Raw genomic sequence first — 226702 nt, 5'->3', positions numbered from 1 at the left:
TTGCAGGCGCGCTTGCTGCTGGTCGCGCAGGCGTTCCAGTTGTTGCTGGCGCTGCTGCTGTTGTTGCTGTTCGTCCTGTTGCTGCTCCAGCTGGAGCATGCGCTGGGCCACCTGCTGATCCAGCGCCAGGAAGGCATGCGCAGGTTCGTCGCGCAGGGCCTGGAGAATGTCGGCGGGCAATACCCCGGCAAAATCAGCCAATGCCTGCTCCAGGCGCTCCTGGTCGGCGTCGAGTGCCTGGTGCTGCTGGTCGAGGCGCCTCTGGGCCTGCTGTTGCGCTTCGTTGGCGGCCTGTAATTGCTGGGTGAGGCGGGCAGCGTCCTTTTGCAGGGTCAGCAGCGCGCTCTGGCGTTGTTCGTCGCGGCTGATCTCGCCGTCCAGACGGCGCAATTGGCCCTCCAGCCAGCTGCTGCGGGTGCTGTCGTCCTGAGCGCTGAGCGACGGCCACAGGGCATGCGCCTGCAACTGCTGCTGCAGCGGTTGCAACTGCTCGGCCAATTGCCCCTGCTGGTGCTGGTACTCCTTGACCTGGCCATTGACCATACCGACCTGGGTGCGCAGGTCGATCAGGCGGGCATTGAGGCTTTCCACCTGAGCCAAGGCAGCGGCTTCTTCGGCCTGGTCATGTCGGCCAAGGCTATTGAGCAGCGCCTCGGGCTGATGGAACGGGTGCTCGGCGCTGCCGCAGACCGGGCATGGCTCGCCATCGCGCAACTGGGCGCGCAGTTCTTCGACGCTGGTATTGCGTGCCAGGCGCTGGCGTTCGAGCAACTGGCGGGTCAGCGTCAGGGCTTGCTCGGCGGTTTCCAGCTCGGCCTTGGCCGACTGGCCTTCGGTGATCAATTGCTGGCGTTGGTGCAGGCCCTGTTGCTGACGTTCGCGCAGCGACTGGATGTTCTGTTGCAGCTCTTGCTCACGGGCGTGCAGGCGTGACAGTTCTTCCACGGCGCGCTGCTGCTTGCGGTTTTCCTGCAGCATGGTACCGAGCAGGTCGAGCTGTTCGGCCAGCGCCTGCGGCTCGGCGCCAGCTTCACGGAACAACACCTCGAAGGCGTCGCGCTGTTCCTGCAACTGGGCATTGGCCTGGCTGGCCTGGGCTTGCAGGCCGGGCAGTTCAGCGCGGCCCTGGCTCAGGCGATTGCCGATTTGCAGCAGCTGCTGCAGTTGCCCGCGATAAGCCTGCCAAGCGCTGGCCAATGCGGCCAGCGGGGCGCTGTCGGCCAGGGCGGCATCGATTGCGGCCAGTTGCTGCTGGCTGCGTTGTTGCTGCTCGTCGAGCTGCTGCAACTGCTGCTGAGCGTCACTGACGGCCTGCTCGGCGTCTCGGGCGGAGTCGCCGAGCTTGGCCGACTCACTGTCCAGACGCGCCAGGTTGTCCTGGGCGGCGAAGGCCTGGCGCAGGTGCGGGGCGCTGTCGCTTTGCACGGTCTGGGCCTGGCTCAGCGCCTGGCGTGCCGCTTGCAGGGCGTGTTGCAGCTCCAGGACGCGTGCTTGCAGGCTCTGTTGCTGGTCTTGCTGCGCCGCAAGCGCAGCAGCCAGCGGCGTGAGCTGGCTGGCCAAGGCTTGCTGGCGATGGAACGGGTGGCGCTGCGGCGCCAGGCGTTCCAGGTGCTGCAGATCCAGGCGCTGTCCGGCCAGTTGTTGCCAGTCGTGCTCTGCGCTTTGCAAGGCTTGGCTGGCAGCGCTGTGCTGGGCTTGCAGTTGGTGCTGTTCATTGAGCCAGGCGCGTTGCTGTTCCAGTTGGCGCTCGCGCGCCTGCTCGGCCTTGAGCGCTTGTTGCGCCTGCTCCAAGCGCTGATCGAGCTCGGCGCGAGCCTCCACGGCCATCGGCAGCAGGTGGCTGGCGCGGTCCTTGAGGGCGTTGTGGGCTTCGCCCGCTTCTCGCGATTTACTGAATGCACGCTGACCGAGGCGGGTATAGATCGCAGTGTTGGTGAGCTTTTCCAGCAGTTCGCTGCGCTCTTTGTCGTCGGCCTTGAGGAAGGCGCTGAACTCGCTCTGGGCCAGCATCACCGCGCGGGTGAACTGCTCGAAGTTCAGGCCAAGGCGCGCTTCGACCAATTGCTTGTATTCGTTCTTGCCGCTGCCCAGCAGCTGCTCGCTGTCCAGGTCGTAGAGGCTCTGGCGGCTGTGCTGCAGCTTGCCGTTGGCCTTGTCGCGGGCGCGGTTGGCCTCCCAGCGGGCGCGGTAGCGGTGGCCGTCGATACCCACGAAGTCGACCTCGGCAAAACCGCTGCCGGTGCCCCGGCGCAACAGGTTGCGCGGATCGTAGGTGGGGATGTCGCCGTCGGCATCGGGCACCTTGGCCTCGCGGCCGATCGCATTGAGGCGCGGCACGGTGCCGAACAAGGCCAGGCACAGGGCATCGAGCAGGGTACTCTTGCCCGCGCCGGTCGGGCCGGTAATGGCGAACAGACCAGCGCTGGCCAAGGGCTCGGCGGTAAAGTCGATGTCGATCGGGCCGGCCAGCGAGGCGAGGTTCTTCAGGCGAATGGCAAGGATCTTCATGGCTGCTCCTGCTCCAGCTGGACATCCTGCAGGAGCAGGGCGAAATCGCTCAGGGCCTGCTCGTCGACGGGATTGCCGTAGGCTTGCTCCCAGGCCCGGCTGAACAAGTCCTGCGGGGTCATCTGGCTCAGCTCGACGAACTCCAGCTCGTCCTCCTCCAGTGTCCCGCGCCCGGCATATTCGGCACTGATGCGCACCAGGCGCACGGCCTTGCCTTGCAGCGCCGTTTCAATCTGCTGGCGCAGGTCTGGCTGTGGCTCGTCCAGGCGCACCCGCACTTCCAGCCAGGGCTGGCGATTGGGGTCTTCGAGCAGGTCGATCACCGGCAGCTCGGCGAGCAGTTCGAGCAGCTCGGCCAGCGGCGCCGGGCCCATGCGTTGCAGGGCTACAGCGCGGGGCACCGGCCGCGGTTCGACGCTGACCAGCTCGGCACCGTCGAGCTCGACTTCCAGCACCTGGTGGGGGTAGTTGATTTCCGCGAACGACAGCGGGATCGGCGAGCCGCTGTAGCGGATGCGTTCTTCGCGATTGACCTTCTGCGGCTTGTGCAAGTGGCCCAGGGCGACGTAGCTGATGGCCTTGTCGAACAGCTTGGCCGGCAGCGCCTCGGCGTTGCCGATGATCAGGCTACGTTCGGAGTCTTCGGAGATCGAGCCGCCTGCCATATGCGCGTGGCTGATGGCGATCAGCGCCTGGTCTTTCTTGCGTTTGGCCTGGCCGGCAGCGATCAGTTGCTGGTGCACCTGGGTGATGCCTTGCAGGTAGTCATCGCCCAACTGCGGGCCGGTGACTTCGGCAGGGCGCAGGAACGGCAGGGCCAGGCACCAGGCGCTGACCTTGCCACGGGCGTTGGTCAGGGGGATCAGCAGGCGTTCGGCGTCCAGCTGGCCTTCGTCGAGCCAGTGCACCCGGCCCAGGGCGTGGGTGCGCAACCGGCGCATCAGCGCGGCAGGCAGCTCGATGCGCGAGCCGGAGTCGTGGTTGCCGGCGATCATCACGATGTCCAGCTTGGGCTGTTGCTCGTGGGCCTGGACGATGAATTCGTAGAGGCGTTCCTGGGCTTTGACCGGCGGGTTGACCGTGTCGAAGATATCGCCAGCGATCAGCAGCGCGTCGGGCTGGCGCAGTTTCAGCTGGCCGAGCAGCCAGTGCAGGAAACAGGCGTGTTCGAAGTCGCGTTCCTGGCCATGCAGGCTTTGGCCCAGGTGCCAGTCGGAGGTGTGAAACAGACGCATGGGTGACCTGTAGGTGTTGAGTCGGGGTTGCTTGCGATGGAATTTTTGCGGGTGGGTATGGTAACCCAAGTTGCGATCAGCAATGTGCGGTGGATGTGCGGGCCTCATCGTGGTACGAGGCCCGAACCCACGCCAGCGAAACGCTACTTGGGATAAAGCGGCGGCAAGCTGCCGCTATCCCCAGTCGGCGCGAGCAATTGCTCGGCTGGCGGGATGGCCCCAATCGCCCGCCACAGCTCATCGCCATGCCAATACTGGCCGCTCTCGCTATACAACGCGCCATTCAATCCATCCAGCGCATCCGACAACGGCACAAAGCGCGCCGCCATTTCGGCCAGGGTTTCGGGCTGCTGGCGTGCCCAGGCATCCAGCGCCTGTCGGGTAGCCTGCGGATCATTGGCCTGACAGGCGCGCTTGAGGTCATCGAGCAAGGTACGCGGGCTCGGGCCAGCCTGCGCCGCGCGCAACACCGCTGGCTGCGAGCGTGCGCGCCACCACAAGGCAAAGCCGAGCAGCGTGGTCAATGCCAACACCAGGGTCGCCAGTTGCCAAGGCCACAGCAGGGTGCTGGCAGAGCTGCTATCACCCACCGGGGTTTCGGCACTCAAGGCAGGGTTGTCCTGCACGTTGAGGCTGCGCGCCGGCAGGCTGCTGTGTTCCAGGTGATCCTCGCGGGTGTTCCACCAGGTCACGTCGACGGTCGGCAAGGTCAGCTCGCCGCTGTGGGTCGGTACCAGCGCTTCACGTTCTTCACGGTTGGCGGTCATGCCGCGCTCGTTGATCTCGTTACGCAGCAGTGGCTGGTCAGGGTAGCGGCGCAGGCCAAGGATTTCGGTGGCCGGTAGTGGCGGCAACTGAGTGCTGGACAGGCCATCGGCGCGCAGGGTGACGCTGCGGGTCATTGAATCGCCGATCTGCACCGTTTGCGTGCTGGGGTCGGGGTTCCAGCGTTCTTCCAGGGTCAAGCTGCGTGCTGGCAGCCACGGGGTGTCGGCAGGATAGTTGGCCGGGATCGGCCGCACGCTAAGACGCAGCGGCAGCGAGCTGACTTGTACCTGGCGACCGGCGCGCTGCTCGGCGCTGTCGGCGGCGGTGGCGGTGAAGGTCAGCGAGGGGATATCGAGGCTGCCGCTGTGCTGCGGATAAACCGCATAGCGGGTTTCGATGACGCCGTGGCGCACGCCGTCGATGTCTTTTTCATAAGTGCGCGACTCGCCCAGCGGCTCGACCTTGGCGTTGTCCAACTGCAGCGGGGTGAGGCTGCTGTCGTCGTACAGCGACACCGAATGGTAGATGCGCAGGGTCAGCACGGCCTGGGCCTGGACGTAGACCTCAGTGCTGTCCAGGGTCGCTTCGATGAACACCTTGGCGGCGCTGTCCGGGCGGCTGGCATCGGCTTGGAGCACTTGCAGGTCGATGGGCAGGCTATGCGACTGGCCCAGTTGCAACGCGGGGATGCTCAAGCTGCCGCTGCGCCGCGGCAGCAGGGTGATGATCCAGCGGGTGCTGGCGCGGGTTTCGCCATCGAGGGTGTGCAGGCTGTTCAGCTGACGGGTGCCGCGCACTTCGAAGTCGGCATCCAGGGCCCGCAGGTCGGGTTTGCCGAACTGGGTGACATCCTGGCTTTCGAGAATCAGCTCCAGGGTTTCCCCGGCTTGCAGGCGGCTGCGATCGACGCTGGCTTGCAGGGTCGGTTGGGCGTGGACCTGGACGATCCATAGCAGGGTGAGGAGCAAGACGCCGAAGCGACTCATCGTGGGTTTTCCTGATGCAATTGCTGTTCATACCAGAATTTGCGCCGCAACAGCTGCGCTGGATTGTCCGGAATCTCTCGTAGCCACTGCTCCAACGCCTGGCGTTGTTCGGCATCCAGGCTGGTGGCAGCCGGGCGTTGCGGCGGCTGGGTAAGGCTGTCGTCATCGCCGGCCTGATTGCCTGGCGGCGGCGGGCCGTTGCTGCTGTCGCCTTGCTCCTGGCCGGGCGCTTGCTCCTCGTTGCCGGGGGTGGCTTGCGCCTGATTGGCCGCCGAGCTGCTGTTACCGTCGGTTTCGCTGCCTGGGGTGCCTTGGGCATCGCTGCTGGTTTGTTGCTGTTCGGCCTTGGCTTGACGCTGCAGCAACAGTTGCTGGACCAGGGCCTGGTTGTCCAGTGCCGCTTGCAGTTCCGGTTGGCGCTCAAGGGCCTGCTCGTAGGCGTCCAGGGCTGCCTCCAGCTGATCGGCACGGGCCAGGGCATTGCCTCGATTGTAGTGGGCGGCGGCCGTGCTGCCTTGGGCAAATGCCTTGGCCGCACCTTCATAGTCACCGGCCTGGTACAGCGCTATGCCACGCCATTGCGGATCGTCGAAGTGGCGTGCGGCCTCGGCCGGGCGTTGTTGCTCCAGCAGGCGCTGGCCTTGCTGGTCAGGGCGCAGCCACAGGTCGTTGAATTCGAACGCCTGGCTCGGTTGCGGCAGCGCCAGCAGCAATGGCAGGCAAAACAGCCAGCCGCGCCGTCCGGCACAGGCAGCCAGCAACAAAAGCGGCAGCAGTAGCCAGTAGCCCTGATCGGCCCAGCTGTCCAATTGCACGGTCTGGCCATCGTTGCGCAAGCCGCGCGGATTATCGAACAGGCCCAGGCCGCGCAGGTCCAGGTCGTCGATGCGGGCGTGGCGATAGCGCCCGCCAGTGCCGTTGATGAAGGCTTTGAGGCTGGCGCTGTCCAAACGGGGGAGGAGGATGCCGCCTTGCTCATCCTTGAGGTATTCGCCATTGACCTGGCGCACCGGCGCGCCCTCGCTGCTGCCGATGCCGAGCATCAGCAGGCTAGGGCCCTGGCGGCCTAGCGCCTGCTTGATGCCGTCGCGCTCCTGATCGCTCAAGGCCGAGCCGATCAGCAACAGGCGGCCTTGGCCCAGGCCACTCTGGGCCAGTAATGCCAGACCTTTGTGCACTGCCAGGTCCGCGCGCTGGCCGGGCTGGGGCATGATCGACGGGTCGATCGCTTCCAGCAGGTTGCGCGTGGTACCGAGGTCGTCGGACAGCGGCACCAGTGTGTGGGCGCTACCGGCATAGACGATCAACGCGGTCTGGCTGTCGCGGCGGTGTTCGAGCAGGTCGAGCACCTTGCGTCGAGCCTGCTCCAGGCGATTGGGCGGGCTGTCTTCGGCGAGCATCTGCGGGGTTAGCTCAAGCATGATCACCAGTGGGTCGGCGGGGCGTTGGCGGGTTTCTTCCACCCGCTGCCAACTGGTGCCGAGCAAGGCCAGGACGATCAGTAACCAGGCCAGGCCCAAGGCGATCCACGGCAACTTGCTGTTGCTGCCGCTGCCGCCGCCAAGCAGTACCGCATGAAATTGTGGCGGCAGGATCATCTGCCAGCGCCCGGCGCGCTTGCGCCGGTGCCAGAGCTTGAACAGCAGCCAGGCGAGCAGCGGCACGACCAGCAGCCAGAGCGGGCGCAACCATTGTGGCCAGAGATCGATCATCGCCGCCTCCTAAGCCGTAGGCGTTTCAAGCGCTCGCGCCATTGCGGGTGCGGTTGCAAGAAGCTGGGGCGACGCAGGACCCGCTGCAACAGGTTATCCGGCCATTGCACGGCGACTACCAGCAACACACTCAGCAGCAGCGCCAGGGCCAGCGGCCAGGCATACAGCTCCTTGGCAGTGCGCGCCTGGGTCGGTTGCTGGGCCACCGGCTCCAACTGATCGAGGGTGTCGCCGATCGCATCCAGCTCGGCGCCGTCATGGGCGCGGAAATAGCTGCCCTGGGTCAGTTCGGCGATTTCCCGCAGCGAGGCTTCATCCAGGTCCAGGCTCGGGTTCAGCCCCAGCAGGCCAGGAGTGCCGCTGGCCTCGGGGTTGGCGCCGATGCCGATGGTATAGATGCGCACGCCTTCCTGGGCGGCCAGGCGGGCAGCGGTCAGCGGATGGATCTGCCCGCCGTTGTTGGCGCCGTCAGTGATCAGCACCAGTACTCGGCTCTGCGCCGGGCGTTGGCGCAGGCGCTTGACGGCCAGGCCAATGGCATCGCCAATCGCCGTGTTCTTGCCGGCGATGCCGATCTGCGCTTCGTCGAGGAAGGTGCGTACGGTGCGCCGGTCGAAGGTCAGTGGCGCTTGCAGGTAAGCCTCGCTGCCGAACAGGATCAGGCCCACCCGGTCGCCCTCGCGGTCCTGGAGGAAATCGCCGAGCAGCGCCTTGACCAGGTCCAAACGGCTGATTTCCTCATCCTTCCACAGCATGTCGGGGAAATCCATCGACCCGGAGACATCCACGGCCACCAGCAGATCACGCCCGCTGGCCGCCACCGGCACCGGCTCGCCGAGCCATTGCGGGCGGGCGGCGGCGATCAGCAGCAGCAGCCAGATCAGGACGTAGGGTGCCTGCTGGCGCCAGGTCGGCAGGTTCAGTCGCGCGCGCCGGCCGGCCAGGCCTTCGAGCTCATTGAGAAAGCCAACCTTGAGCACCGGCTCACCGCTGTCGGCGGCCGGCAGCAGCAAGCGCGCCAGCCACGGCAGCGGCAGCAGCAGGAAGATCCACGGCCAGGCCAGCTCAAACATGCTTGCGGATCCAGGTTTCGACCGCCTGGCTGAGCCCGGCGATCGCTTTGTCGTCGAGCTTGCACTCGGGTTTGTAGGTGCCTTCGACCAGTACCATCCAGCGGGTCAGGCCAGCAGCGGGGCAGCGGTTGTCGAGAAACGCCAGCCACTGGCGGCCGCTGAGCGTGTGGCTGTTGGCGCCGGGGTAGTGGTTGCGGCACAGGCGTTTGAGCAGGGCGTTGATCTGCTGCAACCAGGCGCCTGCGGGTGCGCCGTCATAGGGGCGGGGCAGGCGTGCGAGCTCGGCCAGGGCTTCCACCCGTACCGGGTCCAGGGGTTGTTCGGCGCGCACGATCCGCCGCTTGCCAGGGCGCCATTTACGCACCCGCCACAGGCCCCAAGCGAGCAGCGGCAGCAGCGCCAGTAACACCCACCAGCCGGGTGCAGGTGGCCACCAGCCAATCGCCGCGGGGGCGATCAACGGCTGCAGCGAATCCAGCGGGTTCATGTGCTGCTCCCTGGGCGCTGGGCGTTGAGGTACTCGCGCAGCTGCTCGATCATCTCGCTTTGGGTGCTCAGTGGCATCAGCACCACGCGCAGCTTTTGCGCCAGCAGCTCCCAGCGCTCGATCCGCGCTTCGGCCTGCTGGTGGTAGGTGCGGCGCAGGTTGGCGTCGAGGGTGTCGAGTTCGAGCTGGGCGCCGCGCTGGGCGAAGCGCAGCAGGCCGGCGGCGGGCAGGGCATGGTCAAGTGGATCGGAGACCGGCATCAGCAGCACGTCGCAGTGGCGTGAGAGCATCGACAGGTGCTGCTCGACGCCCTCGCTGAGTGCGCGTTCGTCGCAAATGACGATGGCCAAGCTGCCCGGGCGCAGCACTTCGCGCGCCCGGCGCAGGGCCAGGGCCAGGCTGTCGGCCTGCGGCACCGCTTCGGTGTGCAGCGCCTGGTTGACCTTGGCCAGCCGGTTGAGCAGTTGCAACAGGCTCTGCTTGCTGCGCCGCGGCTTGACTTCATGGTGCTCGTTATCGCCGAACACCAGGCCGCCGATACGGTCGTTATGGCCCAGCGCGGCCCAGCCGAACAGCGCCGCAGCCTGGGCCGCCAGGACCGACTTGAACATCAATCCGGAGCTGAAGAACAGCCGCTGGCTCTGCTCGACCATGATGAAGATCGGCCGCTCGCGCTCCTCGTGGAACAGCTTGGTATGCGGCTCCTGGGTACGCGCGGTGACGCGCCAGTCGATGTTGCGCACATCGTCGCCAGCCTGATACACACGCACCTGGTCGAAGTCCACGCCACGGCCACGCAGCTTGGAATGGTGCAGGCCGACCAATGGGCTGCGCTGGCCGGGCCGCGAGAACAGCTGGATCTCGCGCACGCGGTGGCGCATGTCGATCAACTCGCCGAGGCTGGTGCGGATACCGGGTTCGGCCAACGTCGCAGTGGGCATGGGCTCAGGCGACTGCAACGACGTCGAGGATGCGTTGGACCACGCGGTCCTGGTCGACCCCTGCCGCCTCAGCCTCGAACGAGAGAATCACCCGGTGGCGCAGGACATCGAACAGCACCGCCTGGATATCCTCAGGGCTGACGAAGTCGCGTCCGGCCAGCCAGGCATGGGCACGCGCGCAGCGGTCCAGGGCGATCGAGCCACGGGGGCTGGCGCCATAGGCGATCCAGTCGGCCAGCTCGCTGTCGAACTTGGCCGGGGTGCGCGTGGCCATTACCAGTTGCACCAGGTACTCCTCCACTGCATCGGCCATGTACAGGCCTAGAATTTCCTTGCGCGCTGCGAAGATCGCCTGCTGGCTGACCCGGCGCTCCGGCTTGGTCTCGCCATTGAGCGCTTCGCCTCGGGCTTGCTGCAGGATGCGTCGCTCCACGGCGGCGTCGGGGAAACCGATTTTCACATGCATCAGGAAGCGGTCGAGCTGCGCCTCGGGCAGCGGGTAGGTGCCTTCCTGCTCGATCGGGTTTTGCGTGGCCATGACCAAGAACAGCGGCGACAGGTCGTAAGTGCTGCGGCCCACACTGACCTGGCGCTCGGCCATGGCCTCGAGCAGTGCCGATTGCACCTTGGCCGGGGCGCGGTTGATTTCGTCGGCCAGCACCAGGTTATGGAAGATCGGCCCTTGCTGGAACACGAAGCTGCCGGTTTCCGGGCGATAGATCTCGGTGCCGGTGATATCGGCCGGCAACAGGTCGGGGGTGAACTGAATGCGATGGAACTGCGCCTCGACACCTTCTGCCAGCTCTTTGATGGCCTTGGTCTTGGCCAGGCCCGGTGCACCCTCGACCAGCATATGGCCGTCGGCAAGGAGGACGATCAGTAGGCGTTCAACCAGCTTTTCCTGGCCCAGGATCTGGGAGGAAAGAAAGGTGCGCAGCGCGATCAGCGCTTCACGGTGTTCCATCGGCGACGGTTCCTGGAAAGGGGCCAGGGGTGCGGTAAGCGAGCAGCCCGGGCAGGGGGTGATACTTTAATCCATCCGGGCCCATGCCGACTAATGGCGGCACGCAAATTTATGTAAGGGTTACAGACGACAGCGGCCTCGGCCGATTCCGACGAGCAAGCGGAAAAACCCTGATTCTCGCCAACGGTGGCTGTGCCTTTTGATGGAGGCTCGGTAATCAGGACGGGCAGTGACATGGCGGACCATCATGCGGCGGCATTCCCGCGACACCCGACGCCCCTGCGTCTGGGGGTGTTCTTCGACGGCACGGGCAATAATTTCTGCAATAGCCTGCGGGCCGACGATAACCCGGCTGCAGCCGACACGCGCCAGGGCAGCTACGCCAACGCACCGAGCAACGTGGCCTTGCTGCACCAGTTGTATCCTACTGGCTGTGCTGAACTGCCTGACGGCGCGCTGCGCCATTGCTTCAAGCTCTACGTCGAAGGCATCGGCACCACCCGGGGCGCGCAGGACTCGCTCTATCATCAGCTGACCGGGCGGGGGTCGACTGGGGTCAAGGCGCGGGTGGCGCAAGCTGTGCGGGCCATTGTTGAGCAGTTGCTGGGCTGGCGCCAGGCGTATCCAGGCGGACGCACCGTCAAGCTTGAGTTCGATTTGTTTGGCTTTAGTCGCGGGGCAGCGGCGGCCCGGCATCTGGTCAACGATCTGCGCCTGGGCGAAAAAAGCCAGTTGGCGCAAGCGCTGGCAAGCTTGGCCCTGCGCTGCGAAATCACCATTGAATTCGTCGGACTGTTCGATACCGTGGCGGCCATCGTGGCGCCGCTCAAGGGCAATTTCAGCCCGGCCAATGGCCGCTATTCAGGGCTGCGCCTGGGCCTTGAGCCGGGTGTGGCCAAGCAGGTGGTACAACTGGTGGCGGGCGATGAGCGACGTTACAACTACCCGCTGGTGCGTACTGAACATGACATCGTGCTGCCTGGCGTGCATTCAGACATTGGCGGGGGCTACCCTGAACGCAGCGTCGAACGGGTGCTGTTGAGCAAGCCGCAGTCCAATCGACTGCCGTTGCGCACCCCGGTGACGCAAAGTCGTGCCTATGCCTTGGCCCAGGCGCAGTTGCAGTGTGAATACAGCGATAGCCCTGCGCCACGGCCGACCGTTATCACGTGGGAAATCCCCGCGGGCGGCGGCCGGCGTGAGCTGCCAGAGAAACAGGTGTATGCCGCACTGCAGCGCGAGCGCGAGGTGTGTGGGCATCTGTCGCGCATCTACCTGCGCATCATGCACGCCTTGGCGGTGCGCAGTGGGGTGCCGTTCGCTGAGCTGGATGAAACGCGCCAGGCATGGCGATTGCCGCAGGCACTGCATGAAATCAGCCGTAAGTTACATGATTTCGCCCTGGGGCGTACTGCACAGCCGGGCTTGACCGAGGAGCAACAGCAACTGCTGCAGGGCCGCTACATTCACGCTTCGGCGCACTGGAACCCGCTCAAGGGGCTGCGTAACAGTATCCTCGACCTGACCTACATCGACCGCCCCGCAGAAGGTGGACGGGCGGTGCATGCCAACCGCTGAGCGAATGCGAGGCCATTGGCGGCCCCGCATTGGCTTTGCCGATCAGTTTTCGCCGATCAGTTTTTCGAATTGGAGTGCTTGCGCCCCTGGTCACACAAGGCGAATGCCACCACCAGCACGCCAGCGATGGTCAGGATCAACGCCACACCTTCGGTGGAGTGGGTCGCGGAGTTGGCCACCAGCGCCAGGCCGCCCAACGGCGCCAGGCCACCGGCCACCGCGGTGCCGATCTCGCGACCGGTGCCAAACCCCGAGGAGCGCGTCTGGGTCGGGAACTGGCGGCTGAGGAACGAGCCCTGTGGGGCGAACATCATCGGCGCCAGAATGCCGGTGCCAATGCCGATTGCGATGTAGATCATGGTCGGCTCGCCAGTGCCCAACAGTTGCAGGAAGGGGTAGGCGAACAGCGCCGACAACACACCGCCGAGCATCAGCACGGTCTTGCTGCTCCAGCGGTCGCACAGCCAGCCGAAGAACGGCACGGCGAAAATCGCCACCAGGCTGGCGATGGTCACCGACAGCGAGGTGACATGCGCCTCGACGCCCTTGAACTGGGTCAGGTAGGCCAGCGAGAAGGTCTTGAAGATGTAGCTCAGGGCGTTGTAGCCGACGGCCACGAAGAACACCACGGCCAGGCCCTTGAGGTCGTTCTTGAACAGCAGCTTGAGCGGCGAGACCTTGGGCTTGTCGTCGGACTTGTCCAGCTCCTTGAAGTCCGGGGTCTCAGGGATGCTTTTGCGCACCCACAGGCCGACAGCGACCAGCACGATGCTGGCGATGAACGGGATACGCCAGCCGCCGGCGAGCAGGAAGTCATTACCGTTCATGGTCAGCAGGTACACGGTCAGCGACGACAGCAACAGGCCCAGGTTCAGCCCCAGCGCCGGCCAGGCACCCTGGCTGCCGCGCTTGCCTTCGCTGGCGTGCTCGTAGGAGGTCACCGCGGCGCCCGACAGTTCCGCGCCAGCGCCCAGGCCCTGGATGATGCGGATCACCACCAGCAGGATCGGTGCCCAGATGCCAATCGAGGCATAACTGGGGATCAGGCCGATCAGCGCGGTGCACACGCCCATCATGCAGAAGGTGATCACCAGTACGTGCTTGCGACCAAAGCGGTCGCCCAGGTAGCCGAACAGGATGCCGCCGAAGGGCCGGGCAATGAAGCCGATGGCGAAGGTGGAAAACGCCAGTAGCGAGGCTACTGCCGGATTGCTGGCATCGAAGAAGATCTTCGAGAACACGATCGCCGCCATGGTCGCGTACAGGTAGAAGTCGTACCACTCCAGCATCGAGCCGAAGATGGTCGCTGCGGCCACCTTGCGCAGGCGTTTGCGTTTCTGATCGGGGGTTTCCGTTGCGGCCACAGCCGCCTCATGTACCGACATCTGAGGTTTCCTTATTGTCTTTGTAGTTGTGTGTGCAGCAGGTTCAGCGGGCCTTGAGGATCTTTTCGGCGATCATCTGGCCGATCGGGATAGCCGAGGTGGCAGCCGGCGAGGGGGCATTGCAGACATGCACCATGCGCGGGGTCTCGGCGAACAGGAAATCGTGCACCAGGCTGCCGTCGCGCATGACCGCTTGGGCGCGAATGCCGGCTTCATAGGGCAGCAGGTCTTCCACCTGCAGCGACGGGCAGTACTTGCGGCACTGCTCCAGGTAGCCGCGCTTGAACAGCGAATTCTTCATCTCGCGGGTGCCGGAGCCGAGGTTGTTCCAGATGGTTTTCCAAAAGCCCGGGAAGCGCGCGTACTCGGCGACATCGCCCCAGTTCACCGAGAGCTTGCGGTAGTTCTCCCGGCCAAAGCCGAGCACTGCATTGGGGCCAACGGTGACGCTGCCATCGATCATCCGCGTCAGGTGCACGCCGAGAAACGGCAGCTCAGGGTCGGGGATCGGGTAGATCAGGTGGTTGACGATCTGCTTCTTGCTCGCCGGCAGGCGGTAGTACTCGCCACGAAACGGGATGATCTGGTGGTCGATCTTGACCCCGGCCAAGCGCGCCAGGCGGTCCGATTGCAGGCCCGCGCAGGCCACCAGTTGACGGGCGCGCCAGCGGTGCTCGGCGCTGCTCACTTCTACGTAATCACCGTGCTCGGCAATGGCCTGCACGCTGGTCGACAGGCGCACTTCGCCGCCGGCTCGCTCGATCACCTTGGCCATGGCGTAGCAGACCTGCTTGTAGTCGACGATGCCGGTGGCATCGACAAACAGCGCGCCTAAGCCTGCGATATTCGGTTCGCGTTGCTTGAGCTCGGCGCCATCCAGGCGCTCCACCTTCAAGCCGTTTTGCTGCGAGCGCTCATAAAGCGCCTGCATGCGCTGCATTTCCAGCTCGTTGGAGGCCACCAGCAGCTTGCCGCAGACGTCGAAGGCAATGCCGTGTTCGGTGCAGAAATCCTTGGTGGCCTGGGCGCCGCGTTTGCACAGTTCGGCCTTGAGGCTGCCCGGGGCGTAGTAGATCCCCGCGTGTATCACGCCGCTGTTGTGCCCGGTCTGGTGGCGGCCGAGGCTGGATTCCTTCTCCAGAATCAGCAATGAGGCGCCGGGGCGCTGTTCGAGCAAGGCCATCGCGGTGGCGAGGCCGACGATGCCGCCACCAATGATGAGGTAGTCGTAAGTCATGCAGGGGTACCTTGGTATTCTTGTCGGTGGATCTGCTTATCAGGTTGTCAGACTAACTAGTGCGCGTGAAAGCCTCGCCAGGTCGCGATGGGGTTCTCCGGGTTCAGTCGAGGGCGGGCAGGTCTATTTTCAGGCGCTTGGCCGAAGCGCGCAGGTGCGCTTCGGCGCAGGCGGCAGCGGCGTGGCGGTCGCCGTCGGCGATGGCCTGGTACAGCGCCTGGTGTTCGCGATTGGCGTCTGCCGAACCCCCCACTAAGTGAGTGGCGGAGTTTTCCCAGGCATTGCGGCGCGCGGCGGCCAATTGGCCGCCGAGGAAATCATGGAAGGCCACGAAGTAGTCGTTTTTGCTGGCTTCGGCGATGGCGCGGTGGAAGGCGACGTCGGCGGCGGCAGCGGCGGCTAGATCGTTACGCTTGTCGAGCATCTGCTCGAGGGCCTTGGCAATGCTCGCCAGGTCGGCGGCGTCGCGGCGGCGGGCGGCGATGGCGGCGGCTTGGGTTTCGATCCACAGGCGCATCTCGAACATCTGCACCAGGTCCGGCTTGCGCCCGTTGCTGCCGGGGAAGCGGAACACCGTGCCATTGGGCGTTTGCGAAATGTACGAGCCGAGCCCGCGGCGAGCGATCAATACACCGTCAGCCTTGAGCTGAGCCACAGCCTCGCGCACCACCGAGCGGCTGACATTGAGCTGCTCGGCCAGTTGCTGTTCGGTGGGCAGGCGCGATTCGGCGGCCAGGCGGCCGGAATCGATCTCTGCGCGGATGGCGCTGACGACCCGTTCTACCAGGGTGTCTGGGCGCTGGAGCTCTAGCATGGACGGTGATGCCTATTGATCAGGTTGTCAGACAATGCCTGTGAGGGAGGTTGGCTGTCAATTGTTTCAGTGAGTGGTGTGTTGACAGTGCTGGCCTCATCGCGGGCCAAGTCGCAGCGCGAACCGCCGCTCCCACAGGGCTAGCGCTAGTCCCGCGATGAGGCCAGCACCTTCAGTCCATCACTCAGAGCTCGCTGACGTAGGTCCCGGTGCCTTCGAGGATGATCCGCAAAGTCTCCTCGACTTCAGCCAGGTCGGTACCTTGGCTGGTCAACACGATCTCCAGGGTGTCATCCCCCTTCAGCGCATCGGTATCCCCCGCAGCCACTTCCAGCAGCAGCCGTTCGGCACTGAGCGTCACCTTCAGCCCATCCAGAGTGGAGGGCTCATCATCCAGGGTCAGGTCGACCGTGTCTTCGTCTGGATAACGGGTGAGCAAGAACATCTGGCCCTTGTCGCTGTGGCAGCACAGGGTCGCCATGTTGTCTTCCTCGTCATCGCAAGGGGTGGCGAAGAGCAGGGCGGTTTTCAGTTGCATGGGCAGCTCGGGTCAAGTGAAGTGAAAGTGAATTCTGCCAGTCTTGGGCGGATCCATAAACGAATGTTACCGGCCATTGACCGAATATGTCGCAGCGCTGCAAGCCGGGATGACCGCTCAGTCGTTAAGCTGCCCAGTCGATGGGTTCGCGTAAAGGCACAGCCGCAGGCAGTCGCTTTTGCAGGTACCCATCGTGCAATGGATGAGTGTGCCGATCACGCTCAACGCCCGGTTTCATCGTCCTGTTTTGCCGTGGGTTAGCTATGGTTGATCCATGCAAGGCGGACGCGCACGACGCTTCTCTTACAAAACAAAGCCCAAGCGGAGTACCACAGATGGCGTTCTTCACCGCAGCCAGCAAAGCCGACTTCCAGCATCAACTGCAAACGGCCCTGGCGCAGCACATCAGCGAGCAGTCACTGCCACAAGTGGCGCTGTTCGCCGAACAGTTCTTCGGCATCATCTCTCTGGATGAACTTACCCAGCGCAGGCTTTCCGACCTGGCTGGCTGCACCCTCTCTGCCTGGCGCATCATCGAGCGCTTCGATCCGCAAACCCCGCAAGTGCGGGTGTACAACCCCGATTACGAACGCAACGGCTGGCAGTCGACCCACACCGTGGTCGAAGTGCTGCACCATGACCTGCCGTTCCTGGTCGACTCGGTACGCACCGAGCTCAACCGCCGTGGCTACAGCATCCATACCCTGCAAACCACCGTGCTCAGCGTGCGTCGCGGGGCAAAGGGCGAGCTGCTCGAGCTGCTGCCCAAGGGCACCCAGGGCGAAGGCGTGCGGCATGAGTCGCTGATGTACCTGGAGATCGACCGCTGCGCCAATGCCGCCGAGCTCAACGTGCTGTCGCGCGAAATCGAGCAGGTGCTGGCCGAAGTGCGCGTTGCCGTGGCTGATTTCGAGCCGATGAAAGCCAAGCTGCGCGAGGTCGTGGCGCTGGTCGAGCAGACCCCATACCCGCAGGCGCAACACGAGAAGACCGAGGTCAAGGCTTTCCTCGAATGGTTGCTGGACAACCACTTCACCTTCCTCGGCTATGAAGAATTCACCGTCCAGGGCGATGCCGAAGGGGGTCGGATCGACTACGACGAGCAGTCCTTCCTCGGCCTGCCGCGCCGTCTGCGGGTGGGTCTGACGCCTGAAGAGCTGCGCATCGAAGACTACGCCGTCACCTACCTCAACGAGCCGCTGCTGCTGTCGTTCGCCAAGGCCGCGCTGCCCAGCCGCGTGCACCGTCCGGCCTACCCGGACTACGTGTCGATCCGCCAACTGGATGCCGACGGCAAGGTCATCAAGGAATGCCGTTTCATGGGCCTGTACACCTCCTCGGTGTATGGCGAGAGCGTGCATGCCATCCCCTACATCCGGGTCAAGGTGGCTGAAGTCGAGCGACGTTCCGGCTTCGATCCGAAGGCGCACCTGGGCAAGGAGCTGGCCCAGGTGCTGGAAGTGCTGCCGCGCGACGACCTGTTCCAGACGCCGATCGACGAGCTGTTCAGCACCGTCATGTCGATCGTGCAGATCCAGGAGCGCAACAAGATCCGGGTATTCCTGCGCAAGGATCCGTACGGCCGCTTCTGCTACTGCCTGGCGTACGTACCTCGCGAGATCTACTCGACCGAAGTGCGGCAGAAGATCCAGCAGGTATTGATGGAGCGTCTGAAGGCCAGCGATTGCGAGTTCTGGACCTTCTTCTCCGAGTCGGTGCTGGCGCGCGTGCAGCTGATCTTGCGAGTCGATCCGAAGAATCGGATCGATATCGACCCGCAGCAGCTGGAAAACGAAGTGATCCAGGCCTGCCGCTCGTGGCATGACGACTACTCGACCCTGGTGGTGGAGAACTTCGGCGAGGCCCAGGGCACCAACATCCTGGCCGACTTCCCCAAAGGCTTCCCGGCCGGCTACCGCGAGCGCTTCGCCGCCCATTCGGCGGTGGTCGACATGCAGCATGTGCTGGCCTTGAGTGAAAGCAAGCCGCTGGCGATGAGCTTCTACCAGCCGCTGACCCAGCTCGGTGAGCGCCTGTTGCACTGCAAGCTGTACCACGCCGACACGCCATTGGCGCTGTCGGATGTGTTGCCGATCCTGGAAAACCTGGGACTGCGGGTGCTTGGCGAGTTCCCCTATCGCCTGCGCCATGCCAGCGGTCGCGAGTTCTGGATTCACGACTTCGCCTTTACCTATAGCGAAGGCCTGAGCCTGGATCTGCAGCAGCTCAACGACACCCTGCAAGATGCCTTCATCCACATCGTCAAGGGCGACGCCGAAAACGACGCCTTCAACCGCCTGGTGTTGACCGCCGGACTGCCGTGGCGCGACGTGGCGCTGCTGCGTGCCTACGCCCGCTACATGAAGCAGATTCGCCTGGGCTTCGACCTGGGCTACATCGCCAGCACTCTGAACAACCACACCGACATCGCCCGCGAGCTGACCCGGTTGTTCAAGACCCGCTTCTACCTGGCGCGCAAGCTCACCCAGGATGATCTGGACGACAAGCAATTGCGTCTGGAGCAGGCGATCAACAGTGCCCTGGACGACGTTCAGGTACTCAACGAAGACCGCATCCTGCGCCGCTACCTGGACCTGATCAAGGCCACCCTGCGGACCAACTTCTACCAGCCTGATGGCAATGGCCAGAACAAGTCGTACTTCAGCTTCAAGTTCAATCCCAAGCTGATCCCCGAGCTGCCCAAGCCGGTACCCAAGTTCGAAATCTTCGTTTATTCGCCACGGGTCGAGGGCGTGCACCTGCGCTTTGGCAACGTTGCTCGCGGCGGTTTGCGCTGGTCGGACCGTGAAGAAGACTTCCGCACCGAAGTGCTCGGCCTGGTCAAGGCCCAGCAGGTTAAGAACTCGGTGATCGTGCCGGTCGGCGCCAAGGGCGGCTTCCTGCCACGGCGGTTGCCGCTCGGTGGCAGCCGCGACGAGATCGCGGCTGAAGGGGTCGCCTGCTACCGCATCTTCATTTCTGGCCTGCTCGACATCACCGATAACCTCAAGGACGGCGGCGTGGTGCCACCGGCCAACGTGGTTCGCCACGATGATGACGATCCGTACCTGGTGGTGGCCGCAGACAAGGGCACGGCAACCTTCTCTGACATCGCCAACGGCATCGCCATCGATTATGGCTTCTGGCTCGGCGACGCCTTCGCCTCGGGCGGTTCGGCCGGTTACGACCACAAGAAAATGGGCATCACTGCCCGTGGCGCCTGGGTCGGCGTGCAGCGCCACTTCCGTGAGCGTGGCATCAACGTGCAGCAAGACCCGATCACCGTGATTGGTGTCGGCGACATGGCCGGTGACGTGTTCGGCAACGGCTTGCTGATGTCCGACAAGCTGCAACTGGTGGCGGCGTTCAACCACCTGCACATCTTCATCGACCCCAACCCGGACCCGGCTAGCAGCTTCGCCGAGCGCAAGCGCTTGTTCGACCTGCCACGCTCGGCCTGGAGCGACTACGACACCAGCATCATGTCCGAAGGCGGCGGGATCTTCCCGCGCAGCGCCAAGAGCATCAGCATCAGCCCGCAGATGAAGGAACGCTTCGCCATCGAAGCCGACCGCCTGACGCCGACCGAACTGTTGCACGCGCTGCTCAAGGCGCCGGTCGACCTGCTGTGGAACGGTGGCATCGGCACTTACGTCAAGGCCAGCAGCGAAAGCCACGCCGATGTCGGCGACAAGGCCAACGATGCCCTGCGGGTCAATGGCAACGAGCTGCGCTGCAAGGTGGTGGGCGAGGGCGGCAACCTGGGCATGACCCAGCTTGGCCGGGTCGAATTCGGCCTCAATGGCGGTGCGACCAACACCGACTTCATCGATAACGCCGGCGGCGTCGACTGCTCCGACCATGAGGTCAACATCAAGATCCTGCTCAACGAAGTGGTGCAGGGCGGCGACATGACCGAGAAGCAGCGCAACCAGCTGCTGGGCAGCATGACCGACGAAGTGGCCTCGCTGGTGCTGGGCAACAACTACAAGCAGACCCAGGCGCTGTCGCTGGCGGCGCGTCGGGCCCGCGAGCGGATTGCCGAATACAAGCGCCTGATGGCTGACCTTGAGGCGCGCGGCAAGCTCGATCGGGCCATCGAGTTCCTGCCTTCGGAAGAGCAGCTCAATGAGCGCCTGGCTGCTGGCCAGGGCCTGACCCGTGCTGAGTTGTCGGTATTGATCTCCTACAGCAAGATCGACCTCAAGGAGCAGTTGCTCAAATCGCTGGTGCCGGACGACGACTACCTGACCCGTGACATGGAAACTGCGTTCCCGCCGTCGCTGCTCAGCCAGTTCGGCGAGGCCATGCGGCGTCATCGCCTCAAGCGCGAGATCGTCAGCACCCAGATCGCCAACGACCTGGTCAACAACATGGGCATCACCTTCGTCCAGCGGCTCAAGGAGTCCACTGGCATGAGCCCGGCCAACGTTGCCGGGGCCTATGTGATCGTGCGCGACATCTTCCACTTGCCGCACTGGTTCCGCCAGATCGAGGCGCTGGACTACCAAGTCCCGGCCGAGATCCAGCTGACCCTGATGGACGAGTTGATGCGCCTGGGCCGCCGTGCGACCCGTTGGTTCCTGCGCAGCCGGCGTAACGAGCAGGACGCCGGTCGCGACAGCGCCCACTTCGGGCCGAAGATCGCCCAGCTGGGGCTCAAGCTCGACGAGTTGCTCGAAGGGCCGACCCGCGAACGCTGGCAGGTGCGCTACCAGGGCTTCGTCGAGGCTGGCGTGCCGGAGTTGCTGGCGCGGATGGTCGCTGGCACGACCCATCTGTACACCCTGTTGCCGATCATCGAGGCCTCGGATGTCACCGGCCACGATCCGGCCCAGGTCGCCAAGGCGTTCTTCGCCGTGGGCAGTGCGCTGGACCTGACCTGGTACCTGCAGGAGATCAGCAACCTGCCGGTGGAGAACAACTGGCAGGCCCTGGCCCGCGAGGCGTTCCGCGACGATATCGACCTGCAGCAGCGGGCCATTACCATTTCTGTGTTGCAGATGGTCGATGCGCCAGAAGACATGGACGCCCGCGTGGCCCTGTGGGCCGAGCAGCACCGGGTGATGGTCGAGCGCTGGCGCGCGATGCTGGATGATCTGCGCAACGCTACCGGGACCGACTACGCGATGTACGCAGTGGCCAACCGCGAGCTGGTGGATCTGGCCATGAGTGGCCAGGCGGCGGTGGTGCCTTCCTGAGCCCTGAGGTGAGCTAAACCAAAGCCCCGGCAGCGATGCCGGGGCTTTTTCATTCGCAGTTCAGTTGTCTGTTGCGGTTGTAGATTGCGCTTGCGTGGGCGCGGGCTTGCCCCGCGATAACCATGCACAATTCACTGACGCTATCGCGGGACAAGCCCGCTCCCACGCAACTTCGAGAAAACTGCTGGCTTGCTTGAATCTTTGCTCTCCCGCGGTCGCGCCAACCTCAGTGGTTACTTGAACCGCCGCTCAACCCCTTTCTCGACCAAGATCTTCGCCGAAATCTCTTCCACCGAAAAATGCGTCGAGTTGATGTTGGGAATGTTCTCCCGGCGGAACAGATTCTCCACCTCGCGCACCTCGAACTCGCACTGGGCAAAGCTGGCATAGCGGCTATTGGGCTTGCGCTCGTGGCGAATGGCGGTCAAACGATCCGGGTCGATGGTCAGGCCAAACAGCTTGTTGTGATGCTTCTTCAGCACCGCCGGCAGCTGCAGGCGCTCCATGTCATCCTCGGTCAGCGGGTAGTTGGCCGCACGAATGCCAAACTGCATCGCCATGTACAGGCAGGTTGGGGTCTTGCCGCAGCGCGAGACACCCACCAGAATCAGGTCGGCCTTGTCGTAGTAATGGGTGCGGGCGCCGTCGTCGTTATCCAGGGCGAAGTTGACCGCTTCGATGCGCTCCATGTAGTTGGAGTTGCCGCCGATCGAATGGGATTTGCCCACCGAATACGACGAATGGGCAGTCAATTCTTGCTCGAGCGGGGATAAAAACGTCGAAAAGATGTCGATCATGAAGCCATTTGAGGTCGCCAGGATCTCACGAATGTCCTGGTTGACGATGGTGTCGAAGATGATCGGGCGCACGCCGTCACGCTCGGCCGCAGCGTTGATTTGCTGGACCATGGTCCGCGCTTTGTCTGGGCTGTCGATGTACGGGCGGGTGAATTTATTGAAGCCGATGCTATCGAATTGGGCGAGCAAACTTTGACCCAGGGTCTCGGCAGTGATGCCGGTGCCGTCGGAGATGAAAAACGCGGTTCGTTTCATTTGCACCCTAGGCCTTAAGCTGATGACGTTTCTTGGATATGATAAGTTCGGTTTGCCGAATGCGGCTGTCGGCATTCTCACTTATTTTCCAGGTCCAGGCCACAAGCGTCCGGCCCAGTCAATTCAGGCAGGCGGGCGCCCTTTGAGCTTTTCCAACACAGTTAGTGGAGAGATCACCTTGGTAGAGTACGTAGTTTCCCTCGATAAGCTCGGCGTCCATGATGTGGAGCATGTGGGGGGCAAGAACGCATCCCTGGGCGAGATGATCAGTAACCTCGCCGGTGCCGGCGTTTCGGTGCCGGGCGGCTTTGCCACTACGGCTCAGGCGTACCGCGATTTTCTCGAGCAGAGCGGGCTGAACGACCGCATCCACGCCGCGCTCGACGCGCTGGACGTCGATGACATCAATGCCCTGACCAAGACCGGCGCACAGATTCGCCAGTGGGTCATGGAAGCCGAGTTCCCCGCGCGCCTGGATTCGGAAATCCGAACAGCCTTCGCTGCCATGGCCGCCGGCAATGACAACATGGCGGTCGCCGTGCGTTCCTCGGCGACCGCCGAAGACTTGCCAGACGCCTCGTTCGCCGGCCAGCAGGAAACCTTCCTGAACATTCGCGGCGTCGACAACGTCATCCGCGCCGCCAAGGAAGTGTTCGCCTCGCTGTTCAATGACCGTGCCATCGCCTACCGCGTGCACCAGGGCTTCGACCACAAGCTGGTGGCCTTGTCCGCGGGCGTGCAGCGCATGGTCCGCTCGGAAACGGGCACCGCCGGTGTGATGTTCACCCTCGACACCGAGTCGGGCTTCCGCGACGTGGTGTTCATCACTGGCGCCTACGGCCTGGGCGAAACCGTGGTGCAGGGTGCGGTCAACCCTGACGAATTCTACGTGCACAAGAACACCCTGCAGGCCGGCCGCCCGGCTATCCTGCGGCGCAACCTGGGCAGCAAGGCGATCAAGATGATCTACGGCGACGAGGCCAAGGCCGGTCGTTCGGTCAAGACCGTCGAAGTCGACCGTGCCGAACGCGCGCGCTTCTGCCTGACCGATGCCGAGGTCAGCGAGCTGGCCAAGCAGGCGATGATCATCGAGCAGCACTACCAGCGGCCGATGGACATCGAGTGGGCCAAAGATGGTGATGACGGCCAGCTGTACATCGTTCAGGCCCGTCCTGAGACCGTGAAGAGCCGCGCCAGCGCCAATGTCATGGAACGCTACCTGCTCAAAGAGAAGGGCACCGTGCTGGTCGAAGGCCGCGCAATCGGCCAACGCATCGGCGCTGGTAAAGTCCGGGTGATCAACGACGTGTCCGAGATGGACAAGGTCCAGCCAGGCGACGTGTTGGTTTCCGACATGACCGACCCAGACTGGGAGCCGGTGATGAAGCGCGCCAGCGCTATCGTCACCAACCGTGGCGGGCGTACTTGCCACGCGGCGATCATCGCGCGTGAGCTGGGTATTCCGGCTGTAGTGGGCTGCGGCAACGCCACCCAACTGCTCAAGGATGGCCAGGGCGTTACCGTCTCCTGCGCCGAAGGCGATACCGGTTTCATCTTCGAGGGTGAACTGGGCTTCGACATCAAGCAAAACTCGGTCGATGCCATGCCTGACTTGCCGTTCAAGATCATGATGAACGTCGGCAACCCAGACCGTGCTTTCGACTTCGCCCAGCTGCCCAACGCCGGTGTCGGCCTGGCGCGCCTGGAGTTCATCATCAACCGCATGATTGGCGTGCACCCCAAGGCACTGCTCAACTACGCAGGCTTGCCAGCGGAGCTCAAAGAGAGCGTCGACAAGCGTATTGCCGGCTACAACGACCCGGTCGGTTTCTATGTCGAGAAGCTGGTCGAGGGCATCAGCACCCTGGCGGCGGCCTTCTACCCGAAAAAGGTCATCGTGCGCCTGTCGGACTTCAAGTCCAACGAATACGCCAACCTGATCGGCGGCAAGCTGTACGAGCCGGAAGAAGAGAACCCGATGCTGGGCTTCCGCGGCGCCTCGCGTTACATCAGCGAGTCGTTCCGTGACTGCTTCGAGCTAGAGTGCCGTGCACTCAAGCGTGTGCGCGACGAGATGGGCCTGACCAACGTCGAGATCATGGTGCCGTTCGTGCGCACCCTCGGCGAAGCCAGCCAGGTCGTCGACCTGCTGGCCGAAAACGGCCTGGCCCGTGGCGACAACGGTCTGCGCGTGATCATGATGTGCGAGCTGCCATCCAACGCCATCCTGGCTGAAGAGTTCCTTGAGTACTTCGATGGCTTCTCCATCGGCTCCAACGACCTGACCCAGTTGACCCTGGGCCTGGACCGCGATTCGGGGATCATCGCTCACCTGTTCGACGAGCGTAACCCGGCCGTGAAGAAGCTGCTGGCCAACGCCATCCAGGCGTGCAACAAGGCTGGCAAGTACATCGGTATCTGCGGCCAGGGTCCATCGGACCACCCAGACCTGGCCAAGTGGCTGATGGAGCAGGGCATCGAGAGTGTGTCGCTGAACCCGGACTCGGTACTCGAGACCTGGTTCTTCCTGGCCGAAGGCCAAGGCGCAGCCTGATCCAGCCAATGCGCAGGCACCTTCGCGTGCCTGCGCCCGTTTTCTTCGGGGCGAGTTCCAGTGATGGTTCGCGCCCTTTTTCATACAAGTACCTTATGCAAAGCAGCAGCACCCTTTTCCCCGTGGCCTTGCAAAGTGCCGAGCGCCGCGGCGATCTCAGTGAGGACGTGTATCGGATCAAGGCCGGCAACAGCCCCGACCCGAGCGTCGAGCTGGCCGTGACCCGCCTAGGGCTAGCCGACCATAGCCGTGGCCCGGGCGTGCCGGTGATTCTTCTGCATGGCAGTTTTTCCAATCGGCGCTTCTGGTTCTCGCCCAAGGGCGTGGGCCTGGGCGCCTTTCTGGCGCGTGCCGGGTTCGATGTATGGATTCCGGAGATGCGCGGCCATGGCTTGTCGCCACGCAACCGCCAGTGGCGCCATAACCGGGTGGCCGACTATGCCCGCTACGACCTGCCCTTGATTGCTGCGTTCGTGCAGGAACAAGCCGGCCAGGCGCCGCATTGGCTTGGCCATTCATTGGGTGGCACTACCTTGGCTGCGGCCTTGGGCGGCGGTTATCTGGAGCCGGAACGGGTCGCCAGTGCGGCGTTCTTCGGCACCCAGGTCAGCCGCGTCTATTGGCCGTTGAAAGTGCCGACGGTGGAGTGGGGCGCGCGCCTGGTGCTCAAGCGCTTTGCGCAGATTTCCGGCTCGCGGCTCAAGCGTGGCCCGGAAGATGAACCGATCGGCCTGGCGCTGGAAAGCATGCGCTGGCATGGCCTGTTCGGCCGCTTCGGTGGCAAGGACGGCGACTGGTGGGCCGGCTTGGCGCAGGTTGATGTGCCGGTGCTGGCGGTGGCCGGGGCGGGCGATTTCCAGGATCCGGTGTGGGCCTGTCGCAAGTTGTTCGATCAATTAGGTGGCGAGCGCAAGCAGTTTCTGCGGCTGGGGCGCGAAGAGGGCTTCGAGCCGTTCGGACACGTCGACATGCTGGTCAGCAAGGCCGCTCAGCAGCAGGTGTGGCCGTTGGTGGAGGGGTGGCTGCGCGATCCAATGGCGCAGGTGCACGGGGCTGCGGCGGTTTCGCAGGTGGTGCCAGCGGTCTAGCGTGTGGGTGGCTATTTGTCGTCTCATCGCGGGGCAAGCCCGCTCCCACGCTGTTCGACTCGCAGGACAATGGCGTGGGAACGGGCTTGCCCCGCGATGAGGCGCCAATCAATCTGACTGCTCGGTCCCGGATGACTGCGACACCGTCCCCGGTGTAGCCTTGCACTCAACCCTTGTTTTCGTTGTGCCTGACAGGAGCTTTCCCATGCAGCATTACGTAACGCCCGACCTGTGCGATGCCTACCCAGAGCTGGTCCAGGTACTGGAGCCGATGTTCAGCAACTTCGGTGGTCGCGACTCTTTTGGTGGGCAGATCGTCACCATCAAGTGCTTCGAAGACAACTCGCTGGTCAAAGCCCAGGCTGAACTGGACGGCAAAGGCAAGGTGCTGGTAGTCGACGGTGGTGGTTCGCTGCGCTGCGCACTGCTCGGTGACATGATCGCCGACAAAGCGGCAAAAAATGGCTGGGAAGGCTTGGTGATCTACGGCTGCGTGCGCGACGTCGATGTGCTGGCGCAGACCAACCTCGGCGTCCAGGCCTTGGCCAGCCACCCGATGAAGACCGACAAGCGCGGCCTGGGTGATCTCAACGTCAATGTGACCTTTGCCGGGGTGACCTTCCGCCCGGGTGAATACGTGTATGCCGACAACAACGGCGTGCTGATCTCGCCAAGCCCGCTGAAAATGCCGGAGTGATGCGCCGCGCGCGCTGATGGAGCGTCAATGTTCGAGGAAGACAACGCGCAGTGGGGGCTGGTCCATGCTCTGGTGCTCGATGGCAAAGGTGGCGCGCGTTCTATCGCTCGGACCGAATTGGATAGCTTGCAGTTGCAGCCGCAGGAGAGCCTCTGGCTGCATTGGGACCGCAGTCATCCGCAGACCCGCAGCTGGTTGCTGCGCGAAAGTGGCCTGAGCGAATTCAGCTGCGATCTGCTGCTGGAAGAAAACACTCGTCCACGTCTGCTGCCGTTGGCCAATGAACAAGTGTTGCTGTTCTTGCGCGGGGTCAACCTCAATCCGGGCGCCGAGCCCGAAGACATGGTGTCTGTGCGCATCTTCGCCGAGGCACAGCGGGTCATCTCGCTGCGCTTGAGGCCACTGCGTGCCAGCGATGAAATTCTCCAGCTGCTGGATCAAGGGCGCGGGCCGAAGTCGGCGTCCGAGCTGCTGTTGCTGATGGGTGAGCTGTTGACCGAAAAGGTCCAGGCCCTGGTCAGCGATCTGTCCGAGCTGGTCGATATCGAAGAAGAGAAGGTCGAATCCGACGAACGGTATAGTCCAGAGCACGGCAGCCTGCAGCAGATTCGTCGACGTGCCGCAGGCTTGCGACGGTTTCTGGCGCCGCAACGGGACATCTATGCCCAGCTTTCCCGCAACAAGTGGAGCTGGTTCGCCGATGCCGATGCCGATTACTGGAACGAGCTCAACAACAGCCTGATTCGTTATCTGGAAGAGCTCGAGCTGACCCGCGAACGCGCGGCGCTGGTGCTGGAGAGCGAGGATCGGCGGCGCAGCGAGCGGATGAACCGGACCATGTACCGCTTCGGTATCATCACCTGTATTTTCCTGCCCATGAGCTTCATTACCGGCTTGTTGGGCATCAACGTTGGGGGTATCCCCGGTGCCGACAGCCCCTATGGCTTCCTGTTCGCCAGCCTGGTGGTATTGGGCCTGGCGCTGGGCCAGTGGTGGTTGTTCCGCAAGCTGCGGTGGGTGTGAATGGTGCATTTTGAAACAATCGTCATGCTGCGCCGTGTGACCCATCGCCTGGCGCCCTCGTCTTTGACTGACACTGCGCGAGGTGCCTATGCACGATCCGTTTGAACAATCGTTGCGCGACCTGCTCAACGCGTCGCCATCCGGCCAGGACCGAGACGACGCTGCGTGCCTGGGGCGCGTGCTGAAAACTGCCAACCGCCAGGTTGGTGCCGGCGTTCTGTTCAGCCTGCTTGGCCGTTGGGGCCAGGCGCTGATGATCGCCGTGAACAATGGCTCGGCGCATGTTGCGCCGGTGCGCCGCACCGCTGCCGCTGGCAGCAAAGCTGATAAGGCCGATTGAATATGGAACTCGATCTCTGGACCCAGAGCCTGGTCACTGCGATGACCGCCCTTTGGACCAAGGTAGCGAACTTCATCCCCAACCTGTTCGGCGCGCTGGTCGTGGTGCTGCTCGGTTTCGTGGTGGCCAAGCTGCTCGACACGCTGCTGTCCAAGCTGCTGGCCAAGTTCGGCCTGGACCGCTTGATGAGCGGCACCGGCCTGACCAAGATGCTCAGCCGGGTCGGCATCCAGGTGCCGATCTCGACCCTGATCGGCAAGATCGTCTACTGGTTCGTACTGCTGATCTTCCTCGTCTCGGCGGCGGAATCGCTCGGCCTTGAGCGGGTTTCGGCGACCCTGGACATGCTTGCGCTGTACCTGCCCAAAGTGTTTGGCGCAGCCTTGGTACTGCTTGCCGGTGTGCTCCTGGCGCAACTGGTCAACGGCCTGACGCGGGGTGCGGCTGAAGGCATTGGCCTGGAATACGCAGCCGGCGTTGGGCGGATTGCCCAGGGCCTGGTGATCATGATTGCGATCTCGGTGGCCATCAGCCAGCTCGAGGTCAAGACCGACTTGCTCAACCACGTCATCGTCATCGGTTTGATTACCGTTGGTCTGGCAGTTGCATTGGCCATGGGGCTGGGTAGCCGGGAAATCGCCGGGCAGATCCTGGCCGGAATTTACGTTCGCGAACTCTATCAAGTCGGCCAGCAGGTGCGGATTGGAGAGGTCGAAGGGCAGATCGAAGAGATCGGCACGGTCAAGACGACGTTGCTGACCGATGATGGCGAACTGGTGTCGTTGTCGAATCGAGAACTGCTTGAGCAGCGAGTCGATAGCCGCTAACCGCACAAAAGCTGTTAATGTATGCCGCCGCGAAAAACCGACCCTTTGGGGCGGCGCGGCGAATTGACCTGACTGTCGGCCAGATCCGTTTTGAATAAAGTTCACTCGCTGCCCATGCGCTATGACCCCCGCGAGCTCACCGACGAGGAGTTGGTGGCGCGTTCGCATGAGGAGCTGTTTCATGTTACTCGCGCCTATGAAGAGCTCATGCGGCGCTACCAGCGGACCTTGTTCAACGTCTGTGCGCGTTACCTTGGGAACGACCGGGATGCGGACGATGTCTGTCAGGAAGTGATGTTGAAAGTGTTGTACGGCCTGAAGAACTTCGAAGGTAAATCGAAGTTCAAGACCTGGCTCTACAGCATTACTTACAACGAGTGCATCACCCAGTATCGCAAGGAGCGTCGTAAACGAAGGCTGATGGATGCCCTTAGTCTTGACCCTGTTGAAGAGGCGTCTGAAGACAAGGCTCCAAAGCCCGAAGAGAAGGGTGGCCTGGACAAATGGCTGGTGCATGTTAATCCGATCGATCGGGAAATCCTGGTGCTGCGATTTGTCGCAGAGCTGGAATTCCAGGAGATCGCCGATATCATGCACATGGGCTTGAGCGCAACCAAAATGCGTTACAAGCGTGCGCTCGACAAGCTTAGAGAGAAATTTGCAGGTGAGGTTGAAACTTAGTGACCGGCAAATGTCTCTAACCACCGGCGAGTTCTGCTAGACTAGCCGTCGAGTTGTCCCCCGGATTTTGGTGGGACCGCTTAACTATCACCAGATGGGGATTTAACGGATGAAATTGAAAAACACTTTGGGCTTGGCCATTGGCTCGCTCGTAGCTGCTACTTCGTTCGGTGCTCTGGCTCAAGGCCAAGGCGCTGTCGAAATCGAAGGTAACGTCACCAAGCAGTACTACGACAGCGAGCGTAACTTCAAGAACGACGGCACCAATCCTGGTGTTCGCCTCGGTTACTTCCTGACCGACGACGTTTCCCTGGATCTGGGCTACAACGAGACCCACAACGCTCGTGGCGAAGTCTTCAACAAAGACATCAAAGGTTCCAAAACCAAGCTGGACGCCACCTACCACTTCGGTACCGTTGGCGACGCGCTGCGTCCGTACGTCTCCGCTGGCTTCGCCCACGAGAGCCTGGGCCAAGCTACCCGTAGCGGCCGCGACCACTCCACCTTCGCCAACGTTGGCGCTGGCGCCAAGTGGTACATCACCGACATGTTCTTCGCCCGTGCTGGCGTTGAAGCCATGTACAACATCGACAACGGCAACACCGAGTGGGGCCCAACCGTTGGTCTGGGTCTGAACTTCGGTGGTAGCGGCGGCAAGCAGCCTGCTCCTGCTCCTGCTCCAGTTGCTGAAGTTTGCTCCGACAGCGACAACGACGGCGTTTGCGACAACGTCGACAAGTGCCCAGACACCCCGGCCAACGTTACCGTTGACGCCGACGGCTGCCCGGCAGTTGCCGAAGTCGTACGTGTTGAGCTGGACGTGAAGTTCGACTTCGACAAGTCGGTCGTCAAGCCAAACAGCTACGGCGACATCAAAAACCTGGCCGACTTCATGAAGCAGTACCCGTCGACCACCACCACCGTTGAAGGTCACACTGACTCCGTCGGTCCAGACGCTTACAACCAGAAGCTGTCCGAGCGTCGTGCCAGCGCTGTCAAGCAAGTGCTGACCCAGCAGTACGGTGTTGAATCCAGCCGTGTTGATTCGGTTGGCTACGGTGAGACCCGTCCGGTTGCTGACAACGCCACCGAAGAAGGTCGCGCTGTTAACCGTCGCGTTGAAGCGCAAGTAGAAGCTCAGTCCAAGTAATTGGTTTGAGGTTCATGAAAAACCCGGCCTAGGCCGGGTTTTTCTTTGCCTGAAATTCGTCCTGGGTGCTAGCTGGCCAACTGCTGTTGCAGGGTCTGCTGGGCGGCGTGTCCGACGACTTCGCCAATCACCAGGATCGCAGGGCTTCGCAGGCCGAATGCATGGGCATCTGAGCCCATTCGCTGCAGCTGGCTGCGGCATTCGCGCTGATTGGGCAGCGACGCGTTTTCGATCATCGACACAGGCGTATCGCCAGGCATGCCGGCGCTGAGCAAGCCTTGGCGGATCTCCTCCAGGCGGGCGACGCCCATGTACACCACGAGCGTAGTGCCGCCCTGGGCTAGTCCTGCCCAATTCAGCTCGCTGTCATCCTGGGTGTGTGCAGTGACCAGCGTCACCCCGCGGCTGACGCCACGCAAGGTCAGGGGGATACCGCACTGGGTCGCGCCGGCCAGTCCTGCGGTAATGCCATTGACCACCTCCACTTCAATGCCGTAGCCCTGCAACCACAGTGCCTCTTCGCCGCCACGGCCAAAGATGCACGGATCTCCGCCTTTGAGCCGCACTACGCAACGACCCTGGCGGGCATGGCGCAGCATCAGCCGTTGAATGAACGCTTGCGGCGTCGAGCGACAACCGCCGCGCTTGCCCACGGCAATCACTCGCGCCTGCGGGCAGTGCTCGAGCAGCGCCGGATTGACCAGGTCATCGATCATCACCACCTGGGCCTGGCGTAGCGCACGTACCGCCTTAAGGGTCAGAAGCTCAGGGTCGCCGGGGCCTGCGCCCACCAGCCAGACTTTTGCATGCATTGGGGTGTTCCTCATCAGCAGCGCCGCTCAGCCTTTGAACAGGCAGAACAGCGCAATCAGGTTGAACAGCATCGATAGCAGCGCCAAGGTCCGCCAGACTTTCAGCGGTTCGCGCTCAAGCAACGGCCGAGGGCGGCCGGTCAGCTCCTGGCGGTCACCGCGTTCGAGCAACAACAGCCACTGCTCAGCGGTTTCGAAACGCTGCGCAGGGTCTGCGGCGACGGCCTGCTCCAGGTTGCGCTGGAGCCACTCGGGAAGGTCTGGGCGATAGCGCGCCGGGTTGATCGGGTTGTTGAAACGCGGGTGCTGGAACGCTTCGATTTCGCCGTAGGGGTAGTGCCCGGTGAGCAGCTGATACAGGGTTACGCCCAGCGCGTAGAGGTCTTGGCGGGGGCTGGGCGGTTGCCCTTCGAACGCTTCCGGGGCGATGAACGAGGGGGTTCCGGGCAGATCATGCGGGGCGTCTTCGGAGAGACCTGGGCAATAGGCCAGGCCGAAGTCCAGCAGGCGCAGCTGACCGTCTTCGCCCAGGTGCAGGTTGTCCGGTTTGATGTCCCGGTGCAGCAGGTTGCGTCGGTGCAGCACGCCTACCGCTTGCAGCAACTGGCGGGCGACCTCCAGCCATTGCACCAGCGGCAGCGGGCCGCTTTCGGTCAGCAGGGTCGCCAGGGTCTGCCCTGGATATTCGCGCATCAGGTAGTACAGGTGCTGGCGATGGCTGGCGGCATGCACCTCGGGGAAATGCCGGCCTGCAACGCGGCGCAGGAACCATTCCTCTTGCAGCAAACGCTGCGCGGCGCCGGCTTGTGTTTCTTGGCCAGTGGGCAAGGTCTTCAGTAGCCACGGGTGACCTTGGCTGTCGTGAACGCGGTACAGCAGTGACTGGCGGCTGCGCGCCAGTTGCGCATCGACCCGCCAGCCATCGATCAGTTGCCCTGGGCGCAGCGCTGTCGGCACAGGCCACTGTTGCAGTTGTGCCAGGGTGTCTCCCAAGTTTGCTGGCCCCAGTTGCTCGATCCGCACCAGCAGGGCGCTGGCGTTGTCTTGGCTGCCGCACAGATGAGCGCTGGCCACCAGCGTATTGGCCGCCTCCTGTAGATCAGCGTGCTCGCGCAGCACCGAGAGGATGCCTTGGTCGCCCAGGCTGGCCCACACCCCGTCGCTGAGCAGCAGGTAGCTTTCGCCGCTGTGCAGCTCGCCTTCGAGGTAGTCGACCAGCAGGTGCTGATCCAGCCCCAAGGCGCGCTTGAGTACATGCTGCATGCCGGGTTGATCCCAGACATGGTCTTCGCTCAGGCAGTGCAAGCGCCCCTGGTGCCAGCGATAGACCCGGCAGTCGCCAACGTGGGCCAGGGTGAAGCGCCGCCCGCGGATCACCAGCGCGCTCAAGGTGGTCAACAGCGGTTGGCCACTGCCCTGGGCGCGCAGCCAGCGGTTTTGCGCCAGCAGCAGGCGATCGAGCGCCTGCGGCACGGCCCAGGTCGCCGGGGTGGCATAGTAATCCAGCGCCAGCGCCTGCAGGCTGGCTCGCGCCGCCAGGCCGCCGTCGGCGCACTGGCTGACGCCGTCGGCGAGGGCGAACAGATAGCCCTTGCTGGCAGCCAGCTCCGGCGCCGGGGTGACCAGGCGCAAAGCGTCCTGGTTTTCCGCGCGCGGGCCGGTGGCCGTGGCTTGGGCAAAGCTCAGTTGCAGGCTCATGTTGGCTGCCTCAGACCCGTGCCGCGGTGACCGCCGCCGAGCCCCAGGTGGTGCGCCAGCGTTGCTTGACCCCATGCAGGCCGAACCAGGCCAGCAGGCCGAGGCTGGCGAACAGCCACAGCCCCAGCTGATAGTCGCCAGTGTGCTGCTTGATCATGCCCAGGCCTGCGGCCAGGATGAAGCCACCGATGCCGCCGGCCATGCCGATCAGCCCGGTCATCACGCCGATTTCCTGGCGAAAGCGCTGCGGTACCAATTGGAACACCGCACCATTGCCCGCACCAAGACCGAGCATGGCGCTGACGAACAAGGCCAAGGCCGCGGCAGCGCTGGGCAGGTTGAAGCCGACCGCAGCGATGCACACTGCGGCTACGCTGTACATGCCCAGCAGGGTGCGGATACCGCCGAAGCGGTCGGCCAGGGCGCCGCCCAGCGGGCGCATCATGCTGCCGCCAAAGACGCAGGCGGCGGTGTAGTAACCGGCAGTCACCGGGCTCAGCCCGTACTGGTCGCTGAAGTAGCCGGGCAGGGCGCTGGCCAGGCCGATGAAGCCGCCGAAGGTGACGCTGTAGAAGAACATGAACCACCAGCTGTCACGATCACCCAGCGCCTTGAAATAGTCGGCCATGGCTTTGGGCTTGGGGCGTTGTGGGGCGTTGCGTGCCAGCCAGGCGAACAGCACCAGGGTCAGCAGCAGCGGGATCAGGGCGAAGCCGAACACGTTGTTCCAACCAAAGGCTGCCGCCAGCGCCGGGGCCAGCAGTGCGGCGAACACGGTGCCGGAGTTGCCGGCACCCGCGATGCCCATGGCCTTGCCCTGGTGTTGTGGCGGATACCATTGCGAAGCCAGTGGCAGCGAGACCGCGAACGAAGCGCCGGCAACCCCGAGGAACACGCCGAGCAGCAACGCCTGCTCATAGCTGTGTACACCCAGCAACCAGGCACAGGCCAAGGCCAGGATCACTACCACCTGACCGAGCAGGCCGGCGGTTTTTGGCGACAGGCGATCGACCAGCATGCCCATCGCAAAGCGCAGCAGTGCGCCAGCCAGGATCGGTGTCGCGACCATCAGGCCACGTTGTTGCGGGCTCAGTTGCAAGTCGGCGGCGATCTGCACCGCCATGGGGCCAAGCAGGTACCAGACCATGAAGCTCAGGTCGAAATACAGGAACGCGGCGAACAGGGTAGGCACATGCCCGGACTTCCAGAAACTCGTACTCATCGAACACCTCGCGCGGCTTGCAACGGTAGTCATGCCCTGTCTGTGCAGGGCCGGAACGAAAAAGACGCCGCTACCCGATCCACCACAGTGGAGGGGAGAGCGACGTCTTTGTCGGAGGGTTGGGCAACCGCCGTTGGCTACCTGTGGTATTTGTTCAGCAAGAGCCGGGCCAATCTTGAGCCGGCTGTTTTGGCTTGTCAGTGCCAGTCAGCGTTTACTGGCCGCAAGGCTCAGCCCAGCATCTCGTGCATGGCAATAATCTGCTCGGCCACCTGTATCAGCTTCTGCTGTTTGCTCATGGCCTGGCGACGCATCAGGGTGAAGGCCTGCTCCTCGTTGCAGTCCTTCATCTTCATCAGCAAGCCCTTGGCCTGCTCGATGCGCTTGCGCTCGGCCAGTTGCTGGTCGCGCGCCAACAGCTGGGCCTTGAGCGCCTGGTCGCTCTCAAAGCGGGCCATGGCTACATCCAGGATCGGCTGCAGGCGGGCGCTATGGATGCCTTCGACGATGTAGGCGCTGACCCCAGCCTGGATCGCCTGGCGCATCACCTGCGGGTCGTGCTCATCGGTAAACAGCACGATGGGGCGCGGTCGATCACGGCTGACCAGCACCACTTGCTCCATCACATCCCGCCCCGGTGACTCGGTATCGATCAATACCACATCGGGACGCACCGTTTCGACGCAGGCGGGCAGGTCGATGGTCAGCCCGCCAGCTTCGATGACCTCGAAGCCGGCTTCGACCAGTGCGGCCTTGAGCCGGCCAACTTTCTTTTCGGTGTCGTCGATCAGCAGGATGCGTAGCATGTTCGTCCCCCTCACAGACCGACACGGGCGCTGGGTGTTTCAGCCATGGCATGCAGGCGAAAGCTGCGCGCATAGCCGTGGGGATCGCTGCCATCCCAGCGGATGCCGTCGATCAGCAGGCTGCTGCGCATTGGCAGCTCAGCGCAAGGCACGCCGAGTGCTGCCGCAGCTTCCCGGTAGAGCGCCAGCTGCTGCACCTGGCGAGCGACGTCGAGGTAATCAGGGTCTTCGCGCAAAAGACCCCAGCGGCGGAACTGAGTCATGAACCACATGCCGTCGGACAGGTACGGCAGGTTGGCCCGGCCTTGGTCGAACAGGCGCAGCGCATGCCGGTCTTGCCAGCGGTTGCCCAGGCCGTCCTGGTAGTCGCCGAGCAAGCGCGGCTCGATGTTTTCCAGCGGCGTATCCAGGTACGCCTTGCCGCTGAGCAACTGGGCGGTGCTGCGGCGGTTTTCCGGGCTCTGCTCGATGAAGCGGCTGGCGGCGAGAATGGCTGTGATCAAGGCTCGGGCGCTGTTGGGGTATTGCTCGGCAAAGGCGCGCGCGCAACCGAGGACTTTTTCTGGATGATCTGGCCAGATCGACTGACTGGTGGCCAGGGTGAAACCTTGGCCTTGGGCCACGGCATCGGCCGACCAGGGTTCGCCGACGCAAAAGCCATCGATACGCCCGGCCTGGACGTGAGCGACCATCTGCGCCGGTGGCACCACGACACTGTGCACGTCGCGCAGTGGATGAATGCCTTGGCTGGCCAGCCAGTAGTACAACCACATCGCGTGGGTGCCGGTGGGGAAGGTCTGGGCGAAGGTCAGTCGTGGGCCATTTTGGTGCGCAAGCCTGGCCAGTGCTTCAGGGCTGGTCACGCCCTTGCGTTGCAGGGCCGGCGACAGGTTGATCGCCTGGGCATTCTGGTTGAGGCCCATGAGCACCGCCATGTCGCTGGCCGGTACTCCGCCGATACCCAGGTGTACGGCGTAGATCAGGCCATATAGGCAGTGCGCCGCGTCGAGTTCGCCGCTGACCAGTTTATCGCGCAGGCCGGCCCAGGAGGCCTGGCGCTTGAGGTTGAGGGTCAGGCCCTGTTGCTGGGCAAAGCCTTGGGTGGCTGCGACCACTACCGAAGCACAATCGGTCAGAGCCATGAAGCCAATGTCCAGGCTGGGCTTTTCCGGTGCATCGCTGCCGTTGACCCAGGCCAGAGGTGTTGCGCGGGGGAATGTATTCACGAAGCTCCTCGCCCGTACTGAATAGGCTTTGAAGCCTGAGCGAAGCAAGCGATATGCCAGAGGTGCGGTAAAGGCCTGTCGCGGCGGCGGCGTGCTGGCTATAATCGCCCCCTCACTCACCCCCGAGTCTTGCCCGCCCATGTATACCCTGGCCCGCCAGCTGTTGTTCAAGCTTTCTCCGGAAACCTCCCACGACCTGTCCCTCGACCTGATCGGCGCAGGTGGCCGGCTGGGGCTCAATGGCTTGCTGTGCAAGCAGCCGGCAGCAACCCCGGTGACCGTCATGGGCTTGAACTTCGCCAACCCGGTGGGCCTGGCCGCGGGCTTGGACAAGAATGGCGCGGCCATCGATGGCTTCGCCCAGCTGGGTTTTGGCTTCGTCGAGATCGGCACCGTGACCCCGCGTGCGCAACCGGGCAACCCCAAGCCGCGCCTGTTCCGTCTGCCAGAGGCGAGCGCGATCATCAACCGCATGGGCTTCAACAACCTAGGCGTCGATCATTTGCTCACGCGGGTGCGGGCTTCGCGCTATGACGGCATCCTGGGCATCAATATTGGCAAGAACTTCGACACCCCGGTCGAGCGCGCGGTTGACGACTACCTGATCGGCCTGGAGAAGGTCTACAACGACGCCAGCTATATCACCGTCAACGTCAGCTCGCCGAATACCCCGGGCCTGCGTTCGCTGCAGTTCGGTGACTCGCTCAAGCAACTGCTCGATGCCCTGGCCGTGCGCCGCGAGCAACTGGCGAGCGAGCATGGCAAGCGCGTGCCGATGGCGATCAAGATCGCCCCGGACATGACCGATGAAGAAACTGCCCTGGTAGCGGCGGCCTTGCTCGAGTCGGGTATGGATGCAGTGATCGCCACCAACACCACGCTGTCTCGCGAAGGCGTCGAAGGCCTGCCGTTCGGCGGCGAGGCGGGTGGGCTGTCGGGGGCTCCAGTGCTGGAAAAAAGCACCCACACGGTGAAGGTGCTGGCGGGCGAGCTGTCCGGGCGGATGCCGATCATCGCTGCGGGCGGGATTACCGAAGGCCGGCATGCTGCCGAGAAGATCGCCGCGGGTGCGAGCCTGGTACAGATCTATTCGGGCTTCATCTACAAGGGCCCGGCGTTGATTCGCCAGGCGGTGGATGCCATCGCTGCCATGCCGCGCCAGTAACGGCGGGGCATAAAAAAGGGCCCCATCAAGGGGCCCCTGGGCCGTAGCCCGCCGCCCGGATGGGGCGTGCATGGTGACTCGAATTCAATGTCCTCGTTCAGCCAACGGCGTGATTTTCGTTGAGTCTATGGATGCCAGCGGTGCCGGTCATACCGTCCCAGTTATCTCCGCGACCTTCGCGCCAGCCGTTGATCCAGGCCTGGCGAACGGATGGAAGGGTGAAGGGGCAAAGTTCGCGAGATTTGCCGGTGACCCCATACTGGTAGCCACGTGAATATGCTCTTTCCAACGGATCACGCTTAAGTCTTCTCATAGGGTGTTGCCCTCACTTGTTGACTGTAATGTCCCGTCGGCCTCTCTGAGGCCGGGCAGAATCTTTCTGCCGGTTTTGCGCTCGCTGCCGGCGTCGCGAGCAGAAGTGTCGTTCCATTGCGAAACGACCTGAGTTCAGTTCTAACGAATGCGAGTCACAGTGTGAATGATCGATTTGTCATAAGGACGTAACCTTTCTGCCGATGAAAGGATAAGTAAATAAATGCGACTCAACCCTGTTTAGGCTTTAGCCCGCTATGATCAGGGTTTAGTGGCGGTTGCAGTCATTTGGCCATTGTTTCCGGCACATGACTGAAATAATTGGTAATGCGACGAAGGGTCACGCCTTCCCCGCGAACCCACGAAATTTTCACACTGCCCGACGATCAAAGCGTTTTCACCCAGGTGAGTGCTTAACTGTCGGGTGGCCTGGCGCTTGCTCTGCACGCAGCGCCACCCGAGCGCCTGTGAAAAGGGCGCTCGGGTAAACATCGGCGGGACGATGCGTCGACCCGTCACTTAAATAGCCAAAGGCTCTGGATTACTCATGTCGGACCGTTTCGAACTTTATCTCACCTGCCCCAAGGGCCTGGAAGGCCTGCTTGCCGAAGAGGCCCGTGGCCTTGGTCTGGAGGAGGTGCGTGAGCACACCTCGGCGATTCGTGGCGAGGCCGACATGGAAACCGCCTACCGCCTGTGCCTTTGGTCGCGCCTGGGCAACCGCGTGCTGCTGGTCCTCAAGCGCTTCTCGATGAAGAACGCCGATGACCTGTACGACGGCGTCAACGCCGTCGACTGGCAGGATCACCTGACCGCCGATGGCACCCTGGCCGTGGAGTTCAGCGGGCATGGTTCGGGGATCGACAACACTCACTTCGGCGCCTTGAAGGTCAAGGACGCGATTGTCGACAAGCTGCGTAACCGTGAAGGGCTGCGTCCTTCGGTGGACAAGCTCAACCCGGACTTGCGCGTACATCTGCGCCTGGACCGTGGCGAGGCGATTCTCTCGCTCGACCTCTCCGGGCACAGCTTGCACCAGCGTGGCTACCGCCTGCAGCAAGGCGCCGCGCCGCTGAAAGAAAACCTCGCGGCGGCCGTGCTGATCCGCGCCGGCTGGCCGCGAATTGCCGCCGAAGGCGGCGCCCTGGCCGACCCGATGTGCGGCGTGGGCACGTTCCTGGTCGAAGCGGCGATGATCGCCGCCGACATCGCCCCCAACCTCAAGCGCGAGCGTTGGGGTTTCAGCGCCTGGCTCGGTCACGTGCCGGCGCTGTGGCGCAAGGTGCACGACGAGGCGGCAGCCCGCGCCGAGGCTGGCTTGGCCAAGCCAGCGCTGTGGATTCGCGGTTATGAGGCCGATCCACGGCTGATCCAGCCGGGGCGCAACAACGTCGAGCGTGCCGGCCTGGCGGACTGGGTGAAGATCTACCAGGGTGAAGTCGGCAGCTTCGAGCCGCGTCCTGACCAGAATCAAAAAGGCCTGGTCATCAGCAACCCGCCTTATGGCGAGCGCCTGGGTGACGAAGCCAGCTTGCTCTACCTCTACCAGAACCTTGGCGAACGCCTGCGCCAGGCCTGCCTGGGTTGGGAAGCTGCGGTGTTCACCGGTGCGCCTGAGCTGGGCAAGCGCATGGGGATCCGCAGCCACAAGCAATACGCCTTCTGGAACGGCGCGTTGCCGTGCAAACTGCTGCTGTTCAAGGTTCAACCAGATCAGTTCGTCACTGGCGAGCGTCGCTCGTCCGAGTCGCAAGAAGTCGACAGCCCACGTCCGCTGGCGGTGGCCAGTGAACCGGCGCGGTTGTCCGAAGGCGCGCAGATGTTCGCCAACCGCTTGCAGAAAAACCTCAAGCAACTGGGCAAGTGGGCCCGCCGCGAGCAGGTCGATTGCTACCGCCTGTATGACGCCGACATGCCCGAGTACGCCCTGGCGGTCGATCTCTATCAGGATTGGGTGCACGTGCAGGAATACGCCGCACCGCGCTCGATCGACCCGGACAAGGCTCAAGGCCGTCTGCTCGATGCCCTGGCGGCCATTCCCCAGGCGCTGGGCATCGATCCGCAGCGTGTGGTGCTCAAGCGTCGCGAGCGCCAGAGTGGCACCCGCCAGTATGAGCGTCAGGCTACCGAAGGGCGCTTCCAAGAAGTCAAGGAAGGTGGCGTCAAGCTGCTGGTCAACCTCACCGACTACCTGGACACCGGGCTGTTCCTCGACCATCGCCCGATGCGCATGCGCATCCAGCGCGAGGCTGCCGGCAAGCGCTTCCTCAACCTGTTCTGCTACACCGCCACTGCCACTGTGCATGCCGCCAAAGGCGGCGCGCGCGACACCACCAGCGTCGACCTGTCCAAGACCTACCTGGACTGGGCGCGGCGCAACCTGTCGCTCAATGGCTATTCCGATCGCCATCGCCTGGAGCAGGGCGATGTAATGGCCTGGCTGGAGAACTGCCGCGAGAGCTACGACCTGATCTTCATCGACCCACCCACCTTCTCCAACTCCAAGCGTATGGAAGGCGTGTTCGATGTGCAGCGGGACCACGTGCAGTTGCTCGACCTGGCCCTGGCCCGTTTGGCGCCGGGTGGCGTGCTGTACTTCTCCAACAACTTCCGCAAGTTCCAGCTCGACGAGAGCCTGAGCGCACGCTACGCCGTGGAGGAGATCAGCGCCCAGACCGTCGACCCGGACTTTGCGCGTAACAGCAAGATTCACCGGGCATGGCGTTTGCAACTGCGTTGAGGCGACGAGGTACATTGCGTCGCTAGTGGCCAATGGCTATAAATAGCTAGGGCCGGACAATTCGCAGGACGCTGACGTGACGAGAATGCTCTATGTCCAAGTGTGGCGTGCGTGCGAAGGTGTTCGGCCTGTTCAGCCAGGCGCTGTCCGCTTGGGCGGTCGCCCTGGTGGCCCTGGTGGCTGGCGGCCTGCTCACGGCCGCCCTGGCCATTGCCGCACAGACCTTCTACAAGCAGCAGTTGCGCCAGCGCTTCGAGCTGCTGGCCAATGAGCGCTACAGCCGCATCGCCGAACGCTTCGATGATCAGGAGCAGCGCCTGGATGGGCTGCGCCGATTCTTCAGCTACTCAAGCGAAATCACCCCGCGTGAGTTCGATGGCTACGTCAAACCGCTGTTGCATCGCACCCAGGCCTATTCCTGGGCACCCAGGGTAGAAGTCGGGCAGCGAGAAAGCTTCGAGCGTCAGGCCAGTGCCTGGCTCGGCCAGCCTTATCACATCCGCGATCAGGACGCGCAAGGCGTGTTGCAGCCAGCAGCGGCGCGCGAGCGTTTTTATCCCGTGCTCTATACCCAGGCGGCGACGTTGCAGTGGCAACCCTATGGCCTGGATCTGCTCGGCCAGCCGCTGCGTGAAGCCACATTGGCGCGAGCGTCGGCGCCGGGGAGCATGGCGGTGTCGGCCCCGTTGGACATGATCAATGTCGAGCCGGTGTATGCCCGTGGCCTGCTGATGGTGGCGCCAGTCTTCGCCGAGCGCGGGCCAGACAATGCGCCCAGCGGCTATGTCATGGCGCTGCTGAGCATGCGCCAGCTGATCGCCGAGGGCCTGCCGCCGCCGGCCGACGATAACCTGGTGGTGCGCATACTCGACACCTCCGGGAGCAATGGCCAGGAAGCGCTGTACGACTCGCAGAATCCGGTCGCGCAGATCCCGATGGCCAGCAACCACTTGCTGCATTTGGCCGATCATCACTACCAGCTGTCGATCCGGCCCAGCCAGGCTTTTTTGCAGGCCAACCGTTCTTCGGCGGTGCACACCGTGGCATTGCTCGGAGGTCTGCTGAGCGTGTTGCTCAGCGCCTTGCTGTACAGCCTGTTCAGCCAACGTCAGCGCGCCTTGCGGCTGGTCGAACAGCGCACGGCGCAATTGCGCATCAGTGAACAATCCCTGCGCGGCACCCACAACCAGTTACGCAGTGTGCTCGATGCAGCGACCCAGGTGGCAATCATTGCTACCAGCCTCAAGGGTGTGGTCGGCACCTTCAATGCCGGCGCCGAACGCATGCTGGGCTACTCGGCCGGTGAGGCGGTTGGACAGCTGAACCTTGCCGACTTGGTCGAAGCTGAAGAACTCGGCCAGCGAGCGCATGCCTTGACCGTGCGTTACGGGCGGGAGATCGCCGGCGGCCAGGCAATGTTCGCCGAAACCGTGCAAAAGGCCGGCGCAGAGCCCGGCGAGTGGACTTTGGTGCGCAAGGACGGCAGCCACTTGTTGGCCAATATGCTGGTGACTGCGGTGCTCGACGAGCAGGGCTTGTGGGTGGGCTATCTGGCGATTTGTATCGACGTGACCGAGCGGCGTCGGGTGCATGAGGCGCTCGCTGCGCGTGATCGGCTGCTGGAAAAGCTCAGCGCCGAGGTGCCGGGAGGTATCTACCAGTACCGCCTGGATGCCGACGGGCATTCGTGCTTTCCCTATGCCAGCCAGGGTTTGTACGACATCTACGAGGTCGACCTGCAGTTGTTGGGCGAGGATGCGACGGTGGTATTCGAGCGCATTCATCCGGACGATCTGGAGCGGGTACGGCGTTCGGTGCGTTACTCGGCCGAGCATCTGTCGCCGTGGCGGGAGGAGTATCACGTGGTTCTGCCGCGGGCCGGGCTGCGCTGGGTGAGGGGCGAGGCGACGCCGGAGATTGGCGATAACGGCTGCACCTTGTGGCATGGCTATCTGACGGATGTGTCTGATACCAAGCGGGTTGAGGAAGAGCTGCGAGCGCTGTCGATCACTGATGTGCTGACCGGTATTCATAATCGTCGCTACTTCCAGGAGCGGCTCAAGAGCGAGCTGGAACGGGCCCAGCGTGAGGGTCTGGAGCTGGCGGTGATCATGCTCGATATCGACCATTTCAAGCGCATCAACGATGAGTATGGGCATGCGGTGGGTGACCATGTGTTGCGTAGCCTGTGCCAGCACATTGGCCAGCGGTTGCGCCGTAGCGATGTGTTTTGCAGGTTGGGTGGGGAGGAGTTCATGGTGCTGTGTCCGGGGAGTGATGCTGAGCAGGCGCGGTGGTTGGCGTTGGAGTTGTGGCAGGGGGTGCGGAGTTTGGCGATTGAGGGGGTGGGGCGGGTTACTGCGAGTTTTGGGGTGGCCGGGTGGCGGTCGGGGGAGGGGGCTGATGCTTTGTTGTTGCGGGCGGATGCTGGGGTTTATGCGGCTAAGCAGGCGGGTCGGGATCGGGTTGAGGTGGTGTTGCTTTGAGGGGTTAGTGGCTGATTTCCTGATTTCCTGATTTGTCTGATTCCATGTGTTTTGTGTGATTATCCATTCACGATGGTGACATTTCGGCACCCTTCCGCCCTTACGGCGGGTCACTTTTGGCAAACGCCCCAAAAGTAACCAAAAGGTCTGCGCTCCACCATCCGGCCCTACGCTGCGCTTCGGGTCCCCTCGCTTCGGTGCCTTCCGGGCCCGCGCGGCCTACGATTTGCTGCGCAAATCTACATCTCGCGCCTTCGGCTACGCCGAAGGGTGCTGACGCACCTGGCCCTACAGACACCTACGCTCGGCCTCCTGAAGTCGCGAAGTTAGTAGCGGCGCCTGGGCTGGCGTTATCTGGCGATAGTGGCAGGTGTGGTGGATAGTTGGACGTCATCGCGGGGCAAGCCCGCTCCCACGGGTCACCGTTAACCAAGAGCTGCGTGGTATCTGTAGGAGCGGGCTTGCCCGCGAAGAGGCCGGAACAAACAACACAAAAGAAAAATTCAAACCTTGGCTGTGGCTTCTGCGAGAGCGTAGCGATTCGCTGCTCTTGATCTTCGTGCGCGCAATTCCAGGCGACGCAGATTCGCGACTTCAGGAGGCTGAGCAGAGGTGCCTGGAGGGCCAGGTGCGCAGCACCCTTCGGCGTAGCCGAAGGCGCGAGATGTAGATTTGCGCAGCAAATCGTAGGCCGCGCGGGCCCGGAAGGCGCCGGCGCGAAGGGACCCCGGAGCGCAGCGCAGGGGCCGTATGTAGGAGCGAGCGGTTTTGCTTACTTTTCCCAAGAGAAAAGTAAGCCGCCGTAAAGGCGGAAGGGGCCAGTGGCATTGCCCCATCAAATGGATAAGCCCACGTCCAAAAAAGCCCAATGTCTATACTCCCAAGCTCCCGCCTACCCCCGCGAAGAGGCCGGAACAAACAACACAAAAGAAAAATTCAAACCTTGGCCTTGGCCTTGGCTTCTGCGAGAGCGTAGCGATTCGCTGCTCTTGATCTTCGTGCGCGCAATTCCAGGCGCCGCAGATTCGCGACTTCAGGAGGCTGAGCAGAGGCGTCTTGATCTGGCCTAATGATTTTGGACACCTTCTACGGGCGCTATGATGGCGCCCAATTGGAGGCAAAATCAGTGCGAAAGTCATACTCGAAAGAACAGAAAATCCGGGCTGCTGAGATGGTGCTCGACGGTGGTCAATCAGTACCCGAAGTCTGTGAAATGCTTGAAATTGGGCCTACAGCCCTGCGTCGCTGGGTTGAGCAAGTGCGCAAGGAGCGAGAGGGCAAGGTACCGGCTGGAGCCAAGGCTATCACCCCGGATCAACAACGAATCCAAGAGTTGGAGGCGTTGGTTCGGCAGAAAGACCGAGATATCGAAATCCTAAAAAAGGCCAGTGCTCTCCTGCTTCGGGACTCCAAAGATCGTTTTCGCTGATCAACGAGCTGAGTGAGCAATACGGTATCGTCGAATGCTGTCGCGTGCTTGGGGTCAAGCGCAGCAGTTTCTATGCATGGCGCAAACGCCAAGCCCGGAAAAATCCAGAGCGGGATCAGTTACGCTCGGCTGTAGAGGGCCATTTCAAAGTCTCTCGAGGTTCGGCTGGATCGCGAACACTAACCGAGGAACTGCGGCGTGACGGCCATAAAGTCGGACGCTACAAAGTGCGTAGTCTGATGCGTGAAGCTGGCCTGAAATGCAGGCAGCGCCGGCCGCACCGGTACCGTTCTTCAGGCGCGGAAGCGCTGATTGCAGAAAATCAGTTGAAGCGGAATTTCAAAGTTTCGACGATCAACGAAGTGTGGTGTGGGGATGTGACCTATATCCAGGTTGGCAAGCGCTGGCTGTACTTGGCAGCTGTGCTCGACCTGTACGCACGACGGGTGGTGGGCTGGGCATTTTCAATGATTGCGGACGCCAGGCTGGCCTGCAGCGCGCTACGCATGGCGGCCGAATCCCGCGGCAAGCCGAAGGATGTGATGTTTCATTCCGACCAGGGATGCCAGTACACCAGCCACAAGTTCAGGGCTGCACTTGAAGAGTACGACATGAATCAGAGCATGAGCCATCGAGGACAATGCTGGGATAACGCCGCCATGGAGCGCTTTTTTGGGGCCCTGAAGTCAGAGTGGATTCCCGCAGGGGGTTATGAAACCGAAGCACAGGCGCGGGCTGACGTTCAGGCTTATTTGGTCCGCTACAACCTGAAGCGCCTCCACAGCTACAACGGTTATCAAACCCCGGTAGCCATGGAGAAAAAGCTCAAGGATGCGGCATGAAACCTTAACTGGTGTCCAAAATAAGTTGACCAGTTCATCTGGAGGGCCAGGTGCGCAGCACCCTTCGGCGTAGCCGAAGGCGCGAGATGTAGATTTGCGTAGCAAATCGTAGGCCGCGTGGGCCCGGAAGGCGCTGGCGCGAAGGGACCCGTAGCGCAGCGCAGGGCCGTATGTAGGAGCGAGCGGTTTTGCTTACTTTTCCCAAGAGAAAAGTAAGCCGTCGTAAGGGCGGAAGGGGCCAGTGGCATCGCCACATCAAATGGATAAGCCCACGTCCAAAAAAGCCCACTGTCTATACTCCCAAGCTCCCGCCCACCCCCGAGGACCCCCGCCATGCCCCTGAAAAAAACCGGCACCTGCCTCTGCGGCGAAACCCACCTGAGCGCGACCATCGACAACACCCAAATCAGCGCCTGTCACTGCAGCATGTGCCGCAAATGGACCGGCGGCCCACTGCTGGTCGTACACTGCAGCAGCCCCCCGCTGATCGAAGGCCGCGCGCCAAGCGTCTACGATTCCTCCGACTGGGCCCAACGCGGTTTCTGCGGCAAATGCGGCACCCACTTGTACTACCGGCTCAAGGCCAACGACTTCTACGCCATCCCCGTCGGCCTGCTCGATGGCGAGGAAGCCTGGGACTTCGATCTACAGATATTCGTCGAACAGAAACCCGCCTGGTACTGCTTCAAAAACCAGACCCGGGAGCTGACCGGCCAGCAAGCCTTCGATGAGCTGAGCTAGCTCACACTTGGCGCAACAACCATTCGGCAAACACCTGGGCGGCCGGTGAGGGCAAGGTCTGGCGGTCATGCACCAGGTAGTCGGCCTGGCCGGTACGTACCTCGAAAGTCGATACCGGTTGGATCAAGCCGCTGTTGATCCGATCCCGGGCCATCGACTCCCAGCCCAAACCGACCCCCATGCCCTGCATCACCGCATCGAACACCAGATTCACCTGGTTGAAGGTCAGCGCATCGGCCGGGGCTTGGTAACGCACGCCGAAATGACCGAACCAGTCATGCCAGTCCAGGCAGTTCCAGGCCGAGGCGTCGAGCTGGATCAAAGTCAGGGCCTGCAACTGCTCCAGCCTCTCGACCTGGCTTAGGTCCCAGCCGCTGCTGGCAATCGGGTAGACCACCTCGTCGAACAGCTTGCGCGCCTGCAGCGAACGCCATTGGCCATGCCCGTAGAGAATGCCGAAGTCGTAATCGGCGATCAGGCTTTCGTTGATGTCGTTGCTGGCATGAATGTTCACGGTCAGCTCAGGATGCTGTTCGTTGAAGCGCAACAAACGCGGAAACAGCCAGTACTGGGCTACCGCATGGGTGCAGATGACGCTGACATGGCGATCGCCATGGCCGCTCTTGAGCCGCTGGACGTGAGCCAGAAGCTTATCCAGCATCGGCTCGACAAAGCCATGAAAGTGCTCGCCAGCGCTGGTCAAGCTAATGCCGCGGGCGCGGCGTTCGAACAGTTGCGTGCCCAGCTCGTCTTCGAGCAGGCGGATCTGCTTGCTCACCGCGCTCTGGGTCAGATACAGCTCGCCCGCCGCGCGGGTGAAACTGCCGGTACGGGCCACCGCCTCAAAGGCAATCAGGGTGTCGAGAGGCGGCAGGTGACGGCTGTAGCGGCTCATTGGCGATCCGGATCATTGTAGTTGTTCGCCCATCTTAGCTATTCCGCTACGGAATGGCTGCATGAGCAATGATCTTTTGCCGCACAGCGACTCGGCAGGTAGCCTGCGCGCATCTTCAAAGGGGAGCAGACAGGTGAAACGCGGTGTGATGTATGCCGGCATGGCCGGGGCGTTGTGGGGCATGGTGCTGATGGTTCCTGAGCTGTTGCCCGAATTCAATCCGATGCTGCTCAGCAGTGTGCGCTACCTGATGGTGGGGGTGATCTCGCTGTTGCTGGCGCTGCCGATGGCGCGTCAGCTGCGGCAGCTGACCCTGGTCGATGGGTGGATGCTGCTGCGCCTGGCGGTGATCGGCAACCTGGTGTACTTCGTTTGCCTGGTGGCGGCCATCCAGCGCCTGGGCGTGGCGCCGGCGTCGTTGATCGTCGGCGTACTGCCGCTGACCATTACCTTGTATGGCCGTAACGACAGCGGCGCAGTACCGCTCAGGCGCCTGGCCGGTCCGCTGGCGTTGATCCTCGCGGGCATGCTGTGCATCAACCTGCAGACCTTCGCTTTCGCCCCGGGGGCGTTGGCCGACAAGCTCATGGGCCTGCTGTATGCCTTGGTGGCCCTTGCTTGCTGGACCTGGTACGCCGGGCAGAACAGTCGCTACCTCAAGCAGTGCGGCCACTTCGACAGTCATCAATGGTCGGTGCTGTGCGGGGTGATGACCGGTTTGGCCAGCGTGGTGATGGTCGCGGCCTTGGCCATCTGGCAGCCGCAGCAGTTGCACGTCGAGGCGCCGATGGCGCGCTGGTGGTTGTTCTGGGCCTGTAGCCTGGGCTGTGCCCTGCTTGGCTCATGGCTGGCCATGGCGCTGTGGAATGCAGCGTCCAAGCGCTTGCCGTTGACCTTGAGTGGCCAGTTGATCGTGTTCGAGACCTTGTTCGCGCTGCTCTACGCCTTCCTTTGGCGCCAAGCGGGGCCGAGCGTGCTGGAAGCGGCGGCGATCGTGCTGGTGATTGGCGGCGTGCTGTGGTCGATGCGCCAGCACGAGGCGCCGCCTGAGCTTGCCAAACCGGTGCATTCCTGAGAAAACGGCGCCTTACGTTTGCCCTAAGAGAGAACGCCATGAGCGACCCATTGCAGATCATTGACCTTGAGCCCGGCGACGGCAAGACCGTGGTCAAAGGTGCCCTGATCACCACCCAATACACCGGCTGGCTGGCTGACGGCAGCGAGTTCGACTCGTCCTGGTCGCGTGGCAAGCCGTTCCAGTGCGTGATCGGCACCGGTCGCGTCATCAAGGGCTGGGACCAGGGCCTGATGGGCATGCGTGTGGGCGGCAAGCGCAAGCTGCAGGTGCCGGCGCACCTGGGTTATGGCGAGCGCACGGTCGGCGCCATCCCGGCCAACTCAGACCTCACGTTCGAGATCGAACTGCTCGAAGTCCTGACCCGCGACGACTGACACCAACGTTTCCCGGGAATGACTTCATTTGGCAAAGTTACCCGCCTAAAGTGAATTTTGCTCACGCAAGGTGGTCAAGGATGGGCCTCGTCTGGGAGTTGGTGTGCAACCCATCCCGGGCGACGAGCATGGAATGCAGGCACGGACGCCTCCCTTTTTTTGCCGGATGAGTCCATCGCCATGAAGTTGCCGCAGTTTATGCGACGCCGTCATCTGTTTCTCGCCGCGGCGCTTGCCGCGATTCTCGTACCCTTGAGCCTGGATGTGGTGGAAAGTCACGACCAGCCCGCCGATGGCACGCAGACCCTGGTGTTCCTGCGTCACGCCGAAAAGCCCGGCGAGGGCCTGGGTCAGTTGAACTGCCAGGGACTCAATCGCGCCCTGGACCTGGCCACCTTGCTGCCCGAGCGTTTCGGCGATGCCGACTACGTGTTCGCCGCCAATCCTTCCCGGCATGTCGAGGAGGGCAGCCAGGACTTGCGCTACAGCTACATTCGCCCCTTGATGACCATCACCCCCAGCGCTATCCGCCTGGGCCTGCCGGTCAATATCGACTTCGGCGCCAATGATTACGACGAACTGGCCGACGAGTTGTTGAGCGACAAGTATCGCAACGCCACGGTCTACACCGCCTGGTCGCACGGCTACTTGCCGGACCTGATCAACGCCGTGGCCGGCAAAGCCCTGGGTGATGAGCGGGTGATCACCCAGGACTGGAACAATGACGATTTCGACACCCTGTATGTGCTCACCCTGACCTGGTACGACGGCGAAGCCAGCCTGCTTAGCCGCAATGTGCGCCAGGGCCTCGATGGTGGCAAGAAGACCTGCCCGACCTGATCAGGGCTAGCCCTGGCTGGTGAGCGCAGCCCGGAATCTGCGATGCTTGCGCGGTGGATTCGAGCGAGGAGCAGGGCATGGGCAAGCGGGTAACCGTGATTGGCGGTGGGGTGATCGGCCTGGCCAGCGCCTACGCGCTGGTGCGTGAAGGCTGCCAGGTCGAGCTGATCGAAGCGCGCGACAGCCTGGCCAGCGCCACCAGCTTTGCCAATGGCGGGCAATTGTCTTATCGCTACGTGGCGCCGCTGGCCGACGCCGGTGTGCCGTGGCAGGCGTTGGGCTGGTTGCTGCGCAGTGACTCGCCGTTGCGCCTGCGCCTGCGTCTGGACCCTGCCCAGTGGCGTTGGTTGGCCGCCTTCGTGGCGGCGTGTCGCGGCTCGGTCAACCGCCGCAATGCTGCCCAGTTGCTTGAATTGGCGTTGCACAGCCAGGCGGTCATGGCGCGTTGGCGCGAAGAGGACCATCTGCACGGATTTGCCTGGCGGCGCAACGGCAAGTTGGTTGCGTTTCGCACCCAGGCGGCGTTCTCTCGGGCTTGCGCGCATCGGCTCGACCCGGCCACTCAACAGATTGTCGCTGGCGCCGAGCTTGGCGTGCTCGACGCGGCGCTGGCCGATGCGCCGTTCATCGGCGGGGTGTATACCGCAGACGAAGAAGTCGCTGACTGTCATCGCTTCTGCCAGGTGCTGGCGGAGCATCTGCGCGCTTCAGGGCGATGTGAGTTTCGTCTGGGCCAAGCGGTCACTGGGCTGCGGCACGATGGCAGGCGGGTGACGGCAGTGGAATTGGCTACTGGGCAGCTGGACGTCGAGCACCTGCTGTTGTGCGCCGGACATCGCAGCCCGAGCTTGGCGCTGCCGGGGCTGAAGCTGCCGATCTATCCGCTCAAGGGCTATAGCCTGACTGCGCCAGTGCTGGCGCAGCATCGGGCTCCGCAGGTGAGTGTCACTGACTATGAGCGCAAGATCGTCTATGCCCGGCTGGAGAATCAGCTGAGGGTGGCGGCGATGGTGGATATCGTTGGCTTCGACGATGCTGTCGATCCGCGCAGGTTGCGCAGCATGCAGCGCTTGGCACAGGCGACGTTGCCTGAGGCGGCGGATTATCGGCAGGCGGTGGAGTGGGCCGGGATGCGCCCGGCGACGCCCACCGGGGTGCCGATTCTCGGCGCTACGGCGTATCGCAATGTGTGGGTGAACCTGGGGCATGGGGCCTTGGGGTTCACCTTGGCTTGTGGCAGTGCTCAGCGGCTAGCCCAGCTCATTAACTGTCGGGAGTGATGGTGCCTGTACCGGCCTCTTCGCGGGCAAGCCCGCTCCTACAGGGATTGCGCAGCTCATGTAGGAGCGGGCTTGCCCGCGAAGAGGCCGGTAAAGGCGACTGCGATCTTAGCGGCCGAACCGCATCGGCCAGCCCACCACTTTCTTCACCCGCGGCGTCGCATAGGTCCGTACCTTGGAAGTGCTCAAGCCCATCCGCACCAGCGACTCGGCAATGGTCACCGCCGCACTGACGCCATCGACCACCGGCACGCCAGTGCGCTGGCGGATCTGTTCATCCAACCCGGCCATGCCGCCGCAGCCCAGGCAGATCACCTCGGCCTTGTCATCCTGCACTGCCCGTTCGGCCTGCTCGACAATCGCCTCGACCGCTCGCTGCGGATCGGCCTCAAGCTCGAGCACCGCCAGCCCGCTGGCGCGCACCGAGGCGCAGCGCTCATACAGGCCGGAGAGCTTCAGGCGGTCTTCGATCAAGGGCACGGTGCGATCCAGGGTGGTCACTACCGAGTAGGCATGGCCCAGGTACATCGCGGTGCTGGCGGCCGCGTCGGTGATGTCCACCACTGGTACGTTTAGCAGCTCTTGCAAGCCCTCGCGGCCATGTTCGCCATAGCCGGCCTGGATCACCGCGTCATAGGGCTGGTCATAGGCCATGACCCGGTCCATCACGGCAATCGCCGCCAAATAGCTTTCGAAGTTGCCTTCGACTGATTCAGCGCCGAACCAGGGCGTCAGGCCGACGATCTCGGTGCCGGGCGAGGCGACGCTGCGCGCCTGTTCGGCAATGGCCTCGGTGATGGCTTCGGTGGTGTTGACGTTGACGATCAGAATGCGCATGCACGTTCCTCCTTGATCAATGGCTGCTGTGGTCGACGGCGATGCACTCGCCGCTGACATCGTGGTATTGGCGATTGCGCGGAGCGATCAGCAGGTACAGTGCGGCAGCGATACCAGCACCGATCAACCAGGAGAACGGCGCAATGCTGTGGAAGCTCGGGACCAGGGCCAGGACGATCGCCAGCAGCGCCGCCGGAACGAACACCGCCACTGCCCGCAGGTTGACGCCTCGGGTGTAGTGATAGGCGCCGGCTGGGTTTTCGCTGTACAGCTCTGGCACGTTGATCCGGCCTTTGCGCAGCAGCCAGTAGTCGGCCATGATCACCCCGTACAGCGGGCCGAGCAGGGCGCCCAGGCCTGACAGGAAGTACACGATCACCAACGGGCTGTTGTACAGGTTCCACGGCAGGATCAGCACCGCCAGGGTTGCGCTGATCAGGCCTGCGCGGCGGAAGTTCAGGTGCCGGGGTGCAAGGTTGCTGAGCACGAACGCCGGCGCCACGAAGTTGGCCATGATGTTCACCGCCACCGTGACGATCAGGAAGGCCAGGCAGCCCAGTACCAAAAACGGCGTGCTCGGGATGGTAGCGACGATCTGGGTCGGGCTGTCGATCACCTGGCCGTTGATCTGGAACTGCGCACCGCACAGCACCACGGTGATCACCGCGAACACCAGGATGTTCACCGGCAGGCCCCAGAAGTTGCCGACACGGATGGTCTTGCGGCACGGCGAAGAGCGGGCGAAGTCGCAGAAGTTCAGCACCAGGGTGCCGTAGATCGCCAGCCACAGCGCACCGCCGGCAAAGATGTTGCGCCACATCTCATAGCCGCTCAGTGGCTCGGCCACCGACCAGGCAATACGCGTATCGGCCTGGAAGTACATCCACCCAGCCAGGCTCGCCACGGTGAGCAGAATCACCGGGCCGGCAAACGCCTCGTAACGACGGACCATCTCCATGCCGTAGGCGAGGATCACCAGCTGTACCAGCCAGATCGCCACGAAGCACAGCCAACCCAGGCTCGACAGGCCGAGGATGCTGTCCTGGTCATAGGCCGCCACTTGCGGCCACACCGCAGTGAGCAACACCCGCAGCACCACCGAAGCCAGGTAGGTCTGGATACCGAACCAGGCGATGGCGATCACCGCGCGGATCAGCGCCGGAATTTGCGCGCCGTGGATGCCGAAGGCGATCCGGCTGATCACCGGGAACGGCACGCCGGTCTTCTGCCCCATGTAGCCCGAGAGGTTCATGAAGAAGTACACCAGCGCCGCGCCAATGGCCAGCGATAGCAAGATCTGCCAGCCACCCAGGCCGAGGGCGAACAAACCCATGGCGAACGAGTAGTTGGCGATGTTGTGCACATCGTTGGTCCACAGGGCAAAGATGCTGTAGCCGCCCCAGCGGCGACCTTCGCTGCGGGTCGGGGCAAGGTCGCGGTTGTGCAGCCGCGGGCTGAGTTCAAGCTCGGGCGCATGGCCGGCCAGGGTCGAGGTGGGGGAGGTGCTGGCGACGGATAGTTCAGGGGCAAGGTCGAGGCTGCTACTCATTCCGGCGGCTCCTGATGCGGCTGCCGGCGATAAGCGGGCGAGCTGCACGGGCTCGTCATCTCATCGTTGCAGGCAGTGGCATCACTGGGTTCTCGAGGCAGCGGCCCTTAGGGATCAGGCGCTGCGTTATTGTGTATTTATGTTTCGTAAACTTTGTATACAAAACACAAACACACAAAAGCCAGTTCCATGCCAGGAACAATACAAGTTTACGCAGGCCAGTAATCTGAGTTTGTCTTGTTTGAATATAACCTAATGAAAATTAGCGATTATAAGTTGACCAAATGAACAGTTTTTATTTTTTCACCGGTTTTTAGTTGATCAAATGGTCAAATTTTAATTCGGGCGCGATGTAACCTAGTGGTGCGTTACTTCACCTAAGTGCACACAAAAATGGCACTTATGGTGACATTCTTGTGTACAAAAAATAGTCAATAGGATTAGTCGGATACTCGCCTGGGGCGGGCTAGCGCCGTCGCTAAAAGGCTATTCGCCCATCGGCGGCAGCCGGCGTTTTACCGGGCTCTTCTTGATGATCGCGGTATTGGTTTCAGCCAGCACATTGATCCGATCGAGCAAGGTGTCGAGTTGCTCCATCGAGCGCACATGCAACCTGGCGATGAAGCAGTCTTCACCGGTGACCTTGTCGCACTCGGTGAACTCGGGGATGGCAATGATCTGCCGCTCCACTTCCTGTAACTGCCCAGGCAATGGCCGGATGCGCACGATGGCCTGCAACTGGTAGCCGAAACTGCGCGGGTCGACGTCTACCGTGTAACCGCGCAACACGCCACGCTCCTCCAAACGGCGCAGGCGCTCGCTGACACTGGGCGCAGACAACCCGCTGATCTGCGCCAAGGCCTTGAGCGAGCGGCGGGAGTCTTCCATCAGGGCATTGATCAACAGCTGGTCGATGGCGTCGGTCATCTTTAACCTCGTCAGGCAAAATGGGTGATTCGCCTTGATAGTAAAGGCGAGTCTGATATTTAGCCTTGGTTATCCGCTGGAAGGTAGCGCTTGACCCTCGTCATACTGTGGCCATCGTCAAGCGGAGGTGTGAGATGGACAGTTCAGTGCGCCGTGGCTCTGTGGAAATGATGGTCGCCATGCTGATTTCCGGGACCATCGGCTGGTTCGTGTTGGTGTCTGGGCAGCCGGTACTGGAGGTGGTGTTCTGGCGCTGCGTATTCGGCGCCGGCACCTTGCTGCTGATTTGCGCCGGCTTCGGTTTTCTCAAACCAGGCGTGATAGGCCGCACTGCGTTCCTGTTGGCGATCGCCAGCGGCGTGGCCATCGTCGGCAACTGGGTGCTGCTGTTCGCCTCCTACTCACGCGCCTCGATCGCCATCGGTACGGCGGTGTACAACGTGCAGCCCTTCATGCTGGTGGGGCTGGCGGCGCTGTTTCTCGGCGAGAAGATCACCGCGGCCAAGCTGACCTGGCTGAGCGTGGCGTTTCTCGGCATGTTGGCGATCGTCAGTGCGCACGGTGCCGGGCAGGGTAGCGGCAACGACTATCTACTGGGCATTGCCCTGGCCTTGGGCGCCGCCTTGCTGTACGCCGTGGCGGCGTTGATCATCAAGCGCCTGAGTGGCACCCCGCCGCATTTGATCGCGCTGATCCAGGTGAGTACAGGCGTGTTGCTGCTGGCGCCGTGGGTCAAGCTTGGCGGGCTGCCCGCTGAGCCGTCGGCGCTGGCTAGCCTGATTACCTTGGGCATCGTGCACACCGGGGTGATGTACGTGCTGCTCTACAGCGCCATCCAGCGCCTGCCCACGGCCCTGACGGGCGCGCTGTCGTTCATCTACCCCATCGCGGCGATCCTGGTCGATTGGATCGCCTTCGGCCATCGCCTGGCGCCGCTGCAGTGGCTGGGCGTGGCGCTGATCCTGGTTGCCGCTGCGGGTATGCAGCAGGGCTGGTGGTTCAAGCCGGCGCCACGGGTCGAGGCGCTCAAGCCAGAGTGAGCCTGGCCTGACGAATATGTGGGCATGACTGGGCTGTTGGCGATGCTCGGTTACAATGGCGTTTTTTTGCGCGTGTGAATCCCCGCCATGACCTCAGCCATCGACACCCTTGCCCAGCACCTGACTGCGGCGCTTGACCCCGCCCCGCAGGAAACCCGGCGCCTGTTCCACGGCCGCGGCCGTTGCTGGCCGGGGCTTGAGCAGATCACCGTCGACTGGTTGCAGGGGGTGTTGTCGGTCGCCTTGTTTCGCGAGCCCGCGCCTGGCCAGTTGGCCGAATTGGAGGCAATGCTCAATGCCCTGGCTCAAACCCCACAGTGGACGGGCGAGGCGATTTTGATCCAGCACCGCTACCTGCCCGACAGCCCCGGCCAGTGGCTGGTTGGCGGCCCGATCCAGCAACGTGAGGTGGTTGAGGATGGCCTGCGCTATTTGCTGGACTTGGGCGTTCGCCAGAACAACGGGCTGTTCCTCGACATGCGCTACGGTCGGCGCTGGGTGCGCGAACAGTCGGCCGGTAAGCGGGTGCTGAACTTGTTTGCCTATACCTGCGGCTTTTCCGTGGCGGCGATTGCTGGCGGGGCCGAGCAGGTGGTCAACCTGGACATGGCCAAGTCGGCGCTGTCGCGTGGGCGGGAGAATCATCGGCTCAATGGGCATGATGTGGGGCAGGTGGCGTTTCTCGGCCATGAGCTGTTCAAGTCCTGGGGCAAGGTGCGCAAGTATGGGCCGTATGACCTGGTCATCATCGATCCGCCGACGTTCCAGCGCGGCAGCTTCGTCCTGACCCAGGATTACGCGAAGATCCTGCGCCGCCTGCCGGAGCTTCTGCGCGAGGGCGGCACCGTGCTGGCCTGTGTCAACGATCCGGGGATCGGCTCGGCGTTCTTGATCGAGGGTATGGCTGAGCAGGCCCCGGCGCTGAAGTTTGTCGAGCGGCTGGAGAATCCCCCGGAGTTTCCTGATGTGGATGTCGAGGGTGGCTTGAAGGCTTTGGTATTCCGCCAGCAGGTTTGAAAGCTATCGCGGGGCAAGCCCGCTCCCACGCAATCGCTCTACTGCTCGCTCGGGAGCTGACTTGCGTGGGAGCGGGCTTGCCCCGCGATGAGACTGGCTCAGGCCGAAACAGCACGCGCCTGCGCAGGCATCGGATACACCTGGGCAAACGCCACATTCTCAGTCTGATCCACGCGCTTTTTCAGTCGCTCATTGAACGCCCGGCTCACCGCATACTGGCCGCCGGAAATGGTGCGGAACTGCGCGGTCAACACGAAGCCGTTCAAATCCATCCGGTCCACCCCGAACACCTGCAGCGGCCCTTGCAGGTTGATCCGCAGCAGCGGGTCTTCACTGATCGACTTGCCCACCTCGTGGATCAACGCCAGCGATTGATCGACATCGCTGTCATAGGTGAACTGCACCGAGAAGAACGCGTAGGCGAACTGACGTGACTGGTTGGTGACCGCCTTGATCTGGCCGAACGGCACCGAATGCACGAAACCTTTGCCATCGCGCAGACGCAGGGTGCGGATGGTCAGGCTCTCGACCGTGCCGGCATGCCCGGAATCGAGCACCACCCAATCGCCGATGGAAATGGTGTCTTCGATCAGGATGAACAGCCCGGTGATTACGTCCTGCACCAGTTGCTGCGAGCCGAAACCGATGGCCAAGCCGATCACCCCGGCACCGGCCAGCAGCGGCGCGACATTGATCCCCAGGTTGGCCATGGTGGTGATGGTGCAGATGACGATCAGGATCACCTTGATGGCGTTGCGCAGCATCGGCAGGATGGTCCGCGTGCGGGTGCTCGGCTGACGCGAGGCGCGCCGACCGACAGCGGGCTTGAGCGCTTCCTGGATTGCCGTGTCGAGCACCACCCAGAGCAGCCAGGTGACCAGCAGGATCAAGCCGATGCTCGACAGTGAATTACTGATCGCCTGGCCGAGGCTGTTGCTCAGGGCGAAGGTAATCACCGAAAAGCCCCAGATCCGCCCGAGCAGTTCGATGAACACCACCGCCATGGCGATCCGCAGCAAGGCGTGCACCAGGCTGCGCAACAGCTCTTTGTAGGGGCGTACCCGCTGTTGATCGTCGCCCTCGTGCGTGGCCAGCAGGTGCTGCATCAGGGTGCTGAGGAACACCGCCGCGACCAGCAGCACAGTGGTCAATAGCGCGTTCTGCAAGGCTTTCTGACTTTCTTCGCCAGCGCCAATCAGGTGGATCGCCGACACCAGGATCATCATCAGGATCGGCAAGTACCACAGCTTGGAAAAGATCCGCAGCGTCTCCTGCACGGCGCGATGCTGTAAACGGTCCTTGAGGTCGCGGTTGCGGATCAAGTGCGCCACCGGGCGGCGCAGGCGCAGGACCAGGCTGGCAAAGACCAAGGTCGCCAGCAGCCCGGTCAATACGGCAATGCTGGCGGTGATGTTGCCGCCCAGCTGACGGGCGATCTGCGGGCTGGTCAGGGCATCGCTCCAGGCTGCCAGAAAACCAATCATGAACAGCGGGCGCGGCGCCATGCGCCGGATCACTGCCACGGCTTGGCGTTTGTGGCCGGCATCGAACAAGGTGATCAGGCAAAGGATGATCGAGGTCGAGAACAGGCCGCTGCTGGTCGCGTAGGCCAGGCTCAGGCCCAATGCGCGGGCGACCGAGGGATCGAGGAAGCGGCTGACGTAGAGCGTCAACGGCAGGCTGGCCAGGGCTGGCAAGGTATAAGGCAGAAGATAGCCAAGCAGGCTGCGTACGCGTTTGCGCTGACCCAGCAGGGAAGTCGCTGCGCAGCGCTTGGCGCACCAACGACCGAGGGTGGTGAGCAGGGCGAAGCTGGCGGCCCAGGTCAGGCTCAGCAGGAGGAAATTGCCGGTCAGCTGCAGCGAGTCGCTGGCTGAGTGGCGATCGACCAGGCGCTCCATCTCCTTGGCGGCGCGGTCGGTACGCAGGCGCCAGGCGTCGATCAGGTGGGCATCGAGGTCGAGGTCTTGGGCTGCGCTGTCCAGGCCGTCAGCCAAGGCGCCGAGCAGGCCGCCTTGCAGCACCGGGGCTGGCTCCTCGGGCGTTTGCTCGGTGGGGGTGGGTTCTGCGGCGAGCAGCCGGGTGCTCAGCAGCAGGCTGAGTAGAAGCGGGGTGAGAAAGCGCAGCACTGGAGTACTCCTTGGGCCGGGGCGAGCGGGGAAGGGTTACTCAAGGAACTGATGGCTGAATGTGGGGGAAGTTCAGCTGGGTGTGTTGCCAGTGCCGGCGCTGAAAAAACTTACTCATCGCTAAAGTCACAAGCTCTCCCACGAATCAGCGCCGAGGTCGACGATTGGCGTGGGAGCGGGCTAGCCCCGCGATGGGGCCGGCCCTAACCCATAACTTACTGACCGGTATAGATCTGGTCGAACACACCACCATCGTTGAAGTGGGTCTTCTGCACCGTGCGCCAGTCACCGAAGGTCTTTTCTACCGAGAGGAATTCAACTTTCGGGAAGCGGTCGGTGTACTTGGCCAGTACCGTCGCGTCGCGCGGACGCAGGTAGTTCTGCGCGGCGATTTCCTGGGCAGCTGGCGACCACAGGTACTTCAGGTATTCCTCAGCCACTGCGCGGGTGCCTTTCTTGTCGACCACTTTGTCGACCACGCTCACCGGCGGCTCAGCTTCGGCCGACACGCTTGGATAGACCACTTCGAACTGGTCGCGGCCGAACTCGCGGGCAATCATCTCGGCTTCGTTCTCGAACGTTACCAGCACGTCGCCGATCTGGTTGGTCATGAACGTGGTAGTGGCGGCGCGGCCACCGGTGTCGAGCACTGGCGCTTGCTTGAACAGCTTGCCGACGAAGTCCTTGGCCTTGGCTTCGTCACCACCGTTTTGCAGCACGTAGCCCCAGGCCGAGAGGTAGGTGTAGCGGCCGTTACCCGAAGTCTTGGGGTTGGGCACGATCACCTGGACGCCGTCCTTGAGCAGATCGGGCCAGTCTTTCAGGGCTTTGGGGTTGCCCTTGCGAACGATGAACACGGTGGCCGAGGTGAACGGCGCGCTGTTGTTCGGCAGGCGGCTGACCCAGTTGTCCGGAACCAGTTTGCCGTTGTCGACCAGGGCATTGATGTCAGTGGCCATGTTCATGGTGATGACGTCAGCCGGCAGGCCGTCGATCACCGCCCGCGCTTGCTTGCTCGAACCGCCGAAGGACATCTGCAGGTTGACCTTCTCTTTGTGCTCGGCCTCCCAGTGCTTCTGGAACGCTGAGTTGTAGTCCTTGTAGAAGTCGCGCATCACGTCGTAGGAGACGTTGAGCAGGGTGGGCGCGGCCTGGGCCAGGTTGCCGAGGGTCAGCCCGGCGGCCAGTAGCGAGGCAGTGAACAGTTTTTTCACGACGCATTCCTTGTTCTTGAAGAGTGTGGGCAGTTTGCCAGCGACTATAGCGGGTGCTCGACAGGCGTTTAAAGAACAAAAAACGCTTTGGTTATTCCGCCTTGGGAAATAGCGCATTGCCGCAGCGTGAGCAGAACGCAGCGCCGTGCTCATGGTGCTTTTTCCGGCAGGTCGGGCAGTCGTGCTGCAGCTGTTCACCGCGCATGGCGTTGGCCAGCTCGGCGGTAAAAATGCCGGTGGGCACGGCGATGATCGAGTAACCGGTGATCATCACTAGCGACGACAGCACTTGGCCCAGCGGGGTCTTCGGTACGATGTCGCCAAAGCCCACCGTAGTGAGGGTGACGATGGCCCAGTAGATGCCCTTGGGGATGCTGGTAAAGCCATGCTCGGGGCCTTCGATCACGTACATCAAGGTGCCGAACACCGTGACCAGGGTCGATACCGTGACCAGGAACACGATGATCTTCTGCTTGCTGCCGCGCAGCGCTGCCATCAGGTAGTTGGCTTGCTTGAGGTACTGGCCAAGCTTGAGCACGCGGAAGATGCGCAGCATGCGGATCACCCGGATGATCAGCAGGTACTGGGCGTCGCTGTAGTACAGGGCGATGACCCCAGGCACGATCGCCAGCAGATCGACCAGACCATAGAAGCTGAAGGCGTAGCGCAATGGCTTGGGCGAGCAGTACAGGCGGGTCAGGTACTCGGCGAGGAAGATCGCCGTGAAGCCCCACTCGATGGCGGCGAGCAACCCGGCGTAGCCTTGGTGGATTTCATCGATACTGTCGAGGATCACCGTCACCAGGCTGGCGAGGATGATCAGCAGGAGGATCTTGTCGAAGCGTCTGCCGGCGTCGGTGTCGGTCTGGAAGACGATGATGTAGAGCCGCTCGCGCAGGCTCGCAGGGGTATCCATGGGCGCGTTCCATTGTGCAATGGCCAGAGCCTAGGGGCTGCCCCTCAGCTGTGCAAGCGGCGCGGATTGCCTCCTTGGAGCAAACGCGGCAAGCGTGCGCCCAGGTGCAGCAGCCAGCAAGCGGCAATGAACGGCGCGGTCAGGCCGGCAATCGGCAGCAGGTTGAACAGCGGCTGCAGCACAATCGCCAGGATGATCGCCAGCAGGGGCAGCCAGGGCCGTTCGCGTTGCGCGCTGAAGGCCAAGGCCGCCAGCGCTGCGTTGAAGCCGAGCAGGCCCATCCAGGCGGTCTGCGCCTCACCGGCCAGCAGCGCGACGCTGCCGCCCAGCGCCGAGCCGAGCAGGGCCCACAGCGCTGCGTAGCGGTTGGCGATGAACAGGCCAATGGCGATCAACAGGCCGGCCAAAGGCTGGTCGAGGAGAAACACCTGACCCAAGCCGCGCGCCAGGGCATGCATGGGATTGGCTTCGACCGCTGCAGCGGCGCTGGAGGGTTCGGCGAGCAGCAGGGCGGCCCAGCCGAGCAGCACGAACGGCGCGGTGTAGGCCGGAAGCAGGCAGTTGCCGCGTTTGCGCCACTGCTGGACAAAGATGCTCGAGAGGCCGCCAGCGGCGATGATCAGCGGTGGCAGGATCGCCGACCATGGCAGCACTGCGCTGAACAGGATGCCGATCAACACGCCGTTATAGCTGTACAACCCAGCCTGGCGGTCGGCGCGCGGATAGCCGCGGCGCTGTGCGGTGAGCAGGCCGGCCAGGGCGCCGAGCAGGGCGCCGCCGACCAGGTTGGGGGCGGTCAGCAGGATTGCCAATAGGCAGCACAAGCCGCACAGCGGGTTGCGCTGCAGCAAGACCTGGCTGAAGCCATTGAGCAGCGCCGTGGCCCAGTCGGGGCACGGGTTGACGAAATTTTTGGTGTACATGGGCAGTCAGCAAGGTTGATGGTGAGCGGTGGGCCTCTTTGGGCCTCGGGTTTTCCGCAGTGTCGAACAGGGCAACGGTAGTGTGGGAGCGGGTTTGCCCCGCGATAGCGAGCGTGGCTCCAGCTCAGTTATCGCGGGGCAAGCCCGCTCCCACGACGCGCGTTAGATCAGCGTCTCGATCCGCAGCGTGTTAGTCGTTCCCGGTTTGCCGAAAGGCACACCGGCGGTGATCAGCAGCGTGTCACCGCGGCTGGCCATGCCTTGCGCCTGGGCAATTTCCAGCGCCGTCGAGCAGATCTCATCGACCTGACGCAGGCGGTCGTTGACCACCGAGTGCACACCCCAGGTCACGCTCAGGCGGCGGGCGGTCACCAGGTTCGGCGTCAGGTTGAGGATCGGCGCGCGTGGTCGCTCACGTGCCGCGCGCAGGGTCGAAGCACCGGACTCGCTGTAGTTGACCAGCACCGCCACCGGCAGGATGCCGCTGATGCGGCGGATCGCGCAGCTGATCGCATCCGACATGGTCGCCTCGGCCTTGGGCCGGCCGACGTCCAGTTGCGCCTGGTAATCCGGGCCATTCTCGACCTGGCGGATGATCTTGCTCATCATCTGCACCGCTTCGAGCGGGTAGTCGCCCGAGGCGGTCTCGGCCGACAGCATCACCGCGTCTGCGCCTTCGGCCACGGCATTGGCCACGTCGGTGACTTCAGCGCGGGTCGGGGCAGGGGCGAAGCGCATCGATTCGAGCATCTGCGTCGCCACCACCACCGGCCGGCCCAATTGACGGCAGGTGTTGATGATGCGTTTCTGGATCTGCGGCACGCTTTCGGCCGGCACCTCTACGCCCAGGTCACCGCGGGCGACCATGATCGCATCGGACAGCTCGGCGATTGCCTGCAATTGATCGACCGCCGAAGGCTTCTCGATCTTGGCCATCAGGTAGGCACGATCACCGATCAGTTGGCGTGCTTCGATGATGTCCTGCGGGCGTTGGACGAACGACAGCGCCACCCAGTCCACGCCCAGTTCCAGGCCAAAGGCCAGGTCGCGGCGGTCTTTCTCGGTCAGCGGGCTGAGCTCGAGCACCGCTTGCGGCACGTTGACGCCTTTGCGATCGGACAGCTCGCCACCGGCCAACACCTCGGTGTCAATCGCGTCGCTGTGCTTGGCCGTCACCCGCAGGCGCAGCTTGCCGTCGTCGAGCAACAGGTCCATGCCCGGTTCCAGCGCGGCGATGATCTCGGGGTGCGGCAGGTTGACCCGGCGGCTGTCGCCTGGGGTGCTATCCAGATCCAGGCGCAGGGCCTGGCCGCGTTGCAGCTGGACCTTGCCGTCGGCAAAACGGCCGACGCGCAGCTTCGGCCCTTGCAGGTCCATGAGGATGCCCAGCGGGTAGTTCAGCTGCTGCTCGACTTCGCGAATCCACTGATAGCGCAGGGCGTGGTCGGCGTGTTCGCCGTGGCTGAAGTTGAGGCGGAAGATGTTCACCCCGGCTTCGACCAGTTGGCGAATGTCATCGACGCCGTTGATCGCAGGGCCGAGGGTAGCGAGGATTTTGACTTTTTTATCAGGCGTCATGATTGGGCAGTCTCAAGGATCAGGATGGCGCGGAAGTCGTTGACGTTGGTGCGGGTCGGTTCGGTGACGATCAGCGCATCCAGCGCGGCGAAATAGCCGTAGCCGTTGTTGTTGTCCAGTTCATCGCTGGCTGACAGGCCCAGGGCGGCGGCGCGGGCGAAGCTCTCCGGGGTCATGATGGCGCCGGCGTTTTCTTCCGAGCCATCGATGCCGTCGGTGTCACCGGCCAGGGCATACACGCCCGGCACGCCCTTGAGGCTTTCGGTGAGGCTGAGCAGGAACTCGGCGTTGCGCCCGCCACGGCCGTTGCCGCGCACTGTCACGGTGGTCTCGCCGCCGGAGAGGATCACGCAGGGCGCCTTCAGCGGCTGGCCGTGCAGAACGATCTGCCGGGCAATGCCGGCATGTACCTTGGCCACTTCGCGTGACTCGCCTTCCAGGTCACCCAGGATCAACGGGCTGAAGCCGGCTTGGCGGGCCTTGACCGCGGCCGCTTCCAGCGACTGCTGGGGCTTGGCGATCAGTTGGAAATGGCTGCGGGCCAGGGCCGGGTCATCGGCCTTGACGGTTTCCGAGGCGGGGTTGTTCAGCCAGTCGATGACGGCCTTGGGCGCATCGATGTTGTAGCGCTTGATGATCGCCAGGGCATCGGCCGAGGTGCTCGGGTCGGCTACGGTCGGGCCGGAGGCGATCACCGTGGCCAGGTCGCCCGGTACGTCGGAGATGGCGTAGGTGTACACGGTGGCCGGCCAGCAGGCCTTGGCCAGGCGTCCGCCCTTGATCGCCGAGAGGTGCTTGCGCACGCAGTTCATCTCGCCGATGGTCGCGCCGGACTTGAGCAGCGCCTTGTTGATCTGTTGCTTGTCGGCCAGGGTCAGGCCCTCGGCCGGCAATGCCAGCAGGGCCGAGCCGCCGCCGGACAGCAGGAAGATCACCCGATCGTCTTCGCACAGGTTGCTGACCAGTTCCAGCACACGCTTGGCTACCGCCAGGCCGGCGGCATCGGGAACCGGGTGGGCAGCTTCGACCACCTCGATCTTCTGGCAGTTGGCGCCATGGCCGTAGCGGGTCACGACCAGGCCGGAGACTTCGCCCTGCCAGCTTTTTTCGACCACTTCAGCCATGGCCGCGGCGGCTTTGCCGGCGCCAATGACAATGACCCGGCCGCTACGGTCGGCGGGCAGGTGGGGTTCGAGGACCTGGCGGGGGTGGGCGGCAGCGATGGCTGTGTCGAACAGCTCGCGGAGTAATTGTTGCGGATCGACCGACATGGCAGGCTCCCAAATTCTTGTTGTTCTGCAAAATCGAAAACGCCCCTGGAACTGCCTCCGTGCAGGCTGAACCAGGGGCGGTGTTGCGCGTTGCCAGCGATGGCCTGTGGTTGCAAGTTCATCGCTGGTGGATTCTTCGCGGGCAAGCCCGCTCCCACAGGTAATCCACAGTTCTCAGGTTCAGCGCTGAACCTGTAGGCGCGGGCTTGCCCGCGAAGAGGCCAGTGAGGCTAGCAATGGCTTACTTGTCGCCGCGGATCGAGAAGTTGGCCATGTGCTCCAGGCCTTTGATCAGCGCCGAGTGGTCCCAGTTGCCGCCACCGAGGGCGACGCAGGTGCTGAACACTTGCTGGGCGTTGGAGGTGTTGGGCAGGTTGATGCCCAGCTCCTTGGCGCCTTGCAGGGCCAGGTTCAGGTCCTTCTGGTGCAGGTTGATGCGGAAGCCCGGATCGAAGGTGCCTTTGATCATGCGCTCGGCATGCACTTCGAGGATCTTCGAGGAAGCGAAGCCACCCATCAGTGCTTCACGCACCTTGGCCGGATCGGCGCCGTTCTTGGCAGCGAACAGCAGCGCTTCGCTGACAGCCTGGATGTTCAGGGCGACGATGATCTGGTTGGCGACCTTGGCCGTCTGGCCGTCGCCATTGCCGCCAACGCGGGTGATGTTCTTGCCCATGGCTTCGAACAGCGGCAGGGCGCGCTCGAAGGCTTTCGGGCAGCCACCGACCATGATGCTCAGGGTCGCGGCCTTGGCACCGACTTCACCGCCCGACACCGGCGCGTCGAGGTAGGCGGCGCCGGTTGCCTTGATCTTCTCGGCAAAGGCTTTGGTGGCAGTTGGCGAGATCGAGCTCATGTCGATCACCACCTTGTTCGGGCCAACGCCTTCGCCAACGCCGTTTTCACCGAACAGCACGGCCTCGACCTGCGGGGTGTCGGGGACCATGACGATGATGAATTCAGCTTCCTGGGCCACTTCTTTGGGGTTGGCCAGGGCCACCGCACCAGCGGCGATCAGGTCGGCCGGGGCGGCGTCGTGGTGGGTGGAGACGAACAGGCTGTGACCTGCTTTTTGCAGGTTCTGGGCCATGGGCTTGCCCATGATTCCGGTGCCGATAAATCCGATTTTAGCCATGAGAATTTGCCTCTTTGTATTTGTGATATCTCAAGCGAACCAAGGCCTCTGTGGGAGCGGGCTTGTCGAAGCGTCGAACCGCTGCGAAACAGGCGATGCGGTGGATGGCACCGGCTGTGCTGGTGTTCGCGGGCAAGCCTGCTCCCACAGGGTTTGTTGTTTCACAGAGGGCCTGTGTTCAGCCCTTCAGATAGCGTTATGGGTCTTCAGCCAGCCCAGGCCAGCCTCGGTGGTGGTCAGCGGCTTGTATTCCGCGCCCACCCAGCCCTGGTAACCGATGCGGTCCAGGTGCTCGAACAGGAAGCGGTAGTTGATCTCACCGGTGCCTGGCTCGTTGCGGCCAGGGTTGTCGGCCAGCTGGATGTGGTTGATCAGCTTCAGGTTGGCTTGCATGGTGCGAGCCAGGTCACCTTCCATGATCTGCATGTGGTAGATGTCGTATTGCAGGAACAGGTTGTCGCTGCCGACTTCGGCCTGGATTTCCAGGGCCTGTTGGGTGGTGTTCAGGTAGAAGCCTGGGATGTCGCGGGTGTTGATCATTTCCATGACCAGGCGAATCCCGGCAGCCTTGAGTTTGTCGGCGGCGAACTTGAGGTTGTCGACGAAGGTCTTGCGCACATCGGCGCATTGCAGGCCTTGTGGACGAATGCCGGCCAGGCAGTTGACCTGGGTGTTGCCCAGGACCTTGGCGTATTCGATGGCCTTGTCGACGCCGCTGCGGAACTCTTCGACACGGTCCGGGTGGCAGGCGATGCCGCGCTCACCCTTGCCCCAGTCGCCGGCAGGCAGGTTGAACAGCACCTGGGTCAGGCCGTGGGCGTCGAGCTGCTGCTTGATCAGGTCGGCGCTGAAGTCATACGGGAAGAGGTATTCGACACCGCTGAAGCCAGCGTCGGCGGCGGCCTTGAAGCGGGCCAGGAAGTCCTGCTCGGTGAACAGCATGGACAGGTTGGCAGCGAAGCGAGGCATGGTTGTCTCCTTTGCAGATGAAGGCCCCCGGCACAACCGGCGCGGGGGCGTCAGGCAATCAGTCGAGCATCGAGATCGCAGTTGGCGCGTCGTTGCCAACCAGGGCGAGGTCTTCGAACTCGTTGACCGCGTTGATCTCGGTGCCCATGGAAATGTTGGTCACACGCTCGAGGATCACTTCAACCACGACCGGCACGCGGAATTCTTCGGCCATTTTCTGCGCCTTGAGCAGGGCAGGGGCGATCTCGCCTGGCTCGAATACGCGCAGGGCCTTGCAACCCAGGCCTTCGACCACGGCAACGTGATCGACACCGTAGCTGCCGGCTTCGGTCGAGTTGATGTTCTCGAACGCCAGTTGTACACAGTAATCCATGTCGAAGCCACGCTGCGCCTGGCGGATCAGGCCAAGGTAGGCGTTGTTCACCAGCACGTGGACGTACGGCAGGTTGAACTGCGCGCCGACTGCCAGTTCTTCGATCATGAACTGGAAGTCGTAGTCACCCGAGAGGGCAACGACCTTGCGTTGCGGGTCGGCCTTGACCACGCCCAGTGCTGCTGGAATGGTCCAGCCCAGCGGGCCGGCCTGGCCGCAGTTGATCCAGTGGCGTGGCTTGTAGACGTGGAGGAATTGCGCGCCAGCGATCTGCGACAGGCCGATGGTGCTGACGTAGCAGGTGTCCTTGCCGAACACTTGGTTCATTTCTTCGTAGACGCGCTGCGGCTTGACCGGCACGTTGTCGAAGTGAGTCTTGCGCTGCAGGCTCGACTTGCGCTGTTGGCAGTCTTCCAGCCAAGCGCCACGGTCCTTGAGCTTGCCAGCGGCTTTCCACTCGCGCGCCACTTCGAGGAACACATCCAGCGCCTTGCCGGCGTCAGACACGATGCCCAGGTCCGGGGTGAACACACGGCCGATCTGGGTCGGTTCGATATCGACGTGAACGAACTTGCGGCCTTCGGTGTAGACGTCGACGGAACCGGTGTGGCGGTTGGCCCAACGGTTGCCGATACCGAACACCAGGTCGGATTTGAGCAGGGTGGCGTTGCCGTAGCGGTGCGAGGTTTGCAGACCGACCATGCCGACCATTTGCGGGTGGTCGTCAGGGATGGTGCCCCAGCCCATCAGGGTCGGGATGACCGGTACGCCGGTCAGCTCGGCGAACTCGACCAGCTTGTCGCTGGCATCGGCGTTGATGATGCCACCACCGGCAACCAGCAGGGGGCGCTCGGCGTCATTGAGCAGGGCCAGGGCCTTCTCGGCTTGCACGCGGCTGGCCGATGGCTTGTTGACTGGCAGTGGCTCGTAGGCGTCGATATCGAACTCGATCTCAGCCATCTGCACGTCGAACGGCAGGTCGATCAGCACCGGGCCCGGGCGGCCGCTGCGCATTTCGAAGAAGGCCTTCTGGAAGGCGTAAGGCACTTGGCCTGGCTCCAGAACAGTGGTGGCCCACTTGGTCACTGGCTTGACGATGTTGGTGATGTCGACTGCCTGGAAGTCTTCCTTGTGCAGGCGTGCGCGCGGCGCTTGGCCGGTGATGCAGAGGATCGGGATGGAGTCGGCGGATGCACTGTACAGGCCGGTGACCATGTCGGTGCCGGCAGGGCCGGAGGTGCCGATGCACACGCCGATATTGCCTGGGTTGGCACGGGTGTAGCCCTCGGCCATGTGCGAGGCACCTTCGACGTGACGAGCGAGGACATGATCGATGCCACCGACTTTTTTCAGGGCCGAGTACAGCGGGTTGATGGCAGCCCCTGGGATGCCGAACGCGGTATCTACACCTTCACGGCGCATGACCAGAACGGCTGCATCGATTGCTCTCATTTTGCTCATGGGTTGTGCCTCATCGATTTTGTAATTGTATACAACTTGCTCTGCGCCAGAGTGTATTCACGCTCGGCGGCTTAGGTCAATCCATTTTCATCGGGACGGGTGGCTTTCGTCGGGATGCCTATGAAAACGGCGTTTCGTCTGATCGTGCACGATCGTCTAAAAATATTGTATACAAAAACAGTTGCCGTTGTGTTCTATTTGTCCAATCGAATTTCAACTGCCCTCAGGGCTTCTCACAACAAGAAGAGGACCTTTGCAATGACTACATTGACTCTGAAAGTCGCTGTCAGCGTGGTGAACGCCGCGCTGGCCGCTGGCCGCAAGATCAACGCCGCGCCACTGACCGTGGCGGTGCTCGATGCCGGTGGGCATCTGCTGGCGCTGCAGCGTGAAGATGGCGCCAGCCTGTTGCGGCCGCAGGTGGCCACCGGTAAAGCCTGGGGCGCGATTGCGCTGGGCAAGGGCTCGCGTCTGCTGGCGCTGGATGCGCAGCAGCGGCCGGCGTTTTTCGCTGCCTTGAACGGGCTGGGTGAGCGGCCGGTGGTGCCGGCGCCGGGCGGTGTGCTGATTCGTGATCAGGACGGCAAAGTGCTGGGAGCGGTGGGGATCAGCGGGGATACTTCGGATATCGATGAGCAGTGCGCGATCAGTGCGATCGAGGAGGCGGGGTTGACTGCCGATGCGGGCGTTGCGGCTTAAGCGATAGTTGTCAGTTGCACCCCTATCGCGGGGCAAGCCCGCTCCCACGAAGACTGCATGCCACCTAGGGACAGTGCAGGTAGTCCACGTGGGAGCGGGCTTGCCCCGCGATTGCGGCTCTCAGGCCGCCTCGGGTTCACATCCCTTCAGCACCAGGCGAATGATAGTCTCCGCCGCCGCTTCATAATCACTGTCAGCCAACTTGGCCTTGCCGGTGACTGCCGAAATCTGCCAATCGAAATCCGCATAGGTCTGGGTCGCCGCCCAGATGCTGAACATCAGGTGATGAGCATCGACGGGGGCGATCTGCTTGCGATCGATCCAGCGCTGGATGCACTCGATGTTGTGCCTGGCCTGTTCGTTGAGCTGCTCGACCTGGCTGGGCGACAGGTGCGGCGCGCCGTGCATGATCTCGCTGGCGAACACTTTGGAGGCATGTGGCAGGTCGCGCGAGATGCGGATCTTCGAGCGGATGTAGGAACTCAACACTTGCTTGGGGTCACCATCGGCATTGAACGGCGTCGAGGCCTGCATGATCGGCGCGATGATGCTTTCCAGGACCTCGCGGTAGAGGTTGTCCTTGGATTTGAAGTAGTAATACACGTTCGGCTTGGGCAGGCCTGCCTTGGCCGCGATGTCGCTGGTCTTGGTGGCGGCGAAGCCCTTGTCGGCGAATTCCTCGCTGGCCGCGCGCAGGATCAGTTCCTTGTTGCGCTCGCGAATGGTGCTCATGGTCAGGGATCTTCCTCGCAATGGTCGCCTCTAAGAGGGATCGGCCATGGTAGCACCGGCCTTGACGGGCGCTCAAGGCAGGGTGTTTGGGCTAGAATTCGACGATTCACTCAATGGGAAACCGGCAAACATGGCAGGAAGCAGTCTACTGGTACTGATCGACGACATCGCCACGGTGCTCGACGATGTCTCGCTGATGACCAAGGTCGCGGCGAAAAAGACCGCTGGCGTGCTCGGTGACGATTTGGCACTGAACGCCCAGCAAGTCACTGGCGTGCGTGCCGAACGGGAAATCCCGGTGGTCTGGGCGGTGGCCAAGGGTTCGTTCCTGAACAAGCTGATCCTGGTCCCGGCGGCGCTGTTGATCAGTGCCTTCATTCCTTGGGCGGTGATCCCGTTGCTGATGCTGGGCGGGGCTTATCTGTGCTTCGAGGGCTTCGAGAAGCTGGCGCACAAGTTTCTCCACAGCAAGGCCGAGGATGCCGCCGAGCACGGCGCCCGCGCCGAAGCGGTGGCAGATCCGAATGTCGATCTGGTGGCCTATGAGAAGGACAAGATCAAGGGCGCGGTGCGCACCGACTTCATCCTCTCGGCGGAGATCATCGCCATTACCCTGGGTACGGTGGCCGACGCCCCGCTGGCGCAGCAGATCATCGTGCTGTCGGGTATCGCCATCGTCATGACCATTGGTGTGTATGGCCTGGTGGCCGGCATCGTCAAGCTCGATGACCTTGGCCTGTGGCTGACCCAAAAAGCCTCGGGTGCGGCGCAGGCGGTGGGGAACGCAATTCTGCGCACCGCGCCGTACATGATGAAGAGTCTGTCGGTGATCGGTACTGCGGCGATGTTTTTGGTCGGCGGCGGGATTCTGGTGCATGGCATTGCGCCGTTGCATCATGCCATCGAAGCCTTCAGCGAAGGGCGCGGCGGGGCACTGACCGGGGCGTTGCTCAATGGGCTTGCCGGGGTGGTTGCCGGGGTCGTGGTGCTGGTGGTGGTCAGCGTGCTGGGTAAGGTTTGGCGGGTGGTACGTCCTGCTAGCTGATGTCAATCGTGGGGAGCGAGCTTGCCCTGCGATTGCGTCGTCAATGAAATCGCTATCGCGGGGCAAGCCCGCTCCCACAGGTTCAGCAGCGTTATACCTGTAGGAGCGGGCTTGCCCGCGAAGGGCCGCAGAGCGGCCCCGAACACTCAGATCAGAAGTGCACCTTGACCAACAGGCTCGCGGTGTTCTGGTCGGTGGTGAACGCATCGGAATCCTTGATCCCGTACTTGTTCTTCCAGTAGTCGTATTCGATACCGACGTACAGCTGCTTCTCGCCAAAGTGCAGCGCCTTGCCCAGGTCATACTTGATCTGTGGGTTGAAGTGCAGGTTGGCCTGATAGGTGCCGCGACGGTTCTCGTCGTTATCCACCACCCAATCCATGAAGCCATCGATGAGGATGTCGGACGAGCCGACCGGGATGGTGTACGACCACACTGGGGTGATCTGCCAGACGTTGTCACCGGGGCGGCTGCCATCGGTGGTGCGCTGGTAGAAGTTCAGCTGGAAGTAATCGAAGCCTGGGATATCCAGGTCAAAACCAGGACCGATCAGGTACGCCTCGGTATCACCCTCGCCGAACTCGTAGGTCATCGCCAACAGCACGTCTTTGACCGGGCCGAAGGCGATCTTCTGATCGAAGATCTTGCCGAACGACAGGCGCGGGCTGATCTCGCCGTAGTAGGTGTTGGGGCCATTGCTGGCGTCTTTCTTGCCCTGGTAGAAGATCTTGTCGACAAAGATGAAGTTGTCGCCGTACTTCCAACCATCGGCGTGCTCGAAGGTGAAGGTCTGCTGGGTCTCTGGGTTGACCTTGAAGTTCTTGCCCCAGAGGTAGGTCAGGCTGTTGTTCTGCCACTGCAGCAGGTCACCGGCGACGCTGGCGCCAGAGGCCAGCAGGCCGCCAGCGAGGATCAGGCTATTGATGGTACGCATTGCGTGTGTCGCTCCCTTGAGTCGGATCTGTTGTCAGCGCTCGGTGGCGGCGCTGTTCTTGTCTTTTGAGTCAGCTTTTTTCGAGTGGCCACAGCTATTTGGCAAGAGCTGCGCCAACTTTCCGGGTTGGTCACAACCATCCTGCTCGACGTCTTTCTGAACGGATGAAATGGGTAACTTGAGGCTGGCAAAACGTTGGCCAACCGCCCGAATTCATTGACTGAGCGGTCAGTAAACGCAGGCAGAAATCATTCTGCCCTGAGCGAGGGGGCGCGCAGATTACTCACTTGCGCGCCGGTCCTCAAGTGCTCCGTCCTGGAGCACTACTCACCAAACTTGGGCGTTTGGTCAGATTCTTAGAAGTGCACCTTCACCAGGGCGCTGGCGACGCTTTGATTGCTGTCGACATTGCCGCGGCTGTCGATGCCGTATTTGTCTTTCCAGTAGCTGTATTCAAAGCCCACATACAGCTGCTTGGCGCCCATGTTCAGAGCCTTGCCCAGGTCATATTTGACCTGTGGGTTGAACTGCAGGTTGGCGTGATAGGTGCCGCGGCGGGTCTGGTCGTTGTCCACTACCCAGTCGATGTAGCCATCGATAAGGATGTCGGAGCGTCCCACTGGGATGGTGTAGGACCAGGCCGGGGTAATCTGCCAAACGTTGTCACCGGGGCGGCTGCCTTCGGTGTTGCGCAGGTAGAAGTTCAGGGTGAAGTAGTTGAAGCCGGGAATCCCCAGGTCGAACCCGGGGCCGATCAGGTAGGCCTCGTTGTCGCCTTCGCCGCGCTCGTAGGTCATGGCCAGGAGCACGTCCTTGACCGGGCCGAAGGCGAAGCTCTTGCCGGTGATCTTGCCCAGCGACAGGCGCGGGCTGAACTCACCGTAGTAGGTGGTCACGCCTTTGCTTGGGTCGGCCTTGCCGTTGTAGAAGATCTTGTCGACGAACAGGAAGGTGTCGCCGTACTTCCATTTGTTGGCGTGCTCGAAGGTAATGGTCTGCTGGATGTCGGGGTTGACCTTGAAGTCTTTGCCGTACAAGTAGGTCAGGCTTTCGCCGTGCCATTGCAGCCATTCGCCTGCATGCGTGGGGAGGGTGGCCAGCAGGCTGCTGCCCAGCAACAGGGACGAGGTGATGCGCTTCATGTTGTGATTCCCGGACTTATTGTTTTTGTTGGGGTTTTTTTGGCGCAAACGCGCCCCGGGCGGCCCATTCCGGCGGGCCGACGGTGTTGCGGTACGACGAGGTTGAAAAACGGGGTGGCCGACCGCGCCACCCCGCGCACTCAGTGCTGGTGACAGGCGTCGTTATGCGCCGCCCGATCAGCGCCACCGAGGATGTTGAACAGCACGTTCAGCACCAGGGCACTGAGCGTGGCCATGGCGATACCGCTGTGGGTGATCGGTTCCATCCACTGTGGCATTTGCGCGAAGAACTCGGGCTTGACCACCGGGATCAGGCCAAAGCCCACGCTGACCGCGACCAGCAGCTGGTTGCGGCGGTCGGAGATGTCCGCCTCCTGCAAGATCTTGATCCCGGTGGCGGTGACCATGCCGAACATGGCAATGGACGCGCCGCCAAGGACCGCAGGCGGGATCGAGGCGATCAGGTAGGCCGCCTTGGGCAGCAGGCTCAGGCCGATCAGCAGCGCACCCGCGACCACCGTGACGTAGCGGCAGCGCACGCCGGTCATCTGCACCAGGCCGATGTTCTGGGCGAACGAGGAGTGGGTGAAGGTGTTGAAGAAGCCAGCGACGAACGAGGCGCCGGCGTCGCACAACAGACCGCGGCGGAGCATGCCCGGGGTCACTTCGCGATCGGTCACTTTGCCCAGGGCCAGGAACATCCCGGTGGACTCGACAAAGATGATCACCACTACCAGGCACATCGACAGGATCGGCGCCAGGCTGAACGTCGGCATGCCGAAGTGCAGCGGCGTGACCACTTGCAGCCATGGCGCCTGGGCCAGGCCCGACAGGTCGACCATGCCGATCGAACCGGCCAGGATGTAGCCCAGGCCCATGCCGACCAGCACCGAAACGTTGACCCAGAAGCCGCGCATGAAGCGGTTGATCAACAGGATCACGGCCAGCACCAGGCCCGCCACCATCAGGTAGATCGGCGAGCCGAAGGTCTCGGCCTCATGCCCGCCACCGGCCCAGTTGACTGCCACCGGGAACAGCGACAGGCCAATCGAGGTAATCACGGTGCCGGTGACCAGTGGCGGGAAGAAGCGCACCACCTTGGACATGAACGGTGCGATCAGCATGCCGAAGAAACCGGCGGCGATGGTCGCGCCGAAGATCCCCTGCAGGCCGACGCCGGGCATGCCGGCCATGGCCACCATGCTGCCGACCGCAGCAAAACTGGCGCCCATCATGACCGGCATGCGAATGCCGACAGGACCGATACCGAACGATTGGATGATGGTGGCAACGCCTGCGACCAGCAGGTCGGCGTTGATCAGGAACGCGACTTCTTCGCGCGACAGGCCAGCGGCCTGGCCGATGATCAGCGGCACGGCGATCGCGCCTCCGTACATCAGCAGAACATGTTGCAAACCTACCAGGATCAGCTGAAACAGGGGCAGGGGCTGTCGTGGCGGCGCAACGGGGATGTACGCCTTGGGTGACTCGGACATGCAGCACCTCGAGTTTTGTTCTTATTCTCGGATCCAAGCGCTGGGTCTCAATCGGCAAGCTCTGGTTAGAAAGCTAGGGGTTCCCGGTTGAGGCCTGACGCTCGATGCTTGCTTGTTGCGTACTGCGTATAGCGTAAGCGGCAAAGCCACTGCGTCTGTAGGAGCGGTGTTGCCCGCGATGGCGATAGTGCACGCTCTATCGCATTCGCGGGCAAGCCCGCTCCTACAGGTTGACGCGTCGTTGCCGCTGTCTCGATCAGTTGACTGGGGCGCCTTTGGCAATCCAGTCACCGACCAACTTGCGCTCCTCGACGGTCATCTGGGTGATGTTGCCCAGCGGCATGATCTGGCTGGCGACCGCTTGCGCTTGGATGCGCGCGGCCTGGGCCTGGATCTGCTGCGGGGTGTCGAACATCACACCGCCAGGGGCGGCGCTGAACAGCGGGCTGGTTGGCTTGGACGAGTGGCACACGGTGCAGCGTTCCTGGATGACCGTGTGGATCTTGTCGAAAGCGCCACCGGCGGCCTGGGTGCTGGCCTGAGCTGGAGCCTCGGCCGCTGCGGCAGGCGCTTGGGCGGCTTTGGCAGCTTCTTCGGCGCGCAGTTCGGCAGCGGTCTTGCCCCCTACAGCGGTCGCTGGCAGCGGCTGGTACTCGACCTGCGCGGCAGCCTGCTCAGGTGCGGTGGGCAGCGGCTTGGGACCGGTCACATAGGCCAGGCAGATCATCGCCAGGGCGCCGACAGGCAGGGTCCAGGCGAACTTGTTGCTGTCGTGGCGGGTGTTGAAGTAGTGACGGATCAATACCGCAGCCACGGCGATCCCGGCCAGGATCAGCCAGTTGTACTGGCTGCCATAGGTGCTCGGGAAGTGGTTGCTGATCATGATGAACAGCACCGGCAGGGTGAAGTAGTTGTTATGACGCGAGCGCAGCAGGCCCTTGGCCGGCAGTACCGGATCAGGGGTCTGGTTGTTCTCGATTGCCGCCACCAACTGGCGCTGGGCCGGCATGATGATGCGGAACACGTTACCGACCATGATGGTGCCGATGATCGCGCCGGTGTGCAGGTACGCGCCGCGACCGCTGAATACCAGGCTGAAGCCCCAGCAGGCGGCGATGATCAGCACGAACAGCACACCGCCGAGCAGGGCGGGGCGCTTGCCCAGTGGCGAGTCGCAGAGGAAGTCGTAGATGAACCAGCCGGCGACCAGCGAGCCGATACCGATCGCCACGCCTTCGGCACCGCTGAGGGTGCTGCCTGGTGCCAGCAGGTACAGGGTCGGGTTCCAGTAGAACACCACGCACAGCAGGGCGATACCGGACATCCAGGTGAAATAGGCTTCCCATTTGAACCAGTGCAGGTTCTCAGGCATTTTCGGCGGGGCCAGCTTGTACTTCTCCAGGTGGTAGATACCACCACCATGGATGGCCCAGAGATCACCTGACAACCCATCGCGCGGGTTGCTTCGATTCAGGTGGTTCTCGAGCCAGACGAAGTAGAACGATGCACCGATCCAGGCCACGCCGGTGATCATGTGAACCCAGCGAATGCTCAGGTTCAGCCATTCGTGAAGGTGTGCTTCCACAGTATGTACCTCTTGCCGGTCACGGTTCAGGCACTGAGCATGTCGCCCAGTGCTTGGATGACCGACCTTTTCTTATTGGTGGGGATTGAGGATCAGCATCTGTTCCTCGGTGAAATAATGCTCGTCGCAGTTGTTGCCGGAACCACTGCGATCAACCACCAGGAAGTCATCCCGCTTTTCGATCGTCAGCACCGGGTGGTGCCAAACGCCGCGATGGTAATTAATGCCCTGCCTGCCGTTGCTGCGGAAAGCGCGGACCAAACCTGATACAGGTGCATCGCCAACTGGCGCGACCACGATCAGAAAGGGGTTGCCGAGCAGCGGAATGAAAGCCTGGCTGCCCAGCGGATGGCGTTCGAGCATGCGTACGGTCAAGGGCATTTCCAGGGCGTCGGCGCGGAAGATGCTGATGATCGCTTTGTCCTCGGGCTCGGCGGTTTCGACCGTGGCGAGCTTGTGGAAGCGCATGGTCGAGCCGTTGTTGATCATGAAGTGGTCGCTGCCATCGGTTTCGATCACGTCACCGAACGGGGCAAAGGCTTCTTTGGTCAGGGGCTCGATCACTAGTGTGCGCATGCTTGTTATCTCTTTTTTCTATGTTCTATGTAGGGTTGGACAACTGCCTTGGGTCAGGCCCTGGGTGCGCTCACGTGGTGCACTCGGGCCAGGCCTTGACGGTGTGTCCTTACAATTGCAGCAGGCGGAACAGCGCGATCAGGTTGATCTGCGCCAGGGCTTCCTTGAATTCGGTATCAGCATCGTTATGGATGCGTTTTTCGAAGGCGGCGAGAATCTGGTGCCGGTTGCTGCCCTTGACCGCCATGATGAACGGGAATTGGAACTTGGCCTTGTAGGCATCGTTGAGTTCGGTGAAGCGAGCGAACTCTTCGGCGGTGCACTGGTGGATACCGGCGCCGGCCTGCTCGTTGGTGCTCGACTCGGTCAGCTCGCCCTGGATCGCGGCCTTGCCAGCGAGGTCCGGGTGAGCGTTGATCAGGGCCAGCTGGTCGCTGTGGTTGGCGCTCAGGAGGATATCGCTCATGCGCTGGTGCAGCGCCTCGATCTCGTCCAGCTCGACCCGTTGGCCGAGGTCATAGGCCTTCTCGGCGACCCACGGCGAGTGCTCGTAGATGTCGGCGAAGGCACTGACGAAGGCGTCGCGGCTCAGGGTCGATGGCGTGAGGGTCTTGAAGGCGGTCATCAGGCGTTCTCTTTCTTGTACGGGTGGGTGGTGTGCCAGTGGCGGGCGATATCCACGCGACGGGCGAACCAGACCTGCTCATGGCTCTTGGCGTATTCGACGAAGCGCTTCAGTGCAGCCAGGCGAGCCGGGCGGCCGACCAGGCGGCAGTGCAGGCCGATCGAGAGCATTTTCGGCGCCTCGGCACCTTCTTCGTAGAGCACGTCGAAGGCGTCCTTGAGGTACTGGAAGAACTGCTCGCCGCAGTTGAAGCCCTGCACCTGGGTGAAGCGCATGTCATTGGTGTCCAGGGTGTAGGGGATCACCAGGTGCGGCTTGTCGGTCGGGTTGTTCGGCTCCCAGTAGGGCAGGTCGTCATCGTAGGTGTCGCTGTCATAGAGGAAGCCGCCTTCCTCCATCACCAGGCGGCGGGTGTTCGGCCCGGTGCGGCCGGTGTACCAGCCCAGTGGGCGTTCGCCGGTGAGTTCGGTGAGGATGCGGATGGCTTCGAGCATGTGCTCGCGCTCCTGCGCCTCGTCCATGTTCTGGTAGTCGATCCAGCGGTAGCCGTGGCTGCAGATTTCATGGCCGGCTTGGGCCATGGCGCGAATCACGTCGGGGTGGCGCTGGGCGGCCATGGCCACGGCGAAGATGGTCAGCGGTACGCCGGTGTCCTTGAACAGTTTGAGCAGGCGCCATACGCCGGCGCGGCTGCCGTACTCGTAGAGCGACTCCATGCTCATGTTGCGTTGGCCTTGCAGCGGTTGCGCCGCGACCATCTCTGAGAGGAAGGCTTCGGACTCTTTATCACCGTGCAGGATGTTGCGCTCGCCACCTTCTTCGTAATTGAGGACGAAAGACAAGGCAATGCGGGCGTTACCCGGCCATTGCGGGTGAGGTGGGTTGTTGCCGTAACCGATCAGGTCGCGAGGGTAGTCAGCGCTCACTGCAGTCTTCCTTCTTGTACGTGTGTGCGGGGGTGGGTGGACCCGCGTCGGGTTGTCGCACTCACCGGATGGGCTGATTGTATACAACTTCTGAAATCATTTGTAAGCCTGTTTTTCCGCATTTCTTCCCTTTTGTCGCCTGAGAATGTATTGCAAGAAACCTGCCTGTTTGGTCAGCTAATGACCTTGGCGTGTGCATGGCGCCTATATTTGGCGACTGGTGGCCTATTCTTGGGGGAGGTTACCGGGGTGTTACGCAAGGGTCGAAAAAATTGTGTACAATTTTTAGAGAAAGTGTCTTAATGGCGCCATTCCCACACACGGTAGGCGCTTTCGTGGTGCCTGCTGGGTATTTTCTGCCCACGATTTGAACAAGAGGCGACAAGCACATGGGACGTTTGACTACTCACGTACTGGATGCTGCGCATGGCTGCCCGGGCAGCTCGATCAAGGTCGAGTTGTACCGTGTCGAAGGCCAGCAGCTGGAGTTGGTGAATACTGCGCTGACCAATAGCGATGGCCGGGTCGATGCGCCGTTGCTGCAGGGTGATGACTACCGCACTGGGGTGTACCAGTTGCAGTTCAGTGCTGGGGACTACTATCGGGCTCGGGGCGTGGCTTTGCCAGAAGCGGCGTTCCTGGATGTTGTGGTGCTGCGGTTTGGGATTGATGAAAAGCAGGAGCACTACCATGTGCCGCTGCTGATCTCGCCCTATAGCTACTCGACCTATCGTGGAAGCTAGTTGGTCGCTAGAAGAATCTTCGTAGGTCTTTGGCCCGCTCTCACACTGGCGGGCTTTTTTTCGTCTGATGGTTTTGTGGTTTTGTGGTTTTGTGTTGTTTGTGGTTTTGTGTACATATCCATTCGCGATGGCGACATTTAGGCACCCTTCCGCCCTTACGGCGGGTCACTTTTTGGCAAACGCCCCGTGTGCCGGCCCAGCCAAAAGTAACCAAAAAAGGCTGCGCTCCACCATCCGGCCCTACGCTGCGCTTCGGGTCCCCTCGCTTCGGTGTCTTCCAGGCCCGCGCGGCCTACGATTTGCTACGCAAATCTACATCTCGCGCCTTCGGCTACGCCGAAGGGTGCTGCGCACCTGGCCCTCCAGACACCTACGCTCGGCCTCCTGAAGTCGCGAAGTTAGTGGCGGCGACTGGGCTGGCGTTATCTGGCGATAGTGCCAGGTGTGGTGGATAGTTGGACGCCATCGCGGGGCAAGCCCGCTCCCACGAGTCACCGCCAACCAAAAGCGGCGCGGTATCGTGGGAGCGGGCTTGCCCCGCGAAGAGGCCAGAACAAACAACACAAAAGAAAAATTCAAACCTTGGCCTTGGCTTCTGCGAGAGCGCAGCGATTCGCTGCTCTTGATCTTCGTGCGCGCAGGTTCAGGCGCCGCAGATTCGCGACTTCAGGAGGCTGAGCAGAGGTGTCTGGAGGGCCAGGTGCGATAGCACCCTTCGGCGCGGCCGAAGGCGCGAGATGTAGATTTGCGCAGCAAATCGTAGGCCGCGCGGGCCTGGAAGGCGCCGGCGCGAAGGGACCCCGGAGCGCAGCGCAGGGGCCGTATGCAGGAGCGAGCGGCTTTGCCTACTTTGGCCAAGACCAAAGTAGGCCGCCGTAAGGGCGGAAGGGGCCAGTAGCGCCGTCCCCTCAAATGGATAAGCTCAAATCTCTAGAAGCCCAAGCCCACCTCAAAGAAACACAAACTTGGCAATAAAGATCGCACAAAGCACCCAAAGGCTAGCCGAGATCTCCTTGTACTTCCCAGTCCCCGCCTTGAGCACCACATAGCTGATGAACCCCAAGGCAATCCCATCGGCCACCGAAAACGTCAACGGCATCATGATCACCGTGACAATCGCCGGAATGCTGTCAGTCGCCTCATCCCAGTGAATGTGCGCCATGCTTCCCATCATCAGCATCGCCACATAGATCAGCGCCCCCGCGGTGGCATAAGCAGGAATCATCCCCGCCAGCGGGGCAAAGAACATCGCCGCGACAAACAGCAGCCCGACCACCACGGCGGTCAGCCCGGTGCGCCCACCCGCTGCCACGCCCGCAGCACTCTCCACATAGCTGGTCACCGGTGGCACGCCCACCGCAGCACCAAAGACGCTCGACGCACTGTCTGCCTTCAGCGCCCGCGACAGGTTCTCGATCTTGCCATCCGCCGCTACCAGGTTGGCCCGCTGGGCAACGCCCATCAAGGTCCCCGCCGTGTCGAACATATGCACGAACAAGAACGCCAGGACCACGCTGATCATGCTGACGTTGAACACACCCGCCACATCCATGGCCATCCAGGTCGGCGCCAGGCTCGGCGGCAGCGAGAACACCCCGCCATACTGCACCAGGCCCAGACCCCAGCCTGCCAAGGTAACGGTGATGATGGCGATCAGGATCGCGCCGAACACCCGGTGGTAGCTGAGCACGGCAATCATCAGGAAGCACACCGCCGCCAGCAGTGGCCCCGGCTCATGCAGCGAGCCCAACTTGATCAGGGTGGCAGGGCTATCGACAACGATGCCTGCAGTCTTCAAGCCGATCAGTCCGAGAAACAATCCGACGCCGGCACCCATCGCATGACGCAAGCTCACTGGGATGCTGTTGAGCAGCCACTCACGCACCCGTGACAAGGTCAGGAACATGAACAGCACCCCAGAGACGAACACCGCACCCAGCGCGGCCTCCCAGGTGTACCCCATGGTTCCGACCACGGTATAGGTGAAGAAGGCATTCAGGCCCATGCCCGGTGCCAGGCCAACCGGCCAGTTGGCGTACAGCCCCATCAGCAGGCAACCAAGGGCGGCGGCGATGCACGTGGCGACGAACGCTGCCCCGTGGTCGATGCCGGCGTCAGCCATGATGTTGGGGTTGACGAAGATGATGTAGGCCATGGTGATGAAGGTGGTCACCCCGGCGATCATTTCGGTCTTGACCGTGGTGCCGTGTCGCTTGAGTTTGAAAATCCGCTCCAGCCAACTCGTTTCGAGCGGTGGGGCGAGATCCAGCGTAGGGGCTTCGGATTTGCGGCTTTCCACAGCGAGTACTCCTCAAGTCTTTCTTGTTGTTCGGAGCCAGTGACCTGCGCTATGCACTTGGTGACTCCGCGAGGGGGATTGGCAGACATCCGACCGTTTGTTGACTTCAGGGTCAAGAAGTTGCTCGCTGGATTATCCTTTTGTGTACAAAGAATGCAAATAATGTTTTATCTTTTGTACGAACAATCTGACGTCTGATGGCTATATGCCGAAAGGCCACCTGCAGAAACGGGTCAGCCTGTGTACAATAGGCCCATACCTTTATCCTTTATTTTCCAACCAGGGCTTGCCATCCACCCTCTGACAGGTATTACAGTCAAGGTCCGACTGGCGGATTCCCGTGCTCGAGTGCCCATGAACGAACAGCTGCAACCTCTCAAGAAACCTGTGCGCAATGGCAAGGCCGGCCGCAGTGGTACCCAGGATGACATCGTCTACGCGCATATTTTCGAGGCGATCCTCGAGCAGCGGCTGGCGCCGGGCACCAAGTTGAGCGAGGAAGCGCTGGGCGAGATCTTCGGTGTTAGCCGCACCATCATCCGTCGCGCTCTGTCGCGTCTGGCCCATGAAAGCGTGGTGCTGCTGCGGCCCAATCGTGGTGCGGTTGTCGCCAGCCCAACGGTTGAAGAAGCCCGCCAGGTGTTCTTCTCCCGGCGTATGGTCGAGCGTGCGATCACTGAGCTGGCGGTGCAGCATGCAACGCTCGAGCAACTCAACGAACTGCGCCAGATGGTTCGCGAAGAGCGCGACAGCTTCTCGCGTGGCGACCGTGGCGCGGGTATTCGCCTGTCCGGTGAATTCCACCTCAAGCTGGCTGAGGCTGCCGGTAATGCACCGCTGGTGAGTTTCCAGCGCAGCCTGGTATCGCAGACCTCGCTGATCATCGCCCAGTACGAAAGCGGCAACCGCTCGCATTGCTCGTACGATGAGCACATGCAACTGATCGACGCCATCGAAGCGCGCGATGCGCAGCAGGCGGTGAGCCTGATGATGCATCACATGGACCACATCGACAGCAAGCTGAACCTGGACGAGGAGAGCGCCTCGGACGACCTGCATGCAGTGTTCTCGCACTTGCTGCAGAAAAAGCCCAAGGCTTCTGCCAAAGGTTGATCGTTTGCCTGGATGATAATGGGGCCGTACAGCGGCCCCAGTAGTTACTGGCCATTAGCCAAAGCTCTGCTAGATTTCACTCCTGCAAACCTTCATCAAGCAGTTGGGCTTGCGCAACCGTTGCGTCCAACTACTTGAGGAAAGGTCCATGACTACGTCCCTGGGTGTGCGCATGGGTGCCGAGCTGGTCGGCACATTCTGGTTGGTCCTGGGGGGATGCGGCAGCGCGGTGCTGGCGGCCAGCTCTCCCATCGGCATCGGCGTTCTGGGTGTCGCGTTCGCGTTCGGTCTCACCGTCCTGACCATGGCCTTCGCCATCGGCCATATCTCTGGTTGTCATCTCAACCCTGCGGTTTCGCTAGGGCTGGTGGTCGGTGGCCGGTTTCCTGCCAAAGAGCTGTTGCCCTACGTCGTCGCCCAGGTGGTCGGGGCAATCCTGGCCGCTGCGGTGATTTACTTCATTGCCAGTGGCAAGGCCGGCTTCGAGTTGTCGTCGGGGCTTGCTTCGAACGGCTATGCCGAGCACTCCCCCGGCGGCTATTCGCTGCTGGCGGGGTTCACCAGTGAAGTGGTGATGACGGCGATGTTCCTGGTGATCATCATGGGCGCCACCGATGCTCGTGCGCCGGCGGGCTTTGCGCCAATTGCCATTGGCCTGGCCCTGACCCTTATCCACTTGATCTCCATCCCGGTCACCAACACTTCGGTGAACCCGGCGCGTAGCACCGGGCCGGCGTTGTTCGTGGGAGGCTGGGCGTTGCAGCAGTTGTGGCTGTTCTGGGTGGCGCCGCTGATCGGGGCTGTGATCGGCGGCGCGCTGTATCGAGGGCTGGCGCGCGAACCTTAGCGCTGGTGCACGCAGCGCCCGGCCGCGAAGGTTTCACGCACGGTACGGTCGTCGCCCAGGGTGGTGAGGACGAACAGAGTCTCCTCGATGCTGTTGGACTGCTGAATGCGGTAGTCCAGCAGCGGCGTGGCTTTGTAGTCGAGCACCACGAAGTCGGCGTCGTTGCCAGGCTTCAAGCTGCCGATGCGGTCGTCCAGGCGCAGCGCGCGGGCGCCGCCGAGAGTGGCCAGGTACAGCGACTTGTACGGGTGCAGGCGAGCGCCCTGCAACTGCATGACTTTGTACGCCTCGTTGAGGGTATTGAGCAGTGAGAAGCTGGTACCGGCCCCCACGTCGGTGCCCAGGCCGACGTTGACCTTGAACTTCTCCGCTTGCGGCAGGTTGAACAGGCCGCTGCCCAGGAACAGGTTGGAGGTCGGGCAGAAGGCGATCGCCGAACCGGTCTCGGCCAGGCGCTGGCATTCTTCATCGCACAGGTGCACGCCGTGGGCGAACACCGAGCGCTCGCCGAGCAGCTCGAAGTGGTCGTAGACGTCCAGGTAGCCTGTGCGTTCAGGGAACAGCGCCTTGACCCAGTCGATTTCCTTGAGGTTCTCCGACAGGTGGGTGTGCATATACACGCCCGGATGCTCCTTGAGCAGTTGTCCGGCCAGGGCCAGTTGCTCTGGGGTGCTGGTCGGGGCGAAGCGAGGAGTAACTGCGTAGTGCAGGCGGCCCTTGCCGTGCCAGCGCTCGATCAGTGCCTTGCTTTCGCTGTAGGAAGATTCGGCGGTGTCGGTGAGGTAGTCCGGTGCGTTGCGGTCCATCATCACCTTGCCGGCGATCAGGCGCAGGTCCAGGCGTTGGGCTTCTTCGAACAGGGCGTTGACCGACTCGGGGTGCACGCTGCCGAACACCAGGGCGGTGGTGGTGCCATTGCGCAGCAGTTCCTGGAGGAAGATTTTCGCGACGTTGTCGGCATGGGCCTTGTCGGCGAACTGCTTTTCGCACGGGAAGGTGTAGGTGTTCAACCAGTCCAGCAGTTGCTCGCCATAGGAGCCGATCATGCCGGTCTGCGGGAAGTGGATATGGGTATCGATGAAGCCTGGGGTGATCAGGGCATCCTGGTAGTGCACCACTTCGATGTCGGCATCCAGCGTCGGCAGCAGCTCGCTGGCATGCCCCAAGGCACTGATGCGGCCGTCGTCGACTACCAGCAGGCCGTCTTCGTAATAGGCATGGGAGGCCTCCAGGCCGACCTCGGCTGGGTCAGCGATGCTGTGCAGGATGGCCGATCGGTAGGCTTTACGGGTTGCAGTCATATCACGCTCGTCAAATGGCTTGGCTGCGCCGAGAGGGCGGCAGCAGTTGGGCAATGGGGCCGGCGTTCACGCCAGCGTCGTGCTGGCCAAAGCAGGCGTTGTAGGTGGCAATGATTTCCGCGGCGATGGACACGGCGATCTCGATTGGCAGCTTGCCCTTGACCTCGGCCAGGCCCATCGGGCAACGCATCCTTGCCAGCAGGGCGTCGTCGTAACCGCGTTCACGCAGGCGGTGCTCGAACTTGACGCGCTTGGTCTTCGAGCCGATCAGGCCGAACCAGGTGAAATCGTTGCGCTTGAGGATGGCCGCAGTCAGCTCCAGGTCGAGCTGGTGGTTGTGGGTCATGACGATGCAGTAACTGCCTGCTGGCAGTTCGGCGACTTCGTCGACCGGCTCCTCGCTGATGATCTTGCTCACCCCGGCTGGGATCAGATCGGGGAATTCCTGCACGCGCGAATCGATCCAGCGCACTCGGCAGGGTAGGGCGGCGAGCAAGGGTACCAGAGCGCGACCGACATGGCCCGCGCCGAACACGGCGATCTGTGCCTGTACTGCGGCCATTGGTTCGAACAGCAGCACAGTGGCGCCGCCGCAGCATTGGCCGAGGCTGGCCCCGAGGCTGAAGCGCTCCAGGTGTGGGGTGCTGCGTTGTTCCTCGAGCATCTGCCGGGCGATGTGTAGGGCTTTGTATTCCAGGTGGCCGCCGCCGATGGTGTCGAACATCTGGCTGGCGCTGACGACCATCTTCGAGCCGGCATTGCGCGGGGTCGAGCCGCGCTCCTCGATGATGGTCACCAGGACGCAGGCTTCGCCGCGGGCTTGCAGGTCGGCGAGGGCGTTGATCCATTGGTGCATGATGCAGATCCTCTCTCGATCCCTGTTGGAGCGGATATGCCCGCTCCAACAGAGAGCCGCGGCGTTAATGCGTTACGGTTTCCACTTCAACTTCTGCAGGTTGCGCGGCGGCCAGCGCCTGGCGCATCTGCTCGCAGCCCCACAGTACCCGCTCGGGGGTTGCCGGGGCGTCGATGTTCGGCTGCACCTGGTAGCCGGCAATGCTCGCCACCGCATCCTTGATCGCGCACCAGGCAGCGATGCCGAGCATGAACGGCGGTTCGCCAACGGCCTTGGAATGGAACACGGTGTCCTCCGGGTTCTTGCGGTTTTCCACCAGTTTCACCCGCAGGTCCAACGGCATGTCGGCGACGGCGGGAATCTTGTAGCTGGCCGGGCCGTTGGTCATCAGCTTGCCTTTGGCGTTCCACACCAGCTCTTCGGTGGTCAACCAGCCCATACCCTGGATAAAGCCGCCTTCCACCTGGCCGATGTCGATGGCCGGGTTCAGCGAGTCACCGACGTCGTGCAGGATGTCGGCACGCAGCATCTTGTACTCGCCGGTCAACGTATCGACGATCACTTCGACGCAGGCCGCCCCAAAGGCGAAGTAGTAGAACGGCCGACCACGCGCCTGAGTGCGGTCGTAGTAGATCTTCGGGGTGCGGTAGAAGCCGGTGCTCGACAGCGATACCTGGGCAAAGTACGCCTGCTGCACCAACTGCTCGAAACTGACGATCTCTTCGCGAATGCGCACATGGCCATTGCGAAACTCGACGTCTTCCTCGGTGACCTTCCAGTGCCGTGCAGCAAACTCAGTCAACCGTGCCTTGAGGATTTCGGCGGCGTTCTGAGCGGCCTTGCCGTTCAGGTCGGCGCCACTGGAGGCGGCGGTTGGCGAGGTGTTGGGCACCTTGTCGGTGTTGGTTGCGGTGATCTGGATGCGATCGAAATCGACCTGGAATACCTGCGCCACCACCTGCGCGACCTTGGTGTTCAAACCCTGGCCCATCTCGGTGCCGCCGTGATTGAGGTGAATGCTGCCGTCGGTATAGATGTGGATCAGCGCACCGGCCTGGTTGAGGAAGGTGGCGGTAAAGGAAATACCGAACTTCACCGGTGTTAGCGCCAGGCCCTTTTTCAGGATTGGGCTGTGCTCGTTGAAACGGCGGATCGACTCGCGGCGCTCGGCGTAATCGCTGCTGGCCTCGAGCTCTGCGGTCATCTCCTCGAGCATGTTGTGCTCGACGGTCTGGTAGTAGTGGGTGACGTTGCGCTCGGTCTTGCCGTAGTAGTTGGCCTTGCGCACCGCCAGCGGGTCACGGCCCAGCTGACGGGCGATGTGGTCCATCACCTGCTCGATGGCGACCATCCCTTGCGGGCCGCCAAAGCCGCGGTAGGCGGTATTGGAGGCGGTGTTGGTCTTGCAGCGATGGCCATGCACGGTGGCATCGCCCAGGTAATAGGCGTTGTCGGAGTGGAACATGGCGCGGTCGACGATCGAGCCAGACAGGTCAGGTGAGTAGCCACAGTTGCCGGCCAGGTCGAACTGGATGCCATGCAGGCGGCCGTCATCATCGAAGCCCACGTCATATTCGACGTAGAACGGGTGACGCTTGCCAGTCATGGTCATGTCTTCGACCCGGGGCAGGCGCATCTTGGTCGGCTGTCCGGTCAGGCGTGCGATCACCGCGCACAGGCAGGCGGGGCTGGCCGCTTGGGTTTCCTTGCCGCCGAAACCACCACCCATGCGGCGCATGTCGAGGACGATCTTGTTCATCGGTACGTCGAGTACTTCGGCGACCAGCTTCTGCACTTCGGTGGGGTTCTGCGTGGAGCAGTAGACGATCATGCCGCCATCTTCGGTGGGCATCACCGAGGAGATCTGCGTCTCCAGGTAGAAGTGCTCCTGGCCGCCGATGTGCAGCGTGCCCTGCAAGCGGTGCGGGGCGCTGGCCAGTGCTGCTGCCGAGTCACCGCGCTGGTGGGTGTGGCTGTCGAGCACGAAGTGCTTTTTACGCAGCGCTTGGACCACATCGAGCACCGGCTCCAGGTCCTGGTACTCGACGATTGCCGCCATCGCCGCCTGGCGTGCGGTTTCCAGGTCGCGGGCAGCGACGGCGAGCACGGGCTGGCCGAAGAACTCGACCTTGTCGATCGCCAGCAGTGGGTCGCCGGCTACGACCGGGCCGATGTCCTTCAGGCCCGGAATGTCTTCGTGGGTGATGACGATGCGCACACCTTCGAAGGCGTAGCAGGGCGTGGTGTCGATGCGCAGGATGCGCGCGTGGGCGCGGTCCGAGGTGCGCGCATAGACGTGCAACTGGTTGGGGAATTCCAGGCGGTCATCGATGTAGATCGCCTCGCCGGACACATGTTTGTCGGCGCTGTCGTGCTTGACGCTGCGGCCGACCCCGGTGCTCAGGTCCTGGCGGAACAGTTCGGCCATCTCGGCCTGGCTCTTGACGGCGTGATGGTTAGACATAGGCGGTCACCCGGGTTTCGATGTGCGGCGATTGCAGTTCGATGAAGTACTTGCGCAGCAGGTTCTGCGCGGTGAGCAGGCGGTACTCTTTGCTCGCACGGAAGTCCGTGAGCGGGCTGAAGTCTTCAGCCAGCGCCTGGCAGGCGCGCTCCAGGGTGGCCTGGTTCCAAGGCTTGCCGCGCAGCGCCGCTTCACAGGCGCGGGCGCGTTTGGGGATCGCCGCCATGCCGCCGAAGGCGATGCGCACGCCGCTGACCACGCCATTCTCGATGCTCAGGTTGAACGCTGCGCACACCGCCGAGATATCGTCGTCCAGACGTTTGGAAACCTTGTAGGCGCGGAAGGTCCAGTCATTGCTGGCGCGCGGCACGATGATCTTCTCGATGAACTCGCTGTCCTGGCGGGCGGTGATGCGGTAGTCGATGAAGTAGTCTTCCAGGGCCAGGGTGCGCTGACGTTGACCCTGGCGCAGTACCACCTGGGCATCCAGGGCGATCAGCAGGGGCGGTGAGTCGCCAATCGGCGAGGCGTTGCCGATGTTGCCACCCAGGGTGCCCTGGTTGCGGATCTGCAGGGAGGCGAAGCGGTGCAGCAGGGCGCCGAAGTCCGGGTATTCTTCGCTCAGCGCGCCATAGCAGTCGGTCAGAGGGGTGGCTGCACCGATTTCCAGGTGCGTGGCGCTCTTGTCGATGCGCTTGAGTTCGGCCACGCCACCGACGTAGATCATCACCGGCAAGGTGCGGTGGAACTGGGTGACTTCCAGGGCCAGGTCGGTGCCGCCTGCGAGCAGGCGAGCTTCTGGGTGCGAGCTGTACAGGTCGGCCAGGTCGGCCACGGTAAGCGGTACCAGGCAGCGTTTGTCGCCGCTGTTGAGTTCGCCGGTTTCGCTCGGGGCGATGGCTTTAAGGCGAGCGATGGTTTGCGCCTGCTGGGCATCGAACTGATCGCGGCAGGGCATGGCGCAGCTCTGCTCGGCAGCGGCGAGAATCGGCCGGTAGCCGGTGCAGCGGCACAAGTTGCCGGCGAGCGCTTCTTGGGCTTGCTGCAGGTCATGGCCTTGGCTGTTTTTCTGCAGGGCGAACAGCGACATGACAAAGCCCGGGGTGCAGAAGCCGCATTGCGAACCATGGCAGTCAGCCATTGCCCGCTGCACGCTGTGCAGCTCGCCTTGATGCTTGAGGCCCTCGACGCTGATCAGTTGCTTGCCGTGCAACGACGAGACGAAGGTCAGGCACGAGTTGAGGCTGCGGTAGCGCAGGGTCTCGTGACCTTGGTCGTCCTGGGTGAGCTCGCCCACGACCACGGTGCAGGCGCCGCAGTCGCCACTGGCGCAGCCTTCCTTGGTTCCGGGTTTGCCTAGGTGCTCACGCAGGTATTGCAGCACCGTCATGTTCGGGTCCAGGGCGTGCTCATTACGCAGCTCCTGGTTGACGAGAAACTGGATCACGGGGAAGGCCTCGCAATGGTTTTATTGTTGTTCGGGCGGACTCTAAGCAACCCTTGACCTCTTGGTCAATAATTTTCTGACTCAAAGGTCAAGAAATTATCTGTAATGAGTCTAGGCCGCGAACACTGCCTTTACCGTAAGCATAGATCGCGCCGGATTTATTGGGGGTGGAGTGACGAGTTGCGCAGGTATTTGGCGTTTGCAGCCAGCTTGCTTGGTAGTTTGCAGGCTTTGCTCCCAGGCAGGCGTTGCGCGTTTGCCTGGGGCCAGCTCCACTAAGGGCGGAGCTGGTGATCATGCACCGCCAGGCAAATCGCAAAGAGCTTCCCGTTGCCTGGCAGCGAATGTGTGGCGAGGGCTACAGTCCAGCCATGATCACAGCCCTGACGCGGCTGTACCGTTGTTCAACTTTGGCTGCCGGTAAAGCTCGAGCAACACCTGATCCAGCACCTGGGATGCCCCCCAAGGCTTGGGATCATTCAAGATCGCCGCCACCGCCCAGGTATGGCCGTTGCTGTCCCGGCTAAACCCGGCGATCGCCCGCACTGTGTTGAGCGTCCCGGTCTTGATGTGGCCCTCACCGGTCAAGGCGGTACGCTTGAGCCGCTTGCGCATGGTGCCATCCATGCCTACCAGCGGCATGGAACTGATGAACTCGGCAGAGTAGGGGCTCTTCCAGGCCGCTTGCAGCAACTGCGCCATCTCGCGGGTGCTAACGCGTTCAGCGCGAGACAAGCCGGAGCCGTTTTCCATCACCAGGTGCGGCGCGGTGATGCCCTTTTTCGCCATCCACTGACGCACCACGCGCTGGGCAGCACGCGCATCATCGCCGTCGGCATCGGTCCGGAATTGTGCACCCAGGCTGAGGAACAGCTGCTGGGCCATGGTGTTGTTGCTGTATTTGTTGATGTCGCGAATCACTTCCACCAGGTCCGGCGAGAACGCCCGGGCCAGCAAGCGTGCGCTCTTGGGCACGTTCTCGATGCGGTCACGGCCCTGAATGCTGCCACCAAGCTCGTTCCAGATTGCCCGTACGGCCCCGGCGGCGTAGGCCGGGTGGTCGAGCAGGGCCAGGTAGGTCTGCGAGTTGCAGCCTTCACCTAACTGGCCGCTGACCACGACACTGACCCCATCAGGTTGAACCTGCGGGTTGTAGCGCACCTCGCCGGTGCACTGCTTGGAGGCTACGGCCTTGACTTGGTTGTCGATGCGGATCGTGGCGATGGGGGGCTCGACCGCCACCAGTACTTTGCCGCCATCGTTACGGGCAACGAAGCGCAACGCTTTGAGGTTGACCAGCAGCGAGTCCGGCTTGACCAGGAACGGCTTGTTCATGTCGCCGCCGTCATCGTCGAAGTGCGGCAGGTTGGGCTGGACGAAGTGGCTGCGATCAAGCACCAGATCACCCGTGACCGTGCGCACGCCGTTGGCACGCAGATCGCGCATCAGCAGCCACAGCTTTTCCATGTTCAGCTTGGGATCACCGCCGCCCTTGAGGTACAGGTTGCCGTTGAGCACGCCGTTGCTCAGGGTGCCATCGGTATAGAACTCGGTTTTCCACTGGAAGGTTGGGCCGAGCAGCTCGAGGGCTGCGTAGGTGGTCACCAGCTTCATGGTCGAAGCCGGGTTGACCGACACATCGGCGTTGAACACCGTTGCTGTGCCAGGGCCGTCCAGGGGCAGCATCACCAACGACAGGGCCGAATCTTGCAGTTTGTTGGTCTTGAGAGCCTGCTGCACCTTCGGTGGCAGGGTGGTGTTGACGGCGGCAGCCTGGCTGGGCATGGCCAAGGGCAGCATGAGGCCGGCGAGAAACAGTGGGCGGAGCGCTTTGATCATAAGAACTGAAACCCTGCGGGCGAGGGGAAAGATAACGGGGCTGTAAAAGATGATGGCCCCAGATCGAAATATAGTGCGCATTATGCCCCAAGCGCACCGAACATGGGCCCCGTTCGACACAAATGCGCCGCATGGCCGCGGAAACTGGTAAAGTGCCGCCGGTAATTACTCAAGAGGATTGTTTCATGGCTACCAACCGTTCCCGTCGTCTGCGCAAGAAACTCTGCGTGGATGAATTCCAGGAGCTGGGCTTCGAGCTGAACCTTGCTTTCAAGGAAGACCTGTCCGACGAAGCCATCGATGCCTTCCTCGACGCATTCCTTGCAGAAGCAATGGATGCCAACGGCCTGGACTATGTAGGCGGTGATGATTTCGGCCTGGTTTGCCTGGCTAACCGTGGCTCGGTCAGTGAAGAGCAGCGCGCTGCTGTTGAAGCCTGGCTCAAAGGCCGTAACGAGCTGACCAAGATCGAAGTCAGCCCGCTGCTGGATGCCTGGTATCCGGAAAAGCCGATCAACTCGGCTTCCTGATCCACGCCTGAGCGGGTGCTTCAAGCACACCGCTCTGCCAAGCCCTGGTGGGTCAGCCCAGCTGATCAGCCAGGGCTTTTTCTATGCGGCGCATTTGTCGTGCCAGAACCTGTCGGCGCAGTTTGAGCTGCAGCAAAGACAGATTCGCCTGCTCCAGCCGCTCACACGCCTCCATCAACTTCCTTGCCTCCAGCATTCGCGCGGCGCTGAGGATCTTGTGTGCCTGTTCGGCGATCGCTTGCGCTTGCTGCTGCGGATCGAGCGCCATGAGCGCGGCAAAGTCATCGTGCAAACTCTGCAGCAGGATAGTCAGTAGGCGCCTGCGGTCCTGCGGCTTATCACCCACCACTGAGGCCAGCCCAGACAAGCAGAAGTGGCGGTTCAGCGGTGCCGGTGCTGCTGTGCCAATTGCAGGCGTAACGCTGGCCAGGCGCTGGCTCAAGGAACGTAGGCTGATAGGTTTGAGCAGGCAGTCATCCATGCCCGCATCCAGGCATTTTTGCCGCACCTCAGGCTGGGCATTGGCGGTATAGCCAAGGATGATGCAACGCGACCTTGCGCCCGCCTGCTCCTCGGCACGTATAGCCCGGGCGACTTGGTAGCCGCTCAAGTGCGGCATATTGCAATCGAGGATCAACACGTCGAAATCTCGTTCACGCCATCGGTCAAGGCCTTCACGGCCATCGCTTGCGGTGGTGTGGCCAAGACCCAGGAAGTTCAATTGCTGCGCCATCAGCAGCAAGTTCGCCGGATGGTCGTCAATGACCAGAATGCTCAGGCGCGCATCAGGCACCTCGACCTCAGGTTCCTCCGGGCCTACTGGCAGCGCGGCCTCGACCTGTTGTAGGGGCATCAGCAGGCGCACTTGGGTGCCGACATCTTGTAGGCTCTTGAGCGTCAGGCTGCCGCCCATCATTTCACAGAGGTTGCGGCTGATTGCCAGCCCCAGCCCCGTGCCTGCGCGAGCGCCTTCGCTGTGGGCGTTGGCCTGGACGAATGGATTGAACAGCCGCTGCACCTCGTCATCGGCGATACCGATGCCGCTGTCGCGCACTTCCAGATCCAGCGTTGGCCCGCTCATCGCATCCTGATGCGTTAAGGCAACGCTGATGCGCACCTGGCCGTGCTCAGTGAACTTGATGGCATTGCTCACCAGGTTGGACAGCACTTGTTTGAAGCGCAGGGGGTCGAGCAACACATGGCAGCGAGCACTCGAATCGATCATCAACTGCAACGCCAGGCCTTTCTGCCGCGCCTGGCCCTCGAACACCCGCGCCACTGATTCGATCACACTGGTCAGGTTTACCGGCTCCGGCAGCAGTGACAAGTGGCCCGATTCGATCCTGACGATGTCGAGGATATCGCCAATCAGCCCCAGTAAGTCCTTCGCCGACTGATAGGCGACTTCGATCGCCGGTTTGTCCAGGCGGCCTTGCTCGGCATGCTCGACCGCCAACTCAAGCATGCCGATCACTGCGTTCATAGGGGTGCGGATTTCATGGCTGATGGTCGCCAGAAACGTGCTCTTGGCGCGGTTGGCGTCGTCGGCCTGTTTCTTCGCCAGGCGCAGTTCCTCGATCAGCTTGCGTCGATCACTGATATCGATCCAGCCACCGATGATGCCTTGCAGCTCACCCAACGAATCTCTGAAGGGGAGCACCCAGTGATAGATCGTCAGCTCGCGATCGTTGATGCAAATCTGTCGATCAACGATCAATGGCACGCCGGCTTGCATCACGTGCTGATAGTCGGCCTGGATCTGCTGGGTATGCTCATGATTACTACACAGGCTATCTTCCAGGCGCTTGCCGATGACGTCTGTGGCGCAAGCCTGCACTGCCTCCAGATAACTGTCGTTGCACGATTGCAGACGGCCTTCACGGTCACGTACGAACAGTGGGTGCGGCGTTCCATTGAGCAGCGCACTCATGAATTCGAGTTGATCATTGAGGGCCTTTTCGGCTTGTTGGCGCTGTTTAATCTGGCGGCGCAGTCGCGCATTCCAGAGCAACGCCAGTAGCAGCAGTAGGCAGAAGCCTATGACGATTTGAATCGCCAACTGCCGGTATTTTCGCCAATAGACGTCGTCGTGGTTGGTGTAGCCTCGCCAGCGGTTATTGATCACACCGAGCTCTTCGGGCGAGATGCTCATCAGCGCCTTGTCGAGGATCGATGCCAGCAGTTGCGCCTGCAGGGTCGTGGCCATGGAGAAGCTGGCGGGCTCCGTACCGACTGTGCTGCGGATGATCAGCTCGGAACTGTTGGCCAGCGCGTGATTGGCATCGATCATTGTGGTGATTGCGGCGTCGACAGCGCCACTACTGAGCAGCGCCATGGAGAAATACGGGCTTTCGGTTTCGATCGCCATGACTTGGGGGTGCTGCTCGGAAAGCAGTTCGGCGACTGTGCTGTCACGGGTTACCGCAACGCGTTTTCCCGCCAACTGCTCCAAAGCAGGGGGCGTATCGCTGTCGGCCCGGGTGAGCAGCACGAAGGCGCTCTCCAGGTAGGGGCGGCTGATGCGCAGCTTGCTGTCGCGTTCTTGCTGTTTGGAGATGGCTGCAATGACGTCGGCGCGACCGTCTTCGAGCCGGGTGATCATGTCGCTAAGGCTACTGGACTTCTGAATTTCAAAACGCAGACCGGTACGTAGGCGCAGCAGCTCCAAGAGGTCAGCGGTGATGCCACGAAACTGGCCATTGCTGTCAACGTACGACATGGGCGCGGCAGTTTCATCGATCACCACGCGCATTACGGGATGTTGTGACAGCCATTGCTCTTCGCGCCGCGTAAGTTGCAGTTTACGTTCGCTCAACAGTGTGTCGCTGCCTGCACTCCAGCGTTTGAGGATGTTGGTGCGCACGGTGCTGGGCTGGCTATCGAGTACGGCATCGATCAGCGTCTTGAGCATGGTGTCGTCGCTGCGCATGGCAAAACTGAAACCAAAGGCCTCATGTTTGCCGAAGGCCGCCATGCGCAGGCGCGGCAGGTGTCCCCGATTGAGCTGGTAATGGGTGGATATGGTATCGCCGATGAACACGTCGGCCTGACCAAAGGCCACGGCGTTCAGTGCTTGGGTGGAGGATCCGAATGTCTGCAAGGTCGACTTGGGATAGGCTTGATTCACGCCTTTAGCTGGCAGGTAGTGATAGAGCATGCTCAGGCGCATGCCTTCGAGCCCAGCGTCCAGCGAGCGTTGTTCGTTTTCGCGGGTCACCAGCACCGGCTGGTCTATTGCGTAGGGTCGCGAGAGGGCCAGGCCAGCGCTGGCGGCTTCATAGCCATTGGCACTGCCGAGCATATCGATTTGCCCTTGTTTAAGGGCCTCAACCGCTGCATGACGGCTAGGGAAGCCCAGCACCCGCACAGGGAGTTGCAGGGCGCTACCGATCAGCCCGGCGTATTCGGCAGTGAGCCCTTGGTAGTCACGGCCGCCGCTGGTGATGTCGAACGGGGCGTAATCTGGAAAGGATGTGCCGAGGGTCAAGGTCTGCTTGTTCTTGAGCCATTCTCTTTGTTCGTTCGACAGGGCCGGGTGCATAGCATTGGCGGTCGACCGTGTGAGCAGGGTATAGGATACGACGTCACGCTGGACGACCTGTGCCTGCCCGGTGCTGAAGACCAAGCTAAGCATCAGTAAGGCTAAGTACCGCGCCATTGCCAACCTCAGACCAGCGCGTTGCGTTTTGCCACGTCGATCAGGTCCACCAGGCTGGCGACCTGGAGTTTCTGCATGAGGCGTTTTTTATAGGTGCTAACGGTCTTGTTGCTGAGAAACATGCCTTTGGCTATGTCTTTGTTGCTCTTTCCCTGGGCGAAAAGTTGCAGCACCATCAGTTCTCTATCATTAACTTGTCGGAAAAGGTGTATGTCGGAACTGGTTTTTTCCAAGTCGCCGTGGAGCGCCTGGCTGGGAAAGTAGTTGTAACCGGAAAGTACCGCTTTGATTGCACTGACCAGCTCAGTCAGGTCTTCTTGTTTGCACACATAGCCTGAAGCGCCCGAATGCATGCAGCGCAGGGCGAACAAGGCGGGCGCTTGCGCGGTAAGGATCAGCACTTTGCTGGGCAACGCCATCGACTGGAAGCGTGACAGTACTTCCAGCCCATCTAGTTTGGGGATGGCGATGTCGAGAATCACCAGGTCAGGCCGTGCTTCACGAATCAGTTGCATGGCGTCGACGCCATTGTCCGATTCACCCACGATCCTGTAACTCTGATTTTCCAGCAGCATACGCACTGCTAACCGTATAACGGGATGATCGTCGACAATAAATATGGATTGCATATTCAACTTTCCATGGGCAGGTGTCTGAAACAGTGAGCACCTTATCGCAGATGGAGGAGGTCGGACATGCAGGAAACGGCGTTGAGCCGTATATGGGAAATGGCCTACAGCAAAAGACTATTTGTCCTGCGAGAGCACCATCAAGATGTTTTGTTTTAACGACAGTCTGGTCATTTGCCAGGGAGATAACTTGGGTTGTTTATTTTGGTGATAGCAAGGTCGGACTTTTCCTTCAATGCGATTCGGCCAGCTTGCGCTGGCCGTGGTCGTCTCAAGTTGGGCTGGAGCGCCCGGTCATTTCGCAGGCCATCTCGCTGGCATAGCTGTCAGTCATTCCGGCGATGAAGTCGATCATGCGCAGGAATGCGTTGTGCAATGAGCCGTGAGGGTCGGGGGCATGATTGCCGATCAGGTCGAGGACGCGGCGGCTCTTGAACGACGGCGTACGTCCGCCGTGCTGTTCCAGTGCGGCGCCACAGAAGGCGTTGAGGAGGATTTCCAGGGTGGTGTAGGCGCCAATCTCATGCAGCGTCTTGCGCTTGTCCTGGAAGATCTTCTTGCGCGCCATGTCCTTGGCCTGCAGCACGCAACGTTTGGCCGGGCCGTGCATGTGCTCGACCAGATCGCCCGCCAGCCGGCCGCTTAGCAGGGCGGCCTGCTGCTCGACAAATGCCTGCGCAGCAGCGTTGGTCAAGTGCTCGATGGCTTTGCCGCGCAGAATGGCCAATTTGCGCCGACGAGAATCATTGGCGCCAAGTTGACGGTAGGTCTCTGGCAGGTCGTCACCGACCAGGTCGAGCAGCAGCGCCTCAACTTCGGCGTACTCCAGCAGCTCCATTTCCAGGCCGTCTTCCAGGTCAATCAGCGCATAGCAGATGTCGTCTGCCGCCTCCATCAGGTACACCAGCGGATGACGCGCCCAGCGCTGTTCTTCGAGTTGGGGCAGGCCAAGCTTGCGGGCGATTTGATCCATCAGCGCCAGCTCACTCTGGTAGCAGCCAAACTTGTGCTTCTTGTAGCCCAGGGCGTCGGCATGGCGCGAACTCCACGGGTACTTGAGGTAGGTGCCGAGCGTGGCATAGGTCAGGCGAGTGCCGCCGTCGAACTGGTGGTATTCCAGTTGCGTCAACACGCGAAACCCTTGGGCATTACCCTCGAAATTGAGGAAGTCGGCGCGCTGGTCGTCGCTCATATCATCCAGCCAGCCGCGTCCTGCGGCCTGTTGGAACCAGTAACGGATGGCGTCTTCGCCAGAGTGGCCGAACGGCGGGTTGCCGATATCGTGGGCCAGGCAGGCGGACTGCACGATCATGCCCAGGTCGCTCGGTTCGCACCAGTCGGGCAGATTCTGGCGCAAGGTTTCACCTACGCGCATGCCTAGCGAGCGGCCGACGCAGCTGACTTCCAGCGAGTGGGTCAGGCGGGTGTGGATGTGGTCGTTGCTGGACACCGGGTGCACCTGGGTCTTACGCCCCAGGCGGCGGAAGGCGCCGGAGAAGATGATGCGGTCGTGGTCCTTGTGGAAGGGGCTGCGCCCCAGTTCTTCCGGGCTGTAAAGGGCTTTGCCCAGGCGTTCGCGGGTCAGCAGGGTATGCCAGTCCAAGGCTCATTTCTCCCGTCGGATAATCGCCATAGCTTCCTGTTTCAGCGGCGCCCGCGCAAGCGGCGGGCGCAACTGATCAATGCCGCCGACCGTTTTGCAGGAATAGGCGTACCAGTGGGATCAGGCTACTGCCCAAACGCATCAAGCGAGAAAGGTTGCCGCTGCGCGCACCCTTGCCCGTCAAGAAACCCAGCGCAACCACTGCGCCAAGGCCCCACAACGGCGCGTGCTTGATTCCCAGGCCATCCTGCAACGAGCCGCCCATGCCGCGCAGGCGTCTGACCGGTTCGAGCAGTTGCGCCGACTCATGGCGAATTTCCTGGCGGTGCATTTCCAGGCGCAGGCGCAGCAACGCTTTGCGCAGCTCGCGCGGATTACGGGTGTTGGGGAGTTCGGGCAGGCTCATGGCAACAGGCGCTCCCTGTCCTTGGCGAGCTCCTCGAGGGTGGAGCTGAAAGGGGATGATTCATCGAACACGGCAGCCTTCAAGCGCAAGCCGCAGTAGACCGTTGCTGCGCCATAGAACACACACAGCCCGATGATGCCCGCCAGGCGATAGCTGTCCCACAACAGTACCAGCAGCAAGCCGGACAGCGCCGTCAGCAGCAACAAGGCAAACACCAGCGCCAACCCTGCAAACAGCAGCAGCTTGAGGGTGCGACCTTTCTGCTCTTGCAGTTCGATGCCGAACAGTTCGATATGGCTGTGCAGCAACCCAAGCATGGCCGCGCCCAGGCGTTTGCCAGAGGCGCCAGCTGTGATGGCCTCGTTATCCATGGGCACTCCTCAGCGCCGATTGGCCAGCAGGCCGATCAGCAAGCCGACGCCTGCGGCAATGCCAATGGCCTGCCACGGGTTTTCCTGGACGTACTCTTCGGCACTGGCCATTGCCGCCTGGCCACGCACGCGCACCGAATCCTGGGTCAGCTGCAGGCTTTCGCGGGCCTGCTCGAGGCGCTCGTGGATCTGCTCGCGCAGCTCATCAGCCTGGTCACCGGCCAGGTTGGCGGTGTCAGCGAGCAGTTTTTCGGTGTCGCGCACCAGTGCCTGGAAGTCAGCCATCAATATCTCTTGAGCAGTCTTTGCCGATTTGCTGGCCATTGGATCTCTCCCTGTTGATGTGTGTGGTTAATTCGAGTGACGCGGTGCAATGAAGGTTCAGTGCCAGTTGCTGGTATGGCGCTTGCTACGTCTGGGGGCGCAGCCGAGCGCCTGTGCGCCCAATTCGTGCGCCACGCCCGCGGATACCGCTAAACCTTAACCCAATCCACGACAAACCCAAGAAAAAACCACGCACGCTCTGCTCGCCTCACCGAAACGGGGCAGGGGAGTGGGCACCGATTCGGTGCAGGGATGCAGGTTCTTGAACTGTCCTGGTGCTTTTTCAGCAGGTCTGCCTACCTCATGGAAAACATGCACAGCGCGATGGACTCCCTGGTCCATGGCTCCAACACCCTGTTCCTTCTGCTGGGGGCCATCCTGGTCCTGGCGATGCATGCCGGCTTTGCGTTTCTTGAAGTCGGCACGGTGCGCCATAAGAACCAGGTCAATGCCTTGTCGAAGATCCTCAGCGACTTCGCCGTGTCGGCCCTGGTGTACTTCTTCGTCGGCTACTGGATCGCCTATGGCGTGAGCTTCCTGCAGCCAGCTGCGCAGCTCGCCAGCGATCACGGCTATGGCCTGGTCAAATGCTTCTTCCTGATTACCTTTGCCGCAGCCATACCGGCAATCATTTCCGGGGGCATTGCTGAACGTGCCCGCTTTGCCCCGCAGTTGTGTGCCACGGCGTTGATCGTGGCGTTGGTTTATCCGTTCTTCGAAGGCATCGTGTGGAATGGCAATCTGGGCATCCAGGCCTGGCTGCAGGCGCGCTTTGGGGCACCGTTCCATGACTTCGCCGGGTCGGTTGTGGTGCACGCGATGGGCGGGTGGCTGGCGCTGGCGGCGGTGCTGTTGCTGGGGGCGCGCCGCGGGCGCTATCGCGATGGCCGCCTGGTGGCGTTTGCGCCGTCGAGTATCCCCTTCCTGGCGCTGGGCTCGTGGATTCTGATCATTGGCTGGTTTGGCTTCAACGTGATGAGTGCGCAAAGCCTGCAGGGCATCAGCGGCCTGGTGGCGATCAATTCGCTGATGGCCATGGTCGGCGGCACGCTGGCCGCGTTGTGGGCAGGTCGCAACGACCCAGGTTTTTTGCACAACGGGCCGCTGGCCGGCTTGGTAGCGATTTGCGCTGGGTCCGACCTGATGCATCCGCTAGGCGCTTTGGCCACTGGCCTGGTAGCGGGGGTGCTGTTCGTCTGGTGCTTCACCGCTGCGCAGAATCGCTGGAAGATCGACGATGTGCTTGGGGTCTGGCCGTTGCATGGGCTGTGCGGGGTATGGGGTGGCATCGCCTGTGGCATCTTTGGCCAGGCTAGTCTGGGTGGCTTGGGTGGCGTCAGTCTGGTCAGCCAGCTGCTGGGCAGCCTGGCAGGTGTGCTGGTGGCATTGCTCGGGGGCTTTGCCGTGTATGGCCTGATCAAGGCGGTGCATGGCTTGCGCTTGAGCCATGAAGAGGAGTTCCAGGGGGCTGACCTGTCGCTGCATCGGATTGGCGCAACCAGCCAGGATTGATCGTGGTCAGGTGCACTTCGCGCGCTGTGGACCTAAAATAAGCATCCCTCCACAGCTTGCGCGGGACTTGCCATGCTGCCTGAATGCCAACTGTTCAGCACCCTCGGTTGCCACTTGTGTGAAGTGGCCGAAGCGGTGCTGATGCCCTTTGTCGAACACGGCTTGTTGGTGGAGCTTATCGACATCGCCGACGATGAATCGTTATTCGAACGCTATGGTTTGATCATTCCGGTGCTGCGTCGTTGTGATAACGGTGGCGAGCTGCGCTGGCCGTTCGATGCTGAACAGGTAGTGGCCTTCCTGCAGTAGCGATGGCTTGATTTGACGCAACCGCAGGTAACTCCGTATGCTGTATATAAATACAGTATTGGGGTGGCCGATGCTCAACGTCGAGCAATTGAAGTACAGCGTCAATCGGATGTCCCCGCAGAAGGTGGGTGACGCCGTGCTGGAGCTGCGCCTCGAAGGCTTGGTGACTGATGACCGAACGCCTTTCGGCAAAGTCCATTTCAACACCTGCTTCGCTGAAATCGAGGCCTTGTTCCAGCGTGCCGGGTTTCACCGGCCACTGGATGTGGTGGGCTATCAGGGCCAGGTTTATGCGCTCTATGATTCCGGCCGCTGGGAGGCTGTGCAGGTGCTGCGCTGGCTCAAGGCGCGCTGCGAAACCGCCGAGGCTGGTTGAGGGCCGGGGCTTGGGGGATAATGGCAACCCCTCGATTGCACGAGCCTGTCATGACCACACCGTTCGACCCCGCCCATCAGCAAGCCAGTACCGTCTGCCTTCCTCCGGGAAATTGGCCAACCGTACTCGAATGTTTGTGTGATCACTTCAAGGGCATCGCTCGTGAACAGTGGCTTGATCGCTTTGCCAGGGGACGGGTGCTCGATGCCCAGGGCCAGGCCATCCAGGCAGACCTGGCGTATCGTCGCGGTATGCGCCTGCATTATTTTCGCGAAGTGCCCAATGAGAAGCCGATCCCGGTAGAAGAAACCATCCTGCATCTGGACGATCATCTGGTGGTGGCCGACAAACCGCATTTTCTCCCGGTGACCCCCACCGGAGAGTACGTCGAGCAGACGCTGCTGCGCCGGCTGATCCGCCGTTTGGATAACCCGCACCTGGTGCCACTGCACCGCATCGATCGGCATACCGCAGGTTTGGTGCTGTTTTCGGCTAACCCGCAGACTCGCGGTGCCTACCAGCGGCTGTTCCCCGAGCGGCGCATCGACAAACGTTACCAGGCCATTGCTGCGGCGTTGCCGGCGCTTGAGTTTCCCTTGGTGCACCGCAGCCGTTTGGTGCATGGCGAACCGTTCTTTCGCATGCATGAAGTAGAGGGGGCGCCCAACAGTGAAACACTGGCGCAGGTGCTGGAGAAAAACGGTGAGCTGTGGCGCTATGGCTTGTCGCCGGTGACGGGTAAGACCCACCAGTTGCGGGTGCACATGGCAGCGCTGGGAGCGGGGATCTGTAACGATCCGTTCTACCCGCGGTTGCTGGAGGTGCAGGATGACTATCAGCAGCCGCTTAAGCTGCTGGCGCAGAGCCTGCGCTTTGAGGATCCCTTGAGCGGGGAAGAGCGGTATTTTGAGAGCCGGTTGGCGTTGGACTGGTAGATGGGGGGTGCGGCGCTGATTCTGGGGGCCGCTTCGCGGCCCATCGCAGACAAACCAGCGCCTACATAAATCGCAGGTGGGCCAGCTTATACGCTGCGATGGGCCGCCTATAGGCCCACAAGCTCAGCGGTTGAAGCGCTCTACCAGCGAGTATTGCGTACCTGCGGTACTGGTCAGCTCTTCGCTGAGTAGCGCCGAATGCTGCGCCTGCTCGGCGGTTTGGTCGGCCAGCTCGGCAATGGTGCTGATGTTGCGGCTGATCTCGTCGGCCACGGCGGTCTGCTCTTCGGTGGCAGCAGCGATCTGGGTCGCCATGTCGGTAATGTTGGCCACCGCTTCGCTGATACCCAGCAGCGCCTGGTCGGCCTGCATTACCCGCTCCACACCTTCCTGAGCCTGGCGATGGCCGTTCTCCATGGTCAGCACGGCGCTGCTCGCAGTCTGCTGCAGCTTGGCGATCAGGCTGTGAATCTGCCCAGTGGATTCGGCGGTGCGTTGCGCAAGTTGGCGTACTTCATCGGCGACTACGGCAAAGCCGCGGCCCATCTCGCCGGCCCGGGCGGCTTCGATCGCAGCGTTGAGGGCCAGCAGGTTGGTCTGGTCGGCAATGCCTTTGATCACGTCAACCACGCCACCGATCTCGTCACTGTCCTTGGCCAGTTGGGTCACGGTCAGGCCGGTCTCGCCCACGGCGCTCGACAGCCGCTCGATGGCATCGCGGGTTTCCCCGGCAATCTGCCGACCTTGGCTGGTCAGGCGATTGGCTTCCTGGGTGGCATCGGCCGTGCGCTGCACGTGGTTGGCCACTTCCTGGGTGGTGGCGGCCATCTGGTTGACGGCGGCGGCGACCTGTTCGGTCTCCACCCGTTGACGTTCCAGGCCCGAGGAGCTCTTGTGCGCCAACGCATCGGACTGACGGGCCTGATCGCTGAGGTGTTCGGCACTGTCTTGCAGGCGTGTCAGGCAGGTCTTCATCCGCGCGTCCTGGCTGAGCATGGCCATTTCCAGGCGGGCCTGTACGCCCCGGCTGTCGGTGAACATCTGCGCGATCAACGGATCGGAGGTGGTTTGTTCGGCCAGGCGCAGCAGCCGCTTGAGGCCGCGCTGCTGCCAGCTCAGACCGAGCAGGCCGAGCGGTACCGAGAGGCCCGCAGCCAGGGCGAAGCCCCAGGAATGCCCCAGCCAGTTTCCTATCAGGAAGCCGACCTGGCTGACCAGGATGAACGGCAGCCAGTCTTGCAGTACCGGCAGCCACTTATCGCGGCGCGGTATCGCCGACTTGCCCTGGTTGATGCGCTGGTACAACGCTTCGGCGCGGCGGATCTGTTCGGCAGTAGGCTTGACCCGCACCGATTCGTAGCCGACCACCTGATTGTTATCGAAGATCGGCGTGACGTAGGCGTTGACCCAGTAGTGATCGCCAGACTTGCAGCGGTTCTTGACGATGCCCATCCACGGCAGGCCCTGCTTGAGGGTCTGCCACATGTGGGCAAACACCGCAGGCGGCACGTCAGGGTGACGCACCAGGTTGTGCGCAGCACCGGTCAGCTCCTCGCGAGAGAAACCGCTGATCTCGATGAACGCATCGTTGCAGTAGGTGATCACACCCTTGGCGTTGGTGGTGGAGATCAACCGCTGTTGTGCAGGGAAAGTCCGTTCTCTCTGGGTAATCGGCTGGTTGTTACGCATGGGTCGTCAGGTCCGCAAGGCTTTCGATGGGTATCGGCAAGCCTCTGGTTTTATTGAATGAATATTTAACTTAGTTGATCTGGCGCAAGGGCTCGGTTGCTCACGTAAAGTAGCAAACACGTGCTTTTTGCAGCAGTTGGCGGCAATGTTACTGAATTATTCCAGATTTCTGACGCTCTGGTCGGATCATGACGCATTGCCCAGGCAAGGGCCAGCGCCGAGGCGCCGATTTGGGGCGGGGACAGGGGGCGCAGCGCGCCCCCTTAAGGCTCAGCTTGCGATCAGTTGGCGCAGTACGTAGTGCAAAATCCCGCCTGATTTGAAGTATTCAACTTCGTTAAGTGTATCGATCCGGCACAACACCTCGATCTGCTCCTGCTGGCCGTCTTCACGGGTGATGCGCAGCGTCAGGCTCATGCCCGGGCGAATTGTCGCGCCAGTGAGGCCCAGCAGGTCAATTTGCTCCTTGCCAGTCAGACCCAGGCTCTTGCGGGTTTGCCCGGCCTTGAACTGCAGGGCCAACACGCCCATGCCGATCAAATTGGAGCGGTGGATGCGTTCGAAGCTCTCCGCCAGCACGGCTTTGACCCCGAGCAAGTTGGTACCTTTTGCCGCCCAGTCGCGGCTGGAGCCGGTGCCGTATTCCTGGCCGGCAATCACCACCAGCGGCGTGCCTTCGGCCTGATAGCGCATGGCAGCATCGTAGATCGAGAGCTTCTCGCCGCTGGGCACATGCAGGGTGTTGCCGCCTTCCTCGCCGCCAAGCATTTCGTTGCGGATGCGGATGTTGGCGAAGGTGCCGCGCATCATCACTTCATGGTTGCCGCGGCGTGAGCCGTAGGAGTTGAAGTCACGAGGCTCCACGCCTTTGTCGCGTAGGTAGCGGCCAGCGGGGCTGTCGGCCTTGATGTTGCCGGCCGGGGAGATGTGGTCGGTGGTCACCGAGTCGCCGAGCAGGGCCAGCACGCGCGCGCCGTGGATATCGGCGATGGTCGGCAAAGGGCCGCCGATATCATCGAAGAATGGCGGATGCTGGATGTAGGTGGAGTCATCCTGCCAGACGTAGGTGGCCGCCTGCGGCACTTCGATGGCTTGCCACTGCGCATCGCCTGCGAAAACTTCGGCGTATTCCTTGTGGAACATGGCCGTATCGACTTTGGCCACAGCGTCGGCGATCTCCTGTTGGCTGGGCCAGATGTCGCGCAGGTACACCGGTTGGCCGTCTTTGCCGGTACCCAGCGGATCGCGGGTCAAGTCCAGGCGTACGCTGCCGGCCAGGGCATAGGCTACAACCAGGGGCGGGGAGGCTAGCCAGTTGGTCTTCACCAGCGGGTGCACCCGGCCTTCGAAGTTGCGGTTGCCCGACAGTACCGAGGCGACGGTGAGGTCGGCGCTGCCGATGGCTTTTTCGATGGCTTCATCCAAGGGGCCGGAGTTGCCGATACAGGTGGTGCAGCCATAACCCACCAGATCGAAGCCCAGTTGGTCCAGGTACGGAGTAAGACCAGCAGCCTTGTAGTAATCGGTGACGACCTTGGAGCCGGGAGCCAGCGAACTCTTGACCCAGGGCTTGCGCGTCAGGCCCTTTTCCACGGCCTTTTTCGCCACAAGCCCTGCCGCCATCATCACGCTGGGGTTGGAGGTATTGGTACAAGAGGTGATCGCCGCGATTACTACCGCGCCATCACGCAGGGTGTAGGTTTGCCCGCCATGGCTGAAATCGATCTCGCCGGCCTGATCGGCGTTGCCTACCGCCACGCCGCCGCCACCTTCGCTCTCCAGGCGGCCGACTTCTTTGGCCTGGGGTCTGGGTTGCAGATCGATGAAGCCGTTGAAGGCCTGGGCGACCTGCGACAGGGCAACCCGGTCCTGCGGGCGTTTAGGGCCAGCCAGGCTGGCCTCGACCTCGTGCATGTCCAGGGACAGGCTGTCACTGAACACCGGCTCCTGGCCAGGCAGGCGCCACAGACCTTGTTCTTTGCAATAGGCCTCTACCAGTTGCACGGTCTGTTCGGGACGCCCCGTGAGGCGCAGGTAATCCAGCGTGACTTGGTCGACCGGGAAGAAACCACAGGTTGCGCCGTACTCCGGGGCCATGTTGGCCAGGGTGGCGCGGTCGGCCAGCGGCAGCTGGGCCAGGCCATCGCCGTAGAATTCGACGAATTTGCCGACCACACCCTTCTTGCGCAGCATCTGGGTCACGGTGAGCACCAAATCGGTGGCGGTAATGCCCTCGCGCAGTTTGCCGGTCAGCTTGAAGCCGATCACTTCCGGGATCAGCATCGATACGGGTTGGCCGAGCATGGCCGCTTCCGCCTCGATCCCGCCGACGCCCCAGCCGAGTACGCCCAGGCCGTTGATCATGGTGGTATGCGAGTCGGTGCCGACCAGGGTGTCGGGGAAGGCATAGGTGCGACCGTCTTCTTCGCCAGTCCACACGGTGCGGCCGAGGTATTCGAGGTTGACCTGGTGGCAGATGCCGGTGCCCGGCGGCACTACACTGAAGTTGTCGAAGGCGCTCTGCCCCCAGCGCAGAAACGCATAACGCTCACCGTTGCGCTGCATCTCGATGTCGACGTTCTCGGCAAAAGCGTTTTGGCTGGCATAGCGATCGACCATCACCGAGTGGTCGATCACCAGGTCGACCGGTGACAGGGGATTGATCCGCTGCGGGTCGCCACCGGCCTTGGCCATGGCCGCACGCATAGCCGCCAGGTCGACCACCGCAGGTACGCCGGTGAAGTCTTGCATCAGCACCCGGGCAGGGCGGTATTGGATCTCGCGATCGGAGCGGCGATCCTTGAGCCACTGCGCCAGGGCTTGCAGGTCAGCGCCGGTAACGGTCTTGCCGTCTTCCCAGCGCAACAGGTTTTCCAACAGCACCTTGAGCGACATGGGCAGGCGCTGCAGATCACCCAACTGGCGGGCTGCGTCAGTCAGGCTGTAATAGTGGTAGACGCGGTCGCCTACGTGCAGGGTTTTGAGGGTCTTCAGGCTATCGAGCGAGGGCATTGCCAACTCCTTCTGCGCCGGTGCCCGGCCCCTCGTGAAGGCCGGTGTCACCGCTCTGTACCGGTCCGCACGGTACGGACCTGGCTGAATGGTCAGGTTAGACCGATTTCCCGGTCCCGACCCTGTACTGGACAGGCGGGGCATGTCGCAGGTTCCGATCTTCCTTTATCATCGCCGCCCTGCCGGTGCGTGACGTGCGCTGGATCAAGGCTGGCGGTACCCGCCAGCGATGTGGAGTGAGAAATGAATACCCTGTTCATGCATTGCCGGCCCGGTTTCGAGGGCGAGGTTTGCGCCGAGATCAGCGAACACGCCGCCCGCCTGGGCGTTGCTGGCTACGCCAAGGGCAAGCCGCAGAGCGCTTGCGCCGAGTTTGTCTGCACCGAGCCGGACGGTGCCGAGCGCCTGATGCGTGAACTGCGCTTCACGCAGTTGATTTTCCCGCGCCAGTGGGCGCGCGGCAGTTTTGTCGAGTTGCCAGAAACCGACCGCATCAGCGTGCTGCTCGAACACCTGGCGGATGCGCCGGTTGCCGGTAGCCTGTGGCTGGAAGTGGTCGACAGCAACGACGGCAAGGAGCTGTCGACCTTCTGCCGCAAGTTTGAAGTGCCACTGCGCAAAGCCCTGGAAAAGGCTGGGCGCTTGGTCGACGACGCCAACCGTCCGCGCTTGCTGCTGACCTTCATCAGTGGTCGCCGGGTGTTTGTCGGTGTATCGGAGGCGAACAATTGCGCGCTGTGGCCGATGGGTATCCCGCGCTTGAAGTTCCCCCGGGAAGCGCCGAGCCGTTCGACGCTCAAGCTGGAAGAGGCATGGCATCAGTTCATCCCGCGGGATCAGTGGGAGCTGCGCCTGCACGATGACATGACCGGGGTCGACCTTGGCGCATCGCCAGGTGGCTGGACCTACCAGCTGGTCAAGCGCGGCATGCTGGTGACCGCCATCGACAATGGCCCGATGGCTGAAAGCTTGATGGACACTGGCCTGGTGCAGCATTTGATGGCTGATGGCTTTACCTGGCAGCCCAAGCAGATGGTCGACTGGATGGTCTGCGATATCGTCGAGAAGCCTGCGCGCAGTGCGGCGCTGATCGAGACATGGCTGGGTGAGGGGTTGTGTCGTGAGGCGGTGGTCAACCTCAAGCTGCCGATGAAGCAGCGCTACGTCGAGGTGCGGCGCTTGCTCGATCGTATCGAGGAGGGCTTCAAGGCGCGCAAGATCAAGGTTTCGATCGCCTGCAAACAGCTGTATCACGACCGCGAGGAAGTTACCTGCCATTTGCGCAGGCTCGATCTCAAGCCGCGTAATGGCGCGGCTTGATCACGCGCTGACTCAGCGCTTGCCGAGGATCTTGCCGAGCGTTTCCGGGCGTGGGGCGCCTTGCTGGCTTTGCAGGCGTCCCTGTTCGTCCAGGTAGAAGATGGCCGGGGTGGCTGCCAGCCCCAGTTCTTCCATCAATGCCAGGTTGCTGTCGAGCTGTTTCTGCACGTTCTCGGGGATTTTATCCAAGGCTTTGAGGCTGCTGGCTTTGCCGGCTTTCTCATGCTGTTGCAGCGCCTTGGCCGGGTCTTTGGCGGCCAGTAGCGCAGCCGATTTGCCAGGGCTGTCCTCGCGAATGATGCCGACCATGATGTGACGTAACTGCACCTTGCCAGACTCGACCCAAGGGCGTGCCTGCTGCCAGAACATGTTGCAGTAAGGGCAGTTGGGGTCGCTGAACAGATACACAGTGCGCGGTGCGTCGGGCTTGCCGTCGGCGATCCAGGCGGTCTTCTCCATTTTCGCCCAGATGGCCTTGCTCATCGGCGCATACACCAGCTTTTCCAGCGGCTCGGCGCTGAGGTCCTGGCCCTGCTCGTCGAACAGACTGCCGACCAGTACATGCTTGCCGTCGGGTGTCAGGTACAGGGCAATGCCGTTGTTCTGGTATTCAGCGGCATAGCCGCGCAGGCCGTTGGGCGCGTCGAAGCTACCCTTGATCACTGCGCCCTTGGCTTGTAGTTGCTTGATTGCCTGGGGCAGTTCCTCGGCGTGCAGCAGCGGGGCTGCCAGCAGGGCGAGGGTCAGTGGCAGGAGCGCATTCAATCGCATGTCAATTTCCTTTTACGGCAGAGGCGGGCGGGTTGGCCCGCTCGAAGGGTTCCAGGGCGTGGTGCAGGCTGGCGCGGGACAGTTCACCCAGGTGGCTGCCGACCAGTCGCCCTTCGGCGTTGTAGAACAAAGTGGTGGGCAGGGCCATGGAGCCGACCCGCTGGGCCAGTAGGCCGCTGCCATCGAACAGGACGTGGGTCAGGCTCAGGCCAGTGGTTGCCAAAAAGGTGCTGACGTTCTCTGGTGTCTCGCCCTGGTTGACGAACAAGAAGGTCACATGCGGATAGTCGTGCTGGGCTTGCTGGAGCACCGGCATTTCACGTCGGCACGGCGGGCACCAGGTCGCCCAGATATTGATCACCAGTGGCTTGCCGCGGTAGTCGTGCAGGGCCATGGATTTGCCAGCGGCGGTGCGCAAGGTCAGGTCAGGCAGCTCGGTACCCTTGCTGTACAGGTGGCTACCCAGGCTCGCTAGCACCCAGAACAGTGCGCCACTGGCCAGCGCCCAGCCCAGTGGCTGGCGCAAGCCGGGCTGGCGCCAGCCCTGCCAGAGGGTGCCAAGGACGATCCCGACCAGGCCGCCCCAGAACAGAAAACCGCCATCGCGAATATCGATGATCTGCAGCGGTTCGTCGCGGTACATCGGCCAGTAGAGCAGAACGAAGCCTAGGCGCGCGCCGAGCAACCCCAAAAGGAACAGGTTGAACAGCGCCGACTCAGGACTTTGCCCGCCGCGCCGGGCGACCCACCAACCGACCACGCAGGCAATGCCGAGCGCTGCGAGCAGCAACAGGTGGTTCAGGGCCATGGTCAGCGGCCCAAGGGTTACGGTCAGCATCAGCCTTGGCTCCTGGTCTGTGCCCAATGTTGCAGAAAACCGCTCGCATCCACTTCACCGGTGATGCGCCGCGCACGGCGCTCGTTCCCTTCTGGGCCGATCCAGATCAGGCTTGGCGGACCGGGCACCTGATAGCGTTGCAGCAGTGCCCGGCTAGCTGGGCTGTCGGCGGTTACGTCCAGGCGCAGCAGGTGCACACCGGCCAGGCTGTTGAGCACATCGGCCCGGGCGAAGACCTGTTTCTCCATGACCTTGCACGACACGCACCAGTCGGCATAGTAGTCGACCAGCACCCATTGGCCACGGCCCTTGGCGGCATCCAGTTCGCGTTGCAGGTCTTCGGGTCGGCTGACAGTGATGAAGGCATCCTCGGCCTTAGCCGCAGCCGGCGTATTGCTGCCGGCGAACGGCTGCAAGGGTTGCCACAGGTCGCTACTGCCAGCAGCGGCGCCAACCAGCAATAGTCCGCCCCACAGTGCGCCGAGCAAGGGAATCGCACGCAGCGCAGGCAGACGCTGCAGGGCGGGCCAAGTCGCCCAGCCCAGGGCGATCAACCAGCTGCCGCTAAGGCCCAGCAGCAGTGGAGCGGGCAGCAGGGTGCGCACGGTGTACAGCGCCATGGCCAGGAACACGAAGCCGAACAGACCTTTGACCAGGTTCATCCAGGCGCCTGGGCGTGGCAGATAGCGGTTGCCCAAGGTCACCAGCAACAGCAGTGGCACACCCATGCCCAAGCCCAGGCTGAACAGTACCAGCGCGCCATGCAGCACATCGCCACTCTGCGCGATGTAGAGCAGCGCACCGGCCAGCGGCGCGGTCATGCATGGCCCCATCAGCAAGCCGGACAGCGCACCGAGCAGCGCCGCGCCGTACAGGTTGCCGCCACGCGTGCCTTGCCCTGCGCGATCGAGGCGGTCGCGCAGGGCCGTGGGCAATTGCAGCTCGAAAGCGCCAAACATGGGCAACGCGAGCAGCACGAACAGCCCGGCCAGGCTGCCCAACAGCCAGGGTTGTTGCAGCCACGCTTGCAGGCTGGCGCCCAGCAGTGCGGCGACTACGCCCAGGCCTGCGTAGACCAGCGCCATGCTCAGCACATAGACCCCCGCCAGCAGCCAGCCACGCCGGGCGCTGGCGCCGTTGCCCAGGACCAGCCCCGCCAGGATCGGCAGCATTGGCAGCGAGCAGGGGGTGAACGCCAGCAGCAGGCCCAGGCCGAAGAAGGCCAGCAGACCCCAGAGCAGATTGTCCTGCTGCAGGTTGCTGGCTAGGGCCTGGTCGCTGGCTTGGTCGGCGACTGTTGCGCTGCTGCTGTTGCCTAGATCGATGGCGGTCGTTTGCGGCGGGTAGCACAGGCCGGCATCAGCGCAGCCCTGCCAGCCCAGGCGCAGCTGGCCGCTGGCTTCGGCCGGCAACAGCAGTTCAAGCTCGCTGCGGTAGATCGCGCTGTCGCCGAAGAACTCGTCGTGATGGTTCAGCGCGGCTGGCAGTTGCGGGTGTTGGGCGGGAGGCAGGCCGTCGAACTTCAGCCGTTTCTGATAGAGGTAGTAGCCTTCCTTGATCTGGAAATGTACGCGCATCTGGCCTGATGGCAGGCGGTCGTGGGTGAGGACGAACGCTTGGTTGACGGGCAGGAAGTCAGGTTTGACGTCGAACGGATTGGCCTGCAGAGGCCCCGCCAGCAGAAAGGTCAGGATGATCAGGAAAACGCGCATGTCTTGGCCTTGGTAATGCAGATAAGCGGCCATGCTGGCCTGGGCCGATTAACCGAGAGTTAACCCGGAATTACTCACCTATTGATTCGGGGGAGTTACTCATGCGCCCTGAGCGGCAATGGCGGATGCCCAGCCGCGACGAACCGCGTACCAGCGGTCATAATCCTCACTTAATCACCTTGTGGCGCAATACTCACCCCCCTATTGGAGACCACCCCATGCACGTACTGCTCTGCGAGGACGACGACCTGATCGCCAGTGGCATCTGCGCGGGCCTCACCGCCCAGGGTCTGACCGTGGATCGGGTGGCCAATGCTTCTTCGGCGCAGGCGTTGCTCAAGGCCGCGCAGTTCGATGTGATGATCCTCGACTTGGGGCTGCCTGACGAAGATGGCCTGAAGCTTCTGCGCCGCTTGCGTCAGCAAGGCGAGACGCTGCCGGTCTTGGTGCTGACCGCCCGCGATGCCGTGACCGACCGGGTCGACGGGCTGCAGGCCGGTGCCGACGATTACCTGCTCAAGCCGTTCGACCTGCGCGAATTGGCCGCCCGCTTGCACACTCTGATGCGGCGCATGGCTGGGCGTGCGGTCAACATCATCGAGCACGGTCCTCTGCACTATGACCCCAGCAGTTGCGAAGCGACCCTGGCCGGCCAACCGGTAGACCTGTCGCGGCGCGAGCAGGCCTTGCTCCAGGCGCTGCTGCAGAATCCGGGGCGAGTGCTCTCCAGCGAACAACTCAAGGATTGCGTCTACGGCTTCAGCGATGAGGTAGAGAGCAATGCGCTGAACGTTCACATCCATCACCTGCGGCGCAAGCTTGGCAACAGCATCGTCGAGACCGTTCGCGGCCTCGGCTATCGCCTGGGCCCGGCGCAGGCACCTGAAGAGATTGCCCCATGAGCTTGCGTGTGCGTCTGTCGCTGATCCTGGGCAGCGCTTTCATCCTGATCTGGGCGCTGGCGGCGGCGTGGATGTTGCGCGACCTGCGCCAGCAGATGATGTTTTCCCTCGACCAGCGCCTGGTGGCCTCGGCGCGCATGGTCGCCGGGCTGATCGACCAGCTGCCGCAACCGCTGGCGGCCAAGGGCGAGGATGCGCACTTTTCCGCCGATCAGCTCAGCGTACCGGATGGCATGGCCTGCCAGGTCAGCTCGCTGCGCGGCGAGATCCTCGCCAGCAATCACAAGCACGACGGCGCCATGGATGACCAGCGCAGCGGCTTTCGCGATCAGACCATCGATGACGCCCGCTGGCGCACCTTCACCTACAACCATGGCGATGTGCGCATCACCACCGCTGACCGTCACCAGGAGCGAGAGGCACTGAACCAGTCGATCCTGCTGGCCGCCTCGGCACCGGTGCTGATGGCGCTGCTCGGTAGTCTCGGTTTGCTCTGGATCGGCCTGGGCAAGGGCCTGGAGCCGCTCAATCGAATGCGCGATGCCTTGCGCAAGCGACGTGCCGATAGTGTCGAGCCGTTGCAGGTGGCGGGTATGCCCAGCGAGCTGCAGCCCTTGCTCGAAACCCAGAACCAGTTGTTCTTGCGGATCGCTCAGACGCTTGAGCGTGAGCGGCGCCTGACGGACGACGCCGCCCACGAGCTGCGCAGTCCGCTGACCGCGATCAAGACCCACCTGCAAGTGGCGCAGATGACCGACGGCGTCGTGCGTGATCAGGCCCTGGCGCATGCCGAGCAGGGCGCAGATCGCATGCATCGCACCTTGGAGCAGTTGCTGCTGCTGGCCCGGGTAGAGGGCAGCCTGTCCTTCGACGATGGCGTGCAGTGCAGTGCCGAGCAGGTCGCACGCCAAGCCGTGCAGGATGCCGGTGGGGGGGATAACCGGCGGATCATTGTGCGCTTGCCGGAAGACGCCACCCGGATCTACCTCGGTATGCCGGCACCGCTGGCGGTGGCGGCGCTGCGCAATCTGCTCGACAACGCCCTGCGTCATGGCGGGGATGCGCCCGTGGAGCTGGAGTTGCAGATGGCCGATGGGCAGGTCGGCTTCATGGTTCGCGACCATGGCCCAGGGATCAAGGACGGTGATCTTGAGCACCTGACTGAACGCTTCTGGCGCAACAGCCAGAGCGGTGGCTGTGGCTTGGGCTTGGCGATCGTTCAGGCGATTGTCCAGCGCTGCGCCGGTAGTTTGCGCTTTGACAGCCGCAGCGATGGCTTGCGGGTCTGGCTGCAGGTGCCCGCACGTTCGGGACACTGATCGTCAGCAGGCCTCTTCACCGCGCAAAAGCATGAAGGGGCCAAGACCTGCTGTCAGGCGCCAATGGCTCGTCAGCCCAGCGCTATTCAAAACTGCGCCCGGCACGCCAATAGCCCATCAATGTCAGGCTATTGCGATCCAGCCCGCGCTCCTTGATCAGATAGCGGCGAATGTCCATGACCGTGGCCGATTCGCCAGCGACCCAGGCATAGAACTCGTTGCTCTCGCCGCTGGCCAGTTCCCACAAGATGCGCTGTTCGATGTCCACCTCTTCCAGCTTTACCGCTGCTGGGGCGACCGTGCTTGGCAGTGTGGCCAACTCGCGAACAGCATGGCTCATGGCATGCACGTGATCGCAGCGCAGCAAGTCGCGCGGCAACCAGTGCAGGTGAGTGGCGGGGCTGTGCGAAAGCGCTAGGCAGTCGGCTTGCAACGGCACCTCGATAAAGGCCTCGACAGGCAGTTCAGGTTGGGTTTCGGCCAATTGTTCGAGAATGCCCCCAATCGCCGGTAGCGCGGTTTCATCGCCCACCAGCAGTACCCGCTTGACCGCCTGTGGAAGCTTCCACTCATAACCTCCCGGGTCTCCCCGGTAGACCAGGTTGGGTGCAACCATCTGTAGGCAATCACCGATGCGCGCCTGGGTGGCCCAGGCCGAGGCGGGGCCATTGACGCCATGCAGGACGAAATCTATCGCGACTTCGCCTGTCTCACGGTCCAGGCTGCGGAGGGTGTAGGTGCGCATCGGCGGCGTGTGTGCGGCGGCCAGGTTGCGCCGGGCCTGTTGCCATTGGCCGTCCTTGGGCAGCTTCGGCGGTTGGCCAGAGGGCGAGGGGAAGAACACCTTGACCCGTTGATCAGGTGCCAGGGTGCTCATCAGGCGCACGTCTTCTCCGCTAAACACATAACGGCACAGCGAAGGGCTTAGCGGTTGGATGGCTTTGAGCTGGATGTCGAAAATGCGATAGGCCGTTGCCTTGCTCCGGCGGATCAGGCCGGACAGGAAGGAGGTCATCAGTTGTACCTCGTGCGTAGAGGAAGGTACTAAAGGGACGACCGGGCACTGCAACGAATTAGCGCAGACCTGCGCGGGTGACCTGGCTGATGAGGATGGCCCTTGGTTCGCGCTTGAGCGACAATGGGCACCCATCCGCGGAGTAGCCCATGACCGATTTCACCCCTGACGCCGTCCTCGACGCCTCCGGCCTGAACTGCCCGGAGCCGGTAATGATGTTGCATCAGCACGTACGCAACCTGGCCGCTGGCGGCCTGCTCAAGGTGATCGCCACCGACCCGTCGACCCGCCGCGACATCCCTAAGTTCTGTACCTTCCTGGGGCACGAGCTGCTCGAACAGCAAGAGCAGGCCGGCACCTACCTGTACTGGATCCGCAAGAAGGCCGACTGAACCGCGCTGGATCGAGCCCGCCGTAGCGCCTACACTGCGTTCCCCTGACAGGAGAGCGCCATGCTGATAGTTGCCGACGAGAATATCCCGCTGCTCGATGCCTTTTTTGCCGGATTTGGCGAGATCCGCCGTTATCCCGGACGCAGCATCGACGCGCAGTGCGTCAAGGACGCTGACGTGCTGCTGGTACGCTCGGTGACTCGCGTCGACCGGCAACTGCTGCAGGGCAGTAAGGTGCGCTTCGTCGGCACCTGCACCATCGGCACCGATCATCTGGACCTGGATTACTTCGCCCAAGCTGGCATCCACTGGAGCAGTGCACCGGGCTGCAACGCCCGCGGCGTGGTCGATTACGTGCTGGGCAGTCTGCTGACGCTGGCTGAGCTCGATGGCGAAAACCTCGCCGAGCGGGTCTATGGCGTGGTCGGCGCAGGGCAGGTCGGTGAGCGCCTGGTGCGCGTTCTTCATGGCCTGGGCTGGAAGGTGCTGGTCTGCGATCCGCCGCGCCAGGCCGCTGAAGGGGGTGACTTCGTCGACCTGCAAACGCTGCTTGAACAGTGTGATGTGATCAGCCTGCACACGCCGCTACAGCGCGACGCTGAGCACAGCACCTGGCACTTGCTGGGGCGCGAGCAACTGGCGCAGTTGCGTCCGGGCGCCTGGCTGATCAACGCCAGCCGCGGACCGGTAGTGGATAACCAGGCCCTGCGCGATCTGCTGCTGGAGCGTGACGACGTGCATGCGGTGCTGGACGTCTGGGAGCGCGAGCCTGAGGTCGATCTCGACCTGGCTGACCTGTGCACCTTGGCCACGCCGCATATCGCCGGCTACAGCCTGGATGGCAAACAGCGTGGCACTGCGCAGATCTACCAGGCGTTGTGCAAGGTGCGTGGTGAGGCTGAGCAGGTGCAGTTGGCGGACTTGTTACCCGAACCTGCCCTTGCGCAGATCGAACTCAATGCCAGCAGTGACCCCGCCTGGGCCCTGGCGACCTTGTGCCGGGCGGTGTATGACCCACGCCGAGACGACGCTGATTTTCGTCGCAGCCTCAGTGAAGATCCGGTCGAGCAGCGGGCGACGTTCGACTTGCTGCGCAAGCATTACCCACAGCGGCGCGAGATCGAGGGGCTGGCAGTGAAGTTGCGGGGCGAGTCGCCGCAGTTGGCGCAGATGGTCAATGCGTTGGGGGCTGTGCTGGTCTGATTGGGCCTTGTCCCGCGAGGCTTATGTATCGCCCAATAAAAACCCGGCGCATGCGCCGGGTTGAGTCAATTCTGTGTATCAGGCCTTGTTCGAGCGTTCGACGCGGCTTTTTTCCAGGTCTTCGCAAGCCTTTTTGATCATCTCATCGGTGATCGGCACCTCGCGGCCCTGGGCATCGATAATCGAGCCGCAATCCAGGTCGTGCTGTGGCTTGGTGGTCTTGGGCGTTTCGCTGCTATGTTGCAAGCTCATTTCCTGTCTCCTCATCAGGTTCAAGCTCAGGGTATCCCCTTGCCGTGACTGGCCTGTGACAGCTCCTTGGGCGTCACGACATGGACAGTCCATCAGAAACCGCGGCAAAGCTCCAGAAGCACTTTAGAACGATAAGCTATAGCCACTGGCGCAAGCTTGCCATCGGACATGCCCCGGTCATTAATGCGATCCACTGCAAGAGGCCTGAGTTCCGCCCGTGTAGATGAATGGTAGGCTGAGCGCTTCCTTGGCTAGATGATCTGCGTCATGCCCGATTCCGTTACTTCACGTCAGCGCCGCGCCTTGCGCCTGGGCTGGCAGTTCCTGCAACCGTACCGCAAGCAGATGCTCCTGGCTTTGCTGGCGCTAGTGGTCACTGCGGGGATTACTTTGTCGATGGGGCAGGGCATTCGCCTGCTGGTGGACCAGGGCTTCATGACCGGTTCGGCCCACCAGCTCAACCAGACCCTGGGCCTGTTCATGCTGCTGGTGGTCGCCTTGGCAGTGGGCACCTTCAGCCGTTTCTACCTGGTGTCGTGGATTGGTGAGCGCTGCGTGGCTGATATCCGCCGGGCCGTGTTCGATCACCTGATCGGCTTGCACCCCGGTTTTTTCGAAGACAACCGCAGCTCGGAGATTCAGTCGCGCTTGACCGCTGATACAACGCTCCTGCAATCGGTGATCGGCTCGTCGCTGTCGATGTTCCTGCGTAATGCTCTGATGGTGCTGGGTGGCGTGGTGCTGCTGTTCATCACCAACCCCAAGCTCACCAGTATCGTGGTGCTGGCTTTGCCGTTGGTGTTGGCGCCGATTCTGTTGTTCGGTCGGCGGGTACGCAGCCTGTCGCGCCAGAGCCAGGATCGGGTGGCCGATGTCGGCAGCTACGTGGCCGAGACGCTCGGCCAGATCAAGACGGTGCAGGCCTACAACCATCAGCCGTTGGATCGCGAGCGCTTCGCTGAGACGGTAGAGGCTGCGTTCACTGTCGCGCGGCGACGCATTGCCCAACGCGCGTGGTTGATCACCTTGGTGATCGTGCTGGTGCTGGGCGCGGTGGGGGTGATGCTCTGGGTGGGCGGCATGGATGTGATCGCCGGACGTATCTCAGCGGGTGAGTTGGCAGCTTTCGTGTTTTATAGCCTGATCGTCGGCAGTGCCTTCGGCACCCTTAGTGAGGTGATCGGTGAGCTACAGCGTGCGGCGGGTGCGGCAGAACGTATTGCCGAGTTGCTGGCGGCGCAGAGTGCGATCCTCGCTCCGGTCGGCGCAGTTGCCCAACCCGGTGAGCGAGCTAGCGGCCGTATCGAGCTGCGTGAGGTGGTTTTTGCCTATCCATCACGGCCGACGGTAGCGGCTTTGGATGGCTTGGACCTGCTTGTCGAGCCGGGGCAGACACTGGCATTGGTCGGTCCCTCAGGGGCGGGCAAATCGACCTTGTTCGACCTGCTGCTGCGTTTCTACGACCCGCAACAGGGGGCGATTCTGCTCGATGGCCAGCCGCTGACGGCACTTGAGCCATCTGCCTTGCGCCGCCAGTTTGCCTTGGTGGCGCAAAACCCAGCGCTATTTCGCGGCACGGTGGAGGCCAACATCCGCTACGGTCGCCCTGATGCCAGCTTTGCCGAAGTCGAGGCGGCAGCGCGTGGCGCGCATGCTCATGAATTCATCCAGCAACTGCCCCAAGGCTATCAAACGTTGCTCGGGGAGGGTGGCATCGGCCTGTCTGGCGGCCAGCGGCAACGCCTGGCGATTGCCCGGGCGCTTCTGGTCGATGCGCCGATACTGCTGCTCGACGAGGCCACCAGTGCCTTGGATGCGCAAAGCGAACACCTGATCCAGCAGGCCTTGCCGAGCCTCATGGCGGGGCGCACAACGCTGGTGATCGCTCATCGGCTCGCCACCGTGCAGCACGCCGAGCGGATTGCGGTGATCGACAAAGGCCGGATCGTCGCGGTGGGCAGCCACCGGCAATTGGTCGAGGAAAACCCGCTCTACGCCAGGCTTGCCCAGCTGCAGTTCACCTCGATTTAAGATTTGTCGCTGCTTGGCGGGCGGATGTAGTTGATTTGTAACATTTCTGTAGCAATTGCCTGAGACTATCTGGCTCAGCTGTGACGTGAGTGCTCGACCTGGCTGCTATCGAACGATGGCAGCTTTTTTTTGGCCTGCGAACGAGGACAAGGATGTCTGTCGCGGCGCTGTTTCGGCACGCCGTTTTCTTCCCTCCTTGTTCCCGAGATCCGCGATGTTGCGTAAATCCCTCCGCGTACAAATCCTCTCTTTGCTCGGCGGCAGCCTGGCGGCGATGCTGCTGATTGCCCTGGTGTGCTTCCAGTTCCTGTCGTCCAGCGTGCGTGGCTATGCCGAGCTGGTCGATGGCCCGCTACGCGCTTCGCAATTGATCGATGAGGCCAACCTGCAGTTCAAGATCCAGGTGCAGGAGTGGAAGAACGTGCTGCTGCGCGGTCGTCAGCCGGCCGAGCTGGATAAGTACTGGCAGCAGTTCCAGGCGCGCGAGCAACAGGTCCAGCAGTTGCTTGGGCAACTGATCCAGAGCAGCGACGATCAGCTCAAGGCGCCACTTGAGCAACTGCGCGACAGTCATCGGCAGTTAGGCCAGGCCTATGCGCAAGGCCGCCAGGCGTTTCTGGCGGCTGGAGGCGATCCGGTCGCAGGTGATCTGGCAGTCAAGGGCGTGGACCGCGCGGCCAGTGAGCAGATGAGTGTGCTGGTGGAACAATTGCGTGCCGATGCCCGCGAGCGCGCCACTGCCATCAATGCCAGCGCGCAGCGAACTGTGTGGATCGGCTTGCTGGTGATGCTCGGCTCGGCGCTGCTGGTCGGCGTGCTCAGCCTGTGGCTGGTCAATCGCAGCCTGATCGAGCCGATTCGCCAACTGATCGACTATGTCGCACAACTGAGCCAAGGGCGCTTCGCTGCGCGCGTGGATGACCGCCGTGAAGACGAACTGGGCCGACTGGCCCGGGCGGCCAATACCTTGCGTGACTTCTTGGCCGAGACCATAGGCCGCCTCAAGGACAACGCCGATGAACTTGAAGGCGCCAGCGGCCAGTTGCGCAACCTGGCCGGCGACATGGCGCGCGGCACGCACGATCAGTTCCAGCGTACCGATCAAGTGGCCACGGCCATGCATGAGATGTCCGCCACCGCTCAAGAAGTGGCGCGTCATGCGGCTGAAGCGGCGCGCGCTGCAGACGATGCCGATCACAGTGCTCAGGCCGGCGAGCAGGTCATGCAGGCCACCATCGACACCATTGCCAACGTCAACCGCGAGATCGCTGGCACCGCTGCGGTTATTCGCGATCTGGAACACGACAGCACGCGCATCGGCAAGGTCCTGGAGGTGATCCGGGGTATCGCCGAGCAGACCAATCTGCTGGCGCTCAATGCCGCGATCGAGGCCGCTCGTGCTGGTGAGGCCGGGCGCGGCTTTGCGGTGGTCGCTGATGAGGTACGCAGCCTGGCCCAACGCACTGCGGCATCGATTGCCGAGATTAATCAGATCATCGAGGCGGTGCAGTCGGGCGCAGTAGAGGCGGTCAAGGCTATCGAGAGTGGCCAGCGGCGCAGCGAAGAGGGTGGCGAGCAGGTGCAGCAGGCGGGGCAGATGCTGCAGCGCATCACTGCGGCGGTGGAGGCGATCCGCGACATGAACCGGCAGATCGCCACGGCGGCTGAGGAGCAGACCAGCGTCGCCGAAGATATCTCGCGCAATCTGATCGAGATCACCCGCATCGCTACGGCCAACCAACAGGCCGTGCAGCATACCGAGCAGGCTGGGCAGCGGCTGCATGGTTTGTCGGGGCAGTTGGGTGAAGTGACATCGCGCTTGAGCGCCTGAAAAAACCAGGGGGAAATCCGCCAGATGGCGCTGATAGAGGCCAAGCATGTGGCGGATTGTCGCCATAAAAGGCACATCAATCAGGGTGCGACGACAGGCCTCAGCCATTAGACATTGGTCTTGGTAAAACTGGCACGGAGTCTGCTTAAGGGCGCAACGGCGGTCGTACCCGATTCATCGAAACCCCAGGCGCCGGTTGACACCAGGATCAGCCAAGCCAGAACAACAATCCGGGCGTGCATATGCGCAGGGAGCGGTCAGCCAGACACTTCACTTCAATTGGATTGAGCTATGAAAAAAATCCTGCTGACGCTCCTGTGCCTGAGCGTCGTCGGCTGCTCCAAGCCTGCGCAACCGGAAAAAACCGTCGACGTCCTGCTGATCGGCGGCGGCATCATGAGTGCAAGCCTGGGGACTTACCTCACTGAGCTGCAACCGGACTGGAAAGTCGACGTCTACGAGCGCATGGACCAGGTCGCCGAAGAGAGCTCCAACGCCTGGAACAACGCCGGTACCGGCCACTCGGCCTTCTGCGAGCTGAACTACACCAGCGAAGGCAAGGACGGCAAGATCGACATCAGCAAGGCAGTTGGGGTCAACGAGCAGTTCGAGATCTCCAAGCAGTTCTGGGCCTATCAGGTCGAGCAGGGCGTGCTGAGCAATCCCAAGTCGTTCATCAACAACGTGCCGCACATGAGCTTTGTCTGGGGCGAGGAGAACATTGCCTTCCTGCACAAGCGTGTCGCTGCCCTGCAGCACAGCTCGCTGTTCCGTGGCATGGAAATCTCCGAAGACCACGAGCAGATCCGTCAGTGGGTGCCACTGGTGATGGAAGGCCGCTCACCTGAGCAGAAGGTTGCGGCAACCCGCATGGCCATCGGCACCGACGTCAACTTCGGCGAGATCACCCGCCAGCTGTTCGCCTCGATGAGCCGCAACCCGAACGTCAAGCTGCACCTGCGTCATGAAGTACGCGACATCGTGCGCAACGACAATGGTTCGTGGAATGTAGTGGTGGCGGACCTGGCCGACGGCGGCAAGCAAACCACCGTCAATGCCAAGTTCGTCTTCATCGGCGCCGGTGGTGGCGCGCTCAAGCTGCTGCAGAAGTCCGGTATCCCCGAGGCTGAAGGCTACGCCGGCTTCCCGGTGGGTGGCCAGTTCCTGATGACCGACAACCCTGACGTGGTTGCCCGGCATAAGGCCAAGCTGTATGGCAAGGCCTCGGTCGGTGCGCCGCCGATGTCGGTGCCGCACCTGGATACCCGGGTCATCGATGGCAAGGAGGTGCTGCTGTTCGGCCCGTTCGCGACCTTCTCCACCAAGTACCTGAAAAACGGCTCGCTGCTGGACATGTTCGCTTCGCTGACCAGCCACAACATCAGCCCGATGGTGCATGCCGGGATCGACAACATCGACCTGAGCACCTACCTGATGGGCCAGTTGATGCTCAGCTTCGACGACCGCATGAACAACCTGCGCGAGTACTTCCCGAACGCCAAGAATGAAGACTGGAAATTGCTCCAGGCTGGCCAGCGCGTTCAGGTGATCAAGAAGGACCCGCAGCTGGGCGGTATCTTGCAGTTCGGCACTGAAGTGGTGGCCTCCCAGGACGGCAGCATCGCTGCACTGCTCGGCGCCTCGCCTGGCGCCTCGACCGCAGCGCCGATCATGCTGACGGTGCTGGAGAAGACCTTCAAGGATCAGGTCAAGAGCCCTGAGTGGCAGGCCAAGCTCAAGCAGATCGTGCCGACTTATGGCCAGAAGCTGAATAACAACCTTGAGTTGACCAACAAGACCCGTGAGTGGAGCAGCTCGCGTCTGCAACTGCTGTACGTGCCGGTGCAGGCGGAGCAAGCGTTGGCTCAGGCGACTGCGGTGCAGTAAGTCTGGTTGTGAATAGCGCCTCCCTCGGGAGGCGTTGTTTTGTCTGGGATCCGCGTCGGCCTTTTCGCGGGCAAGCCCGCTCCCACAGGCAACTCACCGTTGTTGATGCCGGCGGGATGTTTGTGGGAGCGGGCTTGCCCGCGAAAAGGCCGACGCGTATTCAGCAGACGTTCACGCAGACAACAAAAAGCCCGCGCAAGGCGGGCTTTTCGAGAAGCAGGATTTGGTCGGAGAGACAGGATTCGAACCTGCGGCCTTCTCGTCCCGAACGAGACGCGCTACCTGGCTGCGCTACACTCCGATGAACAAAATCCTACTGCAAGCCATTTTTCGACGCAAGCCCTTGTTGTGAAAAGACTGTTTGCCAAAAAACAGGGTCAGATCACAGCTCTTTTACCGTGCGGATCTGGTCTTTGTTGATGCGTGTGCGCTTGCCATCGAGCTGCTCGAATTCGTAGAAGCCAGAGTCGTCGTCATAGGAAGGGGTGTCCACCGCCTGAATCTCGCGACCGTCATTCAGGGTGATGACGGTAGGCGATGCACAGCCGGCGAGGGCGCCCAGGCCCAGGGCAAGCAGGAAGGCGGGAAGGGTCCGTTGGATCATCGTGTTTCTCCAGTTCGATGGTGCTTGATGACTGTAAGACGCAGCGCGTCCTCGCAAGTTCCTTGCACAGTGCAGCATAGCGCCAATGCGCAAGGGTTGATGTAGAACAACCCTCGCGGCGATGGCGGGCCGGCCTGTGATATAACAAGCGCCATCGACTTCCCTCCCTGCGACGGATCCCCATGAAAGCCAAGGCAGATACTCCCTTCGTGGCGCTGAACATCGCCGTGCTCACGGTCAGCGACACCCGCACTTTTGACACCGATACCTCTGGCCAGCTGTTCGTTGACCGTTTGACCGCCGCTGGCCATCAGCTGGCGCAGCGCGTGCTGCTCAAGGATGACCTGTACAAGATCCGCGCCCAAGTCGCGACCTGGATTGCCGACGAGCACGTACAGGTGGTGTTGATTACCGGCGGCACCGGCTTCACTGGTCGCGACAGCACCCCAGAGGCGGTCGGGTGCCTGCTGGACAAACAAGTGGACGGCTTTGGTGAGCTGTTCCGCCAGATCTCCGTGGCCGATATCGGCACCTCTACCGTACAGTCGCGCGCGCTGGCGGGGCTGGCCAATGGCACCCTGGTCTGCTGCCTGCCAGGCTCAACCAACGCGGTGCGCACCGGTTGGGACGGCATCCTCGCCGAGCAGCTCGACTCGCGGCATCGACCATGCAATTTCGTGCCTCACCTGAAACAGGCAGCGGCCTGTGAAAGCCGTGGTTGAGGGCGTGCAGAACCGGCCGTTGATGCCGGTGGAAGAGGCCCTTGAGCAACTGCTGAAACTGGCTGAGCAGGCGCCCATCGCCGAAACCGAAGTGGTCACCTTGGCCGAGGCCGAGGGGCGCGTGTTGGCGGAAGATCTGCTGGCCGAGCTGGACCTGCCGCCGTGGCCGAACAGTGCCATGGACGGCTACGCACTGCGACTGAGCGATTGGCAGGGCGAGCCGCTGCCGGTGAGCCAGCGCATTTTCGCCGGCCACGCACCGCAGCCATTACAGCCCGGCAGCTGTGCTCGGATATTTACCGGCGCACCGCTGCCCGAGGGCGCCGACTGCGTCGAAATGCAAGAAAACGTCGAGCTGCTGGAAGATGGCCGAGTAAGTTTTCTCGAGCCGTTGCGGGTCGACCAGAACGTTCGCCCGCAAGGTCAGGAGACTCGGGCTGGCGAACAGGTGATGAGCAAAGGCACCCGTTTGGGCCCAATCGAACTGGGCCTGGCCGCGACCCTGGGGCGCGCCCGCCTCAAGGTCGTGCGCAGGGTGCGCGTGGCGGTGTTGTCGACCGGTGACGAACTGGTCGAGCCTGGCCTGCCGTTGGGCCCCGGCCAGATCTACAACAGCAACCGCCGTCTGCTCGCCAGTTGGTTGCAGCGCTTGGGCTGCGAAGTGGTGGATGTCGGCATTGTTGCCGATGACCTGCAGATCACCCGCGATTGCCTGGCCGGCCTGGCTGATGTCGATCTGATCCTGTCTACCGGTGGGGTATCGGTGGGCGAGGCGGATTATCTGGGCATCGCCCTGCGTGAAGCCGGTGAGTTGGCATTATGGAAGCTGGCCATCAAGCCGGGCAAGCCGCTAACCTTCGGCCACTACCGCGGGGTGCCGGTGATTGGTTTGCCAGGCAACCCGGCCTCGACCCTGGTCACCTTTGGCTTGTTGACCCGGCCTTACCTGCTGCGCCGCCAAGGCGTCACCGAGGTGACACCGCTGCGCTTCAGTGTCCCGGCAGGTTTCGACTGGACCAAGGCAGGCACCCGGCGCGAATACCTGCGGGCACGGATCGAGCAGGGCAGGGTGCGCATCTACAAGAACCAGAGTTCGGGCGTGCTGCGCAGTGCGGCCTGGGCGGAGGGGCTGGTCGAGGTGCTTGAAGGCAGCACGCCGCGCCAAGGCGACAGCGTGTCGTTCATTCCCCTAAGCGAGCTACTTGGCTGAGCGGCCGATCAATACGCCGCCGACGGCTGTGGAACTGGCCGGTGCCTGCTGGGTCAGGCGCATGTGCACGTTTTCCAGTTGTTGCGCGGCAACGCTCCAGTCGTGACGCTGCCGGGCAAACTGGCGGCCCGACTCGCCCAGTTGGCACATCCGCCAAGGCTGATTGAGCAGTTGATTGATTTGCAGGGCCAACTGGCCGCCCTCGTCGCTGCCCAGGTAATGCTCGCCGTTATTCACCGCAAGGCCCGATACGCCCTTGCTGGTGGTAATCACCGGCAGGCCGGCGGCCATGGCTTCGAGAATCTTCACCTTGGAGCCACCGGCATAGCGTAGCGGGGCGAAGAACAGCGCCGAGCGCCGCTGCAGTTCGCGTAAATCTGGGCGATAGCCAATCCATTCGATGCGCGGGTCGTTCCAGTGCAGCTTCCAGCTCGACGGCAGGGCATGGCCGGCGATCGCCAGGCGCACAGCCGGGTTGCTCATCCACACCTGGGGCAGGATTTCTTCAAGCGCCCATTCGATCGCCTCAAGGTTTGCCCCGTATTCGAAGTTGCCGACAAACAGCAAGCGCTGGCTGTGCAGGGCGGGGCGCACGTCCTGGTAGTAATCGCAGTCCACACCATTGACCACCACATTCACCGGCCTGCCGCTGATCTGGCCGATCAGTTCGGCGTCATGGGCGCTGACCGCCACCACTTCATTGGGTTGGCGCAATACCCGTTGCTCCCAGCGCCGGTAGCGCCAACGATCAAACGCATTGAGGGGTCTTAGCCACAGTGGCAGGCGATCCTGGCAGGCTGCGCCCATCACCGACTCGATGGTGTGTTCGCTGAGCATGTAGGGCAGGCCGCGTGCTTGCAGGGCTTTTTCGAACGGCTGGAAGCTGTAGCTGTGCTCGATCTGGATGACGTCCCAGGGCTCATCCAACAACTGCTCGAATTGGTGGCGCAGGCACGGCGCCAGGCCGTGGATGATCGCCCGCATGGGGTAGTCGATGATCGGCGAGGCCAACAAGTTCAGTGGGCTGTGCAGCGGGCGCCTGGGCAGAACGATCAGGCGCTCGAGCAGCGGCTCCAGGGCGGCGCGGGCGGCATCGCCCAGGGGGACTTTGGACTGCACCAGCAAGGTGATCCGGTGACCATGCTCGGCCAACTGGCGCAGCAGGTGATATTGCCGGGTCTTGCTGCCACTGGTGGTTGGCCAGGGCAGGTAGGGCAAGGTCCAAAGTATACGCATCTCCCCAATCCTCGCTGAGCGTCGGCTGTTGGATGGCAAGGCGCGCCCGCAGGCAATCAGCTGACCGCTGCTGCCGGGGCGCGTCCATAGATATCAGTAAAGCGTACGATGTCGTCTTCGCCCAAGTACTCACCGCTTTGCACTTCGATCATCACCAGGTCGATCACCCCGGGGTTGGTCAGGCGGTGGGTGCGGCCGGGCTTGATGAAGGTCGACTCGTTGGTGTCGAGCAGGAACTCCTCTTCACCATTGGTCACGCAGGCGATACCGCTGACCACGATCCAGTGCTCGCTGCGATGGTGATGCATCTGCAACGACAGCGATTCACCCGGGCGCACCATGATCCGCTTGATCTTGAAGCGCGGGCCTTCTTCGAGCACGGTGTAGGTGCCCCAGGGGCGGGTGACGGTGCGGTGCAGGCGGTAGGCTTCATGGCCCTGGCGCTTGAGTTGCTGGGCGATCACCTTGACCTCTTGGCTGCGCGCGGCATCGGCGATCAGCAAGGCATCCGGGGTGTCGATGACAATCAGGTTGTCCAGGCCGACTGCCCCCACCAGGCGCCGAGGTGCGTCGATGTAGCAGTTGCTGACGTCGTGCAGCACGGTCTCGCCATTGCAGTGGTTGCCTTGGGGGTCGGTCTCGCGCAGCTCGCGAACCGCTTCCCAGCTGCCGATATCGCTCCAGCCCAGCTCGCAAGGGACGACGGCGACCTGGGTCGATTGCTCCATCAGTGCATAGTCGATGGAGATATCGGGGGCCTGGGCGAAGCTGTCTGGGTCGAGCTCCACTTGCAGGGCGCGATCACCTTGCTTGACCGAACTGACCTGCATGCACTGAGCTACGCTTTCCAGCACTTCTGGCGCATGCGCTTGCAGCTCGCGCAGCAGGGTGTCGACGCGTAGGCAGAACATGCCGGCGTTCCACAGGTGGCGACCGCCGTCGAGGTAGGCTTGCGCGGTTTGCGCATCGGGTTTTTCGACGAAGCGCGCGACTTTATGGCCAAGCTGCTCCAGCGCCTGGCCCTGCTCGATGTAGCCAAAGCCGGTTTCTGCACGGCTGGGGCGCAAGCCAAAGGTACACAGCCAATCTTGATGGGCCAGTTGCGCGGCCTGGGCGACCGCTTGCTCGAAGGCGGGCAGATCCTGGATCAGGTGGTCGGCCGGCAGAATCAGCAGCACGCTATCCTCGCCATAGTGGCGCGCGCAGTGCAGCGCCGCGGCGGCGATGGCGGGCGCGGTGTTGCGCCCACAGGGTTCAAGGATGTAGTCCAGGGCGACGTTGAACGCGTTGACCTGGCGATATTCATCTTGAGTGCGGAAGAACACATCGCGGTTGGTCACCGTCAATACCCGTTCCACGCCCGCGAGGGCACTGGCGCGGGCAAAGGTCTTCTGCAGCAGGCTCTCGCCGTCTGGCAGACGCATGAACGGCTTGGGCATGGCCTCGCGGGAAACCGGCCAAAGACGTGTGCCGGCACCGCCAGCGATGATACAGGGGATCAGAACGCTCATTTCACAGCCTCGAAGCAAGGCGCTTGGGACAGCGCGATCAAAGGGACTTTCGACCAAAGAAGCAGCGACCTGTCAGGCGTCTGGCGAGGCAAAAAGTCAATTAAATGACTTTTTGGTCCGTCATCTTCCGTGATGGCCAAATATTTGTCGATGATGCACCTCTGGTCCCTGGGTTTCAATGTCATTTGTGTTAATACGGCTATTTTCTGACGCAATTGCCCTCTGGGTGCAGCAATTCGCCCTCGGCCATGGTCGAGATTGAGGTAGCAACCTTTTTTGGTTTTCTTGGGGGCACAGGTCATGGGCGAGCGCAAGGCAATGTTGGTCCTGCACGGCAAGCAGGCCTTGAATGAGCAAGTGCGCGAGGCGGTCGGCGCCATGCGTGAACGGGGCTGGACCCTGGATGTGCGCTTGACTTGGGAAGGCGGCGATGCACAGCGTCTGGTCAGCGAAGCGCTGCAGGCCGGTTACAGCCATATCGTCGCCGGTGGCGGCGACGGTACGCTGCGGGACGTCGCCGAGGCCATGGCGCAGGCCAGTAGCCACGCCAGCCTGGTGCTGTTACCGCTGGGTACCGCCAACGATTTCGCCAAGGCTGCCGGCATACCTCTGGAGCCCGCCGAGGCGTTGGTTTTGCTCGAACAGCCAGCGCATTCGATCGACCTGGGCAGGGTTGGCGATCAACTGTTCCTGAACATGGCCACCGCAGGCTTTGGTAGCCAAGTCACGGCCAATACCTCTGAGGATCTGAAAAAGGTCTTGGGCGCTGCCGCCTACCTGTTCACCGGACTGTCGCGTTTCAGCGAGCTGCAAGCGGCCTCGGTCGAACTGCAAGGGCCGGATTTCCAATGGCAGGGGGATTTATTGGCATTAGGGATTGGCAACGGTCGTCAGGCCGGCGGCGGGCATGTGCTGTGCCCGGACGCACTGGCCGATGACGGCCTGCTCGATATTGGCATCCTGCCCGCCCCGCAGGAAATGGTCGGCGCCTTGCGAGACCTGTTGGCCGGAGAGGGGCTATTCGTTCGTGCGCGCTTGCCTTGGGTGGAGATCAAAAGCTCGCAGGGCCTGGACATCAATCTCGATGGCGAGCCGCTGCAGGCGGACAGCTTGCGTTTCGAGGTGCTGCCCTCGGCCTTGCGGGTGCATTTGCCAGCAGGCTCGCCGGTGCTTAGTCGTCCAGACTGATGATCTTCTCGCGCACGGCAAACAGTACCAGGCCGGCGACATCGTAGATCTGCAGGCGCTTCATGATCTGCGAGCGGTGGGTTTCCACGGTTTTGATCGAAAGGCCCAGGCCGTTGGCGATTTCCCGGGTCGACTTGCCACGCACGATCAGCCGCAGGATCTCCAATTGGCGTGCGGTAAGGTTGTGGCGGTCGGCGCCAAGCGGCTTGCCATTTTGCGCGTGTAGCAGGGCCTGATTGATTACCGTGTGCGCAATCGCCGGGCTCAGATAGCGCTCATCGGCGCGCAATGCAGTGAGCGCCTGCTCCAGTTCAGTAGCAGTGGTGTCCTTGAGCAGGTAGCCATGAGCGCCGCTTTCCAGCGCGCGCATGATCAGCTCTGGATCGGTGTGCATTGACAGAATCAGCACTTTGCAGGTGTGGCCGTTGGCGCGCAGGTAGGTCAGTGCATCCAGGCCACTGGTCGAGCGCATGGAAATGTCCAGCAGCACGATGTCTGGATTCAAGCGCTTAACCAGGTCGAGCAATTGATCGCCATCATCGGCTTCGCCGACCACCAGATAGCCCGGGATGTCGGAAACCAAGGCGCGAACGCCCGCGCGGATGAGCGAGTGGTCATCCACCAGCAATAATCTACAGGTCATGGGTGGCGGGGGTCCTGGCGCGTTCATGGGTGCGCGGTGGCCATGGGAACAGGGCCTCGATTCGGGTGCCCTGATCGGGCTGGCTGATGACGGTCAGGCTACCTTGCAGCGCGGTCGCCCGCTCGTGCATGCCAGCCATCCCACGCTGCCCGGCCTCGGCCGGGTTGTGGGCCGGTATGAAGCCACGGCCGTCATCCTGGATGGTCAGGGCCAAGCCTTCTGGAGTGCGCCGCAGATGGATCTTCAGATTGCGCGCTTGAGCATGGCGCAGCATGTTGGTCACCGCCTCTTGGGTAATCCGGAAGGCCGCCATGGTTGCCGCTTCGCAAATGCCGCCCAGGCGCTGCTGGCACTCCAGGCTCCAATTAACCCCGCTGTTGGCCAGGGTGCGCACCAGGTGCGCGCGCAGGCTCGCTTCAAGGCCCAGGCTGGCCAGTTGGCGCGGGTTGAGCAAGGCAGAAACATCGCGCACGTTGGTCAAGGTGTCGTCGAGGGTCGCGCGCAGGGTGGCGCATTGCGCTTGCAGCTCACCGGGGATGCGCCGTTGCAGCCAGTCGAGCTGCAGCTTGGCGGCCGTCAACAGCTGGCCAATGTCATCGTGCAGTTCACGGCTCAAGCGCTGGCGTTCGCTTTCCTGGACCTTGAGCATTCGATCGGCAAGCTCGGCCGGGCGCAGGCTGATCGAGCGAGCCCAATGACGCAGTTGCCAGCCGACCCCGGCCATGGCGATTGCCTGCAGCAGAAGCAAGCCCAGGGACATGGGTAAGGCTTGGCAATACAACACCAGGTTGGCCGCCAGCGATGCCACGCACAGCACAGTGGTCGTCCAGCGCAACACGGCGATGCGGGAGCAGCGACGCTGTGGGATCTTCAAGCGTAGGAGCATAGATAGGAAAGCCACTGAATTATTGCTGTTGGAGGCCGTGCACGTGTCTGACCAGAGGCTTGGGCATCCTGCGTTCAATCAATCGCCGAGTGCGTATTCAATTGATGGCTATCTGCGATGCCTGCATTCGTTTGCGCGCATGGTATCACTTCAAGTTCATTTGGTCGCGGCTGGCTAACAGTCTGAAACCTCAGGATTTACGGGGCACTGGGGAGGTGTGGCGTCGCATCCTAAACTAGCAAAATGCCATTATCCGGTGGATTGTCTGTGTTCAACATTCAACTAAGGTGTTGCGCCGTGCATTACTGCGGTCTGAACTTTCCCTATATTTTTAAGTTTGAGCCTGTAAAGGTAGTTACTTGCAATCTAGTTGCCGGCCTGGCGCTGGCTTTATTTACCCTGGTGATGGTGATGGAGCGCCGGGTGCGGGTGGTTGCAGAGGTGATCGTTTGCCTGGCAAGGCGCACACGTTTGCGTAAACGGCTGGCCTAGAGCATTGGCCAGTTCACCGAGTAGCTGGGTCTGTTCGCAGGTGTCCAGGTTCAACCGCCCAGTGCGTGCATCGACCAGCTCCAGTTGCCAGGCAAGCAGGGTCAGGCAGGCGCCCACTGCTGGCAGGGCTTGCGCTTCGAGCTGTGGGTGCTGGCACGCGGGTGCGAGCAGCTGTCCCAGTTCGTTGGCATAGTGAGCCACTTCCTGCAGGCCCAGGTCATTCGCCCGCTGCGCCAGCATGCCCAGGGTGTCATCCAGGCAATGGCAGGCATCAGGGTCGTTGTCGATCAGCTCAAGGTGTTGCAGGCACTCTTGGGCCTTGGTCAGCAAGATCTGCGCATCCAGCAGAAACTCCTGCAGCGCGCTGCTGTTCAGCGGGGTGCTATCCATCATGAGGCTCCAGCGTGCGAGGCTGAAGCAGGGCTGGGCCACACCAAGTCGATCGCGTGCAAAAGCCTGACTCCGTTCATGCAATGAGAATGGCGTCACATTAATGGCTAATGGATATCGCGAACATCAGGTTGCACCCGATTGCTACCTAGGGGAAACCCTGATAGGTGGTCGGGTTGGGACACAAGTCCCAGGTGTGTTCGGGCAGGAGATGTGGCAGCAGTAAAGCATGATGGTAAAGTGATATCAATCGTCCCGGCGGCTTTTTCCGTGAGGGGTCAAGCTGCGCTCAAAGTCGCCGATACAGGACAGATGATTTCACTTTTCCCGACTCAAGCCTGGGGGTTTTTCCAATGGCCGGCATTCTCGATACGGTAGACCAACGCACCCAACTGGTAGGTGAGAACCGCCTGGAAATCCTGATGTTCCGCCTGGCCGGTCGCCAGTTGTTCGCGATTAACGTATTCAAGGTCCAGGAAGTCCTGCAGCTGCCCAAGCTGACCCTGATGCCGCAGCGTCATGCCTTCGTCTGTGGGGTGGTCAACCTGCGCGGGCAGACCTTGCCGGTGATCGACCTGTCCCAGGCCATCGGCATGCGTCCTCTGCAGCCGGGGCCTGATAGCACCATTATCGTCACCGAGTACAACCGTTCGGTGCAAGCCTTCCTGGTGGGCGGTGTCGATCGCATCGTCAACATGAACTGGGAGGCGATCATGCCACCGCCGACCAGCGCTGGGCGTCAGCACTACCTGACCGCTATCACCAAGGTCGAGGAGAAGCTGGTGGAGATCATTGACGTCGAGAAAGTGCTCGCCGAGATCGTTCCGTACAGCGCCAAGGTCTCCAATGACAAGCTCGCCGACCCGATCCTGGCGCGCGCCCGCGGGCGCGAGGTGCTGTTGGTCGATGACTCCACCGTGGCTCTCGCGCAGTTGCGTGACACGCTGTCGCAGCTGGGGGTCAAGCTGCACGTGGCCAGCGATGGCCTCAAGGCTTTACGCATGCTCAAAGGCTGGGCCGATGCGGGCGAGGATGTCTGCGAAAAGCTGTTGATGATCTTTACCGACGCGGAAATGCCAGAGATGGATGGCTATCGGCTGACCACCGAAATTCGCTCCGATGCGCGCCTGCGCGGGCTTTACGTGGTGCTGCACACCTCGTTGTCGGGTAGCTTCAACGAATCGATGGTGAAGAAGGTAGGGTGCGACAACTTCCTCTCCAAGTTCCAGCCGGATCGTCTGGTGGATGTGGTGCGCCAGCGCTTGTTGCTTGATCACGCCCCCGCTTGAGCACTGCGCGCGCCGCCCGCCGGGTATAAGCTAGGCGTTTTCGACTGGCATGAGGCGGGCAGGGATGTTTCTGAGTGCGTTGTATCGGTATCCGGTGAAGTCGTGTCAGGCGCAAAGCCTGGTGACCAGCGCAGTAGATCTGCTGGGGTTGCAGGGTGATCGGCGTTGGCTGGTGGTGGAAGAGTCCAATGGCCGCTTTCTTACCCAGCGGGCCTGGCCGCGGCTGACGCAGCTTGAAGCCAGCCTTGGCCCGACGGGGCAGTTGCTGCTTCAAACGCCTGGGCAGATGCCGCTGGAAGTGGCTGTGCCGGGCGTGGATGACGACCTGCGCGGGGTGACTATCTGGCGTGACACCTTGCGCGTGCCGGATGCCGGCGATGCGGCAGCGGCTTGGCTCAGTGAGTTGCTCGGCAAGCCGGTACGCCTGGTGTACTGCCCGCAGCAGCGTGCACGCTACCTGCCGAGCGGGTATGGACTGAACAGTGATCGGGCGGCGTTTCCGGATGGCTTTCCGTTGTTGCTGATTGGGCAGGGCTCGCTCGATGAGCTGAATCGGCGGATTGGCCGGGACATGGAAATGCTGCGGTTTCGGCCGAACCTGGTGGTGCAGGGGGCTGAGCCTTTTGCCGAGGATGGCTGGAAGCGGATTCGTATTGGTGATCTGACCTTTCGGGTGCTCAAGCCTAGTGTGCGGTGCATTCTGACTACGCTTGATCCTGGGACGGGGGAGCGTAGTGCCGATCGGGAGCCTTTGGCGACGCTGAAGACGTTTCGGGAGCGGGAGGGGGATGTGCTGTTTGGGCAGAATCTGGCTGCGGATGGGGCGGGGGAGATTGCGGTTGGGATGGGGGTTGAGGTGCTTGAGTAGGTTCGGGGGTTCTCGCGTTATGAGATATCCATGCTGATTTCCTGATTTCCTGTGTTTTGTGTGATTATCCATTCGCGATGGTGGCATTTAGGCACCTTTCCGCCCTTACGGCGGGTCACTTTTGGCAGTCGCCCCAAAAGTAACCAAAAGGTCTGCGCTCCACCATCCGGCCCTACGCTGCGCTTCGGGTCCCCTCGCTTCGGTGCCTTCCGGGCCCGCGCGGCCTACGATTTGCTGCGCAAATCTACATCTCGCGCCTTCGGCTACGCCGAAGGGTGCTGACGCACCTGGCCCTCCAGACACCTACGCTCGGCCTCCTGAAGTCGCGAAGTTAGTGGCGGCGCCTGGCCTGGCGTTATCTGCCGATAGTGACAGGTGTGGTGGATGCTCTGGCCTCTTCGCGGGCTTGCCCGCGAAGAGGCCAGAACAAACAACACAAAACAGAAAAATCAAAATTTGGCTTTGGCTTTGGCTTTGGCTTTGGCTTTGGCTTTGGCGAGAGCGCAGCGATTCGCCTGCTCTTGATGTTCGTGCACGCAGGTTCAGACGCCGCAGATTCGCGACTTCAGGAGGCTGAGCAGAGGCGTCTGGAGGGCCAGGTGCGCTAGCACCCTTCGGCGTAGCCGAAGGCGCGAGATGTAGATTTGCGCAGCAAATCGTAGGCCGCGCGGGCCCGGAAGGCGCCGGCGCGAAGGGACCCGAAGCGCAGCGTAGGGCCGTATGCAGGAGCGAGCGGCTTTGCCTACTTTGGCCAAGACCAAAGTAGGCCGCCGTAAGGGCGGAAGGGGCCAGTAGCGCCGCCCCCTCAAATGGATAAGCTCAAGTCTCTAAAAGCCCAAGCCCCCCCTCACATATCGTCAAAATACCGCTCATGCCAATCCACCAAAGGCTGCGGCGAATTCAGCTTCTGCCCATAAATCACCGAATAAGACAGCACGTTCTGCACATATTGGCGCGTCTCATCGAATGGAATCGACTCAACCCAAACATCGAAACTCAAATGCTTGGCCCCCTTGAGCCACTGCCGCACCCGCCCAGGCCCAGCGTTGTAGGCCGCCGAGGCCAACACCCGGTTGCCATTGAACTGCCCATGCACCTGGCTCAAATAAGCCGCACCCAGCTGAATGTTCTTGTCCGGATTAAGCACCTGCGAGGGTGAGGCCAGTGGAATACTGAACTTGCGCGCAGTTTCCTTGGCCGTGGCCGGCATCAACTGCATCAGGCCGCTGGCACCCACCGGAGATCGAGCATCTTCCATGAAGGCACTTTCCTGCCGGGTAATGGCAAACACCCAGCTGGAGTGCAGGCCACGGACCTTGGCCTCACGCACCAGGGTATCGCGGTGTGCCATCGGGAAGCGGATGTCCAGGTCGTCCCAGTACTGCGCCTGGCTAATGGTGCGAATGGCCGGGAAGTACCAGCGCAAGTCGTACGCCAGGCGCGCCTGGGCGACCATCTCGTCACGGTTGAAGTGCCGACTGACGTGGTACCACTCACGGCGCCCCTCAACGATCTGGCCGCGCGCATGGAATTCCAGCGCGCGACGGATACCTGGGGTATTACGCACCTTGTTGACCAGCTGCGGGCTCGGCACCAGCGGCCTGTTGTTCAGCTGATAAGGCGTCTGCGCCCGATCGGCTGCAAGGAAGCCATAGAAGTCGCGCTCACGAGCCACGGTCTTGTACAGCAGCGGGATCTGCGGGTTGTTCGGCTGGGCGAGCTCCAGGCTACGGGCCTGCCAGTAGCGCCAGCGGCTGCTGCTGGCCAGGTCTTGGGGCAGGCGCTTGGTCAGTTCGTAAGCTTCTTCCCAACGACCCAGACGCAGCAGTAGGCGCAGGCGCCATTCGCTGACGGTGTTATCGCGCAGCTCAGGATCGTAGCGGGTCATCAAGTCCAGTGCGCGTGGGTCGTAGCGGCGCGCCAGGGTCAAGCCGATTTCGCGAGCGATGGCGACCTTTTCGTCGCGCGAGAAGTGCATGCGCTGGGCGTAGTCATCGAGCAAGGCCATGGCCCGTTCAGGGTTTTGGCGAGCGAGCCGGCGCAGGCCCAGGCTGACCACGTCGGACATCGCTTCATTGACCGGGGTAAAGCGCGAAGGCTGGTTGAGCAGCTCGGGCTTTTGCGCCACATCGATCAGCAGTTTGCCTTGCGGGGAGAGGGAGGTCAGGGTCTTTACCAAGCTGTTGGCCAGGGCGTAGTTACGCGTTTGGGCAGCAAGCTTGGCGCGTTCCCAGCGCTTGGCCTCGGTCAGTTGGCCTTCGGCTGCCCACATCGCGAACAGAGTGTCGCAGGCCGCCGGTTGCGACTTGCCGACGTTCCACAGTTTTTCGGCGCTGGCAAAGCCTTCGGCGCGTTTGCCATGGCTGAGCTGATACTGGCCATTGATGCAGTCCAGTTCGGTGAAGTTGAGCTTGGGGTCGTAATACTTGGCGAACGTGTTCCATTCGCCGCGCTCGGACAGCCAGCGCAGCCAACGTAACTTCATCCAGTTGGCTTGAGGCAGATCGCCGTGCTTGGCGAGGAAACCTTCGATTTCTTCGTTGCTGGCGCTTTTCAGGCGGGCGGTCAGTTCGTCATAGGCCAGGTAGGGCGTCAGTGGATAGTCACGCAAGGCCTGCGAGTAACGCAGGTAGGGGCCTTTGTCACCTTTGGCCAGCGCACGTTTGGCTTCGTCGTAGTACTGACGTTGCTGGGTAAGGTCGGCGGCCTGCGCCGCACTGGCAGTGGCGGCGGTGATCAGCAGGCAAGAAGCAATCTGTAACAGGCGGCTGCGCATGATACGTCCGGGCAGTTGAACCATGGGAAAGTGACGGCGAGGCCAGCACTGTTGTATTGCGTAAGCTTAGCCGTTTGCGCGCTGGCGGTGAAAGCACTGCGCTTGTATCCAACTGTTAAGTTCGACCAGATGTCGCAAAGCGTTTCCACTGGCGTTGACTTGATGCCGGCAAGGGTCAAGTCAGGTAGAATGCGCGCCCAGTTTTTGGAGATGATCATGACCTTACTCAAATTAAGCGATGTGTCCCTTGCGTTCGGCGCCATGCCGCTGCTGGACAAGGTTTCCTGGCAGATCGCCCGTGGTGAGAGGGTGTGCATCATCGGTCGCAACGGCACGGGCAAGTCGAGCATGCTGCGCCTGGTCAAGGGCGAGCAGAAGCCCGACGATGGTGCCATCTGGCGCGCCCCGGCGCTGAAGATCGGCGAACTGCCGCAGGAACTCCCGGTGGCCGACGAGCGCACCGTGTTCGATGTGGTCGCTGCCGGCCTGGATGGCGTCGGTGAGCTGCTCGCGCAGTACCATCACCTGAGCCAGAACATCCACAACGATGAAGACCTGGACAAGCTCATGCATGTCCAGCACGAGCTCGAAGCGCGTGACGGCTGGCGCCTGCAGCAAGTGGTCGACAGTACCCTGAGCCGCCTGCAACTGCCGGCCGACAAGACCCTGGCCGAGCTCTCCGGTGGCTGGCGTCGCCGGGTACTGCTGGCCCAGGCGCTGGTGTCCGAGCCGGACCTGCTGCTGCTCGACGAGCCAACCAACCACCTGGACATCGGTGCCATCGCCTGGCTTGAAGAAGCCCTGAGCGGTTTCAACGGCGCTGTGCTGTTCATTACCCACGACCGTTCCTTCCTGCAGAACCTGGCTACACGCATCCTGGAATTGGACCGTGGTGGGTTGATCGACTGGAACGGCGACTACGCCAGCTTCCTGGTGCACAAGGAAGCCGCACTGGCCGCTGAAGAAACCGCCAACGCGCTGTTCGACAAACGCCTGGCCCAGGAAGAGGTATGGATCCGCCAGGGCATCAAGGCCCGGCGGACCCGTAACGAAGGTCGCGTGCGCGCCCTCAAGGCCTTGCGTGTCGAGCGTGGTGAGCGCCGCGAGCGCCAGGGCAAAGCCAATATCCAGATCGAGTCGGCGGAAAAATCCGGCAAGCAGGTGATGGTCCTGGAAAACGTCAGCTTCGCTCACCCGCAAGGGCCGATGCTGGTCAAGGACTTCTCCATGGTGCTGCAGCGCGAGGACCGTATCGGCCTGCTGGGCGCCAACGGTACCGGCAAGACCACCCTGCTCAAGCTGATGCTCGGCGATTTGCAGCCCACCGGCGGCAAGGTCGAGAGCGGCACCAAGCTGGAAGTGGCTTACTTCGACCAGATGCGTCACCAGCTCGACCTGGAAAAAACCGTTATCGAAAACTTGGCAGAAGGCCGCGATTTCATCGAGATCGATGGGCAGAACCGCCATGTCCTGAGCTACCTGGGCGACTTCCTGTTCAGCCCGCAGCGTGCTCGTACGCCGGTCAAGGCGCTGTCGGGTGGTGAGCGTGCGCGTTTACTGCTGGCCAAGCTGTTCAGCAAGCCGGCCAACCTGCTGGTGCTGGACGAACCGACCAACGACCTGGACGTGGAAACCCTCGAGCTGCTCGAGGAGGTGCTGTGCAACTACAAGGGTACGGTACTGATGGTCAGTCACGACCGGGCCTTCCTCGACAACGTGGTCACCAGCACCCTGGTGTTCGAGGGCGAGGGCAAGGTGCGTGAGTATGTCGGCGGCTATGAAGACTGGATCCGTCAGGGCGGCTCGCCGAAGCTGCTGGGCGTGACCGAGAGCAAGGGCGGCAAGTCCGAGCTCAACAGCGCTGTGGTGGAGAAATCGGTTGAAGCGCCGGCGCCGGTTAGTGCAGCACCGGTGGCGGATGCCAGCAAGAAGAAGCTCAGCTACAAGCTTCAGCGTGAGCTGGAAGCCTTGCCGGGGCAGATTGATGTGATCGAGCAGGCCATGGCCAAGCTACAGGAAGAAGTCGGTTCGCCGAGCTTCTACCAGCGACCGATCGGGGAGACCTCGACGGTGCTGGCCAAGCTTGAGAAGCTGCAGGCCGAGCTGGACGTGCTGGTTGAGCGCTGGGCTGAGCTGGAGGGCTAAGGTTCGGCACTTGCGGTGATTGGGCGGGCCTCATCGCGGGGCAAGCCCGCTCCCACGCCCCTGGCACTGAAAGCGCTGGCGTGGGAGCGGGCTTGCCCAGCGATGGGGTCAGCCTGAACCCTGCGGCGCTCAGCTTTCCTTCTTCTGCAGACGCACTGCCAGCACATCGCACGGCGCACCATGCAGCACGTCATTGGCAGTGGAACCCAGTAGCAGCGCCAGGCCATGACGACCATGGCTGCCGACCACGATCAGGTCGCACTGTTGATCCTTGGCCAGCTGATGAATCTCTTGGCGCGGCTGGCCGTAGACCAGGTGCGAATCACCGCGGTTGATATCGGGATACTTGTTGTACAAGCGCTCCATGCGCTCCTTGGCCTGGTCGAACTGCTGTTGTTGCAGCTGCGACAGGTCCATCGGCACGTCACCGCCAAAGGCCATGGCCATCGGCTCGACGATGTGTACCAGCGATACCTTCGCGCCGTTAGCCAGAGCGATCGCCTTGGCGCGCTTGATCACCGGGTCGCATTCTTCGGTCAGGTCGACGGCGACCAGAATATGTTGGTATTCCATGGGTGGTACTCCTGACAATCGCGATAGTAGAAGTATGGTCGCTTTCGCGCCGATTAACGTGAAACCTGGCTAACCAGCTCATTTGCAACGCTTTATGGGATCTACAGATATGACGGTATGGCTGGTGGTGTCAATCCTTGCGCTGATTCTCAGCCCTCTGGCGTGGTTGCGCCCCTCACGCAAACAGAGCGAGCAGATGAACCTGCGCCTGGAGGGTCGGCGTATGGGCCTGGCCATGCAATTGGCACCGCAGCAGTGGCCGCACTGGCTACAAGACCAGCCGCCAAGCCCTTGTCCGCAGTACCATCGGGCGCGGCGCAAAGGGCGCGACGATTGCTGGGCCTACTGGCAGGTGAGTCCCGGGGTATGGTGGAACACGTGGCGTGAGCCTTGTGCCGATCCACGCCTGACCGAGCAATTTGCCCGCCTGCCAGGCAATGTCTACCTGGTCGAGGCCAATACCCAGATGATCGCTCTGTACTGGGGAGAGCGCGGCGATAGCTCTGTGTTGCAGAATATTGCCCAGACCTTGGAAACCCTCGCTTAAACCATCGAAACGACATCGCGGGGCAAACCCGCTCCCGCGTTAGCGTGGAGTGGGCTTGCCCCGCGATGCGTTCTGCAGCCGCAGAAAGGCCAGGCAGGCCGGGAAACATTCGACTCGCCCCTCACTATAGCTAGCCTCAGCGAATATGCGTTTAGCCAAACGCTTTTTTCTCCTGCCTCTTTGTTTATCGCTGTCATGAATGTCTGGCGATCACTGTCATCAGGGTTTGCACCCAAGCGTTGCAAAATGACCGGAAAGTCGCGTTTTCACACTGCTTGCGAGCATTTGACAACGTCGATCATTTCGGAGAATGTGTGCATACCCAAATCAAACGGGCGTATGAATTGAGCGTTTGTATGTCAGACCGCTCGTACGAATCCCGACTATCGCGCTGACGGGTGTGCCTGGTAAGACCGCTGAATAGACAGCGTTTCAGCCAGCGTTCGGCGTGTACAGTTCAGCTTCCATATCGTGGAGATCAGTTGATGATTTACGAAGGTAAAGCCATCACGGTTAAGGCTCTTGAAAGCGGCATCGTCGAACTCAAATTCGACCTCAAGGGTGAGTCCGTCAACAAGTTCAACCGCCTGACCCTGGACGAACTGCGCCAGGCCGTAGCTGCCATCAACGGCGATGCTTCGGTCAAGGGCGTTATCGTCAGCAGTGGCAAGGACGTGTTCATCGTCGGCGCCGACATCACCGAATTCGTCGACAACTTCAAGCTGCCCGAGGCCGAACTGGTCGCTGGTAACCTGGAAGCCAATCGCATCTTCAATGACTTTGAAGACCTCGGCGTGCCTACTGTCGCTGCCATCAACGGCATTGCTTTGGGCGGTGGCCTGGAAATGTGCCTGGCCGCCGACTACCGGGTCATGTCCAGCAGCGCCAAGATTGGCCTGCCGGAAGTCAAGCTGGGCATCTACCCAGGCTTTGGCGGCACCGTGCGCCTGCCGCGCCTGATCGGTTCGGACAACGCCATCGAGTGGATTGCCGCCGGTAAGGAAAACCGTGCCGAAGACGCCCTGAAAGTCGGCGCAGTCGACGCTGTAGTCGCACCTGAGCTGCTGCAGGCCGCCGCCCTGGACCTGATCAAGCGCGCCATCAGTGGTGAGCTGGATTACCAGGCCAAGCGCCAGCCCAAGCTTGAGAAACTCAAGCTCAATGCCATCGAGCAGATGATGGCCTTCGAAACCGCCAAAGGCTTCGTTGCCGGCCAAGCGGGCCCGAACTACCCGGCGCCGGTCGAAGCGATCAAGTCGATCCAGAAAGCGGCCAACTTCGGCCGTGACAAGGCGCTGGAAGTCGAAGCCGCAGGTTTTGCCAAGCTGGCCAAGACCGACGTCGCCGCCAGCCTGATTGGCTTGTTCCTCAATGATCAGGAGCTCAAACGCAAGGCCAAGGCACATGACCAGATCGCCCAGGACGTGAAACAGGCCGCCGTGCTCGGCGCCGGTATCATGGGTGGCGGTATCGCCTACCAGTCGGCGGTCAAGGGTACGCCTATCCTGATGAAGGATATTCGTGAAGACGCCATTCAGTTGGGCTTGAACGAAGCCTCCAAGCTGCTCGGCAACCGCGTCGAGAAGGGCCGTCTGACCCCGGCGAAGATGGCCGAGGCGCTCAATGCCATTCGCCCGACCCTGTCCTATGGCGATTTCGCCAATGTCGACATCGTCGTCGAGGCGGTGGTCGAGAACCCCAAGGTCAAGCAAGCCGTGCTGGCTGAAGTGGAAGGCCAGGTCAAGGAAGATGCGATCCTCGCTTCCAACACCTCGACCATCTCCATCAACCTGCTGGCCAAAGCCCTCAAGCGCCCAGAAAACTTCGTCGGCATGCACTTCTTCAACCCGGTGCACATGATGCCGCTAGTGGAAGTGATCCGTGGCGAGAAGTCTAGCGAAGTGGCCGTTGCCACCACCGTTGCCTACGCCAAGAAAATGGGCAAGAACCCGATCGTGGTCAACGACTGCCCGGGCTTTTTGGTCAACCGCGTGCTGTTCCCGTACTTCGGCGGCTTCGCCAAGCTGGTCAGCGCTGGCGTCGACTTCGTGCGCATCGACAAGGTCATGGAAAAGTTCGGCTGGCCGATGGGCCCGGCCTACCTGATGGACGTGGTCGGTATCGACACCGGCCACCACGGCCGCGACGTGATGGCCGAAGGCTTCCCGGACCGCATGAAGGACGATCGCCGCTCTGCCGTCGACGCCCTGTATGAGGCCAATCGCCTCGGTCAGAAGAACGGCAAGGGCTTCTACGCCTATGAGACCGACAAGCGCGGCAAGCCGAAGAAAGTCGCCGATGCCAGCGTGCTGGATGTGCTCAAGCCGATCGTCTTCGAACAGCGTGAAGTCAGCGACCAGGACATCATCAACTGGATGATGATCCCGCTGTGCCTGGAAACCGTCCGTTGCCTGGAAGATGGCATTGTCGAAACCGCCGCCGAGGCCGATATGGGCCTGGTGTACGGCATCGGCTTCCCTCCCTTCCGTGGGGGCGCGCTGCGCTACATCGACTCGATCGGGGTCGCTGAGTTCGTCGCCCTGGCCGACCAGTACGCCGATCTGGGGCCGCTGTACCACCCCACCGCGAAGCTGCGCGAAATGGCCAAGACTGGCCAGCGCTTCTTCAACTGAGCGCCCAAACGAGTTAGAGCGAGAGTATTGATATGAGCCTGAATCCAAGAGACGTGGTGATTGTCGACTTCGGTCGGACCCCGATGGGCCGTTCCAAGGGTGGCATGCACCGCAACACCCGTGCCGAAGACATGTCCGCGCACCTGATCAGCAAACTGCTGGAGCGTAACGACAAGGTCGATCCAAAAGAAGTCGAGGACGTGATTTGGGGCTGCGTCAACCAGACCCTGGAGCAGGGCTGGAACATCGCCCGCATGGCCTCCTTGATGACCCAGATCCCGCACACCTCGGCCGCGCAAACCGTCAGCCGCCTGTGTGGCTCGTCGATGAGCGCGCTGCACACCGCCGCCCAGGCGATCATGACTGGCAATGGTGATGTGTTCGTCATCGGTGGCGTCGAGCACATGGGCCACGTCAGCATGATGCATGGCGTCGACCCTAACCCGCATATGTCGCTGCATGCGGCAAAGGCCTCGGGTATGATGGGCCTGACTGCCGAAATGCTTGGCAAGATGCATGGCATCAGCCGTGAACAGCAAGATGCCTTTGGCTTGCGCTCGCACCAGCTCGCTCACAAGGCGACCCTGGAAGGCAAGTTCAAGGACGAGATCATCCCGATGCAGGGTTATGACGAAAACGGCTTCCTCAAGGTCTTTGACTTCGACGAAACCATTCGCCCTGACACCACTCTGGAAAGCCTGGCCGCCCTCAAGCCTGCCTTCAATCCAAAAGGTGGTACGGTCACTGCCGGTACTTCTTCGCAGATCACTGACGGTGCTTCGTGCATGATCGTCATGTCTGGCCAGCGCGCCATGGACCTCGGCATCCAGCCGCTGGCGGTGATTCGCTCCATGGCAGTAGCGGGCGTCGACCCGGCAATCATGGGTTACGGCCCGGTGCCATCGACCCAGAAAGCCCTCAAGCGCGCCGGCCTGACCATGGCCGATATCGACTTCATCGAGCTCAACGAAGCCTTCGCCGCACAGGCCCTGCCAGTGCTGAAAGATTTGAAAGTGCTCGACAAGATGAATGAGAAGGTTAACCTGCACGGCGGCGCCATTGCTCTGGGCCACCCGTTCGGTTGCTCCGGTGCACGTATTTCGGGCACCCTGCTCAACGTCATGAAGCAAAATGGCGGTACCCTGGGCGTCGCCACCATGTGTGTCGGCCTGGGCCAAGGCATCACCACTGTCTTCGAACGCGTCTGATCGCGATCGCTAGGCAGCAACCGGGGCCATGTGCCCCGGTTTTTGTTTTTTACAGAATTTGTTCAAGAGGGTCAGCGAGATGCACATACAGCCAGGCGTATACCGCCACTACAAGGGCCCTGAGTATCGTGTATTCGGCGCTGCGCGGCACTCCGAAAGCGAAGAGTGGGTAGTCTTCTACCAATGCCTGTATGGTGATTACGGGCTTTGGGTGCGACCCCTTTCGATGTTCCTGGAGTCAGTCGAGGTTGACGGCGAGCAGGTGCCACGCTTTGCTTTGGTCACGGCCGAAGAAGGGCGGTTCGAGCATCCCGGTGCAGACCAGGCTTAGTCGACTGCGCTTGACCTCACCCTGTTGCCACTATATATAGCGGTGCCGCGTGCGGCACCTGACGCGTTTTTCATTTTCAGATTCAGGAATACTCCGATCCATGGGCAAATCGCTGGTCATTGTGGAATCCCCGGCCAAGGCCAAGACCATCAACAAGTACCTGGGCAGCCAGTACGTGGTGAAGTCGAGTATCGGCCACATCCGTGACCTCCCCACCAGCGGTTCGGCCAGCACCAGTAAGGAGCCGGCGGCCAAGCGTGGCAAGGCTGCAGCGGGTGAGGCGCCGGCCTTGTCGCCGAAAGAGAAGGCTCGGCGCCAGCTGGTCGCGCGTATGGGCGTCGATCCGGATGCGGGCTGGAAGGCCAAGTACGAGATCCTGCCGGGCAAGGAAAAGGTCATCGACGAGTTGCGTCGTTTGGCAAAAGATGCCGACACCATCTATCTCGCGACCGACTTGGACCGCGAAGGGGAGGCGATTGCCTGGCACCTGCGTGAGGCCATCGGCGGTGACGACACTCGCTACAAACGCGTGGTGTTCAACGAAATCACCAAGAAAGCCATCCAGGAGGCGTTCTCGCAGCCGGGTGAGCTGGATATCGACCGGGTCAACGCCCAGCAGGCACGGCGCTTCCTCGACCGCGTCGTGGGCTATATGGTCTCGCCGCTGCTGTGGTCGAAGATCGCTCGCGGCCTGTCGGCAGGTCGCGTGCAGTCGGTAGCGGTCAAGCTGGTGGTCGAGCGTGAGCGCGAGATTCGTGCCTTCAACCCTGAAGAGTACTGGGAAGTGCACGCCGACCTTGGCACCGCCAAGGATGCCAAGGTGCGTTTCGAAGTGGCGCGCGAGAAGGGTGAAGCCTTCAAGCCGCTCAACGAAGCCCAGGCCATGGCTGCCCTGGACAAGCTCAAGGCCTCCAGCTACAGCGTGGCCAAGCGCGAAGACCGGCCAACCAGCAGCAAGCCTTCGGCGCCGTTCATTACCTCGACCCTGCAGCAGGCCGCGAGCAATCGCCTGGGCTATGGCGTGAAGAAGACCATGATGATGGCGCAGCGCTTGTACGAAGCCGGCTACATCACCTACATGCGTACCGACTCGACCAACCTGTCGGCTGACGCTGTGGACATGGCTCGCAGCTACATCGAGAAAGAATTCGGCAAGCAGTACCTGCCTGAAGCGCCGATCGTGTACGGCAGCAAGGCAGGCGCCCAGGAGGCGCACGAGGCGATTCGTCCTTCCGATGTCAACACCCATCCCACCAAGCTCAGTGGCATGGAGCGTGACGCCGAGCGTCTGTACGAGTTGATCTGGCGCCAATTCCTGGCCTGCCAGATGCCGCCTGCGCAGTACCTGTCCACCAGCGTCACAGTCAACGCCGGTGACTTCGAGCTGCGTGCCAAGGGCCGTATCCTCAAGTTCGACGGTTACACCCGGGTGCTGCCGCAACAGAGCAAGCCAGGCGAAGACGATGTGCTGCCGGACATGGCCCAGGGCGAGGCGCTCAAGCTCATCAAGCTCGACCCAAGCCAGCACTTCACCAAGCCGCCGGCGCGCTTTACCGAAGCCAGCCTGGTCAAGGAAATGGAAAAGCGTGGCATTGGCCGTCCATCGACCTATGCGGCGATCATTTCCACCATTCAGGACCGTGGCTATGTGACCCTGCATAACCGCCGCTTCTACTCCGAGAAGATGGGCGACATCGTCACCGAGCGTCTGTCGGAGAGCTTCTCCAACCTGATGGACTACGGCTTCACCGCCGACATGGAAGAAAACCTCGACGACGTCGCCCAGGGCGAGCGCGACTGGAAGAACGTTCTCGACGAGTTCTATGGCGACTTCAGCAAGAAGCTGCAGACTGCCGAGTCGTCGGAAAACGGCATGCGCGCCAACCAGCCGACCATGACCAACATTCCGTGCAAGGAATGCGGCCGGCCGATGATGATTCGTACCGCCTCCACCGGCGTGTTCCTTGGCTGCTCAGGCTACAGCCTGCCGCCTAAAGAGCGCTGCAAGGCTACCGTCAACCTGGTGCCAGGCGACGAAATTGCCGCCGACGACGAAGGTGAGTCGGAGTCGCGGGTGCTGCTGGGCAAGCATCGCTGCCCGATTTGCGCCACGGCGATGGATGCCTACCTGCTCGATGAGAAGCACAAGCTGCACATCTGCGGTAACAACCCAGATTGCGTCGGCTACGAGATCGAGCAAGGCAGCTACCGCATCAAGGGCTACGAAGGGCCGAGCCTGGAGTGCGACAAGTGTGGCAGCGAGATGCAGCTCAAGACTGGCCGTTTCGGCAAGTTCTTCGGCTGCACCAACCCTACGTGCAAGAACACCCGCAAGCTGCTCAAGAGCGGCGAAGCGGCGCCACCGAAGATGGATAAGGTGGATATGCCGGAGCTCAAGTGCGAGAAGGTCAACGACACCTACGTGCTGCGTGACGGCGCTTCGGGGCTGTTCCTGGCTGCCAGCCAGTTCCCGAAAAACCGCGAGACGCGTGCGCCCTTGGTAATGGAAATCATCCCGCACAAGCACGAGATCGATCCGAAGTATCACTTCCTCTGCGAAGCGCCGCAGAAGGATCCGGAAGGTCGCCCGGCGGTGATCCGCTACAGCCGTAAGACCAAGGAGCAGTACGTGCAGTCCGAGGTCGATGGCAAGCCGACGGGTTGGAAGGCGTTCTACGACGGCAACGCGTGGAAGGTAGAAGACAAGCGCTGATCGATCCTGGCTGAACATTCGCGGGGCAAGCAAGCTGCCACCCTAGGGCTCGAGTTTGAGTCCAGGGCGTGGGAGCGGGCTTGCCCTGCGATGTTTTTGGGCTTGCGATAGGGCAGGGCGATGGCTGAAACTGAGCTATCGCCTTGCAGCCTTTCGGAGGGCATTTGAAATGGCCCAGGAACTCTACACCCGCACCAACCAGAAACTGTTCTTTGCCGGTCTTGCACTGGAATCCATGGCCAAGGCTGAGCAAAGCCGGGCAATGAACGCCCAGGGGTTGATCCAGGCTGAGCGCGAATCGGCGCTGTTTCACCTGTATGGCGCGCTGCTGGGGTTGTGCCACGAAATCGGTGGTTTCTATCGTCTGCCCCAGGCTAACGCCTCGCGTGCTGAGTTGTTGCTCAACGATGAAGTCCTGCAAAGCGTGGCGATTCCGGAAATGGCCGAGATGCTCGAACTGGCTCGCCAACCGGAAACCTGGCTAGCGCAATTGCTAGCAGCTTATGCCGATTTGTTCCGACCACCTGTCGCCAAGAAAGTCGCCAAAACCGACGTTACCCAGCCGCTGATTCAAGCCATTAATCTTGACCAAGCCGAGCAGCCCGCGCTATCTCGGGAAGAACTGGAAAGCTGGCGGAAAAATCTGAAAGATCTAGTGCGACGGTTTCGTGACGCGTTGAGTGAGTGCTGATAGGCCACTTGGCTGGTACAATGCCCGCCTTTCGTGGAGAACAGCCCTTTATGTCAACGTCCTTTCTTGAAATTGTAGAGTTGCCTGATGGCCGGATCGAGCTGCGTCGCGCCGAAGATGAAGGCTCTCTGGTAACCCTGGATTTCTCCGAGGACGCCAAGGCATTCCTACAGGGGCAGCACGTTGAAGTGGCCAAGGCCATGCTCAGTGTTGGTGTGCAGATGGCAGGCAAGCTGGTCGAAGGTGACTTCGAACGCGAAGAAGGCCCGCGCGTTCTGCACTGAGTTTCAGCTACACGATAGCGATCAATACAGGCAAAGCCTGAACATCAGCCGAGGCGGATGTTCAGGCTTTGTGCATTTCCGCTGTTTGCAGCGCGGGTCAGCTGCTGACGGGTGTTGGCGTTGAGGTTGCCCAGCCAGCTGACCACGGTGTGGCTGTGGCCAAGGCGCAGGGCTTCACAGGCCAGCTGCAGGGCGCTCTGGTTGCCGCCCGGTTGCAGCAGCAGGATGCGTTCGCGGTTAAGGCCTGCATCGCGCAGCCAGGCCTGGGTTAGGCTGGAGGGTGGGGCGATCAGGGTTAGCCAGCGTGCATCTTGCTCTTCGCTCAGGTCGCGTAGCACAGGCGCCAACAGGCTTTGGCAGTGACCCGGCGCACCGCGCAGGGCCAGTTCGCTGAACCGCTCGGGCTGGCTGCTCTTGCGCGCGTGTGCGCTAGCCTTCAGGCCCGGCAGTACCGGTTCGGCCAGAAAGGCTTCGAACAGCGGTAGCTGGGCGGACTGGGGTGCGTGGATGAACTGCTGCATGGCGCCTCCTGGATCAGCGGCGTATGACGCCGACACTCAAGCCCTCGATAACCAGCTCCTGTTGTTTCAGGTCGACTTCGATGGGGGCGAATTCGGGGTTCTCGGCGATCAGCCAGACCTTGCTGCCTTCGCGCTTGAAGCGCTTGACGGTCACGTCATCACCGATACGGGCGACGACGATCTGGCCATTGCGGGCCTCGCGGCAGGTGTGTACCGCCAGCAGGTCGCCGTCGAAGATACCGACGTCCTTCATGCTCATGCCGTGGACACGCAACAGGTAGTCGGCAGGCGGGTGGAAGAAGGTCGGGTTGATGTTGCAGGATTGCTCGATGTGCTGCTCGGCGAGAATCGGCGCACCGGCCGCGACCCGGCCAATGATCGGCAAGCCGCTTTCTTCAGCTTTGGCTTCGTGGCCAGGGATGCGGATGCCGCGGGATGCGCCTGGGGTCATCTCGATTGCACCCTTGCGGGCCAGGGCCTTGAGATGCTCCTCGGCAGCGTTGGGCGACTTGAAGCCCAGTTCCTGGGCAATCTCGGCCCGCGTTGGCGGGAAGCCGTTGTCGTCGAGGCAGCGTTTGATGAAAGCCAGGATCTCGGCTTGGCGGGGCGTCAGTTTCAGCATGGCGAGCGCTCTGTCTTTTTATACAGTGACTGGGATTATATACAGTAGATGGCCCGCTGCAAGCAGTTAACTGAAGAAGATGCGTGAGGGGGCGTATTGCGGGGGCTGCAGCTTGATGCGCAGCGCTGTGTTTTAATGGCGACCCATGGGTCACCGAGCCTTGACAGATGATGGCCTGAAACGTATGTTTCAAACAACTGTTTGTCAGGCCCCGTCCCGGAGTAGTGAGTAGTCATGGCCCAATCGGAAACCGTTGAACGCATTCTCGATGCTGCCGAGCAGCTATTCGCGGAAAGGGGGTTCGCGGAAACCTCGTTGCGGCTTATCACCAGCAAGGCCGGGGTCAACTTGGCGGCGGTGAACTATCACTTCGGCTCCAAGAAGGCCCTGATCCAGGCAGTCTTCTCGCGCTTCCTCGGCCCCTTCTGCGCCAGTTTGGAGCGTGAGCTGGAGCGTCGCCAGGCGCGTCCGGAGAGCAAGCCCAGCCTTGAAGAACTGCTCGAGATGCTGGTCGAGCAGGCGCTGGTGGTGCAGCCGCGCAGCAACAATGACCTGTCGATCTTCATGCGTTTGCTGGGCCTTGCGTTCAGTCAGAGCCAGGGTCACCTGCGGCGCTATCTGGAAGACATGTACGGCAAGGTATTCCGTCGTTACATGTTGCTGGTCAATGAAGCGGCCCCGCGTATTCCGCCGCTTGAATTGTTCTGGCGGGTGCACTTCATGCTCGGCGCGGCGGCGTTCAGCATGTCGGGTATCAAGGCCCTGCGGGCGATAGCCGAGACCGATTTCGGCATCAATACCTCGATCGAGCAGGTTATGCGCCTGATGGTGCCGTTCCTGGCGGCCGGTATGCGCGCCGACAGCGGTGTCACCGATGAGGCCATGGCCGCAGCGCAACTGCGCCCGCGGGCCAAGTCCAGCGCCTCCAGCACCCCCGTCAAGGCCTGAGCGCCGAGGCTGGGCGAGCAAGGGCAGTTGGGCTAAGCTAGCGCCCATGCCCGACCTCGATTTCCTGCACATTTCCCTCGCCGACCAGCACCTCTACGGTTTTGCTCATGGGCAGTTGCGTCTACGCCTGGCGGTTTCCACCGCGCGCAACGGTGCCGGTGAGCTCAATGGTTCTGGATGCACCCCACGCGGCTTGCATCAGGTGCGGGCCAAGATCGGCGCCGGCTTGCCCCTAGGCGCTGTGTTGAGCAGTCGCCGCTGGACGGGTGAGGTCTGGTCGCCGGCGCTGCACGCAGCATTTCCCGGGCGTGACTGGATCCTCAGTCGCATCCTCTGGCTCAGTGGCTGCGAACCCGGGGTCAATCGTCTGGGTCGGCGCGACACGTTTCGCCGCTACATCTATCTGCACGGCACGCCGGATACGCAACCGCTGGGTATACCCCTGTCCCATGGCTGCGTACGCCTGCGCAATGTTGATTTACTGGACCTGTTCGATCGCGTACCCGCCCACTGCCCGGTGCGGATCGACGAGGCCGCATGCCCGCAATGGCTTTCCCTGAATATCGAATGAAGGACTTTCCATGACTGCCAGCCTGCAAGGCTCCCTGATGGTCGACATCGCCGGTTACTGGCTGACCGCCGAGGACCGGCATCTGCTGCGCCAGCCCGAAGTGGCCGGCCTGATCATCTTTGCGCGTAACATCGACAGCCCGCGCCAGGTGCGTGAGCTGTGCGCTTCGATTCGCGCCATTCGCCCTGACCTGATTCTTGCCGTCGATCAGGAAGGTGGCCGGGTCCAGCGCTTGCGCCAAGGCTTTGTGCGCCTGCCAGCGATGCGTGCAATCGCTGATAACGACAACGCCGAGTACCTGGCCGAGCAGTGCGGGTGGCTGATGGCCACCGAGGTGTTGGCGGTGGGCCTGGACTTGAGCTTCGCGCCGGTGCTGGATCTCGATCATCAGCGCAGCGCAGTGGTGGGTAGTCGTGCGTTCGAGGGTAATCCTGAGCGTGCCACGCAGCTGGCCGGTGCGTTCATCCGCGGCATGAATGCTGCGGGTATGGCCGCTTGCGGCAAGCACTTCCCGGGGCATGGTTGGGCCGAGGCCGATTCGCATGTGGCGATTCCCACTGACGAGCGCAGCCTTGAGCAACTGCGCCAGGCCGACCTGGTGCCCTTCACCCGTCTTAGCGGCCAATTGGCGGCGGTAATGCCGGCGCATGTCATTTACCCGCAAATCGACACTCAGCCTGCTGGTTTTTCCCGACGCTGGTTGCAGGACATCCTGCGCGGCGAGTTGGGCTTCGACGGGGTGATCTTCAGTGATGACCTGTCGATGGCTGGGGCGCATGTGGTGGGCGACGCTGCCAACCGGATCGAGGCGGCGTTGACTGCTGGTTGCGATATGGGCCTGGTATGCAACGACCGGGCAGCGGCGGAGCTCGCCCTGAGTGCGGCGCAGCGCTTGAAGGTCAAGCCGTCGCCGCGGATTGCCGGGATGCGCGGGCGTGGTTTTGCACGCACTGATTATCGGCAGCAGCCGCGTTGGCTGGAGGCGTTGGGGGCCTTGAGGGAGGCGCAGCTGGTCGATTGACAGCTTGGCCCTCATCGCAGGGCAAGCCCGCTCCCACAGCCCCACGATGAGGCTGTGGCGATGGCTATTTGCCGCGCTTGCCTGGCAACGGCGCAAACAGCGCTTCAATCTCCTCATCTCCAAGCCGCCACTGACCCGCCTGGCCGCCATCGAGCAGCCCGGCTGCCAGCGCCGCTTTTTCCTGCTGGAGCAGCTGGATCTTTTCTTCGACTGTCCCCCGGGTAATCAGCTTGAACACGAACACCGGTTTGTCCTGGCCGATGCGGTAGGCGCGGTCGGTAGCCTGGTTCTCGCTGGCGGGGTTCCACCAGGGGTCGTAGTGAATCACGGTATCAGCCGCCGTCAGGTTCAAACCGGTGCCGCCGGCCTTGAGGCTGATCAGGAACACCTCGCTATCACCCTTCTGGAACTGCTGCACCGGCGCGCGCCGGTCACGGGTATCGCCGGTCAGCAGGCTGTAGCGGATCTCGCGTTTCTCAAGCTCTTGCTCGATCAGCGCCAGCATCGAGGTGAACTGCGAAAACAGCAGTACCCGGCGGCCTTCGCTGAGCAGCTCTTCGAGCATCTGCATCAGGCTGCCTAGCTTGCCTTTGTCGGCCTGGTTGCCTTTGCTCTCCACGCTCTTGACCAAACGCAGGTCGCAGCACACCTGGCGCAGCTTGAGCAGGGCGTCGAGGATGACGATCTGGCTGCGCGCTGCGCCATTGCGCGCCAGTTCGTCGCGGACCTTCTTGTCCATCGCCACCCGCACCGCTTCATAGGTATCGCGCTGGGCGTCGCTGAGCTCGACCCAGTGGACCATCTCGGTCTTGGCGGGTAGATCCTGCGCCACTTGCTCTTTGGTGCGTCGCAGCAGGAACGGGCGGATGCGACTGGCCAGGTGGGCCATGCGTTCGTGGTCGCCGTGACGTTCGATCGGGGTGCGGTAGTCGTGGTTGAAGCGTTTGAGATCGCCCAGCCAGCCGGGCATCAGGAAGTGGAACAGCGACCATAGCTCGCCCAGGTTGTTTTCCATCGGCGTGCCCGTCAGGCATAGGCGCTGAGTGGCTTGTAGCTCGCAAACGGCCAGGGCGGCCTTGCTGGTGCTGCTCTTGATGTTCTGCGCCTCGTCGAGCACCAGCGTATGCCAAGGCTGTGCGCGCAGGTGTTCAAGGTCGCGCGGCACCAGGGCGTAGGTGGTCAGAATCAGGTCGTATTCACTCAGCGCGGAAAAATGCTTGCTGCGGCCTGGGCCGTGCAGGGCGAGTACGCGCAAGTCGGGGGCGAAGCGCTGGGCCTCGTCCAGCCAGTTGGGTACCAGGCTGGTGGGCATGACCGCCAGTGCTGGGTGCTGCAGGCGTCCGTGCTGTTTTTCCAGCAGCAGGTGGGCGAGGGTTTGCAGGGTCTTGCCCAGGCCCATGTCGTCGCCAAGGATGCCGCCGGTGCCCATCTCGCGCAGCGCCTGTAGCCAGTTCAGGCCCTGTTGCTGGTAAGGGCGCAAGGTGGCTTTGAGCTGTTTGGGCGGCTCGACCTCCAGCTCGCGGGCGTCACGCAGGCGCCGACCGAGACCGCGTACGTGCTCGCCGCCTTCCCAGTGCAGCGGCAGGTGCTCGATATCGTTAAGGCGGGCGGCGTCGGCTCGGTCCAGGCGCAGGGCGGGGCCTGCGGCGTCCTCGTGCAGGTAGAGCTCGCCGAGGGTGCCCATCACCGCCTTGATGCGGCCGTAGGGCAGGGCTACCCGCAGGGCCGGGCTCTCTGGTCGGCCCCGGTTGAGGTCGATCAGCAGGTGTTCATCGTCATTGCGCCGCGCCAGCTCGCTGGGGCGCAATAGCTCGGGGTTGCTGCGCAGCAGCTGCAGGACGATCGGCAGCAGGCTGTGGCGTTCACCATCGACGACGATGCCTAGTTCCAGATCGAACCATTCATGCCCAGGGGCTTCCTCGACCGTGGCGTACCAGTCGTCCACCTCGTGCAGGTTGAAGGCGAAGTCGCGGTGGACTTCGACCTCCCAGCCGGCCTCGCGCAGGCGCGGCAGGCCTTCGCGGGCGAACTGCAGCCAGGCTTCATCGTCGGGCAGTTGGTGCATATCACCAGCGCTGTCGGGCAGGGCCTTGCTCTGCCGGGTGGCCGGCTTGAAGCCGAACTCACGCAGGGTCTTGCGGATGGCCTGTTCGGCCTGGGGTTGGCGCTGGATGCGCTGGCTGGTCTCGCCGACCAGGCGGGTCAGCGGTTTGTCATCAGTGCCGGTGGCGCGCAGGCCGTCGTAGTCGAAGGCGAGGGCGGCGCGGTGTTGCATCTGGCGCTGCATGCGTCCGGTCTTGGGCATGTAGGCGCTGAATTCGAGGCTACCCAGGGTCAGCCGCGGCGTGGGGGTGAGGCTATCAATGGTTTCACTGCGCACGGGCGTTGGCGTTGGCACGTGACGGTTCAGGGCGTTCAGGCGATGGCTCAAGGGGATGACCAGGTGTTCGGGTACGTTGGGTGCGCGTGCTAGTTGGCTGGCGATGAAGGGGTCCAGGTCGTGGCTGAGTTTACCCGCCAGGTGATGTTCGGTATCGATGTAATACAGCGGGTCGAGTGGCAGGGCGAGCAGGGGCATGTGTTCATCGTGGTACCAGGCGCCGCGATAACTGCCGTTGTTCAGCCGCACCCAACGAAACGCGGCATGCCGTACCGGCCCGGCGGCGAGGGTTGCCTGGGGCTCGGCGAGCAGCACTCGCCCGGTTGCCAAGGCGTACTCCAACAACTCCGCACCCTTCTTGCCTTCCAGGCAAAGCATGGGCAGTGCTGCGCCTCTGCTCTGGGTATCGATCAGGCGTAGCACGCGTGCGTCTTCGTCGGTGACGTAGCGCGGGGTGTAGTAGATCATCTCCGGCATCGAGGTGATGCGGCTCAGCTTCAGGTGGCCGTCGGCTTGCAGGGTGCCCTTCATCGCTGTCAGCAGCCAGCGCTGTTGGTCAAGGCTGATCTGGTAATAGATGGCCGGGCCTTTGCGCGAGGCTTCGCGGGCTTTGGCGGCTGTGGTTGGCGCTTCAAGGCCTTCCACCCATTTGCTCAGCTCGTGCGGCAAGGCCAGCGTGTGGTCGTTCAGCGCTGGCCGATCGCCCTGCAGATGAAAAAGGGCGGCGGCGCAGTGCTTGCAATTGATCCCGACCGGGCAGGAGCAGCGTGCCAGGACCCGCAGCCTGCCAGCATTCATCACCAGGTTGATCTTCTGGCTGTAGAGATGCCGAGCAGAGCCGGTGCAGGTCGACTCGATGGTGTTGTCGTGGATCGAGTGGAGGGTCACGCGGTCCTGTGCGGCATAGTCGCGACCACGCCCAAGTGCGCCGGGATCGAAATCTGCGGTCCAGCTTTCGTGTTCCCTGAGCAGTTGCTGCGTCTCGCTCTCGCTCACTTCACTGCTCCATCATCTCCGGATCCATCACCGGCAGCTTGCGCGCACCAACCGGCGCGACTTTCAGCAGCAGGGCCAGATGCCCGCCATCGAGGAAGGTCAGCTGGCCGCTCTTCATGTTGCTGTTGATTTGCTTGAACTGCTCGCTGCGCAGCACGCTGCCATTGCCGTCGAGTTGGTTGACCCAGAAGTTCGCCTCAACGGCGATGAAGCGGCCTTCGGTGAGGCTCAGGTTGCCTTCGATGGGGAAATGGCCGAATTGCTCCTCACCCGCGCCCACGGCAATCCGGCTTGGCTCGCTGCCAAGCTGTTGTTGCCAGGCCTTGTGCAGCAGCACGGTGTAGCTGGGCGTCGCTTCCAGGCGAGTGGCCTCATCGCCCAGCACGGGCGGGCGTTCAGCGTCCTTGGCCAGGCGTGGGGCGCCGGCGCTCCAATCTTCCGGGGCGAACTGGCTGGTCACTGCCGGCACGTCGTTCTGGCGCACCAGAATCATTTCTACCTGATACAGGCCTTCGGCGAAGGCGGCCGGCGCAAACAGCGTCAGCAGCAAGGTCAGGCAACGGATGGCACGCATGGATCTTCCTTCAGGCAGTCTGTGGGGTCAGGCGCTCGAATAGCGCCTCCAGGGTATTGAAGCGTTCGTCGGGGCGTTCCATCGGCACCAGGAAGCGGAACTGGGTTGCGCCTTCGAACTTGTAGCGTTTGGGCTGGCCCTGGATCAGTTTGATCAGGGTCAGCGGGTCGACCGGCGTCTGGGCCTCGAACTCGATCTTGCCACCATTGGGGCCGCCGTCGACTTTCTTGATGCCGAGCTTCTCCGCCTGCAGCTTGAGCTGGGTCAGGCGGATCAGGTTCTTGGTCGGCTCTGGCAGCAGGCCGAAGCGATCGATCATTTCCACTTGCAGGTCCTTGAGGCCTTCTTCGTCGGCCGCCGAGGCGATGCGCTTGTACAGGATCAAGCGGGCGTGCACGTCGGGCAGGTAGTCCTCGGGGATCAGTGCCGGCAGGCGCAGGTTGATCTCCGGGCCGCCGCCCAGAGGTTGCTCAAGGTTTGGCTGGGTGCCCTTGCGAATGGCCTTGACCGCGCGCTCGAGCATTTCCATGTAGAGGGTAAAGCCCACTGCCTGGATCTGCCCGCTCTGGCCTTCGCCGAGCAGCTCACCGGCACCACGGATTTCCAGGTCGTTGGTGGCCAGCACGAAGCCTGCGCCCAGGTCCTGGGTATTGGCGATGGCCTCCAGGCGTTTCTCGGCGTCGCTGCTGACTTTCTGCCGGGCGGGCGTGAGCAGGTAGGCGTAGGCCTGGTGGTGGCTACGACCGACCCGACCGCGCAGCTGGTGCAACTGGGCCAGGCCGAACTTGTCGGCACGCTCGATGACGATGGTGTTGGCGCTGGGCACGTCGATGCCGGTCTCGATGATGGTCGAGGCGATCAGTACATTGAAGCGCTTGTGATAGAAGTCGCTCATCACCTGTTCCAGCTCACGCTCGCGCATCTGCCCGTGGCCGATGCCGATACGAGCTTCGGGAACCAGCTCGGCAAGGTCGGCGGCGCATTTTTCGATGGTTTTCACATCGTTGTGCAGGTAGTACACCTGGCCGCCCCGCAACAGCTCACGCAGCAGTGCTTCTTTGACCGTGCTGTTGTTCTGCTCCATGACGAAGGTGCGCACCGACAGCCGGCGCGCCGGCGGGGTGGCGATGATCGACAGATCGCGCATGCCGGCCACGGCCATGTTCAGGGTGCGCGGAATAGGCGTGGCGGTCAGGGTGAGGATATCCACTTCGCTGCGCAGGGCCTTGAGCTGTTCTTTCTGACGCACGCCAAAGCGGTGTTCTTCGTCGATCACCACCAGGCCGAGGTCTTTGAAGCGCACATCGTCCTGCAGCAGCTTGTGGGTGCCGATGAGGATGTCGATCTTGCCTTCGGCGAGGTCTGCAGCGGCGCTGGCGATATCCTTGGCCGACTTGAAGCGGCTCATCACCTCGACCGTCACCGGCCAATCGGCGAAGCGGTCACGGAAGCTGTTGTAGTGCTGCTGGGCGAGCAGGGTGGTAGGCACCAGCACGGCCACCTGACGACCACTGTGCACGGCGATGAAAGCGGCGCGCATGGCCACTTCGGTCTTGCCAAATCCGACGTCGCCGCAGACCAGGCGGTCCATCGGCTTGCCGGCGAGCATGTCGGCGCGCACCGCTTCGATGGCGTTCTGCTGGTCGGGGGTTTCCTCGAATGGGAAGCCGGCGCTGAAGGTGGCGTAGTCGGCGGCTGGGTCGGCGAAGGCATAGCCTTTGCGCGCGGCGCGGCGGGCATAGATGTCGAGCAGCTCGGCGGCGACGTCACGCACTTGCTCGGCAGCTTTGCGCTTGGCCTTCTGCCAGGTTTCCGAGCCCAGGCGGTGCAACGGCGCCAGGGCGTCATCGCTGCCGGTGTAGCGGGCGATCAGGTGCAGGTTGGCCACTGGCACATACAGCTTGGCGTTCTCGGCGTATTCGAGGGTCAGGAACTCGGCGGCCTGGCCGTCGATTTCCAGCGTCGCCAGGCCCAGGTAGCGGCCTACGCCATGGTCGATGTGCACCACCGGGGCGCCTTCGCGCAGCTCGGTAAGGTTCTTGATCACCGCATCGTTGGCAGCTTCGCCGCGTTTTTCGCGGCGGCGGCGCTGCATCACCCGTTGGCCGAACAGCGGGCTCTCGGCGATCAGGGCGATGGCCGGGTCGTCCAGCAGCAGGCCGTCGTCGAGTGGGGCGATGGTGATTGCCAGGCGCTCTTTGCCGGTGACGAAATCGGTCCAGCCTTCGACTGTCTGTGGCCGTAGCTTGAGGCGTTCGAGCAGCTCCAGCAGCACCTCGCGGCGGCCTGCCGACTCAGCGGTGAACAGCACCCGCCCAGGGAACTGGTCGAGGAAGTTCGCCAGCGCCGCCAGAGGCTGGTTGGCCTTGGCTTCGATGGCCAGGTTGGGCAGGGCGCGCCCGGGGAAGCGTTCGCGGCCGGCGCCGGGCTCGACGTCGTCACTGCTGACCACCACGCGTGGCCACTGTTTGAGCTGGGCGAAGCAGTCCTCGACCGGCAGGAACAACTCTGCTGGCGGCAACAGCGGGCGGGTCAGGTCGCCGCGGCGATCCTCATAGCGCCCACGCACATCATTCCAGAAGTGCTCCGCCGCCTGTTCGACGCCCGGCAACGAAAACACCTGGGTGTCGGCCGGCAGGTAATCGAACAGGGTCGAGGTTTCCTCGAAGAACAGCGGCAGGTAATACTCGATGCCGGCCGGAATGATCCCGCTGGCCAAGTCCTGGAAGATCGCGCTGCGCCGGAAATCGACATCGAAGCGTTCGCGAAAGCGCGCCTTGAAGCGGGTCACTTCCTCTTTCTGCATCGGGAACTCGCGCGCCGGCAGCAGGCGCACCGAGTCGACCTTGTCGATCGAACGCTGGGTTTCTGGGTCGAACGTGCGCAGGGTCTCGATTTCGTCGTCGAACAGGTCGATCCGGTAGGGCAGCTTGCTGCCCATCGGGTAGAGATCGATCAGTGCCCCGCGCACGGCGAACTCGCCATGCTCGTAGACGGTGTCGACGCAGCGATAGCCGCTGGCCTCCAGGCGGGTGCGCATCTGTTCGACGTCAATCGTCTGGCCAACGTCCAGCACCAGGCTGCTGCCGAGCAGGAACCGCGTCGGCGCCAGGCGGTGCAGGGCAGTGGTGATCGGCACGACCAGAATGCCGTGATCCAGCTCTGGCAGCCGATACAGGCTGGCAATACGCTGGGAGATGATGTCCTGGTGCGGCGAGAACAGGTCGTAGGGCAGGGTTTCCCAGTCGGGGAACGGCAGCACCGGCAGGTCCGGGGCGAAGAAGCGCAGCTCCTGCTCCAGACGATCGGCCGCCTGGCTGTCGGCGGTCAGCAACAGGGTGAACCGGCGGGCGCCGCTGGCGGCCTCGGCGATGGCCAGGCTGAGGGCGGCACCGGGCAGGTTGCCCCAGGTTTGTTTGCCGGCTGTGGCCGACATTTGCGGTAGGCGCAGAACTGACACGGGAGATTGCACTCCAAGCGTTGCGGCAAAGAGGTCGATTGTACCGACGCCAGTGCCGGCTGTCAGGCTCGCGAGGGCCAGAACAGCGCGGTGTGGCGACGGCGACAGGCGCTCATTGCCCGATACGCTGTGGGGCGTCATAATGTAGCCCCTTTTTTCTCCCCCTACATGTGGAAGGTTCCCGTGACTCAGAAGCCCGACCAGTGTCTTGGTGAGTGGATCGATCGTGAAGCGCTTGCTGAAGCGATGATCCCGCTTATCGGTCAGCTCTACCGCAATAACAACGTGGTGAGCTCGATCTATGGCCGCAGCCTGATCAACCGTTCGGTTATCTCGATCCTCAAAGCCCACCGCTTTGCGCGTCACCGTCAGAGCGACGAGACCGAGCTGTCCGTCCACGAGACATTCCCGCTGCTCAAAGCGATGAGCGAGCTGAAACTGGGCGCCGCTTCGGTCGACCTGGGCAAGCTGGCCAACAAGTTCAAGCTCGAAGGCAATGGCCGCAGCGCCGAGCAGTTCGTGCGCGAAGAGCTGGCTGACGTGGTTGGCCAACAGAACGCCTCGGCGCGCAAAGGCACCGACGTTGTCCTGTACGGCTTCGGTCGCATCGGCCGCCTGCTGGCGCGCATCCTGATCGAAAAAACCGGTGGTGGCGACGGCCTGCGTCTGCGCGCCATCGTCGTGCGCAAAGGCGCCGAGAACGACCTGGTCAAGCGTGCCAGCCTGCTGCGTCGTGACTCGGTGCACGGCCCGTTCGATGGCACCATCACCATCGACGAAGCCAACAACACCATCACCGCCAACGGCAACCTGATCCAGGTTATCTACGCGAAGAACCCAAGCGAAGTCGACTACACCCAGTACGGCATCGAAAACGCCCTGATCGTCGACAACACCGGCGTATGGCGTGACGCTGACGGCCTCGGCCAGCACCTGGCTTGCCCGGGCGCTGCCCGCGTGATCCTCACCGCTCCTGGCAAAGGCGCGCTGAAGAACATCGTGCATGGCATCAACCATGGCGACATCAGCGCAGATGACAAGATCATCTCCGCCGCCTCCTGCACCACCAACGCCATCGTGCCGGTGCTCAAGGCGATCAACGACCAGTACGGCATCGTCAATGGTCACGTCGAAACCGTTCACTCGTTCACCAACGACCAGAACCTGATCGACAACTTCCACAAGGGCAGCCGTCGTGGCCGCGCCGCGCCGCTGAACATGGTTATCACCGAGACCGGTGCTGCCACTGCTGCTGCCAAGGCGCTGCCAGTGCTCAAGGGCAAGCTGACCGGTAACGCGATCCGCGTTCCGACGCCTAACGTGTCGATGGCCATCCTCAACCTGAATCTCGAGAAGGGCACCAGCCGCGAAGAGATCAACGAGTACCTGCGCCAGACCGCGATGCACTCCGAGCTGCACAAGCAGATCGACTACGTCAGCTCGCAGGAAGTGGTTTCCACTGACTTCGTAGGCTCGCGCCACGCCGGTGTAGTGGACGCTGAAGCGACCATCTGCAATGACAACCGCGTTGTTCTGTACGTCTGGTACGACAACGAATTCGGTTACAGCTGCCAGGTGGTTCGTGTGATGGAAGACATGGCCGGTGTGAACCCGCCAGCGTTTCCACGCTGATTCGCTTGTAAGGCAATGAAAAAACGGGAACCTTCGGGTTCCCGTTTTTTTGTCCAGCCTATTGTGGTGTCTGTGCTGGCGCTATCGCGGGGCAAGCCCGCTCCCACGCAGCACGCTCCCGCGCAGCCTAGTTTCCCACGTAGCCTAGTCTCCCACGTAGCCTAAGCGCCCACGCAGCTTGCGTTGTTATACGTGGGAGCGGGCTTGCCCCGCGATAGCGCCGGCCCAGACAACCGAGACTCAATGAATGCGCGCAACGCTCCTGCTCACCCTGCTACTGCTTGGCGCCTGCGACCAGCGCTCAACCCTGGAGCGCCTCAGCGGACCGACCATGGGCAGCAGCTACAGCATCCAGTACGTGCGTGAAGCCGATGGCCCGCCCCCCGAGCAGGTCCGCCAAGCCGTCGAAGCGATCCTGCACGACATCGACCAGCACTACTCCACCTACCGCAGCGATTCCACCGTCAGTCAGTTCAATCAGCTCTCCGCCAATCAGTGCCTGGCCATGCCCGCCGACCTGCTTGAATTGGTCGACTTCGGCCAACACCTGGCCGAGCAGAGCGCTGGCGCCTTCGATCTCACGGTCGAACCCTTGCTCGACCTGTGGGGCTTTGGCCCCCAAGCCCGTCATGAGCGGGTTCCTGATCCGCACGCTTTGGCCCAGGCCCGCCAGCGCGTCGGCTACCAGCACCTGCGCCGCGAACCGGGCATGCTGTGCAAGGAGGGCGCAGTAGAACTCGACTTCAACAGCATCGCCGCCGGCCATGCCGTCGACCTGATCGCCCAGCGCTTGGCTGCTATGGGCATCGCCAACTTCCTCGCTGAAGCTACTGGGGAGCTCAAGGCAGTAGGGCGCAAGCCCGATGGCAGGCCCTGGCGCATCGCCCTGGAGCTGCCGCGCGCAGACCGCCAGATCGCCCGCCAGGTGATCAGCGTCAATGGCCTGGCCGTGTCGACCTCGGGTGACTATCGCAACTATTTCGAGGAGAATGGCCGGCGCTATTCACACACCTTCGACGCGCGCCTGGGGCGGCCGGTCGAACATGAACTGGCTTCGGTGACCGTGCTCGATGCCTCGGCGCTGCAAGCCGACGGCTATTCGACCTTGTTGTTGATCATGGGGCCGGAGCGTGGCTGGGATTACGCCGTCGCCCATGACATCGCCGCGATTCTGGTGACCCGGGTCGAGGGTGGCTTCGTCTCTCAGGCTACGCCCAGCTTCGAGCGGGCAGTGAAAGGCGAGTGAAAGCGTAGGCAGGGATGATCGGCGCCAGGGAATCGGTGAACGATAACGACAATGTAGTGCAGGCAAAAATGGCCTACGACGCGACCAAGGGTTAATGTGCGCGGCGTTCACGCTTGATTAGACTGCACCCGAATTTTCTCATGGCGCCCCGGCGACATGATCGAGTCCCGCGGCTACCGTGGCCGGCGGGCGAGTTCTGAAGGAGTACGCATGGCTGTCTACAACTACGACGTAGTGGTGCTGGGTTCCGGCCCGGCCGGAGAAGGTGCGGCAATGAACGCCGCCAAAGCAGGGCGCAAGGTGGCGATGGTCGATAGCCGTCGCCAAGTCGGCGGCAACTGCACCCACCTGGGCACCATCCCGTCCAAGGCACTGCGTCACTCGGTGCGGCAGATCATGCAGTTCAACACCAACCCGATGTTCCGTGCCATCGGTGAGCCGCGCTGGTTCTCCTTCCCGGACGTGCTCAAGAGCGCCGAGAAGGTCATCTCCAAGCAAGTCGCCTCGCGCACCGGCTACTACGCGCGCAACCGTGTCGATGTGTTCTTCGGCACCGGCAGCTTCGCCGACGAGCAGACCGTCGAAGTGGTCTGCCCCAATGGCGTGGTCGAGAAACTGGTCGCCAAGCACATCATCATCGCCACCGGTTCGCGCCCCTATCGCCCGGCCGATATCGACTTCCATCACCCACGGGTCTACGACAGCGACACCATCCTCAGCCTGAGCCACACCCCGCGCAAGCTGATCGTCTATGGCGCTGGCGTGATCGGTTGCGAATACGCCTCGATCTTCAGCGGCCTGGGCGTACTGGTCGAGTTGGTCGACAACCGCGGCCAGCTGCTGAGCTTCCTCGATTCGGAAATCTCCCAGGCGCTGAGCTACCACTTCAGTAACAACAACATCACCGTGCGCCATAACGAGGAGTACGAGCGGGTTGAAGGCCTGGACAATGGGGTGATCCTGCACCTGAAGTCGGGCAAGAAGATCAAGGCTGACGCCTTGCTCTGGTGCAACGGCCGCACCGGCAACACCGACAAGCTGGGCCTGGAAAACATCGGCATCAAGGTCAACAGCCGTGGCCAGATCGAGGTCGACGAGGCTTACCGCACCACCGTGCCGAACATCTATGGCGCGGGTGACGTGATCGGCTGGCCGAGCCTGGCCAGCGCTGCCCACGACCAGGGTCGTTCGGCGGCCGGCAGCATTGTCGACAACGGCAGCTGGCGCTTCGTCAACGATGTGCCGACTGGCATCTACACCATTCCGGAGATCAGCTCGATCGGCAAGAACGAGCAGGAGCTGACCCAGGCCAAAGTGCCTTATGAAGTCGGCAAGGCGTTCTTCAAGAGCATGGCCCGCGCGCAGATCGCCGGCGAGCCGCAAGGCATGTTGAAGATCCTGTTCCACCGCGAGACGTTGCAGATCCTCGGCGTGCACTGCTTCGGCTACCAGGCTTCGGAGATCGTCCACATCGGCCAGGCGATCATGGATCAGCCGGGTGAGCGCAACACCCTGAAGTACTTCGTCAACACCACCTTCAACTACCCGACCATGGCCGAAGCCTATCGGGTAGCGGCCTACGACGGCCTGAACCGGCTTTTTTGAGCGGCTCCGGCCGGTGGCCTGAGCCGGTCGGGGAGTGCGGGTTCAGTCCTTCCCAAGGGTGGTCTTGGCCAAACCGGGAAAGTCTGTAATCAGGCTATCAGCGCCAAAGTCGGCGAGTCGGCGCATCAGTGCCGGCTCGTTGACCGTCCACACCGACACGTGCAACCCCTGGCGCTGGGCCTTGATCAGGCGCTCTGGGGTGCATAGCGTCCAGTTCAGAGCCAGCATCTGGCAGTTGTAGTTCTGCGCGACCTTCAGCGGGTCGAGCCAGGCATATTCGGCGACCAACCCACGCGACACGTCCGGGACCAGCTCCAGGGCGGCGCCGAGCACTTCGCGCGAGCTCGAGGTGATGGTGATCTTGTCCAGCAGGCCGTATTGCTGGGCCAGTTCGCGGATCGCCAGCACAGTGCTGGCGGCGCGGGTGCGCGAGGCGCTCTTGACCTCCAGCTGCCAATGCTCGAAATCACACTTCTCGAACAGCTCCTCAAGACGAGGAATCGGGCACGGTTGGACATGGCCTGGGCCGCCCTTGCGAGCGTCGTAGGTGGCAAGGTCGGCGGCGATGTGCTCGACCACCTTGCCGCGCCGGCCGGTGGTGCGCTTGAGGGTCGGGTCGTGGATCACCATCAGCTGGTTGTCGGCCGACAGATGCAGGTCCAGCTCGCAGCGGTTGACGCCGTGCGACAAGCACTTGCGAAAGCTGGTCAGGGTATTTTCGGGCGCTTCGCCCTTGGCGCCGCGATGGCCGTAGATCAGGGTCACGTTCGTTCCTTCAAATCAAAAAGAGCAGGGCTCAGGGGGCGGGATCGTTCTGTTCCAGCGCCTGGCGTCGTTGCTGTTGCTGGCGCTGCAAGATGTAGCGGGCGAGCAGTTGGCGCTGGGCATCGGTCATGTCGATGAATTCGGTGCCGACCTCGTAATCGCCATCCGGGCGCAGGTCGCAGTGGGTGACCCTGCCGCGCAGCAGCAGGCCATGGGCGCGGGGCATCAGCACCATTTTCACTTTGACCCGAGTGCCTGGGTCGATCTGCTGGGCCTGGGCGAACTCGATGCCGCCTTCGGACAGAATCACCCGGTGCGGTTGGCCGATTTCGCCCAGCAGGGTTTGGGCGACCACGGCGCTGAGCAGATCGAGGCGTTTGTTCTGGGCGCGCAGAAACGCGGCGAGGGTGCGGTCTTTGTCACTCAACTGGCGTAGCAGGTGCTGGGATTCGAAGTCCGACAGGTGCAGTTCGCTGAGCAGGTTGAATAGCGGCGAATCATCCTGCAACAGTTCTGGCTCAAGGGCCTCAGCCGCGCTCAAGGGGCTGATTTCCAGTGCGATCCTGTCTTCGATGCGGTAGTATTCGCGGCGATCTTCATCGTCTAATGTCGTCATGGCGAACCCAAGGTTACGGCGGTGGTCCGAGTGTAAAGCCGCCGTAGGCGCCCCGCCACAAGGACGTTCCCTTTCATCCGAACAAGCCCCGACATGTTCAGACCTCTATTCGCATTCATCGGTACGCGTTATACCCGTGCCAAGCGTCGCAATCACTTCGTCTCGTTCATTTCCCTGACCTCGATGATCGGCCTCGCCCTGGGCGTGGTGGTGATGATCGTAGTGCTCTCGGTCATGAACGGTTTCGATCACGAGATGCGTACCCGCGTGCTTGGCATGATCCCTCACGCCACACTTGAGAGCGGCCAACCGATCAATGATTGGCCGGCCCTTGCTCAACAAGTAAAGCAGAATCCGCAAGTGCTGGCGGTGGCGCCCTTCACCCAGATGCAGGGCCTGCTGACCCACGACGGCAAAGTCTCCAAGGTGCTGCTCAATGGCATCGATCCGGCCCGTGAGCGGGAGGTGTCGATCATCGACAACTTCATTCGCGAAGGGAGCCTGGACAAGCTGGCGCCGGGCGAGTGGGGCATCATGATCGGCGACAAGGCCGCCGCCAAACTGGGCGTTGCCATCGGCGACAAGCTGACCTTCGTCGCCCCCGAGGTCAGCGTGACGCCGGCCGGCATGTTCCCGCGCATGAAGCGCTTTACCGTGGTGGGCACCTTCCACGTCGGCGCTGGCGAGATCGACGGTTATATGGGGCTGACCAATATTGCCGATCTGTCCCGCCTGCACCGCTGGAAGCCCGATCAGGTCCAGGGTGTGCGGCTGAAGTTCGACGACCTGTTCCAGGCTCCACGGGTTGCCTGGGATATCGCTCAGCGCCTGGGCGACCAGGAGTTCTACGCCCGCGACTGGACCCGCAGCCACGGCAACCTGTACCAGGCGATTCGCATGGAGAAGGCCATGATCGGCCTGCTGCTGTTGCTGATCGTCGCGGTGGCGGCGTTCAACATCATTTCTACCCTGGTGATGGTGGTCAACGACAAGAAAGGCGACATCGCCATCTTGCGTACGCTCGGCGCCACGCCCGGGCAGATCATGGCCATCTTCATGGTCCAGGGTACGGTCATCGGCGTGGTCGGGACCTTGATCGGCGCCGTCGTCGGCATCATCGCCGCACTCAATGTCAGCGCCGCGATCGCCGGCCTGGAGACGTTGATCGGGCACAAGTTCCTCAACGCCGATGTGTACTTCATCGATTACCTGCCGTCGCAGATCATGGCCCAGGACGTCTGGCAGGTCTGTGGCGCGGCATTGGTCCTGAGTTTCTTCGCCACCCTGTACCCGGCCTGGCGTGCGGCCCGCACCCAGCCTGCAGAGGCGCTACGTTATGAGTGAGTCGCGCATGAGTGATAAAGCCGTTCTGAGTTGCCGCAACCTGGGCAAGTCCTACGACGAGGGCCCGGAGTCGGTGCAGGTGCTGGCCAATCTGCAGCTGGAGCTGCACCCCGGCGAGCGTGTGGCCATCGTCGGTAGCTCAGGTTCGGGCAAGAGTACCTTGCTCAACCTGCTCGGCGGTCTTGATACCCCAAGCCAGGGCAGCGTTTGGTTGGCCGGCGAGGAGTTGTCGGCGCTCGGTGAGCGCGCCCGCGGCCTGCTGCGCAACCGCGCGCTGGGCTTCGTCTACCAGTTCCACCACCTGCTGGCCGAGTTCACCGCTCTGGAAAACGTCTGCATGCCGCTGCTGATCGGTCGCACGCCGATCCCGGAGGCGCGCGAGCGGGCTGAAGCGCTGCTCAAGCGCGTGGGCTTGAGCCATCGCCTGAGCCACAAGCCGGCTGAACTGTCCGGTGGTGAGCGTCAGCGCGTGGCGATTGCCCGGGCGCTGGTCAATCGCCCAGGCCTGGTGATGCTCGATGAGCCGACCGGCAACCTCGACCACCACACCGCCCAGGGTATTCAGGAGCTGATGCAAGAGCTTTCCAGCGCTTCGCAAACCGCTTTCCTGGTGGTCACCCACGACCTCAACCTGGCGCGTCAGATGGACCGCGTATTGAAGCTCGAAGACGGCCACCTGGTGGCGATCTGAGTCGCTTGCCCGGGGCGGGATAAACCGCCCCGCAACTTTTTTCTTGGGTGTTCTCGTACATGTTCAGACCCTTGCCCTTGTTCATCGGTGCTCGCTACACCCGTGCCAAGCGCCGCAATCACTTCATCTCGTTCATCTCCATGACCTCGATGATCGGCCTGTCCCTGGGCGTGCTGGCGATGATCGTGGTGCTGTCGGTGATGAACGGCTTCCAGCGTGAGATGAGCTCGCGCATTCTCGGCTTGGTGCCGCATGCCAGCATCCTTGGCGTGCAACCGCTGGATGATTGGCAAAAAGTCGCCGATGCCGCGCTGAAGAACCCGGCAGTGATCGCCGCGGCGCCGATTACCGAAATGGAAGGCATGCTGTCCTACAAGGGCGCGATGCAGCCGATTCAGGTGGGCGGTATCGACCCGGCCGAAGAGGGCAAGGTTTCCATCGTGGGTCAGCACATCGTCCAAGGCAGCCTGCAAGACCTGGTGCCGGGTGAATACGGCGTGGTCATCGGCGAGCTGACGGCGCGACGTTTCCGCCTCAATACCGGAGACAAACTCACCCTGATCGTTCCTGAGATCAGCAAGGCGCCGGGCGGTATCACCCCGCGCATGCAGCGCCTGACCGTGGTTGGCATCTTCAAGGTTGGCGCCGAACTGGATGGCTCGCAGGCCTACATCAACGTCGCCGATGCCGGCGAGATGCAGCGTTGGGCACCGGGCAGCGTGCAGGGCGTGCGGCTCAAGTTGCATGACTTGTATGCCGCGCCGCAGGTGTCCAAGGCAATTGCTGCGCAGCTGGGGGCGGCCTATCACGCTGATGACTGGTCGCACACCCAAGGCAGCCTGTTCAGCGCCATGAAGATGGAAAAGACCATGATCGGCTTGCTGCTGATGATGATCATCGCGGTGGCGGCGTTCAACATCATCGCCACCTTGGTGATGGTGGTGAACGACAAGGGTTCGGACATCGCCATCTTGCGCACCATCGGCGCCACGCCTGCGCAAATCATGGGGACGTTCATGGTCCAGGGCAGCTTGATCGGTATTGTCGGCACCTTGATCGGTGGCGTGCTTGGGGTGATTGCCGCCCTAAACGTCAGCCAGATCGTTGGCTGGCTGGAGCGGGTCAGTGGCCAGCATATCTTCACATCCGATGTGTACTTCATCAGCAGCCTGCCTTCGCAGCTGCAATGGGCGGATGTGGCGATTATCTGCACGGCAGGGTTGGTGATGAGCTTCCTGGCGACTATCTATCCGGCGTACCGCGCTTCGCAGATCGAGCCGGCCATGGCGCTGCGTTACGAGTGATGGGTTGGGGGCCGCTTTACCGCGGCCCCGGTCATCCCGGTAGGTTGATCACAAACCGCGTCCAGCCACCTTCACATTCTGCCCGAATCCCCCCGCCATGCGCCTGGACAATCGACCGGGTAATTGCCAGTCCCAAGCCCGCATGCTCGCTGCTGCCTTCTCGTCGCGCAGGATCAGCCCGGTAGAAACGATCAAACAAGCGCTGCAACGCTCCCGCCTCAATCGCAGGCCCGGTGTTGGCCACCGTGATACTCAACCCCGCCGTCAAGCTCACCTTGATCGTGCCACCTTGAGGGGTGAAGCGCAGCGCATTGTCCAGCAGGTTGGAAAGCGCCCGCCGCAGCATGTGCCGATCGCCCTCGATCGTCGCCGCGCCCTCGCGTAGCAGTTTCACGTCGCTTTCCTCGGCCAGCGCAGCGTAGTAGTCGAGCAGGGCATCGACCTCCGCAGCCAACTCCAGCGGCTGGCGGTTGGGCATCAACAAGCCATGGTCAGCCTTGGCCAGGTAGAGCATGTCGTTGACCAGTTGGGCCATCCACTGCAGCTCTTCGAGGTTGCCATGCAGCGCTTCGCGATACTCTTCCAGGCTGCGTGGACGGGTCAGGGTGACTTGGGTGTGGGTCAGCAGGTTGGACAGCGGCGTGCGCAGCTCATGGGCAATATCGGCAGAAAATGCCGAGAGCCGCTGGAAGGCGTCATCCAGCCGCTGCAGCATGGCGTTCACCGTGCTGGCCAGCTGCGCCAACTCTTCGGGCATCTGCGCCACCGGCAGGCGCGTGGTCAGGGAGTGGGCACTGACGCTCGCCGCCACTTCGCCGATCTGCCTTAACGGTCGTAGCCCGCGCCGCGCAGCCCAGGCGCCGAGCAGGGCGGTGGCCAGTGCCGACAGGCCGACGGTGAGCCAGATCAGTCGCTGCATGCCCTGCAAGAAATGTTGGTGGTGGGTGATGTCGAGGAACAGGGTTAGTTGCGCGGCGTGCTCAGCGTGCTCATCGAGCGGCACGGACAGGCTGCGGTAATCGACGCTGTCGGCACGCAAGGTGGCTAGGCCAGGTTGTACAGCATCCTCTGGCAGCCCAGGGCGACTCTGGAACCACAGCTCGCCTTCGGCGCCACGAATACGCAGCGCGAGATCGGCCTGGTGGCTGAGCTCACCGCGCAGCGCTGGCAGTCTGGCGGCCAGTTTGTCCGCCGAGTCGACCCCAGCCAGTTGGCTGCGCAGCTGCGACAGACGGGCGCCGAGCAGTTGTTGGTCGAGTTCGACGAAGTGGTGTTTGCTGGCATGGCTGAACAACAGCCCGGCAGTCAATGACACTGCCGCGGTACAGGCGGCGAACAGCAGGGCCAGACGGCTGCCCAGCGACAATCGGCGCATCAGTCCTGGCGCTCCTCAAGTACGTAGCCCATGCCGCGCACGGTGTGGATCAGCTTGTTGCGATGGGCATCATCGATCTTCAGGCGCAAGCGGCGGATGGCGACTTCGATGACATTGGTGTCGCTGTCGAAATTCATGTCCCAGACTTGGGAAGCGATCAATGACTTGGGCAGTACCTCGCCTTGGCGACGCAACAGCAGTTCGAGCAGGGCGAACTCCTTGGCGGTAAGGTCGATGCGCTGGCCGGCGCGCTCGGCGCGGCGACGAATCAGGTCCAGACGCAGGTCGGCGAGGGTCAGCGTGGTGTCCAAACTGGGGCTGGCACCGCGTCGTAACAGGCTGCGCACGCGCGCTAACAGCTCGGAGAAGGCAAACGGCTTGACCAGGTAATCGTCCGCGCCGAGTTCCAGGCCGTGCACCCGATCTTCCACGGCATCGCGCGCGGTCAGAAACAGCACTGGCGTCTCTAGGCCCGCCTGACGTACGGCCTGAAGGATCTGCCAGCCGTCACGGCCAGGTAGCATCACATCGAGGATCAACAGCGCGTGATCGCCGGTCAGCGCCAGGTGCAGGCCGGTTTCGCCATCGGCGGCAAGCTCGGTGGCGAAGCCTGCTTCGCTCAGGCCCTGGCGCAGGTAATGGCCGGTCTTGGCCTGGTCCTCGACGATCAGCAGTTTCATGCACGGTCCTTCTCAAGTTGAAGCCCATCGCCCGGTTGGATGCGCTGGCGTGCGGAAATGATACGTGATGGTTTTGCCCTTCGCCCAAGCTGACAAAGTTGTAATCTTCCCGTCAGCTAGCTGCCAGTCATTGCCCCATAAAGTCGCCTCATCATCGCTGTAACCCCCGGAGTAGATATGAAACACCCGTTCATTGCCGTCGCTCTCGCGCTGTTCAGCCTGCCTGTGCTGGCTGATAGCAGCCACGGCTTCGCCTTTGGCGAGCCAGCCACGGCAGCCAAGGCCACGCGCACCGTCGAGGTCGTGCTCAAGGACATTTCCTTCGAACCGAAAAGCCTGCAGGTAAAAGCCGGTGAAACGGTGCGCTTCGTCCTCATCAACCAAGGCCAATTGCCCCACGAGTTCAACCTGGGCGACAAGGCCATGCACGTCGAGCACCAGAAACAGATGATCGCCATGCAGGGCAAGCTGTTCACCGCCGGGATGAATCACGAGGGCATGGACCACAACCAAATGGCCCATGGCGAGCACGGCCATGCGGGCGGCAATACGGTACTGCTGCAGCCGGGTCAGCGCGGCGAGTTGACCTGGACCTTCCGCACCTCGGCAGCGATCGAATTCGCCTGCAACGTGCCCGGTCACTACCAGGCTGGCATGGTCGGGCCGTTGACCATCGAGTGACTTGCTGCCCAAGGCGGGGTGCAAAACCGGTAGACTAGGGGCAGTTTCGAACTTTCAGGTCAGATTCCATGCACCCCGCAGCCGAACACTCTCCGCTGGGCAAGTCCAGCGAATACATCTCTACCTACACCCCATCGCTGCTGTTCCCCATCCCACGCCTGGCCAAGTGGGCCGAGCTTGGGGTCAGTGGCGATGCCCTGCCATGGCAGGGCGTCGATTACTGGAACTGCTTCGAGCTGTCCTGGCTGTTGCCTTCGGGCAAGCCAGTGGTGGCCATCGGCGAGTTCGCCATACCGGCAGATTCACCGAATATCATCGAGTCCAAGTCGTTCAAGTTGTACCTCAACTCGCTGAACCAGACGGTTTTCGCCTCTACCGATGAGCTGCAGGCGTGCCTTGAGAAGGACCTGTCAGCGGCGGCTGGCAAGCCGGTAGCGGTGCGCGTGCGCACCCTGGCTGAGGTTGAAGGTGAGGGCGTGGTGGCGCTGCCGGGGCAGTGCATCGATGGGCTGGATGTGGCGATCAGCAACTACGAGCAGCCACAACCAAAGTTGTTGCAGTGCGATCCGCAGCGGGTGGTGGAGGAGGCGGTTCACAGCCATCTGCTCAAATCCAACTGCCCGGTCACTGGCCAGCCTGACTGGGGTAGCGTGGTGGTGGAGTACAAGGGCCTTGCGCTGGATCATGCCAGTCTGCTGACCTACCTGGTCAGCTTCCGCCAACATGCAGACTTCCATGAGCAGTGTGTGGAGCGGATCTATCTGGACCTTAAGCGCTTGCTCAAGCCTGAGTATCTGACCGTGTATGCGCGCTATGTGCGCCGGGGGGGCTTGGATATCAACCCGTATCGCAGTACTGGGGCGATCAGTCCGAACAATCTGCGACTGGTTCGTCAGTGACAGTGCGGGGGCCGCTTGGCGGCCCCGTACATTGTTGACCCGGGCTTAGATGCCCATGCTGTGCAGGCTATTGGCGATACTGCGCAGGGTGGCAGTCAGGTCCGGGTGTTCGACTTCAAAGCGCTCGACCGCCAGGTGGAAACCATCAGCCAGGTTGTTGTCCGGCGTAGCTTCCTCAAGCTTCAACTGAGCTTCGATCTGTCTGGCTTCTTCATACAGCGCGGCCAACTCTTCTTCTGTGAGCGGCACATTTCGATCCAGTTGCTCGCGCAGGCTGTTCAGCCGCTCTTGCAGTTCGCGGGCAGGCATTGGGTGTTCTCCCTCTATGGCTTGGCAAAGCATGGACCTCGGCAACTAGGCAAAGGTTCTCACCTGTCTTCAAGCGTAATCCACTCGCCGCTGCTTTGCATGATCCGCGTCAATCACCCTGTGTCAGGGTTTTTCGCCCTTGCGCCGACGTTGGGCGATGTCCGCCAGGCAGGTATCGAGTGCTTCCAGATGATCGATCACCGAGTGCACGCCCAGGCTGAACAGCTCAAGGGTCGCCTTGCCTCGCGCTAGCTCGCGATCTTGCGGGTTCATGGCTTGCCACTGGGTCGAGGAAAGATCGCACGAGGGGCTACATGCCGCCAGGCCTACCGTCCACAGCCCAGCGTTGAGCCCGCACTGCAGCAAGCGCGGGTCGCCGCTGACCACCACGCAACCGTCCAACTGCTGGCTTTGCAGTTGCATCAGCGCTTGCCAGCAGGCATTGGGCGCAGGCCAAGGGGGGGAGGCGGTCAGCTGCCCCGGTAGCCACTGCGGCAGCACGCTGGCCAATTGCTCGCTTTGCGAGGTGTTGAGTTCATCGAGCCAGATGCAGGGAATGTGTTGCTGACGCAAGCCGGCTAGGGTTTGCAGGGCTCCGGGGGCCGGGAGGGGGTTGCCCTCGGATGGCTGGACCAGGCAGCTGCGCAAGCCGAAGAGCACAGCGGTGAAGGCGGGTGCGTCGTGCATGGTAACGTCCCTGAAATACTGCGCAGGCTATGCGTCGATTGTTACCGTGGGATGACTTCGCAACAGATGTTCACAAAATGTTGAGCAATAATGTGTAAAGGTGTTTATCAGCCAGCGACCCTTTATACTGTCGCCTTCTTAAGCAGCGCGCCAAGGCGCCTGCGACCGTGAAATCCGATGGAGAAACATCTATGCATAGGATCGGTGCCGGAGTGATCGAGCGAATCACCCACGCCTGTGTCTGCGCCAGCCTGCTATTGGCGCCCGTGGCGGCCACCCAGGCGGCGACCGAAGAAGATCCGTGGGAGGCGGTCAACCGCCCGATCTTCAGGTTCAACGACACCCTTGATACCTATGCCCTCAAGCCGCTGGCCCAGGGTTACCAGGCGATCACCCCGCAGTTTCTCGAAGACGGCATTCACAACATCTTCCGTAACCTGGGCGATGTCACCAACCTGGCCAACAATGTCCTGCAGCTCAAGCCGCATGCGGCTGGCGTGGATACCGCGCGGTTGATCGTCAACACCACCTTTGGCCTGGGCGGTTTCTTCGACGTCGGCACCAAGATGGGCCTGCAGCGCAACGACGAAGACTTCGGCCAGACCCTGGGTTACTGGGGCGTAGCCAGCGGCCCGTATGTGGTGATCCCACTGCTTGGCCCAAGCACCGTGCGCGATGGCCTGGCCAAGTATCCGGACACCTACACCGAACCCTACCGTTACATCGACCACGTGCCGACGCGCAACTCGATCATTCCCGTGGACATCATCGACACCCGCGCCAGCCTGCTGTCGGCCGAGAAGCTGATCAGTGGCGACAAGTACGTGTTCATCCGCAACGCGTACTTGCAGAATCGCGAGTTCAAGGTCAAGGATGGCGAAGTCGAAGACGACTTCTGATCTCAGTATTTTGTGAAACTGGGGCCGCTTCGCCGCCCTTCGCGGGCAAGCCCGCTCCCACCAGTACAGCGCCGAACACTGTGGGAGCGGGCTTGCCCGCGAAGGGCGGCGAAGCGGCCCCAGTTTTTTCCTAACAGCTCAATGCATGGCCAGAATCCGCAGGCCGAACTTCTGCTGGCCGCCGGGCTGATCGGCGATCCACACTACCTCGGTGCTGGCGTGCAAGCCCTTTAGCGCCGGGTGGTCGGAGTCGATGCTCACCTCGATCTGGTCGCCCACCTGGTAGCGTTGCGGGGCCTTGATCTGCATGCCGCTGCTGGACAGGTCCACGCATACCGCAGCAATCACCTGGCCAGCATGCAGCAGGCTGACCTGGGCATCGATTCGCATGCGGATGAAATCGCGCTTTTCGCTGTGATTACTGGGTGTCTGGTGCATACATGATCCTTTCATCGGGTTGCGTTCTACGGGTTTCTTATAACTCTCGGTAATTTGCCCGGTAAAGTGCACTGGACCCGACCCTCGCATGCTTGAAACGCCTGGCGGATGGGAGTACCGTCTGCGCCTTACAGGGCACCTCTGCTGGTTGCCGGACAAGGGTTCTTGTCCTACAACTCAAAGAGTAGAGCAGCCAAAGAGTATTCCAGTAGTGCTCGTCGCTTTTTATGACGATCCTACGCCAACCCAATCCGGCGCCGTTCGCCCACATGCAGAAAACCAGTGCAACGCTGCTGATCATCGATGACGACGACGTGGTCCGTGCGAGCCTCGCCGCCTATCTGGAAGACAGTGGCTTCAGCGTCCTTCAGGCCGGCAATGGCCAGCAGGGGCTTCAGGTCTTCGAAGAACACCAGCCCGATCTCGTGATCTGCGATCTGCGCATGCCGCAGATGGGCGGCCTCGAACTGATCCGTCGGATCAGCGAACTGGCCCCGCAGTTGCCGGTGATCGTGGTGTCCGGTGCCGGTGTCATGAGCGACGCCGTCGAGGCCTTGCGCCTGGGCGCTGCCGATTACCTGATCAAGCCGCTCGAAGACCTCGCCGTCCTCGAACACTCGGTGCGCCGCGCCCTCGATCGCTCACGCCTGGTGTTGGAAAACCAGCGCTACCGCGACAAGCTGGAAGCGGCCAACCGCGAGCTTGAGGCCAGCCTGCACCTGTTGCAGGAAGACCAGACCGCCGGGCGCCAGGTGCAGATGAACATGCTGCCCGAGAGCCCGTGGGTGGTGGATGACTTCGCCTTCGAGCACCAGATCATCCCTTCGCTGTACCTGTCGGGTGATTTTTCCGATTACTTCCGCGTGGATGATCGGCGCATTGCGTTTTACCTGGCAGATGTCTCCGGCCATGGCGCTTCGTCGGCGTTTGTCACGGTCCTGCTGAAATTCATGACCACCCGCCTGCTGTTCGAATTCAAGCGCGGCGGCAAGATGCGTGATTTCAAACCCTCGGAAGTGCTCAGCCACATCAACCGTGGGCTGATCAACTGCAAGCTGGGCAAGCATGTGACCATGGTCGGTGGCGTGATCGACCAGGATACGGGTCTACTGACCTACGCCGTCGGTGGCCACCTGCCGCTGCCGGTGCTGTACACCCCAGGTCAGGCCCGCTACCTTGAGGGCCGCGGTCTACCGGTTGGCTTGTTCGAAGAGGCGACCTATCAGGATGTGGTCATCGAGCTGCCCGAGCAGTTCAGCCTCAGCTTGATGTCGGACGGCATACTGGACCTTTTGCCGGGGGACACGCTCAAAGATAAAGAAGCTGCCTTGCCGGATATCGTCAAAGCAGCGGGTGGCAGCCTGGATGGGCTGCGCCAACGTTTCGGATTGGCTACGCTTGGGGAGATGCCGGATGATATCGCCCTATTGGTGTTGAGCAGGAACCTTCAATGAGTACCGGTAGAATCCAGTTCGCCGAGCAGAGCGGTACCTTCGTACTGAAATTCGTCGGTGAAGTGCGCCTGACCCTGTGTTCGGCCTTGGATGCGACGATCGAGAAGATCTTCACTGCGCTGAACTTCTCGGCCATCGTCATCGACTTGACCGAGACCGAAAGTATCGACAGCACCACGCTGGGCCTGTTGGCCAAGCTGTCCATTCTGTCCCGGCAGAAGGTCGGCCTGTTGCCGACCGTGGTCACCACCAACCCGGATATCTCGCGCTTGTTGCAGTCGATGGGGTTCGATCAGGTGTTCAACATCGTCGATCGTCCAGTACCCTGCCCAGAGTGCCTGACCGACCTGCCATCGCAGGACCAGAACGAAGACGTAGTGCGGTCCAAGGTGCTCGAGGCGCACAAGATTCTCATGGGCCTGAACGATTCCAACCGTGAAGCGTTCCATGACCTGGTGAGCGCGCTGGAGCGTTCATGATTAAAGCCGCTCACACATGATCGCGGCAATCCACATCCTGTGATCACCGCGCCCCTGTAGGCGCGGGCTTGCCCCGCGAAGGCATCAGCTCAATCAGCGCCCAGTCCGCCAGGCTCACTGATCCCGGACAAACTCATTCGCCGTCGAGCCATCGGCATTCAACTGAAACACCCGCTCCGGTTGCCCCTGTGCATTGAAAAACACCTGCCCCAGGCCGGCGCTATTCCACAAGCGCTCGCCAGCCTCACTGCGGCTCGGCAAGCGCGGCGCCACTTCCATCAAGCGCCGCTTGGTAAACCAGTTGAGCGGCGAGCGTGGCGAATACAGCCAGCGATTAAGCCTGTCGAGCACATCCAGCAAACGCTTGGGAAACTCGTTCTTGATCCCGCTGCTGGTGATCTGCCACAGGTGCGGATTGCGCTGGCGATGGCGGATCATCACCTCATAGACGAACGAATAGTGCACATCCCCCGACAGCACCACGTAATGCCCCGGTGTGCGCGAATGGCGGAAGATATTCAGGATCACCTGCGCAGCACCGCGGTGGGCCATCCAGTTTTCCGCATCCACCAGTAGCGGATAACCGCACCAGCTGAATACCCGCTGCACGGTTTCGATCAGCTTTACCCCAAAGATCGGCGCCGGTGAGACGATAATCGCCGACGGGTGATCGAGCAGCGACTGCTGCAGTTCACTCAGCGCCTCCCAGTCGAGCAAGCCGGAAGGCTTTTTCAGGCTGCTTTCACTGCGCCAGCGCCGGGTGCGGGTGTCGAGCACCAACAGCGGCGGATTGCTCGGCAGATCGTACTGCCAGCCCTGAAAGCGCAGCAGCTCGCCAATCAGGGCGTCCTGAGCCTGTTTGTTCAGATGCCGCTCAACACTGTTATCGCCCAGCGTCGCGCAGTGTTGGACCAGTTCTTTGCAGCTATCTGGATCGTTGCCCCAACCCTGGCAGAGCAAGTAGCCAAGCAAGGCATTACCGATGATCCGTCGCGAGAAGGGATGGCCGTAGGCCGTTTCTTCCCATTGCGCCGAAAGGTTCCAGTCGTCGGTAATATCGTGGTCGTCGAAGATCATCAGGCAGGGCAGGTGCGCCATTACCCGTGCTACTTGGCCAAGGCCAGCAGCGAAGGCTTCGATCAGCGGCAGCTCTGCGTGGTAGCGCGCCTGCCGCTGTTTGGTGAGGCCCTCGGGCATATTCATGTCTACCAGCGCCCACGGCGTCGGCGACCAGACCAACAGATACATCGCCATCACCTCAGCGAAGGTCACCAGGTGGTTGTCGGCGTTGCTCGAAGAGAAAATCGGCTTGCGCTTGCCGCCGAAGAAGCGTTCGCGCAGGCTCTCGTTGCTCTCCTGAGCCGGCAGCAGGTCGGCGCGGTGGTAATAGCAAGCTGGATGGCGATACAGCGCTGTGCTGTCGTCGACCAAGGCGCCGTCCAGCGCTTCCTCGAACAGGCCTAGGCGCTCGATCAAACGATGGATGGCGCGCAGCATTGGGCCGGCGACATCGTCGGCATAGATCTGGTCGCCGCTCATCAGTAGCAGGGCAGGGCGCTGCTCGGGGCTGGCGCAGTCTTGCAGTAGCCGGTCGGCGCAGAGCAGGCCATCGGCAGCCGGATGATGAGGCTTACGGCACGAGCCGTGGAGCAGCTGTTCGATCCGCTCGCGCAAGACCACGCTTGGCCGGCTGGCGCCGGGATACAGCAGGTGCGGTGCCCAGGCGGCAATGCCTTCACCGGTGCTCAACTGCAGGTCGTATTCAATCGCCACGTTGCACGGCAACGGGGTGTCGAAGTGGACATCCAGCAGGTGTACGAATGCGTGCGTACCCATTGCAATCACTTGGCAGTCAACGCTCGCCTGGATGCCTGGGCAGTCGAGAATAAAGCGCGGATCAAGCGGTTGCGAACCGACCAGCCAGATGGCCAGGCGCTGGGGTTCCAGGCGGCGCAGCACAGGCCCGGCCAAGACGGGGGGGAGGAGATCGGCAGAGGGTGTCATCGACAGCTCAAATGGGTAGCAGCAAGCCAAGCCCGCCCCCGCAGGATACGCGCAGTCCCTGTAGGAGCGGGCTTGCCCGCGAAGAGGTCAGCAAATTCAACACAACATCCGGACTTGTAAGCAATGGGCGCAAGATGCTCGGCACTTTGCGCCCGTCAGGCAAACCCGATTTGTATCAGGCTTTTTCTGCCAGCAGTGCTTCCAGCTTTTCCTGGTCCCGGGCGAACTGGCGAATCCCCTCGGCCAGCTTCTCGGTACCCATTGCATCTTCGTTCATCGCCCAACGGAACTGGCTCTCGCTCAGTTGCTGTTTGGCCTCGCCTTGATTGCCTGGCTTGAGGATGCGCGGCAGCTCGCCCTGATCATCGCTCAGCTGTTGCAGCAGTTCAGGGCTGATGGTCAGGCGATCGCAGCCAGCCAGTTGCTCGATCTGGCCGATGTTGCGGAAGCTCGCGCCCATCACCACAGTCTTGTAACCATTGGTCTTGTAGTAGTCGTAGATGCGCGTGACCGACTGCACGCCTGGATCCTCGGCACCGACGTACTCCTTGCCGGTACTTTTCTTGTACCAGTCGTAGATCCGCCCTACGAACGGCGAGATCAGGAACACCCCGGCATCGGCGCAGGCCTGGGCCTGGGCGAAGGAGAACAGCAAGGTCAGGTTGGTCTGGATGCCTTTCTCCTCCAGCTTCTCGGCGGCGCGAATGCCTTCCCAGGTCGAGGCCAGCTTGATCAGCACGCGATCGCGGCCGATGCCAGCGCCATCGTACAGCTCGATCAAGTGCTCGGCCTTGGCCAGCAGCGCACCCTCATCGAACGACAGCCGCGCGTCGACTTCAGTCGAGATCCGCCCCGGAATGACCTTGAGAATCCCCGCGCCCACGGCTACGGCGAACTTGTCGCAGGCCAGGTCGACATTGCCCTTGCTATCGGCCTTCACTTGCTTGAGCAGATCGGCATAGCCAGGGATGGCTGCGGCCTTGAGCAGCAGCGACGGGTTGGTGGTGGCATCGACCGGCTTGAGCCGAGTGATGGCGTCCAGGTCCCCGGTGTCGGCGACCACGGTGGTGAACTGCTTGAGTTGTTCCAGCTTGGAGGTCATGGGCGTGCTCTGTCCTGTGCAATGACTCGACATTACCCGACCCCCGACGGCCGCTCAAGGGCCGTCAGAGTGTCAGGCACAACCATCGCGAATTCACGCAAAACCCTGTAGCAGCGGGCGTGCCCCGCGATGGGCTGAGTACCAGCCTCGGGATCGACGGCCGTACCGAGATCCCCAGGCTATACGAAAGGTGAAGCTTCGAGTCAAAACCCAGCCCAGGGTTCCGCCCGCTTGCTTGATGCACTCGTTGCGCGACCCGCGAAGAGGCCAGCCCAGCCCCCACTCATCTTTGGCAATACCCTAGCTCAGCGACCCTGCAGCAATTCAGCAGCCTGATCCAGCACCGCCAACGGCGCGTCAGTCTTGTGAATATCCGCCGACAGCAACTGGCGGAACCGCCGCGCCCCCGGGAAGCCCTGGCCAAGCCCGAGAATATGCCGCGTCACATGGTGCATGGCGCCACCGCTGTCGATATGTGCAACGATGTAAGGCCGCAGCCGCTCCATCGCCTCACTGCGGCTAACCACCGGCGCGTCACTGCCAAACAGCTGCTGATCCACTTCGGCCAGCACATACGGATTGTGGTACGCCTCGCGCCCCAGCATCACCCCATCGAAGGTCGTCAGGTGCGTGCGGCATTCATCGAGCGTCTTGATCCCACCGTTGAGCACGATTTCCAGATCCGGGAAGTCCGCCTTCAACTGCGCCGCGACGTCATAGCGCAGCGGCGGAATCTCCCGGTTCTCCTTGGGCGACAAGCCCTCAAGAATCGCAATCCGCGCATGCACGGTGAAGCTACGGCAGCCCGCCTCGCGCACCTGGCCGACGAAATCGCACAGCTCGGCATAGCTGTCACGCCCGTTGATACCGATGCGATGCTTGACCGTAATCGGCGTCGCCACCGCATCACGCATGGCCTTGACGCAATCGGCCACCAGCGCCGGGTGGGCCATCAGGCAGGCACCGATCATGTTGTTCTGCACCCGGTCGCTGGGGCAGCCGACATTGAGGTTGACCTCATCGTAGCCCGCCTGCTCGGCCAGCCGCGCGCAGGCTGCCAAGTCAGCCGGCACGCTACCACCCAGTTGCAGGGCCAGCGGGTGCTCGGAGACGTCGTGGCGCAGGAAACGGTCGGCGTCGTTGTGCAGCAGGGCGCCGGTGGTGACCATTTCGGTGTAGAGCAGGGTGTGCTTGGAGAGCAGGCGCAGGAAGAACCGACAGTGGCGGTCGGTCCAGTCCATCATCGGTGCAACGCTGAAGCGGCGGGAGGGCTCAGGGCGCATGGTCAGCGGCGTTGTGGAGGCTTCGAGAGGCATTTTTAGGTACGCGTAATGTGCTGCTTCGGAGCGCTTGAGGGCGCGGCCCAAATCAGCCTTGGAAATTGAGGCCTCAGATTGTACCAGAGTGACGGCGTTGACCCGCAGAACACGATGTCCACGCCCCAGGTGCAGGTTGATTGCCTACAGGATTGTGGGAATCGCCAATCACAGCCTGGGCGCATGGGCACTAGCCAGCCTTGGCCTGGACCCCGTCCAGACCGCTCCTGAACCGCAAGCAAATCCGCGTGCCCTGGGTCGTGAGGTTGTGCAAGCTGGCCTCGCCACCAAACCGCTCCATGATCTGCCGGACCATCACCAAGCCAATCCCCAGACGGCCTTGCTTGGTGCTGTAGAACGGCTTGAACGCCATCATTTCCTGCTGACGGCTCAGGCCTTGCCCGGAGTCGTCGATGCACAGCAGCAACTGGCCTTCATCCAGCTGATCGAGCGTCACCACCAGCTTGCCGCCCTCTGGCATGGCTTCGATGGCATTGGCCAGCACGCTGTTGAGCAATTGCCCAAGCAACAGCGCGTTGCTCAACACTGGCGGCGCGCTGTCTGGATTGAAGACGGCTTCGATTCGCGCTTGGCGCAGCTGCGTTTCGAACGTGCCCAGGGCCGTGCGCACGGCGCCAACCAGGTCCACCAGCTCGGGTTCGCCGCGCAGGGGGCGTAAACACAGCAGCAGATCATGCAACCACCCCGACATGCGGTCGACCTGGCTGATGATGTCGGTGATGTTGCCGGTCGCGGGTTGGCCGGGCACCACCTGGGCCAGCTCGGCGCTGCTGCGAATGCTTGCCAGGGGGTTGCGCAGGCTGTGGGCGACGGCGGTGGACATCTCTACCAGGCCGCCGTAGGTCTTGTTCGCCACCAGTTGATCCTGCTGCGAGGCGAGCAAGCGCGAGGCGCGCCAGACGATCCAGAACAGGCCGAAATAGATAGTCAGCCCGCCGAGCGCAGTGGCGGCCCAGATCAGTTTGTGGCCGCGGTCGATCCGCTCGATCAGGTCGACCGGCTCTTTGTAGATCTCGACCATGGCCAGCACCTTGCCTTGGTCGTCGACCAGGGGGATGTAGTTCTCGACGAAGAACATCTTCGGCGCACGTACGAATTGCTGCTCGGTGCGGCCGGGCTCGACCTCGTTGTAGCGCGCGCTGACCTGGCCATGCGAGGCGAAGGCTTGTTCCAGGGCTGAATCTTCATGCACCTGGCGGCCGATCAGCGCCGGGTTGGTCGACCAGATCACCTTGCGCTCGGGGGAGAAGATGCTGGCCAGCAGCACGTCGGGCAGGTGCGCCAGGTGGTCGAGGAACTCCGAGCGGGCGCGTTCGCGGTTCTTGCCGGTTTCGCCGGTGAGCATGCCGTACTGGGTCGAGGCCAGCACGTCGCCCATCTTCATGCCATCCAGGTCGTGGTGGCGGATCTCGCCGAAGGCCATCGACTGGATGAACTGCGCCGACAGCAAGGCATCGCGCTCCAGGCTTTCATTGACCAGAAACCGCGTCGACAGCGAAGCCAGGCCGATCGCCACGGCGCTGATGATGACGAAGCTGATCAGCGAGAAGCGCCGCATGAGGTTGAATGGCTCGACCGGTCCCGGCTGGGAGAACCGTCGGCGGATGGGCGCGAGCCAGGCTGACAAGGATGGCATCGGGAGACCCCAGGTCGAGAGTTGGGTGGTGCAGGCCCGACGGCAGGGGCGCGCGGGACTGATGGCATTTAGTACCTAGTCTAGGTGCATACCGGCGCAGTGAGGGGATTGCTTGTGGAGTAGACCAGCCGGTTTAACCACCTCGCAGCCACATCGTGAAAAACCAGGACAACGCCCGACACATTGTCCGGTGCTGCGCCGATTTAAGCGCTGCCATAGTTATTCAAGGGTGGCGCTGGTTGCATGTGCACACAGGCAGGCAGCCGTTGGTCGCTCGAATCCGCTGGAAGGTGGATTCGCTTTCTATTTTGTACGATGATTTTCGTATTGGCAGGGATGGCTATGAAAAATGGGTTCAGGAAGGCCCGGCACGATGTGATCGCTGCGCTGCAGTCCGGTAACTACCTGCATGTTGCGCGTGGCGATATCGAGGTGAAAAACCTGCTAGCGATGGGCGAGGTTACGGCTGAGGTGCTCATTCGCGTTATTCGCTCCTGCAGCGGCGTCCATCACCACTGCAGCCCTCACCACGCCGTGCCGGCCATCGATGTGCACGTGCTCAAGCGCCTGGGGTGGTACATCAAGTTTTATTTCATCGAGCCAGATACCTGGTTCGTCAGTGTTCATCAGTGAGTAACAGATCATGAAGATCTTCTTCGAAGGCGACACCGGCAAGGCGCTCTGTGAGCAGTGCCAGGCACTGGTGCAGATGCGCTATGTGCGTCGCGACGTGCCGTTCAGCGATAGCCAAGGCCAGGCCAGGGACGTGCTGGTGGGGGTATGCCTGGGCTGCGATAGCGTGGTCGCGATCCCGCCGCAATCCACGCCGGCGATTCGCGAGGCGCGCAAGCAGCAGCTCAAGTCGATCGAGGCGCGCCTGCCGGCGGTCTATCTGGATGTACTGGACGCGGCTATGCACGCCGTGAGCAACGATGCGGGGGCCAGCCTGCGCAAGCTGTTCCTCGGCTACTATTTTCATGCTTTGGCTCACGCCCAAGGCGCGGCGGGGCTGCCGGCGGCGCATGCGACGTTCAGTGGGGCGCTGGAGCAGCAACTGCACATGCGTGCGCTCGCAACACCTGCAGCCACGCGGCGGCTGTCGATGAAGGTCAATGCCCATGTGGCCCAGGATTACCTGGCGTTGCTGCAGGCCACCCAGATGAGCCAGACAGAGCTGCTCAAGGCCGTGATCGCGCGTATTCAGGCCGATGTACTCGAAGCGCGTGACCCTGCGGTGATCGGCGACTTGCAGCGTCTGGTGCACTTGGCCATTTGAAGTTACCCAGCAGCTGGCTTTGCAAATCGGCCTTGGCGAGTGGCCAGGTCGGTTTCAGGATACGCCTGGTCGTTCGCACGCAACCCCCAGGCGACAGGAGTGCCATGCTGTGAGGATGCCCTTGGACCAGTGCACGTAGATGCACGGCCGCGGGCAAGGAGGTGCCCGCAGACTACGCGCCCGTGACGTGGCCGGTGCACCGCAGCAGAACACGCCGGAGCCAGGCCTGCCCACGTGCAGCCTGGTCCGTGATGCCGAGGTCCGCTGTATGCCTGATCCGACCCTTGAACTGCCCGTGATCCAGCGTGTGCTGGATCACCACCGCGACACCCCCGGTGCGCTGTTGCCGATACTCCATGCTATCCAGGCTGGCAGCGGCTACATCCCCGATGCCGCCGTACCTGAGATCGCCCATGCCCTCAACCTGAGCCAGGCCGAAGTGCGCGGGGTGATCAGCTTCTACCACGACTTCCGCACTTCGCCGCCAGCGCGCCACACCTTGCGCCTGTGCCGGGCCGAATCCTGCCAGAGCCGTGGCGCCGAGGCGCTGGCCGCGCAACTGCGTGAACAGCTGGGGCTTGATGATCACGGCACCAGCGCCGATGGCGCCGTCAGCCTGCGCCCGGTCTATTGCCTGGGCGCTTGCGCTTGCTCGCCAGCGCTGGAACTCGATGGCCAGGTGCATGCCCGGCTTACCCCTGAGCGCCTGCGTACGCTGGTTGACGGCTGCCTGCAGGAGGCCAAGCCATGCTGAAGCTGTTTATCCCCTGCGACTCGGTCGCCCGTGCGGTCGGCGCCGATCATTTGGCCGCAGCCCTGGCCGCTGAGGCTGAGCGTCGGCAAATTGCGCTGCAGATCCTGCGCACCAGCTCGCGTGGCCTGTACTGGCTGGAGCCGCTGGTCGAGCTGGAAAGCGCCGCTGGCCGCTTGGGCTTCGGCCCGGTGGCGGTCGAGGATACGGCCTCGCTGCTCGATGCCCTGGCTACCGATCCCGCCAGCCATCCGCTGGCACTGGGTTTGGTCGAGCAGATTCCATATTTAAAGACGCAACAGCGCCTGCTGTTCGCCCGTGCCGGCATTACTCGGCCATTGTCGCTGGATGACTACCGCAGCCATGGCGGTTTTGACGGGCTGGCCAAGGCGGCGCTGATGGATGGCGCGGATGTCGTCGCTGCGGTGCTCGACTCCGGCCTGCGCGGGCGTGGCGGCGCGGCGTTTCCGGCGGGGATCAAGTGGCGCACCGTACGCGATGCCCCGGCAGGGCAGAAGTACGTGGTGTGCAACGCCGACGAGGGCGACTCCGGCACTTTCGCCGACCGCATGCTGATGGAGGGCGACCCGTTCCTGTTGATCGAAGGCATGATCATCGCTGGCCTGGCGGTGGGGGCGAGCAAGGGCTACATCTATGTGCGCTCGGAATACCCGGACTCGGTTCGGGCGCTGAACGAGGCAGTGCTGCTCGCCCGTGAAGCGGGTTATCTGGACGCCACTGGCAGCGGCGTGGCCTTCGACCTGGAGGTGCGGGTGGGGGCTGGCGCCTACATTTGCGGTGAGGAAACCGCGCTGCTCGAATCGCTCGAAGGCAAGCGCGGGATCGTCCGCGCCAAGCCGCCACTGCCGGCGCTCGAAGGCCTGTTCGGCCAGCCGACCCTGGTACATAACGTGCTCACCCTGGCCTCGGTGCCGATCATTCTGGCCAAGGGCGCGCCGTTCTACCGCGACTTTGGCATGGGCCGTTCGCTGGGTACCTTGCCGTTTCAGCTGGCGGGGAACGTCCGCCAGGGTGGGCTGGTCGAGCGCGCGTTTGGCCTGACCCTGCGCGAACTGGTCGAGGGCTATGGCGGCGGCACGGCCAGTGGCCGGCCACTGAAGGCTGCGCAGGTCGGTGGCCCATTGGGCGCCTGGGTGCCGCCAAGCCAGTTCGACACACCGCTGGACTACGAGGCCTTCGCCGCCCTCGGCGCGATGATTGGCCATGGCGGAGTCGTGGTCGCCGATGACACCCTGAACATGGCCGGCATGGCGCGTTTTGCCATGCAGTTCTGCGCCGAGGAATCGTGCGGCAAATGCACCCCGTGTCGGATCGGCTCGACCCGGGGCGTGGAGGTGGTCGAGCGCTTGATCGCCAGCAGCGACCCGGCCTATCGCCAAGAGCAGGCCGACCTGCTGCGTGACCTGTGCGACACCCTGCAGTACGGCTCGCTGTGCGCCATGGGCGGGATGACTTCGTATCCTGTGGCCAGCGCTCTCAAGCATTTCCCTGCCGACTTCGGTCTGGCCAGCCCGGAGGCCGCGCAATGATCAATTTCTTCGACCCCGCCAGTGACATCGACCTGGGCACCCCTGCGCGTGATAGCGAGGTACAGGTCAGCCTGAATATCGATGGCCGCGCGATCAGCGTGCCTGCCGGCACCTCGGTGATGCGCGCTGCGGCGCTACTGGGTACCAGCATCCCCAAACTGTGCGCCACCGACAGCCTGGAAGCGTTTGGCTCGTGCCGCATGTGCATGGTGGAAATCGACGGCATGCGCGGCTATCCCGCCTCGTGCACCACGCCGGTCAGCGAAGGCATGGTGGTGCGCACGCAAACCGCGCGCCTGGCTGACCTGCGGCGCAACGTCATGGAACTGTACATCTCAGACCACCCGCTGGACTGCCTGACCTGCTCGGCCAACGGCAACTGCGAGCTGCAGAGCGTGGCCGGCCAGGTCGGCTTGCGCGAGGTGCGTTATGGCTATGCCGGTGACAATCACCTGGCCGAAGCCAAGGATGTTTCCAACCCCTACTTCGACTACGAGCCAAGCAAGTGCATCGTCTGCAGCCGCTGCGTGCGCGCTTGCGAAGACATCCAGGGCACGTTCGCCCTGACTATCAGCGGACGCGGCTTCGACTCGCGAGTGGCAGCGGCGGGTGGCGACAACTTCCTCAATTCCGAGTGCGTGTCTTGTGGGGCGTGTGTGCAGGCCTGTCCGACCGCGACCCTGACCGAGAAGAGCCTGGTGCAGATCGGCCAGCCGGAGCGGGCAGTGATCACCACGTGCGCCTATTGCGGCGTGGGCTGCTCGTTCCGTGCCGAGATGAAGGGCGATCAGCTGGTGCGCATGGTGCCGGACAAGAACGGCGGCGCCAACCATGGCCATGCCTGCGTCAAGGGCCGCTTCGCCTGGGGCTATGCGACCCACCCCGATCGCATCACCACGCCAATGATCCGCAAGCACATCGACGACCCTTGGCAAGAGGTCAGCTGGGACGAGGCGGTCAGCTATGCGGCCAGCGAGCTGCGCCGCATCCAGCTCAAGTACGGGCGCGATTCGATTGGCGGGATCACTTCCAGCCGCTGCACCAACGAAGAGGCCTACCTGGTGCAAAAGTTGGTGCGTACCGCCTTTGGCAACAACAACGTCGATACCTGTGCGCGGGTCTGTCATTCGCCCACCGGCTACGGCCTCAAGCAGACCTTGGGCGAGTCGGCTGGCACGCAAAGCTTCGACTCGGTGATGCTGGCCGACGTGATCCTGGTGATCGGCGCCAACCCCACCGATGCCCATCCGGTGTTCGGCTCGCAACTCAAGCGGCGCCTGCGCCAAGGCGCCAAACTGATCGTCATCGACCCACGGCGTATCGATCTGGTCGACTCGCCGCATGCACGCGCCGAACTGCACCTGCAATTGCGCCCAGGTACCAACGTGGCCATGCTCAACGCCTTGGCCCATGTGATCGTCACGGAAGGGCTGCTCGATCAGGGCTTCGTCGATAGTCGCTGCGAAGCGGCGGAATTTGCCCGCTGGCGCGACTTCGTCAGCCTGGCGGATAACGCCCCTGAAGCGCTCGGGCCGATCTGCGGCGTACCCGCCGAGCAGATCCGCGCTGCTGCCCGGCTGTATGCCAACGGCGCCAATGCGGCCATCTACTACGGGCTGGGCGTTACCGAGCACAGCCAGGGCAGCACCGCGGTGATGGGCATCGCCAACCTGGCCATGGCCACCGGCAACATTGGTCGCGAAGGGGTAGGGGTCAACCCGCTGCGTGGCCAGAACAACGTCCAGGGCTCCTGCGACATGGGCTCGTTCCCGCATGAGCTGCCGGGCTACCGGCACATTTCCAACGAGGGCGTGAGGGCTGAGTTCGAGCAGGCCTGGGGCGTGACCTTGCAGCCCGATCCGGGCCTGCGTATTCCCAACATGTTCGAAGCGGCCTTGGATGGCAGCTTCAAGGCCCTGTACTGCCAGGGCGAGGACATTGCCCAGAGCGACCCCAACACCCAGCACGTCACTGCCGCCTTGCGCGCCATGGAATGCGTGGTGGTGCAGGACATCTTCCTCAACGAGACGGCCAAGTTCGCCCATGTGTTCCTGCCGGGCAGCTCGTTCCTGGAAAAAGACGGCACCTTCACCAACGCCGAACGGCGTATCTCACGGGTGCGCAAAGTTATGGAGCCGCTGGCTGGCAAGGCGGACTGGGAAGCAACCGTGGCCCTGGCCAACGCCTTGGGCTACCCGATGGACTACCGCCACCCGTCAGAGATCATGGATGAAATCGCCCGCCTGACGCCGACCTTCCACCGCGTCAGTTACGCCGAGATCGATCGCCACGGCAGCCTGCAATGGCCGTGCAACGAGGCCGCGCCCGACGGCACCCCGACCATGCACATCGGCCAGTTCGTGCGTGGCAAGGGACGCTTCATGCTCACCGGTTACGTGCCCACCGACGAGAAGGTCAACAGCCGCTATCCGCTGTTGCTGACCACTGGGCGCATCCTCAGCCAGTACAACGTCGGCGCCCAGACCCGGCGCACCGGTAACGTCGCCTGGCACGCCCAGGACCGCCTTGAGATCCACCCAAACGATGCTGAAAGCCGCGGCATCGTCGAGGGTGATTGGGTCGGCATCGGTAGCCGCGCCGGGCAAACCGTGCTGCGTGCGCAGGTCACTAGCCGGGTCGCGCCGGGGGTGGTGTACACCACCTTCCACTTCCCCGAGTCGGGCGCCAACGTGATCACCACCGACAACTCCGACTGGGCCACCAACTGCCCCGAGTACAAAGTCACGGCGGTGGAAGTGGTGCGCGTGTCGCAGCCTTCGGCCTGGCAGCAGCGCTATCAGGCGTTCAGTGACGAACAACGGCGCTTGCTCAAGGAGCGCCGCCACAGCGACCAGCCGGAGACTGCCGAGGTGCGCCGATGAGCGTCGACAATCTGATCAAGATGGCCAACCAGATCGCCCATTACTTCGACAGCGAGCCAGACCGCGCCCTGGCGGTGCAAGGGGTGAGGCAGCATCTGCACAGCTTCTGGGCCCCGGCGATGCGCCGGCAACTGGTCGAGTGGATGCAGGCCAATCCGGGGGAGGGGATCGATCCGTTGGTGCGCGAGGCGCTGGCTTCAGAGACGGTGGCGGCCTAGGTGTTTGCAGGGTGTCATTGGCGGCCCTTCGCAGGCTTACCTGCCAAGGGCCGCGCTCGATCCGAACTAGAACAGCGTCGCCTGCGGCGTCTCCAGCACGATCAATTGCGCCCCCTCGTTGCGCACATTACCCACGGCCTTGCTCACCGCAAACCACTCGAACGCCTCTACCGGCAGGCATTGCTCACGGGCTAACTGCTGCGCACGTTCTGCGGGGAGTTCAGGGTCCAACCAAGCCCGGGCGTGTTCCGGCGCCAGTACCAGTGGCCGGCGATCATGGATATCCAGCATGCCCTGATCGCTGGCGGCTGTGATGATCACAAAGCCATCGCCTTCACTCGGCTCCAGCCCCAGCCGCACCTGGGCCAGCGCCGCCATGAACATCGGTGCCTGGCTTTTCAGGCGAATGAAATAGGGTTGCTTGCGCTTGGGGTCGTGCGGGTCGGTTACCCACTCGTACCAGCCATCGGCCATTACCAGCGCCCGACCCTGCGGCCACAGGGCCTGGAAAAACGTGCCGGTGGTGACTGTTTCGACCCGCGCATTGATCGGCGCCGGCCGTTTGCCAGTGGCCCAGAACGGCGCCCAGCCCCAGTGGCAGGGGTCGATGCGCAGGCCATCTTCGGCCGTGTGCAGGATCAGTACGCGGCTACCGGGGGCGACGTTGTAACGGCCCACTGGGCTATTGTCATAGCCACTGACCACGTCTTGCTCGGCGTCCAGCTCGCGCAGATAGTCGGCCAAGCCTTGGTACTGGACGAAGCGTCCGCACATTGCAGGTCTCCCACTTGTCGAAATTTCCTACGCCGAAATTGACCGAAGGCCCGGCGATCGATTAACTGTATATCCATACAGTTTATTTGCAAGGCTGGCTCATGACTTCCATTCTTGGCCCGATCGCTTCAGGCGGCAGCGCGCTGCCGCGCTATCTGTTTCGCGTGCCGGCGGGGTTTCCCTCGCCCGCTGCGGACCACATGGAGCAACCGATCTCATTGGATGAGCTGTTCAACCTGCGCGCACCGCACATGTATCTGGTCAGGATAGACGGCGACAGCATGCAAGGCGCTGGGATCTTCGACGGCGACCTGGTGCTGGTCGATCGCTCGATCGAGGCCCACCACGGCCACATAGTCATCGCTGCCGTCAATGGCGAGCCGCTGTGCAAGCGCTTGCACAAGGTTGCTCGGCAGGTGTCGCTGCATTCGGAGAATCCCCGTTTCGCGCCGCGTTACATCCTTGAGGGCGACGAGTTGACGATCTGGGGCGTGGTGACCTTCAGTGTGCGTAGCCATGACCCAAAAGCCTGAAGCGGTGTTCGCCCTGATCGACTGCAACAGCTTCTACGCCAGTTGCGAGCGGGTGTTCCGCCCAGACCTGCGGCGCACCCCGATTGTGGTGCTGAGCAACAACGACGGTTGTGTCATCGCCCGCAGCGCCGAGGCCAAGCAGTGGGTGAAGATGGGCCAGCCGTATTTTCAGGTCAAGGACGTGCTGCGCCGCCATGGGGTGGTGGCGTTCTCCTCCAATTACGCACTGTACGGCGACATGAGCCAGCGGGTGATGACCGTGATCGAAGGCATGGTCCCGGCGCTGGAGGTGTACTCCATCGATGAAGCGTTCGCCGACCTCAGCGGCGTGCCTGGTGACCTCAAGCGCCTGGGCCGCGACATCCGCGAGCGGGTGCTGCAATACACCGGTATTCCGGTCGGCGTGGGTATCGCTGGTACCAAGACCTTGGCCAAGTTGGCCAACCATGCGGCCAAGCGCTGGCAGGAGCAAAGCGGCGGGGTGGTGGATTTGCGTGACCCGGGCCACCGTGACTGGGTACTGAAAAGGTGTGACGCCGCAGATGTCTGGGGCATCGGCCCGCGCATGGCCGCTCATCTGCGCGGCCTGGATATCCGCAGCGCCTGGGATCTGGCCCAGGCCGACCCGCGCAGCCTGGGCCAGCAATTTAGCGTGGTCATTGAAAAGACCGTCCGCGAGCTTGCCGGTACGCCATGCCTGGCGCTGGAGGAGGTGGAGCCGCCACGCCAGGAAATCTGCTGCAGCCGCATGTTCGGCAAACGCCTGACTGAACGTGCGCCAATCAGGCAGGCGGTGGCCAGTTATGTCATGCGTGCCAGCGAAAAACTGCGTGCGCAACAGTCCCTGGCGCGCAAGCTGCGGGTGAGCATTCGCACGGGCATGTTCAACCCCGACGAAGCCAAGTATGCCAATGGCGTGGTGGTGCAGTTGCCTTACCCCACCGATGACGTGCGCCTGCTCACCGGCATGGCCATCGAGGCGCTGGACAGGGTGTTTCGCGAGGGCTTCAAGTACAGCAAGGCCGAGGTGTTGCTGCTGGAGTTGTGCCAGCGCGGGGAGTACACCGATGACCTGTTCGCCGCCTCGCAACCGCTCAAGAGCGGGCGGCTGATGAGCGTGCTCGATGGGGTGAATGGGCGCTGGGGCAGTGGGACCTTGCGGCCCGCTGCAGTGCCGGCGCTGCCCGACTGGGGGATGCGCCGGGAGTTGATGAGCAACAGCTTCACCACGCAGGTTTCTGGGCTTTGGCAGGTGAGATGATGGACGTCTGAGTTAGCGCATAGAGCTTTGCTGGGTTGGTGCCGGCCTCTCGCCCATTACAGGTGCAGGGGCGATCTTTAGCAACACGCCAAGCCTGTGGGAGCGGGCTTGCCCGCGAAGAGGCAGGCACGAACTTACCGACTTCAAATCGCCCGCTGATTCACCCGCGCCGACAACTGCTCGGCACTTTCCTTGCGCTCCGAGTAGCGGTCCACCAACTCCGGCGCATGATCGCGCAGCAAGCGGGTGAACTTGACCAGCTCCTCCATCACATCCACCACCCGGTCGTAGTACGGCGAGGGCTTCATCCGGTCGTGCTCGTCGAATTCCAGGTAAGCCTTGGGCACCGAGGACTGGTTGGGGATGGTGAACATGCGCATCCAGCGGCCGAGCACGCGCAATTGGTTGACTACGTTGAACGACTGCGAGCCGCCGCACACCTGCATCACCGCCAGGGTCTTGCCCTGGGTCGGGCGAACGGCGCCAAGGCTGAGCGGGATCCAGTCGATCTGCGCCTTGAACACCGCCGACAGCGCGCCGTGACGCTCGGGCGAGCACCAGACCTGCCCTTCGGACCACAGCACCAGATCGCGCAGCGCTTGCACCTTGGGGTGGTCGAGCGGAGCGTCGTCGGGCAACGGCAGGCCGCTAGGGTCGAAGATGCGCGTTTCGGCACCGAAGTGCTCCAGCAGACGCGCAGCTTCCTCGGTCAGCAGGCGACTGAACGAGCGTTCGCGGGTCGAGCCGTACAGCAGCAGGATGCGCGGCTTGTGGCTGCTCGATTGGCTCAACTGCGGCGGGGTATCGAATAGGCTCAGGTCGAGATTGGGCAAGTCAGGGTTCATCGGGCCTCCAGATCAAAGTGTGCCAATGCGTTGCAGTTCAGCCTTGAGCGCAGCAGGGTCGAGCTGGGCGAAAGGCAGGGCGAGGAAGGCGCGGCAGCGCGTCTCGATGCGCGCCAGGGTGGCGCGGAAGGCGGCGTCGATGGTCGCCTCGTCGCCTTGCACCTCGGAAGGATCTTGCAGCCCCCAATGCGCTTTGAGGGCAGGGCCGAAGTACACCGGGCAGGTTTCATCGGCGGCCTTGTCGCAGACGGTGATGACGATATCCGGTGGATTGTCGGCAAACGCCTCGTTGCCTTTGCTGGCCAGGCCGGCAGTGGCGATACCGGCCTGCTCCAGGGTGAACAGGCTACGTGGCAGCACCTCGCCCTTGGGAAAACTGCCGGCGCTCACGGCGCTAAAACCCTGTGGCGCCAGGTGATTGAACAGGGCTTCGGAAAGAATGCTGCGGCAGCTGTTGGCCGTGCACATGAACAAGATACGCATGCGGGACTCCAGTGATCAGACGCTCAGGCGCAAGGCCAGGGCCGAAAGGGTGATAAGCAGGACGGGCAGGGTCAGCAACAGGCCGACCTTGAAGTAGTAACCCCAGGTGATACGCACGCCTTTACGGGCCAGCACGTGTAGCCAGAGCAGGGTGGCCAGGCTGCCGATGGGGGTGATCTTCGGTCCCAGGTCGCAGCCGATGACGTTGGCGTAGATCATCGCCTCGCGCACCACCCCGTGGGCGTCGCTGGCATGAATCGACAGGGCGCCGATCAGCACGCTGGGCAGGTTGTTCATCACCGACGAGAGCACCGCCGAAATCAGCCCGGTGCCCAGGGTCGCGGCCCACAGGCCATGTCCGGCCAGAGCATCGAGGACGCGGGCCAGGGCGTCGGTCAGCCCGGCATTCCTCAGGCCATAGACCACCAGGTACATGCCCAGTGAGAACACCACGATCTGCCAGGGTGCTTCGCGCAGTACCCGGCGAGTGGAGATCACATGGCCGCGGGCGGCGACGGCGAACAGCACTGCCGCGCAGACCCCGGCCACGACGCTGACCGGGATGCCCAGCGGCTCAAGGATGAACAGACCCGCGAGCAGGCCGACCAGTACCACCCAGCCCACCCGGAAGGTCGCTCGGTCGCGGATGGCCAGGGCAGGGTCTTTCAATTCGTCCAGTGCGTAGTGCGCCGGAATGTCGCGGCGAAAGTACCAGAGCAGTACCAGCAAGGTTGCCGCCACCGCCGCCAGGTTCACCGGCAGCATCACTGCCGCGTACTGGTTGAAACCGATGTTGAAGTAATCCGCCGAGACGATGTTGACCAGGTTCGACACCACCAGCGGCAAGCTGGCAGTGTCGGCGATAAAGCCTGCGGCCATGACGAAGGCCAGGGTCGCAGCAGGCGAGAAGCGCAGGGCGATCAGCATCGACATCACGATTGGCGTGAGGATCAACGCCGCGCCATCGTTGGCGAACAGTGCCGAGACCGCCGCGCCGAGCAGCACGATGAAGGCGAACAAGCGCCGGCCATCTCCGCGAGCCCAGCGGGCCACATGCAGCGCCGCCCATTCGAAGAAGCCAGCCTCATCCAGCAGCAGGCTGACGATGATGATGGCGATAAAGGTAGCGGTGGCGTTCCAGATGATCGCCCACACGGCGGGGATGTCGTGCAGCGACACTGCCCCCATAAGCAAGGCGAGCAGGGCGCCGATGCTGGCGCTCCAGCCAACGCCCAGGCCTTTGGGCTGCCAGATGACCAGGATCAGGGTGAACACGAAGACGGCGGCGGCTATCAGCATGGCATTAGGCTCGGCGTGGCATTAGCAGCAGGTGGCGCGCGCGGGGCGGCCAGCCATGGTCTGCAGGCGGGCGCTGTCGGCTTCGAGCCAGGCGCTGTTGGCGTGCAAGGTGGTGCTCAGCACGGTATGGACCCAGGCCGGCAGCGCAGGGTTGAGGCGGTAGTACACCCATTGCCCTTGGCGACGGTCGAGCAGGATACCGGCACTGCGCAGCTGCGCCAGGTGGCGGCTGATCTTGGGCTGGCTGTCGTTCAGCGCGCACATCAGCTCGCAGACGCACAGCTCGCCTTGCTCGACAATCAGCAGGGTGGCGCGAGTGCGCGTCTCGTCGGCGAGGGACTTGAAGAGCTCGGGAGGCGTGAGGCTAGTCATAGGTATATATGTAAATTCGAATATACGGATTTGCATATATTAGTCAGGCCTTGCTGCTATCAGCAAGGGTCTTGTGCTGGCTACGTCGCGCGAGGAAGGCAAGCAAAGTTCCCCGCGCAATCTGTAAATTTCGTAAATAAGATTTAAACCTATTTGAGAATCATTATATTCACCGTCCCATTGGCCCCCAAGCTTGCTTGTGAGGCCGGTGGGCGTGAGTCTTCCGGTTTCCTGGTGCTGGGCGTGGCCTTCGTCCATGAATCAGGAGATGTGTCGATGCAATCCAGAACCTCACCCAACGGCCTGGCCCTAGCCTTCGTAGCGCTGGCCTCGCCGGTCATGCTTGCGACTGCGGCCAACGCCCAGGAGCAGCAGTCTGCCGAGGTGCTGGAAGTGCCAGTAGACAGCAATGCGCTGGTGATCCAGGACACTCTGGTAACCGCCGAGCGTGAGGCCCGCCAGGCCCTGGGGTCGTCGATCATCACTGAAGAAGACATCAAGCGTCGCCCGCCCGCCAATGACCTGTCCGACATCATTCGCCGCGAGCCAGGGGTCAACCTGACCGGCAACAGCGCCAGCGGTGCGCGCGGTAACAACCGCCAGATCGACCTGCGCGGCATGGGCCCGGAAAACACCCTGATCCTGATCGACGGCAAGCCCTCCAACGCCCGCAACGCAGTGCGCTACGGGTGGAACGGCGATCGTGACACCCGCGGTGAAACCAACTGGGTACCGGCCGAGGCGGTCGAGCGCATCGAGATCCTGCGGGGGCCGGCAGCGGCGCGTTATGGTTCGGGGGCCATGGGCGGGGTGGTCAACATCATCACCAAGCGTCCCACCGACGAGCTCAAGGGCAGCGTCAACTTCTACACCCAGATGCCTGAAGACAGCGCCGAGGGCGTCAGCCGCCGGACCAACTTCAACCTCAGTGGCGGACTGACCGATAACCTCGGCTTCCGGGTCTACGGCGGCTTGGCCAAGACCGACGCCGATGACCTGGACATCAACGCCGATCATGCTGGCAGTTCGACGGTTGCCGGCCGCGAAGGCGTGCGCAACAAGGACATCAATGGCCTGCTGAGCTGGAAGCTCAACGATGAGCACCGCGTGGAAATGAGCGCCGGCTACAGCCGCCAGGGCAACATCTACGCTGGCGACACCATGAACAGCAACGGTGGTGGCAACCCTGAACTGATCGCCGACTTGTATGGTCATGAGACCAACGTGATGCAGCGCAATACCTACGACCTGACCCACCTGGGCGACTTCAGTTGGGGTACCAGCAAGACCGTGCTGGCCTACGAGTACGTCCGTAACTGGCGCCTGAACGAAGGCCTGGCCGGCGGCCCGGAAGGTGCGATCAATGACAGCGGCGCGGCCATGTCGCGACTGCGCAACACCCGCCTGAGCAGCGAAGTGAACCTGCCGTTTGCCATGGGTAGCACCGAGCACGTGCTGACCCTGGGCGGCGAATACCTCTACGAAACCCTCAATGACCAGGGCTCGTTCCGGCCGCAGAGCTTCGATCCGAGCGGTAACGGCAACAACGTCATCAATGGCTTTGACCGTAGCGACTCGAAGATGTCGGCCAAGAGCTATGCGCTGTTTGTCGAGGACAACATCATCGTCGGCGACTCCACCGTCACCCCGGGCCTGCGTCTGGATCACCACGAGGAGTTCGGTGACAACCTGAGCCCAAGCCTGAACCTGTCGCACAAGTTGACCGATCACCTGACCGTCAAAGGCGGCATCGCCCGGGCCTACAAGACGCCGAACCTGTACCAGTACAACCCCAACTACCTGCTCTACAGCCGTGGTCAAGGGTGCAGCGTGCAGCAGACCAACTCCGGAGGTTGCTACCTGCAGGGTAACGCCGACCTCGAGCCGGAGATCAGCGTCAACAAGGAAATCGGCCTGCTCTACGACCGTGGCACCTGGCGTACCAGCGCGACCTACTTCCGCAACGATTACAAGAACAAGATCATCGGCGGCACCGATGTGCTCTACGCCATCAACAACGGCCGCCGCGTGACCCAGTTCGAAAACGCCGGTGAAGCGCGGGTCGAAGGCATCGAAGGCAACTTCTTCATGGAGTTGACCCCAAGTCTGGACTGGAACACCAACCTGACCTGGATGCTCGACAACGACAACCGCGAAACCGGTGAGCCGCTGTCGGTGATTCCTGAGTACACCGTCAACACCACCCTGGACTGGCGTGCAACCGACAAGCTGTCGTTCCAGGTCGCCGGCACCTATTTCGGCAAGCAGAAGTCGCCGACCTACAACTACCGCACCCAGCAGAGCTACGACCAGGACGCCCAGCAGGACGTCGAAGCCTACGGCCTGGTGGATATCAGCACCGGGTACAAGTTCAACCAGAACTATGACGTGCGGGTTGGGGTGAACAACGTCTTCGACAAGCAGATCCTGCGCGGCGGCAATGCCAGCAGTTCGGGGGCCAATACTTACAACCAGCCGGGGCGTGCGCTGTTTGCCTCGCTGAACATCTCGTTCTGATCATCGCTAACGGGGGCCGCCTTGCGGCCCAATCGCGGGGCAAGCCCGCTCTTATGCCAACCGCAATTATCGGGCTGGCGTGGGAGCGGGCTTGTCTCGCGATTGGGCTGCACGGCAGCCCCTCTCATGCTTAAGAGGAACCTCTGATGAGTGAATCCCCCGCCTGGTTGCGCATCCTCTCGCGCAGCGCCGCAGCCCTGCTTGGCGGCTATGCCTTCAGCTACGCCGCTACTGCCTGCCTGGCGCGGATCCTGCCGCTGTCGCCTGCCGACGCGGTATTGGTCGCCACACTCCCGGCCTTCATTTTCTACACCCTGGCAATCCTCTGGGCCTTCGCCAGCCGTGACGCGCTGCGTGCCTGGGTGCCATTGGCGCTGGCCGCGCCGTTGATGCTGATCGGCTTCTGGCCACAGGCACTAGGGTGGCTGGCATGAAAAACACCTTCACCCAATCGATGGCCTGGCTGCACACCTGGGCCGGGCTGATCTTCGGCTGGCTGTTGTTCGCCATCTTCGTCACCGGCACCCTGGCGGTGTTCGACAAGGAGCTCAACCACTGGATGCAGCCGGAAATCCCGGCCACCGAGGTGTCCCAGGCCGATGCCGCGACGCGCGCCATCGCCTACCTGCAGACTCATGAACCGAACGCCGGCAACTGGGGCATCAGCCTGCCTACCGAGCGTGCTCCGGGGCTGAGGGTGTCTACTGGCGATCGTCGACATGGCGTGGGCGTGCAGCTCGATCCGCAGACGGGCGAGCCGATTGCGGTACGCGACAGCGTCGGCGGCAACTTCTTCTTCCGCTTTCACTTCACCCTGGATTTGCCGCGCAACTGGGGCATCTTCGTCGTCGGTGCATTGGCCCTGGTGATGCTCGCCGGGTTGATCACCGGCATCGTCATCCACAAGAAGATCTTCAAGGAGTTCTTTACCTTCCGCCCGGACAAGGGCCAGCGCTCGTGGCTGGATTTTCACAATGCCAGCGCCGTGTTGTTGCTGCCGTTTCATTTGATGATCACCTACACCGGCCTGGTGATTTTCATGCTGATCTACATCCCGGCTGGCGTGGACGCGCTGTTCGAGGGTGATACCCGGGCGTACTTCCAAGCCCAGGGCAATGCGCGCATGGAACAACCACGCCGGCTGGCCAAGCAGCCGGGCGAACTGGTCGATGTCGCGCCGTTGCTGGCCCAGGCCCAAGCGCGCCTGGGGCCGATTGGTGGGCTGAACATTCGCAATCCCAATACTGCAGGTGCGCGCATCGAGATCCGTCCGGTGCTGGGTAATCGCATCGCCCTGACCAAGGGCAACGCAATGGTATTCGATGGTGTCAGCGGCAAGCTGCTCAGTGATGTCCCTGAGCTACGCCCGGCAGCGCTGACCCAGCGGGTGATGGCCGGCCTGCATTTCGCCCAGTTCGGCGGCTACCCGATGCGCTGGTTGTACTTCATCTGCGGGCTGGTTAGCTGCGCGATGATTGCCAGCGGATTGGTGCTGTTCTGCGTCAAACGCGGGCGCAAGTACGCCAATGCCAATGCCGATGCCTCGGCGCGCCGCTGGTATCGCGTGGCTGAAGTGTGCAACGTCGGCTTCATTGCCGGGCTGTTGCTGGCGTGCGTGGGCCTGTTGTGGGCTAGCCGCCTGTTGCCGGCGGAGCTGGCGCACCGTGAAGCGTGGGAAGTGCGCAGCTTCTTCGGCCTATGGTTGCTGGCGTTGTTGCATGCCGGCGTGCGTCCGGCCAAACGCGCCTGGATCGAGCAACTGGCGCTGAGCGCGCTGCTGTGCGCCGGACTGGGCGTGCTGGGTATGCTGGCAGGCGCAGCGGATAGCCTGCGCATCGGCGTCGAAGTGACGGGGCTGGTGCTCGGCCTCGGCCTGGCCCTGGCAGCCTGGCGAGTCGCTCATCCCAAGCCTGCGCCGGTCAGGGCCAGGCGCCAGGTGGAGGCTCAGGCATGACGATGATTATCGGCAGTGTGCTGTTCGCCTATGCCGGCATGCTCGGGCTGTGCCAGGGGTTGGAGCGACATTTCAAGCAGGTGTGGAACCGACCCTGCCCGCGCAGCCTGCGCCTGGCCCTGCGCGCAGCGGGCTGGTTGGGTTTGGCCATCAGCTTGCTGTTGTGTGCCCAGGCCTGGGGCTGGGCGATGGGGCCGGTGGCGTGGTTTGGGGTGATTTCGCTGGCGGCGATGGTGCTGGTGATACTGTTGCCCTATTGGCCCAAGCTGGCGGTGGGGCTGGTGGCGGCGGTGCCGGTGTGGGGTGGTTTGCAGATGTTGATATGAGCCAAGCTTTTTCAGCTCAGGCGGCCTCTGCGCGGGTAAACCCACTCCCCCAAGATCTCAGCGGTGATTCTTGTGGGAGCGGGCCGCAGCGGGCAGCGCCAGTGCCAGAGTCTTAACTGACGGTCACCTTGGCAAACGCCTCGCGGAACCTGAGCATATCCTGCTCATTCCCGACACTGACCCGCACCCAGTTCGGCCAACTCGGCCAGACCCTGCCAATCAATACCCCCTCCTTGGCCAGACCCTCGATCACCGGCTTGCCCGGCCCCCGCAGGTCGATCATGAAGCAGTTGGTTTGCGAAGCGGTGCAGCGCCAGCCGCGCTGGTTGAGCCAGGCGATGGTGGCATCGCGCAGGCGGGCATTTTCGGCCTTGCGCTCAGGCACCAGTTGGCGGTCGTGCAAACTGGCCAGCGCGCCGAGCAGGGTAGGCGCCGCAGCGACGTTCTCGCCATCATAGACTTCCAGGCGCTGCAACAAAGACGCCTGGCCGATGGCCAGCCCCAGGCGTGCACCGGCCATGCCGTAGAGCTTGGAGAACGTCCGCAGGACCAATAACTCGGGGTGCTCCTTGACCAGGTCGATGCAGCTTTGGGCATCGCTGAAGTGAATGTACGCCTCATCGACCAGCACCACGCTGCCCTTGGCCTTGTTTGCCAGCAAGCGCTCGATGTCGCGACGCGGGGTGAGGGTTCCGGTGGGGTTGTTGGGGTTGCACAGGTAGATCAGCCCGGGCGCCTGGTCGGCGGCCAGCATGGCTTGGATGTCATGCGCATGATGCCGATCCAGGGCAACCCGATGCACCTCGGTGCCGCGGCTCAAGGCCGCTTCGACCGGGGCTTCGTAGGAGGGCTCGGGCACCACCAGGCTGCTGGCGCCAGTGAAGGCCATTACCGCATGTTGCAACGCCAGCTTCGAGCCACAGAACACTTGCACCTGATCCGCCTGCAGAGCGTTCTGCGCGGCGAATTGGTCGATCAGGCGGTACTGCGCGTCGTAGGGATAGCGGCCGCATTGCTCGATGCCCTCGCGCATCGCCTGGCGCGCGGCGCTGCTCGGGCCCCATGGGCTTTCGTTGAAGTTGATGCGCACCGGGCGGGTGGCGGCAGGGGTGCCTGGCGAACGTGGTGCGGCCCAACTCATTTGGCCGAGCAGCGGTAGGGCCATGCCCAGGCCCACCAACGAGCGACGCGTCATATCGGTCATGCTTCGTCTTCCCTGTTGTCATTGGTTAAATGAGGGACGAGAGCAGGGGTCGCTGATTAATAGTGGCACTTGGCTTTGCAGGCGCTAGCGCAGCACCCCTTGCTGCGCCAGCCACTGTTCGAAGCACTCGAAGGTGGCGATTGCCGCCTGCACTGTGCGCGTTTGATCCTCGGCGCCACTTGGCGCCTGCTCGAGCCGTTCGAGGAAGCTGCGCCAGCGCGCGCCCGTCAGTGGGCCGTAGACATCGAGAAAGCCTGCGCCGCTGTCTGCGCCAAGGGCCAGGCGTTCGGTCATCGCCCGCTTGAGTACCTGGCCGCCGAGGGTCGAGCCTTCAACCACATACATCACCCCCATGGCATTGGCTTGATCGCTGATTTGCGGTAGCGCTCGACACAGCGGCAGGGTGTCGATCTCGGCGCGGGTCATCGCCAGTGCCAGCAGGTCGGTGACCAGTGTTGGGGTCTTGACCCGCTCGCATTCTTGATAAGCGCCGAGCAGTGCTTCCAGTGGCGCATGAAAGCCGAAATAAGCCTGCATCAGGCGCCGATAGGCTGCTCGGTCGAAGTCAGCGGAAAAAAACGGCAGGCGGGCTTCCAAGCGCTTGTGGCAGGTGTGCGTACCCTCGCGCAGGGCGAGCAGCAGAGGGCTGGAGTAATGGCTGGCAGTGGCGGACATCTTGGGCTCTTGCGGTGAGGTGCCAGAGTTGGACTGGCGAACCTGGCGCGGCGTTCCTGCTACGCGACAGGGTTGGCGAAAAACAGGCATGCTAACGCATCTGCGCGTTTTCTTTCGAAGAGGATACCGGTGAAAGCCGTCCGCCTGACCCTGATATGCCATGGCCTGACCGAGGCCCAGAAGAGCGGGCGCTTGGCCCACCCTGAGGATGCCGTGCTGGCGTTAGCCGAACCGCTGGAGATGGCCGCTGCAGAGGTGCAGGTGCTGCGCGCGCCTGAACGCAGGGCAAGTGAAACGGCAGCTTGGCTGGCCGCCCAGGCCTCTATCGAACCTGCGCTGGCTGACTGCGATCTGGGCAGTTGGCAGGGCCTGGCGCTAAAGCAGTTGCAGCTTGAGCAGCCCGAGGCCCTCGCACAGTGGCTGCAAGATCCGTATAGCGCCCCGCATGGCGGCGAGTCGATCGCGCAGCTGGTGGAGCGGGTCGGCGCCTGGTTGGCCGGCTTCGATGGGCCAGGACAGTGGCTGGCGGTGACCCATCCAATGGTCATTCGCGCGGTGCTGGTGCAGCTGCTCGGTTGCCCGTTGGCGTCGTTCCAGCGCATCGATGTGATGCCGCTGTCACGCCTGGAGTTGAGCTTCACCGGGCAGTGGCGGCTGCGTCTGAACTGAACGGCAGTTGGCTCAGAACGCCAGCTTGTAGCCGATCATCAGCAGCATGGCCGCCAGGCACGGGCGCAATACGCTGTCGGAAATACGTCCGGTGAGGTGGCTGCCCAGGTAGATGCCAGGCAGCGAGCCGAGCAGCAGGTAGCCCAGCAGCGACCAGTCCATGTTGCCCATGCCGGCGTGGCCAAGGCCTGCGACCAGGGTCAGCGGCACGGCGTGGGCGATCTCGGTGCCGACCAGGCGGCGGGTGACCAGGAACGGATACAGCAGGAACAACGCCACGGTGCCCAGGGCACCGGCACCAATCGAGGTGAGGGTGACCATCACGCCCAGCACCACGCCGGTGAGCACGGTGAGGATGTTCAGGTTGCGGTCGCTGAGGTGGTAGTGGTCACCGGCGTGGCGGTTGGCAAAGGCTTGCAGGCGCGACTTGAACAGAATCGCCAGCGCAGTGAGGATCAACACGACCGCCAGGCCTTGCTTGATCACCGCGTTGAGCGCCGAGGTGTCGGCATGCAGGGTGCTGAGGAACCACAGGGTCAGGGCCGCCGCAGGTACGCTGCCCAGGCTCAGCCAGCCGGTGATCTTCCAGTCGATGTTCTTGTTGCGCCCATGCACCCAGACGCCACTGGCCTTGGTGATGGCGGCGTAGAGCAGGTCGGTACCCACGGCGGTAGCGGGGTTGACGCCAAACCAGAGCAGGATCGGGGTCATCAGCGAACCTCCGCCGACGCCGGTCATGCCAACGATGAAGCCCACAACCAGTCCCGCAATGGTGAAACCGAAAGAACCTACATCCATACGCTACTCGACTGCCCAACTTGCCCGTGATCGGATGGCTGCCAGCATATAGATTTTTTTATAGCCAAATAGACTTGTTCGTTATTAGGTTATAACTGTTGGCCCAGGCGATCAGCGATCGGTCATCACCACCATCACATGCGCATCGCCGCCATCCTCGCTCTCGGACAGGTAGATATGGCCTACCTGGCTGTCGAAATAAGCGGTCTGCTGCGGACCGATACTCACCGCCTCGCCGGTCTCGAATTCAATCCGCACGCGGCCGCTCAGCACCACTGCGAATTCCTGCCCGGGGTGGCGGATAAAATCGTCGAACTGGCCGCGTTCGCGGGCGATGATGCGCGCATAGGCCGGGGTCATGCGTCGTTCCGGAAATGCCCCGGCGATCGGGTAATAGTCGTAGGTGCCGGTGGAGTAGCCTGCGGCGTCTGGGATCGAGTCGACCACCACGGTCGCCGGCGACGGCGCATTGACCTGGCCGCTGGCGCGAAACAGCTGGGCGATATCGACATTCAACGCGCGCGCCGCGGCAGCCAGTTTCTCGTAGCTGACCGAGACCTGTGCCAGTTCCATCTTCGATAGCGTCGAGACCGGTACGCCGCTGAGTTCAGCCAGTTGCTTGAGGGTTAGCTGGCGGGATTTGCGCACTTGCCGCAAGCGTGCGCCGACTTCGCCGCGATCAAGCAGGGGTAGGGCGCGGGAGCGCTCTGGGGCAGGCGTTTGGTCGGCGGGCATTGGGGCTCTCATCGGCGGCGTTGGTCGAACATCTTACCTTGGACACTTGCAGGATCGTAAATTCTCATATATTAGAATTCTCATAAATGATAATTATCGTGACGAGAGCCTGCATGACCCAGATCTACGACACCCTGATCATCGGCGCCGGTATTGCCGGCGCCTCTGTTGGCTACCGCTTGGCTGGCCAGCGCAAAGTCCTGCTGCTCGAGCGAGAGGCGCAGCCTGGCTATCACTCCACCGGGCGCTCGGCGGCGATGTTCATGGAGGCCTACGGCACCCCGCAAATCCAGGCCCTGACCCGCGCCAGCCGGGCGTTCTATGAGGCGCCGCCGGAGGGCTTCTGCGAGCATCCGCTGCTCGAACCTCGCGGCTGCCTGTATGTCGCCAGCGTGGAACAGCGCGACCTGCTCGAGGCGACCTACGCACAGAACCTGGCCAATGGCACCCAGGTCAGCTTGCTTGATCGCGACGGCGCCCTGGCCCTGGTGCCGAGCCTGCGTAGCGAGATTCTCGCAGGCGCGGTACTTGAGCCCGGCGCGATGGACCTCGATGTACATACCTTGCACCAGGGCTTTCTGCGTGGTTTGCGCCAAGCGGGCGGTGAGCTGCGCTGCAACGCTGAGTTGGTCCAGGCGCACTTCCTGGATGATCTATGGCAGGTCGAGCTGGCCGATGGCAGTTGTATCAAGGCGCGGCAATTGGTCAACGCCGCTGGTGCTTGGGCCGATCAGGTTGCTGAGCAATGTGGCGTGGCCAAGGTCGGCTTGCAGCCTTGCCGGCGTACTGCCTTCACCTTCCCCGGGCCTGCGGCGCAAGACTTCGCCCGTTGGCCCGCGGTGATCGGCGTCGACGAAAGCTTCTACTTCAAGCCCGATGCCGGCCAGCTGCTCGGCTCTCCGGCCAACGCCGACCCGGTCCAGCCGCAGGACGCTGCGCCAGAAGAGCTGGACCTGGCGCTGGGCATCTACAACATCGAAGCCATCACCACCCTTGAGATTCGTCGCCCCAGCCACAGCTGGGCGGGGCTGCGTTCATTCGTGGCCGATGGCGATCTGGTGCTTGGCTTTGATCCAGGCATGCCGAGGTTTTTCTGGCTGGCGGCACAAGGTGGCTACGGCATCCAGTCGGCGGCGGGCGCCTCACGCCTGGCGGCCGACCTGCTGCTGGGCCAGCCGATCTGCACCAGCTTGACCACCCAGGGGGTAGTGCCTGAGCTGCTGTCCCCTGCACGTTTTCAGCAACCGTAACCAGGAGCTTGTCATGAGCAATGAAATCCAGCGTTTTCCGAGCAGTTTGCCGTTTCCCTTCTCCCGTGCAGTCAAGGCTGGAGGCTTTGTGTTCCTCTCGGGCCAAGTGCCGATGACCCCCGGCGGTGAGGTAGTGCGCGGCGATATCCAGGCCCAGACCCGCGCGGTGTGCGAGCGTATTGGCGAGAGCCTGGCCGCGACGGGTGCGCGCTTCGACCAAGTGGTGAAGGTGACCGTGTGGCTGTCGGACATGAGCCACTTCGCCGGCTTCAACGAGGTGTACAAGGCGTTCTTCGGCGCGGCCTTGCCGGTGCGTTCTACCGTGGCTTCGGCGTTGGCGCTGGGGGTGGATGTGGAGATTGAAGTGCAGGCGTTTGTCGGGCAGAGCTGAGTGGGGCTGGGCCTGCCAACCCGTGCAAAAACCAACAAGAACAATAACTAACAGCCAGAGGTTCACATGCAAGAGCAGCTGAAGATCGCCGGTGCCTTCATCGGTGTGATCGTGGGCGCGGGGTTCGCGTCCGGACGGGAACTGTTGTTGTTCTTCGTCGACTTCGGAGTCTGGGGCTTGGTCGGCGCGGCGGTCAGTGCTGCCTTGTTCACCTTCCTGGGCATGGCCCTGGCGGGGTTGGGCAACCGTCAACAGGCCACCTCGCACAAGGACGTGATCCAGGCCATCTGTGGCCGTCATCTGGGGCTGTTCGTCGATTGGCTGATCACCTTCTTCATGTTCGCCGTGACCGTGGTGATGCTCGCCGGTGGCGGGGCGTTGCTCGAACAGCAGTTCGGCATACCGGCCCTGGCCGGCAGCGTACTGGTGACGCTGGTGGTGGTGGCGATCGTGTGCCTGGATGTGCAGAAGGTGATTCTGGCCATCGGCGCTATCACGCCGCTGCTGATTCTGGTCGCCTCGGCGATTGCCTTGTACGCCGTGTTCACCCGCGAGCAGAGTTTTGCCGAGCTGGATGTGCTGGCCAGCCAGCAGCAGGCAGGCACTCGGCACTGGTTGCTGGGGGCGTTCTTGTATGTGTCCTACAACATCGTTGCCGGTGCGCCGATCCTGGCGATTCTCGGTGGCTCGGCCAAGGGCGAGAAGACGGCAATCTGGGGTGGGCTGATTGGCGGGGCGGCGCTGGGTTTGCTGATGCTGGTGATGAGCGCCGGGCTGTTGTCACGCTTGGACAGCGTGGCTGAGCTGCCGATGCCGATGTTGTCGATTGCCAACGAGGTGTCGCCAGTGCTGGGCGTGGTGATGTGCCTGATCATCTTCGGCATGATCGTCAACACGGCGGTGGGGACGATGTTTTCGTTCTTGTCGCGGCTGTTGCCGGCGGGGACTGCGCAATTTCGCTGGGGCTCGCTGGTGACGGGCGTGGCGGCGTTCGGCTGCAGCCTGGTGGGGTTCATCAGCCTGGTGGGCGAGGTGTATCCGTTCTTCGGCTACCTGGGCTTCGTGCTGATGGCGGCGGTGTTGCTGGCGTGGGTGCGGCGTGGGCGGGTGAGCAAGGCGCTGGCGGTCTAGACGCATCGCGGGGCAAGCCCGCTCCTACACGATCAGTAGTGACCGGTAGGAACGGGCTTGTCCTTGGCTGCGCGGTTAGATACGGAAACTACCCACCAACTGCTTCAAACGCCCGGCCTGCTGGCTGAGGGCATCGCAGTGCACCAGGGTCTCGTTGAGGTTCTGCACCCCTTGCTGGTTCAGCGCGTTGATCTGGGTGATGTCCAGGTTGAGGCTTTCGACCACCGCCGTCTGCTCCTCGGTCGCGGTCGCCACCGATTGGTTCATGCCGTCGATCTCACCGATGCGCTGGGTGACGCTGGCCAGGCGCTCGCCGGCCTGGTTGGCGACTTGCACGGTCTGCTCGCTGGACACCTGGCTGGCGTTCATGGTGTGCACCGCTTCACGCGAGCCCACTTGCAGGCTGGTGATCATGCGGTGGATCTCTTCGGCCGACTCCTGGGTGCGGTGCGCCAGGTTACGCACTTCGTCGGCCACCACGGCAAAGCCACGCCCGGCTTCACCGGCCCGCGCGGCCTCGATGGCAGCGTTGAGGGCCAGCAGGTTGGTCTGCTGCGAGATGCCCTTGATCACGTCGAGGATCTTGCCGATGTCGTCGGTGCTAGCATTGAGGGTTTCGATCTGCTCGCACGACTCGCTGATCTTCAGCGACAGCGCGGTCATTGCGTTGATGGCATCGTCGACCACCTGGCGGCCGTCATGCGCCTGCTCGCTGGCGCCGCTGGCGTGCTGCGAAGCATCGGCGGCGTTGCGGGCGATTTCCTGGGTGGCGGCGCCGAGTTGGTTGATCGCGGCCGCCACGCTGTTGGTGCGCATGCTTTGCTCTTCGGAGCCGGTGATCGAGGCGTTGGAGGCGCTCACCACTTTTTCCGACAGGTCATGCACCAGGCGGGTGGCCGAAGACACTTCGCTGATCGAGGCATGGATACGCTCGACGAAGCGGTTGAAGGAGCTGGCCAGCTCGCCGAACTCGTCCTTGTTCTGCACGTCCAGGCGGCGGGTCAGGTCGCCTTCGCCTTCGGCGATATCGCGCATGGCCCGGCCCATGGTGGTCAGCGGGCGCATCAGTACTGGAATCAACAAGCCCAAGAGGCCTGCGATGGCTGCCACGGCGATGAGCATGGCGATGATCGCCGAGGTGCGGAACTGGCTCAGCGCCGCGAAGGCTTTGTCTTTGTCGATCGACAGGCCGATGTACCACTGCGCCGAAGGCAGGCCGGTCACGGGTGCGAACGAGATCAGTCGCTCTTCCCCGTTGAGGGTCACATCCTGCATGCCCGACTCGACCCGCAGGTTGCTGGCGGGGTAGATGTCCTTGAGGTTCTTCATCAGCTGGCTTTTGTCGGGGCTGACGATCACTTGGCCATCGCGGTCGGCGAGGAACGCATGGCCGATGCCGCCGAAGTCCACCGAGTTGATGATCTCCACCAGGGTATCGAGGGTCAGGTCACCGCCGACCACACCGATCAGCTGGCCGTCGGCCTTGGCTTTGACCGGGGTGGCGATGGTCACCATCAACCCGCCCACTGCGCCTTGGTAGGGGGCGGTCAGCACGGTTTGTCCAGCGCTGGCAGCGGCGCCGTACCAAGGCCGCTGGCGTGGGTCGTAGCCGGCCGGCATCTGCGTGTCGGGGCGCTGGGTGAACACGCCGTTGGCCTGGCCAAGGTAGGTAAACAGGAAGTTGCGCGTGTAGGAAGGCTGATCGACCAGCCCCGCCAAGTTGTCGCCAGCGCCTTGCTGGCCGATGTCCTGGGCGAGGTTTTCCAGGACCAGGATGCGTCCGCTCATCCAGTTCTGCACGCTGCTCGCTGTAAGCGCGCCGGACTGCTGGACCGACGATTCGATGTTCTGGCGAATCGTGCTGCGTTGCAGGTAGTCGTTGTAGAGGGTGAACAGTGCGAATGCCAGGACGACGACACCGCAGGCGCTGAGGAGAATCTTGTGGCGGAACTTCAGGTTCATGTTTCGAGACCTTGAGCCATTTCTTGGGGGAGGGCGCCGTGCGCTCGTGGCGCGATGGCGGGACCTTTCAAGGGTTTTATCGGCTCAGGGCGAAAAATGTTGAAACAGTTACTGGCTGTTCTTCATGCGATTTCGACGGACGGCTGTGCCAACCGTTCAACCAGAGTCCGCGCACCTTGGCGCAACGGCTGCTGCTTGCCCCAGAACGCATGCACCGGCAACTCCAGGGCGTTTTGCGTGTTATGAAAATCCAGCCGCACCAACCGCCCGGCAGCTATCAATGGCGCTACCCGTGACAAGGGAAAATCGCCCCAGCCAAGCCCGGCTTCGACCATCTGCAAGGCCAGGTCCAGGCTGTTGCTGCGCCAATGACTGGCGCCGATCAGCGAGCGCGGGTCGGCCAGAGGGAGCTCACTGCTACAGACCAGGATCTGCCGCACGTTGACCAGGTCCTCCAGGTAGCGAATGCGCCCGCTAAGTAGCGCCGGATGGTGAGGTGAAAGTGTTGCGACCAACGACTCGCTGGCGATGTGCTGAAAACTGCGGCGTGGATCGACCTGCAGCCCGGCAAAGGCCAGGCACAGGCTGACCCGACCGCTGTCGAGCAGTTGCAAGGCCTCCTCCTGCGGGGCGCTGAGCAGCTCGATGTCGAGCAATGGGTAGCGCTCGGCCAGGCTGGCAATGGCGCGTAACAGGGGGCGGTGATCGATGTCTGGCACCACGGCAATGGCCAGGCTGCTTTCCAATCCCTGGGACAATTCCAAGGAATGCACTTGCAGCAACCCCAGCTGCTCGGCGATCAGCCGGGCATGGGGCTCCAGTGCCTTGGCCTGGGCAGTGGGCCGGGCCTCGCGTGAACCGCGCTCGAACAGCGCATAGCCAAGCTCCGCTTCGAGGTTGCCGATGGCCATGCTCACCGCCGAAGGCACCCGCTTGAGCGCTCGCGCCGCTGCCGAGAATGAGCCGCGGTCGAGTACTGCGAGAAACACCTGAATGGTATCGCTGGAAAAATTCATAGGGTCGGCTCCTTTCAATTAATCTGAAAGCTGCTGACTTTCTCTGTCAAGTTTATTGAAGCATCCTGCACCGCTTTCGTAACCGCATCACCCGAGGTAACCCGGTGCAAGGACTTAAACGCAAACTGGTCTACGTGACCTTCTATGAACTGATCGGCCTGTGCATGTCGACCCTTGGGCTCGCCTACCTGTCAGATACCCAGGCCTCGCACACCGGGCCCTTGGCGGTGATGATCACCACCGTCGCCATGCTCTGGAACCTGATCTACAACAGCCTGTTCGAATGGTGGGAGAGTCGCCAGGTCAAGCGCGGGCGCAGCGTGGCCCGGCGGATTGGCCATGCCATTGGTTTTCAGCTAACGCTGGTGGTGTATTTGATCCCGCTGATTGCCTGGTGGCTGGACATGACCCTGATGGAGGCGTTGCTGGTGGACCTGGCGTTCATCGTGCTGGTGCCGTGCTACACCTTTGCCTACAACTGGGCGTTCGATCGGATCTTTGGCTTGCCGACGTCAGCTATGGCCACGGCTTGAGGTTAGCTGCCCCGGCTTCATCGCGGGTCAGCGCTAACCCTGTAGCGGGCTTGCCCCGCGATGAGGCCGGTGCAGGCGCCAGCGATTGTGCATCCTTGCTCAAAAGGCTGTCCTCCACCTGCCCCGACAAGTAATACACCCCAGACATCGCGCCACTCTGGCGATTCTCCATCAGCTCTTTCCATTCCTCGTTTAGCGCCACATTCAGAATCACCCGCAACTGCTCGACCATCTGTGGATGTTCACGATCGTGGGTCATCATGCCGATGCCGGTCGCCGCCACCGAAATCAACGCCCCGGCCGCCTTGCCCACCGCAGCGGCGACCGCACTGGCGATACCGCGCGGGGCCAGGGTCGCGCCAAGTTTTTCACTGGCGCGGGTGGCCACCGATGACAGCCCAACCTGGGTCTTGCTGGCCAGCTTCGCTGCCTGCTGATTGAGGTGCTGGCGTAAAGCAAGCCAGGCCGGTTGCTCATTCAGCGGCTTGGCCCTGAGCAACTGGTACAGCGTGGCGTTACGCGCATCCGGCGGGCCCAGGGCGATTGCCGGGACACGGTTGAGGCGTTGGCTGATCTGATCGGGCGGGGCGTTGTAGCGCTGGATGATCGCTGGCAACTGTTGGCCGAACAGCTGCAAATACAATTCGCTGGCGCGATCACGGATAGCCTCGGGATTGATCTGTTCGGCCACCGGTTCAATCACCCGCTCGTGATACTGCTCTTGCAGATATAACGCCAAGCGTTTCTCCGGTGGGTCAGCGCCATTGCCGCTGTTCATCTTGTACCAGGCCACTTTCATGGTCAGCCATTGCTGGGTCCAATAGCCGGTGAACCACGGAATGAAGTCGCTTTCGGTGCGCTGCTGAACCTGCTCCTTCCACACCCGCATCGAGCGCCGGGCATAGTCATTGGCTGAACCTGTGGCGCCTACCGAGGCCTCGATCAGCTCCTGGTCGATCTGTTGCCACATCGCTGCGGTCAGTACAGCGGGCGGCGGCGGGGCAGGCGGGCGCTTGCTGGCGCAACCGGTGAGGGCCAGCAATAAGAAGAGCACGACCACTGCAACACGCGGTTTCACGCAAATAGCCCCCTGGATAGAGGCTGGGTGGTTACCTGATTATAGGTAAGGGCCGGCAGTGGGGCCGGACGGCGGCCCCTTTTGCGGCAAACGGCATGCCAGCGCTTATCGCCAGTTCAGCACATTGCGTGCGGGCCGAGCTCCAACTTGGCTTCCAGGCGGTCCAGGTGCTCATGCATCAGCGCCAGGGCCGCCTGGCCGTCGCCGCTCTCCACCGCATCGATGATCGCCGCGTGTTCCTGCCAGGCGCAGTGTTCGCAGCAGGGCGATTCGTAGCGGGCGATGATCAGCGAGGTCATCGGCACCAGGCCGTTGAGAAAGCGCGCCAGCGGTGCGTTGGCGGCCATCTGCGCAAGCTTGAGATGAAACTCGCCGCCCAGGCGGATCGCCGTGCAGCGTTCACCGCTTTCATGGTGCTGGCGTTCGCGTTCGACCAACTGGCGTAGCTGGCGGATCTGCGTGGGCCGCGCACGCTGGGTGGCCAGGGTGATCAACGTGGTCTCGGCCAGCCGCCGGGCGCTGAGCACCTGGCGTGCTTGCTCTGGATCGGGGGCTGCCAGGTGCGCCGTGTGGCTGGGGCGCTGGACCACCACTTGCTGGTCCGACAAGCGCCCGAGCACCCGCCGGATCACCGTGCGGCTAACCCCAAAGGCGTTGCCCAGGGCCTGTTCGGGCAGGGCGCTGCCGGGTGGCAGGCGCTGTTCGAGGATGGCGTCGAACAGGCGCGGGTAGATCTGCTCGGCCGACAGGCGAGTCTCGCCAGTGCTGAGCAGGGCGGGCAAGTGCGGGGCGGCGTGGGCGCAGGCGGTCATGGTCGCTCTCCTAGATTCAGGGCCCGGGGTGTTCGTCCGGGATATTCAGTTCGATGCCCATGCGCTGGCCTTCCTGAAGAATGTGCCGACGCATCTGGGCGCTGGCCTGGGCGCTGTTCTTGTCGCGGATGGCGCGCACCACCGCTTCGTTCTCGCTTAGCCGCGCGGCCAGGTGTTCTGGCGAGTTGCGCAGCATGTCGGCGCTCTGCTTGAGGGCATTGCCGGTCTGCTGCACCACGCTCTGGAAGATCGGGTTGGTGGTCAGGGCGAACAGCGCCTGGTGAAAGGCGATGTAGGCGCCAACGCCGGCCTCACTGTCACCGGCATCCAGCGCTTCGCGCATGTCCATCAGGGTCAGGCGCAATTGGCCGATGTCCTGGCTGTTGGCCGACTGCGCGACCAGGCCGACGATGAATGGCTCAAGCGTGTAGCGCAGCTCCAGTACATCGGCCAGGCTGGCTGTGCCCACGCCATCGCTGACGTTCTCGGGCTGGGCGGCTTCGGCATCGAGTACCAGCACTCCCTTGCCGGGCAGCGAGCGCACCAGGCCGAGGGTTTCCAGCACGGTTACCGCTTCACGCAGGCTGGGCCGGCTGATGCCCAGTTGTTCGGCCAACTCGCGCTGGCCCGGCAGCATCTCGCCAGTGCGCCACTGGCCGCGAGCCAGCGCCTGGCGCAGTTTTTCCACCACTGAGGTGACCACGGTCGATGAGCTGATCATGGTTTGCTCCCTGTCGAAGGTTGCATCAAAGCTCCTTGAACAGGCCGGCGCGGTGGCCGGCCTGGGTCAATCAGAATTCCTGTTGATGGGCGTTGGGCTGCTTGCGCGGCAGCGGCGCGAAGCCCGGCTTGCCACTGAGCACGTTGTTGGCCCGCTCAAGGTCGATGTCTTTCTCCCAGCGCGCGATGGCCACGGTGGCGACGCAGTTGCCGATCAGGTTGGTCAGCGCCCGGCCGATACCCATGAACCAGTCCACCGCCAGCACCAGCACCAGGCCAACCACCGGGATCGCCGGCACGGCAGTCAGGGTCGCGGCGAGAATCACCAGCGCCGAGCCTGGGATGCCATGCGCGCCCTTGGACGTTACCAGCGACACCAACAGGATGGTCAGCAGGTCAGTCATGGCCAGCGGCGTGCCGGTGGCATTGGCGATGAACACGATAGCCAAGGTCAGGTAGATGGAGAAACCGTCGAGGTTGAACGAGTAACCGGTAGGGATGACCAGGCCAACCGTCGAGCTGCCGATGCCCAGATGCTCAAGCTTGCGCATGATCTGCGGCAGCACGGCGTCGGACGAGGCGGTGCCCATGACGATAGTCAGTTCTTCACGCAGGTACTTGATCAGTGGCAACAGCTTCAGGCCGGAAAGGCGCATCACCGTGCCCAGCACGATCAGCACGAAGCCTGCGCAGGTCAGGTAGAACAGCGCCACCAAGCCGCCCAGGTGCTGCAGCGACTCCAGGCCATATTTGCTGGTGGTGAAGGCGATGGCGCCGAACACGCCCAGCGGCGCCAGGCGCACGATCATGCCCATGATGCGGAAGATCACGTGGCTGAGTTCGTTGATCAGCCGCGAGATACCCGAGGCCGACTCGCCCACCAGGTTCAACGCGCTGCCGAACAGCACCGAGAACAGCAGCACTTGCAGAATGTTGTTGTCAGCGAAGGCGCCCACCACCGAGGTGGGGATCAAGTCCATCAGGAAGGTGGCGGTGCCATGGATGTGCTGACCGCGCTCGGCCAGGCCATTGGCGTCGGCCGTGGACAGCTGATCGAGGTGGATGTTGGCACCGCTGCCAATGCCGGAGGTGAAGGCGAACACCAGGCCGATGACCAGGGCAAGGGTGGTCAGCACTTCGAAGTAGATCACCGACTTAAGGCCAATCCGACCGACCTTCTTCAGGTCGCCAGCACCGGAGATGCCGCTGACCACCACGCAGAACACGATCAGGCCGATGAGCATCTTGATCAGCTTGATAAAGCCGTCGCCGAGGGGTTTTAGCTGCAGGGAGACTTCGGGAAAACTGAGGCCGCAGGCAATGCCCAGGGCAAGCCCTAGCACCACTTGGAGGAAGATCGAACGCGAGCACCATTTAAGCATGGGAGGGGTCTCTGATCGGTGTCCTTGCTTCGATGGCGCAGGGTCAAAGAGCGCAGGACTTAATTATTGTGGTCTTACCGGTTTGTTCAGTGCGTCCCCATAAAAGCGCGAAAAATCACACAAAGCAAGCAATTTTGGCCTTACCGGTCTGACCAGTTGTGCTGCGGTTATGTCTCGACCGCTCTGGTCTGCTGCACGCGTGGTTTTCAGGCCTTGGCCAGTGCCTGATTGACGGCGGTGATCAGCTTGGCGAGGTCCTTGGGCGCTGCGTTGTGCACGACACCGAACAGGTAGGCGCGCTGATCCTCTTCGTCGTCCGGTTCGGCGAAGAAGGCCTTGAGCTTGATCCCTAGCACCCTGGCAAACACCTGCAACGCGTCAATGCTGGGGGTGTAGGTGCCGGTTTCAAAACGACTGATGGTCTTGGGGTCGAAGCCGCTTTGCTCGCCAAGCTGAGCCTGTGTCAATCCGGCGAGCTTGCGGTAGCGACGCAGGGCAGATCCTAGACCTGACATCGTCATCTCTTAATTCCCATTTGGAATCAAGAACTTAACGATATAAATCGTCATAGCGCAACGCCATGATTCATCACATTTATTGGCAAAATGTGATGAATTTCGTAGAATCCACTTCTTTGACTGATCAGTCATTCAAGTTAATGTCCAAGGTGATTCGACCGCCTGTAAGGTCGCGCTAGCCGTTGTTGGACATTGGAGCTGGTCAAGGATGAACGGTTCCGGTAAGCCGCTGCCATCAAGGCAGGGCGCCGTTTCGTCTGCGAATGGAGTCTCATCGTGCGCCTCAACCTGCCGGTTTCGCCGGTCGAACAACGCTTCCCGCCAGAACAACGGCTGATCTCGGCCACCGATACGGCCAGCCTGATCACCTACTGCAATGCCGAATTTGCCGCCATCAGTGGCTACAGCCAAGCTGAGCTGATCGGTCAGCCGCACAATCTGGTGCGCCATCCCGATATGCCCGAAGCGGTGTTCGAGGACATGTGGCGCTACCTCAAGGCTGGCAAAAGCTGGATGGGCATCGTCAAGAACCGCTGCAAGAACGGCGACTTCTATTGGGTCAATGCCTATGTGACGCCGATTCTTGAAGACGGGCGGCTGGTTGGCTATGAGTCGGTGCGGGTCTGCCCAACCCGCGAGCAAGTGCAGCGCGCTCAGGCCTTGTATGCCCGCTTGCGCGCAGGCAAGCCCGCCTTGTCATTCGGCCGGCGCCTGGCAGGTCTTGGTCAGGCTATGGCTTTGCCGGTGGCGGCCGGGGCGCTGGCGGTTGCGGCTAACCAGCTGTGGCCGGGTCTGACGGGGCAGGGGCTGACGCTAGCGTTGTTCGTCTCATATGGGGTATGGGCCAATGGCGGTGTTGGCCGGCAACTGCGGCGGATCGTCAACGGCGCTGAAGGCACGTTCGCCGACCCGATAGTGGCGCTGACCTACAGCGATTTGCCTGGCGCCGCGGGGCAGCTCGAGCTGATTCTGATCGGCGAAGAGGCGCGGCTGAAAACCGCGCTGACGCGCTTGAGCGATCTGGCCGGACAAATGGCCGTGGCCGCCGGTGATGCCGGTCGGCTGTCGCGCAGCACCGAAGAGGCGCTGCTCGAACAGCGCGCCGAAACCGACCTGAGTGCCACGGCCCTGACCCAGATGGCCGCCTCCATCGCAGAAGTGGCCAATCATGTGCAACTGACCGCAGGCGAGGCGCACACCGCGCATCAGTTGGCGGAGCAGGGCAGTCAGGTGGCCGATGCCAGTGGCACGGCGATCCGTGACTTGGCCGGCACGGTGGATCAGATCAACCAGGCGGTCACCGAGCTTGCCGGGCAGACCGATAACATCGCCGAAGCGGCGGGGATGATCCGCGCCATTGCCGAACAGACCAACCTACTGGCGCTCAACGCTGCCATCGAGGCGGCGCGTGCGGGTGAACAGGGCCGAGGCTTTGCCGTGGTCGCCGACGAGGTGCGGGCACTGGCCGATAAAACCCGCCAGTCGACCTTGCATATCCAGACCATCATCGACGGCTTGCGCGGCGGTGCCGAGCAGGCTGTGGCCATTGCCAGTCGCGGTATCGCCGGTGCTGAACAGGGCGTGGCGCGGGTGCTCGAAGCGCAGCAAGCCCTCGACGGCATTCGCCAGGCGGTGCAGCGCATCAGCGACATGGGCCAGCAAATGGCCACGGCTTCGCAACAGCAGTCGGCGGTGGCTGAGGATGTCTCGCGGCAGATCAACGGCGTGGCGGGCATTGCCCAGCAGAGCGCGCTCAGTGCCAATGCCGCGGCGTCGCGCGGCGCCGAACTGGAACAGGTGTGTGCCGGGCTGCGCGCCCTGGTTGAGCGCTTCAACCGCTAAGGCATGATGTACATGGATGATATCTATCGCGCGGCTGTGGACGCGGCCGCGATCTTTTCCGAAACCGACCTGCGCGGGCGGATTACCTACGTCAACGAGCAGTTCTGCAGCATCTCCGGCTATAGCCGCGAGGAGCTGCTGGGCGCCAACCATCGCATCCTCAACTCGGGCTTGCACGAGCCGGAGTTCTTCCTTGAAATGTGGCGAGCGCTGGTCGCTGGCCGGGTGTGGAAAGGCGAAATCTGCAACCGCGCCAAGGACGGCTCGTTGTATTGGGTCGACAGCACCATGGTGCCGCTGATCGATCCGCAGTCGGGCAAGGTGCACAAATATGTGTCGATCCGCTTCGACGTCACCGAGAAGCGTCAGTTGCTGCACACCTTGCAGTGGCGGGTGGGCCACGATGTGCTGACCGGCCTGCCCAACCGCGCTTATCTCTCCGACCTGCTCAACCAGGCGTTGGCCTTTTCCCGCCGCGAGGAAATCCCGCTGGCGGTGTGCATGCTCGACCTGGATGGCTTCAAGGCGGTCAACGATGGCTACGGGCATGCCGCCGGTGACCTGCTGCTGATGGAGGTCGCCCAGCGCTTGCAGGGCATTTTGCGCGCAGGTGACTCGGTGGCGCGGCTATCGGGCGATGAGTTTGTGCTGATCTTGCGTCACATCGATGGCAGTGCGCCGCTGCATGCGGCGTTGCAGCGCATTCTGCACACGTTGGCCGCGCCGTATCTGATTCGTGAGCGCAGCCTGTCGCTGAGCGCCAGCATCGGCGTCACCCTGTTCCCGCAGGACGACGAGGACGCCGATACCTTGGTGCGCCACGCCGACCAGGCCATGTACGTGGCCAAGCAGCGAGGGCGCAACCGTTATCACCTGTTCGATGTGTCCCAGGAGCAGGAGCAGAAGGCCACCCACCAGACCGTGGCGCGGGTTCGCCAGGCCCTGCATCAGAGCGAGCTGTGCCTGCACTATCAGCCGAAGGTCAACATGCGTACGGGCCAGGTGTTGGGGTTCGAGGCGTTGCTGCGCTGGATGCACCCGGCCAAGGGGCCGGTGCCACCCGGAGCATTCTTGCCTTTAGTGGAGCAAACCGACCTGATCGTCGAGATCGGCGAATGGGTCATCGACCAGGCCTTGGCCCAACTGCAAGGCTGGCAACGCCAGGGCCATCGCTGGTCAGTCAGCGTCAACATCGCCGCCCGCCACCTGCAACGCAGCGACTTCGTCCAACGCCTGCAAGACGCACTTTCCCGCCATGCCGAGGTCGACCCCAAGCAGCTCGACCTGGAAATCGTCGAGTCCGTCGCCATCGAGAACATCCACCATGTCAGCCGTTGCCTGGAGGCTTGCCAAGCCCTGGGTGTGCGCTTCTCGCTGGATGACTTCGGCACTGGCTATTCGTCGCTCAATTACCTCAAGCGCCTACCGACCCAGACCATCAAGATCGACAAATCATTTGTGCGCGACATCCTCCATGACCACGACGACCTGGCCTTGACCGGCGCGGTCATCGGCCTGGCCCGTGCGTTCGATCGTGAGGTGATCGCCGAGGGCGTGGAGAGTGTCGAGCATGGCCGGCTGCTGATGGAGCTGGGTTGTGAACTGGCCCAGGGCTATTGCATCGCCCGGCCCATGCCGGCGGGCGAAGTGGTGGGTTGGGTGGCCGGCTACCTGCAGCCGGCGCAGTGGCTCACACCTGTGGCGCCGTGCTCTTGACCGAGGCCAGTTCCGGGTGCGCCACCAGTTTGTCGATGTGCAACTCGTCGTTGTTCATCCAGGTTTCGGTCAGCACCCGGTAGTGCTCCATGTCGCGGCAGCGCATGCGCAAGCTGTAGTCGAAGTGGCCGCTGATAAGCTGGCATTCATACACCTGCGGGCAGGCACGCACGGTGGCCTCGAAGGCTTTCTGCGCGGCGCGCCCGCTTTGGTTGGACAAGGCCACCAGCACCAGCAATGACAAGCCCGGCGAGACCGTTTGCAGGTCGATGATCGCGCCATAGCCGCGGATCACGCCGCGCCGCTCCAGCTTGCGCACCCGCTCCAGGCAGGGCCTGGGGGTCAGGTGCACGAGGGTCGAAAGCTTCTCATAGGTGATGCGCCCGTTGTGCCGCAGCACATCGATGATAGCTTCATCGATGCGGTCCAGCGCGGCGGGGGCGTGAGCGGTGTTGGCCTTGGTATCCATATGCGGCGTGACTTCACTTAAGACGGTTGGAAAGGAACTGCCGCAGGCGATCGCTCTGGGGGCGATCGAGGATCTCGGCGCTGCCGTGCTCCTCGACCAGGCCCTGGTGCAGGAACAGCACCTGGCTCGACACCTGGCGGGCGAATCCCATCTCGTGGGTAACCATCAGCATGGTACGTCCTTCCTCGGCGAGCGTCTGTATCACCTTGAGCACTTCCCCGACCAGCTCGGGGTCGAGGGCTGAGGTCGGCTCGTCGAACAAAATGATCTCCGGCTCCATCGCCAGCGCGCGGGCGATGGCCACCCGCTGCTGTTGGCCGCCAGAGAGAAACGCCGGGTACTGATCGGCTGCCCGCGCGGGCAGGCCGACCTTGTCCAGGTAGGCGCGGGCGCGGGCCTCGGCTTCGCTGGCACTGATGCCCAACACCTTGCGTGGCGCCAGGCAAATGTTCTCCAGCACGGTCAAGTGGCTCCACAGGTTGAAGTGCTGGAACACCATCGCCAGGCGCGTGCGCAGGTTCTGCAATTGAGCCGGCGGCGGGGTGCGGGTGCCGGGGCGGATCTCAAGGGTCTGGCCGTCCAGGGTGATACTGCCGGCGTCGGGTTGCTCAAGGAAGTTGATGCAGCGCAGGAAGGTGCTCTTGCCCGAGCCGCTGGCGCCGATCAGGCTGATCACATCGCCCTTGCGTGCTTGCAGCGAAACACCCTTGAGCACCTGGTGCTCGCCGTAATGCTTGTGCAGGCCGTCGACGCTGAGTTTGCGGGTGCCGCTGAGGCTGTGGGTGCCTGGGGCGAGTTCGGTGATGGGCAGGGACATGGCAGACAGGGTCATCGGTTCAGCCTCGGGCAGGGTTCAGAAAGCGCATCCAACGGCGCTCGGCCAGTCGGAACAGGCCGACCAGGGCGAAGGACAACAGCATGTACAAGATCGCCGCGACGCCGAAGGCCTGGAAGGTCAGGAAGGTCGCGGCATTGGCATCGCGGGCCACCTTGAGGATGTCGGCGACAGTGGCGGTGAAAGCCAGCGAAGTGGCGTGCAGCATCAGGATCAGTTCGTTGCTGTAGGCCGGTAGCGAACGGCGCAAGGCTGCAGGCAGCACCAAGAACAGGTTTAGCCTCCAGCCGCTCAGGCCATAGGCTTGGGCCGCTTCCATCTCGCCGTGGGGGATGTTGCGGATAGCCCCGGCGAAGATCTCCACGGTGTAGGCGCAGGTGTTGAGCACGAAGGCCAGCAGGGTGCAGTTCAAGGCGTTGCGAAAGAACTGGTCGAGCAGGGCGTGCTCGCGCACCACCTCCAGGCTGTACAAGCCGGTGTAGCAAATCAGCAGCTGGATATACAGGGGGGTGCCGCGAAACACGAAGGTGTACAACTGCACCGGCAGGCGCAGCCAGGCGCGGCGTGAGACCCGGGCCAGGGCCAGCGGCAACGAGAGCAGCAAGCCCAGGAGCATGCTGACCACGAACAACCAGAGGGTCATGGCCAGGCCGGACACGCCACTGCCGTCGCTATAAAGGTAGGCCAGGCCGTATTGCTGAAGCAGTTCGATCATCGCGCCAGCTCCTTGACTCCGGTGTTGTAGCGCCGCTGCAGGTAGTTGAGCAGGCGGTTGGAGAGGGTGGTGATCAACAGGTAGACCAGGCCTGCGATGCACAGGAAGAACAGCATGTCGTTGGTGGTCTTGCCGGCGTTCTGCGCGGCCTTGACCAGGTCGGCCAGGCCGATGATCGAGACCAGCGCGGTAGACTTGAGCAGCACCAGCCAGTTATTGCCCAGGCCCGGTAGGGCGAAGCGCATCAGTTGCGGGAACAGCACCAGCGTAAATCGCTGTGCCCGGCTCAGGCCATAGGCGGTGGCCGCTTCCAATTGGCCTGCGGGCACGCTGAGGATGGCGCCGCGAAAGTTCTCGGTGAAGTAGGCGCCGTAGATGAAGCCCAAGGTCAGCACGCCGGCGCTGAACGGGTCGATTTCAACGTAGTCCCAGCCCAGTGCTTCGGTCAGGTCGTTGAGCCAGATCTGCAGGCTGTAGAACAGCAGCAGGATCAGCACCAGGTCAGGCACGCTGCGGATCAAGGTGGTGTAGAGGGTGGCGGGGATGCGCAGCAGGGCTGAGCGCGAGAGCTTGGCACAGGCGCCGATCAGGCCCAGCAGCAGGCTCAGGGCCAGCGCCAGCAGGGCCAGTTTGACCGTCATCCAGGTGCCTTCGGCCAGCAACGGGCCGAAGCCTTGCAGGCCGCTCGTGAGCAAGTCGTTCATGGGGTAGGGATCTCGTGGAGGCCGCTTCGCCGGCAAGCCCGCTGCCACACAATGGCGTGGACAGCGAGGTTAGCTAGCGGTCAGGTCATTCGTTGTAGATATCCAGTTCGCCGACATACTTCTTCTGGATCGCGGCATAGGTGCCATCGGCGTGGATCGCGGCGATGCCTTTATCGAGCAGGGCCTTGAGCTCGGGATCGGTCTTGCGCAGGCCCATGGCGATGTCCAGCGGCAGGGTCGGATCCTTGATCGCCGGGCCCGACTTGAAGCCTGCACCTTCGGGCTTGGAGAGGAAGTTGAGCTGGGCTTCGAGCTTGTCGGTGACGGTGGCGTCAAGGCGGCCGTTGATCAGGTCGGCGTAGTTCTGGTCTTGGGACTGGTAAGCCTTGACCTGGGCACCCAACGGCGCCAGCTTGGCGCGGGCATAGGCTTCTTGCAGCGAGCCTTGCAGCACGCCGACTTGCTTGCCCTTGAGAGATTCTGCGGTTTCGCCAAAGTCGGCACCATTGCGCACGATGACTGAGGTGGGGCTGAGGAACAGGCGCTCGGTGAAGGCGATCTGCTTGAGCCGCGCTGGGGTGACGGCCATCGACGACATGATGGCGTCGAACTTGCGTGCGCGCAGAGCCGGGATCATGCCGTCGAACTCGTTGTGCACCCAGGTGCATTTGACTTGCAGCTTGGCGCAGATGGCATTGCCCAGCTCGATATCGAAGCCTTGCAGGCTGCCGTCGGCGGCGACCGATTCGAACGGGGGGTATTCGGGGAACACGCCGAAGCGGATTTCAGTCCACTCCTTGGCCTGGACGGCGGTGGCGCACAAGGAAAGCAGAAGGACGCCGAGGCGTTTGCGCATGCGGATCATATGAAGGTCCCTGGGTGTTGTTATTTGAAGTAGGGGCAGTTCAGAACGGTCGGTTGCTGTTGTTATGGGTGACTCATCGGTCAGGGGTCAGGATGCGCGAGCTAGAGGGGTTTTTTGTGTCGTTTGGTGTGTGCTGGGCTGACCGATTCGGTCGTTAGGCGCGTGATGGCAGCGCAATCGGCTGTCGCGACATCGGTTTATAGAAGTGCGACAGCGGTTTTAGCGTGGGTTATGGCGTTTTGGGGCCGGCAATGCAGGCCCCAAAACAGCGTTCAGGCAATGCGTTTGACGCTGGCCACCTTCGGCTGCAACAGCGCATACAGATCCTTCGGATTCTCAAGCGCCGGCACCAGCGCGATGTCACTGCCAATCTCCAACGCCTTGGCCACATCCAGCACATAACGCAGCGCCGAGTAATCCTCGATGGCAAACCCAACCGAGTCGAACAGGGTGACCTGCACGTCACTCTCGCGCCCGGCGACCAGCCCCTGGACCACCTGCCAGAATTCAGTGGTCGGCGAGTCCGCCGGCATCTGCTGAATCTCACCCTCGATGCGGCTCTGCGGCTCGTACTCGACGATCACCCGCGCTCGCTCAACGATCTCCCGGTGCAACTCGGTCTTGCCGGGGCAGTCGCCGCCCACGGCATTCAGATGCATGCCCGGTTCGATCATCTGCGGGGTGAGAATGGTCGCGTAAGCCTTGTCGGCAGTCACCGTGGTGACGATGTCGGCGCCGCGTACCGCCTCGGCCACGGAGCCTGCAAGGGTCAATTTCAAGCCCGGGTAGCTGGCCAGGTTGGCCAGCAGCTTGGCCGAAGCGTCGCGGTCGATGTCATACAGGCGGATCTCCTCGATCCCCAGCATGGTATGGAAGGCAATGGCTTGGAATTCGCTCTGCGAGCCATTGCCGATCAGCGCCATGCTGCGGCTGCCAGGCCGGGCCAGGTAGCGGGCGGCCAGGGCCGAGGTGGCGGCAGTGCGGATGGCGGTGGTCAGGGTCATTTCGCTGAGCAGCACCGGTGCGCCGGTGTCGACGTCGCCCAGAGCGCCAAAGGCCATGACCGTGAGCAGGCCATTGTGGGTGTTCTTCGGATGGCCGTTGACGTACTTGAAGGCATACAAGTTGGCGTCCGATACCGGCATCAACTCGATCACCCCGTCAGGCGAGTGGTTGGCCAGGCGTGGGCATTTCTCGAAGTCGTGCCAGCGCAGGTAGTCCTGGCGGATGTACTCGGCCATTTCGCCAAGGCAGCTGGGCAGGCCCTTGCGGTTGACCAGGCGGGCGAGGTCTTGCACGTCGATGTAGCGGGTCATGAGGGTCTCCTTCAAGGGTCAATGGCGCACGGGCAGGTGCACTTCGGCGAGCATGCAGCGGGCGCTGCCGCCGCCGATGCGTTCGATATGGTCGATGTTCACCACCACCGGCTGGTTGTGCCGCTCGACCTGGCTGCGCTGGCGGCTGTCGAGCGAACGCCAGGCGCTGCGCGACATCACCAGCAGGGGTTGGCCTTGTTTGTCGTGGACTTCGAGCATGTTGCCGGCGAAGTTCTCCAGGTGCTCGAAACCCAGGGCCAGGATGTCCTTGCCGGTATCGCGCAGCGAGTGTTCCAGGGCCTTGCGTTCATGGGCGTGGGGCAGGGCATCGAGGCAGGCGACGGCGAGTTGGCGGCCTACATTCATCATTACGTTGCTGTGGTAGATCGGCGCCTGTTGGCGATCAACGGCATGGAACAGGCACAGGCGATAGTCCAGCTGTTCGGCGAACTGGCGCAGCGCGGTCTCATGGGTGCGGTCGGAGTGGCAGGCGTAGCTGATCCGGTGTTCGCGGTCCAAAACCATGCTGCCAGTGCCTTCGAGGAACAGATTCTGCTGCTCCAGCGGGCTTAGATCGATGGTCTGGCCGATGCTGAAACGCTCGCGGATAACCTGCAAAACGCCCTTGCCGCGCTCCAGTCGGCGGTTGTGGCCTTGCATGGGGTAGAGCACCAGGCTGCCGTCGGCATGGCTGCTCCACCAGTTGTTGGGGAAGATCGAATCTGGGGTGTGCGGCTCGGGCGTGTCTTGCACCACCAGCACCTCGACTCCGTGCTGGCGCAAGGTGTCGACGTAGCCATCGAACTCTTCCAGTGCTTTGCGGCTGGCGCTTTCTGGATCCAGCGGGGCCTGCTGGAAACGGTTGTTGCTGGCGGTGTCGGGGTTGAAGGCGAACCGCGCCGGGCGAATCATGAGGACGGTATTTGTTGTTTGCATTAGGGCACGCATCCACAGGTGGGCTGTGTGTCCATTGTCCGCCCAAGGGTGATGAAATCCCGGCTGAAGCGCGGCTGGTGCTCAGCAGCTCCAGCTGAAAAAGTGGGGTGTGCAGCCGAATCGGCTGCACACTGTCAAAGCCGCGCCGGTCAGGCTTGGCTCACGTGGAACAATTCTTCAGCCAGCTGAGCATAAAGCGCGTGTTCTGCTTGGCGACGGGTGCTTAGCAGCAGCCTGCCTGCCAGCTCATACAAGCCACTCTCGCCAGGGTAGCGATTGGAAACCAGATCGATGCGTTGCAACACGCCGTCGATCCGCCAGACCAGCCCAGGCACCGCCTGGGTTTGTCGCTCCAGTTCAGCGATAAAGCGTTCGGGCACGGCGGGGCCACTGTAGGGGCCGGGGCTGGAGGTTGCCTCGCTGAGTTCATTGAAGTACTCCGAAGCCGCTTCCCAGTCTCGCGCCAACGCCTCGAACGAGACCGGACGCAAGCGCCGGATCCAGGCCTGCCAGAAGCGTTGCTCGCTGGCCCAGTGCGCCAGGTAACGAGCATCTGTCTCGCCCTCAACAGCCACTGCCAGGCGTTCTAGCGTCGCCTCGCTGAGGTTGGCCAAATAGCCAAAGGCGATCTGTCCGGGCTGCTCGGGCAAGCCCAGCCGGTCTGCGAGGTAGATCCGCGCAACCAGCGCCATTTCGATTTCATCCAGCGGGCTTTGCGGGTTGCTCAACAGCGCGTCGCTCAGATCGTCATCAGGGTGCAAGACGGGAGCCGCCTGGCGCGCTGCGTCGTCTTCTGCGGCTGCCAATGCGTTACGCCGAGCGACGCGGGCGTCGTACACGGCGGCGACTTGCCCATCCAGGCGGCTCTGGCGCGCCATGGCGGTGGCCACGGATACCGCCACGGCCTCGTCGCCAGCACCTGCTTGGGCGGTAGAGACGGCGCGCCAGATCGATACCTCTGTTTCTACTTGCTGGAACAGCAGACTGGCCTGATCAACGCACGCTTGGGCGGCGGCATCGATCTGGTTGACCAACTGTTGCTGCAATTGCGCCAATCCCCAACCGCCGTCTTCGCCGGCAACCGGTTGCAGGCCTAGCACACGCAGGATATGCACGATCCGTTCGCGCATCCGAGGTGGGCTGGCGACATATTCCGGCGTATCTACCATGCGCTCGAACAACCGGTACAGCGGTGCCCACATGGGGTCCTCGGCGTTGGCTTGACGCTGCGCTTGCAAGTCGTCGGGAAGCTCTATAGCCCAGGCTTGCTCGGGCGATACGTCAAGTGCGTCCAGGTCGGGAATGGCCGCTAGAGCTGCATCACGCAAATTGACTTGGGCTTGTTCGTTGAATGGGTTGCCGTCGAAGTCGTAGAACGTCTGCTCTTCACGGTTGCGGATCGCTTCGGCAAATGCGCTGTCATGCAGCGCGGGCGCATCGACCAAGCGGTTGCCGCTCAGGTCCAGTGACCGCAGTACCAGCGGGCGTTGGCCCATAAGATCCGGCAAACCCTGGGGCCACTCGCTGAGTTCACACTGATCGAGATCCAAAGACTCCAGGTGCTGCCAACCGGTTACATCGGGTGCCAGCTGCAATGGGTTTTCCCCCAAGCGCAGCGAGCGCAGGCGAGTCAATTGAGCGAGTGCTGCGCGGCTTTCGGCGGTCAAGGTGATGGCATTGGAGCCGAGGCTCAGTTCGCTCAGTGCAGGCCAGCCGTGCAAGGCTTGGAAATGCTCGGTTTGCAGGGTCAGGGTGTTAAGGTCGAGTTGCAGCGCTTGCAGGTGTTGCAACTGCGCTAGTCGTTGCAGCGCTGCAACCGGAAGATTTTCAGCGGCATCGGTCAGGTTCAGGCGCTGTAGCCGCGCCAGACGAGTCAGCACATTGAGGTTTCGTTCGCCATCGAGCGGGAGGAAGTTCTCCGCGACATCTAATGCTTGCAACTCGCGCATCTGGGCGATGGGCTCAGGCAGCCAGCGCAGCATATTGGAGGAAATGTCCAGTAGCTGAACCCGCGGGAAGGCTTGCAGAAAGCCCTCCATGTTCATCGCTTCGCCGCTGTGTGAACCGTTGACCATGAGCACCCTGACGTGTTCGAGTTGGCTTGGCAGGTTGGGTAGCGGGCCCAGGTGCTCTGCCTGCAGGATCAGCCCCACATCACCCGGCTGGCCCTCCCGGCGCCAGGCTTGGCGTATCCGCCGCGCAGCCTCGGTACGTGTGGCCCTTCTTTGCTCAAGCGCGCCTACTGCGATGCCCTCGGGATCGTTGATCCAGGTATCGAGCGTGCGGTTGAGCCGTTGCAGGTCGGTGCGTAGACGTTCCAGCAATCTACTGAACGCGCCTGGGCTGTTGCCTGCTTCCTCGCGCAAGCGCTGACGTAACCATTCACGATCTTGCGGCTCGCGGCTGGGAAACAGCGCATCAAACGCTTGCTCATCAGTTGTCCAGCCTTGGCCGCGGCCGCTGAGTGAGTAACCGATACGGCGCTCTTGTGGCAGCCGCGTTGGTAGGCGGTACAAGGGGCGCACTGGCGCCAGCCCCAGTTGCCTGGCGGTATGCCGCCGATCTATCGAGGCCTTTTCGAACAACGCATCGCGCAGGCGCAGCGGTTGATGAATCTCAAGTTTCATTGCGACCCGCTCGGTATCGGGCAGTGCGTTGAGAATCGCCTGGTAGATAGTCATCTTGCTAGCCAGGGCTTGGCCGCGTTCATCATAGGGTTGGTAGCCCTGCGCGCTGCGCACCAGGGTTTTGACCGGCCGGCCCTCGGCGCCGCAGGCCTTGAGCAGCGGGCCATGTGGGCTGCCTTGGCGCAGTTCGAGGCGCACATCGTTGGTCCAGCCGGGTAGTTGCTCAAGCGTGCCGAAGATCAACGCATCACGGTCCTGGGCTGGGCCGCTTTGTTGATAAAAGCGCTGCAAAGCGCGGTCGATGCGCGCTTCACGCAAATACACTCGGGCCGTTTCGGCGATCGACAAGGGCAGCCGGCCGCTCTGTTGCATCTGCGTGACGTCCTTGGCATCAGCCTTGGCCAGGATCTCAGCGCGGGCCCTTGAGCTTAGCGATGGGAAGTCGTGCGCCAGTGCGCTGGCGTCTGTCCAGCGGCTCTCAGGCCCCGCTGCACCCGTTGCATCCAGCGCTTGCAGGCTGTCGAGCAGCATGGCGGGCGCGGCTTGCTGATCGACCATCACGCGGCGTAGCGCCGCTTCGCTGTAGCCACTGCAGCGCAGCGCGCGCAACAGGGTTTCATCGCTCACCGCAGGCTCGCACCTGGCGATACGCCTGAGCAACTTGGCGGTATTCCAGGCCAAAGGTTGCTCGTGTTCAAACTGCCAGGGTATTTGGCCGTTACCGAGCATTCGCGGTTGATACCGATGGCCCTTGGCAGGCGCCAATTGCCAGCCACCTTCAGGGTTTTGCTCCACGGGCAATGCCTTGCCCTCGAGGCTTAGCCAGTGCTTGCCTTGCCAAAGGTGCGGGCCTTGGCCGTCGCTGGCGGTGCCGGCGGGCCATGGGGTTAGCTCGATGAAAGGCTTGAGATCGCCGTGCCACAAGCGTGAACTTGATTTGCCGGCAAAGCTTGTCCAGTGCTCCAGCGGACCAGGCGGTTCGATTGCCGCATGTGCAGCCCCCAGTACAGCGAACTGCACCAGGCTATCGAACACCTCGAAGAGATGCTCGATGGCCGCATCCGTTTCACCTTCCTCGAGGGCGTGGACCCCTTCGAGAAATTCGTTGACGATCTGCGCGCCTCCTATCACCAACATGACTTGAGCAAGGCCTGGAAGGAACAAACTGACCACGTTCAGCACCGTCAGGCCGACGCCGAACCAACCCAGAATTCGCTCGCGTTGCGCCTGGGCGTCTAATTGCGCGGTCGGGACGGCGAGGGTGACGGCATCGTCAAGTGTGCTCTGAACTTGGTTGCTGGCGCGGGCAGTGAAGCAGTTGCCGGGCCACTGAGTGAACGTCAGGCTCAGGCGGGCATTTTTGTCCAAGGTTTCCTGCCACAGCTCATGTGGGGCGGGAAACGCACGCTTGATCCAGCTGAACGACTGGCCTTTTTCCAGTACCGGTGGTGTGGGATGAAGGGTTGCGTAGGGATAGCGCGGATAGAGCCTCTGGCGCAGCCGGGCGATAAAAGTAGGGCGTTGCCCGTGGCTGACGTAACGCGTGAAGAATTGGCGAAAGTGGGTGTTCCATAGCCTTCGAGTCAGCGCGGCTCCAGCGGCCTGCAAGGAGGGATACTGGCGCACTGCGCCCTGCTGATCACCCGGTAAATAAAGAAGGCAGGGTTCGGTTTGCCCTTGGGGCTCGCGGCGCACCAGCAGCGGGCCGCTCAGAGGTACGCCTAAGACGCTCAAGTAGCCACATTGCAGGCGCGTCGAGCCGTGTACTGAAGGGATCTCGACCGCTCCTGCCAGGGCGGCTTCGCCCAGCGCTTGCCCCCGGCTGTCGAGCCGACCCTGCATCTGTGCGCAGCTGAGCTCGGCGGCAAAAGCGGCGTGGTCCTGGGCGCGCAACAGGCTGCGAAAAATGTCGTTGTCGACATGATC

Annotated in this window: 194 protein-coding genes, 1 tRNA gene and 3 pseudogenes (2 of these 198 only partly in view); 88 read left to right on the top strand and 110 right to left on the bottom strand. The window is 62.5% G+C overall.

Annotated features, from left to right (window positions below):
• The 8 genes from HU737_RS14350 to HU737_RS14315 form a co-directional block, all read right to left on the bottom strand.
• A protein-coding gene (locus tag HU737_RS14350) for an AAA family ATPase (protein WP_186557282.1) crosses the window boundary here: on the bottom strand, window positions 1–2508 show its 5' portion. 1137 nt of this gene lie to the left of the window's left edge; 2508 of the gene's 3645 nt are visible here — the first part of the coding sequence; its start codon is at window positions 2506–2508; its stop codon lies beyond the left edge, outside the window.
• Entirely contained in the window at window positions 2505–3743 is a 1239-nt protein-coding gene (locus HU737_RS14345; RefSeq protein ID WP_186557281.1) for an exonuclease SbcCD subunit D C-terminal domain-containing protein, read from the bottom strand. Before HU737_RS14345 ends, HU737_RS14350 begins: the two co-directional genes overlap by 4 nt.
• Window positions 3744–3886: 143 nt before the next feature.
• Complete coding sequence (locus HU737_RS14340; protein ID WP_186557280.1) at window positions 3887–5497, bottom strand: BatD family protein; 1611 nt, start codon at window positions 5495–5497, stop codon at window positions 3887–3889.
• Window positions 5494–7209, bottom strand: coding sequence for a vWA domain-containing protein (locus HU737_RS14335; RefSeq protein ID WP_186557279.1), 1716 nt, complete (start codon window positions 7207–7209; stop codon window positions 5494–5496). Before HU737_RS14335 ends, HU737_RS14340 begins: the two co-directional genes overlap by 4 nt.
• Window positions 7206–8282 (bottom strand): vWA domain-containing protein, encoded by a 1077-nt coding sequence (locus HU737_RS14330; protein ID WP_186557278.1) that lies wholly within the window; start codon window positions 8280–8282, stop codon window positions 7206–7208. The genes HU737_RS14335 and HU737_RS14330 overlap by 4 nt, the downstream gene beginning before the upstream one ends.
• The gene (locus tag HU737_RS14325) at window positions 8275–8769 is read right to left on the bottom strand and encodes a DUF4381 domain-containing protein (RefSeq protein ID WP_186557277.1); all 495 of its coding nucleotides are present in this window, start codon (window positions 8767–8769) and stop codon (window positions 8275–8277) included. The genes HU737_RS14330 and HU737_RS14325 overlap by 8 nt, the downstream gene beginning before the upstream one ends.
• Window positions 8766–9710 carry a DUF58 domain-containing protein gene (locus HU737_RS14320; protein WP_186557276.1) on the bottom strand — a complete coding sequence of 315 codons (945 nt, stop codon included), beginning with the start codon at window positions 9708–9710 and terminating at the stop codon, window positions 8766–8768. The genes HU737_RS14325 and HU737_RS14320 overlap by 4 nt, the downstream gene beginning before the upstream one ends.
• Window positions 9711–9714: 4 nt before the next feature.
• Entirely contained in the window at window positions 9715–10674 is a 960-nt protein-coding gene (locus tag HU737_RS14315; RefSeq protein WP_186557275.1) for an AAA family ATPase, read from the bottom strand.
• A gap of 234 nt (window positions 10675–10908) precedes the next feature.
• Between HU737_RS14315 and HU737_RS14310 the strand changes: the two genes are divergently transcribed.
• Window positions 10909–12252, top strand: coding sequence for a T6SS phospholipase effector Tle1-like catalytic domain-containing protein (locus tag HU737_RS14310; protein WP_186557274.1), 1344 nt, complete (start codon window positions 10909–10911; stop codon window positions 12250–12252).
• Between the two features lie 56 nt (window positions 12253–12308).
• Here HU737_RS14310 and HU737_RS14305 read toward each other — a convergent pair whose 3' ends face one another.
• The 4 genes from HU737_RS14305 to HU737_RS14290 all read right to left on the bottom strand — a co-directional run bounded on the left by HU737_RS14305 (window position 12309) and on the right by HU737_RS14290 (window position 16226).
• Window positions 12309–13637, bottom strand: a complete 1329-nt coding sequence (locus tag HU737_RS14305) for an MFS transporter (RefSeq protein ID WP_186557273.1) — start codon at window positions 13635–13637, stop codon at window positions 12309–12311.
• Between the two features lie 43 nt (window positions 13638–13680).
• Window positions 13681–14874 carry an L-2-hydroxyglutarate oxidase gene (gene lhgO / locus HU737_RS14300; protein ID WP_186557272.1) on the bottom strand — a complete coding sequence of 398 codons (1194 nt, stop codon included), beginning with the start codon at window positions 14872–14874 and terminating at the stop codon, window positions 13681–13683.
• A 103-nt stretch (window positions 14875–14977) separates the two neighbouring features.
• On the bottom strand, window positions 14978–15688 hold the full coding sequence (locus HU737_RS14295) for a FadR/GntR family transcriptional regulator (protein WP_186557271.1): 711 nt from the start codon (window positions 15686–15688) through the stop codon (window positions 14978–14980).
• A gap of 184 nt (window positions 15689–15872) precedes the next feature.
• Window positions 15873–16226, bottom strand: a complete 354-nt coding sequence (locus HU737_RS14290; RefSeq protein WP_186557270.1) for a hypothetical protein — start codon at window positions 16224–16226, stop codon at window positions 15873–15875.
• A gap of 335 nt (window positions 16227–16561) precedes the next feature.
• Between HU737_RS14290 and HU737_RS14285 the strand changes: the two genes are divergently transcribed.
• On the top strand, window positions 16562–21427 hold the full coding sequence (locus HU737_RS14285) for an NAD-glutamate dehydrogenase (protein ID WP_186557269.1): 4866 nt from the start codon (window positions 16562–16564) through the stop codon (window positions 21425–21427).
• A gap of 233 nt (window positions 21428–21660) precedes the next feature.
• On the opposite strand, the gene ppsR is transcribed toward HU737_RS14285, so the two are convergent.
• Window positions 21661–22479, bottom strand: coding sequence for a posphoenolpyruvate synthetase regulatory kinase/phosphorylase PpsR (ppsR, locus tag HU737_RS14280; protein WP_186557268.1), 819 nt, complete (start codon window positions 22477–22479; stop codon window positions 21661–21663).
• 178 nt (window positions 22480–22657) lie between these two features.
• Here ppsR and ppsA point away from each other — a divergent pair, with 178 nt between their 5' ends.
• The 8 genes from ppsA (at window position 22658) to HU737_RS14240 (ending at window position 30839) form a co-directional block, all read left to right on the top strand.
• Window positions 22658–25033: a phosphoenolpyruvate synthase gene (gene ppsA, locus HU737_RS14275; protein WP_186557267.1), complete on the top strand. Its 2376-nt coding sequence runs from the start codon at window positions 22658–22660 to the stop codon at window positions 25031–25033.
• Between the two features lie 95 nt (window positions 25034–25128).
• Window positions 25129–26121: an alpha/beta fold hydrolase gene (locus HU737_RS14270; protein WP_186557266.1), complete on the top strand. Its 993-nt coding sequence runs from the start codon at window positions 25129–25131 to the stop codon at window positions 26119–26121.
• Between the two features lie 205 nt (window positions 26122–26326).
• Window positions 26327–26818, top strand: coding sequence for a ribonuclease E activity regulator RraA (rraA, locus tag HU737_RS14265; protein ID WP_186557265.1), 492 nt, complete (start codon window positions 26327–26329; stop codon window positions 26816–26818).
• Window positions 26819–26845: 27 nt separating this feature from the next.
• Window positions 26846–27841: a divalent cation transporter CmaX gene (gene cmaX / locus HU737_RS14260; protein WP_186557264.1), complete on the top strand. Its 996-nt coding sequence runs from the start codon at window positions 26846–26848 to the stop codon at window positions 27839–27841.
• Between the two features lie 88 nt (window positions 27842–27929).
• Window positions 27930–28181 carry a CrfX protein gene (locus HU737_RS14255; RefSeq protein WP_186557263.1) on the top strand — a complete coding sequence of 84 codons (252 nt, stop codon included), beginning with the start codon at window positions 27930–27932 and terminating at the stop codon, window positions 28179–28181.
• 2 nt (window positions 28182–28183) lie between these two features.
• Window positions 28184–29008 carry a mechanosensitive ion channel family protein gene (locus HU737_RS14250; RefSeq protein WP_186557262.1) on the top strand — a complete coding sequence of 275 codons (825 nt, stop codon included), beginning with the start codon at window positions 28184–28186 and terminating at the stop codon, window positions 29006–29008.
• Between the two features lie 114 nt (window positions 29009–29122).
• Window positions 29123–29689 carry an RNA polymerase sigma factor SigX gene (sigX, locus tag HU737_RS14245; RefSeq protein WP_372353289.1) on the top strand — a complete coding sequence of 189 codons (567 nt, stop codon included), beginning with the start codon at window positions 29123–29125 and terminating at the stop codon, window positions 29687–29689.
• A gap of 109 nt (window positions 29690–29798) precedes the next feature.
• Complete coding sequence (locus tag HU737_RS14240; RefSeq protein ID WP_186557260.1) at window positions 29799–30839, top strand: OmpA family protein; 1041 nt, start codon at window positions 29799–29801, stop codon at window positions 30837–30839.
• A 68-nt stretch (window positions 30840–30907) separates the two neighbouring features.
• Here the strand turns inward: HU737_RS14240 and cobA are convergent, their stop codons facing one another.
• The 5 genes from cobA to HU737_RS14215 form a co-directional block, all read right to left on the bottom strand.
• Window positions 30908–31651, bottom strand: coding sequence for a uroporphyrinogen-III C-methyltransferase (gene cobA, locus HU737_RS14235; RefSeq protein ID WP_186557259.1), 744 nt, complete (start codon window positions 31649–31651; stop codon window positions 30908–30910).
• A 27-nt stretch (window positions 31652–31678) separates the two neighbouring features.
• Window positions 31679–33349, bottom strand: a complete 1671-nt coding sequence (locus HU737_RS14230) for a bifunctional protein-serine/threonine kinase/phosphatase (protein WP_186557258.1) — start codon at window positions 33347–33349, stop codon at window positions 31679–31681.
• A 10-nt stretch (window positions 33350–33359) separates the two neighbouring features.
• Entirely contained in the window at window positions 33360–34571 is a 1212-nt protein-coding gene (locus HU737_RS14225) for a nitrate/nitrite transporter (RefSeq protein WP_186557257.1), read from the bottom strand.
• 230 nt (window positions 34572–34801) lie between these two features.
• Window positions 34802–35377, bottom strand: a complete 576-nt coding sequence (locus HU737_RS14220) for an ANTAR domain-containing response regulator (RefSeq protein WP_186557256.1) — start codon at window positions 35375–35377, stop codon at window positions 34802–34804.
• A gap of 11 nt (window positions 35378–35388) precedes the next feature.
• The gene (locus tag HU737_RS14215) at window positions 35389–36603 is read right to left on the bottom strand and encodes a CmpA/NrtA family ABC transporter substrate-binding protein (protein WP_186557255.1); all 1215 of its coding nucleotides are present in this window, start codon (window positions 36601–36603) and stop codon (window positions 35389–35391) included.
• A gap of 139 nt (window positions 36604–36742) precedes the next feature.
• Here HU737_RS14215 and HU737_RS14210 point away from each other — a divergent pair, with 139 nt between their 5' ends.
• The gene (locus HU737_RS14210; protein ID WP_186557254.1) at window positions 36743–37768 is read left to right on the top strand and encodes a quinone-dependent dihydroorotate dehydrogenase; all 1026 of its coding nucleotides are present in this window, start codon (window positions 36743–36745) and stop codon (window positions 37766–37768) included.
• Between the two features lie 97 nt (window positions 37769–37865).
• On the opposite strand, the gene rmf is transcribed toward HU737_RS14210, so the two are convergent.
• Window positions 37866–38081 (bottom strand): ribosome modulation factor, encoded by a 216-nt coding sequence (gene rmf, locus HU737_RS14205; RefSeq protein ID WP_079227119.1) that lies wholly within the window; start codon window positions 38079–38081, stop codon window positions 37866–37868.
• Window positions 38082–38627: 546 nt separating this feature from the next.
• Here rmf and rlmKL point away from each other — a divergent pair.
• From rlmKL to HU737_RS14185, 5 genes are all read left to right on the top strand, one after another.
• Entirely contained in the window at window positions 38628–40820 is a 2193-nt protein-coding gene (gene rlmKL / locus HU737_RS14200; RefSeq protein WP_186557253.1) for a bifunctional 23S rRNA (guanine(2069)-N(7))-methyltransferase RlmK/23S rRNA (guanine(2445)-N(2))-methyltransferase RlmL, read from the top strand.
• 92 nt (window positions 40821–40912) lie between these two features.
• Window positions 40913–43306 carry a sensor domain-containing diguanylate cyclase gene (locus HU737_RS14195; protein WP_186557252.1) on the top strand — a complete coding sequence of 798 codons (2394 nt, stop codon included), beginning with the start codon at window positions 40913–40915 and terminating at the stop codon, window positions 43304–43306.
• 1069 nt (window positions 43307–44375) lie between these two features.
• Window positions 44376–44735: a transposase gene (locus tag HU737_RS26215; RefSeq protein ID WP_225915574.1), complete on the top strand. Its 360-nt coding sequence runs from the start codon at window positions 44376–44378 to the stop codon at window positions 44733–44735.
• Complete coding sequence (locus tag HU737_RS14190; protein WP_225915657.1) at window positions 44732–45577, top strand: IS3 family transposase; 846 nt, start codon at window positions 44732–44734, stop codon at window positions 45575–45577. Before HU737_RS26215 ends, HU737_RS14190 begins: the two co-directional genes overlap by 4 nt.
• 333 nt (window positions 45578–45910) lie before the next feature.
• A complete protein-coding gene (locus HU737_RS14185) occupies window positions 45911–46318 on the top strand; it encodes a GFA family protein (protein WP_186556250.1) in 408 nt (135 codons plus the stop codon).
• A 1-nt stretch (window position 46319) separates the two neighbouring features.
• Here HU737_RS14185 and HU737_RS14180 read toward each other — a convergent pair whose 3' ends face one another.
• A complete protein-coding gene (locus tag HU737_RS14180; RefSeq protein ID WP_186556251.1) occupies window positions 46320–47213 on the bottom strand; it encodes a LysR substrate-binding domain-containing protein in 894 nt (297 codons plus the stop codon).
• A 133-nt stretch (window positions 47214–47346) separates the two neighbouring features.
• Between HU737_RS14180 and HU737_RS14175 the strand changes: the two genes are divergently transcribed.
• The 4 genes from HU737_RS14175 (at window position 47347) to HU737_RS14160 (ending at window position 50785) form a co-directional block, all read left to right on the top strand.
• Window positions 47347–48288, top strand: coding sequence for a DMT family transporter (locus HU737_RS14175; protein ID WP_186556252.1), 942 nt, complete (start codon window positions 47347–47349; stop codon window positions 48286–48288).
• Between the two features lie 38 nt (window positions 48289–48326).
• Window positions 48327–48665 carry an FKBP-type peptidyl-prolyl cis-trans isomerase gene (locus HU737_RS14170; RefSeq protein WP_186556253.1) on the top strand — a complete coding sequence of 113 codons (339 nt, stop codon included), beginning with the start codon at window positions 48327–48329 and terminating at the stop codon, window positions 48663–48665.
• A gap of 180 nt (window positions 48666–48845) precedes the next feature.
• Window positions 48846–49505 (top strand): histidine phosphatase family protein, encoded by a 660-nt coding sequence (locus HU737_RS14165; protein ID WP_186556254.1) that lies wholly within the window; start codon window positions 48846–48848, stop codon window positions 49503–49505.
• Window positions 49506–49582: 77 nt separating this feature from the next.
• A complete protein-coding gene (locus tag HU737_RS14160; protein WP_186556255.1) occupies window positions 49583–50785 on the top strand; it encodes a D-amino acid dehydrogenase in 1203 nt (400 codons plus the stop codon).
• A 108-nt stretch (window positions 50786–50893) separates the two neighbouring features.
• Here the strand turns inward: HU737_RS14160 and HU737_RS14155 are convergent, their stop codons facing one another.
• From HU737_RS14155 to HU737_RS14145, 3 genes are all read right to left on the bottom strand, one after another.
• The gene (locus HU737_RS14155) at window positions 50894–51622 is read right to left on the bottom strand and encodes an aspartate/glutamate racemase family protein (RefSeq protein WP_186556256.1); all 729 of its coding nucleotides are present in this window, start codon (window positions 51620–51622) and stop codon (window positions 50894–50896) included.
• Window positions 51623–51638: 16 nt separating this feature from the next.
• Window positions 51639–53171 (bottom strand): NCS1 family nucleobase:cation symporter-1, encoded by a 1533-nt coding sequence (locus HU737_RS14150; protein WP_186556257.1) that lies wholly within the window; start codon window positions 53169–53171, stop codon window positions 51639–51641.
• 486 nt (window positions 53172–53657) lie between these two features.
• The gene (locus HU737_RS14145; RefSeq protein WP_186556258.1) at window positions 53658–54098 is read right to left on the bottom strand and encodes an Lrp/AsnC family transcriptional regulator; all 441 of its coding nucleotides are present in this window, start codon (window positions 54096–54098) and stop codon (window positions 53658–53660) included.
• A gap of 134 nt (window positions 54099–54232) precedes the next feature.
• Between HU737_RS14145 and HU737_RS14140 the strand changes: the two genes are divergently transcribed.
• Window positions 54233–55138: a DMT family transporter gene (locus HU737_RS14140; protein ID WP_186556259.1), complete on the top strand. Its 906-nt coding sequence runs from the start codon at window positions 54233–54235 to the stop codon at window positions 55136–55138.
• An 87-nt stretch (window positions 55139–55225) separates the two neighbouring features.
• Window positions 55226–56155, top strand: a complete 930-nt coding sequence (locus HU737_RS14135) for a class I SAM-dependent methyltransferase (RefSeq protein WP_186556260.1) — start codon at window positions 55226–55228, stop codon at window positions 56153–56155.
• Window positions 56156–56253: 98 nt separating this feature from the next.
• On the opposite strand, the gene HU737_RS14130 is transcribed toward HU737_RS14135, so the two are convergent.
• The 9 genes from HU737_RS14130 to gcl all read right to left on the bottom strand — a co-directional run bounded on the left by HU737_RS14130 (window position 56254) and on the right by gcl (window position 68124).
• Window positions 56254–58284 (bottom strand): mechanosensitive ion channel family protein, encoded by a 2031-nt coding sequence (locus HU737_RS14130; RefSeq protein ID WP_186556261.1) that lies wholly within the window; start codon window positions 58282–58284, stop codon window positions 56254–56256.
• Between the two features lie 215 nt (window positions 58285–58499).
• Complete coding sequence (locus tag HU737_RS14125; protein ID WP_186556262.1) at window positions 58500–59498, bottom strand: sulfate ABC transporter substrate-binding protein; 999 nt, start codon at window positions 59496–59498, stop codon at window positions 58500–58502.
• Between the two features lie 91 nt (window positions 59499–59589).
• On the bottom strand, window positions 59590–60414 hold the full coding sequence (locus tag HU737_RS14120) for an ion transporter (protein WP_186556263.1): 825 nt from the start codon (window positions 60412–60414) through the stop codon (window positions 59590–59592).
• Window positions 60415–60458: 44 nt separating this feature from the next.
• On the bottom strand, window positions 60459–61337 hold the full coding sequence (locus tag HU737_RS14115; RefSeq protein ID WP_186556264.1) for an urea transporter: 879 nt from the start codon (window positions 61335–61337) through the stop codon (window positions 60459–60461).
• 162 nt (window positions 61338–61499) lie between these two features.
• Window positions 61500–62915 (bottom strand): pyruvate kinase, encoded by a 1416-nt coding sequence (pyk, locus tag HU737_RS14110; protein ID WP_186556265.1) that lies wholly within the window; start codon window positions 62913–62915, stop codon window positions 61500–61502.
• The gene (locus HU737_RS14105) at window positions 62912–64186 is read right to left on the bottom strand and encodes a glycerate kinase type-2 family protein (protein WP_186556266.1); all 1275 of its coding nucleotides are present in this window, start codon (window positions 64184–64186) and stop codon (window positions 62912–62914) included. The genes pyk and HU737_RS14105 overlap by 4 nt, the downstream gene beginning before the upstream one ends.
• Window positions 64187–64427: 241 nt before the next feature.
• Window positions 64428–65321, bottom strand: a complete 894-nt coding sequence (locus HU737_RS14100) for a 2-hydroxy-3-oxopropionate reductase (protein ID WP_186556267.1) — start codon at window positions 65319–65321, stop codon at window positions 64428–64430.
• Window positions 65322–65507: 186 nt separating this feature from the next.
• A complete protein-coding gene (gene hyi, locus HU737_RS14095) occupies window positions 65508–66290 on the bottom strand; it encodes a hydroxypyruvate isomerase (RefSeq protein ID WP_186556268.1) in 783 nt (260 codons plus the stop codon).
• Window positions 66291–66348: 58 nt separating this feature from the next.
• Window positions 66349–68124, bottom strand: a complete 1776-nt coding sequence (gcl, locus tag HU737_RS14090) for a glyoxylate carboligase (protein WP_186556269.1) — start codon at window positions 68122–68124, stop codon at window positions 66349–66351.
• A 258-nt stretch (window positions 68125–68382) separates the two neighbouring features.
• Between gcl and HU737_RS14085 the strand changes: the two genes are divergently transcribed.
• The gene (locus tag HU737_RS14085) at window positions 68383–68823 is read left to right on the top strand and encodes a GlcG/HbpS family heme-binding protein (RefSeq protein ID WP_186556270.1); all 441 of its coding nucleotides are present in this window, start codon (window positions 68383–68385) and stop codon (window positions 68821–68823) included.
• A gap of 120 nt (window positions 68824–68943) precedes the next feature.
• Here the strand turns inward: HU737_RS14085 and HU737_RS14080 are convergent, their stop codons facing one another.
• Window positions 68944–69555 carry a TetR/AcrR family transcriptional regulator gene (locus tag HU737_RS14080; protein WP_186556271.1) on the bottom strand — a complete coding sequence of 204 codons (612 nt, stop codon included), beginning with the start codon at window positions 69553–69555 and terminating at the stop codon, window positions 68944–68946.
• A 130-nt stretch (window positions 69556–69685) separates the two neighbouring features.
• On the opposite strand from HU737_RS14080, the gene HU737_RS14075 reads away from it, so the two are divergent.
• Complete coding sequence (locus HU737_RS14075) at window positions 69686–70600, top strand: DUF808 domain-containing protein (protein ID WP_186556272.1); 915 nt, start codon at window positions 69686–69688, stop codon at window positions 70598–70600.
• A gap of 151 nt (window positions 70601–70751) precedes the next feature.
• Here HU737_RS14075 and HU737_RS14070 read toward each other — a convergent pair whose 3' ends face one another.
• The 7 genes from HU737_RS14070 to puuE form a co-directional block, all read right to left on the bottom strand.
• Window positions 70752–71534: an outer membrane protein OmpK gene (locus tag HU737_RS14070; RefSeq protein WP_186556273.1), complete on the bottom strand. Its 783-nt coding sequence runs from the start codon at window positions 71532–71534 to the stop codon at window positions 70752–70754.
• Window positions 71535–71890: 356 nt separating this feature from the next.
• A complete protein-coding gene (locus tag HU737_RS14065; RefSeq protein ID WP_186556274.1) occupies window positions 71891–72676 on the bottom strand; it encodes an outer membrane protein OmpK in 786 nt (261 codons plus the stop codon).
• Between the two features lie 140 nt (window positions 72677–72816).
• On the bottom strand, window positions 72817–74172 hold the full coding sequence (locus HU737_RS14060; RefSeq protein ID WP_186556275.1) for a nucleobase:cation symporter-2 family protein: 1356 nt from the start codon (window positions 74170–74172) through the stop codon (window positions 72817–72819).
• A gap of 256 nt (window positions 74173–74428) precedes the next feature.
• Window positions 74429–75757: a urate hydroxylase PuuD gene (locus HU737_RS14055; RefSeq protein WP_186556276.1), complete on the bottom strand. Its 1329-nt coding sequence runs from the start codon at window positions 75755–75757 to the stop codon at window positions 74429–74431.
• 72 nt (window positions 75758–75829) lie between these two features.
• Complete coding sequence (locus HU737_RS14050) at window positions 75830–76333, bottom strand: ureidoglycolate lyase (protein WP_186556277.1); 504 nt, start codon at window positions 76331–76333, stop codon at window positions 75830–75832.
• Between the two features lie 109 nt (window positions 76334–76442).
• Window positions 76443–76958 carry a 2-oxo-4-hydroxy-4-carboxy-5-ureidoimidazoline decarboxylase gene (uraD, locus tag HU737_RS14045; RefSeq protein ID WP_186556278.1) on the bottom strand — a complete coding sequence of 172 codons (516 nt, stop codon included), beginning with the start codon at window positions 76956–76958 and terminating at the stop codon, window positions 76443–76445.
• On the bottom strand, window positions 76958–77884 hold the full coding sequence (puuE, locus tag HU737_RS14040; RefSeq protein WP_186556279.1) for an allantoinase PuuE: 927 nt from the start codon (window positions 77882–77884) through the stop codon (window positions 76958–76960). The genes uraD and puuE overlap by 1 nt, the downstream gene beginning before the upstream one ends.
• A gap of 389 nt (window positions 77885–78273) precedes the next feature.
• Between puuE and uraH the strand changes: the two genes are divergently transcribed.
• The gene (gene uraH, locus HU737_RS14035) at window positions 78274–78627 is read left to right on the top strand and encodes a hydroxyisourate hydrolase (RefSeq protein ID WP_186556280.1); all 354 of its coding nucleotides are present in this window, start codon (window positions 78274–78276) and stop codon (window positions 78625–78627) included.
• A 949-nt stretch (window positions 78628–79576) separates the two neighbouring features.
• On the opposite strand, the gene HU737_RS14030 is transcribed toward uraH, so the two are convergent.
• Window positions 79577–80926: an NCS2 family permease gene (locus tag HU737_RS14030; protein WP_186556281.1), complete on the bottom strand. Its 1350-nt coding sequence runs from the start codon at window positions 80924–80926 to the stop codon at window positions 79577–79579.
• Between the two features lie 354 nt (window positions 80927–81280).
• Between HU737_RS14030 and HU737_RS14025 the strand changes: the two genes are divergently transcribed.
• A complete protein-coding gene (locus tag HU737_RS14025; protein WP_186556282.1) occupies window positions 81281–82039 on the top strand; it encodes a GntR family transcriptional regulator in 759 nt (252 codons plus the stop codon).
• Between the two features lie 148 nt (window positions 82040–82187).
• On the top strand, window positions 82188–82886 hold the full coding sequence (aqpZ, locus tag HU737_RS14020; protein WP_186556283.1) for an aquaporin Z: 699 nt from the start codon (window positions 82188–82190) through the stop codon (window positions 82884–82886).
• Here the strand turns inward: aqpZ and guaD are convergent.
• From guaD to dacB, 5 genes are all read right to left on the bottom strand, one after another.
• On the bottom strand, window positions 82883–84187 hold the full coding sequence (guaD, locus tag HU737_RS14015) for a guanine deaminase (protein WP_186556284.1): 1305 nt from the start codon (window positions 84185–84187) through the stop codon (window positions 82883–82885). The two genes, aqpZ and guaD, sit on opposite strands and share 4 nt — an antisense overlap.
• Before the next feature lie 10 nt (window positions 84188–84197).
• Complete coding sequence (xdhC, locus tag HU737_RS14010) at window positions 84198–85043, bottom strand: xanthine dehydrogenase accessory protein XdhC (RefSeq protein ID WP_186556285.1); 846 nt, start codon at window positions 85041–85043, stop codon at window positions 84198–84200.
• A gap of 64 nt (window positions 85044–85107) precedes the next feature.
• Window positions 85108–87507: a xanthine dehydrogenase molybdopterin binding subunit gene (gene xdhB / locus HU737_RS14005; protein WP_186556286.1), complete on the bottom strand. Its 2400-nt coding sequence runs from the start codon at window positions 87505–87507 to the stop codon at window positions 85108–85110.
• Window positions 87500–88954: a xanthine dehydrogenase small subunit gene (gene xdhA / locus HU737_RS14000; RefSeq protein ID WP_186556287.1), complete on the bottom strand. Its 1455-nt coding sequence runs from the start codon at window positions 88952–88954 to the stop codon at window positions 87500–87502. The genes xdhB and xdhA overlap by 8 nt, the downstream gene beginning before the upstream one ends.
• A 375-nt stretch (window positions 88955–89329) precedes the next feature.
• Window positions 89330–90793 (bottom strand): D-alanyl-D-alanine carboxypeptidase/D-alanyl-D-alanine endopeptidase, encoded by a 1464-nt coding sequence (dacB, locus tag HU737_RS13995; protein ID WP_186556288.1) that lies wholly within the window; start codon window positions 90791–90793, stop codon window positions 89330–89332.
• Window positions 90794–90978: 185 nt separating this feature from the next.
• Here dacB and HU737_RS13990 point away from each other — a divergent pair, with 185 nt between their 5' ends.
• Window positions 90979–91323, top strand: a complete 345-nt coding sequence (locus HU737_RS13990; RefSeq protein ID WP_186556289.1) for a YggL family protein — start codon at window positions 90979–90981, stop codon at window positions 91321–91323.
• A gap of 52 nt (window positions 91324–91375) precedes the next feature.
• On the opposite strand, the gene HU737_RS13985 is transcribed toward HU737_RS13990, so the two are convergent.
• From HU737_RS13985 to HU737_RS13960, 6 genes are all read right to left on the bottom strand, one after another.
• On the bottom strand, window positions 91376–94981 hold the full coding sequence (locus tag HU737_RS13985; RefSeq protein ID WP_186556290.1) for a transporter substrate-binding domain-containing protein: 3606 nt from the start codon (window positions 94979–94981) through the stop codon (window positions 91376–91378).
• Between the two features lie 8 nt (window positions 94982–94989).
• Window positions 94990–95610, bottom strand: coding sequence for a response regulator transcription factor (locus HU737_RS13980; protein ID WP_186556291.1), 621 nt, complete (start codon window positions 95608–95610; stop codon window positions 94990–94992).
• 271 nt (window positions 95611–95881) lie between these two features.
• Window positions 95882–97213 (bottom strand): deoxyguanosinetriphosphate triphosphohydrolase, encoded by a 1332-nt coding sequence (locus HU737_RS13975; protein ID WP_186556292.1) that lies wholly within the window; start codon window positions 97211–97213, stop codon window positions 95882–95884.
• 76 nt (window positions 97214–97289) lie between these two features.
• Window positions 97290–97619 carry a hypothetical protein gene (locus HU737_RS13970; RefSeq protein WP_186556293.1) on the bottom strand — a complete coding sequence of 110 codons (330 nt, stop codon included), beginning with the start codon at window positions 97617–97619 and terminating at the stop codon, window positions 97290–97292.
• The gene (locus HU737_RS13965; protein WP_186556294.1) at window positions 97616–97990 is read right to left on the bottom strand and encodes a phage holin family protein; all 375 of its coding nucleotides are present in this window, start codon (window positions 97988–97990) and stop codon (window positions 97616–97618) included. The genes HU737_RS13970 and HU737_RS13965 overlap by 4 nt, the downstream gene beginning before the upstream one ends.
• Window positions 97991–97999: 9 nt before the next feature.
• Window positions 98000–98314, bottom strand: coding sequence for an ElaB/YgaM/YqjD family protein (locus tag HU737_RS13960; protein ID WP_186556295.1), 315 nt, complete (start codon window positions 98312–98314; stop codon window positions 98000–98002).
• A gap of 303 nt (window positions 98315–98617) precedes the next feature.
• Here HU737_RS13960 and HU737_RS13955 point away from each other — a divergent pair, with 303 nt between their 5' ends.
• The 4 genes from HU737_RS13955 (at window position 98618) to HU737_RS13940 (ending at window position 101446) form a co-directional block, all read left to right on the top strand.
• On the top strand, window positions 98618–99826 hold the full coding sequence (locus HU737_RS13955) for an ammonium transporter (protein WP_186556296.1): 1209 nt from the start codon (window positions 98618–98620) through the stop codon (window positions 99824–99826).
• Between the two features lie 72 nt (window positions 99827–99898).
• The gene (locus tag HU737_RS13950; RefSeq protein ID WP_186556297.1) at window positions 99899–100135 is read left to right on the top strand and encodes a glutaredoxin family protein; all 237 of its coding nucleotides are present in this window, start codon (window positions 99899–99901) and stop codon (window positions 100133–100135) included.
• Window positions 100136–100205: 70 nt separating this feature from the next.
• Window positions 100206–100511, top strand: coding sequence for a transcriptional regulator (locus HU737_RS13945; RefSeq protein ID WP_186556355.1), 306 nt, complete (start codon window positions 100206–100208; stop codon window positions 100509–100511).
• A 50-nt stretch (window positions 100512–100561) separates the two neighbouring features.
• Window positions 100562–101446, top strand: a complete 885-nt coding sequence (locus HU737_RS13940; RefSeq protein ID WP_186556298.1) for a pseudouridine synthase — start codon at window positions 100562–100564, stop codon at window positions 101444–101446.
• A 123-nt stretch (window positions 101447–101569) separates the two neighbouring features.
• Here HU737_RS13940 and HU737_RS13935 read toward each other — a convergent pair whose 3' ends face one another.
• Window positions 101570–103135, bottom strand: a complete 1566-nt coding sequence (locus HU737_RS13935; protein WP_186556299.1) for a methyl-accepting chemotaxis protein — start codon at window positions 103133–103135, stop codon at window positions 101570–101572.
• 270 nt (window positions 103136–103405) lie between these two features.
• On the bottom strand, window positions 103406–106147 hold the full coding sequence (gene acnA, locus HU737_RS13930) for an aconitate hydratase AcnA (RefSeq protein ID WP_186556300.1): 2742 nt from the start codon (window positions 106145–106147) through the stop codon (window positions 103406–103408).
• A 243-nt stretch (window positions 106148–106390) separates the two neighbouring features.
• On the opposite strand from acnA, the gene rlmM reads away from it, so the two are divergent.
• On the top strand, window positions 106391–107467 hold the full coding sequence (gene rlmM, locus HU737_RS13925) for a 23S rRNA (cytidine(2498)-2'-O)-methyltransferase RlmM (protein WP_186556301.1): 1077 nt from the start codon (window positions 106391–106393) through the stop codon (window positions 107465–107467).
• 12 nt (window positions 107468–107479) lie between these two features.
• Here the strand turns inward: rlmM and dsbG are convergent, their stop codons facing one another.
• From dsbG to dsbD, 3 genes are read right to left on the bottom strand one after another with little or no spacing between them, the layout of a single operon-like run.
• Window positions 107480–108238, bottom strand: coding sequence for a thiol:disulfide interchange protein DsbG (gene dsbG, locus HU737_RS13920; protein ID WP_186556302.1), 759 nt, complete (start codon window positions 108236–108238; stop codon window positions 107480–107482).
• A gap of 1 nt (window position 108239) precedes the next feature.
• On the bottom strand, window positions 108240–109076 hold the full coding sequence (locus tag HU737_RS13915) for a TlpA family protein disulfide reductase (RefSeq protein ID WP_186556303.1): 837 nt from the start codon (window positions 109074–109076) through the stop codon (window positions 108240–108242).
• Entirely contained in the window at window positions 109076–110788 is a 1713-nt protein-coding gene (dsbD, locus tag HU737_RS13910; RefSeq protein ID WP_186556304.1) for a protein-disulfide reductase DsbD, read from the bottom strand. Before dsbD ends, HU737_RS13915 begins: the two co-directional genes overlap by 1 nt.
• Before the next feature lie 218 nt (window positions 110789–111006).
• Between dsbD and HU737_RS13905 the strand changes: the two genes are divergently transcribed.
• Entirely contained in the window at window positions 111007–111690 is a 684-nt protein-coding gene (locus HU737_RS13905) for a response regulator (RefSeq protein WP_186556305.1), read from the top strand.
• Window positions 111687–113009, top strand: a complete 1323-nt coding sequence (locus HU737_RS13900) for an ATP-binding protein (RefSeq protein ID WP_186556306.1) — start codon at window positions 111687–111689, stop codon at window positions 113007–113009. The genes HU737_RS13905 and HU737_RS13900 overlap by 4 nt, the downstream gene beginning before the upstream one ends.
• An 82-nt stretch (window positions 113010–113091) precedes the next feature.
• Here HU737_RS13900 and HU737_RS13895 read toward each other — a convergent pair whose 3' ends face one another.
• Window positions 113092–114024 carry a siderophore-interacting protein gene (locus tag HU737_RS13895; RefSeq protein ID WP_186556307.1) on the bottom strand — a complete coding sequence of 311 codons (933 nt, stop codon included), beginning with the start codon at window positions 114022–114024 and terminating at the stop codon, window positions 113092–113094.
• Window positions 114025–114173: 149 nt separating this feature from the next.
• On the opposite strand from HU737_RS13895, the gene tusA reads away from it, so the two are divergent.
• The gene (gene tusA / locus HU737_RS13890; RefSeq protein ID WP_186556308.1) at window positions 114174–114416 is read left to right on the top strand and encodes a sulfurtransferase TusA; all 243 of its coding nucleotides are present in this window, start codon (window positions 114174–114176) and stop codon (window positions 114414–114416) included.
• Between the two features lie 60 nt (window positions 114417–114476).
• The gene (pdxB, locus tag HU737_RS13885) at window positions 114477–115619 is read left to right on the top strand and encodes a 4-phosphoerythronate dehydrogenase PdxB (protein ID WP_186556309.1); all 1143 of its coding nucleotides are present in this window, start codon (window positions 114477–114479) and stop codon (window positions 115617–115619) included.
• 78 nt (window positions 115620–115697) lie between these two features.
• On the opposite strand, the gene HU737_RS13880 is transcribed toward pdxB, so the two are convergent.
• Complete coding sequence (locus HU737_RS13880; protein WP_186556310.1) at window positions 115698–115871, bottom strand: PA1571 family protein; 174 nt, start codon at window positions 115869–115871, stop codon at window positions 115698–115700.
• A gap of 267 nt (window positions 115872–116138) precedes the next feature.
• On the opposite strand from HU737_RS13880, the gene HU737_RS13875 reads away from it, so the two are divergent.
• The 4 genes and pseudogenes from HU737_RS13875 to mqo all read left to right on the top strand — a co-directional run bounded on the left by HU737_RS13875 (window position 116139) and on the right by mqo (window position 121620).
• Entirely contained in the window at window positions 116139–117902 is a 1764-nt protein-coding gene (locus HU737_RS13875; RefSeq protein ID WP_186556311.1) for an ABC transporter transmembrane domain-containing protein, read from the top strand.
• A gap of 115 nt (window positions 117903–118017) precedes the next feature.
• Window positions 118018–118848 (top strand): annotated as a pseudogene (locus HU737_RS26615) (HAMP domain-containing protein); the annotation flags it as partial.
• Between the two features lie 117 nt (window positions 118849–118965).
• Window positions 118966–119733, top strand: coding sequence for a methyl-accepting chemotaxis protein (locus HU737_RS26610; RefSeq protein WP_392463771.1), 768 nt, complete (start codon window positions 118966–118968; stop codon window positions 119731–119733).
• A 291-nt stretch (window positions 119734–120024) separates the two neighbouring features.
• On the top strand, window positions 120025–121620 hold the full coding sequence (gene mqo / locus HU737_RS13865; protein WP_186556313.1) for a malate dehydrogenase (quinone): 1596 nt from the start codon (window positions 120025–120027) through the stop codon (window positions 121618–121620).
• A gap of 224 nt (window positions 121621–121844) precedes the next feature.
• Here mqo and HU737_RS13860 read toward each other — a convergent pair.
• Window positions 121845–121921 (bottom strand) — tRNA-Pro (locus tag HU737_RS13860).
• Between the two features lie 81 nt (window positions 121922–122002).
• On the bottom strand, window positions 122003–122224 hold the full coding sequence (locus HU737_RS13855) for a YgdI/YgdR family lipoprotein (protein ID WP_023632528.1): 222 nt from the start codon (window positions 122222–122224) through the stop codon (window positions 122003–122005).
• Between the two features lie 182 nt (window positions 122225–122406).
• On the opposite strand from HU737_RS13855, the gene moaB reads away from it, so the two are divergent.
• Window positions 122407–122946: a molybdenum cofactor biosynthesis protein B gene (moaB, locus tag HU737_RS13850; RefSeq protein WP_186556314.1), complete on the top strand. Its 540-nt coding sequence runs from the start codon at window positions 122407–122409 to the stop codon at window positions 122944–122946.
• Window positions 122930–124156, top strand: a complete 1227-nt coding sequence (locus tag HU737_RS13845; protein WP_367616033.1) for a molybdopterin molybdotransferase MoeA — start codon at window positions 122930–122932, stop codon at window positions 124154–124156. The genes moaB and HU737_RS13845 overlap by 17 nt, the downstream gene beginning before the upstream one ends.
• On the opposite strand, the gene HU737_RS13840 is transcribed toward HU737_RS13845, so the two are convergent.
• Window positions 124145–125392: a glycosyltransferase family 4 protein gene (locus HU737_RS13840; RefSeq protein ID WP_186556315.1), complete on the bottom strand. Its 1248-nt coding sequence runs from the start codon at window positions 125390–125392 to the stop codon at window positions 124145–124147. The genes HU737_RS13845 and HU737_RS13840 overlap by 12 nt on opposite strands.
• Window positions 125393–125448: 56 nt before the next feature.
• The gene (locus HU737_RS13835) at window positions 125449–126903 is read right to left on the bottom strand and encodes a mannose-1-phosphate guanylyltransferase/mannose-6-phosphate isomerase (RefSeq protein ID WP_186556316.1); all 1455 of its coding nucleotides are present in this window, start codon (window positions 126901–126903) and stop codon (window positions 125449–125451) included.
• Between the two features lie 300 nt (window positions 126904–127203).
• On the opposite strand from HU737_RS13835, the gene yegS reads away from it, so the two are divergent.
• Window positions 127204–128091: a lipid kinase YegS gene (gene yegS, locus HU737_RS13830; RefSeq protein WP_186556317.1), complete on the top strand. Its 888-nt coding sequence runs from the start codon at window positions 127204–127206 to the stop codon at window positions 128089–128091.
• Here yegS and HU737_RS13825 read toward each other — a convergent pair.
• The 3 genes from HU737_RS13825 to HU737_RS13815 form a co-directional block, all read right to left on the bottom strand.
• Entirely contained in the window at window positions 128075–128734 is a 660-nt protein-coding gene (locus HU737_RS13825; RefSeq protein WP_186556318.1) for a response regulator, read from the bottom strand. The two genes, yegS and HU737_RS13825, sit on opposite strands and share 17 nt — an antisense overlap.
• The gene (locus HU737_RS13820; RefSeq protein WP_186556319.1) at window positions 128724–129620 is read right to left on the bottom strand and encodes a sensor histidine kinase; all 897 of its coding nucleotides are present in this window, start codon (window positions 129618–129620) and stop codon (window positions 128724–128726) included. The genes HU737_RS13825 and HU737_RS13820 overlap by 11 nt, the downstream gene beginning before the upstream one ends.
• 390 nt (window positions 129621–130010) lie before the next feature.
• Window positions 130011–130502: a histidine kinase gene (locus HU737_RS13815; protein WP_186556320.1), complete on the bottom strand. Its 492-nt coding sequence runs from the start codon at window positions 130500–130502 to the stop codon at window positions 130011–130013.
• A 353-nt stretch (window positions 130503–130855) separates the two neighbouring features.
• Between HU737_RS13815 and HU737_RS13810 the strand changes: the two genes are divergently transcribed.
• The gene (locus tag HU737_RS13810) at window positions 130856–131791 is read left to right on the top strand and encodes a chemotaxis protein CheV (RefSeq protein WP_186556321.1); all 936 of its coding nucleotides are present in this window, start codon (window positions 130856–130858) and stop codon (window positions 131789–131791) included.
• A 64-nt stretch (window positions 131792–131855) separates the two neighbouring features.
• The gene (locus tag HU737_RS13805) at window positions 131856–132659 is read left to right on the top strand and encodes an MOSC domain-containing protein (RefSeq protein WP_186556322.1); all 804 of its coding nucleotides are present in this window, start codon (window positions 131856–131858) and stop codon (window positions 132657–132659) included.
• A gap of 847 nt (window positions 132660–133506) precedes the next feature.
• Here the strand turns inward: HU737_RS13805 and HU737_RS13800 are convergent.
• Together HU737_RS13800 and HU737_RS13795 are read right to left on the bottom strand one after the other, a co-directional pair.
• Complete coding sequence (locus HU737_RS13800) at window positions 133507–135435, bottom strand: transglycosylase SLT domain-containing protein (RefSeq protein WP_186556323.1); 1929 nt, start codon at window positions 135433–135435, stop codon at window positions 133507–133509.
• Window positions 135396–135653, bottom strand: coding sequence for a hypothetical protein (locus HU737_RS13795; RefSeq protein ID WP_186556324.1), 258 nt, complete (start codon window positions 135651–135653; stop codon window positions 135396–135398). The genes HU737_RS13800 and HU737_RS13795 overlap by 40 nt, the downstream gene beginning before the upstream one ends.
• Between HU737_RS13795 and HU737_RS13790 the strand changes: the two genes are divergently transcribed.
• Window positions 135652–137580, top strand: a complete 1929-nt coding sequence (locus HU737_RS13790) for an ATP-binding cassette domain-containing protein (RefSeq protein WP_186556325.1) — start codon at window positions 135652–135654, stop codon at window positions 137578–137580. The two genes, HU737_RS13795 and HU737_RS13790, sit on opposite strands and share 2 nt — an antisense overlap.
• Before the next feature lie 129 nt (window positions 137581–137709).
• Here the strand turns inward: HU737_RS13790 and HU737_RS13785 are convergent, their stop codons facing one another.
• The gene (locus tag HU737_RS13785; RefSeq protein ID WP_186556326.1) at window positions 137710–138153 is read right to left on the bottom strand and encodes a universal stress protein; all 444 of its coding nucleotides are present in this window, start codon (window positions 138151–138153) and stop codon (window positions 137710–137712) included.
• 109 nt (window positions 138154–138262) lie between these two features.
• Between HU737_RS13785 and HU737_RS13780 the strand changes: the two genes are divergently transcribed.
• The 7 genes from HU737_RS13780 to HU737_RS13750 all read left to right on the top strand — a co-directional run bounded on the left by HU737_RS13780 (window position 138263) and on the right by HU737_RS13750 (window position 146560).
• A complete protein-coding gene (locus tag HU737_RS13780; protein ID WP_186556327.1) occupies window positions 138263–138700 on the top strand; it encodes a hypothetical protein in 438 nt (145 codons plus the stop codon).
• 485 nt (window positions 138701–139185) lie between these two features.
• Entirely contained in the window at window positions 139186–141333 is a 2148-nt protein-coding gene (fadB, locus tag HU737_RS13775) for a fatty acid oxidation complex subunit alpha FadB (protein ID WP_186556328.1), read from the top strand.
• 32 nt (window positions 141334–141365) lie between these two features.
• Window positions 141366–142541 (top strand): acetyl-CoA C-acyltransferase FadA, encoded by a 1176-nt coding sequence (fadA, locus tag HU737_RS13770; protein ID WP_186556329.1) that lies wholly within the window; start codon window positions 141366–141368, stop codon window positions 142539–142541.
• A 79-nt stretch (window positions 142542–142620) separates the two neighbouring features.
• Window positions 142621–142872 carry a DUF1653 domain-containing protein gene (locus HU737_RS13765; RefSeq protein ID WP_186556330.1) on the top strand — a complete coding sequence of 84 codons (252 nt, stop codon included), beginning with the start codon at window positions 142621–142623 and terminating at the stop codon, window positions 142870–142872.
• 100 nt (window positions 142873–142972) lie between these two features.
• Window positions 142973–145585, top strand: a complete 2613-nt coding sequence (topA, locus tag HU737_RS13760) for a type I DNA topoisomerase (protein WP_186556331.1) — start codon at window positions 142973–142975, stop codon at window positions 145583–145585.
• 169 nt (window positions 145586–145754) lie between these two features.
• Window positions 145755–146276 (top strand): DUF6586 family protein, encoded by a 522-nt coding sequence (locus HU737_RS13755; protein WP_186556332.1) that lies wholly within the window; start codon window positions 145755–145757, stop codon window positions 146274–146276.
• A 50-nt stretch (window positions 146277–146326) separates the two neighbouring features.
• Entirely contained in the window at window positions 146327–146560 is a 234-nt protein-coding gene (locus HU737_RS13750) for a hypothetical protein (protein WP_138220148.1), read from the top strand.
• Between the two features lie 44 nt (window positions 146561–146604).
• Here the strand turns inward: HU737_RS13750 and sulA are convergent, their stop codons facing one another.
• Together sulA and lexA are read right to left on the bottom strand one after the other, a co-directional pair.
• A complete protein-coding gene (sulA, locus tag HU737_RS13745; protein ID WP_186556333.1) occupies window positions 146605–147081 on the bottom strand; it encodes an SOS-induced cell division inhibitor SulA in 477 nt (158 codons plus the stop codon).
• Window positions 147082–147094: 13 nt separating this feature from the next.
• On the bottom strand, window positions 147095–147703 hold the full coding sequence (gene lexA, locus HU737_RS13740; protein ID WP_186556334.1) for a transcriptional repressor LexA: 609 nt from the start codon (window positions 147701–147703) through the stop codon (window positions 147095–147097).
• A 234-nt stretch (window positions 147704–147937) separates the two neighbouring features.
• Here lexA and HU737_RS13735 point away from each other — a divergent pair, with 234 nt between their 5' ends.
• The 3 genes from HU737_RS13735 to nagZ are packed head-to-tail and all read left to right on the top strand — an operon-like array spanning window position 147938 to window position 150243.
• Window positions 147938–148651: a TetR/AcrR family transcriptional regulator gene (locus HU737_RS13735; protein WP_186556335.1), complete on the top strand. Its 714-nt coding sequence runs from the start codon at window positions 147938–147940 to the stop codon at window positions 148649–148651.
• Window positions 148652–148697: 46 nt separating this feature from the next.
• Window positions 148698–149222, top strand: coding sequence for a L,D-transpeptidase (locus HU737_RS13730; RefSeq protein WP_186556336.1), 525 nt, complete (start codon window positions 148698–148700; stop codon window positions 149220–149222).
• A 22-nt stretch (window positions 149223–149244) separates the two neighbouring features.
• Window positions 149245–150243, top strand: coding sequence for a beta-N-acetylhexosaminidase (gene nagZ, locus HU737_RS13725; protein ID WP_186556357.1), 999 nt, complete (start codon window positions 149245–149247; stop codon window positions 150241–150243).
• 64 nt (window positions 150244–150307) lie between these two features.
• Here nagZ and HU737_RS13720 read toward each other — a convergent pair whose 3' ends face one another.
• From HU737_RS13720 to mfd, 3 genes are read right to left on the bottom strand one after another with little or no spacing between them, the layout of a single operon-like run.
• A complete protein-coding gene (locus tag HU737_RS13720) occupies window positions 150308–153619 on the bottom strand; it encodes a DEAD/DEAH box helicase (protein ID WP_186556337.1) in 3312 nt (1103 codons plus the stop codon).
• A 1-nt stretch (window position 153620) separates the two neighbouring features.
• A complete protein-coding gene (locus HU737_RS13715; protein ID WP_186556338.1) occupies window positions 153621–154193 on the bottom strand; it encodes a peptidoglycan binding protein CsiV in 573 nt (190 codons plus the stop codon).
• A gap of 10 nt (window positions 154194–154203) precedes the next feature.
• A complete protein-coding gene (gene mfd / locus HU737_RS13710) occupies window positions 154204–157653 on the bottom strand; it encodes a transcription-repair coupling factor (RefSeq protein WP_186556339.1) in 3450 nt (1149 codons plus the stop codon).
• Window positions 157654–157821: 168 nt separating this feature from the next.
• On the opposite strand from mfd, the gene HU737_RS13705 reads away from it, so the two are divergent.
• The 3 genes from HU737_RS13705 (at window position 157822) to sthA (ending at window position 162136) form a co-directional block, all read left to right on the top strand.
• Window positions 157822–159285, top strand: coding sequence for a glyceraldehyde-3-phosphate dehydrogenase (locus HU737_RS13705; protein ID WP_186556340.1), 1464 nt, complete (start codon window positions 157822–157824; stop codon window positions 159283–159285).
• A 247-nt stretch (window positions 159286–159532) separates the two neighbouring features.
• Window positions 159533–160531: an FAD:protein FMN transferase gene (locus HU737_RS13700; RefSeq protein ID WP_186556341.1), complete on the top strand. Its 999-nt coding sequence runs from the start codon at window positions 159533–159535 to the stop codon at window positions 160529–160531.
• Between the two features lie 210 nt (window positions 160532–160741).
• Window positions 160742–162136: a Si-specific NAD(P)(+) transhydrogenase gene (gene sthA, locus HU737_RS13695; RefSeq protein ID WP_186556342.1), complete on the top strand. Its 1395-nt coding sequence runs from the start codon at window positions 160742–160744 to the stop codon at window positions 162134–162136.
• 42 nt (window positions 162137–162178) lie between these two features.
• Here the strand turns inward: sthA and HU737_RS13690 are convergent, their stop codons facing one another.
• Both HU737_RS13690 and HU737_RS13685 read right to left on the bottom strand, forming a co-directional pair.
• Entirely contained in the window at window positions 162179–162901 is a 723-nt protein-coding gene (locus HU737_RS13690) for a glycerophosphodiester phosphodiesterase (RefSeq protein ID WP_186556343.1), read from the bottom strand.
• A gap of 31 nt (window positions 162902–162932) precedes the next feature.
• Complete coding sequence (locus tag HU737_RS13685; RefSeq protein WP_186556344.1) at window positions 162933–163517, bottom strand: PilZ domain-containing protein; 585 nt, start codon at window positions 163515–163517, stop codon at window positions 162933–162935.
• Between the two features lie 93 nt (window positions 163518–163610).
• On the opposite strand from HU737_RS13685, the gene HU737_RS13680 reads away from it, so the two are divergent.
• From HU737_RS13680 to HU737_RS13670, 3 genes are read left to right on the top strand one after another with little or no spacing between them, the layout of a single operon-like run.
• Window positions 163611–164861: a lipoprotein-releasing ABC transporter permease subunit gene (locus tag HU737_RS13680; RefSeq protein WP_186556345.1), complete on the top strand. Its 1251-nt coding sequence runs from the start codon at window positions 163611–163613 to the stop codon at window positions 164859–164861.
• Window positions 164862–164868: 7 nt separating this feature from the next.
• Window positions 164869–165552: a lipoprotein-releasing ABC transporter ATP-binding protein LolD gene (lolD, locus tag HU737_RS13675; RefSeq protein ID WP_186556346.1), complete on the top strand. Its 684-nt coding sequence runs from the start codon at window positions 164869–164871 to the stop codon at window positions 165550–165552.
• Between the two features lie 59 nt (window positions 165553–165611).
• Complete coding sequence (locus HU737_RS13670) at window positions 165612–166856, top strand: lipoprotein-releasing ABC transporter permease subunit (protein ID WP_186556347.1); 1245 nt, start codon at window positions 165612–165614, stop codon at window positions 166854–166856.
• Window positions 166857–166887: 31 nt separating this feature from the next.
• Here the strand turns inward: HU737_RS13670 and HU737_RS13665 are convergent, their stop codons facing one another.
• Window positions 166888–168231 (bottom strand): heavy metal sensor histidine kinase, encoded by a 1344-nt coding sequence (locus HU737_RS13665; protein ID WP_186556348.1) that lies wholly within the window; start codon window positions 168229–168231, stop codon window positions 166888–166890.
• A complete protein-coding gene (locus HU737_RS13660) occupies window positions 168231–168911 on the bottom strand; it encodes a heavy metal response regulator transcription factor (protein ID WP_186556349.1) in 681 nt (226 codons plus the stop codon). Before HU737_RS13660 ends, HU737_RS13665 begins: the two co-directional genes overlap by 1 nt.
• A gap of 177 nt (window positions 168912–169088) precedes the next feature.
• Here HU737_RS13660 and HU737_RS13655 point away from each other — a divergent pair, with 177 nt between their 5' ends.
• Both HU737_RS13655 and queF read left to right on the top strand, forming a co-directional pair.
• On the top strand, window positions 169089–169592 hold the full coding sequence (locus HU737_RS13655; RefSeq protein WP_186556350.1) for a cupredoxin domain-containing protein: 504 nt from the start codon (window positions 169089–169091) through the stop codon (window positions 169590–169592).
• A 68-nt stretch (window positions 169593–169660) separates the two neighbouring features.
• Window positions 169661–170491: an NADPH-dependent 7-cyano-7-deazaguanine reductase QueF gene (gene queF / locus HU737_RS13650; protein ID WP_186556351.1), complete on the top strand. Its 831-nt coding sequence runs from the start codon at window positions 169661–169663 to the stop codon at window positions 170489–170491.
• A 45-nt stretch (window positions 170492–170536) separates the two neighbouring features.
• On the opposite strand, the gene HU737_RS13645 is transcribed toward queF, so the two are convergent.
• Both HU737_RS13645 and pcrP read right to left on the bottom strand, forming a co-directional pair.
• Complete coding sequence (locus tag HU737_RS13645; protein WP_186556352.1) at window positions 170537–170800, bottom strand: DUF4404 family protein; 264 nt, start codon at window positions 170798–170800, stop codon at window positions 170537–170539.
• A gap of 123 nt (window positions 170801–170923) precedes the next feature.
• On the bottom strand, window positions 170924–171487 hold the full coding sequence (pcrP, locus tag HU737_RS13640) for an HAD superfamily inactivated hydrolase PcrP (RefSeq protein ID WP_186556353.1): 564 nt from the start codon (window positions 171485–171487) through the stop codon (window positions 170924–170926).
• Between the two features lie 191 nt (window positions 171488–171678).
• On the opposite strand from pcrP, the gene HU737_RS13635 reads away from it, so the two are divergent.
• Complete coding sequence (locus tag HU737_RS13635; protein ID WP_186556354.1) at window positions 171679–172386, top strand: MlaA family lipoprotein; 708 nt, start codon at window positions 171679–171681, stop codon at window positions 172384–172386.
• A 138-nt stretch (window positions 172387–172524) separates the two neighbouring features.
• Here the strand turns inward: HU737_RS13635 and HU737_RS13630 are convergent, their stop codons facing one another.
• Window positions 172525–172824 (bottom strand): PilZ domain-containing protein, encoded by a 300-nt coding sequence (locus tag HU737_RS13630; RefSeq protein ID WP_186555063.1) that lies wholly within the window; start codon window positions 172822–172824, stop codon window positions 172525–172527.
• Between the two features lie 269 nt (window positions 172825–173093).
• Here HU737_RS13630 and rssB point away from each other — a divergent pair, with 269 nt between their 5' ends.
• On the top strand, window positions 173094–174278 hold the full coding sequence (rssB, locus tag HU737_RS13625) for a two-component system response regulator RssB (protein WP_186555076.1): 1185 nt from the start codon (window positions 173094–173096) through the stop codon (window positions 174276–174278).
• A complete protein-coding gene (gene rssC / locus HU737_RS13620) occupies window positions 174275–174757 on the top strand; it encodes an anti-sigma factor antagonist RssC (protein ID WP_186555062.1) in 483 nt (160 codons plus the stop codon). The genes rssB and rssC overlap by 4 nt, the downstream gene beginning before the upstream one ends.
• Window positions 174758–174871: 114 nt before the next feature.
• On the opposite strand, the gene HU737_RS13615 is transcribed toward rssC, so the two are convergent.
• From HU737_RS13615 to HU737_RS13600, 4 genes are all read right to left on the bottom strand, one after another.
• A complete protein-coding gene (locus HU737_RS13615) occupies window positions 174872–176761 on the bottom strand; it encodes an alkaline phosphatase D family protein (protein ID WP_186555061.1) in 1890 nt (629 codons plus the stop codon).
• A 175-nt stretch (window positions 176762–176936) separates the two neighbouring features.
• A complete protein-coding gene (gene tal, locus HU737_RS13610; protein ID WP_186555060.1) occupies window positions 176937–177863 on the bottom strand; it encodes a transaldolase in 927 nt (308 codons plus the stop codon).
• A 305-nt stretch (window positions 177864–178168) separates the two neighbouring features.
• Entirely contained in the window at window positions 178169–179146 is a 978-nt protein-coding gene (dusA, locus tag HU737_RS13605; protein ID WP_186555075.1) for a tRNA dihydrouridine(20/20a) synthase DusA, read from the bottom strand.
• A gap of 223 nt (window positions 179147–179369) precedes the next feature.
• The gene (locus HU737_RS13600; protein WP_186555059.1) at window positions 179370–180836 is read right to left on the bottom strand and encodes a sensor histidine kinase; all 1467 of its coding nucleotides are present in this window, start codon (window positions 180834–180836) and stop codon (window positions 179370–179372) included.
• Between the two features lie 342 nt (window positions 180837–181178).
• Between HU737_RS13600 and HU737_RS13595 the strand changes: the two genes are divergently transcribed.
• The 6 genes from HU737_RS13595 (at window position 181179) to HU737_RS13570 (ending at window position 187513) form a co-directional block, all read left to right on the top strand.
• Complete coding sequence (locus tag HU737_RS13595; RefSeq protein WP_186555058.1) at window positions 181179–181469, top strand: hypothetical protein; 291 nt, start codon at window positions 181179–181181, stop codon at window positions 181467–181469.
• A gap of 10 nt (window positions 181470–181479) precedes the next feature.
• A complete protein-coding gene (locus HU737_RS13590; RefSeq protein ID WP_186555057.1) occupies window positions 181480–182112 on the top strand; it encodes a hypothetical protein in 633 nt (210 codons plus the stop codon).
• Between the two features lie 268 nt (window positions 182113–182380).
• A complete protein-coding gene (locus tag HU737_RS13585; RefSeq protein ID WP_186555056.1) occupies window positions 182381–182866 on the top strand; it encodes a formate dehydrogenase subunit gamma in 486 nt (161 codons plus the stop codon).
• Window positions 182860–184413 carry a formate dehydrogenase beta subunit gene (locus HU737_RS13580; protein WP_186555055.1) on the top strand — a complete coding sequence of 518 codons (1554 nt, stop codon included), beginning with the start codon at window positions 182860–182862 and terminating at the stop codon, window positions 184411–184413. The genes HU737_RS13585 and HU737_RS13580 overlap by 7 nt, the downstream gene beginning before the upstream one ends.
• Complete coding sequence (gene fdhF, locus HU737_RS13575) at window positions 184410–187295, top strand: formate dehydrogenase subunit alpha (protein WP_186555054.1); 2886 nt, start codon at window positions 184410–184412, stop codon at window positions 187293–187295. Before HU737_RS13580 ends, fdhF begins: the two co-directional genes overlap by 4 nt.
• Window positions 187292–187513, top strand: a complete 222-nt coding sequence (locus tag HU737_RS13570; RefSeq protein WP_186555053.1) for a formate dehydrogenase subunit delta — start codon at window positions 187292–187294, stop codon at window positions 187511–187513. The genes fdhF and HU737_RS13570 overlap by 4 nt, the downstream gene beginning before the upstream one ends.
• Before the next feature lie 66 nt (window positions 187514–187579).
• Here the strand turns inward: HU737_RS13570 and HU737_RS13565 are convergent, their stop codons facing one another.
• Window positions 187580–188287, bottom strand: a complete 708-nt coding sequence (locus HU737_RS13565; RefSeq protein ID WP_186555052.1) for an SOS response-associated peptidase family protein — start codon at window positions 188285–188287, stop codon at window positions 187580–187582.
• Between the two features lie 101 nt (window positions 188288–188388).
• Between HU737_RS13565 and HU737_RS13560 the strand changes: the two genes are divergently transcribed.
• Both HU737_RS13560 and HU737_RS13555 read left to right on the top strand, forming a co-directional pair.
• Window positions 188389–188820, top strand: coding sequence for a LexA family protein (locus HU737_RS13560; protein ID WP_186555051.1), 432 nt, complete (start codon window positions 188389–188391; stop codon window positions 188818–188820).
• Window positions 188804–190081: a Y-family DNA polymerase gene (locus tag HU737_RS13555; RefSeq protein WP_189661818.1), complete on the top strand. Its 1278-nt coding sequence runs from the start codon at window positions 188804–188806 to the stop codon at window positions 190079–190081. Before HU737_RS13560 ends, HU737_RS13555 begins: the two co-directional genes overlap by 17 nt.
• A gap of 143 nt (window positions 190082–190224) precedes the next feature.
• Here the strand turns inward: HU737_RS13555 and arsH are convergent, their stop codons facing one another.
• Genes arsH through HU737_RS13535 form a run of 4 tightly spaced genes read right to left on the bottom strand, consistent with a single transcriptional unit; the run spans window position 190225 to window position 193080 of the window.
• Window positions 190225–190926, bottom strand: a complete 702-nt coding sequence (gene arsH / locus HU737_RS13550) for an arsenical resistance protein ArsH (protein WP_186555050.1) — start codon at window positions 190924–190926, stop codon at window positions 190225–190227.
• 12 nt (window positions 190927–190938) lie between these two features.
• Window positions 190939–191409, bottom strand: a complete 471-nt coding sequence (locus tag HU737_RS13545) for an arsenate reductase ArsC (RefSeq protein ID WP_186555049.1) — start codon at window positions 191407–191409, stop codon at window positions 190939–190941.
• A 15-nt stretch (window positions 191410–191424) separates the two neighbouring features.
• Window positions 191425–192708, bottom strand: a complete 1284-nt coding sequence (locus tag HU737_RS13540) for an arsenic transporter (RefSeq protein WP_186555048.1) — start codon at window positions 192706–192708, stop codon at window positions 191425–191427.
• 21 nt (window positions 192709–192729) lie between these two features.
• The gene (locus HU737_RS13535; protein WP_186555047.1) at window positions 192730–193080 is read right to left on the bottom strand and encodes a metalloregulator ArsR/SmtB family transcription factor; all 351 of its coding nucleotides are present in this window, start codon (window positions 193078–193080) and stop codon (window positions 192730–192732) included.
• Between the two features lie 276 nt (window positions 193081–193356).
• Between HU737_RS13535 and HU737_RS13530 the strand changes: the two genes are divergently transcribed.
• The 4 genes from HU737_RS13530 (at window position 193357) to HU737_RS13515 (ending at window position 197877) form a co-directional block, all read left to right on the top strand.
• Complete coding sequence (locus HU737_RS13530) at window positions 193357–195597, top strand: TonB-dependent siderophore receptor (protein WP_186555046.1); 2241 nt, start codon at window positions 193357–193359, stop codon at window positions 195595–195597.
• A gap of 146 nt (window positions 195598–195743) precedes the next feature.
• Window positions 195744–196031, top strand: coding sequence for an iron transporter (locus HU737_RS13525; RefSeq protein ID WP_186555045.1), 288 nt, complete (start codon window positions 195744–195746; stop codon window positions 196029–196031).
• Window positions 196028–197551 (top strand): PepSY-associated TM helix domain-containing protein, encoded by a 1524-nt coding sequence (locus tag HU737_RS13520; RefSeq protein WP_186555044.1) that lies wholly within the window; start codon window positions 196028–196030, stop codon window positions 197549–197551. The genes HU737_RS13525 and HU737_RS13520 overlap by 4 nt, the downstream gene beginning before the upstream one ends.
• Window positions 197548–197877, top strand: coding sequence for a DUF3325 domain-containing protein (locus tag HU737_RS13515; protein ID WP_186555043.1), 330 nt, complete (start codon window positions 197548–197550; stop codon window positions 197875–197877). The genes HU737_RS13520 and HU737_RS13515 overlap by 4 nt, the downstream gene beginning before the upstream one ends.
• Window positions 197878–197989: 112 nt before the next feature.
• On the opposite strand, the gene ptaA is transcribed toward HU737_RS13515, so the two are convergent.
• Window positions 197990–199081 carry a pyoverdine biosynthesis transaminase PtaA gene (gene ptaA, locus HU737_RS13510; RefSeq protein ID WP_186555042.1) on the bottom strand — a complete coding sequence of 364 codons (1092 nt, stop codon included), beginning with the start codon at window positions 199079–199081 and terminating at the stop codon, window positions 197990–197992.
• Between the two features lie 84 nt (window positions 199082–199165).
• Complete coding sequence (locus HU737_RS13505; protein ID WP_186555041.1) at window positions 199166–199756, bottom strand: biliverdin-producing heme oxygenase; 591 nt, start codon at window positions 199754–199756, stop codon at window positions 199166–199168.
• A 129-nt stretch (window positions 199757–199885) separates the two neighbouring features.
• Between HU737_RS13505 and HU737_RS13500 the strand changes: the two genes are divergently transcribed.
• Window positions 199886–200425, top strand: a complete 540-nt coding sequence (locus HU737_RS13500) for a histidine phosphatase family protein (protein ID WP_186555040.1) — start codon at window positions 199886–199888, stop codon at window positions 200423–200425.
• Window positions 200426–200437: 12 nt separating this feature from the next.
• On the opposite strand, the gene HU737_RS13495 is transcribed toward HU737_RS13500, so the two are convergent.
• Both HU737_RS13495 and HU737_RS13490 read right to left on the bottom strand, forming a co-directional pair.
• Entirely contained in the window at window positions 200438–201223 is a 786-nt protein-coding gene (locus tag HU737_RS13495) for a sulfite exporter TauE/SafE family protein (RefSeq protein ID WP_186555039.1), read from the bottom strand.
• A gap of 111 nt (window positions 201224–201334) precedes the next feature.
• A complete protein-coding gene (locus tag HU737_RS13490) occupies window positions 201335–201958 on the bottom strand; it encodes a helix-turn-helix domain-containing protein (RefSeq protein ID WP_186555038.1) in 624 nt (207 codons plus the stop codon).
• Between the two features lie 113 nt (window positions 201959–202071).
• Between HU737_RS13490 and HU737_RS13485 the strand changes: the two genes are divergently transcribed.
• The 3 genes from HU737_RS13485 to HU737_RS13475 all read left to right on the top strand — a co-directional run bounded on the left by HU737_RS13485 (window position 202072) and on the right by HU737_RS13475 (window position 204730).
• Window positions 202072–203208 carry an NAD(P)/FAD-dependent oxidoreductase gene (locus HU737_RS13485; protein WP_186555037.1) on the top strand — a complete coding sequence of 379 codons (1137 nt, stop codon included), beginning with the start codon at window positions 202072–202074 and terminating at the stop codon, window positions 203206–203208.
• Between the two features lie 13 nt (window positions 203209–203221).
• Window positions 203222–203599 carry a RidA family protein gene (locus HU737_RS13480; protein WP_186555036.1) on the top strand — a complete coding sequence of 126 codons (378 nt, stop codon included), beginning with the start codon at window positions 203222–203224 and terminating at the stop codon, window positions 203597–203599.
• A 66-nt stretch (window positions 203600–203665) separates the two neighbouring features.
• Window positions 203666–204730 (top strand): YkvI family membrane protein, encoded by a 1065-nt coding sequence (locus HU737_RS13475; RefSeq protein ID WP_186555035.1) that lies wholly within the window; start codon window positions 203666–203668, stop codon window positions 204728–204730.
• A 75-nt stretch (window positions 204731–204805) separates the two neighbouring features.
• Here HU737_RS13475 and HU737_RS26605 read toward each other — a convergent pair whose 3' ends face one another.
• From HU737_RS26605 to HU737_RS13465, 3 genes and pseudogenes are all read right to left on the bottom strand, one after another.
• Window positions 204806–205546: a methyl-accepting chemotaxis protein gene (locus tag HU737_RS26605; RefSeq protein WP_372353318.1), complete on the bottom strand. Its 741-nt coding sequence runs from the start codon at window positions 205544–205546 to the stop codon at window positions 204806–204808.
• A 114-nt stretch (window positions 205547–205660) separates the two neighbouring features.
• Window positions 205661–206692, bottom strand: a pseudogene (mcpA, locus tag HU737_RS26600) (methyl-accepting chemotaxis protein McpA); the annotation flags it as partial.
• A 122-nt stretch (window positions 206693–206814) separates the two neighbouring features.
• The gene (locus HU737_RS13465; RefSeq protein WP_186555033.1) at window positions 206815–207708 is read right to left on the bottom strand and encodes a LysR family transcriptional regulator; all 894 of its coding nucleotides are present in this window, start codon (window positions 207706–207708) and stop codon (window positions 206815–206817) included.
• Window positions 207709–207812: 104 nt separating this feature from the next.
• Between HU737_RS13465 and HU737_RS13460 the strand changes: the two genes are divergently transcribed.
• Window positions 207813–208241, top strand: coding sequence for a PACE efflux transporter (locus HU737_RS13460; RefSeq protein ID WP_186555032.1), 429 nt, complete (start codon window positions 207813–207815; stop codon window positions 208239–208241).
• On the opposite strand, the gene HU737_RS13455 is transcribed toward HU737_RS13460, so the two are convergent.
• The 5 genes from HU737_RS13455 to HU737_RS13435 form a co-directional block, all read right to left on the bottom strand.
• On the bottom strand, window positions 208225–209319 hold the full coding sequence (locus HU737_RS13455; protein WP_367616031.1) for a hypothetical protein: 1095 nt from the start codon (window positions 209317–209319) through the stop codon (window positions 208225–208227). The two genes, HU737_RS13460 and HU737_RS13455, sit on opposite strands and share 17 nt — an antisense overlap.
• A gap of 116 nt (window positions 209320–209435) precedes the next feature.
• Window positions 209436–210131, bottom strand: coding sequence for a GntR family transcriptional regulator (locus HU737_RS13450; RefSeq protein ID WP_021263726.1), 696 nt, complete (start codon window positions 210129–210131; stop codon window positions 209436–209438).
• Between the two features lie 16 nt (window positions 210132–210147).
• On the bottom strand, window positions 210148–210852 hold the full coding sequence (locus tag HU737_RS13445; RefSeq protein ID WP_186555031.1) for a FadR/GntR family transcriptional regulator: 705 nt from the start codon (window positions 210850–210852) through the stop codon (window positions 210148–210150).
• A 70-nt stretch (window positions 210853–210922) separates the two neighbouring features.
• Entirely contained in the window at window positions 210923–212233 is a 1311-nt protein-coding gene (locus HU737_RS13440) for a C4-dicarboxylate transporter DctA (RefSeq protein ID WP_186555030.1), read from the bottom strand.
• Between the two features lie 206 nt (window positions 212234–212439).
• The gene (locus tag HU737_RS13435) at window positions 212440–212754 is read right to left on the bottom strand and encodes a helix-turn-helix domain-containing protein (RefSeq protein WP_186555029.1); all 315 of its coding nucleotides are present in this window, start codon (window positions 212752–212754) and stop codon (window positions 212440–212442) included.
• A 273-nt stretch (window positions 212755–213027) separates the two neighbouring features.
• On the opposite strand from HU737_RS13435, the pseudogene HU737_RS26595 reads away from it, so the two are divergent.
• From HU737_RS26595 to HU737_RS13425, 3 genes and pseudogenes are all read left to right on the top strand, one after another.
• Window positions 213028–213309: pseudogene (locus HU737_RS26595) on the top strand (PAS domain-containing protein); the annotation flags it as partial.
• Window positions 213310–213483: 174 nt separating this feature from the next.
• Window positions 213484–214593 carry a methyl-accepting chemotaxis protein gene (locus tag HU737_RS13430; RefSeq protein WP_437182256.1) on the top strand — a complete coding sequence of 370 codons (1110 nt, stop codon included), beginning with the start codon at window positions 213484–213486 and terminating at the stop codon, window positions 214591–214593.
• A gap of 12 nt (window positions 214594–214605) precedes the next feature.
• On the top strand, window positions 214606–216309 hold the full coding sequence (locus HU737_RS13425) for a putative bifunctional diguanylate cyclase/phosphodiesterase (protein ID WP_186555027.1): 1704 nt from the start codon (window positions 214606–214608) through the stop codon (window positions 216307–216309).
• Here the strand turns inward: HU737_RS13425 and HU737_RS13420 are convergent.
• The 8 genes from HU737_RS13420 to HU737_RS13385 form a co-directional block, all read right to left on the bottom strand.
• Window positions 216284–216778, bottom strand: a complete 495-nt coding sequence (locus HU737_RS13420) for an Lrp/AsnC family transcriptional regulator (protein ID WP_186555026.1) — start codon at window positions 216776–216778, stop codon at window positions 216284–216286. The genes HU737_RS13425 and HU737_RS13420 overlap by 26 nt on opposite strands.
• Before the next feature lie 13 nt (window positions 216779–216791).
• On the bottom strand, window positions 216792–217595 hold the full coding sequence (locus tag HU737_RS13415) for an ABC transporter ATP-binding protein (protein ID WP_186555073.1): 804 nt from the start codon (window positions 217593–217595) through the stop codon (window positions 216792–216794).
• A gap of 19 nt (window positions 217596–217614) precedes the next feature.
• Entirely contained in the window at window positions 217615–218328 is a 714-nt protein-coding gene (locus HU737_RS13410; protein ID WP_186555025.1) for an ABC transporter permease, read from the bottom strand.
• Entirely contained in the window at window positions 218325–219032 is a 708-nt protein-coding gene (locus HU737_RS13405) for an ABC transporter permease (RefSeq protein ID WP_186555024.1), read from the bottom strand. The genes HU737_RS13410 and HU737_RS13405 overlap by 4 nt, the downstream gene beginning before the upstream one ends.
• Before the next feature lie 85 nt (window positions 219033–219117).
• Window positions 219118–219897, bottom strand: coding sequence for an ABC transporter substrate-binding protein (locus tag HU737_RS13400; RefSeq protein ID WP_186555023.1), 780 nt, complete (start codon window positions 219895–219897; stop codon window positions 219118–219120).
• 272 nt (window positions 219898–220169) lie between these two features.
• Window positions 220170–221213: an ornithine cyclodeaminase gene (ocd, locus tag HU737_RS13395; RefSeq protein ID WP_186555022.1), complete on the bottom strand. Its 1044-nt coding sequence runs from the start codon at window positions 221211–221213 to the stop codon at window positions 220170–220172.
• Between the two features lie 18 nt (window positions 221214–221231).
• Window positions 221232–222149: a citrulline utilization hydrolase CtlX gene (gene ctlX / locus HU737_RS13390; RefSeq protein WP_186555021.1), complete on the bottom strand. Its 918-nt coding sequence runs from the start codon at window positions 222147–222149 to the stop codon at window positions 221232–221234.
• A gap of 149 nt (window positions 222150–222298) precedes the next feature.
• On the bottom strand, window positions 222299–226702 hold the 3' portion of the coding sequence (locus HU737_RS13385) for a dermonecrotic toxin domain-containing protein (protein WP_186555020.1). It continues 441 nt past the right edge of the window; 4404 of the gene's 4845 nt are visible here — the last part of the coding sequence; its start codon lies beyond the right edge, outside the window; the stop codon is at window positions 222299–222301.

It is taken from the genome of Pseudomonas urmiensis, from assembly GCF_014268815.2.
GTDB lineage: Bacteria > Pseudomonadota > Gammaproteobacteria > Pseudomonadales > Pseudomonadaceae > Aquipseudomonas > Aquipseudomonas urmiensis.
The sequence above is the reverse complement of the archived record's forward strand: the minus strand, read 5'-3'. Positions and strand labels throughout refer to the sequence as shown.

What these genes read in the sequence shown, in the direction of transcription:
- HU737_RS14345 (WP_186557281.1), bottom strand. Translation starts at nt 3,743, where the DNA reads ATGCGTCTGTTTCACACCTCCGACTGGCACCTGGGCCAAAGCCTGCAT.
- HU737_RS14340 (WP_186557280.1), bottom strand. Translation starts at nt 5,497, where the DNA reads ATGAGTCGCTTCGGCGTCTTGCTCCTCACCCTGCTATGGATCGTCCAG.
- HU737_RS14335 (WP_186557279.1), bottom strand. Translation starts at nt 7,209, where the DNA reads ATGATCGATCTCTGGCCACAATGGTTGCGCCCGCTCTGGCTGCTGGTC.
- HU737_RS14330 (WP_186557278.1), bottom strand. Translation starts at nt 8,282, where the DNA reads ATGTTTGAGCTGGCCTGGCCGTGGATCTTCCTGCTGCTGCCGCTGCCG.
- HU737_RS14325 (WP_186557277.1), bottom strand. Translation starts at nt 8,769, where the DNA reads ATGAACCCGCTGGATTCGCTGCAGCCGTTGATCGCCCCCGCGGCGATT.
- HU737_RS14320 (WP_186557276.1), bottom strand. Translation starts at nt 9,710, where the DNA reads ATGCCCACTGCGACGTTGGCCGAACCCGGTATCCGCACCAGCCTCGGC.
- HU737_RS14315 (WP_186557275.1), bottom strand. Translation starts at nt 10,674, where the DNA reads ATGGAACACCGTGAAGCGCTGATCGCGCTGCGCACCTTTCTTTCCTCC.
- HU737_RS14310 (WP_186557274.1), top strand. Translation starts at nt 10,909, where the DNA reads ATGGCGGACCATCATGCGGCGGCATTCCCGCGACACCCGACGCCCCTG.
- HU737_RS14305 (WP_186557273.1), bottom strand. Translation starts at nt 13,637, where the DNA reads ATGTCGGTACATGAGGCGGCTGTGGCCGCAACGGAAACCCCCGATCAG.
- lhgO (WP_186557272.1), bottom strand. Translation starts at nt 14,874, where the DNA reads ATGACTTACGACTACCTCATCATTGGTGGCGGCATCGTCGGCCTCGCC.
- HU737_RS14295 (WP_186557271.1), bottom strand. Translation starts at nt 15,688, where the DNA reads ATGCTAGAGCTCCAGCGCCCAGACACCCTGGTAGAACGGGTCGTCAGC.
- HU737_RS14290 (WP_186557270.1), bottom strand. Translation starts at nt 16,226, where the DNA reads ATGCAACTGAAAACCGCCCTGCTCTTCGCCACCCCTTGCGATGACGAG.
- HU737_RS14285 (WP_186557269.1), top strand. Translation starts at nt 16,562, where the DNA reads ATGGCGTTCTTCACCGCAGCCAGCAAAGCCGACTTCCAGCATCAACTG.
- ppsR (WP_186557268.1), bottom strand. Translation starts at nt 22,479, where the DNA reads ATGAAACGAACCGCGTTTTTCATCTCCGACGGCACCGGCATCACTGCC.
- HU737_RS14270 (WP_186557266.1), top strand. Translation starts at nt 25,129, where the DNA reads ATGCAAAGCAGCAGCACCCTTTTCCCCGTGGCCTTGCAAAGTGCCGAG.
- rraA (WP_186557265.1), top strand. Translation starts at nt 26,327, where the DNA reads ATGCAGCATTACGTAACGCCCGACCTGTGCGATGCCTACCCAGAGCTG.
- cmaX (WP_186557264.1), top strand. Translation starts at nt 26,846, where the DNA reads ATGTTCGAGGAAGACAACGCGCAGTGGGGGCTGGTCCATGCTCTGGTG.
- HU737_RS14255 (WP_186557263.1), top strand. Translation starts at nt 27,930, where the DNA reads ATGCACGATCCGTTTGAACAATCGTTGCGCGACCTGCTCAACGCGTCG.
- HU737_RS14250 (WP_186557262.1), top strand. Translation starts at nt 28,184, where the DNA reads ATGGAACTCGATCTCTGGACCCAGAGCCTGGTCACTGCGATGACCGCC.
- sigX (WP_372353289.1), top strand. Translation starts at nt 29,123, where the DNA reads ATGCGCTATGACCCCCGCGAGCTCACCGACGAGGAGTTGGTGGCGCGT.
- HU737_RS14240 (WP_186557260.1), top strand. Translation starts at nt 29,799, where the DNA reads ATGAAATTGAAAAACACTTTGGGCTTGGCCATTGGCTCGCTCGTAGCT.
- cobA (WP_186557259.1), bottom strand. Translation starts at nt 31,651, where the DNA reads ATGCATGCAAAAGTCTGGCTGGTGGGCGCAGGCCCCGGCGACCCTGAG.
- HU737_RS14230 (WP_186557258.1), bottom strand. Translation starts at nt 33,349, where the DNA reads ATGAGCCTGCAACTGAGCTTTGCCCAAGCCACGGCCACCGGCCCGCGC.
- HU737_RS14225 (WP_186557257.1), bottom strand. Translation starts at nt 34,571, where the DNA reads ATGAGTACGAGTTTCTGGAAGTCCGGGCATGTGCCTACCCTGTTCGCC.
- HU737_RS14220 (WP_186557256.1), bottom strand. Translation starts at nt 35,377, where the DNA reads ATGCTACGCATCCTGCTGATCGACGACACCGAAAAGAAAGTTGGCCGG.
- HU737_RS14210 (WP_186557254.1), top strand. Translation starts at nt 36,743, where the DNA reads ATGTATACCCTGGCCCGCCAGCTGTTGTTCAAGCTTTCTCCGGAAACC.
- rmf (WP_079227119.1), bottom strand. Translation starts at nt 38,081, where the DNA reads ATGAGAAGACTTAAGCGTGATCCGTTGGAAAGAGCATATTCACGTGGC.
- rlmKL (WP_186557253.1), top strand. Translation starts at nt 38,628, where the DNA reads ATGTCGGACCGTTTCGAACTTTATCTCACCTGCCCCAAGGGCCTGGAA.
- HU737_RS14195 (WP_186557252.1), top strand. Translation starts at nt 40,913, where the DNA reads ATGTCCAAGTGTGGCGTGCGTGCGAAGGTGTTCGGCCTGTTCAGCCAG.
- HU737_RS26215 (WP_225915574.1), top strand. Translation starts at nt 44,376, where the DNA reads ATGATTTTGGACACCTTCTACGGGCGCTATGATGGCGCCCAATTGGAG.
- HU737_RS14185 (WP_186556250.1), top strand. Translation starts at nt 45,911, where the DNA reads ATGCCCCTGAAAAAAACCGGCACCTGCCTCTGCGGCGAAACCCACCTG.
- HU737_RS14180 (WP_186556251.1), bottom strand. Translation starts at nt 47,213, where the DNA reads ATGAGCCGCTACAGCCGTCACCTGCCGCCTCTCGACACCCTGATTGCC.
- HU737_RS14170 (WP_186556253.1), top strand. Translation starts at nt 48,327, where the DNA reads ATGAGCGACCCATTGCAGATCATTGACCTTGAGCCCGGCGACGGCAAG.
- HU737_RS14165 (WP_186556254.1), top strand. Translation starts at nt 48,846, where the DNA reads ATGAAGTTGCCGCAGTTTATGCGACGCCGTCATCTGTTTCTCGCCGCG.
- HU737_RS14160 (WP_186556255.1), top strand. Translation starts at nt 49,583, where the DNA reads ATGGGCAAGCGGGTAACCGTGATTGGCGGTGGGGTGATCGGCCTGGCC.
- HU737_RS14155 (WP_186556256.1), bottom strand. Translation starts at nt 51,622, where the DNA reads ATGCGCATTCTGATCGTCAACGTCAACACCACCGAAGCCATCACCGAG.
- HU737_RS14150 (WP_186556257.1), bottom strand. Translation starts at nt 53,171, where the DNA reads ATGAGTAGCAGCCTCGACCTTGCCCCTGAACTATCCGTCGCCAGCACC.
- HU737_RS14145 (WP_186556258.1), bottom strand. Translation starts at nt 54,098, where the DNA reads ATGACCGACGCCATCGACCAGCTGTTGATCAATGCCCTGATGGAAGAC.
- HU737_RS14140 (WP_186556259.1), top strand. Translation starts at nt 54,233, where the DNA reads ATGGACAGTTCAGTGCGCCGTGGCTCTGTGGAAATGATGGTCGCCATG.
- HU737_RS14135 (WP_186556260.1), top strand. Translation starts at nt 55,226, where the DNA reads ATGACCTCAGCCATCGACACCCTTGCCCAGCACCTGACTGCGGCGCTT.
- HU737_RS14120 (WP_186556263.1), bottom strand. Translation starts at nt 60,414, where the DNA reads ATGGATACCCCTGCGAGCCTGCGCGAGCGGCTCTACATCATCGTCTTC.
- HU737_RS14115 (WP_186556264.1), bottom strand. Translation starts at nt 61,337, where the DNA reads ATGTACACCAAAAATTTCGTCAACCCGTGCCCCGACTGGGCCACGGCG.
- pyk (WP_186556265.1), bottom strand. Translation starts at nt 62,915, where the DNA reads ATGACGCCTGATAAAAAAGTCAAAATCCTCGCTACCCTCGGCCCTGCG.
- HU737_RS14105 (WP_186556266.1), bottom strand. Translation starts at nt 64,186, where the DNA reads ATGTCGGTCGATCCGCAACAATTACTCCGCGAGCTGTTCGACACAGCC.
- HU737_RS14100 (WP_186556267.1), bottom strand. Translation starts at nt 65,321, where the DNA reads ATGGCTAAAATCGGATTTATCGGCACCGGAATCATGGGCAAGCCCATG.
- hyi (WP_186556268.1), bottom strand. Translation starts at nt 66,290, where the DNA reads ATGCCTCGCTTCGCTGCCAACCTGTCCATGCTGTTCACCGAGCAGGAC.
- gcl (WP_186556269.1), bottom strand. Translation starts at nt 68,124, where the DNA reads ATGAGCAAAATGAGAGCAATCGATGCAGCCGTTCTGGTCATGCGCCGT.
- HU737_RS14085 (WP_186556270.1), top strand. Translation starts at nt 68,383, where the DNA reads ATGACTACATTGACTCTGAAAGTCGCTGTCAGCGTGGTGAACGCCGCG.
- HU737_RS14080 (WP_186556271.1), bottom strand. Translation starts at nt 69,555, where the DNA reads ATGAGCACCATTCGCGAGCGCAACAAGGAACTGATCCTGCGCGCGGCC.
- HU737_RS14075 (WP_186556272.1), top strand. Translation starts at nt 69,686, where the DNA reads ATGGCAGGAAGCAGTCTACTGGTACTGATCGACGACATCGCCACGGTG.
- HU737_RS14070 (WP_186556273.1), bottom strand. Translation starts at nt 71,534, where the DNA reads ATGCGTACCATCAATAGCCTGATCCTCGCTGGCGGCCTGCTGGCCTCT.
- HU737_RS14065 (WP_186556274.1), bottom strand. Translation starts at nt 72,676, where the DNA reads ATGAAGCGCATCACCTCGTCCCTGTTGCTGGGCAGCAGCCTGCTGGCC.
- HU737_RS14060 (WP_186556275.1), bottom strand. Translation starts at nt 74,172, where the DNA reads ATGTCCGAGTCACCCAAGGCGTACATCCCCGTTGCGCCGCCACGACAG.
- HU737_RS14050 (WP_186556277.1), bottom strand. Translation starts at nt 76,333, where the DNA reads ATGCGCACACTAGTGATCGAGCCCCTGACCAAAGAAGCCTTTGCCCCG.
- uraD (WP_186556278.1), bottom strand. Translation starts at nt 76,958, where the DNA reads ATGACCGCCTTCAAGACCCTCACGCCATCGACCCTGAGCCGCGACGCC.
- uraH (WP_186556280.1), top strand. Translation starts at nt 78,274, where the DNA reads ATGGGACGTTTGACTACTCACGTACTGGATGCTGCGCATGGCTGCCCG.
- HU737_RS14025 (WP_186556282.1), top strand. Translation starts at nt 81,281, where the DNA reads ATGAACGAACAGCTGCAACCTCTCAAGAAACCTGTGCGCAATGGCAAG.
- aqpZ (WP_186556283.1), top strand. Translation starts at nt 82,188, where the DNA reads ATGACTACGTCCCTGGGTGTGCGCATGGGTGCCGAGCTGGTCGGCACA.
- guaD (WP_186556284.1), bottom strand. Translation starts at nt 84,187, where the DNA reads ATGACTGCAACCCGTAAAGCCTACCGATCGGCCATCCTGCACAGCATC.
- xdhC (WP_186556285.1), bottom strand. Translation starts at nt 85,043, where the DNA reads ATGCACCAATGGATCAACGCCCTCGCCGACCTGCAAGCCCGCGGCGAA.
- xdhB (WP_186556286.1), bottom strand. Translation starts at nt 87,507, where the DNA reads ATGTCTAACCATCACGCCGTCAAGAGCCAGGCCGAGATGGCCGAACTG.
- dacB (WP_186556288.1), bottom strand. Translation starts at nt 90,793, where the DNA reads ATGATCAAAGCGCTCCGCCCACTGTTTCTCGCCGGCCTCATGCTGCCC.
- HU737_RS13990 (WP_186556289.1), top strand. Translation starts at nt 90,979, where the DNA reads ATGGCTACCAACCGTTCCCGTCGTCTGCGCAAGAAACTCTGCGTGGAT.
- HU737_RS13985 (WP_186556290.1), bottom strand. Translation starts at nt 94,981, where the DNA reads ATGGCGCGGTACTTAGCCTTACTGATGCTTAGCTTGGTCTTCAGCACC.
- HU737_RS13980 (WP_186556291.1), bottom strand. Translation starts at nt 95,610, where the DNA reads ATGCAATCCATATTTATTGTCGACGATCATCCCGTTATACGGTTAGCA.
- HU737_RS13970 (WP_186556293.1), bottom strand. Translation starts at nt 97,619, where the DNA reads ATGAGCCTGCCCGAACTCCCCAACACCCGTAATCCGCGCGAGCTGCGC.
- HU737_RS13965 (WP_186556294.1), bottom strand. Translation starts at nt 97,990, where the DNA reads ATGGATAACGAGGCCATCACAGCTGGCGCCTCTGGCAAACGCCTGGGC.
- HU737_RS13960 (WP_186556295.1), bottom strand. Translation starts at nt 98,314, where the DNA reads ATGGCCAGCAAATCGGCAAAGACTGCTCAAGAGATATTGATGGCTGAC.
- HU737_RS13955 (WP_186556296.1), top strand. Translation starts at nt 98,618, where the DNA reads ATGGAAAACATGCACAGCGCGATGGACTCCCTGGTCCATGGCTCCAAC.
- HU737_RS13950 (WP_186556297.1), top strand. Translation starts at nt 99,899, where the DNA reads ATGCTGCCTGAATGCCAACTGTTCAGCACCCTCGGTTGCCACTTGTGT.
- HU737_RS13945 (WP_186556355.1), top strand. Translation starts at nt 100,206, where the DNA reads ATGCTCAACGTCGAGCAATTGAAGTACAGCGTCAATCGGATGTCCCCG.
- HU737_RS13940 (WP_186556298.1), top strand. Translation starts at nt 100,562, where the DNA reads ATGACCACACCGTTCGACCCCGCCCATCAGCAAGCCAGTACCGTCTGC.
- HU737_RS13935 (WP_186556299.1), bottom strand. Translation starts at nt 103,135, where the DNA reads ATGCGTAACAACCAGCCGATTACCCAGAGAGAACGGACTTTCCCTGCA.
- acnA (WP_186556300.1), bottom strand. Translation starts at nt 106,147, where the DNA reads ATGCCCTCGCTCGATAGCCTGAAGACCCTCAAAACCCTGCACGTAGGC.
- rlmM (WP_186556301.1), top strand. Translation starts at nt 106,391, where the DNA reads ATGAATACCCTGTTCATGCATTGCCGGCCCGGTTTCGAGGGCGAGGTT.
- dsbG (WP_186556302.1), bottom strand. Translation starts at nt 108,238, where the DNA reads ATGCGATTGAATGCGCTCCTGCCACTGACCCTCGCCCTGCTGGCAGCC.
- HU737_RS13915 (WP_186556303.1), bottom strand. Translation starts at nt 109,076, where the DNA reads ATGCTGACCGTAACCCTTGGGCCGCTGACCATGGCCCTGAACCACCTG.
- dsbD (WP_186556304.1), bottom strand. Translation starts at nt 110,788, where the DNA reads ATGCGCGTTTTCCTGATCATCCTGACCTTTCTGCTGGCGGGGCCTCTG.
- HU737_RS13905 (WP_186556305.1), top strand. Translation starts at nt 111,007, where the DNA reads ATGCACGTACTGCTCTGCGAGGACGACGACCTGATCGCCAGTGGCATC.
- HU737_RS13900 (WP_186556306.1), top strand. Translation starts at nt 111,687, where the DNA reads ATGAGCTTGCGTGTGCGTCTGTCGCTGATCCTGGGCAGCGCTTTCATC.
- HU737_RS13895 (WP_186556307.1), bottom strand. Translation starts at nt 114,024, where the DNA reads ATGACCTCCTTCCTGTCCGGCCTGATCCGCCGGAGCAAGGCAACGGCC.
- tusA (WP_186556308.1), top strand. Translation starts at nt 114,174, where the DNA reads ATGACCGATTTCACCCCTGACGCCGTCCTCGACGCCTCCGGCCTGAAC.
- pdxB (WP_186556309.1), top strand. Translation starts at nt 114,477, where the DNA reads ATGCTGATAGTTGCCGACGAGAATATCCCGCTGCTCGATGCCTTTTTT.
- HU737_RS13880 (WP_186556310.1), bottom strand. Translation starts at nt 115,871, where the DNA reads ATGAGCTTGCAACATAGCAGCGAAACGCCCAAGACCACCAAGCCACAG.
- HU737_RS13875 (WP_186556311.1), top strand. Translation starts at nt 116,139, where the DNA reads ATGCCCGATTCCGTTACTTCACGTCAGCGCCGCGCCTTGCGCCTGGGC.
- HU737_RS26610 (WP_392463771.1), top strand. Translation starts at nt 118,966, where the DNA reads ATGGCGCGCGGCACGCACGATCAGTTCCAGCGTACCGATCAAGTGGCC.
- mqo (WP_186556313.1), top strand. Translation starts at nt 120,025, where the DNA reads ATGAAAAAAATCCTGCTGACGCTCCTGTGCCTGAGCGTCGTCGGCTGC.
- HU737_RS13855 (WP_023632528.1), bottom strand. Translation starts at nt 122,224, where the DNA reads ATGATCCAACGGACCCTTCCCGCCTTCCTGCTTGCCCTGGGCCTGGGC.
- moaB (WP_186556314.1), top strand. Translation starts at nt 122,407, where the DNA reads ATGAAAGCCAAGGCAGATACTCCCTTCGTGGCGCTGAACATCGCCGTG.
- HU737_RS13840 (WP_186556315.1), bottom strand. Translation starts at nt 125,392, where the DNA reads ATGCGTATACTTTGGACCTTGCCCTACCTGCCCTGGCCAACCACCAGT.
- HU737_RS13835 (WP_186556316.1), bottom strand. Translation starts at nt 126,903, where the DNA reads ATGAGCGTTCTGATCCCCTGTATCATCGCTGGCGGTGCCGGCACACGT.
- yegS (WP_186556317.1), top strand. Translation starts at nt 127,204, where the DNA reads ATGGGCGAGCGCAAGGCAATGTTGGTCCTGCACGGCAAGCAGGCCTTG.
- HU737_RS13825 (WP_186556318.1), bottom strand. Translation starts at nt 128,734, where the DNA reads ATGACCTGTAGATTATTGCTGGTGGATGACCACTCGCTCATCCGCGCG.
- HU737_RS13820 (WP_186556319.1), bottom strand. Translation starts at nt 129,620, where the DNA reads ATGCTCCTACGCTTGAAGATCCCACAGCGTCGCTGCTCCCGCATCGCC.
- HU737_RS13815 (WP_186556320.1), bottom strand. Translation starts at nt 130,502, where the DNA reads ATGGATAGCACCCCGCTGAACAGCAGCGCGCTGCAGGAGTTTCTGCTG.
- HU737_RS13810 (WP_186556321.1), top strand. Translation starts at nt 130,856, where the DNA reads ATGGCCGGCATTCTCGATACGGTAGACCAACGCACCCAACTGGTAGGT.
- HU737_RS13805 (WP_186556322.1), top strand. Translation starts at nt 131,856, where the DNA reads ATGTTTCTGAGTGCGTTGTATCGGTATCCGGTGAAGTCGTGTCAGGCG.
- HU737_RS13800 (WP_186556323.1), bottom strand. Translation starts at nt 135,435, where the DNA reads ATGCGCAGCCGCCTGTTACAGATTGCTTCTTGCCTGCTGATCACCGCC.
- HU737_RS13790 (WP_186556325.1), top strand. Translation starts at nt 135,652, where the DNA reads ATGACCTTACTCAAATTAAGCGATGTGTCCCTTGCGTTCGGCGCCATG.
- HU737_RS13795 (WP_186556324.1), bottom strand. Translation starts at nt 135,653, where the DNA reads ATGATCATCTCCAAAAACTGGGCGCGCATTCTACCTGACTTGACCCTT.
- HU737_RS13785 (WP_186556326.1), bottom strand. Translation starts at nt 138,153, where the DNA reads ATGGAATACCAACATATTCTGGTCGCCGTCGACCTGACCGAAGAATGC.
- HU737_RS13780 (WP_186556327.1), top strand. Translation starts at nt 138,263, where the DNA reads ATGACGGTATGGCTGGTGGTGTCAATCCTTGCGCTGATTCTCAGCCCT.
- fadB (WP_186556328.1), top strand. Translation starts at nt 139,186, where the DNA reads ATGATTTACGAAGGTAAAGCCATCACGGTTAAGGCTCTTGAAAGCGGC.
- fadA (WP_186556329.1), top strand. Translation starts at nt 141,366, where the DNA reads ATGAGCCTGAATCCAAGAGACGTGGTGATTGTCGACTTCGGTCGGACC.
- HU737_RS13765 (WP_186556330.1), top strand. Translation starts at nt 142,621, where the DNA reads ATGCACATACAGCCAGGCGTATACCGCCACTACAAGGGCCCTGAGTAT.
- topA (WP_186556331.1), top strand. Translation starts at nt 142,973, where the DNA reads ATGGGCAAATCGCTGGTCATTGTGGAATCCCCGGCCAAGGCCAAGACC.
- HU737_RS13755 (WP_186556332.1), top strand. Translation starts at nt 145,755, where the DNA reads ATGGCCCAGGAACTCTACACCCGCACCAACCAGAAACTGTTCTTTGCC.
- HU737_RS13750 (WP_138220148.1), top strand. Translation starts at nt 146,327, where the DNA reads ATGTCAACGTCCTTTCTTGAAATTGTAGAGTTGCCTGATGGCCGGATC.
- sulA (WP_186556333.1), bottom strand. Translation starts at nt 147,081, where the DNA reads ATGCAGCAGTTCATCCACGCACCCCAGTCCGCCCAGCTACCGCTGTTC.
- lexA (WP_186556334.1), bottom strand. Translation starts at nt 147,703, where the DNA reads ATGCTGAAACTGACGCCCCGCCAAGCCGAGATCCTGGCTTTCATCAAA.
- HU737_RS13735 (WP_186556335.1), top strand. Translation starts at nt 147,938, where the DNA reads ATGGCCCAATCGGAAACCGTTGAACGCATTCTCGATGCTGCCGAGCAG.
- HU737_RS13730 (WP_186556336.1), top strand. Translation starts at nt 148,698, where the DNA reads ATGCCCGACCTCGATTTCCTGCACATTTCCCTCGCCGACCAGCACCTC.
- HU737_RS13715 (WP_186556338.1), bottom strand. Translation starts at nt 154,193, where the DNA reads ATGCGTGCCATCCGTTGCCTGACCTTGCTGCTGACGCTGTTTGCGCCG.
- HU737_RS13705 (WP_186556340.1), top strand. Translation starts at nt 157,822, where the DNA reads ATGTGGAAGGTTCCCGTGACTCAGAAGCCCGACCAGTGTCTTGGTGAG.
- HU737_RS13700 (WP_186556341.1), top strand. Translation starts at nt 159,533, where the DNA reads ATGCGCGCAACGCTCCTGCTCACCCTGCTACTGCTTGGCGCCTGCGAC.
- sthA (WP_186556342.1), top strand. Translation starts at nt 160,742, where the DNA reads ATGGCTGTCTACAACTACGACGTAGTGGTGCTGGGTTCCGGCCCGGCC.
- HU737_RS13685 (WP_186556344.1), bottom strand. Translation starts at nt 163,517, where the DNA reads ATGACGACATTAGACGATGAAGATCGCCGCGAATACTACCGCATCGAA.
- HU737_RS13680 (WP_186556345.1), top strand. Translation starts at nt 163,611, where the DNA reads ATGTTCAGACCTCTATTCGCATTCATCGGTACGCGTTATACCCGTGCC.
- lolD (WP_186556346.1), top strand. Translation starts at nt 164,869, where the DNA reads ATGAGTGATAAAGCCGTTCTGAGTTGCCGCAACCTGGGCAAGTCCTAC.
- HU737_RS13670 (WP_186556347.1), top strand. Translation starts at nt 165,612, where the DNA reads ATGTTCAGACCCTTGCCCTTGTTCATCGGTGCTCGCTACACCCGTGCC.
- HU737_RS13665 (WP_186556348.1), bottom strand. Translation starts at nt 168,231, where the DNA reads ATGCGCCGATTGTCGCTGGGCAGCCGTCTGGCCCTGCTGTTCGCCGCC.
- HU737_RS13660 (WP_186556349.1), bottom strand. Translation starts at nt 168,911, where the DNA reads ATGAAACTGCTGATCGTCGAGGACCAGGCCAAGACCGGCCATTACCTG.
- HU737_RS13655 (WP_186556350.1), top strand. Translation starts at nt 169,089, where the DNA reads ATGAAACACCCGTTCATTGCCGTCGCTCTCGCGCTGTTCAGCCTGCCT.
- queF (WP_186556351.1), top strand. Translation starts at nt 169,661, where the DNA reads ATGCACCCCGCAGCCGAACACTCTCCGCTGGGCAAGTCCAGCGAATAC.
- HU737_RS13645 (WP_186556352.1), bottom strand. Translation starts at nt 170,800, where the DNA reads ATGCCTGCCCGCGAACTGCAAGAGCGGCTGAACAGCCTGCGCGAGCAA.
- pcrP (WP_186556353.1), bottom strand. Translation starts at nt 171,487, where the DNA reads ATGCACGACGCACCCGCCTTCACCGCTGTGCTCTTCGGCTTGCGCAGC.
- HU737_RS13635 (WP_186556354.1), top strand. Translation starts at nt 171,679, where the DNA reads ATGCATAGGATCGGTGCCGGAGTGATCGAGCGAATCACCCACGCCTGT.
- HU737_RS13630 (WP_186555063.1), bottom strand. Translation starts at nt 172,824, where the DNA reads ATGCACCAGACACCCAGTAATCACAGCGAAAAGCGCGATTTCATCCGC.
- rssB (WP_186555076.1), top strand. Translation starts at nt 173,094, where the DNA reads ATGCAGAAAACCAGTGCAACGCTGCTGATCATCGATGACGACGACGTG.
- rssC (WP_186555062.1), top strand. Translation starts at nt 174,275, where the DNA reads ATGAGTACCGGTAGAATCCAGTTCGCCGAGCAGAGCGGTACCTTCGTA.
- HU737_RS13615 (WP_186555061.1), bottom strand. Translation starts at nt 176,761, where the DNA reads ATGACACCCTCTGCCGATCTCCTCCCCCCCGTCTTGGCCGGGCCTGTG.
- tal (WP_186555060.1), bottom strand. Translation starts at nt 177,863, where the DNA reads ATGACCTCCAAGCTGGAACAACTCAAGCAGTTCACCACCGTGGTCGCC.
- dusA (WP_186555075.1), bottom strand. Translation starts at nt 179,146, where the DNA reads ATGCGCCCTGAGCCCTCCCGCCGCTTCAGCGTTGCACCGATGATGGAC.
- HU737_RS13600 (WP_186555059.1), bottom strand. Translation starts at nt 180,836, where the DNA reads ATGCCATCCTTGTCAGCCTGGCTCGCGCCCATCCGCCGACGGTTCTCC.
- HU737_RS13595 (WP_186555058.1), top strand. Translation starts at nt 181,179, where the DNA reads ATGAAAAATGGGTTCAGGAAGGCCCGGCACGATGTGATCGCTGCGCTG.
- HU737_RS13590 (WP_186555057.1), top strand. Translation starts at nt 181,480, where the DNA reads ATGAAGATCTTCTTCGAAGGCGACACCGGCAAGGCGCTCTGTGAGCAG.
- HU737_RS13585 (WP_186555056.1), top strand. Translation starts at nt 182,381, where the DNA reads ATGCCTGATCCGACCCTTGAACTGCCCGTGATCCAGCGTGTGCTGGAT.
- HU737_RS13580 (WP_186555055.1), top strand. Translation starts at nt 182,860, where the DNA reads ATGCTGAAGCTGTTTATCCCCTGCGACTCGGTCGCCCGTGCGGTCGGC.
- fdhF (WP_186555054.1), top strand. Translation starts at nt 184,410, where the DNA reads ATGATCAATTTCTTCGACCCCGCCAGTGACATCGACCTGGGCACCCCT.
- HU737_RS13570 (WP_186555053.1), top strand. Translation starts at nt 187,292, where the DNA reads ATGAGCGTCGACAATCTGATCAAGATGGCCAACCAGATCGCCCATTAC.
- HU737_RS13565 (WP_186555052.1), bottom strand. Translation starts at nt 188,287, where the DNA reads ATGTGCGGACGCTTCGTCCAGTACCAAGGCTTGGCCGACTATCTGCGC.
- HU737_RS13560 (WP_186555051.1), top strand. Translation starts at nt 188,389, where the DNA reads ATGACTTCCATTCTTGGCCCGATCGCTTCAGGCGGCAGCGCGCTGCCG.
- HU737_RS13555 (WP_189661818.1), top strand. Translation starts at nt 188,804, where the DNA reads ATGACCCAAAAGCCTGAAGCGGTGTTCGCCCTGATCGACTGCAACAGC.
- arsH (WP_186555050.1), bottom strand. Translation starts at nt 190,926, where the DNA reads ATGAACCCTGACTTGCCCAATCTCGACCTGAGCCTATTCGATACCCCG.
- HU737_RS13545 (WP_186555049.1), bottom strand. Translation starts at nt 191,409, where the DNA reads ATGCGTATCTTGTTCATGTGCACGGCCAACAGCTGCCGCAGCATTCTT.
- HU737_RS13540 (WP_186555048.1), bottom strand. Translation starts at nt 192,708, where the DNA reads ATGCTGATAGCCGCCGCCGTCTTCGTGTTCACCCTGATCCTGGTCATC.
- HU737_RS13535 (WP_186555047.1), bottom strand. Translation starts at nt 193,080, where the DNA reads ATGACTAGCCTCACGCCTCCCGAGCTCTTCAAGTCCCTCGCCGACGAG.
- HU737_RS13530 (WP_186555046.1), top strand. Translation starts at nt 193,357, where the DNA reads ATGCAATCCAGAACCTCACCCAACGGCCTGGCCCTAGCCTTCGTAGCG.
- HU737_RS13525 (WP_186555045.1), top strand. Translation starts at nt 195,744, where the DNA reads ATGAGTGAATCCCCCGCCTGGTTGCGCATCCTCTCGCGCAGCGCCGCA.
- HU737_RS13520 (WP_186555044.1), top strand. Translation starts at nt 196,028, where the DNA reads ATGAAAAACACCTTCACCCAATCGATGGCCTGGCTGCACACCTGGGCC.
- HU737_RS13515 (WP_186555043.1), top strand. Translation starts at nt 197,548, where the DNA reads ATGACGATGATTATCGGCAGTGTGCTGTTCGCCTATGCCGGCATGCTC.
- ptaA (WP_186555042.1), bottom strand. Translation starts at nt 199,081, where the DNA reads ATGACCGATATGACGCGTCGCTCGTTGGTGGGCCTGGGCATGGCCCTA.
- HU737_RS13505 (WP_186555041.1), bottom strand. Translation starts at nt 199,756, where the DNA reads ATGTCCGCCACTGCCAGCCATTACTCCAGCCCTCTGCTGCTCGCCCTG.
- HU737_RS13495 (WP_186555039.1), bottom strand. Translation starts at nt 201,223, where the DNA reads ATGGATGTAGGTTCTTTCGGTTTCACCATTGCGGGACTGGTTGTGGGC.
- HU737_RS13490 (WP_186555038.1), bottom strand. Translation starts at nt 201,958, where the DNA reads ATGCCCGCCGACCAAACGCCTGCCCCAGAGCGCTCCCGCGCCCTACCC.
- HU737_RS13485 (WP_186555037.1), top strand. Translation starts at nt 202,072, where the DNA reads ATGACCCAGATCTACGACACCCTGATCATCGGCGCCGGTATTGCCGGC.
- HU737_RS13480 (WP_186555036.1), top strand. Translation starts at nt 203,222, where the DNA reads ATGAGCAATGAAATCCAGCGTTTTCCGAGCAGTTTGCCGTTTCCCTTC.
- HU737_RS13475 (WP_186555035.1), top strand. Translation starts at nt 203,666, where the DNA reads ATGCAAGAGCAGCTGAAGATCGCCGGTGCCTTCATCGGTGTGATCGTG.
- HU737_RS26605 (WP_372353318.1), bottom strand. Translation starts at nt 205,546, where the DNA reads ATGCGCACCAACAGCGTGGCGGCCGCGATCAACCAACTCGGCGCCGCC.
- HU737_RS13465 (WP_186555033.1), bottom strand. Translation starts at nt 207,708, where the DNA reads ATGAATTTTTCCAGCGATACCATTCAGGTGTTTCTCGCAGTACTCGAC.
- HU737_RS13450 (WP_021263726.1), bottom strand. Translation starts at nt 210,131, where the DNA reads ATGACCGCCTGCGCCCACGCCGCCCCGCACTTGCCCGCCCTGCTCAGC.
- HU737_RS13445 (WP_186555031.1), bottom strand. Translation starts at nt 210,852, where the DNA reads ATGATCAGCTCATCGACCGTGGTCACCTCAGTGGTGGAAAAACTGCGC.
- HU737_RS13440 (WP_186555030.1), bottom strand. Translation starts at nt 212,233, where the DNA reads ATGCTTAAATGGTGCTCGCGTTCGATCTTCCTCCAAGTGGTGCTAGGG.
- HU737_RS13435 (WP_186555029.1), bottom strand. Translation starts at nt 212,754, where the DNA reads ATGACGATGTCAGGTCTAGGATCTGCCCTGCGTCGCTACCGCAAGCTC.
- HU737_RS13430 (WP_437182256.1), top strand. Translation starts at nt 213,484, where the DNA reads ATGGCTTTGCCGGTGGCGGCCGGGGCGCTGGCGGTTGCGGCTAACCAG.
- HU737_RS13425 (WP_186555027.1), top strand. Translation starts at nt 214,606, where the DNA reads ATGGATGATATCTATCGCGCGGCTGTGGACGCGGCCGCGATCTTTTCC.
- HU737_RS13420 (WP_186555026.1), bottom strand. Translation starts at nt 216,778, where the DNA reads ATGGATACCAAGGCCAACACCGCTCACGCCCCCGCCGCGCTGGACCGC.
- HU737_RS13415 (WP_186555073.1), bottom strand. Translation starts at nt 217,595, where the DNA reads ATGTCCCTGCCCATCACCGAACTCGCCCCAGGCACCCACAGCCTCAGC.
- HU737_RS13410 (WP_186555025.1), bottom strand. Translation starts at nt 218,328, where the DNA reads ATGATCGAACTGCTTCAGCAATACGGCCTGGCCTACCTTTATAGCGAC.
- HU737_RS13405 (WP_186555024.1), bottom strand. Translation starts at nt 219,032, where the DNA reads ATGAACGACTTGCTCACGAGCGGCCTGCAAGGCTTCGGCCCGTTGCTG.
- HU737_RS13400 (WP_186555023.1), bottom strand. Translation starts at nt 219,897, where the DNA reads ATGATCCGCATGCGCAAACGCCTCGGCGTCCTTCTGCTTTCCTTGTGC.
- ocd (WP_186555022.1), bottom strand. Translation starts at nt 221,213, where the DNA reads ATGACCCGCTACATCGACGTGCAAGACCTCGCCCGCCTGGTCAACCGC.
- ctlX (WP_186555021.1), bottom strand. Translation starts at nt 222,149, where the DNA reads ATGCAAACAACAAATACCGTCCTCATGATTCGCCCGGCGCGGTTCGCC.